This window comes from Nocardia sp. NPDC050435, from assembly GCF_040655395.1.
Classification (GTDB): Bacteria; Actinomycetota; Actinomycetes; order Mycobacteriales; family Mycobacteriaceae; genus Nocardia.
In genome coordinates, this window is sequence record NZ_JBFAJW010000003.1 from 1 (window position 1) to 227,965 (window position 227,965).

The window sequence follows — 227,965 nt, forward strand, 5'->3', positions numbered from 1 at the left end:
CGCTTGGCTACACACCTACAATCACCACCGCGGCCACACCGCACTGGGCGGTCACCCACCAGCCAGCCGCGTTCCTAACCTCTCGGGTCAGTACATCTAGGCCAGTGCGGCGAGCCGTTCCTTGACGGCGGCCAGCGACGGGTTGGTCGCCGTGGAGCCGTCGGCGAATTTCACCGTCGGCACCACGTGGTTGCCGTTGTTGACGCTGCCGACGAACTCGGCCGAGGCCGGATCCTGCTCGATATCGATCTCGGCATAGGTGATGCCCGACTCTTCCAGCTGCTTCTTGAGCCGGCGGCAGTAGCCGCACCAGGTGGTCGAGTACATCGTCAGGTCAACCTTCGCGTCAGTCACGGACGGTTCAACGCTTTCCCCGCCCATCCTGTTCCACGGTGGCCGACCTCAGGCCGCCGCCGCGCGCAGCCCCCGGTCGAGGCGGTACTCCCACACCAGGGGCGCCAGAATCAGCGCGGCCACCGCGCAGACCAGGCCCAGCGCGCCCAGGTGCGGCGCGAGTACGCCCAGGACCACCGCGCCCAGTGCGCACGGAACGGGCCAGGTCACGCTCCAGCGCCAGCCCGTCGGCGAACGCAGGCCGACTAGCGCGTTGATCAGGAAGTAGGCCGCGGCGCCGCCGCACAGGGTCCAGCCGATGCCGGTGGTCAGATGCCCCGAGGCGTGACCGATGGTCAGGCCGAGCCCGGCCGCGACGGTCGCGATCGCGCCGGTGAGGAAGCAGTGCATGACCATCACGTGCCGCCGTGCGAACACCGATTCCGGTACCGCGCCGCCCAGCAGGCGGGCCACCGTGCCGCCGTAGAGCAGGGTCAGCGCCCACAGCGCGGCCAGGATCACGAACGCGGCGAAACCCAGCGCCAGGATCTGGAAGGTCCAGGCGCTCTTGCCGACCGCGTCGATGACCACGATCACGCCCTCGCCCAGCACGATGATCACCAGCAGGCCCAGTCGCTCCCCGAGGTGGGCCGGATCGGCGTGTACCGCTTCGAGTTTCGGAACCAGCGCCTCGTCGAAGTCGCGAACCCGGCGCAGGCGTCGCAGGCGCCGATCGAACTGCTCCTGCAGCCCGGCCAGCAGCCGGTCACCGCTCATGAAGAACATGATCAGCAGATCGATGGCCAGGCCCGTGGCCCAGCACCAGTACTTCCACGGCTCGGGCACCCACAGCGACACCACCCAGGGCAGCACCCCCGCGCCGAGTTCGATGGTCGGCCAATCCACCACGACCTTGCCGCGCCCCCACAGCCGGCCGGAGGCGACGCGCAGGACCACGTACACCGCGGCGAACGCGGTCGCGTGCCGCTCCGGCAGCCCGGCCACGGCCGCCGCCAGCACGCCGAGCCCGAGCATGGCCGCCAGCATCAACGGCACCCGCGTGTGGTCGCGAGCGATGTTGCCGTAGAGCATGATCACCGCCCACACCATCCAGAACGCCAGGTAGAGCACCACGTAGAGGCCGAAGTCGGCCAGGGTGGGCCCGTGGTGCAGCAGGTGGGTGAGCTGTCCGACACCGGCGACGGCGACCAGGTCGAAGAACAGCTCCATCCAGGAGGCGTGCCGGTCGTGCGCGTGTGTGGGTTCCGCGGGTGCGTCTGTGGCCACGTCGAGCACCCTAATCGTCCTGGCCGGTCGGTTCGGCGCACGCGCGCCGTGCCGGTCGCCCTGTCGGACCCGGCTGCCATGATGGAGCGCGTGCCCCTCGACCTCGCTGCCCTGGATCCCGAGCAGGCTGCCGCCGTGAAGGCTCCGCGGGGCCCGGTGTGCGTGCTGGCGGGCGCCGGAACGGGCAAGACCAGAACCATCACCCACCGCATCGCCCACCTGGTCTCGGCCGGGCACGTCAAGGCCGATCAGGTGCTGGCGGTGACGTTCACCGCGCGCGCCGCGGGTGAGATGCGCAGCCGGTTGCGTGAATTGGGCCTCGGTGGCGAGGCCGCGCAGGTGCAGGCCAGAACGTTCCACGCCGCGGCGTTGCGCCAGCTCAAATACTTCTGGCCGCAGATCGTGGGCGATGTGCCGTGGCGGTTGATCGACGCCAAGTTCCCGATCGTGGCCCAGGCCGCGCAGCGGGCCGGGCTGTCCGCGGCCACGGAGAGCGTGCGCGACCTGCTCGGCGAGATCGAGTGGGCCAAGGGCACGCTGATCGCGCCGGAGGATTATCCGGCGGCGGTGGCCAAGCAGCGGCGCGAGACGCCCCACGATCCGGCCCGGATCGCCGAGGCGTACGCCGCCTACGAGAGCTTGAAGACCTCGCCGGAGGGCCTGCTGCTCGACTTCGACGATCTGCTGCTGCACACGGCCGCCGCCCTGGAGGATTATCCAGCGGTCGCCGACGAATTCCGCAGCCGCTACCGCAGTTTCGTGGTCGACGAGTACCAGGACGTCACCCCGTTGCAACAGCGGGTGCTCGACGCCTGGCTGGGCGAGCGCGACGATCTGACGGTCGTCGGCGACGCGAACCAGACCATCTACTCCTTCACCGGCGCGACGCCGAGCTTCCTGCTGGATTTCTCCCGGCGCTTCCCCGAGGCGACGGTGGTGCGGCTGGAGCGCGACTACCGCTCGACACCGCAGGTGGTCTCGCTGGCCAACCGGGTGATCGGCGCGGCCCGCGGGCGGATCGCCGGCACCCGGCTGCAATTGATCGGGCAGCGCGCGGACGGCCCGCAGCCGCTGTTCGCCGAACACGACGACGGGCCCGCCGAGGCCGCCGCTGTCGCCCGGCAGATCAAGAAACTGATCGAGACGGGCGTCCCGGCCGCCGAGATCGCCGTCCTGTACCGCATCAACGCCCAGTCCGAGGCCTACGAGCAGGCGCTCACCGAGCAGGGCATTCCGTATCAGGTGCGCGGCGGCGAGGGGTTCTTCCAGCGGGCCGAGGTCCGGCAGGCCGTGGTCGTGCTGCGCCAGGCCGCCGCCCGCGACGATCTGCCCGAGGAGTCCCGCAGCGGCGACGAGCTGGTCACCCTGGTGAAGGCGGTGCTGGCCCCGGTCGGACTCACCGCCACCGAGCCCGCCGGCGCGCAGGCCCGGGAGAAATGGGAGTCGCTGGTCGCGCTGGTGCGGCTCACCGAGGAGTTGCTGGCCGCCGACGACGAACTCGATCTCGACGCCCTGCTGCGTGAGCTGGCCGCCCGCGCCGAAGCCCGGCACCCACCCACGGTGCAGGGCGTCACCCTGGCGTCGCTGCACGCGGCCAAGGGCCTGGAGTGGGACGCGGTGTTCCTGGTCGGCCTGGCCGACGGCACCATGCCGATCCAGCACGTCCTCGCCGACGACGGCTCGGTCGCCGACATGGCCGCCCTCGAGGAGGAGCGGCGGCTGTTCTACGTGGGCGTCACCCGGGCCCGCGAGCACCTGCGCCTGTCGTGGGCGCTGGCGCGTAACCAGGGCAGCCGCCGCACTCGCCGCCGCTCCCGGTTCCTCAACGGCCTGGTGCCCGATGATTCCCCCGCCTCGCGCATCGCCGCGCCCGCGGTCGAGCGGAAGGGCGGCGGCATCCGCCCGTCCTGCCGGGTGTGCGCGAAACCGCTGATCGGCACCTACGCCACCATGCTGGGCCGGTGCCGGCGCTGCCCGGGTGAGGTGGACGCCGCACTGCTGGAGGCGCTGCGGGAATGGCGGGCGGAGAAGGCCGAGGCGCTGCGCGTACGGGAGTTCGTGATCTTCACCGACACCACGCTCACCGCGATCGCCGAACAATTGCCCGCCGACGATCGGGCCCTGGGCGCGATCGCCGGCATCGGCGCCAAGAAGATCACCAATTACGGCGCGGACGTGCTCGCGATCGTCGCCTCGCGGGTGCGCTCGCGCGCACAGTGATCCAGCCCACGAACCACCGAAAACGCCCGAGCGCGAAGATCGCTCGGAGAAAAGTACAAAACCGCAGGTAGAAAATAGGTTGTCGGTTTGTTCGCCATTGCATATGGTGGGAACACGCACCGGGAGGTAATCCCAGCGCGCACAACTGACGGATCGACGAGAGACAAGGAGGGAGGCAGACCAATGAACGGCACAGGCAGCACCAGAAGCTTCAGCGCTCTCAGCGTTGCGGGTGGCGTACCCATGTCCGCCTCCCGGGGGATCCTCGCTTTGCAGGGGATCGGTCTGTCCGGCGTCAGCGCATTCGGGGCCACCGTCGTCACGGCTAAAGCCGTGACGTCGTTCGCGCACCCGATTTGCGCTCAGCGTCCGGCAGGCAAGCCCAGCGGTGCCTGGCATCTCGCTGCCGCCTCGGCAGTCGCCGGTGGTTTCGCCATCGATATCGATCACGGCTATGAGCCGGCGGGTCTGAACCCCGCGGGAGCAGCCGGGATCGATATGACGAACCGCCTCCGCACCGCAGAAGACCCAGCGACCGTGATCAGAGATCGACACAGATGTCGAACTAGGTAGGGGACACCTCCCAGACCTTCTGGCCACGGATCGCGAATCGCGAAACCGTGGCCATTGTTTTTAAGCGGCTCTTCAGCCGTTTGGAACCGGTTTCGTGGAAAAAGTAACGAACCGCTGCAAACGAGCTGAAGGAGAAGACGTGTTCACCGTAGACAGCTGGCCACAAGCCGCTACTACCGACGTGACATGCCGCACCGTGCCGTCCCGTACCCGGGAGGTCACCAACGCCGTGCCGTGCCGAGCCGGAGATCCCGATCTCTGGTTCGCCGAGAGCCCGGCCCAGTTGGAAGAGGCCAAGGCCCTGTGCGCGTCCTGCCCGATCCGGAAGGGCTGCCTGAGTGCGGCCATCGATCGGGCCGAGCCCTGGGGTGTGTGGGGCGGTGAGATCTTCGACCAAGGCGTCGTGATCGCCCGCAAGCGCCCCCGTGGCCGGCCCCGCAAGGTCGCGGTCGCGGTCCCGGCATGAGCGGCGACAGCCTCCTCATGCCGCGACCGACGGCATACCTCCCTCCGGTCCTCGAGGCCCGGCGGGCCCTCGCGGCACGCTGGCGCGCCCAGGAACGAGAAAGCATACGAACCGCTCACCGCGTGATCTGGTGGGCGGTTCGTTTGCGTTGTGAGACAAGCCAAGAGCGCGCTACGTGTGCCGGCCGTCGGGGTGTCGGCCGGCACACGGAGTACCCGGGGACGGGCCGCCGCTCAGCTGGTGAGCTCGCCGCGCTCCTCGCGCAGACCGGGCAGCCACTGATTGGCCAGGCCCATGAACGGCAGCTCCGCGTCCAGCTGGGCGAGAATGCCGACCGAGCCGCCGAGCACCCGGAAGATCATCACGTGCTCGGCCGGAAGTTGCATCGCCCGTGAGGTTTTCATCTCGGCACTGGTGATGTCGGTGGCCTTGCCCGCCACCCGCTGCATCCAGCGGCGGGTGAAGTGGAACGAATCGGTGCGGATCGGATCGGTGAACGGGCGCAGGAAATCGGCGATCTCCTGATGGGTGATCGTGCGGCCGGGGATGATCCAGCCGTCGTCGTAGAGCACCTGGGTGAGCTCGTCGAAGCGCTCCTCGACGGCCAGGCCGAGAATCTGCCCGAGAATCTTGGGGAAACCGTCGGGCAGCGGGGCGCAGGCGCCGAAATCGATGACGGCGAGCCGGCCGTCGGGCAGCATCATGAAGTTGCCCGGGTGCGGATCGGCGTGCAGCAGCCCGGCCGTCTCCGGGGAGCTGAAGTGGAATTCACCCATCAGGGCGGCGACCTGGTTGCGCAGTTCGTGCGTGCCCTCCGGATCCGCCGCGCCCGCGGCGATGATCTTGGAAACCGGGGTGCCGTCCAGCCATTCGGTGACGATCACCTTCGGCGCGCCGGCCACCACCCGCGGGACCACGATGCGCGGGTGCCCGGCGAAGGCCTGGGCGAAGGTGCGCTGGTTCCGCGCCTCGTTGCGGTAATCGAGCTCTTCCTCGGTGCGCTCGGTGATCTCGGCCAGGATCGGTTTGACGTCGGCGCCCGGGATCACCGAGGCGATCAGGCCGGTCATCCGCGACAGTGTCTTGAGATCGGCGCGCAGCGCCTCGTCGGCGCCCGGGTACTGCACCTTGACCGCGACGACGCGGCCGTCCGACCACACCGCCTTGTGCACCTGGCCGATGCTGGCCGACGCGGCCGGGGTGTCGTCGAAGGACTGGAACCGCTCCCGCCACTGGGTGCCCAGCTGCACGTCGAGCACGCGGTGCACGGTGGCCGCGGGCATCGGCGGCGCGGCCGCCTGCAGCTTGGTCAGCGCCTCGCGATAGTGCTCGCCGAACTCCTCCGGGATCGCGGCCTCCATCACGCTCAGCGCCTGGCCGAATTTCATTGCGCCGCCCTTGAGTTCGCCGAGCACGGTGAACAGCTGCTCCGCGGCCTTCTGATTGAGCTGGGCGTTGATCTCGGACTTGTCGCCGCCGGCCAGTTTCTTGCCGAAGCCGACGGCGGCGCGGCCGGCGATCCCCAGCGGAATCTTGGCTAACTTGGCATTTCGGGATGAGCGACGGCGCACAATCTCAGACACGTACCCATCATGGCCGACAGACCCCCGGCTGTGCCATGGCAATCTCGAGACTCGTGCGTCACTCATCTTGCCCACCTGCGCAAATACCGTGGCAACCGCAGGCCGGATGGGGCGCCCACCCGCGTCGCTCGATCCGGTGCGAGGCCAGATCCAGCTCGAGGGTGGCGTCCAGGGTGCCCAGGGCGCGGGCGGGGGAGCAGGTCAAGATCGACTCGAGCTCGCTCAGCGCTAGCGCGGCGGTTGCCGCCACCGCGGCGGTGGACGCCTGCCCGACCCGGCCCAGCAATTGCGCCGCCAGGTGCGGCCACGCCGGATCGATCTCGGTGCGTGTCAGATCGGCGCAGCGCAGGCAGCTGGTGCGACCGGGGAGCACGAGCGGCCCGATCAGCCCCTTACCGTCGCGGATGCGCACCGGCAGATGGGGAACCCGGTGCAGCACAAGCTCGTTGGTGAGCCGGGGATCGGCGACCACCGCGTCGGTGAGCAGCACCAGCCCGCCACGCCAGGTGCCGACCGGGGTATCCGGGGTGTAGCCCCGCGAGCGCACGGGCCGGACCCCCAGGCGCCGCACACCGAGCGCGAGCGCGTCCGAGAGCGGGCCGACCCCGTGCACGCGGATCGTGCCCAGCCGCCCGCCGGGCGGATCCGGCGGGGCCAGCAGGCCCGCGGTCTCGATCTCGGTGAGCAGCGCCAGCGCCTGCGCCGGGGTGATCCCGGATTCCTCGGCGAGCCAGAGGATCTGGGGGCGGGTGCGCGTGCCGTCGAGCAGCCGCAGGAAGCTGAGCAGCGTCGCGGTGTCGAGATCGTCCGGGGCCAGGACGACGGCGGTATCGGGATCCCAGCCCAGTTGCACCGCGCCGGACGGGCGCACCAGGACCATGACCCGCGGCTGGAGCATCGGGCCGCTGCGGGCGGCGCCGGCGAGAGGTGTCGATGTCATGGCCCGAGTATGGGCCGCGGCTGACACCCCGAAAGCGACGAAAACCCCTGTTACACACAGGGGTTTCCGGTTTTCACATGGTGCCGGCTAGGTCGTGCCCTGGCCTTTGTCGTCCTCGCCGGACGGCTTGTCGCCCGGCTTGTCCTCCTGCTTGGCCGCATCGCCCGAGTCACGTTCCCGCGCCTCGGTTTCGGCCAGTTGCGCCAGCGGGTCGTCGAAGGCGCCGGTGCCACCGCCGATCACCGAATCGATGAAACCGGCCGGATGATCGAGATCGTCGGAATCCGGGAGCAGATCGGGGTGCGCCCACACGCCGTCGCGCTTCTCCATACCCGCGTCGTCGGTCAGCCGCTGCCACAGCGCCGCCGCTTCGCGCAGCTTGCGCGGGCGCAACTCCAGCCCGACCAGGGTGGCGAAGGTCTGTTCGGCGGGACCGCCGGTCGCGCGCCGGCGGCGCAGCGTCTCGGCCAGGGCGCCCGCGCCGGGCAGCCGCTCGCCCACCGCCTCGGCGACCACGACCTGCACCCAACCCTCGATCAGCGCGAGCAGCGTCTCCAGGCGTTCCAGCGCCTGCTTCTGCTCGGGGCTGGTCTGCGGCTCGAAAGCGCCCTGCGACAACAACTCCTGCAGCTTCTCCGGATCGCCGAGCGACATCGGATCGATGCCCTGCGCGGCCTCCTCGATGGAGGAGAAATCCATCTTGATGCCGCGCGCGTAGCTCTCCACCGCGCCCAGCACCTGCTGGCGCAGCCACGGCACATGGCCGAACAGGCGCTGATGGGCGGCCTCGCGCGCGGCGAGGAAGACCATGATCTCGCTCTCGGGCTGTTCCAGGCCGGCGCTGAACTCCGAGATGGCGGCGGGCAGCAGTGCCGCCGTGCCGTCCGGGCCCAGCGGGAGGCCGATGTCGGTGGAGGTGAGCACCTCCTTGGCGAGCTGGCCCAGCGCCTGCCCGAGCTGCGAGCCGAACGCGAGGCCGCCCATCTGGCTGAGCATGCCCATCATCGGCGCGGCCATCTCCCGGGCCTCTTCCGGCAGCTGCTGGGTCCACATGCCGTTGACCTGCTGCGCCACCGGGTCGCAGAGCCGCTTCCAGGTGGGGACCGTCTCCTCGATCCAGTCGTTGGCCGTCCAGGCGGTGGTCTTGGTCGCGCCCGCGGGCAGTGTGGTGGCGCCGTCGAGCCACAGCTCGGCCAGGTGCGCGGCGTCGGCGACGGCCTTGGCGGTGCTTTCCCCGACCGGCGTGACATCGGCGCCGAGCTGCTGGCGGGCCAGGCGCTTGGCGACGTCGTAGTTCACCGGCCCGGACTGCGCGCTGCCCGGCTGGCCCATACCGCTCAGCATCTGACCGAGCTGCGTCAGCATCTGGCCCAGCTGGGTGGGATCGAAACCGCCGCCCGCGCCGCCCATGGCGAAGTCGAACGGGTTGCCGGAACCGGAGCCTTGCGATTCGCCGCGTTTGCGGGCATCGTCATCGTCACGGTCCGAGAAGCCGAACGGCATGTCACTCATATCTCTCACGCTACTCGTTCGGCCCAGGTGGGTAGTGTTCGCGCGTCGTGGTGATCGCTTGCGGGTCACTCGAAAGGGTCAGCGAAACGAAGTCGACGCGCGGGCCTCCAAATGCTGCCTCTCCCGCCGCCGAGCGGGGTCTATCACTATGGTGGGCCTGGTGAATCGTCGGATCTGGACTCTGCTGGCCGCCCTTGTCCCGGTGCTCGTCCTCGGGGTGCTCGGCACTGTCGTCACTGTGCCCTATGTCGCACTCGGCCCCGGCCCCACCTTCAACACCCTCGGTGAGGTAGAAGGCAAGCAGGTCGTGGACGTGCAGGGCACCGAGGTCGATCCGACCACCGGGCACCTCAACATGACCACGGTGTCGGTGCGCGACGGGCTGAACCTGTTCGAGGCATTCGGGTTCTGGGCCAGTGGTCAGCACGGCTTGGTGCCGCGCGCCGAGGTCTACCCGCCCGGAGTGCCGCGCGAGGAGATCGACAAGTCCAACCAGCAGGACTTCAAGGATTCCGAGGGCAACGCCGAGGTGGCGGCGCTGCATCATCTGAAGCTGCCGACAGTGGTGCTGGTGCGCAAGGTCGGCGACGACGGCCCCGCCAAGGACGTGCTGCGGCCCGGTGACGAGATCGTCAGCATCAACGGCGCCCCGGTCGCCGCGCCCAAGGACGTGGTGACGGCGGTGTCCTCGCAGGCGCCCGGCAGCAAGCTCTCCATCGCGCTGCGCCGCGACAACACCGAGCAGACCGTCGAGATCACCCTGGCGGCCCGCCCCGACGATCCGGCCAAGGGCTACCTCGGCGTGACGCCGGCCGAGGGCGCGCGCCCGCCGATGCAGGTCACCTTCAACCTCGCCGATATCGGCGGCCCGTCGGCCGGCCTGATGTTCAGCCTGGCGCTCATCGACAAGCTGTCCCCGGGCGAGCTCGACGGCGGCAAGTTCGTCGCGGGCACCGGCACCATCGACGAGGACGGCAAGGTCGGCCCGATCGGCGGCATCCAGTACAAGATGATGGCCGCCCGGGACGCGGGCGCGGAGACCTTCCTGGTGCCCGCCGCCAACTGCAACGAGGCCCGCGCCCGCACGCCGGAGGGCCTGCGCCTGGTCAAGGTCGAGACGCTGGACGGCGCGGTGCGCTCGCTCGAGGACATCAACGCCGGCCGCGAACCGGTGAGCTGCGCGGCGAACTGACCGGGCCGGTCTACTCGTCGGGGTCCTGCTCGAAGGTGTGGTGCAGCGCCTCGAGCACGTTCGGGGCCAGGTTCGGGTAGGTGCGCAGATCCAGGTCCGGGAAGCTCTCGTCCTCCTCCGGCTTGATCTGCAGCAGCGCCAACGACATTCCGTCGCGCAGCACGCCCGCGAACAACCGGGCGGCGCGGCGTTCCGGGTGGGCCTGGGCCGCGGCGCGCCCGGCCGCGTCGGCGGCCTCGTGGTCGGCCAGCAGCGGCGCCAGCGCGTCGTCGAGGGTGCTTTCGGCGTCCGGCGGCAGCACCACGATCTCCTGCACCAGCACGCATCCGCGCACGGCGGGCGGCCAGGTGGTGGTGGCGAGGAATTCGTCCAGCGCCATGGACCCGCCGGTGATGTCGTCCGGGAAGGACTCCTGCGCGATCGGCGTCAGCTCGTTGCCCTGGTCCAGCTGATCGAGCAGGCCGGGTTCGGCGGCGACCAGATCGGCGGTCGGTACCAGCGCGAACATCTGCGGCGGCCGCCCCCAGCCCTCGGCGTCGGCGAATTCGGCGACTTCGCGAACGGCGCGGGACAGGACGAGTTCGGCGTGCAGGTCTGCGGTCACCGAAACATCCTCGCATCACATCTCGAGGCGCGGACACAGACACCGCATGAGACCAGTGGGCACCTTTGGATGTCCGTTTCCGTAGAGTGGGCGCGAGACGGTCGACACGTGTGGACCGCTGGAACATTCGGACTGCGGCGCCCACCGGAGACGGTGCGGGCGCCGCCGGATCTTGGAGCGTGGCATCGTGGGCATGCGGCCCCCCACCGGCTTGTCGTTGTCCCGCCGCAGCCGAGTGCTGCTGGTGGCGGCCATAGTTCTGGCGGCGTTGCTGCTGCTCGGACCGCGGCTGACCGATACCTACACCAATTGGCTGTGGTTCGGCGAGGTCGGTTTCCGGAACGTCTATCTGACCGTATTGCGCTCGCGCGTCATTCTTTTCGTGGCGGTCGGGTTGTTCGTCGGTCTCGTCGTCTGGCTGGCGTTGCTGCTGGCCTACCGGACCCGGCCGGTCTTCGTGCCGGTGGCCGGGCCCAACGACCCGATCGCGCGCTACCGCACCACGGTGATGAGCAAGCTGCGCCTGTTCGGCATCGGCATCCCGGTGCTGCTCGGCCTGCTCTCGGGTCTGGTGGCGCAGTCGAATTGGGTGACGCTGCAGCTGTTCCTCAACGGCGGCGATTTCGGCCAGCAGGATCCCCAGTTCCACCTGGACGTCGGCTTCTACGCCTTCGATCTGCCGTTCTACCGCATGGTGCTGAACTGGCTGTTCGTCGCGATCGTGATCGCCTTCTTCGCCAGCCTGGTCACCCACTACGTCTTCGGCGGCCTGCGCCTGAGCGGCCGCGAAGGCGTGCTGACCAAGCCCGCGCGCGTCCAGCTCGCGGTGATCGCCGGACTGTTCGTGCTGCTCAAGGCCGTCGCCTACTGGTTCGACCGCTATGAGCTGCTCTCCAGCAGCCGCAAGGCGCCGACCTTCGAGGGCGGTTCGTTCACCGACATCAACGCGGTGCTGCCCGGCAAGCTGATCCTGCTCGCGATCGCGGTGATCTGCGCGATCGCCTTCTTCGCCGGCATCGTGCTGCGTGATCTGCGGGTGCCCGCGATGGCCGCGGCGCTGCTGGTGCTCTCCTCGATCCTGGTCGGCGCGGTGTATCCGCTGATCGTCGAGCAGTTCTCGGTGCGCCCGAACGCCGCGGACAAGGAAGCCGAGTACATCGAGCGCAATATCGCGGCCACCCGCGAGGCGTACGGCATCACCAAGGACCGGATCGAATACAAGGACTACAAGGGCGTCAGCAAGAAGAGCCCGCTGGAGGTCCCGGTCGACGCGGCCACCATCGGCAACGCCCGCCTGCTCGATCCGAACATCCTCTCGCCCACCTTCACCCAGTTGCAGCAGCTGAAGAACTTCTACGGCTTCCCCGAGTCGCTGGACATCGACCGCTACAACATCAACGGCGAGGTGCAGGATTACATCGTCGCCGCGCGCGAGCTGCATCCGCAGGCACTGTCCGGCGGGCAGACCAACTGGATCAACGAGCACACCGTCTACACGCACGGCAACGGCTTCGTCGCCGCGCCGGCCAACCGGGTGAACAAGCCGCAGGCGGACGCGAACCAGACCTCGAGCGGGTCCAGCGACAGCGGCTACCCGATCTTCATGGTCTCGGACCTGTTCACCGCGCCGGACAAGCAGCGCTTCAAGGTGGACCAGCCGCGCATCTACTTCGGTGAGCTGATCTCCCAGACCAATACCGACTACGCCATCGTCGGCGGCACCGAGGGCCAGGCCCCACGGGAATACGACTCCGACACCGCCTCCTACACCTACACCGGTGCCGGCGGCGTGCCGATCGGGAACTGGTTCAACCGCTTGGCCTTCGCGGCCAAGTACGCCGAGCGCAACCTGCTGTTCTCCTCGGCCATCGGCGAGAACTCGAAGATCATCTTCAACCGCAGCCCGCGCGATCGGGTGCAGAAGGTGGCGCCGTGGCTGACCACCGACGGCAACGCGTACCCGGCGGTGGTGGACGGCCGCATCAAGTGGATCGTCGACGCCTACACCACGTTGGACAAGTACCCCTACGCCCAGACCACCTCGCTGGAGGGCGCGGTCGAGGACAGCATCGACCAGAAGACCGGTCGCCTGCTGCCGCGCAAGGAGGTCAGTTACATCCGCAACTCGGTGAAGGCGACCGTCGACGCCTACGACGGCACGGTCACCCTCTACGAGACGGATTCCACCGATCCGGTGCTCAAGGCCTGGCGCGGCGTGTTCCCGGGCGCGGTCAAGCCGGAGAGTGAGATCTCGCCCGAACTGCGCGCGCACTTCCGCTATCCCGAGGATCTGTTCAAGGTGCAGCGCGAGATGCTCACCAAGTACCACGTGGACAATCCGCGAGAGTTCTTCACCAACAACGCCTTCTGGTCGGTGCCGACCGATCCGACCATCGAGAGCCAGGGCGGCAGCTTCAACCAGCCGCCGTACTACGTGCTGCTCGGTGACGCGGGGTCGAAGCAGCCGGTGTTCAACCTGACCAGCGCGATGGTGGGCTTCAACCGGCAGTTCCTCTCGGCCTACATCTCGGTGAACTCGGATCCGGAGAACTACGGCAAGTTCACGATCCTGCGCCTGCCGACGGATTCGCAGACCCAGGGTCCACAGCAGACGCAGAACAGCATGACGACCGCGGACGAGGTGTCGCGGGAGAAGACGCTGCTCTCCAACTCCAACAAGATCAAGTACGGCAATCTGCTGACGCTGCCGATCGCCGACGGCGGCATCCTCTACGTGGAGCCGTTCTACAACGAGCGCAACACCGGCCCGAACACCTCCACGTTCCCGCAGTTGCTGCGCGTGCTGGTCAGCTACCGCGACGACGCGGGCAGTGTGAAGGTCGGCTATGCCCCGACGCTGGCCGAGGCGCTGAACGAGGTGTTGCCGGGCGCCGGCGCGCTGGCCACCGCACCCGGCGGTGATCCGGCGAACCGGCCCGACCCGGGCGTCCTGCCGCCCGCGCCGGACAGCACTCAGCCGCAGCCCGGGACGACACCCCCGGTGCCGGGTACGGTCACGCCGCCCACCGGCTCCTCGGCCGCCAAGGACGCCGCGGCCGCCGAGCTGAACCGCAAGATCGAGGCGGTGCGCAGTGCCATGAAGACCGGCAACTTCACCGATTTCGGCCGGGCACTGGAGGAATTGGAGGCCGCGGTCAAGGCCTACCAGGACGCCAAGTAGCAGCAGAACACAGAAACGGCCTCGCTGGTCCCAGTGCCAGCGAGGCCGTTCCTGTAGCTACCGGGCGGGACGGGTTCGGCGTCCCGCCCGGCAAGTCTTCTAGTTGCCGCCGATCGAATCGAGCAGCGGAGCGTGCTGGTCGAGCAGCTGCAGGTACAGGTCCTTGACGCCGTACTGCTCGGCGACGCCGGCACCGGCGTCCTTGGCCTGATCGACCGCGGCCTGGGCGGAGTTCGGGACAGCGGCCTGGATGGCGGGCGCGGGCTCCGGCTCGGGGGCGGGCTCGGGCTCCAGCCCGGAGGAGACGCCCTGGGTCAGCCGCTGGCCGCAGACGGGCCAGGCGCCGACGCCCTGGGTGGCGAGCACGTTCTCCGCGACGCGGATCTGCTCGGCCTTGCTCGCGTTGTGGGCGTAGCCGGTGCCGCCGTTGGCCAGCCAGGTGGAGTGGCTGAACTGCAGGCCGCCGTAGTAGCCGTTGCCGGTGTTGATGCCCCAGTTACCACCGCTCTCGCACTGGGCGACGCCGTCCCAGTTGTGGGTGGCGGCCGCGGAGTTGCCGGTGGCGAGTGTGAACGGGACGGCCACCAGGGCGCCGGTGACGGCCGCGAGGCCGAGGGCGCGAGCGTTGAACTTCCGGTTCTCAGACATATGTTTTCCCTCCCTGTGCCCACCTCCGCGACGTGGTGCGTGTCGTGGCCCTGCCCCCAGGAGTCGGGGATCCTCGAACCGCGGGGCAGGGTCGCCGGCGTGCGGCGGCTCGAGTTCTAGCCCATCCGCGGATCGCCTCCGGGCCGAGCACGACGGTAACGAACAAATCTCGGTAGATCACGTCTTGATAACATGCGAATTGCATGAAGCGAATAACCGGAATATCCTCGTTCGTGCAGGTCGGTTACGCCATAAGAATGGATTCCGGACGGTCGGTTATAGCATCGTAATGTGTCTGGCGTCACAGGTAATTTGTGATGCGGAGCACGTTTGAAACCTGCTATCTAGATCGAATACGCGGGCGCGCGCGATTGAATACGCGCAAATCGGGGAATTCGGAACGAAATTCCATGGCCGCTGTTTCCGTGCGACACGCCGAGGCTGGACTCGCCGAGCGTCCGGTTTGTCCGCTACACCTTCGGACGGGCTCGTGGGCAGTCCCTGACCTGCGTGAACCCGCCTCCGGGTAGGCGATTTGCCATCCGGGCGTAGACGTGTGTAATGTTGTGTTTACCGACGCGGGGTGGAGCAGCTCGGTAGCTCGCTGGGCTCATAACCCAGAGGTCGCAGGTTCAAATCCTGTCCCCGCTACTAGGGAAATGACCCGGAACCACTGGTTCCGGGTCATTTTTTATATCACCGCGAGACGGTCCGATCCATGACCAGTTCCACGGTGGCGACGATGTGCTTGCCCAGCGCCCCGGTTCCGGTCACCGCCACCGATACTCGCTGCCCGGAAACCGTTTGTACCGTGCCGGTCAAAGTCAGCGTGTCGTAGGCGTACCAGGGCACGCCCAGGCGCAACTTGATGGCGGTGATCTGGGCACGTTGCCCGGCCCAGTCGGTGACCAGCCGCTGCACCAGGCCGGTGTCGGTGATGATGTTGGCGAAGGTGTCGCGGGAACCGCGGGCGCGGGCATAGTCGCGGTCGTGATGGACCGGCTGGAAGTCCCGGGTCGCCAGCGCCGCCGCCACGATGAACGTGGGGGTCGCCTCGATCACCAACTCCGGCAGCTGGTCGCCGGGGCGCACCGCCGGCGGTTCGGCGGGCACGGTCCGCCTCGGGGCTCCGCCGTAGCGGGCATTGTGCGCCGTGCGGGGGGCGTCCGGGGCACTCGTGCCCGCGGTGTCGTCCGGGGCGGAATCCGGCCGTGGTTCGGGCCGGAACTTGAGCATGCGGAAGTCCATCTCGGCCACCACTTCCGCGCCGACGGTCCAGGTGCTGCGGACGGTGCAGAACCAGCCTTCGCCCAGGGCGGTGCGTTTGGGGCCGGCGACGTCGGCCAGCGTGGCCTGCAACGAAACCTGCTCGCCGACAAGGGTGTAGCGGTGGTAGACGGTGTCGCAGTCGGTGGCGAGCAGGCCGGTGTAGCCCGCCGCGTCCAGCAGTTCGAACAGTTTCACCGTCGGGTGATCGACGCTGCGCTCGGCGCCCAGCGCGGGCATGGTCCACGCCTGGGTCATCGCCGGTGGGGCGGCGACCGTGGCGAATCCGAGCTGCCGGGCGATGGATTCGTCGGCGTAGATCGGATTGGCGTCGCCCAGCGCCTCGATCCAGTTGTTGATCATCGGCTGGTTGATCGGGTCGCGCGCTGGTCGCGGCAGAGCCGGCGCCGCCGCGAGGAGACGCTCGGCCTCGGTGCGTAGCTGCTCGGCGGTGAACACGGGGTCGGTCATGTGTCCGATTGCAGCACGAACAGGACCGTGACAGGCCCGGAACCCTCGGGTTCCGGGCCGTCACCGGGCCGCCGCTAGGCGCTCAGGCGGGCCGGGGCCTCGTCCGACCGCGGCGTGGTGTCGTAGGCCGCCACGTCGAAATTCCGCAGCAAGCGCCGGAATTTGAAGCTGAAGTCCGGCCACAGGGTGGAGTTCTTGCCGTTCCTGTCCAGGAACCAGCTGTTGCAGCCGCCGGTGAGCCACACGCTGTTCGCGGTGGTCCGCTGCAACTGCTCGTGGTACTCGGCTTGGACGTCCTTGCGCACCTCGACGGTGCGCAGGCCCTGCTTCTTCATCGTCGCGATCGCGTCCAGGACGTAGTTGATCTGCGATTCGATGACGTAGATGAGCGAGGTGTAGTTCAGCCCGGAATTGGGGCCGAGCATGACGAACACATTCGGGAAATTGGCGACGACCGTGCCCTTGTACGCCGAAATGCCCTCGGACTCGTACATTTCCGCCAGCGACCGGCCGTCCCGGCCGTGGAAGGTGTCCCAGGTCGGCGAATCGGTCACCCGGAAACCGGTGCACAGCACGATGGCGTCCACCTCGCGCTCGGTGCCGTCTTCGGCGACGATCGAGTTCGCCCGGATCTCGCGGATCCCGTCGCTGACGACCTCGACGTCCTCGCGCATGAGCGCCGGATAGTAGGTGTTGGAGATCAGCATGCGCTTGCAGCCCAGCCGGAAGTCGGGGGTCAGCTTGCGCCGCAGCTCCGGATCGCGCACCTCCCAGCGCATCTTCGCGCGGGCGACCAGTTCCAGCAGCACCGCCGCCCGCGGGAACTTGGTCTGCAGCACCACGAATCCCTCGCGGTTGGCGTAGATGGCGCCGCGGATCAAACGTTGCAGTCCCGGAACGTATTTGAAGGCCAGCCGCTCCAGCGCCAGGTAGCGGCGCCCCAGATACGGCAGCACCCATTGCGCGCTGCGCTGATACACGTCCAGGTGCGCGACCTGCGGCGCGATCGCCGGGACGATCTGGGTGGCCGAGGCGCCGGTGCCGATGACGGCGACGCGCCGGCCGGTCAGATCCGAGTCGTGATCCCAGCGCGCGGAGTGGAAGATCTTGCCCTCGAAGGTGTTGATCCCCTTGATGTCGGGCAGGCTCGGTTCGCACAGCACACCGACCGCGGAGACGAAGATGTCGGCGGTGTACACGCCCTGGTTGGTCTGCACCACCCAGTGTGATTCCTCGGTGTTCCAGTGCGCCGCGGTCATCTCGCAGCCGAAGACGTGCTTGTCGCGCACCTGATAGCGGTCGGCGATCGAGCGGATGTACTGGTGGATCTCGGCCTGCGGCGAAAATGACCGCGACCATTCGGGATTCAGCGCGAACGAGTACGAGTACAGGTGCGAGGGCACGTCACAGGCCGCGCCCGGATAGGTGTTGTCCCGCCAGGTGCCGCCCACATCGTGGCCGCGCTCGAGGACCAGGAAATCGGTGTGGCCCTCCTGGCTCAGCCGGATGGCCGTGCCGAGCCCCGCCAACCCGCTGCCGACGATCAGAACATGGGTATGTGTCATGGTGCCCCTCACCGGGATTCGTAAATGCGCTTGTGCCCGGAGATCGCGGACAGCCGGAACGGCCGGCCGGTCTCCTCCAGGACGGCGTGGTACATGCCGTCGCTCGGTGACTCCGCTTCGTGCAGTTCGCGGTAGCGGTCGTAGTCCAGGGGCGCGCGGCTGCTGATGGCCTGCTGATTGGCCTCGGTCCGCAGGTGCGCGCGGTAGCCGGATCGCACGGTGCCGCTGAAGAATTCGGCGACGCTGCCGGAGCCGTAGCTGATGAAGGCGAGCGGCCGGTCGGTCAGGTCGCCGGCGTGGTCGAGCAGGGACGCCAGGCCGAGGTAGAGCGAGGCGGTGTAGCTGTTGCCGACCGTGCGGTTGTAGATGGTCGTCTGCGCGATGGCCGCGTCGATGGCGGCGGCATCGGCGGTGTGGCCCTGGCTTTCGAGCAGGTGGCGGTGTGCCTTGTAGGCCATCTTGGTGAAGGGCTGGTGGTAGCAGAACGCGGCGAACTCGGTGAGTTCCCGGCCGCCGAGGCGGCGGTAATCGGTCCAGGCTTCCTCGGCGGCCTTCTGGTAGGCGTTGACCGAGGCCTTGCCGTCGACCACGGCGGCGGTCCGGTAGTTGGGCCGCCAGAAATCCATGATGTCGGCGCTGTAGAGACCCGACCACGGATCCAGTTGCAGGATGTCCGGATTCGCGCTGACGAGCATGGCGACGGCCGCGGCGCCCTGGGTCGGCTCACCGGGCGCGTCGAGTTCGTACTTGGCGATATCGGTCGAGATGACCAGGACCTGCTGCGCCGGATCGCGGGCGATCAGCCCGGCCGCGAACTGCAGACCGGCCGTGCCGCCGTAGCAGGCCTGTTTGAGCTCGACGACGCGGGCGTTGGTGGGCAGGCCGATCAGCGAATGCAGATACAGCCCTGCGGCTTTGGACTGATCGACGCCGCTCTCGGTGGCCAGCAGCACGGTCCGGATCCGGTCGGCGCCGTGCCGCTCCAGGATCGGTGCGGCGGCGGCCGCGGCGATGGTGACGATGTCCTCGTCGGCCGCGGCGACGCTCATCTTCTCCTGGCCGATACCGATATAGAACTTGTCGCGGTCGACGCCGAGCCGCTCGGCGAGGACGGCGTGATCGAGGGCGTAGTGGGTGGTGGCGAAGGAGAGGTCGTGGATACCGACCGGCAATGTGGTCATCGTTTGATTCCGTTGCTCGAGGTGGGCCGCTCGAATTGGGTGTGCGCACGCATCAATTCACCGCGATTGGTCTGGGCCGCCATCAGGGAGAGTTCGCCGCACAGCACGGTGGCGGCGGCGATCACCGCGAGCCGGCGGGCGTTGGCGCCGGGCTCCCGGTCCTCGCGACAACCCAGGCGCGCCAGGTTCTCGTCGACGAAGCTCGCATGCTTGCCATTGCCGACGGTGCCGACAATGAGGTTGGGCAGGGTGCAGGAGAAGTAGAGGTCGCCGTCGCGGTCCTCGGCATGGGTGATGCCCTGCGACCCTTCGACGATGTTCGCGGCGTCCTGCCCGGTGGCCAGGTAGAACGCGAGCAGCATGTTGGCGTAATGCGCGTTGGCGGAACGGATTCCGCCGGCCAGCAGGGTGCCGATCAGATTCTTGCGGATGTTCAGTTCGACCACGGCGCGCGCGGTGGTGTGCAGTTTGGCCTCGACCACGGCGCGGGGGATGAGCAACTCGGTGACGACGTTCTTGCCGCGCCCGAGAATGCCGTTGACGGCGGTGGCCTTCTTGTCCGTGCAGTAGTTCCCGGAGATCGAGCCGTAGCGCAGACCCGGCAGGGATTCCAGGATGTGATCCATCAGATGGTCACCGGCCAGGGTCGCCATATTGTGGCCGGAGGCGTCACCGGTGCTGAATTCGAAGCGCAGGAACAGCAGGTTTCCGGCGATCTGGTGGTGCATGTCGATCAGCCGGGCGTACCGGCTGGTGTTCGCGACGACCTCCTGTAAGCGGGCGAACTCGCTCGTGAGCCGGGTGACGCTGGTGTGGGCGGTGTAGGCGTCGTCGGCCTCGAGCAGGATCGAGCGGGTCATGCGCTCGTCGACGAGCGTGGCGACCACGCCCTTCTCGGCCAGCGTGGAGATCCGCGCGCCGCGCCCGACCGAGGGCCACAGCGGGGTTTCGTAGGTCGCCAGCGGGACGTCCACGGTGTCGTCCACGGTGTTGCCGGTTATCCGCAATGGGCCCACCCATTGCAGCGGTACGGCCGCATATGGCATGTCATTCACGGGTGGCTCCTTCTCGAGGTATGCGATTCGCTCCACCAGGAACTCCGGTGGGCATAGGAACTCGCGTCGATCCCGCGCAGGCCGCAAAAGGTCGCCACCGCACCGGAGATCAACAGGTCGCACCCGGTCAGATCCGCGGTCGTGCGGGCGCCGAGCACGGTCAGCAGCTGCCGCAGCTGTGCGAGCCAGGTGTCGATCGTCTCGACCAGCGCCGCCGCGTCGCGGTCGACGATGATCTCGAGGAAAGCGCCCGCGACACCGGTGGCGCCGGCACCCAGGGCCAGGGCGCGGGCGATGTCGAGCGGGGACCGGATGCCGCCGGTGGCGGCGATGTCGATGCCGTCGATCCCGGCGCAGTCCAGCAGGCAGTTCGGCGTGGATTGGCCCCAGCTCTCCAGGAAGTCGAAATCCCCGGTGTCGCGCCGGTCGTTCTCGATGCGGGCGAAGTTGGTGCCGCCGCGACCGCCGACATCGGCGACCGCGACCCCGGCGTCGCGCAACCAGACGACGGTCTGGCGGCTCAGGCCGAACCCGACCTCCTTGACGACCACCGGCACCGGTGTGGCGGCGACGATGCGCTCGATCTGGCCGGGCCAGGAGCCGAAGGAGCGATCGCCCTCGGGCATCACCACCTCCTGCACCGCGTTGAGGTGGATCTGCAGGGCGTCGGCCTCGAGCAGGTCGATCGCCCGCCGAGCCTGCTCCGGTGTCGCGGTGGCGTTCACGTTGGCCATCACGAAGCCGTGCGGATTCTCCTGTCGCAGTACGCGAAAGGTGTCGCCCACCGAGGGATCGCGGAAGTAGGCGCTCATCGAGCCGGAGGCGATCGGGATCCCGGTCTCCCGGGCCGCGATCGCCAGCTGCCGGTTGATTTCCCCGGTGCGCGCGCTGCCTCCGGTCATAGCATTGACGAAAAGCGGTGTATCCCAGCTTTTTCCGGCGAACTCGACGGCCAGCGACACGTCCTCGCTGTCGATGCCCGCGAGCGCGTGGTGGACGAAGGTGACCGCGTCGAAGTCGCTCGGGCCGCCGGGATCGCGGCGGTGACTGACGGCGTGGCGGACGTGGTCGTCTTTGCGATCGGCGATCATCGGCAACTCCCCTCGTGGACGGGCGTGCGCAGCGGCAGCGGCCGGATGCCGGCGGCGAGCCACCGGTCGCCCAGCTCGGCGAGCGCGGCGGTGTCGGTGTGCTCGACGAAGGCGATGCCGCAGTCGCCGCCGCCCGCGCCCGAGGGCTTCGCCGCGGCGCCCACCGCGGCGGCGGCCGCGCACAGCGCGCGCAGCCGGGGTGTCATGATGCCCAGCCCTTCGGCTTCGTCGAGTTCGATGAGTAGCTCACGAGCGCAGTGGATTTCGTCGCTGATCGCCGCTGTGTCGCCGCTGTCGAAGGCCGTGGTCAGGCGTTCGACACACGCGTCGCTGCCGGTGTGGAAGCGGGCGCGGTCGGCGGGGGCGCGGTTCTTGCTCAGTCCCGCGACGAGGTGCGGTGTCGACGCGGGCGTCCCGGTCCAGCCGACCCGGAGCGCCAGCCCGGCCGGCTCGGGCAGGGCGCGCACCGACAGTCCCGGCCACGGCGTGCGCAGGGCGGCGTCGATCCCGTGCTCGGCGGCGGTGGCCGCCGCCCGGTCGCGATCGGGGGAACTGTAGGCGATCCAGCCGCCCCAGGTGGCGGCTGCCACGTCGCCGCCGGAGGCGCGGCGGTTGACCGCGATGGTGGCCAGCATCGCCAAGCGGTAGCGAGCCATCTCGTCCAGGTCCAGCGCGTGGAACTGGCCCACGGCCGCGACGGTCGCCGCCGTCACCGCCGCGCTGGCGCCGAGCCCGAACTTGCGGCCGTCGGCGTCGCCGAGGTCGGTGCCGAGCTCCAGCCGATAGGGGCGTGCTGCGAGACCGCGCTCGCCGAGCAGCCGATCGATGATCTCGACCGCGGCGAAGACGTAGGAGAAAGCGGCGGGCACGCCGAAGTCATTGGTAGCGGGAACGATTCGGTCACCGCGGCGATGACAGGTCAGTGTCACGCCGCCGTCCAGATCCGACCGCAGTGTCGTCTCCGAGCCGGTCGTCGCGCGCACCGTGGCCGTCGCGTACCGGTCCACCGCCGTGAGCACGGCTCGGCGGCCCGGCTCGACGACGGCGTATTCGCCCGCGATGAACAGCTTGCCCGGGGCGCGGCAGGTGATCATCGCTCGCCGCCGGGGACCAGGGAGGCGCCGGGGCCCAGATGCGCGGTCCGGGTGTCGACGAAGGTCCCGACGGCGCGCAATGCGGCGGCCACCCGCTCGGCTTCGGCGCGGGCGCACAGCACGGTGACATTCGGGCCCGCGTCGATGGTGGCGTAGGCGAGGACGCCGTCGGCGCGCAACGCCAGCACCGCGTCCAGGACGGCCACCGACTGCGGCGACAGATACCGGACCGACGGCCGGGCCAGCAGCATGCTGGCGTGCATGCCCAGGGCATTGCGCTCGGCGATCTCGCCGACGGCCGCGAGGTCGCGGCGGGCGATGGCGGCGCGCATCTCGTCGAGATCGACGCGCGAGGCCGCGGCCCACGGCTGGTAGAACGGCGAGGTCGCGCAGGTGCGGCGCATCGCCTCCCGGCTCGACACCGCCTTCTCCTGATGGTCGACCACGGCCACGACCAGCGCCGGGTCCAGCTCTTCGCCGCCGATCGGCTGGGCGTAAGAACTCAGGTCGCCCTCCTCGCCCAGACCCCGCCCCTCGTGCCACACCACGAAACCGCCGAAGATGGACCGGGACGCCGAGCCGGAGCCGCGGCGGGCCAGGCGCGAGAGCGCGCGGGCGTCGTCCTCGAGTGCGTACGCGGCGGCGGCCGCGGTGGCCAGTGCGGCGAAACCGCTGGCCGAGGAGGCCAGCCCCGCACCGGTCGGCCCGGTGTTGGCGGAGACGACCAGCGCCTTCTCCGTGCGGCCCGCTCGCGCGCGCACCAGGTCCAGGAAGCGCTCGACGCGAGCGCGCGCCTCGCCCACGGCGGCGGCGCCGTTGAGCACCACCACGTCGGCGGGTTCGTCGATCAGGCGCACGGTGGTCGTGGTCGGATAGATGTCCAGCGTCATCGACAGACTCCCCGTGACGGGGAGGAACATCGACTCGTCACGTTTGCCCCAGTACTTCACCAGGGCGATGTTCGGATGGGCGACCGCGACCGCCTCGCCGCCGATATCGGCGAAGCGGTCGACGTCCAGATCTGCTGCGTGTGTGAATGTCATTGACGTGTACCGCGTTCCGGTGTCGGGTGGGAATAGGGGATGGCTTCCGGCGGCACGCTGTGCACGGGCACGATCCAGGTCCGCACCGCGCCCGCCCGCTGCAGCGCCGCGCTCACAGTCGCAGCGTCGCCGCCCTTCTCGGTGAGCGCCAGGACGCAACCGCCCAGGCCGGCGCCGGTGAGCTTCGCGCCGAAGGCCCCCGCCGCGCGGGCCGCGGCGACGAGCGTGTCGATCTCCGGCGTGCTGACGCCGAGTTCGGTAAGCAGGTCCTGGAAGTCGAGCAGCGCGCGGCCCAGCGGTTCGATGCGGCCGGCGGCCAGGTCGGCCGCCGCGGTGCCGGTCAGCTCCCGCGCGCGGTCGAGAATGCGCCCGGCGGCGTGCGGATCACGGTCGAGCCGGCGGCGCACCGCGGCCACGGCATGCTGGGTGGCCCCGGGCATTCCGGTGTCGGCGAGCACCAGGGCGGCGTCCGCGCCGACGCTCAGCGGCCGGGCTCTGCCCTCGTGGAACCAGATCGGGCCGGTGGCCAGGACCGCGCTCGCGTCAACGCCGCTGGCCCGGCCGTGCGCGACCTGTTCCCCGCACTGCACCAGGTCGTAGAGCGTGCCGGGGTCCAGGCTCCGCCCGTAGAGATCGGCGACCGCGCGGACCGCGGCGCCCCCGCACGCGGCGCTGGAGCCCAGGCCGCTGGCGCGCGGAATATCGCACTCGAGAACGACTTCGACCACCTCGCCGCCGAGTCCCCACTGCCGCAACGCCGTTTCGACGGCGACCTGCGGACCCGACGGGGCCTCGGCGGTAGTGGTGTTTCCGGCACTGAAGCGGAACTCCGGGCCCGCGGCCGGCGGCGGCTCGGCGGGCGCTCCGGTCCGGGCGAGCGCGCGCACCGACAGCGCGGGCAAGGGGAACGCGATGGCAGGCGTGCCGTGCACGACGGTGTGCTCGCCCAGCAGGATCGCCTTGCTGTGCGCCCGTCCGGCGCCGCGAACCGCGCCCGTCTCGGCGACCGCGGATTCACCACGCTCGCGCACACGATGACTGTTCACCTCGATTCCTCTCCAAACTCGGGCAGCGGTGGCCGCCCGCGCGTTCCGGCACCGGAACGCGCGGGCGGTCGCCTTACTGGCTGCGGCGCAGCCCGCGGACGCGGGCTCGGGCGGCAGGACTGAGCACCGCCGGGAAGAACGGCGGAACCTCGGCGGCGTAGGCGCGGTAGGCCGCACCGAAGCGAGCGATGAGGTCACGCTCCTCCAGGTAGGTGCCGAGCAGGATGTAGCCGGTCAGGCCGAGCGCCCAGACCAGATGCCCGACCGTGAACGTGCTGGCGAACCAGAACGAGATCAGCAGGCCGGTCATCAGCGGATGGCGCACCAGCCGGTAGGCCCCCTGCACCTGCAACCGGTCGACGGTGGCGTCCGGCACCCGGATCACGTACTGGCGGTAGGCCTGACTGATACCGAGCAGGTGGAAATGGTTGAGCACCAGGGTGGCCACGTAGACCAGGACGAAGCCCAGCCAGAACCCGGCGTCGAGCGCGGTCCCGAGGACGCCCTCGGCGGACCAGATCTCCTGCGGCACCGGCTGCCACGCCAGCATGATCAGCCACATGACCGAGCAGACCATGGCGATGTAGACGGTGCGTTCGAGGGCCTCGGGCACCCAGCGGGTGAGGAACGCCTTGAACGCGGGCCGGGCCATGCCCGAATGCTGGAGACCGAACAGCCCCAGCAGCAGCACGTCGATGAGGATCGCGGGGACGGCCGGCAGGTGCGGTCCTCTGTCGATCGTCTTCGGCAGCCACCAGCCTCCGGCGAACAACAGCATGATCGGCACGGTCAGGCCGGCCCAGCCGTAGACGACGAAGGCGAACAGGAACGGGACGAGCCGCGAGCGGCTCGTCAGCACGTCCCGTGCCTGGTCCGGGGTGATCAGATCCATGCGAACCACGGCATGAACCGGTTGCGGACGGTGCCCGCCTCGATCCGCTGCTCCAGCCGGGCCTTCCACTTGTTCCCGTAGCGCTCGTTCAGGAAGCCGCCGGGAACCACCAGGCGCCAACCGGATTGGGCCACCATCCAGTAGGGCACGATGACGCCGGGATCGACCTTGCGCATGTACTCGAGCTTGTCCGGGATCTGGCTCCAGTGGATGCCGGGGTAGCGGTGGTGCACGCTGTGGTAGCCCTGGTTGAAGATCAGGAAGTTGAGGATGTTGCCCGCGTTGTTCAGCGAGGTGCTCGGGTCGTCCTCGAATTCCCGTGCGGGGGCGTGGCTCAGCCAGGCGAAGTAGCCGGCGTTGACCTGGGTGATCAGGAACGGGACCCAGTAGAAGAGCACGAAGCGGTCGAAATCGACCAGGTACCAGGTGGTTCCGATGATCGCGACGTAGGCGGCCAGGTCGAAGATGAACTGGTGCCGGGTCTTGCGCCGGCGCGGTGTGGGATCGGCGGCGAACACGGTCTTGATCGTGTGGTACTTGACGATCGTGCCGTAGCGCACCCAGTACCAGACCGCGGCGAGGCCCTTCTCGTAGCCGACGGTGGTGGTGACGTCACCGGGGCCGTCGTTGAAGCGGTGGTGGTTGAGGACGTGCACCTCGCGCATCTCGGCCGCGGTCAGGTTGCCCGGCAGGCAGCACAGGATGTCGGCCACGCGGTTCGGCCACTGCGACACGAACAGCGGGCGGTGGGTGTGCATGTGCATCACGCCGATGGTGAGCGAGAGGTTCAGCAGCGAGAGCACGATGATCAGCGGCACCGCCAGGTACCAGTTGGTGGCGGCGGGAACGAACAGGCCGATAGCCAGCATGCCGATCCACAGGGCGATGTGCATCAGCGGGCCGACATTGGCGGGGTGCTCGAGCTTGAGCGCCCGCTTGCTGAACGGGTCGGCGGGTAGGGATTTTCCGGTGCTGGAGGGAGTTGTGGTGCTCATGACAGAGCTCCTCGGGTAGTCGTGTCAGGGTCGAGTGTCGTGACGGCGCCGGCGGACGGATTTCCGTCGGCAGAGGTATCCAGGGCCGCGACCTGAAGTCGCGCGGCGAGCGCCCGCATGGCGTCGGGCTGGTGCGAGGGCAGACGCTCCAGCGCGCCGAAGGCCAGGTGATCGGCGATCATCATGGCGCGCACGTCGGGGTCGGGCAGGGTGCCGGTGAGCGGCTCCTCCGGCAGGGTGCGCACCAGGTCGAAGGTGGTGTCCACGATCAGCGGCACCAGCGACGCCGCCGCGCGGTCATTGGCGCCGAGCACGCCGGTGATGGCGACCGAGGCCGCGGCTCCCGGCTCCGGGTCGAGCACGCGGTGGATCGCCTCGTCCACCGAAAGCCGAAGCCGCTCCAGCATTTTCGACCAATAGGGGCCGGACCAGGAGGCCAGCGCCGCCGCGGCCACCGGCCGGCGATAGGGCGCGGGGGCCTTGACCGCGCGGCAGAGGAAGGCGGCCGTCGTGATGGTCATGTACGCCATGGCCGCCCGCGCGCCGCGGCTGGCGGTGTGCGGGCCCATCCGGGCCAGCAGGGCGACGCCGCCCAGCGCGGGAACCAGCAGGCGCAGCATCACCATCCGGGTCAGCTCGTCGTTGTCGGCGACGCCGTAGAGCGCCAGCTCGCCGTCGCGGAGATCGTTGGCGGACTGGGCGATGACGCCGACGCAGCCGGTCAGTTCGCGCAGGTCCGCCTCGCTGAAGGCGTCCGGGGCGACCAGCGTGCACGCGTAGTGCGTGACCCGGCCGAGCACGCCCTCGCTGTAGGCGACGCGGGTCAGCGGGCTGTCGATATTGCGGGCCATGACCGCGGCCATATCGGTCAGCATCTGGCCGACGCGCTCCCGGGCGGGGGCGGGCAGCGCTGCGAGCAGCGCGCGGACGTCGTCGATGCGTTCGGCCAGCACCAGATCGACCGCTTCGCTGTCGCGAACGGTGATGGCGGGCAGTGGCGGCGGCGCGGAGTCGGTGGCGCCGATCAGGTACTCGGCGGCGGTGCGCACGGCCGCGCTCGCGACCGCGCGATCGATCAGGTCCTCGTAGGCGTCGAGCACCCGGGAAGCCAGGAGCGCGGCGGTGGCCTCGGCCCGCAGGGCGGGGGAGAGGAAGCCCACCGCGATGCCCAGGTTCCGGCCCGCCGGGACCAGGGCCAGGCGGGCCAGCCGGTCCGGCGTCGGCGCGGCGCGCAGCGCCGCGATATCGGGTGCGCGGCGCAGGTTCCGCAGGCCGTAGGCCAGGGCGCCGAGTCTGGTTCCGCTCATCGGGAGATCACCTGCTGTAGTAGCGCGCGCAGGTCGTCGCGCGCGAGGGAGGCGGGGAACACGTCCAGTGCGGCGGCGGCCGTCTCGGTGGCGCGCACGGCGACCGCCCGCGCCGCCTTGGTGGCGCCGCTGGACACCAGGTCTTCTTGCAGGGACGCGCTGGAAGTCGCTGGAGAGAGCCACATTTCGTGCGCACCCGGTCGCATCGCCAGCCACTCGATCACCGGCCAGGTCGGCACCCGGCGCTCCAGGTCGCCGCCCGCGTCCTTGCCCAGTGCGGGACCGCCCTCGATGTCGCGCACGTCGTCCATGATCTGGAAGGCCATCGCGAGCTGATCGGCGTATTCCATCAGGGCGTGCAGCCGCTCGATGTCGACGCCGCCCGCGGTGCCGCCGTAGGAGCAGGACAACCGGAACAGCGTGCCCGTCTTGGCGCCGGCCACGAGCTCGTAGTGGCGGCGCAGCGCGGTCGCGTCGACCGAGGGCGGCAAGGTCTCGATGAGCTGGCCGTAGGACAGGTCCGAGAGCCGGTCGGCGTAGGTCACCCCGGGCGCGGAACCGAGGCTCGCGAAGACCTCCGGGTTGTCCGAGAGAACGCGGGCGATGGTCTGTAAAGCTATGCCCGCCATGTGGAATCCGGCGCGCGCCGCGGTGCGGACGCCGAAGGCGGCCGGCACCGACGGGGCGTCGCGGCGCAGCAGCGAGCCGTCGCAGATGTCGTCGTGCACCAGCGACGACTCGTGGAACATCTCCATGGCACAGGCCAGATCGATGGCGTCGCGCGGCGGGGCGGCCAGGGCGGCGGGCAACAGACCCGCGCAGGCCAGCACCAGGCGTGCCCGGACCCGTTTCCCGGGGGCTGCCAGGATGTGGCGGTAGATGTCGTCGAAATCCCCACCGGTGTAGAGGATTTCGCGCAATCGCTCGTTCACCACGGGAATCCGCTCGACCGGCGCGAGAGTTGCCTGAGAATTGCTATCGGTGACCGAAGCGGCGGTGCCGGAGCGTAGCTGCGCGCCGTTCGCCTCGTCGTAGGAGCTCTCCGGGCGCACGGCGAGACCGATATTCGGGTGGCGTGCGGACGGTAGCGCGGTGTTGTCCATAGCAGTGAACTCCTTTGGCGTGGTCACGGTGGACAGGTCGGACAGGCCGCGGGCAAGAAGCCTTGCGCGGCAATGAGAACGGCTGTGCGACAGGCCGACGTCGATGTCGGCGACACGAGGATGGTCCGGATCGGTCGAGGGGGCGACACTTCGACCGCGGCCGGGGTTCCGGTCGGTGGGCGCGCGGCTGCGCGGCGACGGCACGGACAGTGTGTGCGGTCGAAAAGCTCACTCCACCAACGAATATCGTCGCCATCAGCGAGTGTCAACTGTGACATCTCACTGGCCGATCGCCGGTGGATCAACGGAACGGTGGGTGCGATTCCAAAGCCCCTGCGAGGGCTCGCGGGAATCCTCGGCGCCTCGGAACGAGAGCGCCATCGGCGCGGATGAACCGACATCGGCACGACGGAGGACCGAGTGTTCATGCAGCGCCAGCTAGACCAAAGCCGTTGCCTCCCTGTGGGTAACCCCCATTTGCTACTGATGGGTAAGGCTACCTAGGAATCGAGCTTTTGCAACTCCTAATTGTTCGACGGCGAGTTGGACAAGTGACTCGAGAGTAGTTGTTAGCCAACATGATGCGGAGAGCGCGCAGCCGCTATCCTGTCAGTGTGCGGCGGCGGTTCGGGGTGTCGAGGCAGGGTGAAATCGCTGATGTACATGGGTTTTTCGCAGCTTCCGCCGGTGTGCCGAGTGGCTCGCCGGGGCGGTCGGAGGCCCGGGCGAAGCGAAGCCGCCGTAGTCGCCCGTATGTCCAATTTGTCCGTAAACCGCAGTCGCGCTTGATCATCGGCGTATGCAATGCTCGGAAGATAGAAGGTTCTGGATGCGAGCCAACCGAATCGACCAGCTCGGCTCGCTGGTGCGGAGATACCGCTACCTGGTGGCAGCCGTCTGGCTGCTGGTTACCGGCGCACTCAATCTCGCTGTGCCGCAACTGGAGTCGACGGTCTTCGACAACTCCACCACCATGGTCCCGCAGGACACGCCCGCCACCCGGGTGCTGCGCGAGATGGGCGTCCAGTTCGGCGAGTCCACCAGTTCGGGCACCGCCTATCTGGTGCTCACGCGTGCCGATCCGCTGGGCGCGGAGGACCGCGCCTACTCCGACCGCGTCGTCGCCGCCCTGAGCGCCGACCGCGAGCACGTCGAGGCGGTGATGGATCTGTGGGCCACCGAGGCCACCGCCGGCACGGTCGTCAGCGCCGACAAGAAGGCCGTGTACGTCCCGATCCGTTTGGTCGGCGACACCGGGACCACCCAGGCGTCGCGCTCGATCGACGCGGTGCGCGCCAAGGTGGCGGAGGTGCCCACCCCGCCCGGCCTGACGGCCGACATCACCGGCCCCAGTCCGACTTTCGCCGACGAACTCGAGGGCATCCACCAGGCGCTGGCCGTCATCACGCTGCTGACCGTCGCGCTGATCTCGGTGCTGCTCATGGTGACCTACCGGTCGCTGTCCACCGTCATGGTGGCCCTGCTCACGATCGGACTCTCACTGGGCGCCGCGCGGCCGGTGGTATCGATGTTCGGGGGCTTCGGCCTGCCGACCTCGATCTTCACGGTGGCGCTGCTGGCGGCGATGATCCTGGGTGCGAGCACTGACTACGCGATCTTCCTGATCAGCCGCTATCACGAGGGGCGCCGCGGCGGGCTGCCGCCGGAGCAGGCGTATCGGATCGCCTATCGCCGGATCATCCCGGTCATCCTCGCGTCCGGTCTCATCGTCGTCCTCACCTGCGCGGTCATGGTGTTCACCCGGATCGGCGTGTTCCGCACCATCGGAATCCCCTGTGCGATCGGCGTTCTGGTCACCGTGCTCGCGGCGATGACGCTGGCGCCCGCGTTGCTGATGATCGCCGCCGACCGGGGGCTGGCCGAGCCGGTCGGTCAACCGGCACTCGGCTATTGGAAGCGCTTGGCCGCCGCCATCGCCGGGCATCCGGTTCGCATGCTGGCTGCCGCACTGGCGGCGACCGCGGTCCTGGCCGCGGTGCTGCCCTCGCTGGTCATCAGTTACGACGAACGCGCCACCCAGCCCGCCGACACACCCAGCAATCGTGGATATGCCGCTGCCGCGGCACATTTCCCCGCCAACGAACTCCTGCCGATCTACCTGCTGATCCGCTCCGATCACGACATGCGCACCGCCCGCGACTACGCCGCGCTGGAGACGCTCGGCACCGAGATCGCGCGGCTGCCGGGCGTGGAGTCCGTCCGGTCCATCACCCGGCCGATGGGCACGCCGATCGCGGAGGCCTCGGTCAACCGCCAGATCGGCATGGTGAGCGATCAGCTCGGCGGTGCCGCCGCCCAGCTCTCCGCCGCGCGGCCGCAGGTGGCGCAGCTCGCCGGCGGCATGAATCAGCTGACCGACGGCGCGCAGGCGCTGTCGGCCGGAATGGGTGATCTCGCCGACGGTTCCGCGCAGGCCCGCCAGGGCTCCACCCAGCTCGTCGACGGTTCGCGCACCCTGGTCGGCGGTCTGGACCAGCTGCTCGCCGGCGCCACCCAGCTCGACGCGGGAGCCGAGCGGCTGCGCACGGGCAGCGCCGAACTCGCCGCCCGGGTCGACACCGAACTGGCTCCGGTCCAGGCGCCCGCGGCCGCCATCGACGGGCTGCGCGCGCTCGTGGCCGCCGACCCGAATTGCGCGGCGACGCCGCTGTGCGCCGCCGCTATGACCGCGCTGTCGGCCTTCGACAGCAGCTCGGCCGGCGCGGCGGTCGGTTCGCTGAGCCGCCTGCGCGAGGGCGTGCACGCGCTCGCCGACGGCAACGCGCAGCTCGCCTCGGGGATCGGTCAGCTGACGGCGGGCCTGCGGACGGCGCAGACGGGCTCGACCGCGTTGCTCGACGGGCAGACCCGGTTGCAGCAGGGCCTCACCGCGCTCGGCTCCGGCATCGGGCAGGCGCGCACCGGCGCGGACGCCTTGGCCGTCGGCGCCGGGCAGGCCCGCGACGGCGTCGGGCAGATGACCAAGGTCTACGACGATCTGCCCGCCGGCCTCGGTCAGGCCGTCTACTACCTGGACGGGCTGCGGCAGAACGAGACGATCGCGCCGGCCGCGGGCGGATTCAACCTCCCCGAGGTCGCGATGACGAACCAGGATCTGGTCACCGCGGCCCGGTACTACCTCTCGCCGGACGGGCGCACCGCCCGGCTCATGGTCTTCGGCACCGCGAACGCGTTCAGCAGCGAGGGCATGGCCCTGGTGGGTCAGGTGACCGACGCCGCCCGCGCGGCGGCCGGGCGAACGGCCCTGGCGGGGGCGCGGATCGACGCCAGCGGCCTGTCGGCCGCCTACGTCGATCTGCGGGCGCTGGCGTTCCGCGATCTGGCGACCATCGTCGCCGCGGCGTCGGTGCTGATCCTGCTGGTACTGGCGGTCACGCTGCGCAGCCTGGTCGCGCCGCTGTACGTCTTCGGCTCGGTGCTGCTGTCGTATCTGGCGGCGCTCGGACTCGGTGCGCTGCTGTGGCAGCACCTGCTGGACAAACCGCTGCACTGGGCCGTGCCGTCGATGTCGTTCATCGCCCTGACCGCCGTGGGCGCCGACTACAACCTGCTGCTGATGTCGCGGGTGCGGGACGAATTGCGCGCCGATCCCGGGGCGGGGCTGCGCGCGGCCGTCAGCCGGGCGGTGACCCGGACCGGCGGCGTGATCACCACGGCCGGAATCGTTTTCGCGATCACCATGTTCGCGCTGATGTTCTCCGACATCACCAATATCGCCCAGATCGGTTTCACCATCGCGGTCGGGCTGCTGCTGGACACCCTGGTCGTGCGCACCGTCATGATCCCGGCGCTGGCACTGCTGGTCGGGCGCTGGAACTGGTGGCCGAGCCGGTTGGGCAGGGATTCGGCGGGGTCCGCGCCAATCGGCGCGGGACATGGCACCATGGCAGTTGCCAAAGAGTAGCTACATGTTCCCCAGCGATTCGGCGACAGGTGGTGGCAATGGGTTCTGTGGAGCCTCGGCGATCGACCGCGGCCGAGATGTGGGGGAAGTTCACCGCACTGGGCGGGCCGCAGCACCTGGTCGACGGTGCCGCCCCCGCAGTCGGGTTCCTCATCGGCTACTCGGCGTGGAACGCCAAGATCGGCGTCCTGATCGCGCTGGCGGTCGCCGTCGGCATCGGCGCCTATCGTTTGCTGCATGGTGATTCGGTCAAGGTCGTCGCGGTCTCGGTCGCCCTGGTGGTGGTCTTCTCGCTCTTCGTCGGGATCACCGGCGAAGGTCGCGGGTTCTATCTGCCCGACCTGCTGATCTGCGCCGTGTGCGCGGCCGCGTTCGGGCTCACCCTGCTCACCGGGCGACCCCTGAGTCACTGGATCTGCCGGCGTATCGGCCTCGAACCCGCCGAATCGGCCGACCCCGCCGCGCGGCGGCGACTGCACCGCCGCGTGACGCTGGCCTGGTTCGTCTTCTGGGCGGTGCACCTGGTGCTGATGGTGCCGCTGTACGCCGCGGACGAGGTGGTGCTGCTCGGGTCGGTCGCGCTGGTCCTGGGCAAGCCGGCCCTGGTCGTCATGCTGGCCGTGACCTGGCTGTGGGTCCGGCGTTCCCTGCACACGCGAAGTCCGTCAACCGAACCGGAAGGTGCACGATGACCGCGAGCGAAGCCAGTAGCTACATTTTCGACCAGCAGCAGCGGGTCGCCGCCGAGTTGCCCTTCGCCGATACCGGCGATCAGGCCGATGCCGATCGCGGTTTCGTCGCGGCGCTGGAACCCGGCGTTGTACACGATGCCGATGGAAATGTCGTGTGGGACAACGATTCCTATGGATTTCTGCACGGAACCTGCCCGGCCACCGTCAATCCCAGCCTGTGGCGGCAGTGCGGGCTCAATATCCGCCAGGGGCTCTTCGAGGTCCGCCCCGGCGTCTACCAGATCCGCGGCCTGGATCTGTCCAACATGACGTTGATCGAGGGCGACTCCGGCGTGATCGTCATCGATCCGCTGATCTCGGCCGAAACCGCCCGCGCCGGACTGGAACTCTACCGAGCGCAGCGCGGCGACCGGCCGGTGACCGGCCTGATCTACACCCACTCCCATGTCGACCACTTCGGCGGAGCGATGGGCGTCACCAGCGTGGCGGAGGTCGAGGCGGGGCGCTGCCCGGTGCTGGCTCCGGCGGGTCTGCTCGAGCACGCCGTCGCCGAGAACGTCTACGCCGGAACCGCGATGGCCCGCCGCGCGGCCTATATGTACGGCGCGGTGCTGCCACGTGGACCGCAGGGACAGGTCGGGTCGGGGCTCGGGCAGACCGCGTCGATCGGCACCGTCACGCTCATCGCGCCGACGCTCGACATCACCCATACCGGGCAGGAGGAAACCGTCGACGGTGTGCGCATCGTCTTCCAGATCACGCCCGGCACCGAAGCTCCCGCGGAGATGAACTTCTACTTCCCCGACCTGCGTGCGCTGTGCATGGCCGAGAACGCGACGCATACGCTGCACAATCTGCTCACCTTGCGCGGTGCGCTGGTGCGAGATCCGCACGTGTGGGCGAAGTACCTCACCGAGTCGATCAACCTGTTCGCCTACGACGCCGAGGTCGTCTTCGCCTCGCACCACTGGCCGACCTGGGGGACCGAACGGCTGGTCGAATACCTGTCCATTCAGCGCGATCTGTACGCGTACCTGAACGATCAGACGCTGCGACGGCTCAACCAGGGCTACGTCGGCGCGGAGATCGCCGAGATGATCGAATTGCCGCCCGCGATCGACAAGGCATGGAGCGGCCGCGGCTACTACGGCTCGGTCTCGCACAATGTCAAGGCCATCTACCAGCGCTATATGGGCTGGTTCGATGGCAATCCCGCGCACCTGTGGGAACATCCGCCGGTCGAATCCGCCCGGCGGCACGTCGAATTCATGGGCGGTGCCGAGGAGGTGCTGCGCAAGGCCCGCGTCGCCTACGACAACGGCGATTACCGGTGGGTCGTGCAGGTCGTCAACTACGTGATCTTCGCCGACCCGGACAACGAGGCCGCGAAGACGTTGCAGGCCAGCACATTGGAGCAACTCGGCTACGGTGCGGAGAACGCGACCTGGCGCAATTTCTATCTGATGGGCGCCTACGAGTTGCGCAACGGCAACATCGGCACGCCCACCCAGACGAGCTCACCCTCGATGCTGGCGGCCCTCACCGTCGAGCAGGTCTTCGACGCGCTCGCCCTGCGGGTCGACGGCGCCAAGGCCTGGCACGAGAAAGCCATCAGTGACTGGCATTTCACCGATGAGAATCGTTTGCACCGCCTCGAACTCCGCAACGGGGTGCTGGTCCACTACGACCGTCGCGACGGTGATCGGCTGCCGCCCGCGGACGCGACCTTCACCCTTACCCGGCCCACTCTGATCGGTGTGCTGCTCGCGGGACAGGATCTGGAGGCCGCGGTGAAGTCCGGTGACATCAGCATCGACGGCGACGCCCAGAGCTTCGCCCGCCTGGCCGCGGTCTTCGACGAACCGGACCCGGGCTTCGCCATCGTCACCCCCTGACCGGATCCGGGCGGCGGCTGACCTGGAGGTCAGCCGCCGCGCAGCCCGAGCCCGCGCAACTCCAGCGCGGCCAGGGCGCGCACGGTCGCGTCGTCACCGCGCCGCCAGGCGTCCACGACCTCCGGGTCGACCCGGTTCAACGCGCGCAGCGGCTGGTTGGCCAAGGCCCGCAACGCGAGCAGGTCGCGGCCGGCGGGATCGGCGCGCAGCCGCGCGGCCGCGCGCGCCCGGCGCATCCAGCGCACCCGGCGGGGCAGCCAGACGAACAGCACCAGCCCCAGCGGGAAGATCAGGAAGCCGATGGCCATGGCCAGGGCCAGGTCGTCGACGAGGCCCTGTTGATCCTGCCCGGCCTCGGCGATCGACCGGGCGGCCGCGGCGGCTTTGTCGAACGGGGTGGTCAGATCGTCGCCGACTACGGGCACCCGGTCCACCTTGTCGCCCACGGTGCCGAGGTTGTCGGCCATGCCGTTGCCGGCGCTCTCCAGCTTCTGCCCGGGCACCGCCAGCTTCTGCACCAGATCGTGAATCCACATCGCCACCCGGACACTGGCATACACCCAGCCCACGACCAGCAGATCCGTGACGATCTGGCGCACGGCGACCCACGAGCGGTCGGCGTAGATCTTCATCACTTCAGCATCGCCCCTGCGCGCCGCCCGGGCAGCGGAATCGCGGTAGTCGCGGCCGCCGGGTCCGTCGTCAGTTGCCGTCGTCGAGGTAGATCGTCACCCCGGTGATCCGGCGCGTGTCCGCGGCGAACTCGACGAACGCGACGCCCTGGGCCGCGCCGAGGCGGACCGAGGCCGTGACGGTGCGGCCTGCGGCGATCAGTTTGTCCCAGTGCATGTTCCGGGCCCGGTTGGTGAATTCCTCGACCGAGACCGGGACGTCCGCGGGGAGCCGCAGGACGGTGTTGTCGGCGAGCAGGGCGCGGACGCGTTCGATGTCGGTCTCGGCGGCAGCCGAAAACAGCTGGTGCACTGCCTTTTTGCCGCCGCGGCCGACGCCCCGCAGTGCGCGCAGCAGGCCGAGCATCCCGCCGAAGCCCTGGTTCGCGATAAGTTGCGGGCCGAGTTTGATCGCGGCGGCGAGCCCGGCCAGGCCGGTGCGCAGCATCAGCTGGGTGACCATGGCGGCGAACTCCCAATGTGCCGCCAGCCGAACGATTTTCCAGGCTCCGTCGATCTCGGCGAGCTGGTAGCGCAGGTGCATCGGCACCCGGACCCGGGCCCCGGTGGACATGGTGGTCTCGATGTGCAGGTCGCGCACCACGGTGCGCTCGGCGACCAGGTCGCGGGCGACGTCGAAGGCGATCCCGTTGGGCCCGATGAACGTGTCGTAGAAGCGGTCGATGGCCGCAGGCCCGATATGCGGCCGCGAGCCGACCGGATCGTTGACTTCGGCGTCCGCCGCGAACAACCCCACCCAGGCGGACTTGTCGTGCGCGGCAACGGCTCGCGGTGAGGCGAGCACCGCCGTGAGCAGTGCCTCGGCGGTCGGGTTCAGCGGCATGGCGGTTCCTCCGCGGTCGTGGTCCAGGGCTGCGCACCATGGTAGAACATGTTCTAATTCAGCGGCCCAGGGTTTCACTTTTCAAGGATTTCGATGGACTGGTACACCGGCAACACCACCTATGACACCGTCTTGACGGTGGCCTTCGCCTTCGCGGCCTTCGTGCTGGTGGGAGGCATGTTCGCGCAGAGTCCGTACGGCCGGTTCGCCTCCACGAAGGTCGGGTTCAACCTGAACCCGAAGCTGGGCTGGTGGCTGATGGAGATTCCCGCGACGGTGGTGTTCGCGGTGTTCTACCTGAGCGGCCCGGACCGGTTCGAGCCGGTGCCGCTGGTGCTGGCGGCGATCTGGTTGCTGCACTACGGAAATCGCGGCTGGTTCTTCCCGCTCTCGATCCGGCAGGTACCCGGCAAGCGCAGCAGCTTCAACGTCTCCGTGATGGCGGCGGGCATGTTCGTCACCACCCTGCACGGCTACCTGAACGGCTCGTTCTTCAGCCACGACTACCTGAATCAGTACGGCACCGAGTGGCTGACCGATCCGCGCTTCCTCGGCGGTCTGGTGATCTACCTGGCCGGCTTCGCCCTGCTGGTGCGCTCGGAGTGGATCGTGCGCAACCTGCGGGACAAGGCCGACCCCGGCGCCACCGAGTACAAGATCCCCTTCGGCGGCGGCTTCCGCTTCGTGACCAGTCCCGCCTACCTGGGTGAGCTGCTCGCCTGGGCCGGTTTCGCCCTGCTCACCTGGAATCTGGCCGGCGTCGTGATCTTCTTGATCACCGCGGGCAACCTGGTACCGCGCGCCTTCGCGACGCACAGGTGGTACCGGGAGAAGTTCGCCGACTACCCGGCCGATCGCAAAGCGCTGATCCCCTACGTCATCTGACCCCAGACGGCGCGCGAGCCGGAATCGCCCACGCGGAAGGTCTGCACGGTGGCCGCGGCGCTCGCCGCGATGGTGAGCACCGCGATCACCCAGACCAGCGCGCGGGCCAGCGGCCGATCGCGCTGCTCGCGGCGGTGCAGCACGAGCAGCGCGGCGGCCACGAGCAGCAGCGGCACCGCGAAGTAGTTCATGGTCTCGCCCAGTTCGGTGTGGGTCCGCAGCGCCTCGCTCGGGCCGAACCGCCGCGCGAAGCTCTGCCCGGCCGAGATCGTCACCGGTGTGAGCGCGGTGGTGAGGGCGGCCAGCGCCACCGCCGGCCAGATCAGTCGCCGCCGGGCGGCCGGCCAGACCGCGCACAGCACCAGCGTGAGCGCGGTCAGCGGCACGAACACGACTACGACGTGCACCAGCAGCACGTGGGCGGGCAGACCGTTGATCGTCGACATGGGCACTCCCGGCTCGGTTCGGCCCCAGTATCGCCGATCCGGCCGCCACCGGGAGCGATTCCGCCCGTCGCCGTTTCAGTTCATCGCGGGATCGGGTAGCGCGCCTTCGGCGGCGCGCATGCGCTCGCTGACCTTGGTGAGCAGGTCGATGGATTCTTCGGAGAGCCCGACGGAGGCGCCGATGAGGCGGCGCAGTGTCGGATCGGAGAGTTGCCGAACGAGGACGAGGTCGTGATCGCGGTCGTGCCCGCGATGGTCGAGATCCACAGAGGTACTCACAATCTGATTACTCAGGTGAAGAAAGACGCTCAGGTAATAGGCGCGTAGGGGTAGCGAGCTACTCCGCTAGGGGAATCCGGTCGCGGGCATGGCATAGCCACAGCGACACATACTGTCTCTCGCGGCCACGGTGGCCGCGAGCTGGAGCCGGTCGAGACCGAATCACGGCTCCTTGGTTTCGGATTGATCCGGTTGACCGGCTTCTTCTGAGCTGGACGCGGGTTCGCTGACCCGATGCGCCCGTTTGGAGCCCCAGCCGACGGCGGATTCGGCACGGTTGCGCTCGATCATATGCGGGTAGTGCAATTCGAACGCGGGGCGCTCCGATCTGATGCGCGGCAGCTCGTAGAAGTTGTGCCGCGGCGGCGGGCAGGTGGTCGCCCATTCCAGCGAGTTCCCGTACCCCCACGGATCGTCCACGGTCGCGACCTCGCCGTAGCGGAAGCTCTTGAAGACGTTCCAGATGAACGGGAGCATCGACGCGCCCAGCAGGAACGCGCCGATGGTGGAGATCGTGTTCAGCGTGGTGAAGCCGTCGCCGGGGAGGTAGTCGGCGTAGCGGCGCGGCATGCCCTCGTTGCCGAGCCAGTGCTGCACCAGGAAGGTGGTGTGAAAGCCCAGGAAAGTGGCCCAGAAGTGCAGTTTGCCGAGCCGTTCGTCGAGCATCCGGCCGGTCATCTTCGGGAACCAGAAGTAGATCCCGGCGAAGGTGGCGAACACGATGGTGCCGAAGAGGACGTAGTGGAAGTGCGCGACCACGAAGTACGAGTCGGTGACGTGGAAGTCCAGCGGCGGCGAGGCCAGGATGACGCCCGACAGCCCGCCGAACAGGAACGTGACCAGGAACCCGAGCGCGAACAACATGGGTGATTCGAAGGTGAGCTGCCCGCGCCACATGGTGCAGATCCAGTTGAAGAATTTCACGCCGGTGGGCACCGCGATCAAGAAGGTCATCATCGAGAAGAACGGCAGCAGAACGGCTCCCGTCGCGTACATGTGATGCGCCCATACCGCCACCGAGAGCCCGCCGATGGCCAGTGTGGCGTAAACCAGTGTGCTGTAACCGAACAGCGGTTTGCGGCTGAACACCGGGAAGATCTCGGTGACGATGCCGAAGAACGGCAACGCCACGATATAGACCTCCGGGTGGCCGAAGAACCAGAACAGGTGCTGCCACAGCAGGATTCCACCGGTCGCCGGATCGTAGATGTGCGCGCCCAGGTGCCGGTCGGCGAACAACCCCATCAGCGCCGCGGTGAGGATCGGAAAAGCGAGCAGCACAAGCACACTCGTCACCAGGATGTTCCAGGTGAAGATCGGCATCCGGAACATGGTCATGCCGGGCGCGCGCAGGCAGATCACCGTGGTGATCATGTTGACGCCGCCGAGGATGGTGCCGACGCCGGAGACCACCAGGCCCATGATCCACAGGTCTCCGCCGACGCCGGGCGCGTGCTGGATGTCGCTGAGCGGGGTGTACCCGGTCCAGCCGAAGTCGGCCGGGCCGCCGGGGGTGAGGAAGCCGGCGGTGGCCATGGTCGCGCCGAAGAGATACAGCCAGTAGCTGAAGGCGTTCAGGCGCGGGAAGGCGACATCGGGCGCGCCGATCTGCAGCGGCAGCACCGCGTTCGCGAAGCCGAACAGGATCGGGGTCGCATAGAACAGCAGCATGATCGTGCCGTGCATGGTGAACAGCTGGTTGAACTGCTCGGTGGACAGGAATTGCATACCGGGACGGGCTAATTCGGCACGCATCAGCAGCGCCATCAAGCCGCCGAGGAAGAAGAAGCTCATCGCGGTGGTCAGGTACATGACCCCGAGCACCTTGGGATCGGTGGTGGTGATCATCTTCCACAGGTACGAGCCCTTCGGCCCGATCCGTCGCGGGTACGGCCGGACGGCTCGCAGTTGCGTCAGTGTCATGGCTACGCTTCGCTCGTTCACGGTGGTCGCCACCTTCCCTGCCGCCGACCAGCCTTGACGGGGATTATGCGCCTTATCGATCACCGACATGCCGTATTGCTCCGAACACAGGGGATTACCGGGCGACCAGCGCTGGCCGGGCGCGGCAGATCTCCGACCGTGGTGTGATGTGGCGAATCGGCCCGGCTCGTAGCGTGGGATTCGCGTCGAGCGAACGGCGCGCCGCGGCGACAGGTGGGGACCGAGAGTGAAGACATGGATCCGGTGGGTGGTGATCAACGGCGTGCCCGCCCTCGCGCTACGACGGCAGGCCCGGCGCGGAAATCCGCTGGCCCAGTTCCTGACCGACCCGGCCGCGCGGGAGAATCCGTACCCGTTCGGGGCGCGGATCCGGGCCCGCGGCCGGTTGCTCTCGGTGCCCAAGGCCTACGTCTCGGCCGATCACGAGATCTGCCGGACCATCCTGCGACACAAAGATTTCGGGGTCACCACCCCGGACGGCATCGACGTGCCCGCGCCGTTCCAGCGGCTGATCCGGGCGACCGATCTGAAGGTGGCCAGCCCGGTGGAACCGCCGGCCATGCTGATGGTCGACCCGCCCGAGCACACCCGCTACCGCAAGCTCGTCGCCCAGGCGTTCACCCCGCGCGCGGTCGCGCGCTTGCGCGAGCGCATCGGCGAGGTCACCGGAGAACTGCTCGACGAGCTGGCAACACGGGAAAAGCCGGATCTGATCAATGATTTCGCGCTGCTGCTGCCGATCGCGATCATCTCCGAGATTCTCGGCATCCCGGCCGAGAAACGCGACGACCTGCTCGCGGCCGGCCACGCCGGGTCGCCGCTGCTCGATATCGGCATCTCCTGGCCGGCATTCCGCGACGCGACCGCGGCGCTGCGGGAGGCGCAGGACTACCTGATCGAGCACATCGCGGCACTGCGCGCCGACCCGGGCGACAACATCCTCAGCGAGCTGGCCACCGGCGGACAGCTCACCGACACCGAATTGCTGTACAGCGCGGCGCTTATCGCGGGCGCGGGCTTCGAGACGACGGTGAATCTGATCGGCAACGGGGTGATGGCACTGGACCGGCACCCCGAGCAACTGGCGCTGCTGCGCGCCGAGCCCGCCCGCTGGCCCGCGGCGGTCGAGGAGATTCTGCGCTACGACAGCCCCGTGCAGATGACGGCGCGAACGGCCTTGCGCGACATCGAGATCAACGGCGTGCGGATCGCCAAGGGGGAGATGGTGGCGCTGCTGCTGGGCGCGGCCAACCGCGATCCCCGCGTGTTCGACCGTCCCGACGCCTTCGATGTCACCCGGGCGAACGCCCGCGAGCACCTGTCGTTCAGCAGCGGCGTGCACGCCTGTCTCGGGGCCAGCCTGGCCCGGATGGAAGGGGTGATCGCGCTGCAGGCGCTCTACGAGCGGTTCCCGGATCTGCGCGTCGACGGCACGCCGCGACACCGCGGTTTATTGAATCTTCGCGGATACCAGGCGATTCCGGTCACCACGGGCGCGGTGGCCCGGGCCGCGGCGAGCTAGGCCGAGGCGACCCGCGACCGTTCGATCAGCGCCGCGCCCAGCTTTCGGGCGCGGCGCGCGGCCTGCCGATCACCCTCGGCGGCCGAGACGATCGAGCCCTTCATGAGCAGATGCCAGGAGCGGGCGAAATCGTCCGGATCGGCGAAACCGGCTTCCTCGGCGCGGCCGCGCACCAGGTCACGGATGGTGGCCAGGTGGCCGATGCTGGCCCGGCCGGTGCTGTGCTCGGCGCCCATTTCCAGCAGCACGTTGATGAACGTGCAGGTCTCGAACCCGTCGGTGGTGAACCACTCGTCGAAGACGTCGAAGATGGCCAGCAACCGCTGTTCGGCGTTGCCGCCGCGCAGCTGGGACTGGCGCTGCAGGAAGCCGAAGGTCCACAACTTCTCGCGGCGCTCCAGCACGGCCAGCACCAAGTCGTCCTTGGTCCGGAAGTGCCGGTAGAGCGTGGCTTTGGCGATCCCGGCGCGAGCGATGACCTCGTCGACGCCGACATCACGAATGCCGCGCCGCGTGAACAGTTCGTAGGCCGAGGACAGGATCCGTTCGCGGGCACCGACGACGTGGTCTTCGCTCGCAGCCATGAGACCAGCCTAAACCGCGGCGAACCGCCGCGGTTCGGGCCGTCCGATCAATGCCGCCGCGCTTCGGCGCGCTCGCGGGCCGCTTCGGCCTTCTCCCGGGCGGCTTCGGCGAGGTGCGCACCGCGTTCGCGCGCGGTCGCGGCGAGCTCGGGGCCGCGTTCGCGCGCGGTGTCGGCGAGCTCCGCGCTGTGTTTCTGTGCGGCCTCGGCCAATTCGGCGCTGCGCTGCCGGGCCAGCTCGGCCAGCTCCGCCGCGCGCTCGCGGGCGATCTCGGCGAAGACGGCGCCGCGCTTCTTGGCGATCTCCGCCCATTCGCCGCCGTGCTCCTTGGCGTACTCGGCCCAGTCGGCGCCGTGCTCCTTGGCGGTCGCGGCCAGCTCGGGCGCGCGGTGCCGGGCCACGTCGGCGAGTTCGGCGCCGCGATGCTGCGCCGTCTCGGCGAGCTCGGACCCCTTCGCCGCGGCGACACCGCCGAGCTTCTGCGCCCGCACCGCGGCGTCGTGCGCCCGCTCCCGCAGCACCTCGCCGGTCTGCGAATCGGAGGAACCGCTGAACGGCAGCGCCGCCGCGGCCGCGGCCGCGGCCTTACGGCCACGCCAGCCCAGTGACGGCTTGCCCGCAGTGTCGGCGGCGGCGATCATCAGGCCGCCCAGCAGGCTGACGTCCTTGAGGAAGGCGGCGCGCTTGGCGGCCTTGCGGTCCGGATCTTCCTCGTCCCAGAAGTTCTGCTCGGTGACCGTGGCCGGGACCACGGTGGCGGCAAGCACCAGCGACGCCAGGCGCGGCGCCTTGCCCAGGGCCAGCAGGACACCCGCCGAGACCTGGGCGAACGCGTTGGCACGCACGAGCGTGCCCGGGTCGGCCGGAAGTTTCGCCGAGTATTTGTCCGGCAGCGAACGTTCACCGCGCTGTACGAGCGTGGCGGCCGTCTTCGCCCGGGGCTCCGGATGGATCAGCGTGTCTACTCCGTCGACGATGAACGTAGTCGCGAGTAGTGGTCGGGCAAGTCGGCGCAGCAACATAACGGGCAACCCTTTCCTCGGTGGCTTAGTGGTCGGGTTCCCGCGCATTCTCCCGCCAAACACCAAGATCAACTAGCGTCGACACGGCTTCTACCTGGGCCGACTCCGAAGCCGCCGGTAACCGGGCGAGAAAATCGTTGATTGTGGTGGTCACCGCGACCGGATCTTCCAGCATCGGCAGGTGCCCGCAGTCCTCGAGCACCACGCTGGTGTGCGGGTGCAGGGTGGCCGCGTCCAGGGCCGCTCCGGCGGCCGCGGACAGGATCCGGTTCTGCGCGCCCCAGATGGTGCAGATCGGCGCGAAGCCCGGGCCGGGGGTGAAGGCGTCGAGCGCGCGGAACGCCGGGAAATCCTGGACCAGCCGGTCCAGCGCGCCCAGCCGGCCGGTGTCGCCCCACGGGCCCTTCAGCACGGTCGAGTCCTGCAACTTCGCGGCACGGCCGCGCGCGCCGAGCTGATTGGCCACGATCAGCCCGGCGACCGCGTCGGGCAGCGCCAGCCGCTGTGCCAGCGGCGCCAGCGGCAACTTGGCCGACAGCCAGGCCAGCGGTGCCTGTTTGCCCCGGTAGACGGTGTTCCAGGTGAGCGGGTTGACCAGCACCAGGGCCCGCGGCATGCGGGTGGGATGGGTGATGGCGTAGCTCAGCGAGATCGCGCTGCCGAGGCAGTTGCCGACCAGCACCGCGTCGGTGAGGCGGTGCGCGGTGAGAAAGGCGTCCAGCATCCGCACGTAGTCGACCAGCCGATACCCGGTGGCGGGCCGCTGGGATTCACCGTATCCGGGCAGGTCGAGCGCGAAAACCTCGTGCGCGCGCCGCAGTTCGGCGAACTGGCCGTCCCAGATGCGGCGCGAGGCCCCGGCATTGTGCAGCAGCACGATCGGTGGACCGTCCCCGGCGTGGTCGTAGACCACGGTGCGTCCGTGGTGCGCGAAAGTGGCCACATCGCCTCCTTGCGATCGGGAGGCCAGTGCGCCCCGCCCTGTAGTCCACGGTAAACCGATCCGGGGTCCGGCGACCCGGGTATCGCGACGCCCGGTCAGGCGCCTGCCCGCAGGAAGCGCCCGGTGCGCTCCCGGCCGAGCACGTTCGCCGCGGCGCCGCCGCCGAAGACGTACCGGCCGTTGATCAGCACCGCGCTGACGAGGGCGTCGTTGCGGTTGACCATGCGGGACAGATTGTCGTACTCGGGGATGGGCGCTTCCGCGTATCCTTCCACCGCGTCCTCGAGCCGGGCGGGATCCAGCACCACCAGATCGGCGCGGTCACCGAGCCGCAGGTGCCCGGCGTCCAGGCCGTACCAGTCGGCGAGCTCGCCGGTGAGGCGGTGCACGGCGCGCTCCATGCTCAGGAACGGGGCCCCCGCCCGCTCGGCCCGGTGCACCCGGCCCAGCAGCCGCAGGCCGAAGTTGTAGAAGGCCATATTGCGCAGATGGGCCCCGGCGTCGGAGAAGCCCAGTTGCACACCGGGATCGGCCGCGAAGCGGTCCAGCACCGCCGGACGGTGATTCGAGATGGTGGTGTGCCAGCGCACTTTCGCGCCGTGCTCGACCACGAGATCCAGGAAGGCGTCCACCGGGTGCAGGCCGCCGCGGTCCAGCCCGACCTGGCCGAAGGTCTTGCCCAGCACCTCCGGGTCCGGGCACTCGACGATCTCGGCGTCGAAGAAGTCGCGATGCCAGACCCGCGGGCCGAACTTCTTGTCGTAGTCCTTGCGGAATCGGCGGCGATAAGCCTCGTCCCGCAGCAGTTCCCGGCGCGCGTCGAGCTGGTCGGCCAGGTGCAGCGCGGCCGCGCCGGAACCGAATTCCTCGAATACCGGCAGGTCGATGCCGTCGGAGTAGACCTCGAACGGCACCGGCAGGTGCTGCCAGCGGAAGTCGCCGCCCAGGCCGTTGATCACCTTCGCGATCAGCGGAAAGATCTGCGCCACCGCCGGAATGGCCTTGATGTCGGCGGCCGAGAGCAAGCTCACCTTGAGCGGGCGACGGAACCAGCCGAGGCTGCTCGCGGCCATCGCGACCAGACTCTGCGGCTTGGCCACGTCGGGCCCGCCCTGCAGGGCGCGGCCGCGCCGCCGCAGGATCGCGTTGAGCCGGCGCCGTTCCCGGGTGGTCGCGAACGTGGACGGCAGTGTGCGGGAGCGGCACAGCTCGCCGTCCACCTTGTCGAACATCAGCTGCTGGGAGGACATGCCGAGGAACCCGGCGTCCAGCGCCTCGGTGAGCTTGTCCGCCATGGCCGCCAATTCCGTTGCGGTGGGCCGGACATCGGCGCGGGTGGCGCGATCCAGACCCAGCTGCGCGGCCCGGATATCGGAGTGGCCGATGAACGCCGCCAGATTCGGCCCCAGCGGCAGCGCCTCCAGCGCGCGGACGTAATCGGCCGCGCTGGACCAGGTCTTGGCCGCGCCGACCGCCTCGATCACGTGCTTGCGCGGGATCGCCTCCACCCGCCCGAACAGGTCGCCGGCCGCGGTGGCGTCGACGTGCACCGTGGACAGCGAGCAGGAGCCGAGGAACACGGTGGTGATGCCGTGGCGCACCGACTCGGCCAGGGCCGGGCTGGTCAGCACCTCCACGTCGTAGTGGGTGTGGATGTCGATCATGCCGGGCAGCACCCACTTACCGGCGGCGTCGAGGACCTCGGGGCAGTCCCGCTCGTCGAGCGGCTCGGGCGAGACCGCGGCGATCCGGCCGTCCCGGATGCCCAGGTGGCGTACGGCGGCGGGCGCGCCGGTTCCGTCGAACCAGCGGCCGCCCTTGACGATGGTGTCGTACATGGCTTCTCACACTTCGAGACCGCTGCGCACGACCTTGCCGGTGGCGTTGCGGGGCAGCGGGGTGGTGGTGAACCGCCAGCGGGCGGGCACCTTGTAGTACGCGAGCCGTTCGCCGACGAACGCGCTCAGTTCCTGTTCGGTTGCGGCGTCGAGGTTTTCGACGACCACCAGCGCCGCGACCTGCTGTCCGAGGTCGTCGTCGGGCACACCGAGCACGGCGCTCTCGCGCACCGCGGGATGCTCGTCCAGGGCCTGTTCGACCTCGGTCGGGTAGACGTTCTCCCCGCCGCGCAGGATGAGATCCGAACGGCGGCCCGACAATCGGAGCCGGCCCTGTTCGAGCACGCCGATGTCGCCGGTGCGCAGCCAGCGGTCCGGGGTGATGGCGGCCGCGGTGGCCCGCTCGTCGTTCCAGTAGCCGAGCATCACGTACTGGCTGCGCACGCAGATCTCGCCCTCGACGCCCTCGGCGACGGGTTCGCCCGCGGCATCCCGGATCTCCAGGCTCACCCCGATGACGGGCCGGCCCACGGTGTCCGGGAAGGCGGCCAGTTCCTGCGGCGCGGCGATCGTCGCGGCGGTCGAGCATTCGGTCATGCCGTAGCTGGTGACCAGGGCGGTCCGGGCCACCGGCAGCTCCCGGCGCAGCTTGTGCTGTAACGCCGCCGAGGACGGCGCGGAGTTCAGCGAGAACGCGGCCAGGGTGGACAGGTCGTAGTTCGCGAGATCGACTTCCAGCAGGCGGGTGGCCATGGTCGGCATGGCGCCCCAGTTGGTGACGCGCTCGGCCTCGATCAGGCGCAGCACCCGGTCGGCGTCGAAGGCGCCCTCGTAGATCACGCAGGTGTCGCCGGTGACCAGGCGCGGCAGCACCAGGTTGTGCAGGCTCGCGATGTGGAACAGCGGCGAGGTGATCAGGAACCGGCGGCCCTTGGGGGAGCCGTCGTCCACGCCACCGGCGAAACCCGCCGCCATGGCGTCGTTGAAGCGGTGATAGTCGATGACCGACAACAGGTTTCGCTGCGAGTGCACCGCGCCCTTGGGGCGCCCGCTGGTGCCGCTGGTGTAGAGGATGACCGCCGGGTCGTCCTCGTCCACCGGCACCTGCGGCGCGGCCGCGTTCCCGGCGAACTCGGCGATCAGGCCGGGCAGGTCCGCGGACATGGTCAGCACCGGGACGCCGTGGTCCAGCCCGGCCAGCCGTTCGGCCCGCTTGGCGTCGACGATCAGCACCGCGGGCGTGGTGTGCTCGAGCCCGTAGGCGATCTCCCGGGGGGTCCACCAGGCGTTGTAGCCGACGGCGATGGCGCCGAGCAGCTGGGTCGCCCAGAAGGACACCACCCACTCGATGGTGTTCGCGGCCAGGATGCCGACCCGGTCGCCCTGGCCGACGCCGTAGCGTTCGCGCAGCGCCCAGGCCAGCGCGACGGCTTCGGCATGGTGCTCGGCATAACTCATCCGGCGCTGGGCGGTGACCAGGTACTCGCGATCACCCAGGGCCGCGGACGCGGCGAGCACCTCGGCCAGCGACTTCCCGCGGTGCTTGAGCACCGGGATCTTCGCGCCGAGCACGTCCTCGACGGTGATTTCGAACGGGCCCCCGGGGCCGGTCAGGCGTCCGGCGACCTGCGCCGCCAGCGCTTGCAGGTCAACAGATTCGGTCATGAAACTTTCCTCGTAACTAGGGGACCAGCACGGCGCGGCCGCGAATCCGGCCCTGGTCCAGCAGATCCAGTGCCGCGCGGCCGTCGGCCAGGTCGAAACGCTCGACTTCGACGCGGATCCGGCCGGACCGCGCCAGCGCGACGGAGTTGATCAGATCGGATTTGGTGCCGCCGTAGGACTTTCGGACCGAGGCGCCCCACGGCCAGCCGGGTCCGCCGGCCGGTCCGGCGGTGAGTTCCGGTGCGCCGCCGCCGAGCCCGATCATCCGGTAGGCGCCGTTGGGCGCCACCGCTTCGACGGCCAGCGTGGCGGTCCGGTCGATACCGACGAAATCGAATACGGCATCGGCGCCTCGACCGTCGGTACGGTCCAGAATCGCCTTCGCCGTGCCGGTTTCGCACAGCAGCCCCTCGGCAGCGCCGCAGCGCGCGGCCAGCTCCAGCTTCTCCGCGGTGACGTCGACGGCGATCACCCGGGTGGCCGTGGTCGCCGCGAGGATCTGCACGGCCACGTGCCCCAGGCCGCCCACGCCGATCACGACGGCCGTCGACCCTGGCCGCAGCCGGTCGCGTGCGCCCTCGATCGCGTGATAGCTGGACAGCGCGGCGTCGGCCAGCGGCGCGGCCTGCAGGAAATCCAGGTCGCCGATCGGCACGAACGAACTCGCCGGAATCCGGATGTATTCGGCCATCCCGCCGTCCGGGCCCAGCCCCGGGCACGGCGGCATCGCCACCCGGCCCGCGGCCAGGCAGACGTTCTCGTTGCCGCTCACGCATTCCCGGCAGCTGCCGCAGGACCAGCACAGGTAGACCAGCCCGCGCTCGCCGACCGTGCGCCCCTCGACCTCGGCCCCGACCGCCTCGATGCTGCCGGCGATCTCGTGGCCGAGGGTGAGCGGGTCCGCGCGCAACTGGAAGGGCAGATGCAGCACGTGCAGGTCGGAATGGCAGATACCGGCCGCGCCGACCTTCAGCAGCAGATCCGTGCGCCCGATCTCGGGGACCGGTACTTCGCGCAGCTCCAGCGTGCCCGGCCCGGTCAGTTGCAGGGCTCTCATCCGCGCACCGCCGCGTACGCCGCGCGCAGATACGCGTCCGCGCGCGCCGAGCCGATGATGCCCGGCTCCATCTTGTTCATGGTGTAGGCGAAGGTCATGCGCCGGTCCAGGTCGTTGACGACGATCGAGCCGCCGTAGCCCGACCACCAGCAGACCCGGCCCTCCGGCACCTCGGGCGCGGTCTGCCGCTGCGGCAGCCCGTAGCCGATGCCGAAGCGCAGCGGCACCAGCAGTGCCTGGTCGACGCCGTCGGACTGCTGCTCGAAGATCAGATCGATGGTCTTGCCGGACAGGAACTCCCGGCCCGCCAGGCTGCCGCCGGCGGAGATCAGCGATTGCAGCCGCGCGACCGAGCGCGCGTTGCCGTGCCCGTTCACCGCGCCGATCTCGGCCTCCTGCCAGCCCGGGGTAGCGGTCATCGCGACATCCAGCAGGGGGCTGGCCAGCGTTTTGAACAGGATGCTGTCCTGATCCAGCAGCGACATGTCGAAATCCGGTGCGGGCGGCGGGATCAGCGGCGCGATCCGGTCGCGGTGCGCCGGGCCGGTTCCGATGTGGAAGTCCGCGCCGAGCGGCCCGGCCAGTTCCTCGGCGAAGAAGGCGCCGAGCGTGCGACCGGTGATGCGCCGCACCACGGCGCCGATGAGGTGCCCGTAGTTCAGGCAGTGGTAGGCCGAGGCGGTGCCCGGTTCCCACCACGGCGGCTGCGCGGCCAAGCGCGCGGCCGCGGCCTCGGCGTCGTAGAGGTCGGGCACCTCGATCGGCGGCTGCCACCCCGAGACCCCCGAGGTGTGCCCGAGCAGGTGCCGAATCTCGATGTCGCCCTTGCCGTTCGCGCCGAACTCGGGCCAGTAGTGTGCCACCTTCTGGTAGACGTCCAGTTCGCCGCGTTCGACCAGCAGCAGCGCGGACAGCGCCGTCATCGTCTTGGTGATCGAGAAGACGTTGACGAGGGTGCCGGACTCCCAGGGCCGGGTGCGTTCCTGGTCGAGGTGCCCGCCCCACAGGTCGACGACGGGCTCGCCGTCGAGCACCACGGCGACGGACGCGCCCAGCTCCGCGCCGGAGGCCAGCTGATTCGCCAATTCCGCGCGCAGGCCGCCGAATTGCTCGGTGCAACTGCCCGCGACGGTGGCGGTGGTCGATGTCATGGGCTACTCCGTCGTTTCCAGGACGCGGGCGGGGACCGGCAGGGTGTTGCCCGCCGCGGCGGCGCGCTTGGCGCCTCGCTTCATCTCCTTGACCATGTCCCGCACGTAGGGCTCGAACTCGATCTGGATGGTGTGCCGCGGCGAGTTGTAGTAGCGCTCACGCTTCGTGCGCTCGTCGGCCGCGACGGCGGCGCGCATCTCCGCCGGGTCGGGCGGCAGGTACCGGCCGGTGAGATAGGCCGCGACCAGCTTGCTCTGCTGTTCGGCGAAGTTCACCAGCGTCGGAAGTGGTTGTGCCAGGCCGAGATAGAACAGGTTGTCCACGCCGGGCTTCATCATCTGCTTGAACAGCGGCAGGCGATTGTCGCCGTCGGGCACCAGCTCCGGGTCGGTGAAGAACGGGAAGCTGATGTGATAGCCGGTGGCACAGACGATCACGTCCACCTCCTCGGTGCTGCCGTCGGCGAAGCGCACACGCGGACCCTCCAGCGCGGTGATCGCCGGTTTGAACGAGATGTCGCCGCAGCCGGCGCGGTGCAGGAATTCCTCGCTGGCCGAGGGGTGCGCCTCGAACGGCTTGTGGTCGGGCTTGGGCAGACCGTAGAACTCCATGTCGCCGCGGAACTTTCGCACGAACCGCTGCTTTAGTTTCAGGCCGACCTTCCGGGGGATCCAGGCGGGCACGCTCGCCTTGTCGCCGACCGCGCCGTGCACGTACTTGGGCAGCACCCAGACCCCGCGCCGCGCCGAGACGGTGAGCTTCGCGGCGAGGAAGCGCTGCGAGAGCTCCGAGGCGATGTCGAGGCCGGAGTTGCCCATCCCGACCACGACGATCCTCTTGCCGCGCATGTCGACCGGGTCGAAGGGGTCGTTGTAGGCGTGGCTGTGCAGCAGCACGCCGTCGAATTCGCCGGGGTAGTCCGGGATCCGGGGGTCCCAGTGATGTCCGTTGCAGACGATCAGGGCGTCGTAGCCGCGGGTGCGCCCGTCGCTGGTGGTGATCAGCCACGCGCCGTCGTCCTGCCGCTCGGCGGCGGTCACCTTGGTGTCGAAGTGGATCTTCGGACGCAGGCCGAAGTGGTCGACGTAGTTCTTGAAGTACTCGAACAGTTGCGAGTGGTGCGGGAAATCCGGCCAGTCCGCGGGCACTGGATAGTCCTCGAAAGCCAAGCGCCACTTGGAGGTATCGATGTGCAGGCTCTGGTAGCAGGCCGACATCCCGTTCGGGTTCTTGAAATACCAGTTGCCGCCGACCTCGTCGGAGGCCTCGAAGCAGTCGAACGGAATGCCGTGCTCCTGCAGGCGTTTCGCCGCGGTGATCCCGGAGGGGCCGGCGCCGATGACGCACACCCGGGGGAGGTTCTGTGAAGTCAAAACGTGATCCTCATCTGAAAGCCGCCGTCACCGGTAGCCCTGGGCTCCGGAGTGACGTAGGCAACAACGTAACACTGGGTAGACGCACTGTCTAGTGAATGACATGATGTCCAGTGTGGTGAAGCCGAGCCTGCGCGACGAGCAGAAATCCCTGACCAGAGCCAAATTGATCGAGGGCGCGAAAGTCCTGTTCAGCACCCAGGGTTACGCGTCGGTCCGGGTCGACGACATCGCCGCCGCGGTCGGCTGCAGCCGCGCCACGTTCTATCTGCACTTCGCGAGCAAGCTGGAGGTCTTGCGCGCCGTCGCCGAGCAGAGCACCGCGCCCAGCGCGCTGCACTTCTACGAGGATCTGGACCGGGTGCTCGACACCGGCTCGCGCGCGGAGTTCACCGGCTGGATGACGCGCGCCATCGAGTGGTTCCAGGAGTACAAGGACCTGCTGCCCGCCTGGGACGAGGCGACCGCGCTGGAGCCGGAATTCCGGGAGATCGCCAAGCAGGGGATTCTGGCGCTGCCCAACGCCATGACCTCGTATCTGGCGCGCTGGCCCGCCGATCGCAAGGACGAGGCCCGGCTGCGGGTGGAACTGCTTGTGGCCCAATTGGAACGGTTCTTCACCCGCTGGGCCATGCAGGGCACCATCGATGTCACCGCGGCGCAGGCGGCGGAGGTGCTCAGTGATATCTGGTTCCCTGCGTTACAGGCACCGCGTTAGCGGGGAATTGGCAGGACCTCCGGAACACCGCCGTCCGGCGTCTTGGTGAGGGTGGTGAAGAGGCCGTCGATCGGGTTCGAGAGTTCGACGGCAACCGGAAACGACAGCCGTGGCGCCGTGCCGCAATCCGGGTGGCAACTGCTGCGCGATTCCATGCCGCGACCGAACGCGGTCGCTTCGGTCCAGCCGTCCCAGGTGATCCGGTCGATGATCATGTTGCGATCGGCGCAGGTGAGCACGATGTCGGCGGGCCGGATCTGCGGTCGGCTCAGGCAGTTCACCACCCGGACGGCCGGCGGTGGCACCGGCGTGGGCGCCTGTGAGGCCGGGTGGTGGCTCTCGCCGCCCTCGGGCCGCCCGGCCAGCTCGGCCGACCGGCCGACGTCGAGCCGGTCGCGCTGACAGGCGGTCAGCGCCGGGATCGCGAGGGCGGTGCAGAGTGTGACGACGACGAGTCTGCGCATGGGCTCCTCCTGCGGTCTGCGGGTCGAGCTGAATGTAACTCAGAGTTTGCTAAACCTGGGGACGTGCGCGTCGGCAAACCTTCGGGCACCGCTGCGATTGCTCGATTTGGCAACGCGGTGCAAATCTGTCGGTACGGTGCGGCATCATCTGTGCACGCAGCCTTTAATGACGAACCGCCCTCAGATACGAAACCGCTCGGAGTGCACCATGCCGTCCCCCAAGACCAAGCCCAAGCCATTGTCGGACACGGAGATTGAGCAGATCGCCACGGACATCGCGGGCGGTCGGCCACCGATGGTGTGGTTCACCGCTGCCGCGGTGGGCGTGCCGGAGGGCCGGTCCGGGAAAGTCGTGGCGCTAGGCGACCCGGCCGACGGAGATTTCCTGCAGGTCCGGCCGACCGGGTCGAAAGATGTACTGTCCTTCTCTCCCACCGAAGTGACGTTGACCAAGCCGCCGCGCAATCCCGAGAAGGCGGCGGCCAGCTCGAGAACTGCTCAGCCGAAGTCGACAACCAGGAAGGAATCCCCAGTGACCCAGCCGTCGACCATGACGAGCGTCGCGAACCAGCCCGCCCCCGTCCCCGCCCCCGCGGCGGAGCCGGTGAAACCGATTGCCGCGCAGCCCGAGCCGAGCGAGGCGGGCGGCGAGGCCAAGGGCGCGGCGAAGCCGGCGGCCAAGCCGGTGAAGTCGACCGCGGTGCGCAAGGCCAAGGCTCCCGAGGTCACCGTGACGCTGAACGGCACCTCCGACGGCGAATGGACCGTCGAGGTGATCAACGGCAAGAAGCGCACGGTGCGCGGCCTGCCGGTGCAGAGTTCCGCGGTGGCCCAGGCCGCCAAGATCCTGCACCCCGAGGTCGCCGAGGTGGTCGCGGGCATTCTGGACGCGGCCCGGCAGGTGCAGGAGCAGAAGGTGGCCGTGCTGCAGGCCGAACTCGAGCAGGCCCGGCGGCTGCTCGACGAACTCGCCGACTGAGCCGGTGGTCTAGACGGCGGTACTCGTTGTCCGGTCGGCCGGGCGCCAACTGCGGCGTCCGGCCTCGGCCGGCGGCGGTGTCGCGGGCGCGGCGGCACTGCGGCGGGTGTGCGGCTGCGTCTTCCAGGTGCTGGCCGGTGGGTTGCCGTGGCGCACATCGTCGTGGAAGGCGTACCCGAGCGAGTACTCCTTGGCGTGGTACATCGCCGAGTCGGCTTCCCGGATCAGGTCGTAGATGCTGGCGTCGGAGGTGCGTGGCCCGGTGCAGGCCAATCCGACGCTGGTGGTGATCGGCACCTCGCCCGCGCTCAGCTCGAAGGGGCGCACGAACGCGCCCAGCAGGCGCTCGGCCAGCATGGCGGCCTCCTGCCGGCCCAGCGGCGCGAGCACCACGAACTCGTCGCCGCCGTAGCGGGCGACCACGTCGTCGCGGCGCACCACGCGCCGGATCCGGGAGGCGGCGTTGGCGATCAACTCGTCGCCGACCGCGTGGCCGTAACTGTCGTTGACGCCCTTGAACCCGTCCAGGTCGATGAACAACAGGCACAGCGGTTGCCCGGCCCAGTGCTCGCTGTTGCGATTGAGGGCGCGCAGCAGGGCCGAGCGGTTCAGCAGTCCGGTGAGCAGGTCGTGATCGGCCTGGTACTGCGCGCGCCGTTCGCTGCGCTGGCTGCGCTGGATCGCGCGTTCGCTGCGCACCAGGACGCCGATCAGCAGCAGCGCGAACAGGGACGAGACGACGATCCGATCGAAGGCTCCCAGGCTGGAACCGACCACCGGCACCAGCGAGGCCACGATCAACGCGACCGCGATGAAACTGGCGCGCTGCCGGGAATGGTGGGGATGGATGCGGCGCTGCCCGCCGATGGCCGTCATGGTCGGATGCAGGGCGGCGAATCCGACGGTCGCGTACCCCACCAGCAACGGCGTGACCAGCACCTCGTGCCCGATGGCGGCGGTGCCGACGGTATCCAGGCTGTAGCCCAGATCGCCGAGCAGCACGGCGAACAACGCCAGGTGCAGTAACCGCAGGGACGTTTCCGAGCGGGTGGAGGTCGCCACCGAGTGCGCGACCAGGGTGAGCAGCAGCGCGTCCAGCACCGGATAGACCGCGGCGGCGACGGTATTCAGGGTGGTCGCGCCCACCTGGAGAATCGGCGAGATCAGGAACGTCCAGGAGGCCAGTAGAGCGCCGAGGCCGATCAGGGTGGAATCGAGCAGCAGATCGTAGTTGCCGCGGACCTGACGGGGACGCAGCCACAGCGTCGCGGCCACACCGATCCCGAAATAGCCCGCCAGGGTGAAGATGTCGTCGAAGGGGCTGGCGCCGTTCGCGGTGAACTCGCGCAGCGCGGTGCCCAGGGCCGACAGCAGGGCCGAGACCGAGATCAGATACCAGGGCAGCGGTTGCGCGGGCCGGTGCCGGCGCAGGCCGACGGCGATCATGAACTGCGCGCCGCCCACCACGACCAGCATGCTCACCAGTGCCAGCGCCGCGGACTCGACGAACAGCGGGACCGCGATCAGCGCGGCCGTGCCCAGTGCGCACAGCGCGCACCACGGCATGGCGAAGGGGAACGGTACGCTCGTCGGCTGCTCTTCGCTGACTGTCATCAGCCCCCCTTGGTCGCTCCATCCTCGGTGAACAGCGCGGTGTAGTAAGTTTGTGAATCCTCCACCGCGACTTCGACGTTCGCCTCCTGATCGAGCATCGCCCGCATGCGGTCGATGAGCGATCGCTGAGTGTTGTTGTACGAGCAGATGTCCCAACCGACCGCTGCGCGCTCGGTCACCAAAACCTGGACAGCTGATTTGATCATGGCATGAAAAGCGGCCCCTTGTCGCGCACTTGGGGTCACGAGAGTGAAACCCACATAGTAAATCGCGTTTCGGGCCGCGTGTTCAGGAAATCGTGCGGCGAAATAGTCCGGACTGATCCACGGCACTGTCACCAGATGGTTGGTCAGCGTCGTGATACCTATCGGTTCACCGGTATCGGTGCGCGCCACATGTTTCTGGATCCGGGGGTCGAGCATCTCGGCCCGGAATTCCTCGGGATGCAGTACATGGCGGGCAATGGCCCGGGTGCGCATCGGTCCGAAGGAGTCCTCGTAGAGTTTGTGGAACTGCTGGATCCGATCCTCGGTCATCGAGGTTTCTATGGTGACGTGCGGTAATTGCGCTCCACCCATCTCAGTTCCAGGGGGTGGTGTGGTATGCGGCCAGGACCAGTGCGCAGGCCGGATCGCCGGTGCTCTCGGTCTGGGTGATCGTCAACTGGACGGGCCCGAAACTCTCGGGACGATTGGCCGTCATATCGTGCAGACTGGTCCGGATCAAATGCTCGACCTCCTCGGCGGTCTCCGCCTCGTGTTCCACGAAAAGCCCTGCGCCGGAATCGTCATCGCGCAGTACCCAGCCGATGCCTGCGGCCGCGGACTCCCCGGCCTCGGACGCATGTTGCACCGCATACACACAATAGAGCCGATCACCCCAGGCGATCGGCTTTCGGACCCGGTCACCGCGCTCCAGTACGGCGCGTGGCGGAATCACCGAGGACAACCGGATCAAATTCGCATCACCGACTCCCAGTTCCCGCAGTGCCGCATCGAAGGCAGACATGGCCGTCGGCCCGACCCCGGTCGCGGCGCCGATCTCGATCGTCAGTGGGGCCCCGTGTTCGGTCGGCGCGCCGGCGTGCATCGCGCGAATCCGGCCGAGGGGCGGGCGTAGTCGTCGATCGATCCACTGCAGCCCGAGTAAGCCGCTGCGTGGGGTTGTGTGAATCATAGTGCCCTCCCGCGGAACCAGCCGACCTATTTTGCAGGTCGTTTTTGCGTCAAAATGACTCTGCGGTACGCGCCGCGATCGCGCACGGGGAGTCGGAGAATCCAATGGTTACCCGGCGTGTCGCTTGGATAGACCCCGATGTCGTTGCTGCCGTGGGGTTTTCGTGTGGGATAGATCACTCTCTGGATCAGGTGTTCGAACGGCCGGGCCGGATTAAGCAACTGACCAGGTTTATCTGCGAATGTGGTCTTGCGGCGCGGCGCGGGCGCGCACAGTAGAGGGCAGCCGACAATGTCCGGCGAACCGCCAGTCGCAGGACCTGCTCGACGCCGGGTTTCACCGCCAGGAGGGACGACGCTGTGCCGCTTGCCGATTCATCCGTGTCCGTGGCCGCCGCGAACGGGCAGCTGCTAGCCGCGGATCAGCTGCGCTTGGACGCGGCACCCATCGACTACGTCGTGGTCGCCCTGTACTTCGTCTTCGTCCTGGGGATCGGCCTGCTGGCCCGCTCCCGGGTCTCGTCGAGCATCGACTTCTTCCTGTCCGGGCGATCGCTGCCCGCCTGGGTGACCGGCCTGGCCTTCATCTCCGCCAACCTGGGCGCCGTGGAGATCATGGGCATGTCGGCCAACGGCGCCCAGTACGGGTTCCCGACGTTCCACTACTTCTGGATCGGCGCGGTACCGGCCATGCTGTTCCTCGGCGTGGTGATGATGCCGTTCTACTACGGCTCCAAGGTGCGCAGCGTGCCCGAGTTCATGCGGCGGCGCTTCGGTACCGGCGCGCACCTGGTGAACGCGCTGAGCTTCGCGATCGCGCAGGTGCTGATCGCGGGCGTGAACCTGTACCTGCTCGGCTCCATCGTCAACGTGCTGCTCGGCTGGCCGCTGTGGGTCTCGGTGATCGTGGCCGCGGTGATCGTGCTGTCCTACATCACCCTCGGCGGGCTCTCGGCCGCGATCTACAACGAGGTGTTGCAGTTCTTCGTGATCGTCGCGGCGCTGCTGCCGCTCACGCTGGTCGGCCTGCACCGGGTCGGCGGCTGGGACGGGCTGAAGGACAAGGTGACCGACTCGCCCGGCGGCGCCGCCCAGCTGAGCTCGTGGCCGGGCAACGAGCTCAGCGGATTCACCGACAACTTCCTGTCGGTGCTGGGCATCGTGTTCGGCCTCGGCTTCGTGCTGTCGTTCGGCTACTGGACCACCAACTTCGTCGAGGTGCAGCGCGCGCTGGCCACGCACTCGATCTCCGCGGCGCGCCGCACGCCCATCATCGGCGCCTACCCGAAGATGTTCATCCCGCTGATCGTGGTGATCCCCGGCATGATCAGCGCGGTGCTGGTGCCGCAGATGGCGGAGTTCAAGGCCGCCAAGGCTGCGGACCCGGACTACAGCGGGGACGTCAAATACAACGACGCGCTGCTGTATCTGATGAAAGAGGTGCTGCCCAACGGGCTCCTGGGCGTCGGCCTGGCGGGGTTGCTGGCCGCGTTCATGGCGGGCATGGCCGCCAATATCTCCGCGTTCAACACCGTGTTCAGCTTCGACCTGTGGCAGCAGTACGTGGTCAAGGAGAAGCCCGACGGCTACTACCTGACCGTCGGCCGCCTCGCCACCGTCGGCGCCACCGTCGCCGCGATCTTCACCGCGATGATCGCCGGCAACTTCAGCAACATCATGGACTACCTGCAGACGCTGTTCAGCTTCTTCAATGCCCCGCTGTTCGCGACGTTCATCCTCGGCATGTTCTGGAAGCGGATGACGCCCACCGCCGGCTGGATGGGCCTGGTTTTCGGAACCCTGTCCGCGGTCGCGGTGTTCCTGATGCACGAGAACGGGGTGTTCACGCTGTCCGGGCAGGGCGCCAGCTTCGTCGCCGCGGGCGTCGCCTTCGTCGTCGACATCGTGGTCAGCGTGGTCGTCACCATGGTGACCCAGCCGAAGCCCGCCAGTGAGCTGGTCGGGCTGGTCTACTCCGAGACGCCGGAGGAGATGCGCACCGATCCCGAGCAGGACACGCTGCCCTGGTACCAGCGCCCCGTCCTGCTCGCGGGCATCGCGCTGGTGCTGGTCATCCTCCTCAACGTGCTCGCCGGATAAAGGAGCCTCGCAATGCTTTTCGACATCCGCACCATCGTCGGCGCGCTGCTGGCCATCTACGGCGTCATCCTGGTCGTCACCGGTTTGGTCGCCGACACGGCCGCCGAGAAGGCCAAGACCGGTGACTGGAACATCAACCTCTGGGCGGGGATCGGCATGCTCGTCGTCGGGGTGCTGTTCATCGCCTGGGCCGTGCTGCGTCCGGTCGTTCCCGACCAGGTGCAGGCGGCAGCCGACGACGATCCTCTCGACAAGCAGTAGTCCGCAGACGAAAGCCCCGCTCGGAGCGGGGCTTTCGCGTATACGGATCAGGTAGTGCCGCGCACGCGCCGGGTCAGGCCGACCACCACGTCGACGACCAGGAACGCCACCAGGCTCCAGCCGAGCAGCGGCGCGAACCAGCCCACGGCGATCGCGCCGAGCAGCAGCGGAGCCGCGAGCCAGGGCGAGGTCTTGCGCAGCACGCCGCGGCGCGGCGGCCGCCCGACGGCGAACCGCCCGGCACCGCGGGTGGGCCGGCGCTGCCACCACATGCGGTAGCCGTAGCCGATCACGAAGATCAGGCCGAGCATCGCGGCGAGCAGCAGCAATTGGTTCGGCAGGCCGAAGAGCAGACCCATGTGGAAGGCGATGCCCCAGTTGGTCAGCTTGGCCATCAGCGGCCAGTCGGCGTAGGGCAGCCGGTCGGTGATCTGACCGGTGCCGCCGTCCACGGCGACCGCGTCGACCGTGTAGGTGCCGGGCAGACGCCGCTCCTTCACGGTGAACGCCTGGCCGGGCTTGGCCGGGATGCCGATCTCCGCGCCCTGGGTGATGCCCGCGGCGCGGGCCACGGCATACGCGCGATCGAGCTGAGCGATCCGCTCCTGCGGGTTCTCCGGCTTCGGGGCCTCGTGACCGGCGTGCTGGTGGTCACCGCCGGAAGCCGGTGCGGGCGCGGCGGATCCGGGCAACGCCGTGCTCACCGCCGGGGTCACCCAGCTCAGCTGCTCGCGCAGGGCGGTGACGTTCGCGCCGGCGTAGGTGGACCAGGTCATGCCGGTCGCCGACAGCAGCAGCAACAGCGGCAGCACCCACAGGCCGACCGCGCCGTGCCAGTTCATCGTGGCGGCGCGACCGGTCTTGGAACGATCCGGCGCCAGCAGCCAGCCCGCCGAGTTGCGCCCGCGTCGGGCGCGCACCCGCCGCCACCACAGCACCAGGCCCGCGAGCGCGATCACCCACAGCCAGGACGCCGCGAGTTCGGCGTAGAGCCGCCCGGGTTCACCCAGGTGCAGGCTGCGGTGCAACTGGTCGATCCAGGTGCGGAGCGGCAGCGCGCCCGAACTGCCGTAGACGACGGATTCCCCGACCGGCTGCGCGGTGTACGGATCGACGAACACCGCGCGCCGCTCGGACTCGCCCAGAGTCGGGTCGTTGAAGAGCACCCGGGTGGTGTCGCGGGCGCCGGGCGCGGGGGAGACCGCGACGAGGGACAGATCCGGCAGGGTCCGCACGGCTGCGCCGACCTGTTCGGACAGCGGCTTGACCGGGCCGCTCGGCTCGACCTGCAACAGGTCGCGGGCGGTGAGGTTCTCCAGGGTCGGGGAGATCGCGTAGAGCGCGCCGGTGACGGCGGCGATCAGGATGAAGGGCGCGACGAACACGCCCGCGTAGAAATGCAGTCGCATCGCCAAGGCTTGCAAGCCATTGCGGGACGTGGGTCTGGGCGGGGCGGTGGGGGCAGGCTCGGGCGGGTTCGCCGATGGGTCGGCGGGGAGGGTTTCCGTTGTGCTCATTGTCTTTTCGCTTCGTCAGGTGGGGACACCCGGGCGCCCCCGTGGCAGGGGGCGCCTGTGTACGGCCGCGCGTTGTCGGCGCGGGGGCTGCCCAGGCGGTGTGCGTCTCCGGTCGCGGTTGGTGGTGCGGTCCGCTGGTGTGGCGGTGCGCATCGGTCGCGGTTGGTGGTGCGGTCCGCCTGTGTCGCGGTGCGTCACCGGTTGCCGTCGGCCGCACCGCACCGCCTTTGTCGCGGTGCTCACCGGTTGCGGTCGACGGTCCGAGACCGCATGCGCACTTGGCGGTGCGTGTCGCCGGTCGCGGCCGGCGAGTACGGACCGCTGGAATGCTTTGCGGTGCGTGTCGCTGGTCGTGACTGGTGGTGTGGAACCGCTGGTGTGCCACCACTGGTCGCGGTTGGCGGGTGCGTTACCGCTGTGCTTTGCGGTGTGCGTCGCTGGCCGTGACTAGCGGTGTGGACCGCTGGTGCGCCACCACTGGTCGCGGTTGGCGGGTGCGTTACCGCTGTGCTCTGCGGTGTGCGCCGCTGGCCGTGACTAGCGGTGTGGACCGCTGGTGCGCCACCACTGGTCGCGGCTGGCGAGTGCGATACCGCTGTGCTTTGCGGTGTGCGTCGCCGGTCGCACCTGGTGGTGTGGAACCGCTGGCGTACTGCCACTGGTCGCGGCAGGCGGGCACGCCTCCGACGTTGTGCATCGCAGATTGCAGCTGGTGATGCGCTGGCGCCGGTGTGCATTGCCGCTTGCGGCCGGCGGGTGCGTTGTCACGGGTGTGTGGCGTGCATCGCTGGCTGCGACTGCGGTGCGGAACCGCTGGTGTGCCACCACTGGTCGTGACCGTTGGTGCACCCACCACGGAACGTGGCTGGCTGTGCCGGACCTCGATGTGCTTGGTGGTGCGCATCATTGGTCGTCACTGGCGGTGCGAATCACCGGCCGTGATCTCGTGATGCGTAGTCACCAGGCGGACGGTGGCGCGGACGGAGAGGAATCGCCGGGCAGGGCTCGGGTGTGGGGGAAGTCAGAGGCGGGCGGTGAGCGGCGGGCCCCGGGTTCGCAGGGTTTCGGCCGCGAGGACGCGCAGGATGACGCGGTCGCGATGGGTGGTGCGGAGCGGGGCGGGTTCCGGGATCGCGGGTGCGCGGACGAGCGCCGGCAGCACCCGGGACAGCACCGCGGTGCCGATCCGGTAGGTCGCTTCCGCACCGCGGATGACGAACGCGGCCAGGACGGCGGCGGCGACGTGCGCGGTGAGCATGGCCGGAGTCAGCTGGGCATCTCCGTGCTGCATGTGCCCCGAGCTGACGCCCATCGTGCAGTGCCCGAGCAGCTGACCCGCGACCAGCGCGGCGATCAATCCGCCGGAGGTGTCACGCAGGGGAGCGATGCCCGCTACGAGCGCGCCGATCACGGCCGACGCGGCGGCGAGCAGCATCAGCGTGCTGCCCTCCGGAGCCATACCGCCCGAAGCCCAGCCGTGCGCGGCGATCGAGACGGTCCCCGAAATCGATCCGGCCGCCGCGCCGCGCACCCGCGCGACGGCGTCGCGGGACCCCGCGACGGTACGGCCGAACTCGATTTTCACCCGCTGATGATAACGGACCACGCCTGGCCGAAATCCCGTCCGGACGAAACCGCGAAACCTGCATAACCCACGAGTTTCCGGCCGGAAATAGTTCGGCCGGCCTTGCCCCGCGCGCTGCCCGTCCGATCGGACTCGAAGCTGCGGAATCGAGCGCGAACCCCAGTTCTCCGCACCGTCACCGTCGGAATGTTTCAGGTCGCAGTGTGACTCGGCCTATCTGGCGCAGCGCTGCCGCAGCCGGTGCCTGCTGTCGTCCCACTCTGAGCGACAACCCTGAACCAACGTCGAGGGTTGTCGCTCAGAGTGGGACGCACTAAGTGCCGGGCCCCGCAGACGCGACAGCGCCCGCGCTCGAACGAGCACGGGCGCTGTGGCAGCGGAAGATCAGGCTTCGACTTCCATTTCGATCAGCGGCTTGCGCAGCAGCTTGCCGGTCGCGTTGCGCGGCAGCTCGTCGAGGAAGATCACCTCGCGCGGCACCTTGTACCGGGCCAGGTTGGCCTTGACGTAATCCTTGATCTCCTGCGGGTCCCGCTTGGACTCGGGGCTGGGCACCACGACCGCGCGCAGGCGCTTGCCGTATTCGCGGTCGTCCACGCCGACCACCGCGGCCTCGAAGATGTCCTCGCGGCCCGCGATCAGGTTCTCCACCTCGAGCGGGAAGACGTTCTCACCGCCGGAGACGATCATGTCGTCGTCGCGGCCGTCGATGTAGAGCAGGCCGTCGGCGTCGAAGTGGCCCACATCCCCACTCGACATCAGGGTGCCGACCATCTCCTTGTTGCGGCCGTCGGTGTAGCCGGAGAAGGCGAAACCGTTGTCCACGAAGATGGTGCCGGTGACGTTCGGCGCGGTGATCGGCTTGCGGTTCTCGTCCAGCAGCGCGATGCGGATGCCGACCGGCGGCTTGCCCGCCGTGGTCGGGGACTTGCGCAGCTCGGCCGGGTTGGCGACGGTCATGACCGCGCACTCGGTGGAGCCGTAGAGGTTGTAGAGGGAGTCGCCGAAGTAGTCCAGGCTGCGGGTGACCACGTCGGGCGCGATGGCGGACCCGGCCGCGAAGATCACCTTGATGCTGCTCGGGTCGTACTTGGCCAGCACGTCCTCGGGCAGATCGAGGATGCGCTGCAGCATCGTCGGCACCACGATCAGCGAATCCGCCCGGTGCTTCTGGATATTGGCCAGCGTGCCCTCGGGATCGAAGCGGCGCTGCTGGAAGACGACCCGGTTGCCCAGGGCCAGCCCGAGGGTGAACTGGGACAGGCCGGTGCCGTGGAAGATCGGCGCGGCCATCAGCATGGTGCCGCCGCGCGGCAGCGGTACCCGGTCCAGGAATTGCGCGGAGGCGATCGGGCTGACGCGGTCCCGCGGCGCGCCCTTGGGGGTGCCGGTGGTGCCGCTGGTCAGGATGATCATGCCGCCCGGCTTCTCCGGCGCGGGGTAGGTCGCCGTGGACTGGCCCGCAGACACCGACTCGAGGGTGGGAATCGAGGGGTCGGCGTTGTCCTTGGCGTCCACCCAGGTGAGCACCCGCGGGATCTCGGCGGGGATGGCGCTCATCAGGTCGAAGAACTCGCTGTCGTGCAGCACCGCCTTGACCTTTTCGCGGGTGGCGACGTCGGCGAACTGCGGCTTGGCGAAACCGGTGTTCATCAGGACCGCGCGCACCCCGAGTTTGCCGGCGGCGAGCAGGCTCAGCACCATGCCGCGGTGGTCGCGCGCCAGCAGGGCGATCACGTCACCGGGCTGCAGGCCCTGCGCGGCCAGGCCGCGGGCCAGCGCGCTGGACTGCTCGTCGAGCTGGCCGTAGGTGAGCTCACCGCGCTCGTCGACGATGGCGGCGGCCTGCGGCGTGCTCTGCGCGGCGTGCATCACGACACCGGCGAACGGGCCGAACTTCAGGACGTTGATCGCGGACTTGGCGGCGTGATCGAGGCGGAGGGGATTGAAGAGCCCCCGCTTGCGCATGACGTTGACGCCGGAGGCTAGGTCGCCCACCTTGCGGGCGGTGCCGGACAGTGACATCGAGAAACAACCTTCCGCGATCCCACTCAGCGAGCCGACTCGGGGCAGACCAGTGCGGAGTGGTGTAGACCGCAACATCGAGATCCAGTGCTGGTGCTAACAATAGCAAGCAACTGTGACGGGGTGTGTCACGTATCTCAGGCAGCACGAAGGCCCCGCACACCGTGCGGGGCCTTCGCCGGGTTTCTACCCCTTGACCTCGTATTCCACCAGGACGCGGCGCAGCAGCTTGCCGGTCGGGTTGCGCGGCAGGTCGTCCAGGAAGATCACATCGCGCGGCACCTTGTAACGCGCCAGATTGTCGCGGACGTGGTTCTTGATGTCGTCGGCCTCGGGGCTGTGCCCCGGTTCCGGAACGACGAAGGCGCGCAGGCGCTTGCCGAACTCCACGTCGTCCACGCCGATCACCGCGACGTCGAACACGTCCGGCCGCTCCAGCAGCAGGTTCTCCACCTCCTGCGGGAAGACGTTCTCGCCGCCGGAGACGATCATGTCGTCGTCGCGGCCGTCCACCATGAGCAGGCCGTGCTCGTTGAAGTGGCCGACGTCGCCGCTGGACATGTAGCCGTCGATGATCTGCTTGTGCCGGCCGTCGGTGTAGCCCTCGAAGGGCGCGCCGGAGCGGATGAAGATGCGCCCGGTGGTGCCGGCGCCGTGCACCCGCTGATCGTTGTCGTCGTAGAGCCGCACCTCGCAGGTGACCGGCGCGCGGCCGACCGTGCCGGGGGCCAGTGCCAGTTCCTCCGGGTTGGCGACCGTGGCGACGGCGCATTCGGTGGAGCCGTACAGGTTGTAGAGCACCGGACCGAACGTCTCGGTGGCCTTGACACACAGTTCGGGCGCGAGCGCGGAGCCGGCCAGCACGATGGCGTTCAGCGCGGACAGGTCGTACTTGGCGCGCACCTCCGCGGGCAGCTCGACCATGCGGTGCAGCATGGTCGGCACCGCGACCAGCATCTCGGCCTTGTGGTCGGACAGCATCTTCAGGGTGGCCTCGGCGTCGAAGCGGCGGCGCACCACCACCTTGTTGCCGATGGACCCGGCCAGCATCCAGGTGGCCAGGCCGGTGCTGTGGAAGATCGGCGAGACGATCACCATGGTGCCCCGGTTGGGGAACGGGATCCGGTCGGCCAGCTGGGCGGGCGCCACCGGGGTGATCTTGCTGCGCGGCGCGCCCTTGGGCAGGCCGGTGGTGCCGCTGGTGAGGATGATGAAGCCGCCGGGCGCCTTCGGCGCGGGCAGCGCTTCGCTGGAGTTGGCGGCCACCAGATCATCGAGAGTCTGTGCGCCGCTGGGCAATTCGGTGCCCTCGTCGACCCAGGTCAGGTAGCGCGGCAGATCGGCGGGCAGCGCGTCGAGCAGGCCCAGGAACTCGCTGTCGTGCAGCACGGCCGTGACCTTCTCGCGGGCACAGACCTCGGCGAACTGCGGCTTGGCGAAACCGGTGTTCATCAGCGCGATGCGCACGCCGAGCTTGCCCGCCGCGCCCATGGCCAGGATCAGGCCCCGGTGATCGCGCGCGAGCAGCGCCACCACCTGGCCCGCGGTGATCCCCGCGGCCTGCAAACCCCGCGCGATGGCGTTGGATTGGTCGTCGAGCTGCTTCCAGGTCAGCTCGCCGCGCTCGTCCACCAGGCCCGGGTTGTCCGGCACGACGCGGGCCGAATGCCGGATCGCGGTGGCCTGCGGGCCGAACACCTGGGAATCCTTGACGGTGCGCAGCGACTCCAGTGGCTTACGTGGATCGGTGACACCCCTTTTGCGAAGAACCCCCAGCGCTTTCACGACTTCCAGTGCGTGCGCCACTTTCATGCGTACACCCTCCACGGTGAAATCTCGCGAGGCTTGCGCCCCGGTCTCGACGCCCACACCGTAGCAGTGAGTTGCCCAGGTCACAGCAAACTGAGGTCGGTTGGCTTCACTCTGTTCCGTCCGGGGGGACCGGCGGCAGCCCCTCGCTGGCCCGCAGCTTCTCGGCCATGCTGGTGAGCAGGTGCTGGGACTCGGGCGACAGGTCGAAGGCCCGGCTGGACAGGCGGCGCAGCCCGTAGCCCTGCAACTGCGCCAGCAGCGCGAAATCGTGGTCGACCTTCGCGGCGTAGGTGTCGTTGAAGAAGTAATCCGGCTTGACCTTGAAGAAGCGCGCCAGCGCGGCCACCGTCTCGTCCGACGGGTTGCGACGGCGCCCCGAACGCAGCTGGGACAGATAGGGTTTGGAGATCGGATGACCGGCCGCGGTGAGCGCCGCCGCGACCTCGGCGTTGGTGTGTGCGTTGCGCCCGGGCGGGCGTACCGTTTCGAACAGCTTGTTCAACCGGGCGCTGAACGGCGGCAGCGCGCTGTTCGCCGCGGGCAGGTCGTCCAGGAAGGCGATCGCATTGCCGGCGGCGTGTACCTCCTCCAAGGCGGCCGCCATGCGGCGTACCCGCGACACCCGCGCGTTCGGAACGGCCGATTGCCTTGGATGCGTGGCGGATTCGCAGACCGAGGAGCGTTCGAGCAGGGCTCGCGCCCGCTCGGCGTTGTCGTCGAGAGTCATCACTGCTCCTTTCCGGCGAGGCGGTTGATCCAGGTGTGCTCGAGCCGCAGCCGCGCCCAGCGGCGTTCGACCGCCTTCGCCGAGGCCCAGTCGAACAGTGTCGCGATCTCGGCCGCGGTGTAGCCGGAGGCCTTGCCCCAGACCAGATTCCGATCGCGTTCGGACAGCTCGGCCAGGTGGTGGTAGACCACCCGGCGGTTCACCACGGTCTCGGCGACGTCGGGGCCGCTGCGCGAGTCGGGAAACTCCTCGAGCGAGTCGACGCAGGTCTCGGAGAGTTCGCCGGAGCGGCGGTATCTTCGGAAGGCGTCGACGAAGGCGTAGAGGCAGGACCGGATGAAATAGGCCGACAGACTCGCCCCGCCGTCCCGGCGCCAGCCGGTGCCCGCCAGGGCTTTGCGCCGGAAACTGACCAGCGCCGCCGCGACCGTGTCGTTCACCAGGTCCTCGCTCAGTCGCGCCGAGACCAGCTGGCGTTCCCGGACGGAGGGATGCAGATCGCGGCCCATCCCTTCGGTCTGGGCGAAGATGTGGCCCGACCGTAGCCAGGCGGTCAGCACCACCAGCCCGTAGCGGACCAGCCGGTCCGCCAGGACATCCCAGGCGGGACCCCGGAAACCCGTCGCGTCGACCAGGTCGAAGAGCTCCTGTTCGGCAGCCTCGATCATGGGATCGAACTGCACGGGCCCGCCATCGCTCGGTTGTTGCGCGTCGTTGGCCACCCCACCACCTCCCTGCACGGCTTTTTCCAAGTTATAGGCCGGGCGTGGTGCGGTAACCCCCTGTGTCGCAACGGATGAGCAAACCTGACCTGTCAGCTACTCCGGTCAGCGCCGTGAACTGGCCAAAGCCACGAGAAGTGGGACGACGCGGGAAGCGGGCACTTCGAAACGGCCGCGCCCCGCGGTGTGCAGCCAACCGACAGCAGCCAGTTGACGCAGGTGATGGTAGATCTGGCCGGAGGTGCCGACCTCGGGCAGGCCGGCCAGCTCGGCGGCGGTGCGCCGACCCGCGAGAATGGCGCGCAGCAGCCGCAGCCGCACCGGACTGCCGAGCGCGGCAAGGCATTCGGCGGCCTCGTCGGCGTCGTCGAGGAGCAGATCGTCGGTGCTGAATCCGCTCTGCCAGCCGTACTGCTCACCCGGAGGTAGTCGCACCGATCCGGTGAGCAGCACGCCGCCGTTCAGCTCGTCCGCCGCGGCGTACTCCTGCTTCAGCCGGTGCAGCGCCCACAGTTCCTCGTCCACCGGTATCGCGATCTGTACCGGCATCTCCTGTGCGGCTTCGAGTTTCGCAAGCCGCCGCTCCAACTCCGCGACGCGTTCTTCCAGGCCCACGGGTACGAGATTACGAAACTACGTATCTTCGGGCAATGGTTTGTTTCCGTCCCTATCCCCGCTGGTAGGTGAGGGTGTAGGTGGTGTTCCCGGCGCTGGATTCGTAGCCGCCACCGCCGGAGATCCCGGCCAGCTCGCCGGTGCCCGAGCCCGGCACGATCGACCATTCGGCGCGCGAATCGCCGGTCGGGGTGAAGGTCCCGGACATGCGCAGCACGAAGCTTCCGGTGCGCCCGTGCAAGGTGCCCCGGGTGCGCTGGAGGCTGTCGAAGGTGCCGCTGCCGTCCGGGGCGCTGTACATCAGGCCCCGCCAGTCGGCCTCGCCCGCCAGATCGCCGCGATAGAGGTCGAAGCCCTGCGCGGTGGCCAGGGCCGGGCCCGGTGTGTCCAGGCCCGCGTACTCGGCCTGCTCCCAGGACTTCGATTCGATGGTGCCGGTGGCGGTCAGTGTTTCGCTCATGCCCCGACCGTATTTCCGGCGACGGGAGTGGTCTTGAACAAACGCGAACGCGGGGACAATGGGGTGATGGACCCGATCGCCGAGGCCCCGCCGCGCGGCCTGCTCGATCCGCACGCCGGTGCGGGGCTGTATCGCGAGTCGTTTATCCCGGTGGCGGCCGACCTGGCCGCCGTCCTCGCGCACCACTGGACGGTGCGCTGGGACCTGGGCGACCGGGAGCCCTATATGGTCGAAGTGCTGCCGCATCCCGCGGTGATTCTCGTGGTCGACAGCGGGGTGTGCCGCGTGCACGGCGTATTGCGCGGCCGGTTCGAGCAGGCGCTCGCGGGCAGCGGCGATATCTTCGGCACCACATTCCGGCCCGGCGGATTCCACGCGGTCCTCGGACGGCCGGTGGCCGCGCTGACCGACCGGGTCGTGCCGGGAACGGAGATCTTCGGCGGCGCCGCCGACGTGTTCGCCGCCCGCGTCGCGGACGCCGTTACCCCGGACGAGCGCAGGGAATTTTCGGAACAATTTGTCCGCCAACATATTTCCGTGCCCGCTCCGGGGGTAGCGCTGGTCAACGAGATCGTCGACGCGGTACTGGCCGATCGGGAAATTCTGCGGGTCGACGACATCGCCGCCCGCTTCGGATTGGGAAAACGCACTCTGCAGAAGCTGTTTCGCGAATATGTCGGCGTCTCGCCGAAATGGGTGATACAGCGTTATCGCCTGCACGAGGCCGCGCAACGCCTCGATTCCGCCGAGGCGGACCTGGCCACCGTGGCCGCCGAACTCGGCTACGCCGACCAGGCCCATTTCGCTCGCGACTTCAAATCCGCGACTGGCCGCGCCCCCGCTGCCTATCGTTGCTAAACGAGAGATCGTCTGTAGGGTGTGGGCGTGGAATTGATCAAGTCGTTCACGACCGAACAATTCGAATCCGCGCTGGCCTCCTGGGAATGGATCGGCCTGGCGGATAAGACGCCGCTGTGTGCCTCGATTTTCGGCGATGTCTTCTTCGACTCGGCCGACGGTCTATGGTGGCTGGACACCCTGAACGGGGAATTGACCCGCCCGTGGGACAATGCCGACGACCTGGCGAAAGATCTGGACACCGCCGACGGCATGGAGCAGTACCTGCTGGCCAGCCTGGCCGCCGCGACCGCCGAGACCGGCCTGGTCCCGGCCGAGAACGAGGTCTACGATTTCGCGCACCCGCCGATCCTGGGCGGCGAGCTCGAGGTCGCGAACGTGCAGGTCACCGATTTCGTCGCGAGCGTCAACATCGCGGGCCAGATCCATCAGCAGATCGCCGACCTGCCGCCCGGCGCGACGGTCGATCTGGACATCCTCGCGCCCAAATAGGGTCCTTTCCCCCTTGTGCGGGCGCGCTGCGCTCGGTTCAATCCTGGGGTGGACGACGCCCAACGTCAGGCGGACGCGTCAGTGCGGGTCTCGGCGCTGACGGCGCTGTACGCCGCCGCCATGCAACGCGACAGCGCGGTCCAGGCCGGGGTGGTCGCGGTGTACACGATCGTCTTCGCGTTCAGCGGCGTGCTGATCACCTCGATCACCAACCATCCCGAGACCTTCCGCGGGTCGCTGGTGGCGCTGGTTCCGCTGCCGGTGTGGGTGCTCGTCACCTTGGCGGTGATCATGAGCAAGGCGGCCGCGGTGAACCAGCGCAGGCTGGAGTACTTCCAGTACCAGCTGGACGCGATCGCGCGGATCGACGGCCGGGCCCTCGGCGCCTTCGACACCCGCTGGCGCTGGGGCCTGGGCGGCGCGGTGGGCTTGGTGCTGCTGATCCCGGCGGTCCTGCTCCCGGCGATGACGATCTACTGCCTCATCCGTGCGAGCTCGGCCGGGTGGGGCTGGCTGGGCTGGGCGGTGCTGTACGCGATCTTCAGCGTCGTCCTGTTCGCCGCGGCGATGGCCGGGCGCGCCCTGCCGCCGGACAGTCCACAACAGTTCCCGGCTGCGCCCGGCGCCAAGCCGGCGCAGAAAAGACGCCGGTGAGTCACGATCCACCTCCGGGCTGAGTGCGGGTGAGCATGTGCGCGCGCCGCATACGCCCGTCCGGCGTGAACTCGCCGAAGAAGTACACCTCGATGGCCAGCTCCTGGTTCCGCTGCCGCACCTCGAGGGTGTAGCGCGCCGCGATGCGGCCGTTGTCGCCGAACGCTTCGTGCACCTCGACGCGGCCGCTCGGCCGGTTCTTGCGCACCGGGCGGGTGTGCGCGATCAGCTTGTCGCGGTCGATCCGATGCCCGTCCGCGATCTGCACGATGTCGGGCGTGTGGAAGCGGTCCACCACGGCCGCCGGGTCCGCGTCGTCGGCGAGCAGCTGTTCGTTGAAACTGGTGAAGAAGTCGGCGAGGAAGCGCGCGGGGGCGGTGGTAGGGGAGAGGGGCATGGGTCTCCTGACCGAGCAGTTAACTCTTACAATGTGTAAGATATAGATCCATGGAAACTCTGACAAGGTGTAAGAAATAAATGCCGCCGTCCCAGCGCAAGCCGCGCGCCGACGCCCAGCGCAGCCGCACCGCGATCCTCGACGCGGCCGCCCGCATCCTGAACGACCACCCCGACGCCGCCGTCGAAACGATCGCCGCCGCCGCGAACGTAACCCGCCAAACCGTCTACGCCCACTTCCCCTCGCGCGAACTCCTGCTGCGCGCGGTGGTAACCCGCCTCACCGACCTGACCGTCGCCGCCATGGACGACGCCGACCCCGACACCGGCCCGGCGGCCGACGCCCTGCTCCGTGTGCTCGCCGCGGCCGCCCGCCGCGCGGCCCCCTATCCCGTACTGCTGCAACAGTTCGCCGCCCTACCGGCCGCGCCTGGTCAGGATCACGACCAGCACGCCGAGGTCGCGGACCGCATCACCCGCGTCCTGCGCCGCGGCCAGCGCTCCGGCGAGTTCACCGACGACCTCCCCGCACCCTGGCTCGCCACTGTCGCCATCCAGCTCGCCCACGCGGCCGCCGACGAAAACACCGGCGGCCGCATGACTTCCGCTGCCGCCGACCACGCCTTCACCACCACCCTGCTGCGCGTCCTGGCACCGAAACAAAAGAACCCGGCACGCTGAGCGCACCGGGTTCCGTTGTCTAACAGATCACTTCAGTTCGGCACTGGTCTTCCCGAGCACCCGGCGCGCCACGATCAGCTGCTGGATCTGCTGGGTGCCCTCGAAGATGTCGAGGATCTTGGAGTCGCGGCCCCACTTCTCCAGCAGGGTGTGCTGCGAGTAGCCGATCGTGCCGGCCAGCTCGACGGCCTTGAGGGTGACGTCGGTGCCGGTGCGGCCCGCCTTGGCCTTGGACATCGAAGCCTCGAGCGAGTTCGGCTTCTTGTTGTCGGCCATCCACGCCGCGCGCAGCGACAGCAGGTAGGCCGACTCGTAATCGGCTTCCATGCGCAGGAATTCGGCCGCGGCGGCGTGCTGGTTGTTGGCCGGGATGTCGTAGGAGATCTCGACACCGGCGGCGGTCAGGATCGCCCGCAGCTCCTCGAGAGCGGCACGGGCGACACCGACGGCCATCGCGGCCACCAGTGGACGGGTGTTGTCGAAGGTCTGCATGACCCCGGCAAAACCCTTCTCCACGTTGACTTCCGGGCTGCCGAGAATGTTGTCGGCGGGGATCCGGCAGTCCTGCAGCAGCAGCACCGCGGTGTCGGAGGCCTTGATGCCGAGCTTGTGCTCGAGCCGCGCCACCGACAGACCCGGAGCGTCCCGCGGCACGACGAACGACTTGATCGCCGCGCGGCCCAGGCTCTTGTCCACCGTCGCCCACACCACGATGTGGGTGGAGCGCTGACCGGCGGTGACGAAGATCTTCTCGCCGTTGAGCACCCACTCGTCGCCGTCGCGCACCGCGGTGGTGGTGACCGCGGCCGAGTCCGAGCCGAAGGACGGCTCGGTGATGGCCATGGCCGCCCACACCTTGCCGAACCGCTCCAGCTGCTCGTCGGTCGCGACCGCGGCGATGGCGGCGTTGCCCAGGCCCTGGTAGGGGATCGACAGCATCAGGCCGACGTCGCCCCAGGAGGTCTCCAGGGCGTTCAGCAGCGCGGACATGTTGCCGCCGTTGCTGTTTCCGAGCAGCTCGGTGGCGTGCTCGTCGTCGTCGGAACGACCGCCGGCCGCGCCGCCGATCTTCTGCGTGCCCGAATCGGCGAGGCCCTCCACCATGGCCGCCATGGTGTCCAGCTCGACCGGGTAGTCGTGCTCACCGAGGTCGTACTTGCGCGAGATCGGGCGGAAGATCTCCTGCGCGACCTGATGCGCCTGATTGGCACTGGCCCGCAGCTTCTTGGGGAGTTCGAGGTTGATCATGAGGAAGTCTCCTGGAAGTAAGGAACGAGCCGGTTAGATGAGCACGACACCTTCGGCGACGCCGACGGCCCGCAGATCGCGGTACCAGCGCTCGACCGGGTGTTCCTTGGTGAAGCCGTGGCCGCCGAGCAGCTGCACGCCGTCCAGGCCGATCTGCATGCCCTTGTCGGTGGCGAGCTTGCGGGCCAGCGCGGCCTCGCGACCGAAGGACAGCCCCTGCTCCGCGCGTGACGCACCCCGCAGAGTCACGAGACGGAGGCCGTCGAGCTCGATGGCCATGTTGGCGACCATGAACGCGACCGCCTGCCGGTGCGAGATCGGCTCGCCGAAGGCTTCCCGCTCGTTCACGTAGGGGATCACGTAGTCGAGCACGGCCTGACCGGTGCCCGCGGCGAGCGAGGCCCAGCCCAGGCGCGCCAGGCGCACCGCGTCGGCGTAGTCCTCGGCGCGGGACTTCGCGTCACCGTCGCCCAGGATGGCCTCGGTGCCGACGGCGACGTCGTTCAGGATCAACCGGCCGATGCCGGCGGCGCGCAGACCCATGCTCGGGTCGGCCTCCACCACCAGGCCGGCGGCGTCCGACTCGACGATGAAGATCGCCGGGCGGCCGTCGAGTTCGGCGGCGACGAGGAATAGTTCGGCGTCGGCGGCGGCCGGCACCAGCGACTTCACGCCGTTGAGGCGGTAGCCGCTGGGCGAGCGGGTGGCCTTGGTCTGCAGCGCGAACGGGTCGAACAGGGCGCGCGGTTCGCTGATCACGACCGAGGCCTGCGGCACGCTCTCGCCGGTGAAGGCGGGCAGGTAGGTCTGCTGCTGGGCGTCGGTGCCCCACTGCGCCAGCGCGACCGCGACGCCCGAGGGCGCCAGGATCGGCAGCGCCAGGCCCATATCGCCGTGGGCGAGCGCCTCGGCGACCATCGAGTTGGTGACCGCGCCGCGCTCGGAGGCAGCGCCCTCCAGCTCCTCGGGCACGTTGATCAGGGTGATGCCGAGTTCGGCGGCGCGCTCGAGCAGGTCACGCGGGGCCTTGGCGGCGGCGTCGGCCTCGTAGGCGGCCGGGCGCAGGATCTCGCCGGCGAACTCGCGCACCGTCTCGACGATCATCTGCTGCTCGTCGGACGGGGTGATGTCGAACAGGTCCTTCTTCTTGGACTCGTTCTCCGGCAGGCGCTTGGGCGCGCCGCCGCCGGCGACCTTGTTGAACACGCGGGTCGCGGCGCCCAGCGTGCGGAAACCGGTCTTCGTGCCTTCGTAGGTGACTCGCTCGATCGGCTTGCGCAGGTTGTACTTCTCGGCGAGCTCCGACCCGGTAATGGTCGTCATCACCCGCATCGCCGCCCCCATCCAGTCCCGCTTGGGGTGGCCGAGGCCGACTGCGGACGTGTCTTGACGTCGCGTCGTTGCGCTGTCTCGAGTACTCATCATCACCTGTTTTCTCGGGTGGGTGGGGTGAGGTCTGGTCCCAGCTATCTTACTGCGGAGTAAGTCTATCTTACTCCTCGGTAAGAACTGCGTCGAGGCGCAGCATACGCGGTTGTTTCCGATCATGGGACCGCAGTGGGGAAACCTGTAGCTGCGGACAGGGCGCGAGCCGGGCCGGATGCGGGCGCGCGAGCGGCAAACGGGGGTGGACGCGAGCCGGGGACGCGGATCGGGCGGCGGCGCGCGGGCGGGTGTGGGACAGTGTCGGAATGTACTGGGTGGCAGGTATTTTCGCCGCCGTCCTGGCCGCGTTCGCGGACCGGTACGGATATCACCGGGACGAGATGTACTTCCTCGCGGCCGGGCGGCGGCTGGCCTGGGGGTACCCGGATCAGCCGCCGTTCACGCCCCTGGTGGCCCGGGCCATGTCGGAGCTCGACGCGGAATCGCTGGTGCTGCTGCGGGTACCGGCGATCCTCGCCGCCACCCTGGTGGTCCTGTGCACCGGGTGGCTGGCGCGGGAATTCGGCGGCGGGCGCGCGGCCCAGGCGCTGGCCGCGAGCGCGGTGGCGGGCGCGGCACTGGTGCTCGGCGTCGGGCACATGTTGAGCACCGCGGTGTTCGATCTCGCGGCGTGGTCGGTGCTCGCGCTGCTGGTGGTGAAGCTGGTCAACGGGGCGGACCGGCGCTGGTGGCTGGTGCTCGGCGTGGTGGCGGGCCTCGGTCTGCAGAACAAGGCGCTGCTGGTCTTCCCGCTGATCGTGCTGGCGGGCGCGCTGGCGAGCATCGGTCCGCGCGAGATCTTCGCCAGTAGATATTTCCCGATCGCCGTCGGGATCGCGGGTGTGATCTGGCTGCCGTATCTGGTGTGGCAGGCCGACAACGACTGGCCGCAGTGGGAGTTGAGCCGGGCGATCGCGGGCGGGTCGTCGGGGACGTCGGGATCGCCGCTCGAATTCGTGCTGCTGCAATTCGGGCTGATGGGTCCTCTGCTGGTGCCGTTGTGGCTGTTCGGCTGGTGGCGATTGTGGCGGGAGCGGCGGTATCGCGCGTTCGCGGTCGGCTACGTGGCGCTGTTCGTGCTCTATCTGGTGACCGGCGGGAAGGCCTACTACCTGGGCGGGATGTATCCGATCTTGCTGGCCGCCGCGGCGGTGCCGGTCGCCGCGTGGTTCGGCGACAGTCGAATGCGCCGGGCGGGCGCGATTTTCGTCGTCACGCTGAACGCGACGCTCTCGGCGGTGCTGTTCCTGCCGGTGCTCCCGGTCTCCGAACTCCGCGACGCGCCGGTCCTCGCGGTCAACTACGACGCGGGGGAGACGATCGGCTGGCCGCGGTTCGCCGCCCAGATCGGCCGGGTCCGAAGCGGTCTCGGCCCGTCGGTCGCCATTCTCACCTCGAACTACGGCGAGGCGGGTGCGGTCGAACGGTACGGAGCCGAATACGACCTGCCGACACCGCATTCGGGTCACAACGCCTACTGGTGGTGGGGGCCGCCGAGCGACGCGGCCGCCGAGGTGATCACGATCGGTATCGAAACCGATCGCCTGAGTGCCCTGTTCGCCGAGTGCCGCCCTGCGGGCCGGATCGACAACGGGCTCGATATCGACAATGACGAACAGGGCGAACCGATCTCGGTGTGCACGCGGCCACGTCGCCCCTGGTCGGAGCTGTGGCCGGAGCTTCGCCGCCTCGGTTGACCGGCGGCTGTTAGGTTGGCGCGTATGGCAAAAGGGCTGGGGAGTAGGCGGTTTCGTGCGATCGGGACGTCCTGCGCCGTGGCGCTCGGCGTACTCGCCGGTGCGCCGGGGGCGGGAGCGATGGGTCCCGGGACCTGTTCGGACGGTTGGGAAGTCGGCACCGTGGCCAGCGGCCTCGGGAATCTGGAGAATCTCGACTCCGACGGCGCGGGCGGGTTCTATGTCACCGGTATCGTCGACGGATATCTCGCGCACGTCGACGCGCAAGGGCAGTTCGAGAAACTGGTCACCGGGCTGGAGAATCCGGCGGGTGTGCGGGTGGCCGGAAACTACGTCTACTACCTCACCGGTGACGGGCTCACCGCGGCGCCGGGCACCTTGCAGCGCTTCGATCGCGAAACCCGCGCCGTCACCACGCTGCTCACCGGATTGAACGGCCCCAACGGCCTGCTGCTCCTCCCCGACGGGGACCTGCTCTTCACCACGATCGGCGTCAGCGGCGTGCCGACGGGCATCGCCCGGTATCGGCCCGGCACCGGCGAATACACCAGGACCTGGGCCGATCTCCCGCTCTCCAACGGCATCGCGCTCGCACCCGGCGGCACGTCGATCTTCGCCGACAACCTGAGCCTGCGGATCTTCCGGATCCCGCTCGACCGCCCCGCCGAGCAGACCGTCGTCACCGGCATCCCGCAGCTGACGGGCCTGCTCGACGACATGGAGGCCACCCGATCGGGAACCCTCTTCGTCGCCGACCACATACAGGGCGCGATCTACCAGGTCGACACCGTCACCGGCGCGGCCTGCTCCCTCGTCACCGGCCTGATCAAACCCGGTGCCGTGCGCGTTCCGCCGGACGGCGCCACCTCGGTGCGCATCGCCCGCGACGGCGCCGAGTGGGCGCTGTTCGCGACCAGCATGGACGGCGCCCTCTACCGTCTCCGTCCGCCCGCCGGCTTCGATCTCACACCGGCGACTCCGCAGCCCTGACGTCGCAACCGCTCGCGCGCGGTGGTTTCGCGGCGTGCGGCGTGATCGAAGTGCGCGGTACTGTCGATCGGACTGCGGTGAGAGGAGCGATGGTGGTCGAAGCGGCACTGATGACAGCGGCCGGCCCCGAGGACGCGGCGGACATCGCCGGGCTGCGGGATCGATTGGCGCAGTGGATGGTCGACAACGGCATCGCGCAGTGGCTGCCGGGCGAATACTCCGCCGATCTCGTCGCCGGTGAGGTGGAGCGCGGCGAGTGGTACGTCTGGCGCGAAGGCGGCGAGCTGATCGCGGCGGTCCGCCTGATCTGGCGCGACCCGGACTTCTGGGGCGCCGACGACGCCGAGGCCGGCTACATCCACGGCCTGATGGTCGCCCCTGAACAGCGGGGCCGCGAGCTCGGCGCCCGCATCATCCAATTCTGCGCCGAGCGCACCCTCGCCCAGGGCATCCATCGGCAGCGGCTGGACACCGCCGCCGACAACCAGGTGCTCCGGAAGTATTACGCCGCACAGGGTTTCACCGAGTTGCGGGAAGCCCCGCTGCCGCCCCGGTTCCAGGGGACCGCGACGGTGGTCCTGTACGAAAAGGCGCTCACGCCCTAGCCACGCAGCCGGCCCAGCACCTCGTCCTGGAGCAGGCCGTTGCTGGCCACGGCGTCACCGCCGTGCGGACCGGGCTTGCCGTCCAGCGCGGTGAACGTGCCACCGGCCTCGCGGACCAGGATGTCGAGCGCGGCCAGATCCCACAGCGACACTTCGGGTTCGGTGGCGATATCGACCGCGCCCTCGGCGAGCAGGCAGTACGACAGGAAATCGCCGTAGCCGCGCACCCGCCAGACCGCGTCGGTGAGATCGAGGAACTGCTCGCGCAACCCGCGGTCCCGCCAGCCGGACAGACTGGAGAACGCCAGGCTCGCCGACGCGAGATCGGCGACGGCCGACACCGTGATCGGCTTGGGCGCGCCGGGATGGAACTGCGTCCAGGCGCCGGCCCCGGTGCTCGCCCACCACCGGCGGGCCAGCGCGGGCGCACTGACGACGCCGAGCACCGGCACGCCGTCCTCCAGCAGTGCGATCAGAGTCGCCCAGATCGGGACGCCGCGAACGAAGTTCTTGGTCCCGTCGATCGGGTCGATCACCCACTGACGGCCGCTGAACTCGACGTCCCCGCCGAATTCCTCGCCCAGCACCGCGTCCTCGGGCCGGGCGTGTTCGAGCAGCCCGCGGATCGCCTTCTCCACCGCGAGATCGGCGTCCGAGACCGGCGTCAGATCCGGCTTCGAATCGACCTTCAGGTCCAGCGCGCCGAAGCGCGCCTCGGTGATCGAATCGGCCTCATCGGCCAATCGCAGGGCAAGTTCGAGGTCGGAGGAGTGCGCAGCCACGCAGGAACCCTATCCGCCCGGCGGCGCCGACCTCACCACCGCACCGGCGTGCCCGGCTCACCAGCCGCGCGCGAAACGCACCGCCTCCTCGACGGCCGCCATGTCGATGTCGTCCAGGCGCGGGTCGCGCTGCTTGGCCAGCGAGAACTCGGCCAGTGCGTCCTCGACGGTGGTGCGGCGGGCCGAGGCGGTGAGTTCCTGGCGGACGAAGGCGTCGACGGTGAGCTTGGAGGCGAACGCGCGGCGGCACCACACGGCGACCACCTCCGCCGGCAGGTTGTAGCTCTGCAGCAGGTGCAGCGCGCCCGTATCGATCGTGGGGTCGGCCGGCCAGCCCTCCTCATCGAGGAACTCCACGACCGTGTCGATCGAGTTCCGTCGCCGCGCCAGATCGACGAGTTCGTGCCGGAGGTACTCGGTCAGCCCGAGCCCGGCCCGAGCCGCGCGGCGGTTCAGTACTTCGATGGTGTTCGCGGCGAGATCGTGGGAGTAGGTGTCTGCCATGCAGCCACGCTAACCCGGAATCGGTTCCGCCGCTTCCGGTTCACCCGCCCCGCCCGCGCGCCGCCGTGTGTCGTCCGCACGTCCGCCGCGACGCGCCAGCAGGTCACACGGCCGCCGGCACATTCCGGGCGGCCAGCAGGGCGGCCGACCACCAGTGCAATTGGTCGAGCATCGCCGCCGCCGCGGCATTCGGCTCCGCCGGGTCGAGCAGCGCGCCCTGCTCGTCGAACAGCAGGTAGTAGCGCGGGAAGGAGACGTAGTTCCGCACCGTGTGCGCGTCGAGTTCGTTGAAGACCTGACGCAGGTGCTCGATGGCGAGCAACCCGCCGGTGAGGCCGCTGTAGCCGACGAACCCGATCGCCTTCTGCTGCCACTGGGTGAAGTGCCAGTCGATGGCGGTTTTGAGCGAGGCCGGGTAGCTGCGGTTCAGGTCCGGGGTGACGATGACGAACGCGTCGGCGGCGTCGAGCCGCTCGGTCAGGTTCAGCATGCCGGCGGGGCGCGGCGGGTTCGGCTCGAACATCGGTGAGGTGGCGGGCAATTCGAGCGGCAGATCCATCTCGGCCAGATCGATGACGTCGACCTCGAATCCGCCGTGCGCGGCCGCCTGTTCGGCGAACCAAGCGGCCACGGTGGGGCCGAAGCGCCCGGCCCGGACGCTGCCGATGATCACTGCGAGCTTCATGACGTGCTCCTTCGACGGTGGGGGGCCGGGAACCCGGCCGCTCCACCACTCTGCGAGCGCGTGCCCGCACCGGGAAGACCGCCGCGAGAGTGGTAGCGGCAGGGCCACCTTCGATTCGCCCGATCTTGCTAGGTTCGAAAGGTGCGGGAGCGGCCCGCGCGGAAGGTGCGGGAATGAGCGACAACGAACTGGGCCTGTTCCTGCGCAGCCGCCGCGAATCGGTGACACCCGCCCACGTCGGCCTGCCCGCCGGGCCCCGCCGCCGCACCCCTGGGCTGCGCCGCGCCGAACTGGCCACGCTCGCCGGCGTCAGCGTCGAGTACGTCATCCGGCTCGAACAGGGCCGGGACCGCCGCCCGTCGCCGTCGGTGCTCTCGGCGATCGCCAACGCGCTGCACCTGGCGCCGAGCGAGCGAATTCACCTGTACCGCTTGACCAAAACCGCGGACGCGGGCTTCAGCTGCATGGGGGCCGCGGGTCCGGCGCGCGCGGTCCGGCCCACGGTCCGCGCGATCCTCGACCATCTGGAACCAGCCGCGGCGGTGGTGGTGAACCGGCTCAGCGATGTGCTGGCCTGCACCGAGGGCTACCGCCGGCTGATGGCGCCGACCGGTCTGCTCGATGATCCGGCCACGGCCAATCTGGCGCTGCTCGTCTTCGGCGAAGCCCGGGCCCGTACCTTCTACCCGGATTGGGCGCATCTGGCCGACGAGCAGGTCGCCGCCCTCAAACAGGGCCCCTTCCGCAATGATCCGGCCACCGCCGCGTTCGCGGATCAGTTGGAGATCATCGCGGGGGAGGAGTTCACGCACCGCGTCGCCACGGTGCCCAACCTGCCCGCCGCCACCGGCACCACCCGCGTCGACCATCCCGAGGCGGGCCCGCTGCGCCTGGCCTACGAAACCCTCGACCTGCCCGCCGACGACGACCAGCAGCTGTTCATCTACCTCCCGGCCGACCAGGCCACCGCCACGGCCCTGGACAAACTCGCGGGCCGCCACCCCGGCGCCCTGCGCGCGGTCTCGGGCTGAGCCTCACCCCGGGGTGCAGGCCGCCGCGATGGCGACACTGTTCTCGTAGAGGTGGTGGCGGGTGATGCGACCGTTCTCGACGGTCAGGCGCAGGGCGAACGGGCCCTCGAACGACTTGCCGGTTGCCCGCACCGTTCCGGCGACATGGCCGAACAGGACGGCGTCGGCGCCGTCGACCAGGTAGGCGTCGACACCGGCTCGGGCGTCTTCGGGAACGGTGTAGGCCAGCAACTCCTCGAGCTGGGCCGCGCATTCGGCGGCCGTGCGGCGCGGCCGGATCCACGGCACCCCGGGGTTCTCGGCCAGCAGCCAGTCGACCTCGTCGGCGAACAGCGCGGTCAGCGCCGCGGTGTCGGATGCGGCGCGAGCCCGCAGGAAGGCGTCGACGGTGGCGCGGGTGGCCTCTGCCGTGGTGGTGCCGATCATGGGTGCCTCTGCTTCCGTGGTGCCGGTCGGTCCGACCGGACGACGGTCGCACGGCACGGAAGCCCGTGTCGATTACCCCGGAGGTAACCGCCGGGGCTACCGCCGCCAGAAGAAGTGGTGCACCACTCCGCTCGGGCTGGGGATCTGCTCCAGATGGAAGCGGTCGAGGAGTTCGTCGGGGCCGGCCCACAGGCGCTCACCGCGCTCCAGCTCGATCGGGGCGACGGCGACGTGCATCGTGTCGATCAGATCGGCCTCCAGGAACTGCCGCACGGTGGCGACGCCGCCGCCGATGCGCACGTCCTTGCCCTCTGCGGCCTCGAACGCCTGCGCCAGCGCGTCCTTGGGCGCCGCGTCGAGGAAGTGGAACGTGGTGTCCGACAGGGTGAACGAGGGCCGCGGGTGGTGGGTGAGCACGAAAACCGGGGTGTGGAACGGCGGTTCGTCACCCCACCAGCCCTGCCAGTCGTAGTCCGTCCAGGGCCCGCGCACCGGGCCGAACTTGTTGCGGCCCATGATCTCGGCGCCGATGTTGTTGGTGAAGTCTCGGGTGATGTAGTCGTCGAGGCCGTAGGTGCCGCCCGGGGCGGTCCGGTTGGGCCAGTGCGCTGTGGCCACGGCCCACGACATGAGCTGCATCGGATCGGCGTGACCGAACGGGTGCTCCCGGGTCTGCCCCTCGCCGGCGCCGTATCCGTCGCGGGACACACCGAAATTCTGCACGCGGACCATCTGTGTCATCGCAGGCCTTCCTGGTTGCACTCGGCGATCGATCACCAACCTACCGAGCGCGAGGCGTCCCGGCGCGGCATCCACTCATCCGGCCTGAAGAGCCGCGGGGCCACAGCGCCCGCTAGTCTTGAACATCGTGCATCCTGACGTTTCCGCTGATCTCGCCGAACTCGACGCCACCCTCAAGACGGTCGAGTCGGTCCTCGACATCGAGGAACTGCGCCGCCGCATCGACGAGCTCGAGCACCAGGCCGCCGACCCGGAGCTGTGGAACGACCAGGACCACGCCCAGCAGGTGACCAGCGAGCTGTCGCACGCCCAGGGTGAGCTGCGTCGCGTCGAGGATCTGCGCCAGCGGCTCGAAGATCTGCCGGTGCTCTACGAGCTGGCCGAGGGTGAAGAGGGCGATGCCCAGACCCAGGCGCTCGCCGACGCCGACGCCGAGCGTTCCGCGCTGCACGTCGACGTGGAGGCGATGGAGGTCCGCACGCTGCTGTCGGGCGAGTACGACAAGCGCGACGCGCTGGTCAACATCCGCTCCGGCGCCGGTGGCGTGGACGCCGCCGACTGGGCGCAGATGCTGATGCGCATGTACATCCGCTGGGCGGAGCGGCACAAGTACACCGTCGAGGTCTACGACACCTCCTACGCCGAAGAAGCCGGCATCAAGAGCGCCACCTTCGCGGTGAAGGCCCCTTACGCCTACGGCACCCTGTCGGTCGAGATGGGCACGCACCGCCTGGTGCGGATCAGCCCCTTCGACAACCAGGGACGCCGCCAGACCTCCTTCGCCGAGGTCGAGGTGCTGCCGGTGGTGGAGACGACCGACCACATCGAGATCCCGGAGAACGAGATCCGCGTGGACGTCTACCGCTCCTCGGGCCCGGGTGGTCAGAGCGTCAACACCACCGACTCCGCGGTGCGCCTGACCCACATCCCGACCGGCATCGTCGTCACCTGCCAGAACGAGAAGTCCCAGCTCCAGAACAAGATCTCGGCCATGCGCGTGCTGCAGGCCAAGCTGCTCGAGCGCAAGCGGCAGGAAGAGCGCGCCGAGATGGACGCGCTCAAGACCAACGAGGGCGCGTCCTGGGGCAACCAGATGCGCTCCTACGTGCTGCACCCGTACCAGATGGTCAAGGACCTGCGCACCAACTACGAGGTGAACAACCCGTCAGCGGTCCTGGACGGCGAAATCGACGCCTTCGTCGAGAGCGGCATCCGCTGGCGGATGCGCGAAACCAGCCAGTAACGGCTGCGCACAAGCTCACACTGCCGATGGTGTTCGCGGAGTACGGGCCAATTGGCTTGCGGCTCGCTGGAATTCGGCCCGGCGCGGGATTCGCCGGGAGGTGGCGGCGCTCGTGTCGCGGGCCGCTGTTCGGTAGCCTGTCTGGCGTGCGTGTTACGGATGGTTCGAATCTGCGGCTGGGAGGTGCCAGGTGATGGCTCTCGCCAACGCCTCGGACACCACGGTCTGGCTCCGTTCCAGCGGCCTGGAGATCGTGCTCCTGCTGCTCGGTGCGATCCTGTTCAGCCGGCTGGCGACCTTCATCAGAGACCGGGTCACCAGCAAGATCGACGCCGGTTTCCGCAGTAGTGACGCGCTGGTCCGCACCGAGGCCGCCAAGCACCGCCACGCCTTGGCGCAGGTGCTGACCTGGGTGGTGCTGACGATTGTCTACGTCTTGGTCGGCATGGAGGTGCTGCGGCGGCTCGGGTTCCAGGTCACCGGCCTGGTCGCCCCCGCCGCGGTGCTCGGCGCCGCCCTCGGTTTCGGTGCGCAGCGCATCGTCCAGGACATTCTCGCCGGGTTCTTCCTGATCACCGAGCGCCAGTACGGCTTCGGCGATGTGGTGCGGATCTCGGTCACGGGCTCCACGGAGATGGCCGAGGGGACCGTCGAGGACGTCACGCTGCGGATCACGACGCTGCGCAACGCCGACGGCGAAGTGATCACCGTGCCGAACGGTCAGATCGTGAAGGTGACCAATCTGTCCAAGGATTGGGCCCGCGCCGCGATCGACGTGCCGGTGGCGGCTACCGCCGACATCACGCGCATCAACGAGATCTTGCACCAGGTGGGCGCCGAGGCCTACCGCGACCGCAGGCTCGAGCCGTTGCTGCTCGACGAGCCCAGCGTCATGGGTGTCGACGATCTCACCATGGATCAGATGAATATCCGAATGGTTGCCCGGACATTGCCGGGTAAGCAATTCGAGGTCAGTCGCGAGCTGCGGGTGCGTGTTGCCGCCGCGCTGCGCCGAGAGGGCATCAGTGAAACTTCAACTTCGTAAGCCGACATCGATCAAGCCGCTGGACACCACCGAGATCAAGCCGCGCAAGTCCACGGCCATCCTGATGGCGGCCTGGGTCGGAACGTTCGTCCTATGGCTGTTCGTCAAGCCGGACGGAGCGCCGCAGCCGGGCGCGAGTTTGTTCGTCAACACCGCGCCCACCTCGCAGACCGCGGAGCCCGCTGGTCGATAGCTGTTGCGCTCAGGTGCTTGCGCGGGCGTTGCTGGTTACACTGGCTCCCCGTGATCACCATGCGGAACGTCACCAAGCTGTACAAGACGTCGACGCGGCCCGCGCTCCAGGACATTTCACTGCAGGTGGACAAGGGCGAGTTCGTCTTCGTGATCGGTCCGTCCGGTTCCGGCAAGTCGACATTCATGCGTCTGCTCCTGAAAGAGGAGGCGCCGACGGCCGGGCAGATCAAGGTCGCCGATTTCCAGGTCGACCGGCTGCCCGGGCGCAAGGTCCCGAAACTGCGCCAGCGGATGGGCTGTGTCTTCCAGGATTTCCGGCTGTTGCAGCAGAAGACCGTCTACGAGAACGTGGCGTTCGCGCTGGAGGTGATCGGCAAGCGACGCCAGTTCATCGAGCGCACGGTCCCGGAGACGCTGGACATGGTCGGGCTCGGCGGCAAGGCCGATCGCCTGCCAAGCGAGCTCTCCGGCGGTGAGCAGCAGCGCGTGGCGATCGCCCGCGCGTTCGTGAACCGGCCGCTGGTCCTGCTGGCCGACGAGCCCACCGGCAACCTCGATCCCGACACCAGCGCCGACATCATGATGCTGCTGGAGCGGATCAACCGGATCGGCACCACCGTGGTGATGGCCACGCACGACAACAACATCGTCGACGCGATGCGCAGGCGGGTCATCGAACTCGACCGCGGTCGCATGGTGCGCGACGATGCCTACGGCGTTTACGGAGTGGATCGGTAATGCGGCTGAGCTTCCTGTTCAACGAGGTCTTCACCGGGCTGCGCCGCAACGTCACCATGACGATCGCGATGGTGCTGACCACCGCGGTGTCGCTGGCGATGCTCGGCGGCGGCCTGCTGTCGGTGCGCATGGCGGACAAGACCGAGCAGTACTTCACCGGCCGGCTGGAGGTGCGCTTCTATCTCGACGAGGCCATCTCCGACAGCGATCCGGATTGTGCGGCCGAGCCGTGCAAATCGCTGCTGGCCGATATGAAGAAGACCGACGGCGTGGTCAGCGTCCAGTTCCTCAATCGCGCGGCGGCGCTGGAGGAGGCGAAGAAGCTCTTCGCCGACCAGCCGGAGATGGTGCAGTACATCTCGGAGACGCCGCTGCCCGCCTCGATGCGGGTGAAGATGACCGACGGCAGCCAGTACGAGCACATCTACGAGTCCTTCCACGGCAGGCAGGGCGTGCGCACGGTCGCCAACGACCGGGAATTCGTGGACCGGCTGCTGCGCCTGTTCGACGGGCTGCGCAACGCCGCCTTCGGTCTGGCGGTCGTGATGGCGCTGGCGGCCCTGCTGCTGATCGCGAACATGATGCAGATCGCGGCGTTCACCCGGCGGACCGAGGTCAGCATCATGCGCCTGGTCGGCGCGACGCGCTGGTACACCCAGCTGCCGTTCCTGATGGAGGCGGTGGTCGCGGCCCTGGCCGGGTCGCTGCTGGCGATCCTCGGATTGCTCGTCGCCCGGCCGCTGGTGATCGATCGGGCGCTCGGCCCGCTGTTCGACAGCAATGTGTTCCCGCGGATCACCGGTGACGACATCGCCGTCGTGGCGTTGACCATCGCGCCGGTGGGCGTGCTGGTCGCGGCCGTGACGGCGTACGCGACGCTGCGCTACTACGTGCGCGAATGACGAGGTCGCGCCGATGAATTGGTTTATCCCCATGTGGACAACTTCGGCTCCGACCCCGGTCGGGCTGCGCAACGGCGGCGCGGTCGTCGGGGACCGCTCGTAGGATGGGCCGGGTGACCCTCTCCGATGCATTCCAGGTGACCGATGGCGCCGCCCGTGCGGGCGCGGAATCCAGTGCGGCGCAAGAGGTTTTACGTCGCGTCTTCGGCTACGACAGCTTCCGTGGCGAGCAGGAGCAGATCGTCGAGCAGGTGATCGCCGGCGGCGATGCCCTGGTGCTCATGCCCACCGGCGGCGGAAAGTCGCTGTGCTATCAGGTTCCCGCGCTGGTGCGGCCGGGCGTGGGCGTGGTGGTCTCACCGCTGATCGCGCTGATGCAGGATCAGGTCGATGCGCTCAGCGCGCTCGGCGTGCGCGCCGGCTTCCTCAACTCCACGCAGTACCCGGACGAACGCCGCATGGTCGAGGCGCAGTTCGTCTCCGGCGAACTGGATCTGCTCTATCTGGCCCCGGAGCGGCTGCGCCTGGAGTCGACGGCGCAGCTGCTCGATCGCGGCAAGATCGCGTTGTTCGCCATCGACGAGGCGCACTGTGTGTCGCAGTGGGGCCACGATTTCCGGCCCGATTACCTGGCCCTGTCCATGCTGCACGAGCGCTGGCCCGACGTGCCGCGCATCGCGCTCACCGCGACGGCCACGGCGAAAACACGCGACGAGATCGTGCAGCGCCTCGATCTCGCCGGCGCGCGGCAGTTCGTGGCCAGCTTCGATCGGCCGAATATCCAGTACCGGATCGAGCCGAAGAACCGTCCGGATCGTCAGCTGCTGGAATTCCTGAAGTCCGAGCATCCGGGCGATGCGGGCATCGTCTACTGCCTGTCCCGCAATTCGGTGGAGAAGACGGCTGCCTTCCTCACCGAGAACGGCATCACCGCCGTCCCGTATCACGCGGGGCTGGACAATCGCACCCGCGCCGAGAACCAGTCCCGGTTCCTGCGGGAGGAGGGGCTGGTGGTGGTCGCCACCATCGCCTTCGGCATGGGCATCGACAAGCCGGACGTGCGGTTCGTCGCGCATCTGGATCTGCCGAAATCGGTGGAGGGGTACTACCAGGAGACCGGTCGTGCCGGTCGCGACGGGCAGGCGTCCACCGCGTGGATGGTCTACGGCCTCAACGATGTCGTGCAGCAGCGCAAAATGATCGATTCCTCGGAGGGCGATGCCGCGCATCGCCGCCAGCTGCAACTACACCTGGACGCGATGCTGGCGCTCTGCGAGACGGTCAGCTGCCGGCGCACCCAGCTGCTGGCCTACTTCGGTCAGCAGGGTGAGCCGTGCGGCAACTGCGACACCTGCCTCACCCCGCCGGAATCCTGGGACGGCACGGTGCCCGCCCAGAAGCTGCTCTCCGCGGTGCTGCGCCTGAAACGTGAACGCGGGCAGAGCTTCGGCGCCGGGCACGTCATCGACATCCTGCTCGGAAAATCGAATCCCAAGGTCCTGCAATACGATCACCACGAGCTCAAGGTCTTCGGCGTCGGCGCCGATCTGCGCGATATCGAGTGGCGCGGCGTCGTGCGGCAGCTGCTGGCGCAGGGCCTGCTCGCGGTGCACGGTGATTACGGCGTGCTCACGCTGACCGAGGCGGGCAACGAGGTCCTCTTCGAGGGGCGCCAGGTGCGCTTGCGCCGCGAACCCGAACGAGCCGCCAAACCCGCCCGCTCGGCGAAGTCCAAGGGCGGCAAGGCGCCCGCCGCCGACCTCGCCCCGGCCGACGTCCCGCTCTTCGAGCGCCTGCGCGCTTGGCGCGCGGCGACGGCCAAGGAGGCCGGCGTGCCCGCCTATGTCGTCTTCCACGACGCCACCCTGCGCGATATCGCCGCGCGCAAGCCCGCGAGTATGTCCGAGCTCGGGGGAGTGGGCGGCGTCGGCGAGGCCAAGCTCGCCAAGTACGGCGAGGGCGTCCTCGAGGTGCTCGCGGCGGAGTAGGGCCCCCTTTCCGCCGGGCATGCCCCGGTGCGATGAATTTCGGCACGTGCGGGCGTCCTATCGGTAGCGGGGCCCGGCACGTACGCCGCCCGCCGACTCGTCCACGAGGAGACGCGTACATGAGTGAGTACCTGACAACATCCCGCGGCGACCGCGTCGCCTACGACCTGCGGGGTTCGGGCCCCGCACTGCTCTTCATCGCCGGCGCGGGCCCGTACCGCGCCATCGATCCGGTGACCACCGAGACGGCGGAACTCGCTGCCCAGCAAGGCATTACGACCATCGTCTACGACCGTTTGGGCCGCGGTGAGAGCCGGGTCGAGGGTCGAATCGACCTGGATCGCGAGCTGGAAGCGGTCGCCGTGCTCCTCGAGCGGGCGGGCGGTAGCGCGCTGCTGTGCGGGCACTCCTCGGGCTGCTCGATCGCGCTCGCGGCCGCCGTGCGCGGCCTCGCCGTGGACGGTCTCGCGCTGTTCGAGGCCCCGCTCGGCGAGCAGGACAGCGGTGGCCGGGAGTGGGCCGCCGAGGTCGATCGGCGCATCGACGCCGGGGATCTGGAGGGCGCGATGCGCTACTACATGAAGGACATGCCGCCGGAGTTCTTCGAGGCCTGGCGGCAGTCCCCGGAGTTCCCGGACCTGGTCGCCCAGGCCGGCAGCCTGCGGGCCGATGGCGAATCCCTGGTCTGGGCCGAATCCGCGCCGCACACCGAGCTGTTCGGGAAGATCGAGGTACCGGTCCTGGCGATGGTTGGTGCGGAGACCTTCCCGGAGATGTACACCGCCGCCGATTCGATCGTCGCCGCCATCGCGGGCGCCAGGCAGCAGCGGGTGCCGGGCGCGCAGCACACCTGGGTGGCCGAGCCGATGGCCGAGTTGCTCGTCGAATTCGTGTTCGCCAGTCGCTGATTTCCCCCGCGCGCGCCGATCGTTGCGGCACGATGCCGTGTACACATCGTGAATGATCGGTGCGGCGCTGGACACCTCTTGGTCAATCGACCAGTATTTTCGGGGTGGGCAGAGCCCGGACGAGCGAGAGGCAATGGAATGAGTGGCGCGCAGGGCATCGGACGCCGGGAACTGCTGACCGGCGCGGCCGCCGTCGCGGCCTCCGCGTCGCTGGTCGGCTTGTCGCCGGCGCAGGCGGTGCCGGTCGCGCAGGGCGTCGAGAAGTTCGGCTTTCCCACCGGTCAGGGTGCTGTGCGCGTCCTGGTCACCGGTGACGCCGGCACCGGTACCCGCACCCAGTGGGCCGTCGCCGACGCGGCCCGCGAATTCCATCGCCGCGAGCCGTTCGCTTTCGCGCTCGGACTCGGCGACAACATCTACGAATCCGGCCCGACCGGCGTCGAGGACGTCCAGTTCGCGGACAAGTTCGAATACCCCAACACCGGGCTGGATTTCCCGTGGGCCATGGTGCTCGGCAATCACGACACCAGCTCGGTCCTGCCCGGTGACGGCGGCTGGCTGCTGCGCGGCAACACCGAGGTCGAGTATCACGCGCATTCGCCGCGCTGGTGGATGCCGAGCCGGTACTACTCGGTGCGTCCCAGCTCGGTGGTCGAGTTCTTCGTCCTCGATCTGAATCCGCTCGCCGCCTACGTCCCGCCGCTGCTGTCGGACTACTGGGCCGTCGACGGCGTCTTCATGAACGAACAGCGGGCCTGGCTCGACGGCGCGCTCGCCGCGTCCACCGCGCGGTGGAAGATCGTCTGCACCCACCATCCGTATCTGAGCAACGGCAGTCACGGCAACGCCGGTCAGTACGAGGGGCTGCCCATCGAACCGATCAACGGCGTGCACGTGAAGCGCTTCTTCGAGGAGCACGTCGCGGGCAAGGCGCACTTCATCCTCTCCGGCCACGATCACGACCTGCAGGTGCTGGAACCGACCCCGGAATCCAAGGGCACCCGCCAGCTCGTCTCCGGCGCGGCCGCCAAGACCTCGGGCGGCGCACCGCGGACCGGGCCCAACGCGGCGCTGTTCGAGAACCATCATCAACTCGGTTTCATGGTGCTGGATCTCACGCCGAACGCGGTCGACCTGCGCGTTGTCACCGTCGACCCGGCCACCGGCGCGGGCGCCGAAGCCTTCCGCCGTCGCCTGGCGTGACCGCAACGGCCCTGCGCCGCAAGATCACCGAATAGCAACACCGCTGCCGACAGCGAACCAAACCGGGCAGGATGGTGGGAACGCCCGCTACCGTGCTGGCATGGCATCCGGTGATGGCGCGTCCGACGACGGGGCCGAGGTGGCCGGCGGCTCCCCCGCCGAAGGTGGAGACGCCGACACCCTCGCCCGCAGGAGAGGAGACTCCATAGTGGAATCGGTCTGGCTCGGCAACCGGCACACCAAGCATCTCGGCCGCCCCCGCTACTCCACCCTGCTCATGATGGTGGCCTTCGTCGGCCTGTTCGTGCTCTATCTCAACGTGCACTGAGCCCGCGCTCGGCCGCGGCCTCGAGCCGCGGGAAAATCCGCTTGCCGCGTCACATAAAGTGGACCGAATGAAGGAGAAGGGGCGCAAGGTCATCGCGACCAACCGCCGGGCGCGGCACAACTACACGATCCTGGAGACCTTCGAGGCCGGGATCGCGCTGGTGGGCACCGAGGTGAAGAGCCTGCGTGAGGGCAAGGCCTCGCTGGTCGACGCCTTCGCGACGGTCGACAATCGCGAGGTGTGGCTGCGCGGCCTGCACATTCCCGAGTTCAGCCACGGCACCTGGACGAACCATTCGCCCCGCCGGGTTCGCAAGCTGCTGCTGCACAAGCGGGAGATCGAACGCCTCGTCGGCAAGTCCCGCGAGGGCAACCAGACGCTGGTACCCCTGTCGATGTACTTCTCCGACGGCAAGGTCAAGGTCGAGCTCGCCCTCGCCAAGGGCAAGCAGGATTACGACAAGCGCCAGGACATCGCCAAGCGCACCGCCGAACGCGAGGTCACCCGTGAGATCGGCCGCCGTGTGAAGGGCATGAGCCGGTAACCGCGACCGCTGCCCCTCAGACGCGGCGGAACCGGGCCAACCAGGCGGCGACGCTCACCCGGCCGTCGATCTGTTCCAGCTCGGCGGCCTGTTCGGCGACCGTGTCCGTGACGCGTCCGAGGTAGCGCGCGGGCTGGAGATCCTCCAACTCCCAACCGCTGTCGAACGATGCACGGAGGAGCGTGTCGCTGATCCGGGGACCGATGCCCGGCTCGCGGTCCGACAGGGCGAGGATGTGCAGCCGCCCACCGGGCTTGCAGACCGCGTGCAAGCTGCGAACATAGGCGGCGCGCGCCTCGGCGGCCTCGCCGAAGACATGGAAAAGGGCGCTGTCGACGATGGTGTCGAAGGCCGGGGCCGCGCCGTCCTCGCTCAGCGCCTCGGCCGCCGCGAGATCCAGGGCGTCGGCGACGTCGAACCGGGCCGCGACGCCCTGTGCGGCCGCGTTGCGGCGCGCGTAGTCCACCGCGCTGGGTGAGAGGTCGATGCCGCGCACGTCGTAGCCCAGTCGAGTCAGCAGAATCGTGTGCTCACCGGCGCCGCTGCCAGGGTCCAGGACGCGGCCGCGGATCCATCCGGCCTGTTCCAGCGCGACGATCGCCGGCTGCGGTTCGCCGATCACCCACGGCGCGGAGTCGTTGTCGTAGACGGCATTCCAGGTTTCCACAGGTGTGCTCATGACTCCACTGTGCGTCCTGAACCATGGTTGAGGTCAAGCGCGCTCGAGACTGCGCCCGCCGTCGACGAGGAGACGTTGCCCGGTGACGAACCCGGCCCCGGCGGAGGCGAAGTAGCTCACGGCATGCGCGATATCCTCCGGTAGCCCGATCCGCCCGATCGGGGTGCGGGCCGCGTAGGCCGCCCGCTCCGCCTCGGAGACCTCGGCATGCCGCTCCACCGGGATGAAGCACGGCGCGATGGTGTTGACCGTGATCCCGTCCGGCGCGAGCTCGCGCGCCCAAGTCCGCGCCAGACCGATCTGCGCGCTCTTGGCGGTGGCGTAGGCGGACCGCCCGGGCCCCGACCGGTCCGCGAGATCGGAATCGATGTGCACGATGCGCCCGAACCGCCGTGCCCGCATCTCCGGAATCACGGCCCGCCCCAGCAGAATCGGACTCTTGACGAAGAAATCCAGCTGCGCCAGATGATCACCCCACCCGACCTCCGCGATCGGCCCCTCGGGCTGCGGCCCGGTCGCGTTCAGCACCAGCACCTCGATCGCCCCGAGGCGCTCGGCCACCCCCGCCGCCAACCGCCCCGTCTGCTCCACATCGGTGACATCGGCCGTAAACGCCTCCGCCACCCCACCTTCGGCGCGAATCCCCTCGACCACCCGCCGCAGCTCCGGACTCTCCCGCCGCCCGTTCACCGCGACCGCCATCCCATCCCGGGCCAGCCGCCGCGCGATCACGGCCCCCAACCCCCTGGAACTACCCGTCACGAGCGCAACCCGTCGCGTCATATTCCGATCATGACACGGCGTCCGGAAGTCCCGTCGTCCGAACAGTCTGTGTGAAAAGGCTTTCCGTGACAGCCGTGGCAGACTGCGATCATGTCCGAAGCCACGGTCCCCACGATCACCTGCGGTGCCCGGGTGCGGCGCCAGCCCGAGGCGCACGCCCGCGCCGGCCGGCTCGCGGCGGCCCTGGTGGCCGTCGGAGTCGGCCGTGGCCGGCGCGTCGCGGTGGTGCTGCGCAACGACATCGAGTTCCTGGAGATCGGGCTCGGCGTCGCCGCGTGCGGAGCCAACCCGGTTCCGATCAATACCCGGTGGAAGGCCGGTGAGATGGCCCATGTCCTCGCCGACGCCGAGATCCGGGTCGTGTTCGCGCACACCGAGTTCCTGCCGACGGTCGAAGCCGCCTGCGCGCAGGCGAATCGGGCGCCGCGGATCATCGAGGTCGAGATGCCGGGGGAACTGCTGCGCGAGCTCGGCCGCCCGAAGACGCCGTTGTCCGGCCGCTACCCGACACTCGAGCAGTGGATCGCCGAGCACCCCGAGCCACTGGGCTACGTCGAGGGCGCGATCAGCGATTCGATGGGGCTGATCTACACCTCCGGCACCACGGGCAAGCCGAAAGGCGTGGCGCGCGAACGCATGACACCGGAGCAGCTGCTGGCCATCGCGGGCGGCACGGCGCAGCGAATGGGCCTGGCGCCCGGCGGTCGCATGCTGGTGGCCGGGCCGCTGTATCACACCAGCCCGAACGCGGTCGCCGTCCTGGCGCTGCGAATGGGCACCGATATCACGATTCTCCCGCGCTGGGATGCCGAAGCCTTCCTGAAGGCCGTGCACCAGCACCGCATCCAGCACGCCAAGATCGTGCCCACCATGCTCAGCCGCCTGCTGAGCCTGCCCGCCGAAGTCCGGGCGCGCTACGACGTTTCCAGTCTCACCCACCTGATCCACTCGGCGGCGCCGTGCCCGCCCGCCGTCAAGCGCGCCGCCATCGAGTGGTTCGGTGCGGCCCTCTGGGAGTTCTACGGGTGCAGCGAGGCGGGCGCGATCACCTGGATCAGCGCGGCCGAGTGGCTCGAAAAGTCCGGTAGCGTCGGGCGTCCGGTGGACGGCTCGGCCGTCCGCATCCTCGACGACGACGGCGCCGAACTCCCGCCCGGGGTGATCGGCCACGTCCACCTCCGCGGCGCCGACTACTGGCCTGCCTTCCGCTACCTCAATCACCCTGCGACACAGAGCAGCCCGATTCCCGGCATGATCACCGTCGGCGACACCGGATATCTGGACGCCGACGGCTGGCTCTACCTGACCGGCCGTTCCGCGGAGATCATCATCTCCGGCGGCGTCAACATCTACCCCGCCGAGATCGAGAACGCCCTGATGGCGCTCGACGGCATCGAGGACGCCGCCGTCTACGGTGTCCCGAGCTCCGGGGATCTCGGCGAGGCCGTGCACGCCCAGGTCGTTGCGCGCCCGGGAATCACGCTGCATCCCAGCCATATTCGAAATCGGCTGGCCGAACAGCTGGCGAACTACAAGCTCCCGGAGGTGCGCATCGTCGATCGACTTCCGCGCGACGATTCCGGCAAGCTCTACAAGCGTCAGCTACTCGAATAGCGCGGCGCCAGTTTCAGGAGTACCGCCGCCCCCGCGAGCAGCGCCACACAGCGCAGCGGCGTCACCTCGAACATGAGCAGGGGAGCGGTCCGGCCGGTCAGTGCCCCGCCGAAGCCCGCCGCGGAGATCCCGAGGACACCGAACAGGGCCAACGTCATTCCGAGGGCGGCGCGGCTCGTGCGCATCGGCGCGGGCACGAGCGTGCGCGGGCGGTCGGCGCGCCGGAAGAGCACGAGCAGCACCGCCGTCACCGCTGCGTAGAGGCTCAGTTCGAGTGGCCGGGTCAGCCACCAGCCGGCCGAGCCCACCGTCGGGCGAGGCCCGCCCAGCGCCAGTTGCACACCGCTGACCAGGAACAGCGCCGTCAGATGCCAGAGGAACACGGTCATCGCGATGCCGTTGGCGGTGACGACGGCCAACCACACCCGCGGCCGCTCGAGCAGTCGCCCGATCGGCTTGCGCAGCAGCAGTGCGGCGCCGATCAACCAGAGCGCGTGCGCCATCAGGGCCGCCGTCGGCGGGGACATGTTGGACACGCTCGCCCCGGGCATGCCCACCATGGACACCGGGTAGGGCCCGAACGTCACCAGCGTCAGCAGGGCGATCAGTCCACCTGCGGTCAGCGCGAGCGCGGCTCCGCGCCCCAGCCGCTGGTCGGCGGAGAGGAATCCCAGCTGGTGCACCGCCAGCCACACCAGCGCGACATTCACCAGTCCGAACCCGTTGTGGCCCAAGCCGAATCGGATCAGGTCCACGCCGAGCACTCCACTCACCAGCACCGCGGGCACGGCCGCGCCGAAACGCCGGTGCAGCGTCCACAGCACCGGCGCCAGCGCGACGACACCCAGGTACACACCGACGAACCACAGCGGCTGTCCGATCAGCCGCGTCGCGGTCCGCAGCAGCCCGGAATCGTAGCCGGTCACCTCGATGACCAATCCGATCGCCAGCCAGACCCCCACGAACACCGCGGTGGGGATCAGCAGTCGCGCGGCCCGGGCGCGGACGAACCCGGCGTACCCGGGATCGCGGCGCAGCGCCCCGGCATGGGCGAACCCGCCGACGAAGAAGAACAGCGGCATCACCTGAAAAATCCAGGTCACCGGCTGCAGCGCGGGCATGATGCCGAGCGCGTTGTCCACACCGACGCCGCCGTCCGCGCCCGGCACCAGCACCACCATCAACCAGTGCCCGAGCACCACGGTCGCCAGCGAGAACACTCGCAGGAGATCCAGATAGCGATCCCGGCTCGCGGGCGTCGCGGCCACGAGGTCCCGGGCCGAAAGAGTCTGAACTGCCATACCGGAAGCCTGCGGGACCGCGCGCCCGAACGGCTGAGCACAACTACTCGAGCAACCGGACCAAACCTACTCAGTGCAGGGCGAATGGATTGGTTGTCGGCGCCACCGCTCACTTCGGTCGTCAGGCGGTGGACGCGCTGCTCGCGGCGGGCGAATCGGTGCGGGCTCTGACTTGCCGCCCGGAGTCCGCGGGCGTGGACGTCGCCGCGGTGGTCGACGGCACCGACGAGCAGCCCGAATTCATCGCGCGGTACCACCGCGAGGTCGAAGCTTCCGGCCTCGAGTGGACGCCGCCGACTTCTGAAAGCGGTTGGGGGCGGGGCGTGTTGCTCGAGTTCAGCGAATGCGCACCCGGCCGCCGGTGAAATGACCGGCGGCCTGGTCTATGGCGGGCAGCGGCTGGTCCAGAATGTTCGCGGCGGTGCGCAGCCCGGTGGTTCCGCTGACTCGCTTGCGTAGAACACGCTGGGCCTCCGGGTTTTCCAGCCCGTGAACACCCGGGGTGTGCGGCCCCACGCCCGGGAGCAGGTCCAGGACCAGGAGATGGTGCCCGAGGATCCGGTGCACGCGCAGGCCGTGCACGGTGCCCCAGGGGAGGAAGATCGAGTCGGGCGCGCCGTCGATGCTCATGCGCAGCCCGGCGGCGGACAGGCGCATCGCGGTCGGGGGAATGCCCTCGGCGGCCCACTTCTCGCGGACCTTCCGGAATCGTCGCCGGGTCTGCACTCCGCTCAGCACGAAGAGTGCGGCGACGACGAACTGCAGGTAGCCGACCACGCCTACGAGCCGCACCAGCACCACCGCGAGACCGGCGATCACCGCGGCGGTGATGAAGCTGATCGCGGCGGAAATGCGGGCGGCACGCAGCGTTCGATCGCGGGCGCGCTGCACCGCCGCTCTGTTCACGCCGACGACGAATTCCCCCGCGATCTCCATGAAAAGCACGCTACCAGCGGCATTTCGGCTATCTGCGGTTCGTGACACCCGGCAGCCCCGGCGCTTAGCGCATCTCTCTATTTCACCGCAAAAGGTGGGCTGCCGTCAATAGTCTTGCTGCAACCAAATGTAGTAACTATGCTACGTAGTATCACGACCTCAACGGGGAGGCCTTATGGCGATATCGCTGGTTGTATTCATCGGCGCCGGACTGGCGCTGGGCTGGGGAAACGCAAGATTCACCGAACTGTCCGCGACCCGGGTCCCGGGCGTGCGCGCGTTGACGCTGCTGTCGGCCGCGCGGCTGCTCGTCCTGACCGGCGTCACGGTGGGGGCGGCCTTCTTCTTCCAGCCGGCCGGTGTCGGAATCCTGTTGGGGCTGGCGGCTTTCCAGGCCGTCACACTGCTGCGCGTCGCGCGGCCGATACTTCGAGGGCGGACATGACAACGGTCAAGGTCGGCGAGCATCAGACCGTGCACTGGCTCGGGCTGGAGTTCAACGTCGACACGATTCTGTCGACGGTGGTCGCCGCGGCCATCGTGCTCGGCTTGGCGTTCTACCTGCGCGCGACAGTGACTTCCGGTGTGCCGAACGGGGTTCAGCTCTTCTTCGAGACCGTGACGGTGCAGATGCGCGGTCAGGTGGAGGCCGCCATCGGCATGCGGGTCGCGCCGTTCGTGCTGCCGCTGGCTGTCACGCTGTTCACCTTCATTCTGCTGTCGAATTGGCTGGCGGTGCTGCCGATGCGCTACGGCGAGGGCGAATTGATCCATCCGCCGACCGCGGACATCAATTTCGTCTACGCGCTCGCGGTCTTCGTCTTTCTCGGCTACCAGGTGGCGGGCGCGGCGCGGCGTGGCCCGCTCACACACGTGAAAATGGTGCTCAAGGGACATACCGGGTGGGGGCCGATGGTGTTCATCAACATCATCGAGGAGATCGCGAAACCGCTGTCGCTGTCGCTGCGGCTGTTCGGGAACATGTTCGCCGGCGGTGTGATGCTCTCGGTCATCACGCTGCTGCCGGCCTGGATCAGCTGGGGCCCCAACGCGATCTGGAAGCTGCTCGACCTGTTCGTCGGCTTCATCCAAGCCTTCATCTTCACGCTGCTGACCATCCTCTACTTCGGGCAGTCGATGGCGCGCGAAGACGAAAGCCACTGAGCGGCAGCCCAAGACTTTCCAGTTTCACCCAAGAAGGGAAACGAAAATGACGGACATCACCAACACCGGCGCCATCCAGATGGCGGCGCTGATCGCCAGCGGATTCATCCTGCTCGGCGGTGCGGTCGGCGCCGGCGTCGGCAACGGCATGGTCGGTTCGGCGCTGATCAACGGTGTCGCGCGGCAGCCCGAATCGGAATCGCGGCTGCGCGGCAACTATCTGATGGCGGTCGGCCTGATCGACGCCGTGTACTTCATCAACCTGGCGTTCATGGCGCTGTTCGTGTTCGCGACACCGGGGAAGTAGCGGGCCATGTCGACGAAAAACACTGCCGGAGAGAACTTCCTGCTCCCCAACGGCACGTTCTTCGCCGAACTGCTGATCTTCCTGACGGTCCTCGGCGTCATCTGGCGCTTCGTCGTTCCGCCGATCCATCGCGTGCTGGCCGAACGGGAAGCCCGGACCGCGCAGACCGCGGTCGACCAGCGGGCGGCGGCGCAGGCGCGCGCCGACGCCGAGGCCGCCTACCAGGCGGCCTTGGCCGAAGCCCGGGTGGCCGCGACCGGCATCCGGAAACAGGCTCGCGAGCAAGGCCGTTCGCTGCTCGCGCAGCGGCAGCACGCCGCGCAGGCGGAATCCGACGCCCAGGTGGCACGGTCTACGGCCGAACTCCAGGCCGAGGCCGACCGGGTCGCTGCCGACCTGCGCGCGAGCGTCGACCCGCTGGCCCAGGCCCTGGCCGCCCGGGTCCTGGGCGGCGAAACCGACACGGCGCGAAGGGGATAGCCGCATGCACGACATCGTCTGGGATTGGCCGATCTTCGTCAGCCAGCTCTTCGGCTTCGCCCTGGTCGTCTACGCCCTGACCCGCTGGGGCGCCCCCCGCGTCCGCGCCGCGATGACCAAGGCGCAGCACACCATCCGCACCCAACTGGAAGACAGCGAACGCGCCGCCACCCAGGTCCTCGCCGCCGCCGAAGCCCACGAATCAGCCCTGGCCCAAGCCGAAATCGCCCGCGCCCAATTCGAAGCCGACGCCCACGCGGCGGCCCACCGAATCCTCGCCGACATGCGAGCCGAAGCCGAGGAACAAGCCGCCCGCACCCACCGCCGAGCCCACGCCCACCTCCTCCGAATCCGCCGCGAACTAACCGACCAACTCCGCGCAGACCTCCACACCGCCGTCCTCGACCGCACCGAACACACCGTCCGCCACCACCTCCACACCCCCACCGCCCGCTCCACCAGCATCGACCAGTTCCTCACCGACCTCGAGGAGGTAACCGACCTCTCCCGCCCCCTCCCCGCCTGACCGATCCGCGGCCCACGTTCCCCGAGAGCGTGGGCCGCGTTCCAGTGGAGCCGGATCCGCAGGATTGACCGGGGCGAATCGGGCAACTCGGCCACGCGGTCAGTCATGGCTGGAATCGCGTGCAAGGCAGCGTGACCACCCGAAGGTGGCGGTCGTCGGCGGCTTCTGGCCGCGCGTCGCTCATCGAACCAAACTCGCGACATGTGCGAACGCCGCGGCGATGTCCTCCCGGTTGCGACGGCGGGTGTCCTTATCGGGTTGGTTGATCGACCGCGGACCAGGGTGCGCGGTGAACAGAACTTCGGCACCGCGAAATCGCCGATGGTTCTTGCCGACAGAAGCGTGCCAGGCCGGCCAGGTCTGCGACTTGCCCATGACGATGACCGCGGCCAGGTCTCCCGGGAGCAGATCGATCACTTCGTCCAGGTAGCGCCGCGCGCGCCGGGCTTCGCCCGCCAAGGTGCGGCGACCTTTGGCCGGATTGGCTACCCACCAAGGGATTACGTTCCACGGAACGTAGTCCGTGTAGCGAAGCGAGGTCTCCTCGCAGAGTTGATACACGTTGTGGGCGGTCTGGTCATTGTTGTGCAGGCTGATGAAACCGGACTCGCCGTCCGCCGCGCCCGAAGGGTCCTGAAGCAGCATCAGTACTTTCGCGCCGGTAGACGCGGCGCGAGGATCGAAGTACGGGATGCTCTCACGGGTGGTCGCTCGTAGCTGATCCACCCAATGGTTGAGCTGGCCGATCGCTCCGTCGTATCGCTCGGACAGCCGATTCTCGACGTTGCCCGGCGTCAGCGTTTTGCTCAGCAGTTCACCGCGGTCGTATGCGATGTGGTTCTTCACACCGCGACGTGAGGGGTTGGCCATACCGATGGTGTCGATGACCGGCTGCGCGGCGTTAGCGTGCCCGGGCATGAAAAAGCCCCTCACCTGCGTGCCGGGTGAGGGGCCTAGAGTGGACATGGCGGGAAGTTACTCGAACCGGACCGATCTGCTGGAGCAGTTCGCTGATATGCGGCGACGGGTCGTAAGAAGCGGACTGCGCAGGTCACGATTCACACGACCGCGGACATCCGGTGGGTCGAGAAAGCAGCTGACTACTGAGGAGGCGGCAGTGATCGTGGCCGAGTACGAAGACGACGCATCGATGACTCACCTGAAAGTAGAGCACCATATGGCGAAGCGAACGATCGCAAAACTGCTTCGCGACAACGGTGCTGCTATCCGGCCTGCCGGAGGACAACTACGGACCGCCCGCTGAGACGCCGCACTTGACTCTCAGCCGCAAATTTAGAAGAGCCAGCGAAGGGCTGAACTCCGTTCTGGTGCCGAGTTCAGCCCCATACCGAGCCTAAGAACGGCGTGACGACGGGCCTACTCGTCGGCCTCGCCGTGCGCGACCGAGTTTCGCTGCTGATGCCGTGCCAAGTGCACCAACAGCCGCCGCTCCGATCGACGGGCCTATTACAACGACCAATCCCAGCAGGAGCGCCCCTATGAGGGCAATCAGCACCGCAGCCCGGCGGAACCTAAATGGGTCGACCAACACGTTGTCGAGTAACCCGAGCCATGACCTCGGCTCACAATTGCCGCGACGAACGTCGACCGAAGTCGCCTTGGTTTTGTCCGGATGGTGCCGGCCACTAGCACGAGAGCGGTTGTTCGACAGGCGCTTTTGACGGCTCATCGGCGACCGCCTTGCTTCGCCTCGTAATCGGCGGCCAAGTTGCACTCCAAGACCAATCTCGCGTGTCCGAGGCGCACCACTGACCGGTTCGGTCCATCGTGGACCGCCCGAGCACCCTCCAGACCGACATGGTCATGAGTGAGCGCTCGCGCTACATCCGCAGTCGGCACCGAACCCCAGCCACTCCAGCGAAGCAGCCACTCGGTTCCGGAGCCCCACAAGTACCGGAAGTGGAAATCTGGCTGAGTCTCAAAGGGTTCGAACGAGCGCCCTAGTGCGTCCCACGTCAACCCTGAAACCGCCCAGCCTTCACGCTTACTTGAGAGCCAAACTCTGGAGACCAAGCCTGCGAGCAGCCGTTCGCTGTCGGGGTGCATCTCAGGCACCGCTTCGAGCGCGGCCCGTTCTTCGTCCACCAGTGCCGTGTCCGCCGGGACGTCATTGAAGTGCAGTGGGTAGACCCTTAGATCTCGCCTGTGGGACGGATGAGATGTCTCCCAACGGCAGAAACGAACTCGCGCTCCCGTCGGTACATGGGACAGCAGCAGCGAGTCTTGTTTGTCACCAATGCAATGTCGCCGCAAACCCGGCATCCGAACCGACTGAATGATGTGATCGGGCATGTCCGACAAGATCATGAACTCGTCGTACTGCGGCGAGAAGGTCATCGTGTAGCAGAGCAGCCGGGAGATGCTCTTGTGCCTGATCAGCTTGTGGGCAGGGCTCTCATCCACATCCAGCGGAGGCTCATCGGTATTGAGCAGAAACAGTGACATGATCGCCCGAAAGCGCTGTTGAGCAGCGAGGCATCTATCGAAGCCAAGGTCATACGCCTTTGACGACCCCCCTCGATCAACCTTCCGAATCGCCCTCTCCGCGAACCATTTTGGCTCTTCGGTGTACTTGGCACGGAGTTGGGCAGGCTTGCGAAGCGCAGAGCTATTCGACATGGCGCGTCTCCCAGCTGTCCAGGCCCAGCCATACCGACGCGTCAGCCATGCTGACGGCAGGGTTCATCACAAGGTGCAAATTGCATGTCCCGCATGCTCATGCCCCACGAACTTGCCTGGAAGGTTCGCAGCGACCTCGGATATTGCTTGCCGAGGGCCGGAAGGCCAACAGTGATGATACCGAACCTCACCGACAAACACACGACTACGCGATACCAAAGACTGCGAGCCGATGCGAGTCCTCGGTTCTAGTCGGGCCCGCCATCTGGGCTCCCGGCGGACGTAGCGGGAACTTACTCGAACCGTACCGACTTGCTCGATGCCCTCGCTAAGCTGCGGGAACGGATCGGTAGAAACGGACAGCGCAAGTCATGGCCACCACGGCAGCGCGCGTTCTGGTGGGCCGAAGAAGCAGCTGACGCCTGAATCCGCTGAGATCGTGGCCAAGTACGAAGCCGGTGCGTCAATGGCCCAGCTGAAGGTGGAGCACCACATGGCCAGCGGACGGTGGCGAAGGTCCTTCGAGAGGTCGGCGTGGCTATTCGACCGAGGGGCGGGCGGTCAAGCGGCCAACGATAGCGACCAGTTTCGAACTCCACAGGGCCGGTACGCCACCTGTTGCCAAACTTGAGCCACTCCGCCTCTGGACCCTGTTAGCAGTGCAAGAACCCAGACGCCGAAGCCCTCCCGTACTCTCGCGGTCTGCGAAAATCCGTCAGCGCATAGATGCTGTCACGGCAGTGGGGTCAGTCCACGACGCTTCGACAGCAGCATCGCATCCTTCTTGCTAACGTTCCGCTGCAGACTATGGAGAACCGCGTGCTCGGTCTCTGGCGTCCAGAAGATCTGGAGCTGCTCTCGGGCTCTCGTAATAGCTGTGTAGAAGACATTGTGTGAGATGTCGTCCTCATTCGCGTCCGTTATCACCACCTTCACGGAGTCGTACTCAAGCCCCTGGGCCTTGTGGATCGAGACCGCATAGGCAACCTGGAAAGGCACGGAGCCGAAGGACGAGTCGTCGTCCTCGTCGCCGCTGCTGCGCTCGTTGACGTCGAACTGAACGGTTGAATCTTCGATATAGCGCAGGTTGGAGCCATCGGCGTCGAGTTCTGTCACAGGCCGGTCCAGCGACACGTCGAACTGCACCCGGCCGGGGAAGGTCTCGATGCCGACGATCTTTCCCTTAAGGTTGTTGTAGATGAGTGGCCGGAAGCGGTCGGTCTCGTTGAAAAGCACTGGGTCGCCAACCTTGTAGGTAGAGGGTCCCCAGTTTGTTGCGGCGCCCGGGTTGCTGCTCTGGAGAAAGCGGTTGACGTTGTTGATCCCATACAGGCCGTCGTAGTTCAGGCAGAGGATGATCTCGTCGTGCCGCTGAACTTGAAAGAGGCTCTCGTCCAGCACCTTTGAGTATCCGTTGCAAGCGAGCGTCTCCGCAATGTCGTCCTTCAAGTCTCGCACGGTCGACCATAGGTCCAGGAGACCAGCATTCTTGGTCCTGAACGGAGTCGTGAGCTCGAACACCGCAGTGTTCGGAATGAACGAGCGAGCCAGCCCGAACCAGTTGCCGAACTGAATCGATTCAATCTGGAAGACATCCCCGACTAGGACAAGAAGCTTGAAAGAGGTGCGCTTGAGCACCTTGAGGAGGTCGGAGTTGCTGACCGTACTGCACTCGTCGATGACGAGAACATCGTAGTCAGTCGCGTCGGAGCTGCCGATCTGCCTGCTGATCGTGCGGAACGTCGAGTTCTGCGCGTTGATACGCCGCTTTAGGTTGTCGACCGCCGGGTTGGTGTGGGCAAGGAACAGCTTTTCCTTATCGTTGAAGTAGTTGGCTATGAGGCTGACCATCGTTGACTTCCCGGTCCCAGCCGCTCCGTAAATCAAGACGACTTCCGAGTCAACGAACAACTCTTCGAGCGCCTGAACCTTGAGCGGGTCGTCCGGAGCTGGCGTCGTTTGGGCGAGCCACTGCGTCACCGCAGCACGGTAGCCAGCGACACCGCTTGCTGCATGCTGCTGGAGCTCATCGATGATCTCAACAGTGCCGTCCTCGTACTCCTTGATGAAGACATGGCCCTTGTCCTTCAACATCTTTCGGCCGGTGTGCTTGTAGTACAACTGCCCGTTGTATTGCGCCATCAGCGAATCGACGGCTCCAAGCGGCTCGACATCACCAAGCGGCGTATAGAGCATGCCGCGGCCCTCGACGTTCGCCTGCACTCGGCGGGCGAGGAGCTCATGGGCCCGCCCGCTCAGGTCGATGCTCTCGGCGAGGTCCACAAATCGCGGGTTGTGCCCGCATAGAGAGGTACAGAACGGCATTCGTTCGAACGGCATGCATCCGTACCTCAGGTGCAGGCCCGATAACCCATCACATGTTTCTGACTCGGACTGGAGCTTGATGATGTGGTTGTTCATTCGCAACATCAGATAGCGCAGAACGTTGTGACCTGGGCTTGCGGTCTGGATCTTCTGACGTGCCAGGTCGAGAACTGGGAAGATCCGCGGATGCTGCGACTTCTTCGTGGCCCACGCCTTCAGCGAGTCGTACTGCGCATTTTCCATGTCGACGATGTCCAGCAGGTTCGACGATGTTGTCGTCAGGTACTTCATCAGGTTCCGGTACTCGCTGCTGCCGGTCGAGGTCTTGAAGTGCTGATCGAAAATCCGGGCGAAGTTATCGAACTCGCACGGACGGATCGACACCTCCCACTCGCAAATGATCGTGATTGGCATCGTCTGGCCCAGCACGTCGATCGAGTCGCTCTTGAGGACCAGGTTCGCCGCGTACTTGTCAGTGATGTCGATGTCAGTGAAGCCGATTATGCGATCGAACTTGCTGACCCGATTGACGGCGTTGTAGAAGGTCACCTCGTAGTACACCCGTCCTCCCGCGTAGAACGGGCGAACCGCATGGATGTAATAGCGATCCTTCCGGGGCTCCACCGGCGGCACAGCCTGCGCAGTAACTATCCGCTCGGCGATCTTCTGGTGGTACTCCTCCAGGGACGGATCGAGATCGACTGGAAAGTCCTCGACGTTGTCCAGGATGTTCAAGTTGAGGTGGCTGGACGTTACATCCCGGATGCGATGTAGGTAGTCGTAGTACTTGAGCATCAACCGCTCGGAAGGGTCCCCGCCCATCGTGTAGTGCGAGGCACTGATCTGCAACAGTTTGTGGAACCGCTTAAGGAAATTGAGCTTCCCATTTCCTGCGATGTACGCCATTGCCGGACCCACCGCCGTGTACTCAAAATCGACGTCGCCCCGACCGGCGTGAAGGCCCACCGCGACACCCTCCACCAGGTTGCGGAGTTGACTCAGGATGTTCTGCGCGAGAAGGGCTCGATCGTGTTTCAGCGCGACAATATTGGACGAGATGGCACTCGCGGCACTCTGGATCTGCTGGTCAACGGTACTCATTCTGTACACATACTCTTTTCGTAGCGCACCCGAGTCAATGACTCATGCACATCTTTCAAGATGCTTGGGTCCGCGAGCTCCGCTTCGACGAGTCGGCCGGCGCCAACCCGCTTCCCTGGCAAATAAACCGTACGCCCGATCGACGCAGGCCTTGCGGCTTCAGGGTTGCAGATCGCCGCCGCACCGCAACTGTGACCAGTCAAATCGTGCGATGCGTGCTGACCAGACTGTTCGGTAGGCGACTCTTCGTGTCTGGATGACCCCAGTGATAACACCACTGGAACTGGTTCAAGTAAGGATTGCCAGATGACAAAGCCGCAGGTCACTGACCTGCGGCTTTGTTGTGGTGGAGCTGCCGGGAATCGAACCCGGGTCCTCCGCCGTGTCTTCAGGGCTTCTCCGTGTGCAGTTCGCTAGGCCTCTGCTCGGACCTCCGAGTCTCGCGAACAAGCTCGGATGACGATCCCAGTCACTGTTGGATGTCCCGCCCAGATCCGTGACCGACCTGGACGGTAATTCCCTCTAGCTGATGCCAGGACCCGGGTCGAGGGACGAACCCGAACTGACAGACACGCTTCGCTACTTAGGCAGCGAGAGCGTAGTCGCGCTGATTGGAATCGGCGCTTAATTGGTTGCAGCGACGCTTACGGTGGTCTCTTGCCTGCACCGACACGCTTCCCCTGAATCGACGTACGCAGTCGAAACCGTTCAGCCCCGTACGTGCCCGCACCTTGCGGGCTAGTCATGTTAACACTGCCCGCCCCAGGCTTCATTCCCATTATTCCGCCCGCTCCGGACCCACTTTGAGACGGCTCCGCCTCAGATCTAGCAAAACGGACATATCGCCGTTTCGTGGCAGGTACTGTGCCGCTCAACCGCATAGCAGAATGTGGCGCAGCGCACATCTAGGAGTGCCGGCGTGCTGGAAGTCCGGGACCTGCAGGTCGTCTACGAAGACGTGATTCTGGTGTGCCGGGGGATCAGCCTCGACGTCCCTGAGCAGGGGATCGTCGCCCTGCTCGGCGCGAACGGCGCGGGCAAGACCTCCACGGTGCGCGCGGTGACCGGGTTGCTGGGCGTGCACCGCGGCCGGATCACGGCGGGCACGGTCGCGGTCGACGGCGTAGAGGTGACGACGGCGAACCCCGCGCGCATCGTCGCGGCCGGGGTCGGCCAGGTGCTGGAGGGGCGGCGGGTGTTCGCCGGGTTCACCGTCGAGGAGAATCTGCGCGCCGGTGCGCACACCCGCGCCCGCGCGACCGTCGGCACCGCGCTCGAGCGGGTGTTCGAGATGTTCCCGCTCCTGGCCGAGCGCCGCACGCAGCGCGCCGGGCTGCTCTCGGGCGGCGAGCAGCAGATGCTCGCGATCGGACGCGCCCTGATGGCCGAGCCGAAGTATCTGCTGCTCGACGAGCCGAGCCTGGGACTGGCGCCGCGGGTGGTGGAACAGATCCGCGACCTCATCGTGCGCATCAACGCCGAGGGCACGGGGGTGCTGCTGATCGAGCAGAACGCGGCGATGGCGCTGTCCATCTCGAGCTACGGCTATGTGCTGGAGCAGGGCCGGGTGGTGCTGCGGGGACCCGCCGCCGAGCTGTCCGCCGACTCCGACATCCAGGAGTTCTATCTGGGACTCGGTGCGGAGGGCCACGTGTCGCTGCGCGACCTCAAGCACTACAAGCGACGCAAGGGGTGGGTGGCATGACGGCGCTGCTCGAGGTGCGCGACCTCAGCCTGAATTTCGGTGGTACCAAGGCATTGTCGGAGGTCTCCTTCGAGGTGCGGCCGGGCGAGCTGCTCGCGCTGATCGGCCCGAACGGGGCGGGCAAGACCTCGATCTTCAACTGCCTCAACGGGGTCTATCGCCCGCAGCGCGGCAGCATCGTGCTGGCGGGCCGGGAACTCATCGGGCGGACGCCGGACGCGATCGCCCGATCGGGCGTCGCGCGGATGTTCCAGAACATCGAGCTCTTCGACAACTTGACGGTGCTGGACAACGTCAAACTCGGCCGCCATCTGCAACTGGGCTACGGACCGGTGGCGGCGGCGCTGCGCCTGTCCAAGGCGCGGCGGGGCGAACGCGCGGCCAGGCTGCACGCCGAGGGCTTGATCGAGTTCCTGGAACTGCAGCAGGTGCGCAACCAACCGGTGGGCCTACTCCCGTACGGGGTGAAGAAGCGGGTCGAACTGGCCCGCGCGCTGGCCATGGAGCCGCGGCTGCTGTTGCTGGACGAACCGGTGGCGGGCATGAACGTCGAGGAGACCGCGGACATGGCGCGGTGCGTTCTCGACATCCGGGCCGAACTGAAACTGGCCATGATCATGGTGGAGCACGACATGCGCCTGGTCATGGATCTCGCGGATCGAATCATGGTGCTGGACTTCGGAGTTCGGATCGCGCTCGGTACACCCGCGGAGGTCCGGCACGATCCGGCCGTCCTCGCCGCCTATCTCGGCGGGGCCGGCGCGACACCCTCGGAGGGGGAGGCTGCCCGGTGACAGCGGTATCGACGACGACGGCTTCGGATTCGGGGTTGCCCGCCCTGGTGGCGGCGCGGGCCGCGCGCACGCCGGACACGGTGGCGTTGCGCGTGAAGCAGCTGGGCATCTGGCAGCAGACTTCCTGGGCCGGCGTGGATCTGGAGCGTCGCCTGATCGCGCACGGGCTGGCCGCGCTCGGCGTCGGCGCCGGGGACCGGGTCGCGCTGCTGGCGGGCAACCGGGCGGAATGGCTGTACGCGGAGCTGGGCGCGCTGTCGGTGGGCGCGATCTTCGTCGGGCTGCGACCGGACGTCGCGGGGCCCGCGCTGGAGCGGATGCTGAACGACGCCGCCGTGCGGGTGCTGATCGCCGAGGACCAGGAGCAGGTCGACAAGGCGCTGGCCACCGGCTGCCCGCGACTGCGCTGGATCGTCTGCCTGGACGAGCTGGGGGTACAGAATTACGCGGACCCCCGGCTACTGAGCTACGCCGGGCTGCGCGAACGCGGCGACGCGCATCGGGGCGAGCACCCGCTCCCGGACGTCACCCGATCACCGGATGACGTTGCCGCACTGATTTTTCCGCCGTCCGGGGAGCCGAGCCCCGCGCAGGTGCGGGGCAGCGATATCACCGCGATCCTGGCGGCGCTGTGCGCGGCGGTACCGGGGCTCGGCGGCAACGACGTCGTCCTGCCCGGCTTGTCGCTGGCCGAGCCCGCCGAACGCGCGGTCACGGTGTGGACGAGCGTTGGCACCGGCGCCGTCCTGCATTTCGCCGAGTCCTACGAGACCTTGGCCGCCGATCTGGCCGAGGCGCAACCCAGCCTGCGCTTGGCCCCGTCGGCGGGCTGGCAGCGGATCTACGACGGCGTCGAGAGCCGCATGGCCACTGCTTCCCGGTTCAAGCGCGCCTGCTACCGGCTGACCACCTATTCCGCCGAACGCAGTGCCGCACAGCGTGATAACGGCTTGTTCGGAAGAGCCGTCTCGATCCTCGCGTATCCGGCCGCGGGCCGTGCGTTGCGCGACAAGCTGGGTCTGCGCCGGACCCGCGCCGCTTTCTGGAGCATCTCCATCCCGGGAACCGCGCTGCCGCCGGACAGCCCACCCGCCCCGGAGACCGCCGCCTTCTTCCGCGCGCTGAGCATCCCGATCGGCCAGGTGCCGCCCGCGACCCGCGCCGAGGCCGCCCCCGCGAATCCGGAAACCCGCCCATGAACGAATTGCTGCAATCCCTGATCCGCGGCGCCGGATTGGGCGGCATGTACGCGACGATCGCGGTCGGCTTCGTGATCATCTTCCGGGCCACCGGCGTGCTGAACTTCGCGCAGCCGGTGTTCATGATCTTCGGCACGTTGTTCTCGTACTACCTGGTCGATTCGGCCGGGCTGCCGTTCCCGCTGGCCGCGGTCGCCGCGGTGGCGGGCGTGGCGGCGGTCGCCACGGCTACCGAGCGAATCGCGATGCGCCCCATGGTCGGCCGCCCCGCCTTCTCCGCGACCCTGGTCACCGTCGGGCTCTTCGCCGCGGGAACGGTGCTGGTGCACAAGCTGTTCGGGGCGAAGGTGATCACCTCCGGCGACCCGTGGGGGCTGTCCAACTTCTGCCTGGGCGGGCACCGGCCCGCCGACAGCGTGGTCGCGGCCTGCGTGGGCGGGGTGACGGTGAACCACACCGACATCTTCAAGGTGCTCACCGCCGTCGCGGTGATCACCGCCCTGGTGCTGTGGCTGGCGCGCTCGCGCTACGGCCTGGCCATGCGGGCCGCGGCGATGGATCAGGAGACGGCGATGGCCCAGGGCATCGACGTCGGCCGGGTGTTCTCGCTGTCCTGGGCGCTGGCGGGCGCGCTGGCGGCGGTCGGCGGCATCCTGCTCGGCACCGCGCCCGGCGGAGTGGAGGCGGCGGCCGTGCTGATCGCGCTGAAAGCGCTGCCCGCCATCATCATCGGCGGCCTGGACTCGATCACCGGCGCGCTGGCCGGGGCCATGCTGGTCGGCCTGGCCGAGGCGCTGACCAAGACCTATCAGCCCGATGTCGCGCCCTGGCTCGGTGCGAACTTCGACGTGGTGATGCCCTACGTGCTTCTGTTCGCGGTGCTGCTGATCCGGCCGCACGGGTTGTTCGGTGCGAAAGAGGTGCAACGCGTATGACCGCGACCCTGCCCGAGACGACCGGGAAGCGGCTCCGGACGCCCCGGGCGGTGCGCCGTGGCCGCCCCCGGCTCTACACCTCCTACGCGCGTGCCGAGAGCGCCTGGAACACCGCGGCCAAGGCGTGGTGGGCGGGTGGCCTGCTGGTATCGGCGGTCCTTGCACCGTTTTTCGTCGCCAAGGACATCACCAATCTGCTCACCCTCGCCGCCATCTACGCGATCGGCGGCATCGGATTGAACATGCTGACCGGGTACGCCGGACAGGTGTCGCTGGGGCACGCGTTCTTCGTCGGCGTAGGCGCCTATACCGCAGCCGTTTTCGGTGGCGCGGGCACCAAGACGGTGTACGGGCTCGGCTGGGACATGGCGCTGTGGCTCCCGCTGACCGCCCTGATTCCGGCGGTACTCGGCCTGCTGGTGGCGCCACTGGCCGCGCGGGTGCGCGGATTGTATTTGGCCACACTGACTCTCGGCCTGGTGATGATCGGCGAGCACCTGTTCAAGGAGTGGCAGTCGGTGACCGGCGGCGGCGGGCTCGGACGCGCCCCCGCGCCGCCGGTGTTGTTCGGCACGGATCTGCGCAAGCCGGTCCGGGTGGCGGGCGTGCTGATCAACGAGCAGCGCGCGCTGTACCTGATCGCCCTCGTGCTGCTCGTGGTGCTGGCGGTGCTGGCACGGAATCTCATGTGCTCCAACGTCGGCCGCGCCTTCGCGGCGGTGCGGGACCGGGATGTGGCCGCCGAGATCATGGGTGTGCGGTTGCAGCGCACCAAGACGCTCGCCTTCGTGGTGTCCTCGGCCTACGCGGGGGTGGCCGGTGGCCTGCTGTCGGTGGTGATCGGCCGGATCAGCCCCGAGCGCTGGAACCTGCTGCTGTCGGTGGATTTCCTGGCCATCGTGCTGATCGGTGGCGCCGCCACCATCACCGGGTCGATCATCGGCGCCTGCTTCGTGGTGCTGCTGCCGCGGGTGCTCGAGGAGTTCACCCACGCCGTGCCGGCGTTGACCTCCGAGGGTGGGCAGATCCTCGGCTTCACGCTCGACGAGTGGAAAACGATCCTGTTCGGCCTGCTGATCGCCGGGGTGATCGTACTCGAACCGAGGGGCATGTTCGGGCTGTGGCTGCGCGTTCGCAACTACTTCCGCACCTGGCCGTTCTCCCACTGATCAGCAGTAGTGAAAGTAGGAAAGATAATGGGAGTCAGCACAATTCGACGTATGGCCGCCGTGCCCGCGGTCGCCGCGCTGGTCCTGGCCGGAGCCTGCTCCAGCGCCGAGGACGAGGCCGGCGGGGCCACCGGGCCCGGCGTCACCAGCGAACCCTGCCCCAACGCGATCGACAAGGCCAAGGGCTGCATCTACCTGGGGGTGCTCTCCGACCTCGAGGGCGGGCCCTTCGCCGCGCTCGGCCGCGACATCAACGACGGTCAGCTGGCCTTCTGGAAGAAGGTGAACGAGGCGGGCGGGATCGGCGGCAAGTACGAGGTCGACATCGCCACCCACACCAAGAACACCTCCTACGACCCGCAGAAGCATGCCGAGGCCTATCAGCAGGTGGAGCCGAATGTGCTGGCGCTGTCGATGAGCCTGGGCACCATCCACACCCAGGCGGTGCTGGACCGGATGGACGCGGCGAACCTGGTGTCGGTCGCCGGAACCCTCTGGTCCGGTTGGCAGTTCAAGAGCGCGGACAAGGGGCTGCTGCTGGAGACCGGGTACTCCTACTGCTCGGAGGCCATCATGGGTCTGGACTGGCTGGCGCAGAACAAGGCCAAGCCGACCAAGCTGGTCTCGGTCACCTACAAGGGCGATTACGGCGGTGACTACGCGACCGGCGCGAAGAAGTGGGCCGAGGCCAATGGTGTGCAGGTGGCCAACCAGATCCAGACCGCGCCCAATGCCGCGGTCGGCAATCAGGATGGCGCGGTGAGCCAGCTCATCGCGGCCGCACCGGATGTCGTGATGCTGGCCACCGGGCCGGCCGAAGCGGGCGAGATCATCGGCAAGGCGGCCGCCGCCGGATACAAGGGCCGCTTCCTCGGTTCCGGGCCGACCTGGAACGGCGGTCTGCTGAAAAGCGCTGCCGCACCGGCGATCACCGCGCTCTACAACTCCACCTCGCCGGTGGACGGCTGGGACGGTACCAGCGAAGCGGCCAGGGCCGCGAAGGCGGCGGCCACCAAAGATCCCGCCACCTGGGGCTTCAGTGCGGGCTGGAACTTCTCCTATCCGCTGAAGGCGCTGCTGACCAAGGCGCAGGAGGCCGGAAAACTGAACCGGAAAGGCGTGCGTGACAGCGTCGACGGGCTCGAAGTCGACTTCCAGGGCGGCGCACCCAAGTACACCTACGGCGCGGACAAGCCGGACCTCACCAAACAGCGGGCGATCATCGGCGGCCCCGACGCCGCCGCGCCGTTGGGCACCAAGACGCTGCTGACCGACTATCACGGGCCCACCCAGGACAAGGTCACCTTGACCGAGCCCTGCGTGCAGCCCTGACCTACCTCGGCGCGCCCGGGTTCGCCTGTCCGGCAGGATCGACGCACCCGGGGTCGCCGCACGTATCCCGCCGCGAACGGGTGTCTCAGCGTTCGGTCGGGACGTCTGTGGTGGCTTCGTCGCGAGTGAGGGCCCGAACGCTGGGAACCAGCAGCGCCCCGGTGACCGCCAGCAGGGTCAGCGCGGCCAGACCGGTGAGGGTGGGCGCGGTGCCGAAGCGGGTGGCGAGCGGGCCGACGGCGATTTCGCCGAGCGGGATGGCGACGAAGGAGCCGACGGCGTCGTAGGAGTAGACGCGGGCCAGGCGGTCGGCGGGGACGTTCTGTTGCAGCGAGACGTCCCAGGCGATACCGAATTGCTCGACCGCCAGTCCGGCGAGAAAGTAGGCGGCCAGCAGCGGGATCAGCTGGGGCGCGTGCGCGAGGGTGAGCAGCGGGACGGCCTCGACCAGCAGGAGCGCGGTGCCGAACAGGAGCGCGCGGCGCGGTTGCCAGCGGCTGGCGAGGATGCCGCCGAGCAGGGCTCCGGCGGTCTGGACGCCGAGCACGATGCCCCAGGCGAAGCGTCCGATGCCGGTGTCCGCGATCGCGGGCCCGAGCACCTGGGTGCCGCCCACCAGCGCCGCGTTCACCAGCATGAGCGCGACCACGATCGACCACACCCAGGTGCGCGCGGTGAATTCGGTCCAGCCCGTGCGCAGTTCCGCCAGGGGCCGGGAACGGTCGGGCGCGGCGAGGCGCTCCACCCGGACCCGCGCGTAGCAGAGCGCCGCCAGGGCGAAGATGCCGGCGGTGATCGCGATGGCCCAGCCGGGACCGGCCAGCGCGGCGAGCATGCCGCCCAGCGACGCGCCACCGATCAGGGCGCCGTTGATGCCGACGCGCACGAGGGCATTGGCCTGCCGAAGCAAGTCGGGCGGCACCGTCTGCTGCGTCAACGCCGCCGCCGCGGGCAGCGAGGCCGCCGCGACCGCGCCGTTGACGACGCTCAGCGCGATCAACAGTGGTACAGAGGCGAATTCGAGCAGCACCGCCAGCGCCGTCGCGGCCTGTGAGCAGGCCGCCGCCACGCTCGCGCCCTGCAGGATCACACCCCGGGGCAGCCGGTCGGCCAGGACGCCGCCGAGCAGCAGCAGCGCGACGTTCGCGATCGAGCGCGCCCCGACCACGAGCCCGAGCGCCGACACCGAACCGGTGAGGTCGAGCACCGCGAACGCCAGCGCCACGGGCGCGATGGCGTTGCCGGCGAAGGTGGTGACGCGCCCGGCGGCCAGGCGCCGGAACAGCGGTTCCCGCAGCGGGGCAAGCATTCCGGCCGCTGCCATCCTCACCTGCCGCTCGCTACCCGTCACCTGTCGCTCCAGGCGACTCTACCGCCGGGCGGCGAGTTCGACTGCGGACTCGGCCGCTCGCTCGTGAATAGTGGAGCCCATTTTCCGGCACGCCGGAGCCGTCAATTTTTCCGGGGCAGAAATTGCAATGACGCTGCGGCTGAACGCAATTCGATACCCCGTCGTGTGGTGCGCCTCACATTCGCGGTCCGATTACTTCTGCACCGGGCGCTCGTCTATCCGAGTGCAAGCCCGCATTGTTCGCCGAGAAAGGCCATACCGATGGAAAAACTGACCACGTCTTCGGGCATCGAGATCGCTTTCGATCGCATCGTCGGCGGCGACGCCGGGACCGTGATCCTGGTCGGCGGCGCGTTCAGCTTCCGGCGATTCCCGAAAATGGTCGCGCTGGCTGAGAAAATGGCGGACGAATACGGCCTGACGGTCATCAATTACGACCGGCGCGGTCGCGGTGACAGCACCGATGCGCCGGGCGTGTACGACGTCGACAACGAGATCGACGACATCGCGGCCCTGGTGGACGCGGCCGGTGGCCGGGCGGCGCTGTTCGGCTGGTCCTCCGGGGCGGGGCTGGCGTTGCGCGCGGCGGCCTCGGGCCGGGTGCCGGGTCTGACCTCGGTGCTGGCCTTCGAGCCGCCGTTCGTCGTGGACCGCGACAATTTCGTGCCGCCCGCCGAGCTCACGGAGCGGCTGCACGCGTTGATCGCGGCCGGGCAGCGCGCCGAGGTGGTCCGGTATTACATGACGAAGGGCATGGGGATGCCCCGGATGCTGGTCCGGATCATGCCTTTCACGCCGATGTGGAAGAACCTGCTCGCCACGGCGCCGGCCACGGCGCACGACTGGGCGATCATGGGCGAGTTCATGCGCGGCGAGCCGCTGCGCCCGGCGGACTGGGCCGGTGTGACCATTCCGGTCCTGGTCGTCTCCGGTGGGAAAAGCGGTGCGCTGCTGCGCACCGCCGCCCGTGCGATTACCCGGGTGTTGCCCGACGCGCGGCATCAGGAATTGGCGAAGCTGAGCCACAATCCGAATATCGATCTGCTCGCGCCCGTCGCGGGCGAATTCTTCACCGGTGCGGAGCGCTCCCTGACCTGAGCGCGAATTGTTCGCTTTGCCGGTCAGCGGAAGAGCGCGACATTCTCCTCGGCCCACACCCGGAAGGGCCGGGCCGGAGTGCCGGTCACCTGCTGGACGGTGTCGCGAACCCGGCGCAACTCGTCGTTGACGTCGCCGCCGGTGACATCGAGGACCGCATCCACCGATTCCGCGCCGAAGAAGGGCAGCAGTTCCGCCCGAGCCTGCTCCCGATCGATCTCGGTGAACTCGATCGCGCGCCCCAGGGCGGCCGCGACGGCGGCGACCTGCTCGCGGGGCGTGATGCGTTCGGGCCCGGTCAGCGCGTGGGTCCGGCCGCGGTGGCCGGGTTCGGTCAGCGCGACCGCGGCGACGGCCGCGATGTCGGCGGGATGGATGGTGGGCAGTCCGGTGTCGGCGTAGGCCGCCCGGACCGGGGTGTCGTGGCGGATCGCGTCCGCCCAGAGCGCGGTGTTCGACGCGAACTGGGTCGGGCGCAGGATGGTCCACTCCAGGCCACTGGCTCGCAGTTCCTTTTCCAGGGCGGCTTTTTCGGCGGCGGGGCCGAGGTGCGGGTGGGTCTCGACGGTGATCGAGGAGATCAGGACGACGTGCTCGACGCCTGCCCGGCGCGCCGCCTCGATGATCTCCCGGTCCGGGCCGAGGCCGGACACCAGCAGCATCGCCCGGACACCGGCCAGCGCGCGTGAGCGCGCCGCCGGATCGGTCAGATCGGCTTCGAACGCCTCGACGCCGTCGGGGACGGCCGCGCGGGCGGCGTCACGGGTGAGGGCGCGCAGCGGTTCGGCGCCGTTCGCGTGCAGTCGATGTAGCAGCGGTGCGCCGATGTTGCCGGTGGCGCCGGTGACGAGTAGCAAGATGAGCTCCGATCCTCGATGTTCCAGTCCGGTTCACGGTAAAACCTCAACAAATATCAAGGTCAAGCCGTGCGGCCGAGCGTCGGGAAAATGGCTGTGGTACAGCGGGTTTCAGCCAGCCTGGTATCGTCCGGCGCGTGGACACGTTCAGTAGCGCGTTGTTGTCCTTTGCACGGGGGTATCTGGGCGGGGCGATCGAGCAGTATGCGGCTTTTCAGGAGCAGGTGCCCAACGGGCGCATGCGGATAGCACAGGAGACGGGCACGGCCTGGGTGGGCGAGCGGGAATTGTCTCGGTCCGGCGAGCTGGGCACCTTCGCCGAGGACCACACGTTCATGTGGTCGTGGGCCAAGCCCGATCTGGCGGGTCTGCCGGGCATCGAGCATGCCGAGCGACTACGGGAAATAGGCGTGCGGCAGGGTATTCCGGAGTTCACCGAGGGCCTGCTGGATTTCGGCGGGTTCCCGGATCCCAAGCTTGCCGCCGATCACCTCTCGCTGATCGCGCTGGGCGTGCTGGGCGCCCGGGGCACGATGAAGTTCAACCACGGCGGCCGGGCCTACGCGTATCTGGTCACCGATGACGACGAATTGGCCGCCGCGACACCGGATCCGGCGCGCGTCAGCGATCATCTGCGCATCGCGGCCATGCTGCTGCCCGGAGACGGCACCCGGGACGTGATCACCGGATACGCCCGGCAGCACGGGCTCGCCACCGAATCGACCGACGACGGCCTCCAGTTGGTGCTGCCCGGCGGCCATCGCCTGGTGGCACGGATCGACGAGCGCGACAACATCATCGACGCGGCGATGTTCGGCCCGGACGGCGCGCCTTACACGCCGGAGGCCACCGCGCCCCGGCAGCTGCCGCGCGTGCCCCCGTTCCTTCCCGACGAATTGCTCGCCGAGCTCGCGCCGGCCGTCGCGGTCACGATGGGGCTCAAGCGTGGTCTGCTCGATTTCGCGACCGGCCTGCGCGAACTGGACCGGCCGACCTCGACCTGGGACCCGGCGACCGGCCTGTTCGGTATCGCCGAGTTGCCCGAATTGGGTATCGCCGCAGTGGATCTGGGTCGATACGACCGCGACACCGAGAGCTGGGAGTGGGCCGAAACCGACTGGACCGGCAGCGCCGCCGTGCGCCGGCTGGCGCGCGCCCACGGCGCGGACCACCTCGCCGCCGACCGGGTGGAACTCGGCGCGATCACCCCGCACGGCGAGAACGCCATCGACGTGCTCTCGGCGGCCGCGGTACGCCTGGGCGAGGCGGCGGGCTGGGCCTTCGTTCCCGACGGCAACGGCTACCGCGTGCTGGCGCTGACCGACGAGCGGATCGGCGAGCCCGGCACGGATCCGGATCGAGCGTGCTCGGTCTTCGACGCGACGGCGAATCTGCTGCACCCGCTGACGGATCCGGAGAACCGATACCGCACCATGCGCGAGATGGTGGCCGGCTATTTCCGGCACTACGGCGTCCCCGCGATCTACGCCGGTGAACCGCAGCTGCTGGCAGGTCATTTCGGGTTGTACGAGGTCCGCGTCGAGTTCGGCGTGGACGGCGCGTTGAGCCGGACCGGCGTCGGCCTGATCGGGGAAGCGCTGGCGCGCAACGCCTAGCCCGGGCAGCGATCCGCGCTGTAGGGCAGATCGAGCGCGCGGTGCACCAGGTAGGCGACCGCCGGTGACTCCGGGAGCAGCCCGTGGTGGAAAGTGTCCCCGGGACAGACGTCCTGGACCCAGACGTTGTCGACCGTGGCGCCCGGCCCGGCGCGCAGGAACGTGGCTTCCGGCGGGGTGACGACGTGATCCACGCGGGTGGCGATGGCGGTGTACGCGATGCCGGGTTCGGTGTCGCCCCCGGCGTTGAGCCGGCGCAGGAATTCGCTGCCCGCCAGCTGCTGCGCGGCGGCGGTGCCGAGGATCCGCGCGATCACCGCGTCCGAGGGACCCGCGGCGCTGCCGCCGGGTAATAGGTGGTCCAGCCCGTCGGCGGTGGTGCCGTGGTGGGTGGCCGCGATCGTCACCAGCCGGCGCACCGCGGGCCCCGGCCGCATCCCGCCCTCGAAGCGCAGGAACTGGCGCACCAGGGGCCCGCCCTGGGAGTGCGCGACGACATCGACGCGCGCGGCCCCGGTGCTCGCCCGGACCCGGTCGACGAACGCGCCGAGTTCCTTGGCGGAGGCGCGGATGTCGGCGGTGCCGTACACGCCGGGCTCGGACCCTCGGACGCTGAACCGCTTGTGGCCGTAATTCAGCGAGTAGACGCAGACACCGGCCGCTTCGAGCTGCGGCGCCAGCACGTTCCAGGTGTTCTGGTTGCCCCAGGTCCCGTGCACCAGCAGCACCGGTTCGGGATGCCGCGCCGAGGGCCGGCACGTCCAATCGTTCGCCCCCGGCGGGGCGGCGGCCCCGTCGACGGTGGTCTCCGCGTGTGCGGGGGCGAAGGCGATGCCGGCGACGATCGCCAGGACGGTGACGGCCCGGCGCGATAGTTCGGCCAACGGGAACGGCTCCTCTCGACAGCGCACATTGCTCGGCTGCCAACCGTTCACCAGGGCCTCATGGAAGCATCAAGACCGGGGAGTAGCAAACATGCGGCCGGGATGGCGCGGAATCCGGCTCAGTTCGCGACCCAGCGATACCGGCGCTCCGGGCGACCGGTGCCGCCGTAGCGCAGCCGGACCTCGGCGCTGCCGGTCTCGGCGAAGTGCTCCAGATACCGGCGCGCGCTGACCCGCGACAGCGCGGTGGCCGCGGCGCACTCCTGGGCGGAGAGATCGAGCTCGGCGGCGCGCAGCACACTTTCGACCAGCAGGGCGGTCTGCGCCGTGAGGCCCTTGGGCAGCGTGCCGGCGCCGCGCGGCCGCCCCGCGAAGACCTGGTCGACATCGGCCTGCGCGGCGCGCGAGAGCTCGCCGAGTTTGGTGTGCAGCGCGGCGAAGTGCTGGAGCTGGTCGTAGAGCGCGCCGTAGGTGAACGGCTTGATCAGATAGTGCAGGACACCGCCGCGCATCGCGGTCCGGATGGTGTTGACGTCGTCGGCGGCGCTGATGACGATCACGTCGGTGGCCTCGGCGGTCTCCCGGATCCCGCGCAGCACGCTCAGCCCGTCCAGATCGGGCAGGTAGATGTCGAGCAGCACCAGGTCCGGGCGCAGCTCACCGATCAGGCGCAGCGCCTCGGCGCCGGTGCGGGCGACCCCGGCGACGGTGAAACCCGGTGTCTTGCCGACGTATCCGCTGTGCACCTTGGCGACCATGAAGTCGTCGTCCACCACCAGCACCCGGATCACGCGGGCACCGCCAGCGGCAGGGTCGCGGTGAACACCGCGCCGTCGGCGTTGTGCACCGACACGGTGCCGCCGCGCCGCACGCAGGCCTGGCGGGTGATGGCCAGGCCGAGACCGCGCCGCCCGCCCGCCGCGGCCTTGGTGGTGAAACCGTGCCGGAACACCTCGCGCGCGAGTTCGGGCGCCACGCCGGGACCGGAATCACGGACCACCACGTGCACCGCGGCGTCATGCACGCGGATCTCGACCTCGATCCAGCCCGGGCCCGACAGCGCGTCCAGGGCGTTGTCGAGCAGATTGCCGAGCACGGTCACGATGTCACCGGACAGGCTCGCGTCCACCTCCGGCAGCGCGCTGGCCGGCGAAAGACGCAGGCCCACACCTTGTTCGGCGGCCAGACTGGATTTGGCGATGAGCAGCGCGGCCGCCGCCGGATCGCCGACCCGCGCGGTCACCTCGGCCTGCCACTGGTCGCGATTGGCGCTGACCCGGGTGATGTAGCGGGCGACCTCGTCGTACTCGCCCAGTTCGATCAGCCCCGCGATGGTGTGCAGCCGGTTGCTGAACTCGTGCGCCTGGGCGCGCAGCGTGTCGGCGGCGTTGCGGTTCTCGGTGAGCTGATCTTGCAGGCGCACCAGTTCGGTGCGGTCCCGCAGCGTCACCACCGCGCCCAGGGTGCGCCCGTCCCACTGGATCTGGGTCCGGTTCATCACCAGCACCTTGCCGCGCCGCAGGCCGATCAGGTCGGTGCCCGCGGCCGCGCCGGTGAACACGTCGAGCAGGCGCTCGTTGAGGCCGAGGTCGTAGACGCTGCGCCCCACCACGTCGCCGAGCGTCAGCAGGGTCTTGGCCTGATCGTTGACCAGGGTGACCCGGTGCTGCGGATCCAGGCCGACGACGCCCTCGTGCACGCCGTGCAGCATCGCTTCGCGATGCTCGACCAGCGCGGCGATCTCGGCCGGCTCCAGCCCGAAGGTCTGGCGCTTGACCCACCAGGACAGCGACAGCGAGCCGGCGACGCCGACGGCGGTGGCGATGCCGAGCAGGCTGAGCAGCCCGGGAAAGGATTCGGTGAGCGTCTGCCAGATCGCGGGCCGCGCCTTCTCGGCGGCGACATAGCCGACGACCCGGTGGTCGCCCTGACCGATCACGGGCACGTGCGCGACCACCGCGTCCCCGATCTCGCCGACCCAGGCCCGGCCCTCGGTGACGGTGGAATCGGCCAGGCGCAGCGGCTTGTTGATCTCGGAGGGGTCCTGGGAGGTGAGCACCTTGCCGTCGGCCCGGGCGATCACGACCTCGTCGGCGCCGGAGGCGACCTGCGCGCCGGTCGCGAACGGGGCGAGCAGCAGATGCTGTTTCGGATCGGCTAGCAGCACCCGCAAGCTGGGGTTGGCGGCGACGTCCTCGGCGATGCCGAGCATGCGCCGCGACTCGGTGTTGCGGAAGGTCTCGCTCACCTGCGCCACCACCACCGCGGCCACCGCGGCCAGCAGCACCAGCACGATCAGCAACTGCAGGGCAAGCAATTGCCGTGCCAGTGAGCCCTTCTTGCCCACGCCTACCTCCTGACGAACCTGCCCGCACACAGTGTCCCCGCCACCTCGGCGGAAAAGGTCGTGTTCGGCGTGAACACTATGACCACAACAAACGTTGCCGACACAAAGCAGACAGGGCGCAGTGGGCCAGCTCACAATTCCTCCAGCTCGACGAGGAGAGATGAGGATCCCCAGTGAAAACTCGGAAGTTGCTGACCGTGCTCGCAGGTGTCTGCGCTGCCGTCGCCCTGACTGCCTGCAACGGTGGCGGCGATACCGCCGGCAAACTGACCGGCGCCCGGATCATGGTCCCGAACTCGCCCGGCGGCGGCTACGACATCACCGCCCGCACCTCGGCCAAGGTCATGGAGGACGCCGGAATCGCGCGCTCGGTCGAGGTTTTCAACCTGCCCGGCGCCGGCGGCACGGTCGGGCTGGGCCGGCTGGTGGGGGAGAAGGGCAACGGCAAGCTGGTCATGCAGATGGGCCTGGGCGTCGTGGGCAGCGTGTACACCAACAAATCGCCGTCCAAGCTGACCGACACCACGCCGATCGCCCGGCTCATCGACGAACCCGACATCATCGTGGTCTCCAAGAACTCCAAGTACACCACCATCGACCAGCTCGTCGCGGACTGGAAGGCGAACCCGGGCGCGGTCCCGGTGGGCGGCGGCTCCTCGCCCGGCGGGCCGGACCACCTGGCTCCGATGCTGGTCGCCAAGGCCGTCGGCATCGAACCGAAGGCCGTCAACTACGTGCCCTTCGACGGCGGCGGTGAACTGCTCGCCTCGGTGCTCGGCAACAAGATCGCCTTCGGCGTCTCGGGCGTCGGCGAGTACCTGGACCAGATCCAGGCCGGGGAACTGCGCGTGCTGGCGGTGACCGGGCCCAAGCGCGTCGACGGCGTGACCGCGCCGACCCTGAAAGAGGCCGGTATCAATGTCGAATTCACCAACTGGCGCGGCGTGGTGGCCCCGCCCGGCATCAGCGACGACGAGCGCAAGGCCCTGATCGACGCCTACACCGCGATGCACGACTCCGCGCAGTGGAAGGAAGCCGTCAGCACCAACGGCTGGGGCGACGCGTTCCTGACCGGCGCCGACTTCGGCGCGTTCATCCAGCAGCAGACCGACCAGTGCGGCGCCGTGCTGAAGGATCTGGGGTTGGCATGAGTTCGGCAGTCCCCGAACCCGGCGACGCGGAACCCAGCGTCGCCGGGCCGGAGCACCCGGCCCCGGGAACCGGTGCGGCCGGGTGGTTTCGAGACCGCTCCGAGCTGGTCGTCTCCGTGCTGCTCGCGGCGGCGGGCGCGGTGGTGATCTCCGACGCGCTGCGGATGTCCACCGCATTCACCCAGCGCGGTCCCGTCGGGCCGAAGGCCATGCCGCTGGTGGTCGGCGCGCTGCTGGTGGCCGTCGCGGTCGCGCTGGCGATCGACGTGCTGCGCGGCGGGCGCGGCGAAGCCGAGGGCGGCGAGGACGTGGACCTGTCCACGCCGCCGGAATGGCGGACCGTCGGCCTGCTGATCGCGGTCTTCGTCGCCAATATCGTGCTGATCGACATCGTCGGATTCCCGATCGCGGGCGCGCTGCTGTTCTGGGGCGCGGCCTTCGCCCTGGGCAGCAGGCACCTGGTCCGCGATCCGCTCATCGCGGTGGCGCTGGCCCTGCTCACCTACGTCGTGTTCGGCGAACTGCTCGGCGTGACGCTGCCCGGTGGACCGTTGGATGGAGTCCTCTCCTGGGGGACGGCAGCCGGCGGGGTGGGTGAGCTCTGATGGACGCGCTGGGCAACCTACTGGCGGGCTTCGGCACCGCCCTGACCCCGACGCACCTGCTGCTGGCCGCGGTCGGCGTGCTGCTCGGCACCGCCATCGGCGTGCTGCCCGGCATCGGGCCCGCGATGGCGGTGGCGCTGCTGCTGCCGATCACCTACAGCGTGGAGCCGACGGGCGCGTTCATCATGTTCGCCGGCATCTACTACGGCGGCATGTTCGGCGGGTCGACCACCTCGATCCTGCTGAACACTCCAGGCGAGACCGCCTCGGTGGTGACCGCGATCGAGGGGCACCCGATGGCCAAGCGCGGCCGGGGCGCGCAGGCGCTGGCGACCGCCGCCATCGGGCACTTCGTCGGCGGCATCGCGGGCACCGCGCTGCTGGTGCTGACCGCGCCGCTGGTGGCGAAGTTCGCGGTGGACATCGGCGCGCCCGACTATTTCGCGATCATGCTGCTGGCGTTCATCGCGGTGACCTCCGTGCTCGGCAGTTCCCGCGTGCGCGGCTTCGCCTCGCTCGGAATCGGGCTGTCGCTGGGCCTGATCGGGCTGGACCCGATCACCGGGCAGCAGCGGCTGACCTTCGGGTCGCTGCAACTGGCCGACGGCATCGACGTGATCATCGTGGCGGTGGGGCTGTTCGCGGTCGGCGAGGCGCTGTGGGTGGCGGCGCATCTGCGCCGGCGCCCGGGCCGGGCCATCCCGGTGGGCCGAGCCTGGTTGAGCCGCAAGGACTTCGATCGCTCCTGGAAGGCGTGGCTGCGCGGGCCGTTCATCGGATTCCCGTTCGGCGCGGTGCCGGCGGGCGGTGCGGAGATCCCGACCTTCCTGTCCTATGCGACCGAAAAGCGCCTGTCCAAGCACAAGGACGAGTGGGGTAAGGGCGCGATCGAGGGTGTGGCGGGGCCGGAGTCGACCGCGAGCGCGTCCGCGGCGGGCACGCTCACCACCATGCTGACGCTCGGTCTGCCGACCACGGCGACCGCCGCCGTGATGCTGGCGGCGTTCCAGCAGTACGGCATTCAGCCCGGACCGCTGCTGTTCGAGCGGGAGTCGGAACTGGTGTGGACGCTCATCGCGAGCCTGTTCATCGGCACCGTGCTGCTGCTGGTGCTGAATCTGCCGCTGGCGCCGGTGTGGGCCAAGCTGCTGCGGATCCCGCGGCCCTACCTGTACGCGGGCATCCTGTTCTTCGCCAGCGTCGGGGCCTACGCCGTCTCCGGTGACGTGGTGGATCTGGTGCTGCTGCTGGTGATCGGCGTGATCGGTTTCCTCATGCGCCGATTCGGGCTGCCGCTGCTGCCCGCGATCATCGGCGTGATCCTCGGGCCGAACGCGGAGATGCAGATGCGGCGCGCGTTGCAGATCAGCGACGGCGCGTTGAGCGGGCTGGTCGACACCTGGTTCGCCAGGATCGTCTACGCGATCATCGCGGTCATCCTGCTGTGGCCGGTGCTCGCGTGGGGGCTCCGGAAACTGCTCGGCGGCCGTCAGTCGAGCGCGTAGCGCCCGTCCGGATCATCCCAGCCGGACCACATTTCGATTTTTCCGGCGGGGACGCCCGCCCAGCGCGGCAGCGGTTCACAACTGCGCAGCCACTGCTCGGGGATCGCGTCCAGGCCGGAGCGCGCGGCGAGGATGCCGCCGACGATGGCGCAGGTGGTGTCGACGTCGTCGGAGGCGACGGCGGTGGCCCACAGCGCTTCGGCGAAATCGTAGGGGTGCTTGGCCACCACCCAGAGGCAGAGCGGGACGGTGTCCTGAGCCGAGACTTCGCGCCCGGTGCCCAGCGTCGCCGCCGCGCTGCGGGAATCGTGCAGGTGCAAAAGGCTTTTCGCGGTTTCGATACCGTCGCGCACCAGGCCGGGCGGGGTGTACTCGGCCACGGCGGCCAGCAGATCGGCTCCGCTCAGCTCCAGCGCGGCGGCGACGGCCACCGCGATCGCCCCGGCCACGCCCTCGGGGTGGGTGTGGGTGACCTCCGCCGAGGCGGCCGCCTCGGCGACGACCCGGTCGAGATCTCCGGCGAAGTACGCGCCCAGCGGCGCGACGCGCATGGCCCCGCCGTTGCCCCACGATCCGCGCCCGTCGAACGCGGCGGGGGCCAATTCGCGCCAGTCGCCGCCTTCCTGGCGGATCAGGCGCAGCATCCGGTTGACGCCCGCGCCGTAGCCGCGATCGAAATCGTGGTGCCGGGCGAACGACGCCGCCAGGGCGTTCTGATCGATACGCCCGAGCCGGTCCAGGACGGCGTACACCGAGCAGGCCATCTCGGTGTCGTCGGTCCAGAACCACGGTGCCCGGGGCAGTACGCGATTGTGCAGCCCCCGGAAATTATCGGGGACGAAGAAGGAGGAGCCGAATCCGTCGCCCACGGCCAAGCCGTGCAGCGACGCGACGGCACGGGAGCGGCGGTCAGCGGTCATGCTCCGATCTTGCCGCAGTTGTCCGGATCCGCCCTAATCGATTTCCGTGGCGACGATTTCAGCGGTTGCCGAACACGCCCTCGAGCCGGTTGCGGGACCCGGGATGGACCAGGCGCGCGGCGCTCACCAGCCCGGTCGAGGACCAGGTGCGGCGGCGGATGAGCAGGCAGGGCTCGCCGCGCTCGATGCCGAGCAGCGCGCACTCCTCCGGCGAGCCGAGCACCGCCTCGACGATGTGCTCGCCGCGTTCCAGCGGCGCGACCTTGCTCAGGTAGGTGTTCGGGGTCAGGGTGCTGAAATCCTGGTCCAGGTAGTCCGGCGCCTCGGCGGGGTTGACCAGCCGGTCCTCCACCTGGATCGGCACCTCGTCCTCGTAGTGCACCAGGATCGAGTGGAAGACCCTGCGCGGCAGCAGTTCCCGCATGACCGAGCGCCGGTCCAGCTCCTCCTCGCACACCGAGACGACCTGGGTGCGGTGGCGGTGGCCGCGCTGCTGGATCTCGTCGGCGATGTTCTTCACCGCGAACAGCGAGGACGGCGCCTTGGTGCCCGCGACGAACGAACCCACGCCGGTGTGCCGCACGATCAGGCCCTCGGCGGTGAGTTCCCGCAGCGCGCGGTTGATCGTCATGCGGGACAGGCCGAGCGCGGCCACGAGCTGGTGCTCGGAGGGCAGCTGGTCGCCCTCGGACCAGCGACCGGATCTGATCTGCGCGGTCACCAGATTCTTGACCCGCTCGTAGGCGGGCGCGGACTGGCCCGAATCCCGGAACAACGCAGCGAGTTCCGCGTCGTGATCCGCGATCGTCATTTCCGGCACCCATCCCTGAAGTCACAGCAGCGGCTGGAGTCTATCCGGGTTCGGAGGCGCTTGACAGCCAGTTGTATATACAGGACTATACACCTCAGCCGCCGCGAGCGTGACGCGGCACACAGTGAATGAGGACAAGCCAGTGACACACGACGATCACTCCGGAGCGGGGCTTACTCCGGAACGCCGGACCATCGATGTCGTACCCGACCACGAACGGCACGGTTCGCCGCGCAGCCAGTTCACCCTGTGGTTCGGCGCGAACATGCAGATCACCGCGATCGTCGACGGGGCGCTGGCCGTGGTCTTCGGCGCCGACGCGTGGTGGGCGATGCTCGGCCTGCTCATCGGCAACGTGGTCGGCGGCGCGGTGATGGCGCTGCACTCCGCGCAGGGCCCGCGCATGGGCCTGCCGCAGATGATCTCCAGCCGCGCCCAGTTCGGCGTGCAGGGCGCGGTGCTGCCGCTGGTGCTGGTCGTGCTCATGTACCTGGGCTTCGCCGCGACCGGCACGGTGCTCGCGGGCCAGGCCGTGAACAAGATCCTGCACATCGACAGCCCGGTGCTCGGCATTCTGATCTTCGGCGCGCTCACCGCGTTCGTGGCGGTGACCGGCTACCGGCTGATCCATGTGGTCGGCCGGATCGCCACGGTTGTCGGCGTGCTCGGCTTCACCTACCTGTGCGTGCGCCTGTTCGCCGAATACGACGTGTCGAACTTCGTGGGCACCAAGCCCTTCGACGCCGCGACCTTCCTGCTGTCGATCTCCCTCGGCGCGGGCTGGCAGCTGACCTTCGGCCCCTACGTCGCCGACTACTCCCGCTACCTGCCGCGTTCCACCAGTGAGCGCACCACCTTCTGGTCCACCTTCGCCGGCTCGGTGATCGGTTCGCAGTGGGCGATGATGCTGGGCGTCCTGATCGCGGTGTGCGCGGGCAAGAGCTTCCTGTCCGACCAGGTCGGCTTCGTCGGCGAGCTGGCCGGGCCCGCGCTGGTCGCCACGCTGATCTACCTGGTGATCGTCACCGGCAAGCTGACGGTCAACTGCCTCAACGCCTACGGCGGCTTCATGTCGATCCTGACCACGGTCACCGCGTTCAACGGACAGACCCGGATCTCCGCCGCGGCCCGCACCGCCTACATCGTCGGCTTCACCGGCGTCTCGATGCTCATCGCGATCGCGGCCAGCGCCGACTTCCTGAACAACTTCAAGAATTTCGTGCTGGTGCTGCTCATGGTGTTCACGCCGTGGAGCGCGATCAACCTGATCGACTACTACCTGATCTCCAAAGAGCGCGTGGACATTCCGGCGCTCTACGACGTGAACGGGCGCTACGGGCGCTGGAACGTCACCGCGCTGAGCTGCTACGTGATCGGCGTGGTCGCGCAGGTGCCGTTCTTGGCGCAGAAGCTCTACACCGGCCCGATCACGAAAATGCTGGACGGCGCGGACATCTCGTGGATCGTCGGCATCGTGCTCACCGCCGCCCTCTATTACCCGCTCGCCAAGCGCACCAGCAACCCGCCCGACCGGATGATCTACCCCGCGCACACCGAAATGGCCGACACCCGAGCCTGATTCGCCATACCCGAAGGAGCACCACCATGCCCGACCGTACCGAAGGAGCGCGCCCGGTCTCCGCGCCGCGCGGCCCTGAACTCACCACCCTCGGCTGGCAGCAGGAGGGAGCGCTGCGCATGCTGATGAACAACCTCGACCCCGAGGTCGCCGAGCATCCCGACAGCCTGGTCGTCTACGGCGGCACCGGCCGCGCCGCGCGCAGCTGGCCCGCCTTCGACGCCATGGTGCGCACGCTGCGGACGCTGAAGTCCGACGAGACCATGCTGGTGCAGTCCGGCAAGCCGGTGGGAGTGTTCCGCACCCACGAGTGGGCGCCGCGGGTGCTGATCGCCAATTCCAATCTCGTCGGCGACTGGGCGAACTGGGAGGAGTTCCGGCGACTCGAGGAACTCGGCCTGACCATGTACGGGCAGATGACCGCCGGGTCCTGGATCTACATCGGCACCCAGGGCATCCTGCAGGGCACCTACGAGACCTTCGGCGCGGTCGCCCGCAAGCTCGCGGCGGCGGGCCGGGGCGCGGGCAGCTTGGCGGGCACCATCACGCTCACGGCCGGACTCGGCGGCATGGGCGGCGCGCAGCCGCTGGCCGTCACCATGAACGAGGGCGTCGCGATCTGCGTGGATTGCGACGTGACCCGGATCGATCGCCGCATCGCGCACAGGTACCTCGACACCAAGGCCGACGACCTCGAGCACGCGCTGCGGCTGGCCGTCGAGGCCCGAGACGCCAAGCGCCCGTTGTCGATCGGCGTCGAGGGCAACGCCGCGGAGATCTTCCCGCGGCTGCTCGCCCTGGGCGCGCCCATCGACATCGTCACCGATCAGACCTCGGCGCACGATCCGCTGGCCTACCTGCCCGCGGGTATTCCGTTCGCGGACATGAAGTCCGCCGCCGAGCGGGATCCCGATCTGTTCACCAAGCAGGCCCGCGAATCCATGGCCCGCCACGTCGAGGCCATGGTCGGCTTCATGGACGCGGGCGCGGAGGTCTTCGACTACGGCAACTCCATTCGCGACGAAGCCCGCAAGGGCGGCTACGCCCGCGCCTTCGAGTTCCCGGGCTTCGTGCCCGCCTACATCCGCCCGCTGTTCGAGGAGGGGCTGGGCCCGTTCCGCTGGGCGGCGCTCTCGGGCGATCCGAAGGACATCGCCGCCACCGACAAGGCGATCCTGGAGCTGTTCCCGGAGAACGCGCATCTGCGCCGCTGGATCGAGATGGCCGGGGAGAAGGTCGCTTTCGAGGGCTTGCCGGCCCGGATCTGCTGGCTCGGCTACGGCGAACGGCACCTGGCCGGCCTGAAATTCAACGAGATGGTGGCCTCGGGTGAACTGTCCGCCCCGGTCGCCATCGGCCGCGATCACCTCGACTCCGGCTCGGTCGCCTCGCCCTACCGCGAAACCGAGGCCATGCTCGACGGCTCCGACGCCATCGCCGACTGGCCGCTGCTCAACGCCCTGGTCAACACCGCCTCGGGCGCGTCGTGGGTGTCGATCCACCACGGCGGCGGCGTCGGCATGGGACGCTCCATCCACGCCGGGCAGGTGTGCGTGGCCGACGGCACCGAACTGGCGGCCGAGAAGATCACCCGGGTGCTGACCAACGATCCGGGGATGGGCGTCATCCGGCACGTCGACGCGGGCTACGAACACGCCGCCGACGTGGCCCGGGAACGCGGCGTGCGTGTCCCCATGACGGAAGGCTGATCGCGTGACGGTGCTGCTGACCAATATCGGCACGCTGGTGACCAACGATCCGGCGCTCGGGGCGGGTGCGCTCGGCGTGATCCACGACGCCGCACTAGTTTTCGACGGCGGCGTGGTGGCGTGGGCCGGCGCGGCCGACCGGGCCCCGGACGCCGACACAGCGCACGACCTGGGCGGTGCTGCGGTGCTGCCGGGGTTCGTCGAGAGCCATTCGCACCTGGTGTTCGCGGGGGACCGGGCCGAGGAGTTCGGCGCCCGGATGGCGGGCAAGCCGTACGCGGCGGGCGGCATCCGCACCACGATCGCGGCCACGCGCGCCGCCACCGACGCGGAGCTGCGGGCCAACGTCCGCCGGTTGCTGGACGAATCGTTGCGCTCCGGCAGTACCACCGTCGAGATCAAGAGCGGCTACGGGCAATCGGTGCCCAGCGAGCTGCGCAGTGTGCGGATCGCGAGCGAGTTCACCGACGAGGTGACCTTGCTCGCGGCGCACGTGCCGCCGCCGGAATACGCGGGGCGGGTGGACGAATACGTCGAGATGGTGTGCACGGAGATGATCGAGGCGTGTGCGCCGCACGCGAAGTGGATCGATGTGTTCTGCGAGCAGGGCGCCTTCGACCGGGATCAGGCCGCCGCCGTGCTCACCGCGGGCGCCGCGGCGGGCCTGACGCCGCGCGTGCACGGCAACCAGCTGCATCAGGGGCCGGGTGTGCAACTCGCGGTCGAGCACAGGGCGGCCTCGGTGGACCACGTGGCGCACGTCAGCGCCGCCGACATCGAGGCGCTGGCGCACAGCTCGACCGTAGCGACGGTGCTGCCCGCCGCCGACTTCTGCACGCGCAACACCTATCCCGACGCGCGCGCACTGCTCGACGCGGGCGTCACGGTCGCGCTCGGCGCGGACTGCAACCCGGGCACCTCGTACACCACCAGCATCCCGTTCTGCATCGCCCTGGCGGTCCGCGACCTGCGGATGACGCCGGAGGAAGCGGTGTGGGCGGCTACCGCGGGTGGTGCGAAAGCGTTGCGCCGCACCGATATCGGCGCACTGACGCCCGGTCTGCGCGCGGACGCCGTAGTGCTGGACGCACCGTCCTACCTGCACCTGGCCTACCGGCCGGGTGTGCCCCTGGTGCGTCAGGTGTGGAAGAACGGTGCGGTCGCGACCTCTTGGGAGCATCGACATGGAGAGTGAGGCGGTAGCTGTGCGCACCTCGCGGGCGCGGTCGTGCGATCGACAGGCGCGGGCGTGGTTGTCCGCGGTGCTCGGCGAGGCGGACCGATGAGCCCCGCTGCGGTCCCGCCGGAATGGGCGGGCCGGGTGGACGGAGCAGGTGCCGAGCATCTGCGTTGGCACCAGGTGGTCGAAAACTACGACGCGACAGCCGATCCCGATGCTTGCGTCTTCCTCGGTTTCGCGAGCGACGAAGGGGTGCGGCGCAACAAGGGTCGGCCGGGAGCGGCGGCCGGGCCGAGCGCGTTGCGCACGGCGCTGGCCAGCATGGCACTGCCCGGTCCGCTGCGCGCCTACGACGCGGGCGATGTCGCAGTCGCCGACGGTGACCTCGAGGCCGGACAGGAGCGGCTGGCCGCGGCGGTCTCGGGCGTGCTGGACGCCGGGCACTTTCCGATCGTGCTCGGCGGCGGTCACGAGGTCGCGTTCGGAACCTATCGCGGCCTGGCCCGCTCGGCCCGGCGCACACCGACCACCCGGCTCGGAATCCTCAACCTGGACGCGCATTTCGATCTGCGCGCCGACCCGATCCCGAGTTCCGGCACGCCCTTCCGGCAGATCGCCGACCTCGAGCGGGCGCACGGAACGCCGTGGCAGTACGCGGTGCTCGGCATCAGCCAGCCGAGCAACACCCGGGCGCTGTTCGAGACCGCCGACCGGCTCGGCGTGCGCTATCTGCTCGATGACGACTGCGGCACCGGCGATCTCGCGGGTGTGCTGGCCTTCGTGGACGAGTTCCTCGGATCGGTCGACCTGGTCTACCTCACCATCGACCTCGACGTCCTGCCCGCGGCGATCGCGCCCGGGGTCAGCGCCCCGGCCGCGTACGGTGTGCCGCTGGAAACGATCCAGGCGGTCACCGATCGGGTAGCGGCCAGCGGCAAGCTGGTGGTTTGCGATGTGGCCGAACTCGATCCGGGCCGGGACATCGACAACCGGACCGCTCGCACGGCGGCCCGCCTGCTGCACCGCATCGCGCTCCGGCGAGTCTGAGCCGAGGCGTGCACGATCAGCGGGTGGCGCGCGCGTGCAAGGCCGCGGCCACCTCGCGGGCCGAGGTGAACGCGCCGTGCTGCCAGGCGACCGCGGACGAGAGGTAGTCACCGGCGAAGTAGATCCGGCCCACCGGCTGGTGCAGCGCGGCGTACCCGGCCCACTCCACCCACGCGCCCTCGGAGTAGCGGGTGCGCCGCCAGCCGGCCGAGAACGAGGAGAGGATGTCGGCCTCGTATTTCGGACCGTGAATCGAGGAGCCTTCGGCTACCGCTTTCGTCACGCGCTGGTCGGGTGTCATTGACTCGAACGCCAGGTGCCTGCGGCCGATGTTGTAATAGCCGACGAGCACCCCGCGTTCGCCACCGAAATCGCCGGAGGGATACATGATCTGGGTGATGTCACGGTCGGTGTAGGTGATGCCGCCGAAGATCCGATCGTCCAGCTCCCACCAGCGGCGGGCATACTCCAGTCCGAGCTTCCCCGCCGGCACCGGAATCGCCGAACGCAGCGCCGCGACGATGTCGACCGGCAGGTTGTGGGAGAGGCGGACAACCAGATTCGGCGGCAGCGCGCACACGCAATAGTTCGCGGCGATCGAGTGCGTTCCCCCGCCCTGAACGAATTCGACCTCGACCCCGTCCGCGGTATTGCGCAGCGCGGTGACCTCGGCTCCGAAACGAAGGTGCTCGGCGCCGATCTCACGCTGGAACGCGCCATAGATTGCGTCCATCCCGCCGATCGGGGTGAGCATCGTCATGGCCTGGTCGTAGCCGAATTCGAAGCTGAAGTCGCGGCCGAGGCCGCCGCGGATCACCTCCGAGAGCCCGAACGGCGTGGGCTCGGCGCCCCGCCGGGGCGAGCCGAGATAGCGTCCGTCACTGGACAGGTCGCCGAAATCGCGCAGGAACGACGCGAGCGCCTCCTTGTCCGCGACGGTCAGCACGTCGTCCAACGCGCCGCGCGCGGCCGCCTTGCTCAGTAGCTCCGAAAGGTAGCCGTACACATCGGCTTTGGCGGCGCGCTGGGAAATCGAGTGGCCCGACAGCGCGGTGCCGCCGCGATAGTTGACCAGCGCGTTGGCGTTCTGGTTGGCGAAGGCCCGCAGCGGCACGCGGAGTTCGCGGCAGTAGTCGATGGTGAGGTGGCCCTGCGGAATCCGGCTGGCGCCGAGATCGAGGTACTGCCCCGGACCGAACGCACAGGTCTGGGTATGCCCGTCGAGATCGGTTTCGGTGCTGCCCGCGCGCACCGACCACACTCGTCCGCCCGGCCGCTGCCGCGCCTCCAGCACGGTGACCCGGTGTCCCGCCTTGCCCAGTTCGTAGGCCGCGCACAGCCCGGCCGGGCCGGCGCCGAGCACCAGGATCGCGGCGTCGCCGCGCGGAGTGGCGCTGGGCGCGCGGAAGCGGGCCGAGCCGTCGGTGCAGCCCGGCGCGAGGCCGAGTGTCGCCATGGCCCCGTACGCCAGACCCGCCCCGCCGGTCAGACCGAGCCCCCGCACGAACGTGCGTCGCGTGACCTCCATCGGAGCACCCTCCCTCGCACCGGGCAACCGGTTGTCGAGTGAGCGTCCCACCGATCACGCCGGTGTACGGCCGGAAACGTGGAGCCGCCGCGTAATTCGATCGACGGTCGGCGTGCGGAGGCGCCGAGACCGGTATCCGTCGACGGCCACGCGAGAACGACGACGCCGTCAGGGTTCGGCTGACACTCGGCGCTCGTCGAGGACCTCGGCGGGCGGACCGGCCGCGACGAGCCGCCCCGCCCGCAGGGACAGGCAGTAGTCCGCGCGCAGCGCCTCGTCACGGTCGTGGGTGGCTTGCAGCACAGTGGTGCCGGCGGCGCTGATCTCGGCCAGGCACCGGGAGATCGATTCCTGCGCTTCGGCATCCAGCCCGGCGGCCGGTTCGTCGAGCAGCAGCAGCCGGGATTGCTGAGCCAGAGCCTGGGCGAGCAGCGCGCGCTGGCGCTGGCCGCCGGAGAGGCTGTCGAGGCGGCGGTCGGCGAGATCGGCGATGTCCACCCGGGCCATGCAGTCGGTGATCAGCGTGCGGTCCGCGCGGGTCAGCCACCGCCACGGGCCGCGCGCGCCCCAGCGTCCCATCGCCACGGTTTCGCGGACGGTCAGCGGGAGCGTGGGCGGCACCGCCGTGTGCTGCACCACCAGCGCCGGCCGGCCGGGCACGGTGCTGTGAACCGAGCCGCGCAGCGGGGTCAGGACACCGGCGACCAGGCCGAGCAGGGTGGATTTGCCGGAGCCGTTCGGGCCCACCACCGCCGTCACCCGGGCGTGCGGGATAGCGGCCGTGACCTCGTGCAGCACCGGTTCGCCGCCGTAACTCGCGCTGACTCCGGTCAGCCGGATGGCGGTCGGCTCGGAATTGTGTTCCATGTCACCTCACTTGAAACGATAATCATTTTCATCATAGTGTGTCGCGACATGGAGTGGCTGGTGGACCCGTTCGAGGTGGCGTTCGTACAGAGAGCGCTGTGGGGCGGTCTGCTGGTTTCGGGCATCTGCGCCCTGGCCGGAACCTGGGTTGTGGTGCGCGGCATGGCTTTTCTGGGCGACGCGATGGCGCACGGGATGCTGCCGGGCGTGGCCGTCGCGGCGCTGCTCGGCGGAAATCTGGTGCTCGGCGCGGCGATCAGCTGTGCCGCAATGGCTTTCGGGGTGTCGGCGCTCGGCCGCACCCGCCGGTTCGCCGCCGACACCGGAATCGGGTTGCTGTTCGTGGGCATGCTGGCCCTGGGCGTGATTCTCGTGTCCCGCTCGGATTCCTTCGCGGTGGATCTGACCGCCTTCCTCTTCGGCGACGTGCTGGGCGTGCGCGTCAGCGATCTCGGGTTCCTGCTCGCGGCGCTGGCCGCCGCGCTCGCGGTGACGATCCTCGGCCATCGCGCCTTCGTCGCGCTGGCCTTCGATCCGCGCAAGGCGCACACCCTCGGGTTGCGGCCCAAGCTCGCCCAGGTGGCGCTGCTCGGCCTGGTGACGCTGGCGATCGTCGCGTCCTTCCACGTGGTGGGGACGCTGCTGGTCTTCGGCCTGCTCATCGCGCCCCCGGCGGCCGCCCTGTGCTGGGCCGACCGGATTCCGGTGGTGATGGCGCTGGCCGCGTCCTTCGGCGCGCTGTCCACCGCCGCGGGCCTGCTGATCTCGTGGCACGCCCGGACCGCGGCCGGGGCCACCATCGCGCTGGTGGCGGTCGGTTCGTTCTTCGTCTCGGCCGCGCTCGCGGCGCTGCGGGATCGGGTGCGCCGCGGCGGGCGGACCGCGGCGGCGCTGGCCGCGGCGGTGGCTGTCCCGCTGTCCGGTTGCGCGGCAACCGATGTCGCGAGCGATCCGGTGACCACCGAGACTCCGCACGGGTACGTCGAAGGCGCGGAGGAGACCGCGGACGCGCAGCCCCGCCTGATCCTGGCCGATCGCGGCACCGGCGCGCTGCGCGTGCTCGACCTGACCACCGAGCAGGTCACCGAGGCCGGAACCGCCCCGGGCCTGCGCCGATTGGCGGGGGACGGCCGGTACGGCTACGCCACCGGCGGCGACGCGGTGCGGATCACCGACAGCGGCGCCTGGATGGTCGACCACGAGGACCACGTGCACTACTACCGCGCGCCGATCCGCGCGGCGGGCGAGGTCGCGGGCGGCGAGCTCACGGCGGTGCACAGCGACAAGGCGCTCGTCGCACTGGCTTTCGCCGACGGGACCACGGCGTTGCTCGACCGGCCCGAGCTGGACAAGGGCGTCGTCGTGGAATCGCGGCGGATCCCCGGGCTGGCGGTGCCCTATGCCGAAAACCTCGTCGTCGCCGAACCGGACGGTGTGCGGGTGCGTTCCCGCACGGGCGAATCCGTCGCGGCGATCCCCGAGCCGTGCCGGGACCCGCGCGGACGAGCCGTCACCCGTCGCGGCGTCGTCTTCGGTTGCGCCGATGGCGCTTTGGTCGTACGCAAACAGGAGGACGGGTTCATCGGGGAGAAGATCCCGTACCCCCGGCCGGTGTCCGAGGCGGAGCGCGCCGTCGAATTCACGCACCGTCCCGGCAGCCCCGCGCTGACGGCCGAGGCCGGTGGCCAGGGCCTGTGGTTCCTGGATGTCCGCAAGAAGACCTGGCGTTCGGTGCCGCTGGCCGACATCGTCGCGGTCGGCACCGCGGGCGAGGGAGCACCGCTGCTGGCGCTGACCCGCGACGGCGTGCTGCACGCCTTCGACCCCGAAACCGGCGCGCCCACAGCGCAATCCAAGGTGCTGACGCAACCGATCGGCGCCGAGCCGCCGACCCTCGTCGTGGACAGCGCCCGCGCCTACGTCAACGACGCGGCCGCCCGTGCGGTGCACGAGATCGACTACAACGACAACCTGCGCGTGGCGCGCACCTTCACGCTCGACATCGCGCCGTCACTGCTGGTGGAGACGGGCCAATGAAAACTCTGATCCGCGTCCTCGCCTGCCTGGCGGTCCTGCTGCCCGCCGCGACCGCGTGCACCGGCGGGACGGACGAGCGCTCCGGCATCGTCGTCACGACCAACATCCTCGGCGACCTCACCCGCGCCGTCGTCGGCGACGCCGCCCCAGTCACGGTGCTGATGCCCGCCGGTGCGGATCCGCACTCCTTCGGCATCTCCGCGCGCCAGGCCGCCGAAATCGAACAGGCGGGCCTGGTCGTGCACAACGGTCTCGGCCTGGAGGAGGGCGTGGCGCGCAACGTCACCGCCGCCGCGGCGGCCGGTGTCCCGACGCTGTCGGTCGCCGAACAGCTCGACCCCCTCGCCTACAGCTCCGACGAGTCGAAAGGCAAGCCGGACCCGCACTTCTGGACCGATCCGCGCCGGGTGCGCAAGGCCGTCGAACTGATCAGTGCGCGGGTGCTCGAGCTGGAGGGGGTCGACGCCGCCGGTGTTCACACCCGCACCGCGGCCTACCTGGCCGAACTGGACCGGCTCGACGCCTGGATGACCGAGCGGTTCGCGAGCATCCCCGCCGAGCGGCGCAAACTGGTCACCAATCACCACGTATTCGGTTACCTGGCACAGCGTTTCGGCTTCACGGTGGTCGGCGCGGTGATCCCCAGCGGCAGCACCCTGGCCTCGCCGAGCGCCGCGGATCTGAGCAACCTGGCCGACGCGATCCGCACCGCGGGCGTCGGCGCCATCTTCGTCGACTCCTCCCAGCCCGACCGGCTCGCCCGCGTGCTGGCCGAGCGCGCCGGCGTGCACGTGCGCGTCATCGGCCTGCACACCGAATCGCTGACCGCGCCCGGCGAGGGGGCCGGCAGCTACCTGGAGATGGCGCGCGCCAACACCGAAGACATCGTCCGCGGACTCGCGCCGCACTAGAAAAATGGAGTAGCACATGAACATTCGGTCACGAAAAGCCGTGGCCCTGTCCGGACTGGTCGCCACGGTGGTGGCGCTCGGCGGTTGCGGGACCGACGACGAGCACGGGCACGGCCACGAGCCGGGCGCGGAGCCGATCGCGCTCACCTACGACGGCGGCATCCTGGTGCTGGACGGCAAGACCCTGGCGCAGCGCGGCGAAGTGAAGCTGGAGGGCTTCAACCGCCTGAACCCGGCGGGCGACGCGCACCACCTGATGGTCACGCACAAGGACACCTTCCGGGTCTTCGACGCCTACGACGCGAAGTTCACCGACGTCGAGTTCACCGCGGCCAAGCCGGGGCACGTGGTGCTGCACGCCGGTCGCACCGTGCTCTTCGCCGACGGCTCCGGCGAGGTGACCAGCTTCGCCTCCGACCAGCTGGCCGACGGCAAGCCGCAGACCGCGCACTACAAGACCCCCGCACCGCACCACGGCGTCGCGATCGAGCTGAGCGACGGCCGCCTGGTCACCACCGTGGGCACCGAGGAGAAGCGCTCCGGCATCGTCGTGCTGGACAAGGACCGCAAGGAGATCGCCCGCAACGAGGACTGCCCGGGCGTGCACGGCGAGGCCGCCGCGCAGGGCGAGGCCGTGGTGCTGGGCTGCCAGACCGGCGTCGTGGTCTACCGCGACGGCAAGATCACCAAGGTAACCAGCCCGGACGCCTACGGCCGGATCGGCAACCAGGCCGGCAGCGACGTCTCCCCGGTCGTGCTCGGCGACTACAAGAAGGACAAGGACGCCGAACTCGAGCGCCCGACCCAGGTGTCGCTGATCGACACCACCACCGGCACCCTGAAGCTGGTCGAGCTCGGCACCAGCTACACCTTCCGGTCGCTGGGCCGCGGCCCGGCCGGTGAGGCCCTGGTGCTCGGCACCGACGGCAAGCTGCACGTGATCGATCCGGTCGCCGCCAAGGTCACCAAGTCGATCCCGGTGCTCGATTCCTGGACCGAGCCGCTGAAGTGGCAGCAGGCCCGTCCGGCGCTGTTCGTGCGCGGCGGCACCGCCTACGTCTCGGACCCGGGCAGCAAGCAGGTGCATCGCATCGATCTGGGCGCCGGGACGGTGGCCGCGAGCGCCACGCTGAGCGCGGCGCCGAACGAGATCAGCGGTGTGGTCGCCCACTGAGCATCCCTGGGCCCACCTCGTCGCCGCCGGTCCGCCGGTGGCGACGGGGTGGGCTGTGCCACCTTTCGGGCCGGTCCGGCGCTATCGGTATAGTTGCCGCGGATGAATAGATCCACCGTGCGCGAGGCAGCCAAGTCACCAGACCGCCGTTTCCGGCCCGTCCTGTGGCTGATTCCGGCACTCCTCGCCGTCGTGGCCTATCGGTTCCTCACCGGCGCGATCTGGCCGGTCGAGTTGCCCACCGGCGAGGTCGCGATCACCGGTGATTTCATCGATCTCCAGGTCTACCGGCTCGGCGTCGAAGCGTTGCGCGAGGGCGGCAACATGTACGGCGAGCTGCCCAAGACCGGCGTGGGCATCAGCCTGCCGTTCATCTATCCGCCGTTCGCGGCCCTGGTGCTGGGCCCGTTCGCGCTGCTGCCGTGGGACCCGGCGGCCTTCCTGTTCTTCTACACCTCGGTGGCCGCGCTGGCGGTGACCCTGTACCTGGTCGCGCGCCGCATCTGGCCCGCGCGGGGGCAGCTGCACACCGCGCTGTTCGCGACCGCGTGCGCCCTGCCGCTGGCCATGCTGCTGGAGCCGGTGTGGGCCACGCTGAACTTCGGTCAGGTGAACCTGCTGCTCATGGCGCTGGTCGCGGCCGACGTGCTGGCGCGCGAGCCGAAGTGGCGGCGCGGCATGCTGATCGGCCTGGCCGCCGCGATCAAGCTGACCCCGGCCGCGTTCGTCCTCTACTTCCTGGTGAAGAAGGACTACCGCTCGGCGATCACGGCCGCCGTCACCGGCGCGGTCGCGACGCTGATCAGCTTCGCGATCCTGCCCAAGGCCTCGGTCGAGTACTGGTTCCACGGCATGGGCAACGTCTCCGGGCTGAGCGGTTCCTCGTTCCACACCAACCAGTCGATCCAGGCGGTGCTGGCCCGCTTCGGCATCGAGAAGCCGCTGTTCACCCTGCTGTGGCTGGCGCTGAGCGCGCTGCTGCTGGTGCTGGTCGTGATCGCGATGCGCCGCGTCCTGGATTTCCCGCCGCTGGCCCTGGCCATCAACGCGGTGTTCACGCTGCTGGTCTCGCCGATCTCGTGGTCGCACCACTGGGTGATGATCGCGCCCGCGCTGTTCGCGATGTTCGGGTACGCGCTGCGTTTCCCGTGGCCGCGGCGGCTGCGCTGGTTCGCCGTCACGGCGCTGACCGCGTGGATCTTCGTCTACGGCCCGCAGAATTGGCTGCCGGGGGACGACGAGCGTGAATTGTCCTGGACGACGTGGCAGCGCATCGAGGGCAACACCTATGTCTGGCTGAGTGTGCTGCTGGTGCTGCTGCTCCTGGTGGCGACGCGGCGTTCGTCAGCCGCGCAGGGCGGCGCGGATTTCGTCGATGCCGGGGTTGACCAGGGCCTTGCCGTTGACCAGGACCGTCGGGGTGATTTCGTCGCCGCCGGTGATCGCGCGGACGGCCGCGGCGGCCTCGGGGTCGCGAATGGAGACCTTCCGGAACGGAATTCGGGCGGCGCGTAACCGGACGGCCAGCCGCAGGCAGTAGGGGCAGCCCCGGCGCCAGTAGACGGTGATCGGAGTGGCGGTCTCGGTCATGGTGTGTCCTGGGAAGTTCGGCTGTCGTTCTGCGGCCCGGCCAGAATGGCGCGGGAATCGACCGAGCCCGCGACCACCTTGGCCGACAAATCCACCAGGCGCAGGTCGTTCGTGCGCGCGTAGTCGCGCAACCGGTGGAACGCCTGATCCATGGTCAACTGCCCGCGTTCGGCGAGCACGCCCTTGGCCTGTTCGATGATGATCCGGCTGTTCAAGGCCGAACGCAACTGGCTGTTCAGGCTTTCCGAGCGATGCAGGATGCGGTGCTGCAGGATCGCCACGCAGGCCACGTCGGCCAGCGCCTGGGCCACCCGCAGATCCTCGGGGCGCAGCGCGTTGGTGGTGGCGCCGAAAAGGTTCAGCGCGCCGATGGTCTCGGCGCGCACCCGCAGCGGCAGCGCGTACACCGAGAGATAGCCGTTGTCCAGCCCGCGCCGGACGAAACCCGGCCAGCGGAAGGCCGCGGCGGCGAGATCGTCGACGGGGACCGGTGATCCGGTGTCGTAGGCCTGCAGGCACGGCCCGTTGTCCGACTCCAGCTGGAACAGCTCCAGCAGATGGGTCTCCTCACTGGTCGCGGCCAGGACCTGCAGTTTTCCGTGGTGATCGGCGAGCAGCAGGCCGGCCTCGGTGGCGTTGAGCAGCCGCACGCAGGTTTCCACCAGTTGCTGGCAGAGTTCGACGACGTCGTAGTCGGCGACCAGCGTGTCGGCCAGCCGTACGAAGGCTTCGACCAGCGGCCCTTCCCGGGATTCCATGGTGCTCTCCACCTTCCATCAGTCGTTCTCGGGACCGAAACGCAGCTGGCGGCGCACGACGCGCTCGGCCACCTCGGTCAGGGATAGTCCTTCGGCGTAGGCATACGCGCGCAGCAGGGCGTAGGCGTCGCGGGCGCTCGTCCCGGCCTGCGCGATCACCATGCCGGCGGCCTGGTGGATGTCGCGGCCCGCGGTGGTGGAGGCCTCCCACCACCATTCCTCGACGGAATCGGTCGTTTCCAGATCCTTCAGCCGCAGCGTGCCGTCCAGCGGACGCGGGCTGTCGGCCCGGCGGGCGTCGTACTGCGGGCCGCCCGAGAGCAGCAGCGTGGTGATCAGATCGGCGACGTGCAGCCCCGCCGCCAGCGTGGAGCGGTCCAGATCGCCGGGCTCGGAGCCGTAGACGTCGAGCACGCCCAGCCGGACCGAACCCAGATGCAGTGGCAGCGCGTACATCCCGCCGGTGATGCCCTTGTCGGCGACCGCGCTGAGAAACCCGGGCCAGCGCTGGCTCTTCAGGCTGAGATCCGGGACCAGCACGGGAGCGCTGTGCCGGATGGCCGAGACGCCGGGGCCCTCGCCCAGGGTGGCCTGCAGTTCCTCGACCGCGGCGGCGATCTCGTCGCTGGCGCACCAGGTTTGCAGGCCGGCCTCGTCCGCGTCGACCGAGATCGCCGCGCGCGGCACCGAGAGCACCTCGGTGGCCGCGTTGCACAGCCCTTCGATCTCGTTGCCGTCGTGGTGCAGGGCCGCGAGGAATCGGCTGGTCACCTGCTCGAAGGGGCCCATCAGACGCGATCCGGGAAGCCCACGCCACCGCGCCCGTTCCGTCCGCTGTTCCGCTGATCCCTGCGGGGCCCGCAGTGCGGCTCTCGCGTCGCGGACATACGCGCGGGAGTCGTCGTTATTTCCCAGCATAGTCCGCTTCCGGGGCGCGGTACGGCACGCGCCGCAGCGGTTCGGCTGCGTATGGTTAACGGGTGGTCCGAGGGCCGGGATATCGACTGCGGCGATGACGGATACACAGCAGGGAGACACCCGATGCGGCGGTTCATGATGCGGGCGGCCCTGATCGCCGTCGCGATAGCGGTGACGAGCGCGGTGGCGCCCGCGGGCGCGGCGCCGACGACCGAGCAGACGGTCGCGTTGCAGGCCGAGCTGGACGAACTGGTCGCGGCGACCGGCGCGCCGGGGGCGCAGCTGGTCCGCACGGTGGACGGCGCGGTCGATCAACTGAGCAGCGGCACCGGCGATCTCGGCACCGGCGCGCCGTTTCCGGAGGGCGCGCAGGCGCGGATCGCGAGCGTCACCAAATCGTTCGTGGCCACGGTCGTGCTGCAACTGGTCGCCGAGGGGCGGGTGGAACTCGACGCGCCGATCGCCCGGTACCTGCCCGGCGTGGTGACCGGGCCGGGCGGTGACGGCGAGCGGGTCACCGTGCGAAATCTGTTGCAGCACACCAGCGGTATCCCGAACTACCTGTCGCTGATCGATCAGGATTCGCTCGCCGGGCTGCGCGCCGCCCGCCCGGCCCGCGAGCTGATCCGGATCGGGCTGGACAGTCCGGCGGAGTTCGAGCCGGGCGCCGCGGTGAGCTATTCGAACACCAACTACCTGCTACTGGGTCAGCTGGTACGGCGGGTGACCGGACTGCCGGTGGGAGTGGAGGTGACGCGCCGGATCCTGGTGCCGCTGGACCTGCGCGAGACCTACTGGCCGCTGTATCCGGTCGAGCAGGTGATCCGCGGCGCGCATCCGCGCGGGTACCACGAGTTGGGCGGCGCCCTGGTGGATGTCACCGACCTCGATGCCGGGTGGGGTCTGGCCGACGGGGCGATGATCGCCACCGGCGGCGATCTGAACCGGTTCTTCCTGGCGCTGCTGAACGGCGAGCTGCTGCCGCCGGAGCTGCTCGCGCAGATGCGCACCGGCCGGCCCACGGGTCTGGTCGGCTTCGCCGAAGCGTCGGGGCTGGGACTGTTCCGGTTCTCCACCTCGTGCGGGGTGCAGGGGTGGGGGCACACGGGCGCGATTCCCGGGTTCAGCACCGTCAGCGTCGCCACCGAGCAGCGCGCGGTCACGGTGCTGCTGAACGAGTTGCCCGGGGTCGCGGGCAATATCGGGCTGACCGTCGGCACGGACGCGGTGCTGGAGGCGGTGCTGTGCACCTGATTTCGCTAAGCCGACCGGTCGGAACTCTCTGTGAGTTCCCCTGTCGCTCAATGCCTTCCGCGGGCACAGAGTAGGATTTACTGGGCGTCATCGAACCGGCCGAAGGGGAACCTCTGTGAGCATCATTCTCGCCGCGACACAGGATTTGGTCGGCTCGGCGGTGCTGGCCCAGGTCGGCAATCCGGAACCGCTGGCCCCGCCGATCGCGGACAAGTTCCAGCAGATGGTCAGCTATTTCACCTGGTTCGTGCTGCTGGCCGGCATCACCGCGATCATCTTCGCCGGCGGCAAGTTCGCCTGGGAGAAGTGGACCGGCGGCGGCCTGCAATCACCGAAGATGGTGGCGGGCGCCATGATCGGCGGTGTCGTCGCGACCAGCGCGGGCACCATCATGAACGCCCTCGTCGGCTGAGTGCTACCAGACACCCGGATCGGTGTTGGCGCCGCAGAGCACCACGCACACTCGCTCGCCCGGGGCGGGGCGGTAGCGCCCCGAGGTGATCGCCGCCAGCGCCGCCGCGGCGCCGTGCTCCACCACGATCCGGCGTTCCGACCACAGCTGCCGGCGCGCGGCGACGATCTCGTCGTCGGTCACCAGCACCGATTCCGCGCCGTAGTGCCGCGCGGCGGTGACGGCCAGGCCGGTGGCCCGGCGCGCGCCGAGCGAGTCGGCGGCGATCGAACGCACCTCGACGTCCACCGGCTCGCCCGCGGCCAGCGCCGCGTTGAGCGCGCAGCAGGCGGCCGGCTCGACCGCGACCGTGCGCACTCCGTAATGCCCTGCGGCCGTGGCGACTCCGGCGAACAGGCCGCCACCGCCGACCGCCACCACGAGGGTGTCCAGTTCGGGCAGCCGCCGGTGGATCTCCTCGGCCAGGGTGCCCGCGCCCGCCGCGATCAGCGGATGGTCGTAGGCCGCCGACAACAGCGCCCCGGTGCTCGCCGCGAACTCCTGGCCGGCGGCCAGCGCCTCGGCGTACTCGGTGCCGACGAGCCGCACCTGGGCGCCGTAGCCGCGGAGCCGCTCCACCTTCACCGCCGGCGCGGTGGTCGGCACGAAAACAGTCGCCGGGACACCCTGGCTGCGGGCCGCCCACGCGCACGCCAGACCCGCGTTGCCGCCGGAGGCGATCACCACACCGGCCGCCGGCGGCGGCCCCTCGTCCTTGTGCGCCTGGATGAAGTTCTGGGCTCCACGGGCTTTGAACGAGCCGGTGTGCTGGAGATACTCCAGCGCGAACCAGGCCTCGAAGGGATGTGAACCGCTGGGACCGAGGCCCTCGGCGGGTGCGACGGCGACCGGGCGGATCCGGCCCTCGATCCGAGCGGCGGCGTCTTTGACATCTCCGTAGGACAGTTCCATCGTGCTCCTCGGTACGCGGTCGATCCGCCGACCATTCTCGCCGATGCCGGAGCCGGGTGCCTCAGAGGTTGCGCCGCAGCAGCGCCACCAGGTCGTTCAGGTGCCGCCGGTACGCCTGCTCGTCGAACACGGGAGTGTCGCGCATCGTGAAGCCGTGCTTCGCCTCCGGATAGACGATCGAGGTGTAGGACACGCCCGCCGCCGTGAGCGCCCGCTCCAGCGTCGCGATCTGCTCCGGCGGCATGGACGGGTCATCGGCCGCGTGCGCCAGATACACCTCCGCGGCGATGCTCCCGGCGGCGTGGTGCGGGCTGTCCGCCACCGCGTCCTCGGCGAGACGGCCGCCGTGGAAGCTGGCCGCGGCGGCGATGCGCGCGGGATAGGCGGCCGCGGTGCGCAACGCCATCCGCCCGCCCATGCAGTAACCGGTGACCGCCAACGCGCCCGGCGCGCAGAACTCCGATGCCGCAAGATAATCCAGATATACCCCGGCGTCGCGCAGTGATTTCTCCGGCGTGAGCGCGGCGCGCACCGGCGCGAGTTTCTCGAAGAATTTCGCGTGCCCGGCCGGATCGCGTTCATCGGGCATCGGCAATACCGGCGCCCGGCCCGATCGATACAGCGCATTCGGCGCGAGCACCGTGAAACCCGCTGCCGCAATGGTTTCCATGATTTCTCGGATGACCTGCCGCAAGCCGTAGGCGTCCGGGTACAGCAGAACGCCTGGGTGCGCGGCGCCGTCGCCGGGATGGGCGAGATAACTGTCCGCGACGCCCTCGGGCATCGGGATATCGGGGGTGCTGAATGTGACGGCCACGCGCTCGAGCTTAGCGGCGTATCCGCCGCCGCCACCGGGGCGCGGAATCCCGTGGCGGGTCGGAATTAATTCCGAATTATTCCGGCCAGGTAGTCTGCATTCGCTGTTTGAAGATTCATGCTCGGTTCGATCCATTGATCCCGACCCTGTCGCCTGGTGCGCGGGCGTGACGAGAGGTTGATCTGTGAGGCTGATCTGGCTGACGATCCCGGCGCTGCTCGCGGTGTCGGTGGCGGGCTGCGCCGCGGACAAGGCGACCGAGGCCGCGCCCACCAGCACCACCCCCACCCCGACGCCGACGGCGGCCCCGACGACTCCGCCCCCCGTGGCGGAGGGCGTACGCATCGCCCTCGGCGCGACCGAGACCGTGGTCATGCCCGCGGACGCGGTGATGGACATCAAGGTGCCCGCGGCCTGGGGCCAATCCGCCGCGGCGCTACGTTGCACGGTCACCGACGGGACCGGCCGCAACGAGGACCTGCGCTCCGGGGACCAGCGCAAGCAGGAGAGCTTCGAGGGGCGCGACTGGACCACGCTGTGGACCTTCTCCTCGTCCCCGGCCACCGAGGTCACCGTGGGCTGCAAGGACCCGCAGTCCAAGGTCGACCTCGGCGACATCGACTACGTGCGCGTGACCCCGCGCGGCCTGATGCCGCAGTAGCTGTCGGCGGGCGCACGTAGCCTGGGACGGTGACCGACAACAGCTACCGGGAGCGACCCGCGCGACTGCGCGGGGCCGTGGTGTGGGAGCGCACCATTGCCGGTGCGGTGTCGGCGCCGGTGCTGCCCGACGGCTGCATGGATCTCCTCTGGCGTGAGGGCCGGCTCGCTGTCGCGGGCCCGGACACCGCCGCGTTCACCCCGGCGATGGGCGCCGGCGCCCGGGTGGCGGGCATCCGGTTCTTTCCGGGCACCGCGCCCGCGCTGCTCGGGGTGCCCGCCGGTGAACTGCGCGACCGCCGCGTCGACTTGGCCGACCTGTGGCCCGCCGCGACGGTCCGCAGGCTGACCGAGCGGGTCGCCGCCGCCGCCGATCGCCCGGCCGCCCTGGAGGCCATCGCGCTGGAGCGCGCGGCCGTCGTCGAGCCGCCGGATCCGGTACTGCGCCAGGTGGTACGCGAACTCGCCGCCGGCCGCTCGGTCGCGTCGACCGCCGCGTCGGCCGGGCTGCATGCCCGGGTGCTGCACCGGCGTTCGCTGGCGGCCTTCGGCTACGGCCCGAAGACGCTGGCCCGGATCCTGCGCCTGCAACGCGCGCTGGCCGCGGCCCGGTCGGGCACGCCCTTCGCGGAGGCGGCGGCCGCGACGGGGTACGCCGATCAGGCCCACTTCGCGCGCGAGGTACGCGAACTCGCGGGCATGCCGCTGGGTGCGCTGTTGGGCCGGGCCGCCTGACGGCTCACGGCAGCGGCGCGTACAGGTCGACGCCGTTGCCGTCCGGGTCCTGCACGACGGCGTAGCGCTGCCCCCAGCCCGCGTCGAAGGGTTCGAGTTCTCCCTTGTAGCCCGCGTCGGTCAGCGCGGCGAAGACGCTGTCGACCTCGGCGGCGTCGGCACACCGGAACGCCATGCCGATGCGGCCCCCGCCGGGCGTGGCCTGCCAGCCGGGATAGAACGAGCGCACCACGTCCTCGGTGTCGAGTGCGACGCGGATACCGCCGGGAAGCGTTGCCTCGACGTGTGATTCGCTCGCCGCGCCCGCCGGGAACGCCAGCCCGAGACGCTGGTAGAACGCGACGGCGGCGGCCATGTCCGAGACGACGATGCTGAGGAAATCCAATTGCGGGGTCATGCCGGCAACTCTAGGAGGCCGTCGCGCGCCGGGTCTTGAAGAAAATGGACTCAGTGGGGCGCCGGGACCAGTTCCGCGATGAGGTTCTCCACCAGGATCCGGATGTGGTCCCGGATCGTGCGCACCACCTCGATGGACTGGCCCGAGGGATCGGGCAGTACCCAGTCTCTATAGCTGATGCCCGGAAAGTACGGACAGGCGTCGCCGCAGCCCATCGTGATCACCACGTCGGAGACGCCCACGGCCTCGTCGGTCAGCTTGCTCGGCGTCGCGCCGGCGATGTCGATGCCGACCTCCGCCATGGCCGTTACCGCGATCGGGTTCACCTCGGTGCCGGGATCGCTGCCCGCGGAACGCACTTCGATGCGATCCCCGGCCAGCGCGGTGAGGAAGCCGGCTGCCATCTGGGAGCGTCCGGCATTGTGCACGCAGACGAACAGCACACTGGGTGTGTGGGCCATCGAGCGCCTTTCGGGATATGAGAGCGAACCAGGTCTGTGCCGTCTGCCCAACTCGGTGTTGGGCCCAAACGCTGTCGTAGCGTAAGGGATACGGGTTCTCGTCTCATGCAGATGGGCCGGTTCCGGCGCGTTCACCACGCCGCGTTCCGGCTTGCCGAAAGGTTGCCGTGCAGTTCGGGACGGGTTCTGGCAAACCGGGCCCGCGGCGCGGGCCCGGCGCGCCGAGTCAGAGCGGACGCAGGTCGATCATCTTGCGCAACCGCACGCGGTCGCGTTCCAGGCGCCGCGCCTCGTAGGCGATCGGGAAGTAGCGCAGCCGCTCGGGCAGCAGCGGCACCAGCCGCGCGATCATCCAGCCCAGCGCCCGCAGCTTGCGCTCGTCCGCCTCCGACCAGGTCAGTCCGAGCTTGCGGCGGGCCGGCTCGGGGGTGGTGCCGACGGTGACGAAGTACTGGAGCTTGCCGATCGGCGCGACCGCGGCCTTCCATACCGGCGCGAACGCGCGCGGCAGCTGCTTGGGCGGCGCGACCGACCGGATCACCCGTAGGTAGTCGCGGGCGGTGCCGGTGGCCTGCAGGTGGTTGTCGACGACCTCGGCGAAGAACTTCTCGAACGCGGCGAAGTCCTCCGGAATCTCCTTGGGCGCCACCGAGAAATTGCGCATCAGCTGCACCGTCTCCCGGTAGTACGCCTCTTTCTCGGCGTAGGTGAGCGGGCGGCGCGCGAAGTAGCGCGCGTTCTCGGTGAAGGCGAAGGTGCCGGTGTGCAGCACCCAGGCCCACGGCCCGGAGGCCAGCGCCTTGTGCTTGACCCCGGCGGCGTCGGTGGTGTTGAGCGAGGCGTGCATCGTCCGCAGCCGGTCGGCCTCGGCGAGCGCTTCGTCGCCGCCGTAGACCCACATCATCACCGAGGAGATGCTGCGCAGCGCGCGGCCCATCGGGTCGGTGCGGAAGGTGGAGTGCCGGTCGACGACCGCGGAGATCGTGGGTTCCATTGTCTGCAGCAGGAACGCCGAGCCCGCGGTCAGCGAGAAGGTGACGAGCCCGGTTTCGTCCCACATCCGGGTGCCCGGGCCGATCGGGGAGCGGGACGGCAGGTCCCGGGTGGTGGTTTCGAGGGCGGCGGTCATCGCGATCTCCTTTGATCGTCCTTTTCAAGACAATGAGAAGATTAGACCAACATCCTCTCATTCTCTAGGCTGCCCGGAACCCCGGTTCCTCAAACGTGCGGAAAACCCCTAGTCGATCGGCCCGAGCACCTGATCCAGATAGGGATTGGCGAACAGTCCCTTCGGATCGAAGCGCCGGCGCACCTCGGCGAACCGGTCCCAGTCGGGATACCGCTCGCGCAGCGTCGCCGCGGTCTGGAAGTGCCGCTTACCCCAGTGCGGGCGGCCGGCGTAGCGATCGAACACCGTCTCGCAGGCGCGGAAGAACGGCTCCCACGGCATGCCCTGGTACTGGTGCACGGCGATGTAGCAGGTGTCGCGGCCGCCGGCGGGCGAGAGGAACGCGTCGTCGGGGGCGACCCAGCGCACCTCGATCGGCATCGGCGTCTCGAACTCGGCGGCCAGGGCCTTGATCTCCCGGATGGCCGCGGCCGAATGCTCGCGCGGAATCGCGTATTCCATCTCGGTGAAGCGGAACAGCCTGGGGGAGGCGAAGACTCGATAGGAGCGGTCCACCTGGCGGCGGTAGCTGCCCGCGTAGGCCGCGCCGCGATGGATCCACGGGATCAGCCCCGGTTGCCATTTGCCGAGCCGGCACAGGCCGTCGAACAGGTGGTTCGACATCAGGATGTCGGCGAACCAGTCCACCGCCTTGGGGCGCGGCTGTTCGGGCAACTCGGTCTTGTTGTTGCGCTTGGTCATCGCCAGCGGGCTGTGCGCGAACATGTAGAACTCGAAGTGCTCGTTGCCGTCGACGTGGGCGTCCAGATCGTCCAGGATCTCCTCGACCGGCACCGGGCGTTCGACGCCCTCCAGCACGAACGAGGGCACCAGCTGCAAGGTGACCGCGCTGACCACGCCGAGCGCGCCGAGGCCGACCCGCGCCGCGCGCCAGCCCTCCGGGTCGGTGGCCTCGTTCAGTTCCACCACGCTGCCGTCGGCCAGCACCAGTTCCATCGAGTGCAGGGCGGCCGAGATGTTCTGCAGGGCCGCGCCGGTGCCGTGGGTGCCGGTGGCGGTCGCGCCGGCGATGGTCTGCACGTCGATGTCGCCGAGGTTCGGGAAGGCCAGGCCCGCGGCGTGCAGCGCGTTGCTGGCCGCGTTCAGGGTGATGCCGCCCTCGACCCGCACCAGGCCGGTGGCGCTGTCGACCTCGAGGATGCGGTTCATGTGCGACAGGTTCATCAGCGTGCCGTCGGTGAGCACGGTGTCGGTGAAGGAGTGCCCGGCGCCCGCGACGCGCACGGTGCGGCCCGCGGCGGCGGCGTCGGCCAGGGCCTGGGCGATGTCGTCGCGCGTGCGCGGCGCGGCCAGGTCGGCTGGAGCACACCGTTGGTCTCCAGCCCAGTTCACCCACGAATTGGTCATGTGACCAACTTTAGGGGAATGATGTGACCTGCGCTACCCTCAGGATGTTTTTCGGCCGCTAGCGGCGCCGGCCGGCGCAGCCCTTGGCCTGCTCGACCTCGGCGTCGGTCAGTGGCGGCACCGGCAGCGGGCGGCGCGGCATCGCGTCCGAGCGCATGCCGTTGAGCGCGATCGCCATGTAGCGCTGCCAGGTGTCGGGGTTGATCGGGCGGGCGAATTCGCCCACCGCGTCGACCATGTGGACGAGTGCGAAGAAGTCCGACGGCTCGATGCCCGGCGCCAGCGCGCCCGCCCGCTGCGCCCGCTCGATCAGCAACTCGATCGTCGGCTTGATCCGATCGCGGACCTGTGTGAACCGCTCCAGATCGTCCTCGAGCTCCAGCAGGACGTCGCTGAAGCCGCGGTTACGGGCCAGATGCGTGCAGGCGTACTCGAAGAACTGCACCACCCCCAGCCACGGATCGTCGTGGCGCGCGGCCTCCTCGGCGGCGACCGCGAACTCGTCGATCTTCTGGGCGAAGACCTCGGCGATCAGTTCCTTCTTGTTGGCGAAGCGGCGGTAGACCGTGCCGACGCCGACCCCCGCGCGTTCGGCCACGTCGTCGAGGGTGATCTCCAGTCCGTGCTCGGCGAACAGTTCGCTCGCGGCCGCGACGATGCGCTGCTGATTGCGGGCGGCGTCGGCGCGCAGGCGCCGCGGCGGTGCGGGAGTCGTGGCCTGGTTCACGTCTTCATGCTAACCCCGGGGCGGCTTAAGCGGAGGGTTGCTCTCCGCCTTCGCCCCGGGACACTCAGCAGTTGCTGGGCGCGGGCAGGCCCGCGAACCGGTCGGACATGTACATGAACGCGTGCGGCAGGCCCGGGATGACCGCGGTCGCGTGATCGGCGCCCGGCACCATCTCCAGCAGCAGCGGCGTGCCCGCCGCGCAATAGCGGCCGCCGAGCTCGCGCACCAGGTTCGGGTTGACCTGATCGGCGTCGCCGTGCCATTGGTAGACCGGTGCGCGCGGCACGCTGGGCACGGTCTCCAGGCTGTTCTCGTGCAGCACCCGGATCAGGGTCGGGTCCACCTGGCTCAGGCCCGCCTGGGTCGCTCCCGGCTTGAACACGTCGTAGAAGCTGCGGTTCGCGCCCGCCGCGATGATCTCGGCGGAACAGGCGTTCGCGATCTGGTTGCGCAGCGCGTTGCCCGCGTCGTTGAGCTGCGGACCCATCCCCACCTCGCCGGGGTACTCCCGCTCCAGGCCGATCGCGGCGGCGAAACCCAGACCGAACAGCGGATGCGGCGTCTGGCCCGCCTCGAGGGCGAGCTTGCCGATGTTCACCGGCACCCCGCCCTGGGCGACGCCGACGATCGGCAGCTCCGGCGCGTACTCGGGCGCGAGCGCCGCCGCGAAACCGGTGGCCATGCCGCCGCCGGAGTAGCCGGTCAGCCCGACCCGGCTGTTGCCGAGATGGGCCGGCTCGAAGCGCCGGGCCGCGCGAATGCTGTCGAGGGTGATCCGCCCGCCGAGCCGGGCCGCGCCGTAGGCGCTGGTGGGTCCGAGGTGATCCGGGATATTGACGGCCCAGCCGCGCGCCAGCGGAATGTTCAGCGCCACCGCCTCCTGCATCTCGCCGTTGAACAGGCTGTGCGACGGCGCGCACTGCGTCCCCAGCGAATTGACGAACGGCTGGTAGGACAGCAGCGGCGCGCCGCCGGCGCTGCCGGTGTCGCTGCTGCCCGCGCCGCCCATCGGGACGAGCACGGTGGTGACCGCGGCGATCGGGTTGTCGTGGGAATCGCTGGAGCGGAACAGCAACTGCCAGCCGGTCGCGCCCGGGAAGCCGTCGGCGCGGATCGGGCGGCTGCGCACGATGTCGCCCGGCTGGAAACCGGCCAGATCCGGCGGCGCCCAGTAGAAGGGATCGGGGTCCGGGACGGGGTAGATCGCGGCGGACGCGGGCGGCGCGCCCAGCAGCCCCGCCGAAAGCGTGCTCGCCGCAACGACTGTCAGCGCGCGCAGCGCCAGCCGGCGCAGCGAGTGCACGCTGAAGATTTGCGGTGACCTGCCCGCCGGGTCGTGACCGGTGCTCGAAACTGCCTGTCGTGCCGCCATCTTCGCTCCCGGTATGAGGGGGTTCGGGGTCGGTGGGACTTCGGCGAAACCTTCGGGGTCCTGCGGTGTGGAACGGGTGCGCCCGGCGACCGCTGCCGCGGTGGGACGTCCCCTGGGGACCGTACCGTGCGGTCCTACCGATACCATGCTGCGCGATGACATTCGGCGCGGCAGGAGGTCAGGACATGGGTTCTCGGACCCGAACCGCTGCCGTCGGGTGGCCGGCGGCCCCGGGGCGCGCGCGAGCGCTCGGGTCCGCGCCGGGGTCGCCCGGACACTGCCCACCGCGGGCGATCATGATCGGCCTCGTAGGCTGTTGCACGCCGGGAACCCTGCCGGGCAGGGGCGCCGAAGTGAAGGTTGCCGAGTGGCTGCCAGAGTCGCGTTGGGCCCCCGAATCCTTAGGTGGCTTCACTACGTTTTCGACCTACGGCGCAGAGATTCGTAGACTGCACGGATCTGGTGATGCGGCCGGGGCACTCGGCTATCTCGGGGGGAACGGTGGCGGCCACGGCCGCGGTGGCGCGCGGCCCGGCAGGCCCGCGGTGGTCGAGGGCGCGGGGGCGGAACGGCAGAGCGAACTGGGAACGACGAGACGGGAAGGGGGTCGGCCGATGAGCGCGGAACCGCTGGTGCTCGGCGCACCCGCCCGGGGTTGCCTCGATCGGGACGTATCGCCGCGTTTCGGTTCCTTGCTGCCCCGCGGCAGCGCGACCGTTAACATTGTCGGTTCGGCGGCGACCGCCCCGACCGCGGTGTCCGCCGCGCCGGTGCTCCCCGGGTCGCCGACATGATCCTGATGACGAGCCGGGCGCAGCCGACCCTGAAGGGAGACCCGAGCATGGCCCATGATCGAGCCGGGCGTCCCGCGCGCCCGACCGACCTCGAGGATATCGCGCACCTGGTCACGGCCTATTACAGCCGGATCCCGGATCCGAAGGAACCGGCGCAGCAGGTGGTGTTCGGCACCTCGGGCCATCGCGGCTCCAGCCTCGACACCGCGTTCAACGAGGCGCACATCCTGGCCATCACCCAGGCGGTCGTGGAATACCGGGCCACGCGCGGCATCACCGGGCCGGTATACCTGGCCCGCGATACGCACGCGCTGTCCGAACCGGCCTGGACCACCGTGCTCGAGGTGCTGGCGGGCAACGGCGTCACCGCCGTCGTCGACGCGCGCGACCGCTACACCCCCACGCCGGTGCTCAGTCACGCCGTGCTGCGCCACAACAAGCGCCGCACCAAGCATCAGGCCGACGGCATCGTGGTCACGCCCTCGCACAATCCGCCCCGCGACGGCGGCATCAAATACAACCCACCGCACGGCGGCCCGGCCGACACCGTCGCCACCGACGCCATCGCCGACCGCGCCAACGAACTCCTGCGCGCCGGGCTCACCGAGGTCAAGCGCACCACGCTGCGCAACGCCATGCGCACCCTGGTCGAGCGCTACGACTACCTCGACCACTACATCGCCGACCTGCCGAACGTGCTGAACCTGGACGCGATTCGCGGTGCCGGCATCCGGCTGGGCGCCGATCCGATGGGCGGCGCCAGCGTCGACTACTGGGAGGAGATCGGGCAGCGCTACGACCTCGAACTCGAGGTGGTCAACCCGTTCGTCGACCCGACCTGGCGGTTCATGACGCTGGATTCGGACGGCAAGATCCGGATGGACCCGTCCTCGCGCTACGCGATGGCGGCGCTGGTGGCAATCAAGGACGACTACGACATCTCCACCGGCAACGACGCCGACGCCGACCGGCACGGCATCGTCACCCCCGACGGCGGATTGATGAACCCCAACCACTTCCTGGCCGTCGCCATCGAATACCTGGTGGCGAACCGGATGGGCTGGGACGCGCTCACCAAGATCGGCAAGACCGTGGTGACCTCCTCGATGATCGACCGGGTCGTCGGCGTCCTCGGCCGCGACGTGTACGAGGTGCCGGTCGGGTTCAAATGGTTCGTCCCCGGGTTGTTCAGTGGCAGCCTGGCTTTCGGCGGCGAGGAGAGCGCGGGCGCGTCGTTCCTGCGCCACGACGGCACGGTCTGGACCACCGACAAGGACGGCATCCTGCTGGCCCTGCTGGCCGCGGAGATCGCCGCCGTCACCGGGCAGAGCCCGTCCGCGCGCTACGTCGAATTGGAGCGCCGCTACGGCAGCCCCGCCTACGCTCGGATCGACGCGCCCGCCAGCGCGGAACAGAAAGACCGCCTGGCGAAGTTGAACCCGGACATGATTGCCAGCACCGAGATCGCGGGCGAACCGATCACCGCCGTCCTCACCCGAGCCCGCGGTAACGGCGCGCCGCTGGGCGGATTGAAGGTGACCACCGAGAACGCGTGGTTCGCCGCCCGCCCCTCCGGCACCGAGGACAAGTACAAGATCTACGCCGAATCGTTCCACGGGCCCGACCACCTGACCCAGGTGCAGGGCGCCGCGGAGGAAATGGTCAAGCAGGCGCTGTCCGGTGCCAAGTAAGCGGGCAGCCGGGTCCGAGTCGAGCGAGGGATCGGGCTGTAGACCGGGCGTGCCCGGCTACCCGGTCGCCGGTGCGGCGGACCCGCGAAGCGAGCACGCGACGGTGAGCCGCGCGCAGGGGCCGGATCAGGCGGTGCCGCCGGTGGATTCGGTGACCGGCGACCCGGCGAGCAACGGGGCCGTGGCCGCGGTGGACGACCTGGTTCCCGCCGTGGACGTACGGCCGGGGCGTAAGCGGCCCGATCCGCTGCCGGTGGAGATCTGGGTGCTGGTCGGCGGATCGTTCGTCATCGCCCTCGGGTTCGGCCTGGTCGCGCCGGTGCTGCCGCAGTTCGCGCGCAGCTTCGGCGTCGGTGTGGCGGCCGCGTCCGCGATCGTGAGCGCTTTCGCGTTGATGCGGCTGCTGTTCGCGCCGTTCAGCGGGCGGCTGGTGCAGAAGCTGGGGGAGCGCTGGGTCTATCTCAGCGGGCTGCTCATCGTCGCGGTGTCGACCGGTGCGAGCGCGCTGGCCCAGACCTATTGGCAGCTGCTGGTGTTGCGCTCGGTCGGCGGTATCGGGTCGACCATGTTCACGGTGTCCGCGCTGGCCCTGGTGATCCGGATGTCGCCGCCGCAGGAGCGCGGCCGAGTCTCCGGGGTCTGGTCGACCAGCTTCCTGGTCGGATCGATCAGCGGCCCGCTGCTGGGCGGCGCGCTGGCCGGGCTCGGCGTGCGCGCCCCGTTCCTCATCTACGCGGCCGCGCTGCTGGTGGTGACGCTCGCGGTCTATCTGGCGCTGCGGAATTCGACACTGGCCGCGCCGGAGGTGCACGGCGTGCTGCAGGTGATGTCGTTCCGGCAGGCGCTGGTCCGTCCGGAGTACCGCGCGGTGCTGTGGTCGAACTTCGCCAACGGCGCCGCCATCTTCGGCGTGCGCATGGCGCTGGTGCCGCTGCTGGTCGTCGAGGTGCTGAAGTTGCCCAGTGGCATGGCGGGCGTCGCGCTGACGGCGTTCGCGGCGGGCAATGTGGCCGTGCTGTTCCTGGCCGGGCGCGGCTCGGATCGCTTCGGGCGCAAACCGTTCCTGATCGCCGGCGCGGCCGTGTGCGCGCTGGGCACCGCCGGACTCGGCTTCGCCCCGAACCTGGCCTGGCTGCTGATCACCTCAGTGATCGCCGGAATCGGTTCCGGCATGCTGACTCCCAGCCAGCAGGCCGCCCTCGCCGACATCATCGGCCCCAAGGCGCGCGGCGGGCCGGTGCTGGCCGGCTTCCAGATGTCGGCGGATCTGGGCACCGTGCTCGGCGCGGTATCGGTCGGCGCGCTGGCCGAATACACCTCCTACGCGGTGGCGTTGACCGCCACCGGTGCGCTGCTCGCCGCGGCCGCGGTGGTGTGGGCGCTGGTGCCGGAACCGATGCGGCGCTCCGGCAGCGCGCTCGACGAACCCGAACCACTCGAGGTCCCGGCGCGCTGACCCGCGTGTCCGATCGGCCCGGCGGCACGCGGGCCGGGCCGGTGCGGCAGAGTGTCAAGGGTGAGCGAATCGCGTCCGAAGTACACTCCGCGGCCCGTGTCGAACACCACCACCTACGTGCTCGGCGCGCTCGCGCTGGCCATGGTCGTGGTCGTCATCCTGCTGGTGCGGTCCAGCCGCGACGAGCCGCTCGCCACGCGCAACGACGGCTACGGCTCGGTGCGCGACGCCGCCGTCGTGTCGGTGCTGGGCGCGGACGGCGTCGTCCTGCTCGGTCGCCCCGACGCCCCGAAGACGATCGACGCCTACGAGGACCCGATGTGCCCCGCCTGCGGCCAGATCGAGAAGGCGTACGGGCAGGAGCTGGCCCAGAAGCTGGACGAGGGCAAACTCGCCGTCCGCTACCACTACGTCAACTTCCTGAACAAGCAGTCCAAGAGCGGCGACTACTCCACCCGCGCCATCGCCGCCTTCGAATGCGTCGCGGCCGCCGGTTCCGGACCGGCCTACGCCAAGTTCCAGCACGCGCTGTTCGTGACCGATCAGCCCGCGGAGGGCGGCGACAAGGATCTCGACAACCAGCAGCTGGCCGACCTCGCCGCGTCGGCCGGCGCGCCCGCCGACGCGGTGCAGTGCGTCCGCTCGGGCGCGAAGGTCGAGGCGGCCAAGGCGCACGCCGACACCGCCACCGCGGCGTTGCGTCAGGTGAACGACGGAACGGTTTCCACCCCTTCGATTTTCGACGGCACGAACAAGGTGGATTTGACCAACCAGAACTGGGTCGCCGAAATCGCGGGCTGAGCTCTAACTTTGCTCGGGAATGTCGTCCTCGGGGGCGATCCCGCGCAGCCGGCCGTGCAGCGGGAAATGCCCCGCTACGGGGTAGGCCAGTTCCTCGGGCGTCGGACGGTCCACGGGTGACCGCGGCGCCTCCGGTGGCGAACTCGGCGTGATCGGGGCCGGTGCGTCGGTATCGGTGTGCGGGAACAGATAGCGCGCGCCCTCGCGCACGGTGGTGTGCGCCGCACCCGTCGGCGCCGTCCAACGCAGGCTGTCGCCGTCCTCGTGCACGATCCGCCACGGTTGTTTCTTGATGTCCGCCAAGGATTTCAAGCGATGGTGCCGACTGCACAGCACGATCAGCCCCGCCCCCGACGCCGCTCGGCCCGGTCTGCCGTCCATCTCGCATTCCGCCGCAGACGCCGCTCGCCCCGGCTTGCCGTCCACCTCGCATTCCGCCGCGGGCAGCACGCAGCCCGGGAACCGGCACATCCCGTCCACCGCGCGAACCTCACGCGCGCTCGCCGCGATGCGCTCCGGGATCATCTCGAACCGGGCGTGCTCGGCGAGCAACCGCGCCAGCGCCGCGTCGATCGGCCCGTACCCCGCCAGAAACGCCGGCGCCTCCTGCATCCCCAGCAGCGAATCCGCCGGAATCCCGATCTGGATCAGCGGCCGGCGCGGCGGCGCGACCGGACTCCGGGCCGGGCACCGATCCGCCCGCCCGCACCCGCACCGCAGCTGGCCCGACCCGTCCGCCAGCGCCACCAGCGCGTCCGCGCGCCGCTGCGCCATCGTCCGCGGATCCTGCGCGCACACTTGCAGACTCATCTCCCGCAACCGCATCGCCACCGTCTGCGCGCCCGGCGCGGGCAGCAGCCCGTCGAACACCGCCATGCCGTCCTGCACGGCCCGGATCCGGACGTCGCGCTCCTCCTGCCGCTCCTCCCGCCGCCGCTGCGCCCCCTGCGGATCCAGCCGCAACGCCCACCGCCGCGCCGCCTGCCGCAACCGCGCCGGATTGGTCCGCCCCGCCGCCTCCAGCAGCCGCGGCTCCAGCACCTCGACCAACTCCGCACCCAACCCGCGCGTGCTGTCCACGATCACGCGCACCTTCGCCAGATCGATCCGCCCCGCCGCGAACGCCGCCCGCGTCCGCGGCAACGACTCCTCCAGCACCAGCGCCACATCGATCAGCGCCGCCGCAGTCCCCTCATCGGACTGCAGCGCCACCGCCGCCTCCCCGGCCGCGAACTCCCCGGCCCGCACCCCACCCGGCCCCGGCTGCGCACTCCCCGCCCGATGCCGCCGATACAACTCCCGCACCGCCCGCACCTCGGCCGCCTGCGCGGCCGCCGCCACCCCGTGCACCGCCCGCAGCGCCCCGATGAGTTCTTCGTCACCCATGCCCCCGAAGTCCAGGTCAGCCACCCGATTCGTATCGAACATGTGTTCGACTGTACCCCCGCAAAACCCCACCCGCCAGCCCATATCTAGGCGATTTGGTTTCCACACACCACGTCGTGTAACTTCATTCAAGCGCGAACGGGGAAGCTCGGGAGCGTCCACCAAGGGGCTATGGCGCAGCTGGTAGCGCACCACACTGGCAGTGTGGGGGTCAGGGGTTCGAGTCCCCTTAGCTCCACCCGTTTTCCGCAGGTCAGACCCGGTCTCACGACCGGGTCTTTCTTTTCGCCCGAGCCCAACTTGCCAAGAGCTTGCCTAAGCGCCGGAGCACCGACTTCCCCCACTCCGGTCGACCGCGCCGAACACCGCGGCCGCGGCGGCAGCGAGGCCCTCGTCGTAGACGCGGTTGTAGACACCGGTCGTCATCCGCACCTCGTGCCCGTGCCAGGCAGCGACAGTCGATGCCGGAACACCGAGATGCAGCATGATCGAGACCGACGTGTGCCGCAGGTTCCGCAACGTGATGCGGGGCAGCTGCGCCGCGAGGCGAATGCGGTGGAACCATCCGGTGTAGGTCCGGGGCAGCACCGCCTGGCCGCTCTGGTCCGAGCACAGGTGCCGGGTCGCGTCCCACTGTCGCCCGAGGGCAAGGCTTTCGGCCTTTTGCCGGAGCTTCAGGGCTTGCAGGGCAGCGGCGACGTCTGCCGGTAGCGGCAGTGTCCGGCGTGAACGCTCGGTCTTGGGCTCGTCGACCGCGTGCTCCTTGCCCTCGACTTCGACATGGCTCTGCTCGACACTGATCGTGGCTCGGGTCAGATCCACGTCGCTCCAGCGCAGGCCACACACTTCCGAGCGCCGGAGTCCGTAGCAGGACAAGAGGAACAGCGCGTGGAACCGATCCTCGCGCGCCCTCGCAGCGAAGATTTCCACCTGCTGCACCGTCCACACATCCGCGGCGGTGAGTTTGGTGGGCCGCTGGCGTGGAGCTTTCACGGATTCGGCCGGGTCACGGGAAAGAAGACCTTGCCGGACCGCGTACTGCGTCACCTGCTGCAGCATCACCAGTGCCAGCCGGACCGTGGCCGGCGCCAGCGGACTACCCTTCATCGACCCCGACTCCAGCATCATGGAGACCCATTCCTCCACGTGGCTCTCCCGCAGAGCTTGGAGCTTCAGGTCCCCGAGATCGCGCTTGACGTACTTCAGCGAATCCCTGTAGTTCCGAAAGGTGTTCTTCCTGATGTCGCGGCGGGACCGCAGCCAGTCGTCGCACGCCGCCGACACCGTGGCATCGACTCGGCCGACAAATGTTCCGGAAGCGACGGCGACGCTGATCCGCCGGTACTCACCACGCGCTTGTTTGAGGGTGTCGTAGGTGAACCGCTGGCGTTCACGCCGACCGTCCGAGCGCACACCGACATCGATCTGAAACCAGTACGACTTCTTGCCGTTCTTGGCGGTATGGGTGTTGATCGGTTCGGCTCGACGCGACTTTCTCGAAATCTCGGCGTTGTTCAAGCCTGAAACCTCCTGGTTCGACTGTGGAGCGTATTCGGATCAGGGGTGGAGTCCCCGGAGCGAGCGGATGTTGGGTTTGCGACATCTGGCGGAGAGTGAGTGCGACAGCTTCGGCTGCGCTGGGCATACGGTCTAGGCAGCGAAACAACACCGAGACGCCGAAATGCTGGAGGTGTACCTAGGAAGGCCGCGTTTCTGTAGATCGTCGGTAGAAACGACGTCGTGGCACGTGCTGCTAGCAAGCGTCGGGCCCGTGCGCCTACTGGGTTGGGTTGTCCTCGTAATCTGCTTGCAGTTGGAGGATTTCGCGGACCCATCGGGAGGGAATGCGCACGCGATTGCCGATCCGCACTGCGGGCACTTCCCCGGACTTCACCGCGGCATAGATGGTGGATCTGCCGATGCCCAGGAGTTGGGCGGTGTCGGTGACGGATACCGTGGGGCTGCTCTGCAGGAGCTGCAACAAGCTGCGGTATGTGGAAGCTTCTTCAGGGTTCACTGTCTGGCCTCGCCTCGTAGGCCGATCCGTAAGTCATCCCTTCATTCCCATAGAACCGGATCCCGGACGAATGCGCTAGCTGCTGCGGGGTAGTTGGTGCCGTTAAGCAGTTCTACGAGCATGGGCTGCGACTGATTCGCGCGAGGCCGGGCCTACGTCCGCAGGCACAAGAGAAGTTCCTCGGCTGGCCCGGTACGGTCGATGAAAAGTGAATCTAAAAGGGCTAACTCGCTTGAGAACCTGCTGGTTATTTAGTGTGCTCGTCGCGCAGCGGGGATGAGCCCTGGCCGCCCCGGAACGCTTTCAGCGCTCCGGCGGTGCTCGCCGCGCAGCGGGGATGAGCCCGTCGGCTGGGTGAGCGTGAAATGCGACGGGGCGTGCTCGCCGCGCAGCGGGGATGAGCCCGGCCGGCCCCCTGAAGGCGTGCGGACAGGACGAGTGCTCCCCGCGCAGCGGGGATGAGCCCCCCCGGCCACGCCCGGGCACAGGCTGTTCGTGCCGTGCTCCCCGCGCAGCGGGGATGAGCCCACTGTCCTGCTGCGCGATGCGAGTGCTGCCGAGTGCTCCCCGCGCAGCGGGGATGAGCCCTGTGTCTCGCCGAGCAGACCGCGTACCGCGGTGTGCTCCCCGCGCAGCGGGGATGAGCCCGCACACGCGTCGGGTTGGGCGTGACGTGCTCAGTGCTCCCCGCGCAGCGGGGATGAGCCCGAGGACGGCCAGTTGGTGACGAAAACGTCTGTGGTGCTCCCCGCGCAGCGGGGATGAGCCCACCTACAACACCGTTGTCCGCACGCTGCGGACGTGCTCACCGCGCAGCGGGGATGAGCCCGGCAAGCGCCGCAAGGTCCACAACCTGGTGCAGTGCTCCCCGCGTAGCGGGAATGGGCCCACCACGACCGCGCCCTCGGAAGGGAGCAGGACGTGCTCCCCCCAGCGGGGATGAGCCTCTGTGGCTGCCAGGTGACGGCTACCTGTGCGAGTCCTCCCCGCGCAGCGGGGATTCACCCGGGGCGGTCGGCAACGGGTGGTCGGTGCTCAGGTGCTCTCGCGCAGCGGAGATGAAGCTTGACGACCCGGTCGACATCTCGTCGGATAGGAGTGCTCCCGACTAGCGAAGATAAGCCCTGCACACCGACCTTGTTCGCCGCCGCCCAGTGCTTCCCGCGTAGCGGGGATGGGCCTGGGTCGGAGGTGTCTGGCTCGATTGGAATGGGGAAATAGACGGAACGCGGCCGGAACGAACGAATGCGAGGAGCTTTCACAGCGCAGCTTCCCCATCAAACTGTTCCGACAGGCGACAATCATTGCGCAGTAGCTAAACATGTGAAATATTTCGTTCATGAACCTACAGTCGCAGCTGCTGGTGGATGAACTTGTCAGCCAGCATGACGCTGCGCTGGCCCGCCTGCACGCCGACCTGCGTGACGCGGTCTCGGAGTCCGCGTCGAGGTGGGCCGACCGCTTCCCCAATCCTGCTGACATGGGTGGGCAGACTCGCTGCACTACCGTGCGCCAGACCCTGCTTCATATGGATGGGACTCGCCCCGCGATGGCGCGTTCGACGATGACGATGTCGGAGGGCCTCGGGATGTCGGTCGTTCTCAAAGACCAGGCCGGGCATCTGATTCGCGTGCGCAAGTATCCGAGTTACGTACTGGGTAAACGCACCCGTGAGGTCCAGCCTCCGCCGACGGGTTTGCGGGAAGCCGCTGCTCAGGCGCGGCAAATGGCGCTCGATGAAGGCTTGGAAGAACCGGTGTTCGTGCGCGACTCACGCATGCTTCCGTTCGACTTGTTCGTGTTGTGGCAGCTCGACGAGGCGGAAATGCAGCTGGGTTCGGCGGAACTGGTCGCCGTGGTCGCGATCGATGACTCGAAAAAAGTTCGTCTACTCGCATCGGCTCCGTTACCCGCCCCGGTACCGTTCACGGCGCCGGCGGATCCGAATGCCGGGGACCAGACCGTGATGGACGACTTCGACGAGTTCGATCATGGTGCCGAGGAAACCGGCAACGATCCGGCGTAGGTGCGGGTGTGCTGGGCGGGTCGCTGTCGGTGGGCGACCCCCGATCTTGTTGAATCGAAGCTGCGATGACTGTTGATGTGTACGGGAGCCGGGTGAGGCAGGCGCGGGTGTTGCGCCGTATGACCAGCAAGGCGGTGATGGCCGAGCTGGGTTGGAAGGGTGCTCGCCAAACGCGCTTGGAGAAGGCCGTGACCTCGTCACTGGGGGACGACGAGTTTTTGCGCATGACCGAGGTATTGCGGTTCCCGCCCCAGTTCTTTACCACCGCGCCCGGCTCCCGGGTCGACGCAGCAGACCTGTTGTTCCGGGCACCGCGGTCCACTACGTCGACCGAGAAGGAGTACCTCGCGCAGTTCGCTGCTGCCCTCGGAGACTTCCTCGACAGCCTGGATTCGCGCTGGCCGTTGCCGCCGGTGAAACTGCCGATCTTCGACAACGGGACTCCGGTCACCTACGCAGCCGGCACGGTGCGTGAACGGATGGGTATCTCACCTGATGCACCGATTTCCTATCTGACCTACGAGACCGAACGGTGCGGCGTCCCGGTCATCACCCGGTTGCGGCGCAGCCGCTCCACCGGCGCGCTGAGCTGGGATCCCGTCGATGACGACACCGGCCTATCGGAAAAGCACCTGGGGTACTCCACACGGGTCGGCGAATACGGTGATCGGCCGCTGGTAGTGGTGCGAGCCAGCGGCTCCTGGGAACGGACTCGCTGGACTGTGGCCCACGAGATCGGGCATCTCGTGCTGCACGCTGGTGGCGGTGAGGTTACCGAGGATCAGGAGCTGGAAGCATCACGTTTCGCCTCCGAGTTGCTTGCTCCCGCTGCCTGCATCGCCGGCGAAGTGCCCAAGGTGCCGTCTTTGATGAATCTTGTTCCGTTGAAGTTGAAGTGGGGTATTTCTATCGGTGCGTTGATCCGTCATTTGTCGGCTTCGGAGCTGATCGATGTGCAGCGTTATGAGATGCTGCGCCGACAGCTCTACACGCGCGTTAATCCTGACACCGGCCACACTTGGGGCAAGACGGAGCCGGGGTGGGACGCCCGTGAAGCTGAGCGTCCACGTCTGCTGGCACGTTGGGTCGAGCGCTGCTATGGGGCGAACTCCGCGGCGATGCTGGCCTCTCATCAGCTGATTTGGCCTCAAGACGTTCTCGAGGACTTTCTGGCTGGGCAGCGGGCGGCGCCGGTGCGCTCGGCTTCCCCGTCTATGGCAACTTCCGAGGGATCTAAAGGCGGGACGGTGATCGCGTTCGAACAATTCCGGCAACGGCGAAGGGCCTGATTGTCGAACTCGCTCAACGTATCGAAGTGAATCAAAATGGTCGATGTCGGCTGTGAACCTGCAGGTCATTTAGTGTGCTCCCCGCGCAGCGGGGATGAGCCCGCCATCGAGGCCGGCGACCTGCTCGAGCACATGTGCTCCCCGCGCAGCGGGGATGAGCCCGAGATCCACGACGAGATCCCCAGTAGCACCGGGTGCTCCCCGCGCAGCGGGGATGAGCCCGCCCCACGAAATAGGCGAGATAGTCGCCGAATGTGCTCCCCGCGCAGCGGGGATGAGCCCGAGGACATGAGTTACTCCTTGGTGAATTCGGAGTGCTCCCCGCGCAGCGGGGATGAGCCCTGGACATGACGGTGTTCTCCTTCGATCAGGTGGTGCTCCCCGCGCAGCGGGGATGAGCCCTCTCCCTGGACGACACGCGGTTCACACGGTCGGTGCTCCCCGCGCAGCGGGGATGAGCCCTCCGCCCAGAACTGGCCACCCTCGGCGACCAGGTGCTCCCCGCGCAGCGGGGATGAGCCCCCGGCGAACCCGCCGAGCGAGTCACGCCGCAAGTGCTCCCCGCGCAGCGGGGATGAGCCCTCGCTCGTCACGACCCGGCCGCCGCCGAGAGGGTGCTCCCCGCGCAGCGGGGATGAGCCCCGTTCGGCAGTGTCGCCAGTCTGACGTGCCTCGTGCTCCCCGCGCAGCGGGGATGAGCCCCGTTCGGCAGTGTCGCCAGTCTGACGTGCCTCGTGCTCCCCGCGCAGCGGGGATGAGCCCTGCTGGAGTCCACGGAGAAGAACGGCAGCTGAGTGCTCCCCGCGCAGCGGGGATGAGCCCATCGCCCACCGCCTGGGCAGCTGGCTGGACGCGTGCTCCCCGCGCAGCGGGGATGAGCCCTGTGACGCATCTGTGGGAGCACGAGCACCCGTGTGCTCCCCGCGCAGCGGGGATGAGCCCCGGGAAATGTAGGCGGTACCAGCGAAAACATTGTGCTCCCCGCGCAGCGGGGATGAGCCCGGATATAACGCCGGCGGGCAGGTGCTCACCGGGTGCTCCCCGCGCAGCGGGGATGAGCCGACACCGTCTCCATGGAACCCGCGTCCAGATCCTGTGCTCCCCGCGCAGCGGGGATGAGCCGAGCACCATCTGCAATCGCTCGGGATCAGCTTCGTGCTCCCCGCGCAGCGGGGATGAGCCCTCCGGTGAATAGGTACTGCCGGTCCCGGCGTAGTGCTCCCCGCGCAGCGGGGATGAGCCCCCGACCGGCCCGGCGACGTACTTCGGGATCTGGTGCCCCCCGCAGCGGGGATGAGCCCGGCAACGCGATCGACCGGGTATGGGACGGCATGTGCTCCCCGCGCAGCGGGGATGAGCCCTGCGGCGGCGTGCGAGACCGGCTGTTGTAGAGGTGCTCCCCGCGCAGCGGGGATGAGCCCTCTCCGAAACAGCTTCGGGAATTCGCTGGCTCGTGCTCCCCGCGCAGCGGGGATGAGCCCGAATTCGGCGGCTGGACCGCCTACGACGACAGGTGCTCCCCGCGCAGCGGGGATGAGCTCTCCCACAACCTCGCGCCGTCGGTGGTGATGAGGTGCTCCCCGCGCAGCGGGGATGAGCCACACCCGGGGCGCAGGCGTCTCGTCCTTCGATGTGCTCCCCGCGCAGCGGGGATGAGCCCAGGTCCGCAACGTCTACTACCTCCAGGGCGACGTGCTCCCCGCGCAGCGGGGATGAGCCCGACCGCCTCCACCCGAGCGCGCTGTCGGATCCGTGCTCCCCGCGCAGCGGGGATGAGCCCTACGGCTACTTCTGGGACCTTTGGGGTAGGTGGTGCTCCCCGCGCAGCGGGGATGAGCCCGTGGGACAGATCCGCCAAACGGCGGACAGAGCGTGCTCCCCGCGCAGCGGGGATGAGCCCCTAGCCGCTCCAGAACCGCGCACGGTCACACCGTGCTCCCCGCGCAGCGGGGATGAGCCCCGGTCGTGGTCACCGGCGCGATGCGCAACCCCGTGCTCCCCGCGCAGCGGGGATGAGCCCGGCTCCGGTTGCTGTTCATCGATCAAGAGCAGGTGCTCCCCGCGCAGCGGGGGATGAGCCCATGGGCGCGTTCATGCTGGTTCCGCGCTCAGCGTGCTCCCCGCGCAGCGGGGATGAGCAGCGGGATCCTCCGATACCTCCTCCGGGGCCTACCAGGGGTGTTCTGTAGGAAGGTTGAACCGTCTTGTCCGAATGAGCTCTCTCACGCACGGCAGGTAGCGAACTTGTCGGTGGGGCTTCGTATGTTCCCTGTAGTGCAGTTGCTGTTGGCTAACTATGAAGGATGTTTTGGATGCTGTCGGATGCAACTCTGTCGGCTTGGGCTAAAAGTGATAAAGATGGTGGAAGTCTGTCTCTGGTTCGGCACCTTGCTGATTCAGCAGCGGTCGCGAGCCTGGTGTGGGATCGTTGGTTGCCGCGACACACCAAAGACGCGATCGCCGCAGGGTTACCGGGTGAGCATGCAGATGGCCGGATCCTGTTGTGCTGGCTCGCCGGCATTCACGACATCGGAAAGTTGACTCCGGCTTTCGCCTGTCAGGTGCGTGCCCTGGCCGAAGTGATGCACGACAAGGGATTGACGTGGCGGCACGAACCGGCGAACCGGCGCTCGCTCCCGCACGGGCTGGCCGGTCAAATCGAACTCGACCGCTTTCTGCAGCTGCGGGGTTGGCGTCGAAAGGTCGCGGCCACCTACTCGATCGTGGTCGGTAGCCATCACGGTGTCCCGCCTACACCGGAGGAAATTACGCGCGCCCCGCATCTGTCATCCCTGCTCGGGACAGGTCAATGGGCCCGAAGCCGGGAGGAATTGCTGGCTGAGATGACCACGGTGACAGGAGCCGAGCCGCGCTTGGGACAGTGGCAGCAGGTGTCACTGTCGCTGACTCAGCAAGCTCTTTTGACTGCGGCGGTGATCGTCTCGGATTGGCTTGCCAGCAACCAAGATCTGTTCGCCCTCGACAGCGCCCGTGACTCGGAACCGGCCGCCGCCGCGGTATGGGAGCAGTTGGGTCTGCCGGCGCCGTGGGCTCCTCGGCCTCAACCCGAGGCGGAGTTGTTTCAGTCGCGCTTCGAACTGCCCGCCGGCGCTCGAATACGGCCGCTGCAAGTCGCGTGCATGGACTTGGCCGCGCGGATGCCCGAGGCCGGGCTGATGATCGTCGAGGCACCCATGGGGGAGGGAAAGACCGAGGCGGCGCTGGCCGCGGCCGAGATCTTGGTGCGCCGTTTCGAATTGGGTGGGGTGTTCATGGCTCTGCCGACGATGGCGACCTCGGATGCGATGTTCGCCCGCGTGAATCGCTGGGTACAGAGGCTGCCCGATACGCCCGGAAGCATGTTCCTCGCTCACGGTAAGGCTGCGTTGAATCCGGACTTCGCGGAGTTGAAGCGCCGCGGTTTCGCCGGTATCGGTCTCGATTGTGGCGACAGTGCGATCGCCGCGCATTCGTGGTTGGTCGGGAAGAAGGGCCCGCTGGCCAATATCGTGGTGGGAACGATCGATCAGATCTTGCGCGCCGCGCTGAAGTCGCGGCACGTGATGCTGCGGCACTTGGCCTTGGCGAACAAGGTCGTCGTGATCGATGAGGTGCATGCCGCGGACATGTACATGTCGACGTATCTGTGCCGGTGTCTGGAATGGCTGGGTGCCTACAGGATTCCGGTGCTGCTGCTTTCGGCGACTCTGCCTCCTGCGCAGCGTGATTCGTTGCTTTCGGCGTATCAGCGTGGTCGCCTCGGCGGCGGACTCGCCGACCCTCTGGAGGCCGGTGGCGGGTATCCGTGCGTCACGGTATGGCCGCCCGTCGAGGCGAACCCTGTGATCGAGGCGTCGGGCCGCTCCCTCGCGGTCCAGATCATCCAGATCAGCGACGATCTTGCGACGTTGGTCGAGACGGTGCGTACAGAGCTCGCCGATGGCGGGGTCGCTGGCATCGTCTGCAACACCGTCGGGCGAGCCCAGGAAACGTTCTCAGCGCTCCTCGCTGCTCAGGTTGTCGAACCTGACGATATATTGCTGGTGCATTCCCGTTTCCTGGCCGCTCATCGCTCGGAGTTGGAGCAGCGTCTGCGTGCCCTGCTGGGCCCGCCGGCTGATGCCCGGGATCCGCGACCTGTGTGCAGATTCGTGCTGGTCGGCACGCAGGTCATCGAGCAGACTCTCGATATCGACCTCGATCTGCTGATCAGCGATCTGGCACCGGTCGACCTGCTGTTGCAGCGCATCGGCCGCTTGCATCGCCACGCGCGGGCGGTGAGGCCGGACAGGCTGTCACGGCCGCGCTGTCTGGTTCGCGGCATGGATTGGCGGGCAGCTCCGCCAGTCCCGGTGTCAGGATCTGTTGCGGTGTATGGGGAATCGAGGCTGCTTCGGGCGGCGGCGGTGCTGTTCTCGACTTCGGAAACAGTGGTGAATGTGCCCGCTGACATCCCGGGCCTGGTCGAAGGTGCCTATGCCGAGGTCGTGGACGTACCGGCGGCGTGGTCGGATGCTTTCGGCGCTGCCGAACAGCGGTGGCGGCAATTTTTGCACGACCAGCGGGATCGGGCGCAGGCATACCTGCTGGCGTCACCGATCAGTGAGATCGGCACCTTGCGCGGTTGGTTGGCCGCCAGCCCACCGGACGACATCGACACCGTCGGCGGACAAGCACAGGTCCGCGATGCCGAGGACACGATCGAGGCGATCGTGGTACAGCGCATCGGAGAGCAGATCCACGTGTTGCCCGAGATTCCCGACTTCGGCGGACGACCGATTCCGACCGCTACCGAACCGTCCGCGAGACTTGCGAAAGTGCTGGCAGGCTGCACGATTCGGCTGCCGGCGTCTCTGACCCGATACGGTCGCATGAAGAAGGTGATCGACGCCCTCGAAGACAACTTCTATTCGGGCTGGCAGAAGTCATACTGGCTGGCAGGCGAACTCGTCCTCGAGCTCGACGAGCAGTATTCCGCCGAAGTCGCCGACCAGGTTCTGCAGTACGACACAGTGCTGGGGTTGACTGTCGAATCAAGGAAGGGAGCCCAACGCGCGCGCAGACCCGCGTGACTCTGTGCTCGGTGGATCCGCCGCGAGCCAATCGGGTGTCTTCGAGTGCAGGGCGACGAAGCCCGGGTCATCGTCGCTGGGCTGCGTGGTTATTCGATCAAGCGGTTCAGCCACAGCGCCGTCCGTGTTCCCACGTAGATCCCGGTCAGGCTTCCCGAAGCTAATCCCAGTATCGCTCCTCGCGGTTCGGAACCGAACATCGAGCATGCTTGCCCGATCGCCGTGCCGACTGCGCATGTCACTGCTACGACAACTGTCGCTGAGATGGTGAAGATGAGAATCAATCTCACTGCAATTGTGCTAGATGCGTTCGAATTTTCGTAACACGCTCTACAACCGTGCATTACGGCCTTCCCGTGTGTCGTAATTTCTGTGTAAGCGAGGTGCCAGGCCGACAGTTTCAATGCGTCAGATGCTCAGGTGTATTCCAGCCGTGCAGCCCCGCGGCGCGGGGAAATATCAAGGCATCACGGAGTGTTCAGCCGCGAGCTGGCTCAGTCCCGTTATCGAGAATGTCGATCGTGTTCAGATCAACTGACCCGTGCGGGGAAACTTTATGTGCACGGTGGCAGCCGTGTCAACGCTCGGGGCTGAACAAATTTCGGGTCGGATCACGCCTGGTCCACAGGTTGTTGAGGTCATCAAAGTGCCGACCAGTCGCCATCTTTGATCCGAATGTGGAAGCGAACATTTGGTAGGTGAATGACGGCCGTCGAGATCTGAGTCCACGTCGACAGCAGTCAAATGCTGCTGCCTCGGCGAATTCGTACCCCTTGGATCGGAACTTCCGGTTTTTGTCGGTAGGGCGACGTAGTCTCGCAATGCGCTCGGGGTACGAAGGTTTCGGCATGTTCACGAAGCGCGGCTGGTCGATGATGAAGGGATAGAGGAGAAGTGGAAAGATCTGTGGTCGAACGGCCACCCGATGGTTTCGATTTGCTGGAGGACCCTTGGATCCAGCTCACCGATGTTCAAGGGTGTCCTCAAGAACTGTCGATTCGTGAGGTGTTCGGCCGGGCAGCCGAACTCAGGGCCCTGGCCGGAGAACTGCCGACGCAGTCCTTCGCGATTCTGCGATTGCTCCTAGCCATCTTGACTCGCTCGGTGGCGCGGCGAACCGGCACCGCGACCGGCGTATGGGCTCAGCTATGGCGGGCAGAGAATTGGCCGTTGGCCGAGATCGAGCAATATCTGAGCGACCACCGAGCCCGGTTCCAGCTCTTCGACCCGGTGCAGCCGTTCTTCCAGGTCCCCGGTCTGCGGTCGGCGAACAACGAGACCAAGCCGCTGGACAAGATCATCGCCGATATACCCAACGGCGAGAAATACTTCACCACCCGCGCGGGATCTTCGCTGGATCGAATCGATGCCGCCGAGGCTGCCCGATGGCTGGTACACGTCCAAGCCTTCGACCCGTCAGGCATCAAAACCGGTGCGGTAGACGACGATCGGGTCAAGAACAACAAGGGATATCCGATCGGAGTGTCCTGGGCCGGTGGGCTCGGTGGGATCTATGTGGAGGGGCAGACTCTGCGCGAGACATTGTTGCTGAACCTGGTTCTGCTCGATATCAACGGCCAGCGCTACTCGCCGCAGGATCTACCTGCCTGGGAACGTGCGGTAGATGGTCCCGGCGTTCGTGCAGACCCAGTACCCACCGGCCCGGTCGACCTCTACACCTGGCAGAGCCGCCGGGTGCGGCTGGTCGGTGACAGAGCAGGCGTCGTCGCTGTCGTGCTGTGCAACGGGGATCCGCTCGAACCGTTCAACCGGCATCTGATCGAACCGATGACCGCGTGGCGCTATAGCAAGAACCAATCCAAACCCGGACAGCCGCGCCACTATCCCCTGACCCACGACCCGAACCGGGCCTTGTGGCGAGGACTGGCCTCGATGCTCGGCCGAGTCGCCGACCGCACCGATGTCACAGGCCGCGCGATAAGCCCCGGGGTGATCGAGTGGCTCCACCACCTCATCGAGGAGGACGAGCTGGATCCGGGATACCCGATCCGATTGCACGCCACAGGCATGGATTACGTCAACAATCAGTCCGTGGTCGGACAGTGCATCGACGACACCCTCGGCTTCCATGCCGCGCTGCTGGCATCTGATCCCGCATTGCGGGTTTGCGCGCTCGAAGCGGTGACGATCGCGGAGAACGCGGTCGCCGCCCTGACCGGACTCGCCGCGAACCTGGCCACCGCCGCCGGCGGCGAAACCACCGGCGCAAGGTCCAGAACCGGCGGGCGCGGCTATTTCGCCCTGGAGGCCCCATATCGGCGTTGGCTCGCCGCCCTGGAACCCGGATGCGACCTCGAGATCAGCCTCGAACAGTGGCAGGTGATTGTCCGCGCTTTCATCGAACCGATCGGCTACGAACTGATCACCATGGCCGGAAATCCCGCACGGCGAGGGCGCAAAGTCGATGACAGACAACTGGATTCGGGTGCGGCCATCAATCTCTTCACGCGCCGCTTGCGCCTTGCCCTGCCTGCCGCCTATCCCAGCGAAAAGGAGGTCACCGTATCGTGACCGCACCGATCACCCCTGAGCGCGTCAAAGACGCCGAACTCGAACAATTTGTGGCACAACAGGTTCGGATCCTGCAACAGGGCTACCTCGACAACAAGGCCGCCCCGGTCGCCGCACTCGCGAAACTACGCCGCGCGGTCACCGCAACGGGCACCAGAGCCGAGACATGGGCCTATGTTCTGGCCGACCTACCCGACAGCTTGGCAGATCCCGCCGACCGGTTCGGCGAGCACCGCGAGGGCCTGCCCACAGCATGGGAACGTGCCGCCCACGACGCGATCGTCCTGTTCGCCTGGCACCAGCAAGCCAAGAAAACCGAACGCATGCACCGATCCGGAGCAGGATTCGGGGCGGCCATACGCCAACTCGGGGAGAAGGCGTCCTCGGCCGAAGCTATCCTGACGCGCTTTCACGCCCTGAACGCCGCGACCCAGCACCAGGCGCGGCTGGTGCATCTGCGCTCGCTGATCGGCCAACTCCGCACCCACTCCATCCCTTTGGACTACGGACGCCTGGCTCGTGATCTGCGCCGACTGCAGGGACCTCACCCGGACTGGGTGCAACTGAGCTGGGCCCGCGACTACCACCACAAACCGGCTACCAACCAACCCGCCACCGACCAAGCCATCACCGACGAAGCCGCGGGCAGCGACACGCTGCTCGATACGACAGGAGAAGATCAGTGACCCGGATGTTCATCGACGTGCATGTCCTGCAGACCGTTCCGCCCAGCAACCTCAACCGCGACGACAACGGCAGCCCGAAAAGCGCTGTCTACGGAGGAGTCCCGCGCGCCCGGGTCTCGAGCCAGGCATGGAAGCGCGCCACCCGGGAGGCATTCAAGGAAACTCTGGATCCAGCTACTCTGGGGGTCCGTACCAAACGCGTCGTCGAGTTGATCGTCGAGCGCATTGGCGACGAGGTCTCCGACGCCGAGGCCCGGGGGCAAGCCGCAGAACAGGTGCTGAGCGCGGCCGGGATCAAGCTCGACAAGCCGAAGGCCCGAAAGAAGGACGACACCGACACCGAGGAAGCCGGCGACCAAGCCGCACGGTCGAAATACCTGTTGTTCTTGAGCGCTTCACAGATCCAACGGTTGGCGGATCTGGCCGTGGAAGCGATCCGGACCGGGAAACCGGTCGACAAGAACGCCGCTCGCGCGGCGGGCCACGGCGCAAACAGCATCGACGTGGCGTTGTTCGGTCGGATGGTCGCCGATGCCTCCGATCTCAACGTCGACGCCGCCGCCCAGGTCGCCCACGCCATCAGCGTGCACGCCGTCACCAGTGAATTCGACTATTTCACCGCAGTCGATGACCGCAAACCACACGACACCGCCGGCGCGGACATGATCGGTTTGGTGGAGTTCAACTCCTCCACCCTCTACCGCTACGCGACGCTCAACGTGGCGATGCTGCGCGAGAACCTCGGCGACGACAAAGCCACCATCGCAGCGACGTCGACGTTCGTCTCCGCGTTCGTCACGAGCATGCCGACCGGCAAACAGAACACCTTCGCCAACCGGACCCTCCCCGATGTGGTCCTGATCAGCGTGCGCACCGACCAGCCGGTGAGTTTGGTCAACGCCTTCGAGGACCCGATCAACGCGGTCGGAGCCGCCCGCGCTGCCAACGCGGCCAAAGCCCTGGTCACCCGCTATCAGGCCCTGGAGAAATCCTTCGGCAACGGCAAGACAGTGAACTTCGTCGTCACGACCGGCGACGGGGAAGGACATCTCGAAGAACTGGGCGAGCCCGAATCGTTGAGCAGCGCGGTCGAAAAGATCACCGCCGTCGTCGAGACCGCGCTGAAGGCGCTGCGGTGAGCGTGTTGTTGCTGAGGCTGGCGGCTCCGTTGCAGTCCTGGGGTGTAGCCAGCCGCTACGCCCGCCGAGACACCCAGCAGTACCCCTCCAAAAGCGGAGTTCTGGGGCTGATCGCCGCCGCTCGAGGCCAACGACGGACCGCCCAGATCGAGGAAGCCTTGACCGGTCTGGCGTTCGGCGTCCGCATCGACCAGCAGGGCACCCTGGTCCGGGACTTCCAAGTCGCGCTCAGCCTCGACAAGAAGAAGTCGTTTCCGCTCTCCGAGCGCTACTACCTGGCCGACGCCGTGTTCGTCGCGGCCGTGGCCGGGGAGCGGAACATGTTGGAAGGCATCGCGACAGCGTTGAGCCGACCGGAGTTCCCGCTGTATCTGGGGCGCCGTTCGTGCCCGGTCACCGAATCGCTGGTTCTGGGACAGATCGTGGAAACCGACTTGGCGACTGCCCTGGCAGATACCGCGTGGCAGGCATCGAGCTGGTATCGACGCCGCCAACCTGGCCGGGTGTACTTGCCGATCTACCGCGATCAAATCCCCGGCGACCAGCCCGAACCTTTCGCGGAACAGGTGCAGGACGTCCCGATCGATTTCAACCCGGTTCGTCGCGAGTACGGCTGGCGCACCGTGATCGCCGACCGCACCACAGTCGAGAACCCCGACGGACGCCTCGATACCCATGACCCCTTTGCCGCCTTGGGAGGCGCCTGATGTTCCTGTCCAGGATCCCGCTGAATCCGGCTCGCCGCGGAACGCAGAAATTCCTGAGCTCCCGCCACGCCATCCATGCCGCGGTGATGTCGTCATTCCCGCCAGAAGCGTTGGAGCGCAACAGCGCCGCTGCGCGGGTCCTGTGGCGACTCGACCACTCCGGCCATGAACTCAATCTGTATGTGGTCAGCCCGGTCGAACCCGACTTCACTCACATCGTCGAACAATGCGGGTGGCCGACCACCACGGCATGGTCCACTCGCAAATACGGCGAGCTCCTCGACAGCCTCACCGCCGGGCAACGCTGGCATTTCCGGCTCACCGCCAACCCCGTCTATACAACCAACATCAAAGATGCAGAGGGAAACATGGTGCGCGGCAAACGGATAGGGCTGAACGCCGATGGGCAACTGGACTGGCTGCGCAACAAGGCCGACCGCCTGGGTTTCGAGTTCGATAGCTGTGGACCCGCGGGCGATCGACAAGGCGACGTGGCGGTCGTCGCCCGCGAAACGGTGCAGTTCGGCAAGAAGGTCGGCACGGAGGCCGGAGGAAAGCCCCGCCAGCGTAGGACCGTCACGCTTTCGGTCGCCTCCTACGAGGGGACACTGGTCGTCGCAGATCCCGCGCTTCTACGAACAGCGATGGTCCAGGGCATCGGGCGCGCCAAAGGGTACGGGTGTGGTTTGCTGACCTTGGCTCCATCGCGATGACCGAAATTCCCGGCGTGCGGCCGGTCCGCATCGGCGAGTTGGTGCGCGCGCAGGACCGGTTGTCGTTTCTCTACCTCGAACGAGCGGTGATCCATCGCGATTCGAACGCGATCACCGCAACCGACGAACGCGGAGTGGTACACATTCCAGCCGCCACGTTGGGTGCGTTGATATTGGGGCGGGAACTCGTGTGACCCATCAGGCGATGATGCTGCAGGCCGAAAGCGGTTCGACCGCAGTGTGGGTGGGGGAGCGCGGCGTCCGCTATTACGCACACGGTCGCTCGCTGGCGCGGACTTCGCGCCTGCTCGAGGCTCAGGCACTGGCGGTGTCGAACCAGGCCGAACGTCTCCGGATTGCCCATGCGATGTATCAGATGCGTTTCCCCGACGAGGACATCGGTCCGCTGACGATGCAGCAGCTGCGCGGCAGGGAAGGAGCGCGCGTTCGTCGTCTCTACCGCGAGCATGCCGCTCGCGTAGGTATCGAGTGGAAGCGCCGTGCCTACGACCCGCTCGATTTCACGGGCGGGGATCCGATCAATCAAGCGCTCTCCGCGGCGACCACCTGTCTCTATGGGGTCGCGCACGCGGTGATCGTCGCTCTGGGCTGCTCGCCGGGTCTGGGGATCGTGCACACCGGCCGCGAGCGGTCGTTCGTGTTCGACGTGGCTGATCTGTACAAAGCTGAATTCGCGATTCCGATCGCATTCACCGTTGCCGCCGAAGGAGGTGATGACATACCGGCCGCTACCCGTCGTGCGGTGCGGGATGCGATCCACGAGGGCGAGCTTCTCTCTCGATGTTGCCGTGACATCCATTCGCTGCTGTTGCCTGGTGAGCCTGAGCAAGCTCAGCAGTGGGACGGTGACGTCGTTGAACTCTGGGACCGCAAAGGTGTTGTGGCTGCGGGAACTTCCTATTGTGAGGACGAGGAGGAGGTGCCGTGGTAGTCCTCGTCCTGACCGTGTGCCCGGTGGGGTTGCGGGGGCACCTGACGCGCTGGTTTCTCGAAGTGAGTCCCGGTGTTTTTGTGGGAGTTGTCAGTGCGCGGGTACGGGATCTGGCGTGGGCGCGGGTTGTGGAATTGAGTAAGGACGGTCGCGCGATCATGATCTATAAAACGCGAAGCGAGCAGCGGCTTGCCTTCAAGGTTCATCGCCACGAGTGGGAGCCGGTCGATGTGGACGGTGTCTATTTGATGCGTCGACGACACACCGGCGACCAGAAGCCGGGCCGGCCGCGGTCGGGGTGGAGCAAGGCAAGCCGTTACCGCAAGGCGTCACGTACTCGCGAAAGCAGGGGCCCGACCGAAAGTGAATGAAAAACGCTTCCCAGGGTTGTAAACCTGCTGGTCACGAAGTGTGCTCCCCGCGCAGCGGGGATGAGCCCACGCCCGTCCGCGACGGTCGATCTCGTAGCGGGTGCTCCCCGCGCAGCGGGGATGAGCCCGCCTGCACGGCCCGGAGCAGCACGCGGTCGAGGTGCTCCCCGCGCAGCGGGGATGAGCCCTTGGTGCGGCCGGGCACCTGCTCCCACGCCATGTGCTCCCCGCGCAGCGGGGATGAGCCCCGGCTGCGCAGCGCCAGAATCGGCGATCCCAGGTGCTCCCCGCGCAGCGGGGATGAGCCCTTCAGCATCGCCGACCCGACCGACGCCGGGATGTGCTCCCCGCGCAGCGGGGATGAGCCCTGCCCGGCATGAGCATGCCCGCCGAAATGGGGTGCTCCCCGCGCAGCGGGGATGAGCCAAGGTGAACCGCGCGATCGACGCGCGCGCCGCGGTGCTCCCCGCGCAGCGGGGATGAGCCCGCCCCCGACCTCGTGAGGTCGGGGGCGTTGATGTGCTCCCCGCGCAGCGGGGATGAGCCGTTCCAGGACGGCTGGAACAAGTCCGAGACCGAGTGCTCCCCGCGCAGCGGGGATGAGCCCAACGCCAACTGGCTGCGCATCACCGGCGGCAAGTGCTCCCCGCGCAGCGGGGATGAGCCCTGGCGGGTGCCGTAGTCGGTGTCGACACCCGGGTGCTCCCCGCGCAGCGGGGATGAGCCCCACTCGACGAAATTCCAGATCAAGCTGTACGCGTGCTCCCCGCGCAGCGGGGATGAGCCCTTCCCGGTGGCTGTCCAACCGGGCGATCAGGCGTGCTCCCCGCGCAGCGGGGATGAGCCCGCGCCCCGAACGCCCTCCAGGGCGGCACCATGGTGCTCCCCGCGCAGCGGGGATGAGCCCAGGGCCTCGCCCGCGGCCGCGCTGGAGAGGTCGTGCTCCCCGCGCAGCGGGGATGAGCCCCGGTCGTACTCCTTGTTCCGAACCTCCTCGATGTGCTCCCCGCGCAGCGGGGATGAGCCGCAATCGCGGCCTATGTCGCTGCCGTCGGTGACGTGCTCCCCGCGCAGCGGGGATGAGCCCAAACGACGACAGGAGAGGCACCGGACATGGATGTGCTCCCCGCGCAGCGGGGATGAGCCCTGGATCTGGTTCTGATACGAGGGCTGGCAGATGTGCTCCCCGCGCAGCGGGGATGAGCCGACTGCCGACGGTGCGCGAGCTAATGGATCAATGTGCTCCCCGCGCAGCGGGGATGAGCCCCAGCGGGGGCCGGGCCCAGAATCAGAGGCTCAGTGCTCCCCGCGCAGCGGGGATGAGCCCAGCGTCCACGGGTGCGCGTAGTCGGCGGGCAGGTGCTCCCCGCGCAGCGGGGATGAGCCCTGCTCACCCACGACGACCCGCACGAGAAGATCGTGCTCCCCGCGCAGCGGGGATGAGCCCTCGGCGACGACGACGCGACCATGTGGGAAGTGGTGCTCCCCGCGCAGCGGGGATGAGCCCCGCAGATTGGAAGGAATCGAGAATCTATGAACGTGCTCCCCGCGCAGCGGGGATGAGCCCGCACCGGCCGGCGTCTGGGCTGGTCGATGGACGTGCTCCCCGCGCAGCGGGGATGAGCCGTCCTCACCGGCGGCGAGCGTGCACGCCAGTTCTGTGCTCCCCGCGCAGCGGGGATGAGCCCGCAAGCCGAGGACAACGTGGCGCTGATGTATGGTGCTCCCCGCGCAGCGGGGATGAGCCCGGCGGCACCAGCGGAACCGGCAGCGCCAGCAAGTGCTCCCCGCGCAGCGGGGATGAGCCCTCCGGTAGCGCCGCGACGAACCCGCTGATCGGGTGCTCCCCGCGCAGCGGGGATGAGCCCAACTCCAGCGGAGGACACAGCGGAAACCGTTCGTGCTCCCCGCGCAGCGGGGATGAGCCCGCGAGCTACCCGAATTCGCCGATGGTGATCACGTGCTCCCCGCGCAGCGGGGATGAGCCGCTCGGCCTTGCGGCGCTCGCCGGGCGTCACGTGTGCTCCCCGCGCAGCGGGGATGAGCCCTCCGGGAGCGCCCGCCAGGGACCACGGGTGGTGTGCTCCTCGCGCAGCGGGGATGAGCCCCCAGGCCTACTACCGCTTCCAGCACATCGGATGTGCTCCCCGCGCGTCGGGGATGAGCCGAACCTTGCTGCCGCTGTCGTCGCGGGCGCGAAGTGCTCCCCGCGCAGCGGGGATGAGCCCGGCGCTGGGAGGCGTGGAGTTCGAAATCCGGTGTGCTCCCCGCGCAGCGGGGATGAGACCGTCGCGGTGCCATCGGTCACAGTGAGCGAAATGCGCTCACCGCGCAGCGGGGATGAGCCCCGCTTGCGGCGACACCCGGGCGACACCCGGCGAGCGCTCCCCGCGAAGCGGCGGCCGTCGCTGGTGTCGAAATTCGCGCTCGTCCCGGCTGCAACACGCGCCGAAGTCGTGTCAGATTTCGCGCTCAGAGCCGCTGGCTGCCTTGAACCGCTTGTGGGTTGCGAAATCTCCTGTTTACCAGAGCTTCCCGCCCCACGAGCGGGGTACCGAGGTCGTGATCGACGAGTGGGAGGTCGATCGGGAATGAGCACCGTCGACCGGCCGCCCAGGTGACGACATGCCGCGGGGACGCAAAACTGTTCGCTGCAGTGTGCCAGCTGTTCATTCCGTTCGGAGGGGCGCTGGTTGCGGACCCCGTTGCGGCAGTGCTGCGTGTGAAAGCGGGTGTGGCTCACCTGTCAGTACCGATAACGCTTCGGCGACCTCGTACAGCGAGGCGCGGACGTAGGTGTAGGTTGCGCCGATGTTTCCGCCGGTGTCGGTGTGGCCCGCGAACTCTCTGGCGACCGCGTATCCGAAGTGGCGTTCGACCCAGGTCAGGGTGGTGTATCGCAGCCAGTGTGCGGTGACTTGCTGGGTGGCGACCCACGGTAGGTGTCGGCCGATGCGTGTCCAGATGTAGTCGTATCGGCGTCCGGTGATGGCCCGGCCGTTGCGGTACCGCAATAGTTGATCGTCCGGTCCGGCGCCGCGCTCGCGGTGGGTGAGCAAATTCTGCATGAGCGTGGGCGAAACGGGCTGCCAGCGGATGGTCTCGCCCTTCTCGCGTAGGCGAACCAGGCACTGCTCGGCGTCGAGATCATCTGGTCGAAGTGCCAAAGCACCCCCTCGCCGGCACGCGGTTTCCAGGTGGAGTCGGTTGATCAAAGTATCGAGCTCGGTGTCGTTGCCGGTCGTCGTGGTGACGTGGTTGATCGCCTTGAGTTGAAGGTCTGTCAGGGCCCTCCGTGAGTTCGGAAGCCGTCGGGGCTTTTCGACTCCGTCGGCGGGATTGTTTGTGGTCGGGAGATAGCCGTCTGCGCCGGCACAGCGATACAGGTAGCGCAGCGCACCGAGCATATGTTCGGCGGCGGAGCGGCCTCCCCGAGAGTTGCGTCGTGTGATCGCCTGCCTACGTGTGTCTTCGACGAGTTGTCTGATCTCGAGCGCGGAGGGGTCGGTGATCTTTCGTTCGGCCCAGGCATTTTCGATCCTGCGCCAGTACGAGCTGTACGTGCGCAAGGTGCCGTCCTTGACCGTCCGCCGGACCTTGGGGATGTACTCACCGAAGGTGGGAGGTCTCGATTCACCCGTGCGCGGACCCAGGAGGTCCTCGGCGCTGATTCCGAGGCGAGCGAGCAGGACTCGGGCGACCTCGATATCCTGCCCGGTCACCGCGGGCTCTCCGGGGCCGATTCGAGAAGCTGGAGCGCGCGGGCGAGCGTGTCGGCTGTGTAGATGGCCAGGCAGTCCTGATCGTGATCCGCGATGACCAACAGGCGATCCCCGGTGCTGATTCCGACAATCCTCCGGAGGTGGGTCGGTAGCCGCAGGAACCCCGTTTTGCCGATGCGGAACCGACCCGATTGGGCGGGCGATACTCGGATGAGGTGAGCGGCGATCGAGAATGAATAATTCTGCCCAGTAGCCCATTTCAACGACGCGAGGCAGGACCTGTTGGTGAGCCGACCGCCATCGTCAATCGCCGCGACCGCGAGGTGAATATGCGTACGACTACGGGCCGCGGATAGGTTTCGTGGCAGGGGCAGGCCCCCACCCGAGAGCGGGTCACACCTTCCGATCACGATCGGCACCCGATGCCTCGGCGGGACGACGAACAGGACTGGGCCCGATGCCTAGCGACGGATTGTTCTCCGACCCTCCCCGCAGGCCTGTCACTCCCCGCGCATGTGGCCCCTAGAGAAGCGAGTACGGCGCCGAATGAGTTGGTTAACAGAGAAACTGATCGTTCGGTAGGAAGGGTTGCGATGCTGCTACGCAACGAGGAGCGTCCGAGATGCATACGAGGCTGCCTTACCGCCGATCCGCAGTCGATCCCCGAGGACGATGCTCCCATCATAGTAGATAACGCGTCGACGGCCTCCGCTACCGACGCCCATTGTGAGACCTGCTAATAGATTGATGCCCGATAATGACAGTTATCGTGACCCCTCGGCATGTTTTCCCCGGTGGCACACGGTTTTTCGGTTACGCTCACGCGGAGAACCCTGGTCGGGCCGCCGCGGCGGCCGGAGCCGGGAGGATTCGCCGCAGCACAGGACAACAGCACCTCCGGGATCGGCCGTCACGTGACGGCACGGCGGTGGGGGGCACCGAGGGGATGCACCGATGACCGACCGAGCCGACGACCCGTTCGCGGAGTACACGATGTTCCAGAACGAATTCCCGGATCCGGAGCGCCTGGCCAAACCCTGGCCGCGCAGCGTCCCGGCGCCAGGGCGGGGGAGTAGCCGATGACCGACCGGACCGCCACCGGCAGGCCGGACCCGGATCGGCGCCCGGTCAACGGCTTCGGACGCCGCCCTGATCGGCCTCCGGCCGCGGGGCGCGACCGCGACACGGTGATCGACGGCCTGCTCGCGAGTTCCCTGTCGATCTCCGCGACCGTGACCGCCCTACGTGTCTGGGCCGCCGCCGACGGCGAGGGCGCACCCACGCCCGCCGAGCGCGCCGCGAGCGCCCGGCGCGGGCTGGGCGAACTCGACGCAGAGATCGCCCGGCTGAGCCGGGTACGCGAGGCCCTGGCCGCTGACGTGGCCGAGGCGGGGCAGCAGCAGCGATGACGGCCTCGGAGCTGTCCACGAAACACCTCGGGAGCCCGTAGCGCCATCGCCGGTGCCCTGTTTCCTCGCGGCCGGTGCCATCGCCGGCCGCGTAACCCGTCCACCACCAGGAGAACTCCGCAGATGACCGACATCGCGTCCATGCCCACCGACGAACTGCGCCGCCGGCTCGACCTCGCCGACAACCGCTACCACCGCGCCGCGATCGGTCTGCTCGACTTCGCCGGCCTGCTCGACCGCCGCGACATCCGCGCTCACCTCGACCTCGACACCACCGGCGATCAGGCGGCGTTGTGGGTGAACTGGCGCGCCCTCGGCGCCGACACCGGACTGAGCGCGATGGGCGGCACGCAGCTGCGGTTGCTGCGACTGGCGGTGAGCATCGCCTGCGGAATCCCGGTCGACCTGCGCGAGAGTCTGTCCGGACTCGGTCACCAGCACGCCCGCGCGGTCCTGACCGCCGTCGCCGAGGCGATGGACATCGGCGAGGACGTCCAGATCACCGACAGCCCTGCCTATTCCGCGCGCAAACGTGCCGACGACGAGGCCATCGCGGCCCTGCTGGCCGGACGGGGAGCCGAGTAACCGTGCGCCGCCCCGCCGATCCGTCGCCCATCCCGGCCGACGCCGACCGCGCCGCGCGACTGGCCACCGGGCCGCGCCGGTGACCAGCCCCGCGTCCCCGCCGGCGAGCCCGGCCCCCGAGCCGCACCTGCACCTGGCCACCGAATCGACCGCCACCGCCGCCGCCCAAGACGCCCTGGTCGCCAAGTACCGCGCGGCCGCTCGTGCGGACAACACCCTGCGCGCCTACAACACGGCGTGGCATCGGTTCGAAAACTGGTGCGCCGCAAATAGTTACAACGCCTCGCCCGCCGAGCCGGTGACCGTGCTGCGCTACCTCGCCGAGGCGGCCGACGCGGGGACCGTGGCGAACACCCTCGGAGTGTGGCGAGCCGCGATCGCGCACCGCCACCTCACCCTCGGGTGGCCGGACCCGACCGCCGACGCCTCGGTCAGGGAAGTGATGGCCGGTGTCCGGGATTCCGAATCCGAGGCCGGAATCGAGGAGAAGCGGGCCACCGAGGCGACCGCCGAGATGATCCGGAGCATGGCACTCACCGCGCACGAATCCGCCGAGACCTGGAAACAGCAGGTCGCCGCACGCCGCGACATCGCGGTGATGGTGGCGCTCTACGCCGGTGGCGGCCGACGGCGCAGCGAGATCGCCAAGCTGACCGTCGAGGACCTGACCGTGGTCGACGACGACCCCGACCACTCACCGCTGCTGTCGATCCGGTTGCGCGGCGGCAAAACCCATCGCGGCAGCATCGAGTACGTCTACCGCCCGCGCGGCACCGGCGATCCGCTGGTGTGCCTGTGGTGCGCGCTGGCGCGCTGGCTGGCCGTGGTCGAGGCCAGCGACCGTGCCGTGGCTCGCGCCCGCACCCATGGCGCCGGTTCGCGGGCGGTCACCAGCGCGGCCTCGTCCGCGGTGCAGAAGCTGCTCGCGACCGAGACCGACCCGCACGTCCACTGCTGTGAGGGGGACTGGATCCGCGGCAACCCGAAGGCCCCCGTGCTGCGTCCGCTGGACCACACCGGGCTACCCGACCCCGATCGCGGCCTGGCCGGACAGTCCGTCGGCTCCGTCATGGAAAAGCGTGCCGCCGCCGCAGGATTCGACGACATCACCGGGCACAGCGCCCGCGCCGGCCTCGTCGGAGACCTGCGCGCGAAGAAGGTCCCGTTCGAGGACATCATGGCCTTGACCGGCCACAAGACCCTGTCCTCGCTCCTGCGCTACGACCGGCGCGCACAACGGCGCAGCGGGGAGATCGACACCGGCCTGTGACCCCGCGGCCGGGACTTCGAGTCCCGGGCCCGAAGCTCAGCGGGTGTTCTCGCCCTTCGGTCTCGGCTTCTTCTTCGTGGCGTTCTTCCTGGCCGGGGCGCGGTCGGGTGCCGCTGCCGGGGCAGCGGCCTTCTTCTTCGGCTTCGCCGGCGTGGCGTCGCCAGGGCTCGGCATTTGGACAGGATGCGGCGCGATCTCGAGGCGCTCGTAGGAGTCCGGGGGAACGCTGAACCCGGCAAAGGACTGCCGGATGGCTTCGGTCGTAGCGATATCGGAGAGGCCGGTGAGCAGCGACGGGCCTGTATCGACACCGGAGAACGCCTTGCCCAAGAACGCGCCCGTATCGATTCCCTTGACTGCCTGCGTGAAGAACGAGGTTGTGTCCATCCCGCCGAATATCGTTCGGTTGTCGATTCCGGCGAGCGCAGACAGGCCCCACGCGACGTCGACGCCGGTAGGGAGCGCCGCGACGGCGCGCTCGACCGTCGCGTCCGGCGGCGACGGCGCTGCGGCCTTGCCGACACGGCCCGCTTCGTCGACGGCGGCATCGCTGACCTCGGCCGCCAGGTGCGCTTTCGCCAAGGCGAGGAAGGTCGGGGGATCGATCAGGTGGAAGGCGCATCCGGCGAGCGTCTTCATCTCCCGGACCAGTTCCACGCGGGGCATGACGTAGCCGTCGTCGATGAAGACCCAGTCCTCTTTGGTTTCGTTGGTGATCAGCAGCACCGGCAGATTCCGGTCCCGGGCTTCGTTGATCGTCTGCTTCCACAGCAGGTAATCCCCGGCGGCGCGGTCGCCGGGCTTTTTGTCGCGGTAGCCCGGCGGGATATGGCCTGCCCATCGAATGCTGTGCTCTTGGTGGGCCTTCGCGGCGTCCTTGTCGGTGAAGGGCGCGCCGGTCTTGGCGTCGAACAGTGCGCAGATCCGAGCCAGAATCGGGTCGTCATCCGGGTGGGTGCCCGGCGCGATCGCCGCGGCGCCCACCGTTCCCTCGATCTCGCACACGATCGGGTCCAGCGCCTCGAGAACGCCGTCGTGTACGGCAGTGGCCGCGGTGCGGCCGTCGACGCCGTGGCTGCGCGCGGTATCGGCGACGACCTTCATTAGCGCTTCGATCGGCGCCGCAGCGCGGGCGGTGATCGTGGCGCGGACGCTTTGCCGTTCCGCGATCACGCGAGCGCGGTTGTCGTAGAACTCCTCGCCCACCCGGTTCGGGATCCAGAGCCGCTCACCCAGCAGGTTCAGGGCGGCGAAGTACGCCTCGCGGGTGGCGTCGGTGAACCGGTACAGATCCAGCACCGCGTTGGTGTCGAGCACGACCAGGCCCTCGGTGACGAAGTGGCGCAGTTCGTCCTCGGTGGGCGGGAAGTAGGCGGCGAATCCGGTTCGGAACGTGGAGGTTTCGGCGGCGTTCGCCGCCTTCTTGGCACGAGGTGTCCTCGACATTCGCTCAAGCCTACGACCGCGCCCACCGTCACTGACAGCAAGGGCTGCCATAGCCGGGCTTCGGCTATCGCATTGGTGGTGGTGCGACCTCAGACGGTGTGGGCGCCTCGTACGTCGGGCTGGTGCGTAGGGCGAAAAACTGACTGCCGATTTCATGGATCCCGCAACCTCGGCGTCAGGCACGCACCAGAATCGGCTGATGCACGTCAGTCTCGTTGTCGCTCTCGTGTCACTGGCAGGTGTCGCCCTCGGCACCGGGTTCTCGTTCATGCTCCACCGGCAGACCCTACGCTCGACGCTGGAGCTCGAGGACAGACGGCAGCATCAACAGCGTCTGGAAGCACGGCGTCTCGAGAGCATCGCTGCGATCGAAAAGTTCCTAATCAGCGCTCAGGATGCTGAGCGTGTGGCTGTCAACTGCCACGACAACGGCGAGAGTGGACTCAAGTGGCGTAAAGCCGCTGACCGGGCGACTGACGGCCTCTGGATCGGTCAGAAGAGAATCGAGGTGCTGTGTAGTCGCGAGTTGCACAGGGCGGCAGAAGCTTTTGCAAGTGCTTCAGCGGATGCAATCTGGAAGAAGCCGCCGAACGTGAAGGTGTGGGACTTCCTGCAGCCGGCTCGCGTGCGATTTCTGCAGGCCGCTCACTCCGAACTTCGAGAAGACGGAGCACCACCACACCCCTGAGTACGGCACCAGTTCAATCGTCTGTCATTGCCGTAGGTCCAGGGCCGGTCTGAAGAAATCGTGTAATCGGCGTTACAGCGCGCCAGCGTCTATCTGAGGCAGGCGCATGGAACGACAGAACGCGCTGTCGGCCGACCAAGGCAAGATCACCTTCCGTGAGTTACGACCTGAGAATTTGGGAAGGCGACCAGCCACGCACCGACGAAGTTCGCGGCGTGATGGACCGGTTCGCTGATGAATCCGAGCGCCGACTTCTCGCGGGAGAGCCGCCCGAGCCGCCCAGTCCGAAGATCGCGGAGTTCGTGCAGGCCCTGCTCCGCCGCTGGCCCGACTGCGGTGAGGAGGGCAGTCCCTGGTCGCGGGGCGGAACAGGCGACGCGGAAGGCTCTCGCCTGTATGTCTATATCCAATGGGGCAGGGAGGCCGAGGTTTCGGAGTTCGTCGCCGGGCTGGCCAAGGTCTACGGACTCAACTGCTACGACTGCCAAACGGGCCGGTTGCGGCCGTAATCGGGTGTCGGAGCCGATGTCTCGGCTGTAGCGATGATCGTGCTGTTGACCGTGAGCGCCGCCGCCGTATGCGCGGCGGGGTGCGCGCTGGCGTGGTCCTACCGGTATCCGCGCCGCTATCGCGCGGCGTTGCAGCAGGATTGGGATCTGATCCGCCGCCTGCCGCCAACACGGCGCGCCGAGCGTCACGATGTCGCCGCGTCGATCAACGCTCGCATGGGCCGCCTCGCCGAGGCCGATCGGGTCGCGGCCGCTGTGCGGCGGGCGGCGGCCGCCGGCTGGCTGGCCACGGCGGGGGTCCTGTTCCTCACCCTCGTGCTGCGATGACCTGTACAGGACCGCTGCGACGAGCCAGCGCGTGGCGAGACCGCAGCCGCCGCCGTGCCGCCCGAATCGCTGCGCAATGCGTGCATCGCGTGCAGATCGGCCGACCGTGCACACCCGCCACGGGCCCGAATACGGTGTCGCGGCGTGTGCGCAGCTCGGCATCGCGCGCTGGTGTGCACCGCCTCGACGGCGGGGGAGCGTGGCAATGATGCACGACGAGCACCTCGACCTCGAGGACGAGCTGGCCTTCCTCGACCGGATCGAACGCGCCGTCGCGGGCCTGAAACCCGAACATCAGCGCGAGGTCTGGCAGTTCGCGGCGTGGGCGGCCGCGGCCGGGCGGCCCGTGCTGCCGACCGATGCCGCGACCACCCTGGCCTACCTCGACGCCTACCCCGGCACGCTCGAGACCCAGCGCGGGCGGGTCACCGCGCTCAACGCCGTGCACGCCGCCCGCAAGCTCCCCGAGCCCGGGACCGCGGAATCGGTGCGGCGCGTACTGAATCCGGGCCACCCCGCCCGCGCGGCCACCGCCACACGCCCGGCCCTGCCCGCCCGCGAGCCCCGCGCGGTGCGCCTGGCGCGCATGTACGCCCACGCCGACGACGTGATCTCCCGTTTCCCGGTCACCGGCTGGCTGACCGCGCTGGGCGGGCGCCGGGACGCGGTGATCCTTCTGCTGGCCGCGGGCGGCATGTCGTGGGCCGAGATCGCCGGGCTGCGCCAAGGCGAGGTCACCGTCACCGCCGAAGCCGTCACGATCGGGGCGTTGCCGATGCTGGAGTTGCCCGCGACCGGGCAGCCCGCCAGCTGCCCGGTCGCGGTGTTCTCCCGCTGGAGCGCGGTGCTCGTGCACGCACCCGCGGCCGCTGGCCACATTGTGCTGCAACAACTCCTCACCGCCCCCGAGGCCGAGCTGCCCGGCGCGCCGCTGTCCCCGCCAGGCAGCTATGCAGACCAGCCGCTGCTGTGCGACTTCGACATCAACGGCCTGGCGCTCGGGTTCATCGGCGAGCTGGATCCGCTGCCGCGCACCGAGATCGCCGCGATCGTGGCCGGACACATGCTCGCCCAGCCCGAGCCCGGTGACGGCCCGGATCTGCCCGCCGACAGCTACGAACGCGGGATCGCCGCGCGCTGGCGCACGAAAGAGATCGGTGACGACATCGAAGCGCTCTGGGAGCGATTCGACGCCCTGGCAGCGCAATACGGGGTGTAACCGATGCTGGTCGACCGGCGGGGTCGACCAGCATCATGTCGTTCATCGCGCCGAGTTGGCCTCGGGATCGGCGTCGAGCAGCTGGGTCGCCAGCCAGCGGCCGAAGATCCGGCGACGGCGTCCGGCGAGGGCGAAGAAGCTCAGTGCGGCGCCCGTCCCGGCGCCGATGAGCACGCCGGCGGCCCAGAGGCCGGTGGGCACGTCAGCATGGCCGGTCACCACGAGCACGCCCGCGAACAGCACGGCGCTGACCGTCAATCCCAGGGTCAACACCACCACCGACCATGCCGATATGAGTGCCGGCGGTGGTACGGCCGATGCTGCGCGTGCCGCTTTCGCCGTCGGGCAGTGCTCGCAGAGCGCACTGCTCGGTGTTGCCGGATTCTTGCGGTGTGCCACCAAATCCGAGGTGGGCTGGGGGAACATAGGGGTAGGGCTCCCTTCGTCGGGGTCCTCAAGGTCCAGGTGGGGCCAGCGCCGTGCCGGTCAAAGTTCGGATGCTGGCCCCCCTGGGCGATCGCAGTCGGATCGCAAGGCAGATTCTGCGGTGGGGATAATTCCAGCGCAACCTGTGATAACTCATTTGAGCAGCGGATATAGTTATCCCGCACCGTGATCGGTTATCACACCCCAGGGCGGTCAAAGGGTCGATATCGATCGCACGTCCAAGTGATGACGATCCGATGGGAACGCCGTTGGAAAAGCCATTGGGAAAGCCCGTGGGGCGACCCAGGATTACGCCCGTCCAAGGCAAGATGTCAGACGAGAAGTACGCGCTGGTCTGCGCTTTGACCGGGCTACTCAACGCGACCGAACTGACCAACGTTCAGGTCATCGACGCCACAGGATTGGACATGTCGGCGCAAGCCTTCTCGCGGCACGTCCACGGGAAGAACGGGCCGAGTGATCGAGTCGTGCACGCGATCCTGGAGGCGGCCAGGAGTCGGCCCGGTTTCGACGACACCGTCATCGGGCGGGACTTCCCTGCCTTGCGCAGGTTCCTCGATGACACCACCGTCGTGCTGCACCGGGAAACCCCGGAGCAGAAGGCGCGAAAGGTGCTGATCCACCGCACCATGCCCGCCTTGGCCCAAGCCGAAGAGTACTGGGCGGTCGCCATGTTGGGGGAGGCGTTCGGCAACCGCGACAACGAGATCGCGGACATCATGACCCAGATCGCCGCCTGGGATGCCGAGGCATGTGCGGCTCTGCTGGTGGCATTCACGCGGGTTCACGGCGACGACAGGGCGGCCACGGTTCGCGAGCTGATCACCGAACAGGATTCGCCGCTGGACAGCGATCTTCGCGCCAGAGAGGACGAGCTGACCGAGATCGCTCTCGCGGGCGAGGCAGCCATGGCGCGCCGCGGTGAAACAGCGATGAAAGCGCGTACCAGAAATGCTCTTCCTGGGGCACACGACCATCAAGCTGTCGCACGGGTCGCGGCGTTGGTCCGCCACGGCCGGATGTCCGAAGCGCTGCGGGCATGGTGGCGATGGGACAGCGCCGAACCCGCTCTTTCTCCCTCAGCGAATTTGGCGCGCGTGCTGCGGGCCATCATGCTCATCGAGTGGGATGGCTCTTTGATGGCCGCGGGTCTGGTCGATGCGGCGATCGGCAAGGATCTGGAGACGACCGCCGAGGCCGTGCTGGCGGACTGGTTGCCCAACAACATTATTCCCGAATCGGAGGAGTACCGGCGGTTCCTGCGCGGGGTACGCCCTGAGACATTCCTGTGTCTGGCCACAAGCCTGCTGAAATGGCAGAAGCTGGATCGAACACATCCCGACCGGCCGATCCGCGACACCGTCGACCCGGCAGCGTTCTTCCGAGCCGCCGACCATCAACAGGTGGTGTGGCTGATCCGCCAGTACCACTCGGTCAAGACACTCGATGCCGAGCTGGCCCGCTACATCGATGTCGAACGGGCTGTGCGCACCCTGGCCACGGGAAGCCTGGAGGACGCTGCCGCATTCGTCGCTCGTGTCCTGCACGGGTTGTGTTTGCGGCAAGCTTTGCCCGCACAGACCTCTTCGTCGCACGCGCCGCCTCAGGACCAGCACTTCATCTGCGGTGTGGCGAGGGCGCTGTGCGCCGATTACCTCCTGATCGCCGCAGTTCTCGGTCGCGCGACCGGGAAATGCCACAACGTCTCCGCCGAGCTCCTGTGGCACCGGCTGCTGGGGGCGACTTCCGCCGAAGATCCTTCACTCGGCCTGATCGGCATGATTTTGGACCTCAACGGCTCTCGGCCGATCGCGGGATTGTCGGTGGGAAAACCTACCTGGGATGGAGCGTTGGCTCCGTCGCTGCCCGATTGTTTCGCGGCGCTGTTGTGGCGCTTGGAAGACCGTGGCCCGCTCGTGTCCCGGGCTGTACACGTGTGCCCGATGTTCACCGCCTACGCGCTGGTAGCGCTTCTGCGCTACAACATCCCGGTCCAAGCCTCCGCCCAGCTCGTGATCCGTCACACCAGCGATGCCATGCGGCTCGATGCCGTGACCGTGCTCGAGCACATGAGTGCGATCTGTAGCCGATTCTCTTTGCAGGCGGTCCAGCACCAGGCACGCGTGCTGGCCCGCGCCGCCGAATGCCTCCGGGACGGCCACCGCGCCAATGCAATGATGATGCTGGAGGTACCGGTCTTGGAGCTCAGCTCAGGGCCTGGGCAATTCTGAGCGGTTTCTCCCGTCTCATCCGCAGCCGGCGTGCGGCAGGATTGATTGCTCTACGCGGTCGCGATGCGCTCCGCGAGTCGTTCGGCCGCCTCCGCCCACTCGATGCGCCGCGCGATGAGATGAGAGTCAGGCTGCTCGTCCCTGGCTTCGTTCTCGGCCTCCCACCGCGAGTGGTGGGCATAGTCGCGCAGGGCGTCGGTGAGCACGAAATCCAGGTGAGGTTCGGTCGGGTCGTCGAGGTCGATGGTGATGTGCCGGTGTTTCTGGCTCTCGATCGCGGCGAGAACGGTGGTCAGCCGGTCGCGCACTCCGGCGAGTTCGGTGCGGATGTCGATCGCCTTGAGCGACTCGACGCCGATGACGAACGCGCCGGCGCCCTGGCGGGTTTCGATCAGTCCCTCCTCCGCGAGAAGCTGGTGGGCTGTGCGCACGGTCCCGGGGCTGTGCACGTCGTATTGCTGCTGAAGTTCGCTGATGCTGGGCAGTTTCGCGCCGATCGGGAACTCCCCGGATTGGATCCGTGCCCGGAGGCGATCGGCGAGGTCGTGGTACTGAGCCATACCCCCAGCATAACCCTACTTGGCAGAACAAGTAATGACAAGTGCTGCAAAGTTGTTCACCACGACCGCAGGCTATTCATCGGAGGACGTCGTACGCGGCTTGCGCGTGTTGATCCAGCTCCATGGCCGTCGCGCCGGCGTCCCCGCAGCGGTTCCGCCCTCCTCGATCCCACGAGCAACCCTGTTCAGCAAGGCCGCTGGTCGTTTGCGGAAGATGGTGGATGCGGTGGCGAAATCCGACCGGCGAACCGCGTCCATGCCGGCCTGGAACGCGATGCCCGCCTGCCCCTCGTGAGAGTATTTGTCGGTGCTGCCCAGCCAAACGAACTCCAGCATCCGCTCGTGGACAGCCAGTGAGGGCAGCAGCGTCTCGGCGACGGGAGCCGACTCCGCGATGACCTCGATCCATGTCTGGAGGGTTTGCTGGTGCTTGGGATCGGCCGCCTCGGTCGCAGAAAAGACCACCTCGGCGACCCTCGCCCGGAGATCCGGATTCACGGCGGTGACGAGTATCGCCAGGGGTTCGGCCGCCCTGGCCGGCGCCGATAGCGACCAGCTGCTGACCATGCCCCGCGCCAATGCCTCGATTGCCGACAAGTGCCACGTCTCGGCTGCGGCTTCGAAGACTTGCCGGGGCGCAGACCGCATGAACACGATCAGTCTGAAGAGAAGGTCGTCGCGCTGGTCGTCATACCAGTGCTTTTCGGTTTGGAGGAAGGCGCGCAGGATGAAGGCCGCGACCGCGGCGGGCTCGTCGGTGGCAATCTGACGCAGGCGGCTGCCGTCGGTGGCGAGCAGGACGTCGGCGATGTGGTCGAAGGCGCAGAAGCTGTGCTCGTCGAGGCCTGCGGGATCGAGCAGGGGAATCGCCACGCTGAGCTGTTCGCGCGCGGCGGCAGTAAGGAAGTCGACGAGGTCGGCACGGCCGGCGGGCCGGCTCACCCTGTCTCGGGTGCTGAATCGACACAGCAGAGTGTCGAAGACCGGCGGTTCCAGGCCCGTGATCAGCTTTTTGTGCAGCCCGACCGTTCCGGTGGCGCGCGCGTCGACCAGCAGCGCGGAGTAGATGACATGCAGGAGCGGTCCGTTGCCGCTGTAATCCACGCGTTCGTCATCGGGCAGAACCGGTGACCCCGGCGCCGCGCTCACCGCCGAGTTCAGGATCGCCAATGCCCGGTCGTACCTTAAGAATCCCTGCGCCGACCGGATGATCCCGTAGAGAACAGCCAAGGCGACAGAGCCATCATCAGGCGTTTGTCCGGCGATACGGAAAAACTCGTGACGCGCTTGATCGACGTCACCTCGTGCGATCAACGCCGACAGGCGCCGGCCCACCAGTTCGGGCCCCCGGTCGAAGTCTTCCATGTCCCTGCGATGCTCGGCGTTCCATAACGGCTCCTCCAAGCGTCGATAATGGGTGGTGTCGGACTCGCGCATTCCTCGGTCGGGAAATCCGTCGGGTTCCCCGATGAGGGCCGTCGCGGCTTCGGGGCCGTGAAGTTCCTCGGTCGCACGCATCAGCGCCGCGGCCCCTCCGATGTCGCGGAAGCACAGATATCTGAAGGCGGCCTCGCGTGCCTCGGGGGTGAGGAACGTGCCGTGCAGCGCGATCGCGGCCGCGTGCTCGCGGCCCTCGATGATCTGCGCCCACAACCAGCCGACCTTCTCCATGAACTGCTCTTCGCGTTCGTCATCGAAGGAGGCTTCCATCGCAGGAGCCGCGACCGCTGGCGCGTACCGGGCCAGCACCGGGTACTCGGCGTAGAGGACGCTCGGATCCACTGCCAGCTCGCCGGCGACGACCTCGAGCAGCGCCGTGACGAGTTCCGGGGATGGGCTTTCCCTGCCTTGGCCGAGCAGGCGCCGGGACAACGTGGTCTTGGAGATGGGCAGCCCCGAGCGGGCCAGCACTTCCAGATTCGTGAGCTTGCTGCGCTCGAGCACATCGATCACCGCGTCGCAGATGTCGGCGATCCGGGCCGGGACCTGCGTGCGGTCGGGGCGTTTACGCGATGCGGGCACATCGTCCTTCGGGCGGTATTCGGCTGGTCGCATCGATACCGTAATCCCTCAACACAACCCGGGGGCGGGATTATCGGATCCGTTGCGGGATAACCTGTTCCCGCAGGTCAAGCGATAATCCCGGGCTTGCGGGACAAAAATCCCAGTCCACAGTCGATCTCACGGCCCCAGCGTGGGGACGTACCGGGCAGACCGCGCCGCAACTTTCCACGGCGACGACGCGAGTCCGCCCGGGTCTCGGCCGACTGAAAGGGCCTCCAACCATGGTCGCGCATCATCCGACCCCACCGAAAGACCCGGCACCCGGGCCCTCACCGCGTATACCGTGGCTCGACGACAGCGGGCCCACGCCGGCGCCGGATCTCGGCACAGGCCTTGGCCCCTCGGCGCTCACCGCGTTCCGGCGCGCGGTCGAGCGGCGGCTGCACTGGGCCGCCGAGGCCGCCGTGCTCAACGCGATCGCCTCCCGGTTCGCGCCGTGGGAGGTGATCGCCGAGCCCGCGTCCTCCGGCGTCATGCCGCTCGTCGCGGCCGCCGGGGTCTGCACGGGCTGGAAGATCCTGGTCTCGATCCCGCACGGTTACCGGTGGCTGCGCGCGCACCGCCCGTTCCAGGTGGAGGTGCGGCTGAGTTTCGGTCGCCGACAGCAAGATTGAGCACCGGACCGGCCGGAACTGTCAGCATTCACCTGACACCATCCGGTTGTCAGGCATGTCCTGACACCATGACGACGGCGGATATCTGGACGGTCTCCCTGCCCGGCGCGCCCTACTCGCGCCGGGCCCTGGCCGGGCAGGTTTTGCGCTACGGAAGGATGACTGCTTTCCGGGGGCGACGATGTCGAGTGCGGGCACGAAACGATTGACGCCACAACAGGAACGGTCCGCCGGTACGCTCCCGGAATGGCCGCCGCCGCACAGGACCCGCCTCTGTTGAATCATCCCATCATCGTCGAAATGTACGCCGCCTACAGAATCGCGACCGTCAGACTGATGATCGGCGCGCTGACCGCGGCCGCGGGCGCGGTCTTCAGCGCCGTTGTCTTATGGCATGTCGAACGGACCCGCGACCTCAGCGATGTCAGCCTTCTCGTCCTGCTGACCTTCCTCGCGCTCTGCTTGGGCATCGTCATCTTCGGCACCTACCAGCTGCTCGCCGTGCGGATACGCTTCAAAGCCGAACGCGCCAAAGTTCTCTACAACCTCGATCGCTGGGGCGAGGACTGGCAGCCGGATGAGAACGAGCAGAGCCTCCGGCAGAAAGAATGGCGGGAGCGCAGGGCGCGTGAAGGCAAATTCGGGCCGACCCGACAGCGCCCACTGTCGAGTTTCGGGCTGGAGGAGGCGGTCGAGCCGCGCACGTCCGAGCCAGGCAGGGGTGAATGATGGCCGTAGAGCCCTCACCAGACCCCACCGACGAGCACACGGACGCTCTTCGCCGCCAAGTCGAGGAGATGGTCACTGAAGCCCTGCGGGCCAACCAAGACCCCGATGTCAGGAACCTGCCCGCCGCTCGCCCACAACAGGAACCCGCCCCGGAGCCTCAGCCCGCACCGAGGACTGACCGCAATGCCAAGGCCACGCTCGTTTCCGGCGTGCTCACCAGTCTCTGCACGCTGATCGCAGGCAGTTTCATCTTCTTCAAGTCCGACCCCGCGCCGCCCGCTCCCGCACCGGTCACGAATTGCCAGCAGCAACAGATCGACGCGCTGAAGAATCAGCGTGAGAACCCGGGCATCCTCTTCCGATACAACGGGCCCAGCGAAGAACAGTGCAACCTGAACCGCATCACCGAGCAGGAGAGAGAGCGGCTGAAAGACACCCCGCCGCAGGGCCGCCCGCCGAACTGACCGGCCGTCGCTGGATCCATGGCGTGATGTCGCCGGGTCGTGGGCGCACCGGGATTCTTGCCGGGTTCCTCTGGCGCGGTGCCCGCGCCGCTGGCTGTGGCACCGGCGGCCCGTCGCGGGCCTGAGCCTGGCGAATCTGCCTCCACCGCTGCGAATACCACCCGCCCTGTGGCAACGTCCGCCGGGCGGCCATTGGCGTACAAGTCAGGAGAACATCGCGATGCTGGACCTGGACGCTCTCCTGCGTGAGGGCGCGACACTGACCGTGGCCTACGGCCCCGGTGAACGGGGTGCGTGTAACGAAGACGGCTTCGTCGTCGCTGAGCCCTACGACGGCATTTACTACGCTGTCGTGCTCGACCAGGACGGACTTCGGATCGCGGGCGGAAGCGGGCGTTCGGGCGGCGAGGCGGTTGCGGCGTTGCGGCCCGAGCGCGTCGCGGCTGCCGGCGCGCTGCCCGACGATCCACCGTTCTGAGCCCGGCACCCCGTACGGCTCAGAACGTGGAGCACCTGGACTCGGCCGCGCGGGCGATGACGCGTCGATCGAAGGAGAGGCCGATGTCCGAGCCCGCACGGTGGTTGACCGAGACCGAGGCGGCCGCCTGGGCCGGGCATCGCCGTGTGACGGCGCGATGTGTCGGTCCACTGGGCGCTTGGATGACGACGAAGCCGCGCGAGCGTGACAAGCAGCGCCGCAGCCATCCCTCGCAGTAGTTCGCGGAGATGAAAGTGCGGTCGCCGTCGTCCGGGGCGCTGCTGCTCGAGGCGCGCAAGTCGTTGGTGCTCGATTCGCGTAAGCCGCTGGATCGTCTCCCAGGTCGCTTCCCAAAGCCGCCGCGTTTCGTCGAGCGACCGCGCGACCTGCAACAGCTGCCGCAGCTGGTCAGGAGTGAGGTCTTCCGGTCGCACGTCGCCATGTCTACACGACAGCCTCGGTGGGGTGGTATTCAGTTCGCCCGCTGCCCTCAACTCTGCGGATCAAGCACTCTACTTCCGCACGAGCACCTTCCAGGCCTCCACCGCCAGTCACCAGGCGAGCGCTTCGACCATGTCGGCATCGTCTTTGCTCAGCGCGTCGAGCGCCGCGCCGAGCGCGTGCACCCGAGAGGAAATCTCCTCGTCTTGATCTCCATCGAGCCGGGCGGCGGCGATCATCGCCCGCACCTGGTTCTCGGTGGTCCCGAACAGTCCGGCGGTACTCGCGAACGACTCTGGGCCGGTCGGGCCCTGCGTGCGTCGCCGGCGCGTCCTACACCCCGTGGTGGACCGGAAGTTTCATTACGCTCGTGCTCGTGCCCATCTCGCAGAGGTGTGCCGCGTCCTGATCGTCCGTCGCCTTCGCTGCTCGTAGCCGCGTCCTTGAGGGGGGTTACTCATCTTTGAACAAATGTCATCGAGAGCTTTTTCATCTCAGTTCGAGTGAGTTGGACGCCGTGCCCGCGTCGTATCAGCCGGGGATTCCGGCAGGCGGGGTATGCGGACACTGGGTGTCGGCCAGGGGATGGGGCTCGCGGGTCATCACAGCCAGCGCGGCGGCGACCTCCTGGATATCGGCCTTCACATACGTGCCGGTGGTGCCGGCCGCTCTGCCGTGCTGATGGCCGGCGAATCTGCGGGCTACCGCGTAGCCGAACGTCCGCTCCACCCAGGTCAGCGTCGTGTGCCGGAGCCAGTGCATGGAGACGCGTTGGGCGGCAGCCCAAGCAATCTCGCCGCGCACCCGCGACCAGATGTAGTCGTAGCGCCGCCCGGTGATCGGCGTCCCGTCGCGGTAGCGCAGCAGTTGATCGAACCGTGGGCTGTGACGCTGCTCGGCGTGCTGGACGAGGTGGCGCATCACGGTGGGCGACACCGGTTGCCAGCGGTCTGTGCCGCCCTTTTCCCGCAGATGAACGAGGCATTGTTCGGTGTCGAGATCGGCCGGGCGGAGTGCGAGTGCTCCGCCTCGGCGACAGGCGGTTTCGATATGGAGCCGGAGGAGGAGGCTGTCCAGCTCCGGGTCGTTGCCGGTGGTCGCGACAACGGTGCAGATTTCGGCCAGTCGCGGAGCGGAAATCGCGTACCTCTGTGAGCTCTGGCGGGCCGGTACCGGGGTCCGGCGCGCCGGGTTGTCGCCCGGCCGGATCCAGCCGTTGATCTCGGCGTACCGGTAGAGGCAGCGCACCGCCGAGACGAAATGCTCGACCGCGTAAGAGGTTCCGTGGCGGGTGGCGCGGTTCGTGCGCGCGGTGTCGTGGACCTGTCGCGCCAGCGCGGCGAGCTCGGGCTGGGTGACCTCGTCGAGCCGGCGGTCGGGCAATACCCTGAGCAGACGGGCGAAGGCGGCGTTGTAGGTGCGGGCGGTTCCCGGACTCAGGGTCTTACGGACTTGCGGGATGACCTCGGCGAAGGTCGGTGCCGTGCTGTGCGCGACCAGGTCGGCCGGCGATATCCCCATCCGGGAGAGCAGAACCCGCGCGGCGGCGAGCGTCTCGGCGGCGGTGTGCGGTGTCGTCATGGCCGGCGCTCCAGCGAACGCAGGCTGGGGGTGAACAACTCGTCCAGGGCGGCGGGAGGGTGGATGGCCAGCCGCTGACCCGAGCGGCGCCCCACCAGCAAGACGCGATCACCGATGGACAGACCGACTCGGCGCCGCTGCCGGAACGGCACGCGCAGCGAGCGCCGCGGGCCGAGCACCGTGGGGCCATCGGCAGAGGGCCGCACGAGGAGCAGGCCGTCGTCGGGCTCGACGAGCAGTGGCAGGCCAGGACTCCACCCCAGCTGCGAGAGCAGAACCCTGGCCAGGATCCGGCCGCCGTCGCCGACGGTGCACATGCCGTAGACGATGTCGGGGTCGGCGTGACGGGTGATGCGCGGTGTCGAGGTGGGGCCGTGCTGCAGCAACTCCTGCCAGGGAGCCTGCGGAGGAATGAGCGGCTCGATCATCGCGACCACCGCCGCCGAGCCCGCGCCCCCGAAGTGAGCGTATGCGCCGAGATTTCAAGCAGTGCACGAGGGTGAATCACTGGTGACCTCCTGTGTGCGAGAGCACTCGAACACAGTCCCGTCGAAAGTGGCATATATGCCAGGTTTTTGTGCGCGAGAGGGGACTTGAACCCCTACGTCCTAAGACACCAGAACCTAAATCTGGCGCGTCTGCCAATTTCGCCACTCGCGCTTGGTGGTACGACCGTCCAAACTCTACCGGCCTTGACCGGGATCGCGAAGCTCTGGATGGGCGTGGCGTACTCGCGAGTAACCCGACCTGGGGTTATAACGATTAGGTAACGGACAATATGAGGGGCACTCATGTTTCATCCGGGTAAGCAACCGGTAGACCTGCGCGTTCAAACGTGAGTTGGCCTCATGTTTCTTGGCATTCTGGTACGGACGTACGTAAATACCGGCGGGTAGGTGGCGAGTGGGGAGGCAAACGTGAGGCTTTCCTCATGATTTTGTGCAATCCTCGCCGTAATCAGGCCTAGAGGTTGAACAGCACCCTGCGTACCGGAGGGAGCGGCGTGTCCGTGCGGGCATGTCGCCAGGAGTAAGGAAGTCGAAGCGTCTTGACGATCAACGAGAGCACTGAGACCGGGACCGGACCGAACGCGAAGGTGGGTGCCCAGCGGGATCTGCGGGCGCCGTTGGTGGATCGTCTGCTGAGCGGTACTCCGTACGCGCTCGCATTCGGTGGGCAGGGCGCGCAATGGCTGGGCGAACTGGAGGAGATCGGGCGCGACAGCGCGCTGGAGCCGGAGCTGACCGCATTGGTCAACGAGGCGGCCGCGCTGCTGGAACCCGTTGCGGCGCAACTGCTGGTGGTGCGGCCGGTCGGCTTCGACCCGGTCGGCTGGATGCTCGAGGACGAGCTCGCCGACGACGAGGTCTCCGCGGCCCCGTCCGCGCCCGTGCTGCGTTCGGCCGCGGTGTCGATGCCCGGCGTGCTGTTGACGCAGATCGCGGCGCTCAAGGCCTTGAAGCTGCAGGGCCTGGACCCGGCCGAGCATGCCCCGGTGGCCGTGATCGGTCACTCGCAGGGCCGCCTGGCCGCGACGGCGGTGGAGTCCGCGGGCGCGCGCGACGCCGAACTGCTGGCGATCGCCCAATTGATCGGCGCCTCGGCGGGTCTGGTGGCCCGGCGGCGCGGCCTGATGCCGGTGGGTGAGAGCTCGCCGATGGTCGCGGTGTCCAATGTCGATCCGGCGCGGCTGCGCCAGGTGGTGGCCGAGGTCGCCCAGGGCGTGGATCCGCTGGCCGCCGCGGTGGTCTCGATCATCAACGGCCGCCGCCGCGCGGTGCTGTCCGGCACCCCGGCGCAGCTGGAGCGCGTGCGGCAGCGCTGCGCGCAGATTCACGACGAGCAGGCCAAGGCCCGCGACGCGAAGGCGCGCGGCGGCTCGGTGTTCGCGCCGGTCTTCGAGGATCTGACCGTCGACGTCGCCTTCCACCATCCCGCGCTGGCAGACACCGTGGAGCTGGTGAGCGGCTGGGCCGAGCAGTGCGGCCTGGACGCGGAGCTCGCGGGCGCGCTGACCCGGGAGATCCTGGTCGACCCGATCGACTGGGTCGAGATCGTGGACGGCACCGTGGCCGCGGGCAGCCAGTGGATCCTGGATCTGGGCCCGGGCGATCTGCTCAGCCGCCTCACCGCCGGCTCGCTCAAGGGCACCGGCGTCGGCATCGTGGCCGCGGCCACCCGGGCCGGACAGCGCAGCCTGCTCACCCCGGGCGCCGCGCCCGAGGTGGCCCAGCCGTGGACGGCGTTCGCGCCCAAGCCGGTGCGGCTGCCCAACGGCCGGATCGTCGTGGAGACGGCCTTCACCAAGCTGACCGGTCGTTCGCCGGTGCTGCTCGCGGGCATGACGCCCACCACCGTCGACGCGAAAATCGTTGCGGCGGCGGCCAACGCGGGCCACTGGGCGGAGCTGGCCGGTGGCGGCCAGGTGACCGAGCAGATCTTCGCCGACCGCGTCGCCGAGCTCAAGACGCTGCTGCAGCCGGGTCGCTCGGTGCAGTTCAACTCGCTGTTCCTGGACCCGTACCTGTGGAAGCTGCAGCTGGGCGGCAAGCGCCTGGTGCAGAAGGCCCGGGCCGCGGGCGCGCCGTTCGACGGCGTCATCGTCACCGCCGGCATTCCCGAGCTGGAAGAAGCCGTCGCGCTGATCGAGGAGCTGGCCGAGGTCGGCATCACGCACGTCGCGTTCAAGCCGGGCACCGTCGCCCAGATCCGCGCCGTGCTGCGCATCGCGGACGCGGCCCCGCAGTACCCGGTGATCATGCACATCGAGGGCGGCAAGGCCGGCGGGCACCACTCCTGGGAAGACCTGGACGACCTGCTGCTCGAGACCTACGCCGAACTGCGCAACCGCGACAACGTGGTGGTCTGCGTCGGCGGCGGCATCGGCACCCCCGAGCGCGCCACCGAATACCTGATCGGCGAGTGGGCCACCCCGTACGGCTACCCGGTGATGCCGCTGGACGGCGTGCTGATCGGCACCGCCGCCATGGCGACCCTCGAGGCCACCACCGCGCCCGAGGTCAAGCAGCTGCTGGTGGACACCCCCGGCACCCCCGACTGGGTCGGCGCGGGCACCGCTACCGGTGGAATGGCCTCGGGCCGTAGCCAATTGGGCGCGGACATCCACGAGATCGACAACGCCGCCTCGCGCACCGGCCGCCTGCTCGACGAGGTCGCCGGCGACGCCGCGGCCGTCGCGCGCCGCAAGGACGAGATCATCGCGGCGCTGAACGCCACCGCCAAGCCGTATTTCGGCGACGTCGCCACGATGACCTACCAGGACTGGCTGGAACGCTACGTCGAACTCGCGGTCGGCCTGGACCGCCGCAAGGACTTCGACTGCGGCAGCGACCTGGGCGAGGCCATCCTCGACGCCACCCGCTCGGTGTGGCTGGACATCACCTGGCGCGATCGCTTCGCGGAGATGGTGCGGCGCACCGAATCCCGCCTGCACCCGGTCGATCGGGGCGAGATCCCCACGCTGTTCGCCTCCGACGACGCCTTCGAGCGCCCGGTGGACGCGCTGTGCGCGCTGAAGGAGCAGTACCCGGCCGCCGCGCAGACCGTGCTGCACCCCGCCGACGTGCCGTTCTTCGTCAGCCTGTGCAAGACCCCCGGCAAGCCGGTGAACTTCGTGCCCGTCGTCGACGGCGATGTGCGCCGCTGGTGGCGCTCGGATTCGCTCTGGCAGGCCCATGATCCGCGCTACTCGGCCGACCAGGTGTGCGTCATCCCGGGCACCGTCGCGGTCGCGGGCATCACCCGCGTCGACGAGCCGGTCGGCGAGCTGCTGGACCGCTTCGAGCAGGACACGGCGTACTCGCTGGTCCGCGCCGGTGTGGCGCCGGTCGCGGTGGACGCGCGCCGGGTCGCCGGTGTGACCGCCGGCCCGATCGACGCGGTGCTGGCCGCGCCGGACGTCGAGTGGGCGGGTCGCACCACCATCAACCCCGTGCACCGCCTGGACGATCTGGACGAGTGGACCGTCGACGAGAACGGCGCGGTGCACCCGCGCACCGGCGCCACCCTGGTCGAGGCCGAGGGTCCGGAGGCCGATCACTCCTACGTCGAGCTGACGGTGCCGCTGCTGGGCCGGGACGCGGTGACCATCCGCATCACCGTTCCGGTCTCCACCTTCAACGGCGGCGCCCCGGTCGTCACCGAGGCCGACGCCGACGCCGCGATGTCCGCGCTGCTCGCGGTGGCGGCGGGCCAGTCGCTGCCGGAGGTCAAGAGCGGCGTCGCGCACCTCAACATCGCCTGGACCCCCGATCTCATCGCCGACCACGCCGGCGTCACCGGCTCGGGCATGCCGACCACGCTGAGCACCCTCGGCCGCACCGTCCCCGACGTGCTGGTGGGCGCGTGCTGGCCCGCCGTCTTCGCGGTACTCGGGGCGACCCGCACCGCCGAGGGCGCGAGCGTCATCGAGGGCATGCTGGATCTGGTCCACCTCGATCACCAGATCGAGCTGGCCGGCGAATTGCCCTCCGACACCAGTGTTCTGGTGGTCCGGGCGCAGGCGGGCGAGACCGTGGACACCGATATGGGCCGCGTCGTCGAGGTCCGGGTGAAGATCACCGGGATGCTGGACCGGCCCGAGACCGGGCTGTCCATGCCGACCGTGGCGACCCTCACCGAGCGCTTCGCCATCCGCGGCCGCAACGGCGCGGGCGAGCTGTCGGATCCGCCGCGCGCGGCGGGCAGCCTGTCCGACGCCGCCGTCGACACCCCGCGCCGGCGCCGCCGCGACGTGACCATCGTCGCGCCGCGCACCATGCACGCCTTCGCGCACGTCTCCGGCGACCACAACCCGATCCACACCAGCGAGTCCGCGGCCAAGCTGGCCGGGCTCGGCGCGCCGATCGTGCACGGCATGTGGCTCTCGGCCGCGGCGCAGCACGCGGTCTCCGCGGTGGATCCCGAAAGCAACGTTCCCGCACGCACTCTGACCGCGTGGACCACCCGCTTCCTGGGCATGGTCCGGCCCGGCGCCGAGATCGACGTCCGGGTCGAGCGGGTCGCGGTGGACGCGGGCAGCGAGATCATCGAGGTCTCCTGCCGCACCGGCGGCAACCTGGTGCTGACCGCGACCGGCCGCACCGCCGCCCCGAAGACCGTCTACGCCTTCCCGGGCCAGGGCATCCAGCGCAAGGGCATGGGCCTGGACGCGCGCTCGCGCTCCAAGGCCGCCAAGGAGATCTGGGACCGCGCCGACAAGCACACCCGCGACGCCCTCGGCTTCTCCATCCTCGCGGTGGTGCGCGACAACCCGACCTACCTCAAGGCGCGCGGCGTCGAGCACCGGCACCCCGACGGCGTGCTGCACCTGACTCAGTTCACCCAGGTCGCCATGGCGGTTCTCGGTGTCGCGCAGGTCGCCGAGTTGCGCGAGGCCGGCGCCTACGTCGAGGGCGCCATGCTGGCCGGGCACTCGGTGGGCGAATACAACGCGCTCGCCGCCGTCGCCGGAGTGCTGCCGCTGGAGGCGGTGCTCGAGGTGGTGTTCCAGCGCGGTTCGGCCATGCACGAGCTGGTGCCGCGCGACGCGCAGGGCCGTAGCGACTACCGGATGGCCGCGATCCGTCCCTCGCAGATCGGGCTGCCCGACAGCGAGGTCGTCGGGTTCGTCCAGGGCGTGGGCGAGCAGGTCGGCGAGTTCCTCGAGGTCGTCAACCTGAATCTGCGCGGGTCGCAGTACGCCATCGCGGGCACGGTCGCGGGCCTGGAAGCCCTGGAGACCGAAATCGACCGGCGCCGCGAGGAATTCGGCGGCAAGCGCGCCTTCATCCTGGTGCCCGGCATCGATGTCCCGTTCCACTCGACGGTGCTGCGCAAGGGTGTTCCGGAGTTCCGGCACAAGCTCGAGCAGCTGCTGCCCGAGGTGCTGGATCCGGCCGTCCTGCTCGGTCGCTACATCCCGAACCTGGTGCCGCGGCCGTTCAACCTGGAGCGTGAATTCCTCCAGGAGATCGCCGATCTGGTGCCGTCCGAGCCGCTGAACGCGGTGCTCGCCGACTTCGACGACTGGGCCCAGCGCCCGGCCGAGCTGTCGCGCGTGGTGCTGATCGAGCTGCTGGCCTGGCAGTTCGCCAGCCCGGTGCGCTGGATCGAAACCCAGGACCTGCTCTTCACCGACACCGCGCACGGCGGCCTCGGTGTCGAGCGGTTCGTCGAAATCGGTTTGGGCGCAACGCCTACCGTGGCGAACCTGGCCAGCCAGACGCTGAAACTGCCGGACTTCGGCGGCGTCACCGTCGAGGTGCTCAACATCGAGCGCGAGGCGGCGGTCGTGTACTCGACCGACACCGACCCCGCGCCGGTGGACGAGCCCGCCGACGAACCGGCCGAAACCGCCACGGCGGCAGCGCCGGTCGCCACCGCCGCGCCGGTCGCCGCCCCGGCTCCGTCCTCGGGCGGCCCCCGCCCGGACGACATCGCCTTCTCCGCCGCCGACGCCACCCGCGTGCTCATCGCGCTGTGGACCAAGTTGCGGCTGGACCAGATCGGCCCGGTCGACACCATCGAGGGCCTGTGCGACGGCGTCTCCTCGCGGCGCAACCAGTTGCTCGTCGACCTCGGCGCGGAGCTCTCGCTCGGCGCCATCGACGGCGCGGCCGACGCCGACATGGGCGCGCTCTCGGCCACCGTGGAACGTCTGGCCCGCACCTACAAGCCGTTCGGCTCGGTGCTCTCCGACGCCATCGGCGACCACCTGCGCAAGGTCTTCGGCCCGTCCGGCAAGCGGCCCGCCGCCATCGCCGAACGCGTCAAGAAGGTCTGGGAACTCGGTGACGGCTGGGCCAGCCACGTCACCGCCGAGGTCTCGCTCGGCACCCGCGAGGGCGCCAGCGTGCGCGGCGGCGATCTGGGCGGACTGGTCTCCGGCGCGCTCGGCGACGGCGCCTCGGTCGACGCGGCCATCGACGCCGCCGTGCAGGCGGTCGCCGCCCGGCGCGGTGTCGCGGTGTCGCTGCCCTCGGCCGGCGGCGGCGGGGGAGCGACCGTGGACGCGGCCGCCCTCGGCGAGTTCACCGAGCAGATCACCGGACGCGACGGCGTGCTCGCCACCGCGGCCCGGGTGGTGCTCGAGCAGCTCGGCCTGAGCGAGCGGATCTCCGCACCCGAGGCCACCCCGGACGCGCTGGTCGACCTGGTCTCGGCCGAATTGGGTTCGGACTGGCCGCGTCTGGTCGCGCCTGCGTTCGACGCCAAGAAGGCCGTGCTGATCGACGACCGCTGGGCCACCGCCCGCGAGGACCTGGTCACGCTGTGGCTGGGCGAGGATTCCGCCGAGATCGCTGTCGACGGGTACCTCGGTGCGGGTGAAGCAGTTGCCGCGCAGGCGAATTGGTGGCGCGAGCGGGCCAAGCACGAGGCCCGCTCGGTGCTGGCCGGTGTCTACGGCCGCATCGCCGAGGCCGCGCTGAGCACCGAGGACGCCGGGCTGTGGTCCGACGACATCGCCGTGATCACCGGTGCGAGCAAGGGTTCCATCGCGGCCGCGGTCACCGGGCGGCTGCTCGGCGGCGGTGCCACCGTGGTGGTCACCACCTCCGGCCTCAACGACGATCGCCTGGCCTTCTACCGGAAGCTGTACCGCGACAACGCCCGCCACGGCGCGGCGCTGTGGGTGGTGCCCGCCAACATGGCCTCCTACTCCGACATCGACGCGCTGATCGACTGGGTCGGCACCGAGCAGGTCGACAACGCGGGCGGCGCCAAGGTCAAGACCAAGGACGCGATGACCCCGACCCTGCTGCTGCCGTTCGCGGCGCCGCGGGTCGCGGGCGACCTGGCCGACGCCGGCGCCCGCGCCGAAATGGAGATGCGGGTCCTGCTCTGGTCGGTCGAGCGGCTGCTCGGCGGGCTGTCCAAGCTCGGCGCCGACCACGACGTGGACGCGAAACTCCATGTGGTGCTGCCGGGTTCGCCCAACCGCGGCATGTTCGGCGGCGACGGCGCCTACGGCGAGGCCAAGGCCGCGCTGGACGCGATCGTGGCCAAGTGGCGGGCCGAGAAGTCCTGGTCCTCGCGGGTCACCCTGGTGCACGCGCTGATCGGCTGGGTGCGCGGCACCGGCCTGATGGGCGGCAACGACCCGATGGTCGCAGCCGTCGAGAAGGCCGGCGTGCAGACCTGGTCCACCACCGAGATGGCCGACGAGCTGCTCAAGTGGTGCACCTCGCGGGCCCGGCAGGTCACCCTCACCGGACCGCAGCAGATCGACCTCACCGGCGGGCTCGCGCGCGCCAAGCTGGATCTGCCCGCGCTGGCCAAGCAGGCGGCCGAGCAGGTCGAAGAGCAGACCGCGGAAGCCGAAGCGGCGGTGACGATTCCGGCGCTGCCCGCGCCGCCCACCCTGAGCTCGGCGCTGCCGGTGCCGGAGTGGGGCGAGGTCACCGCCGACCTCGCGGACATGGTCGTCATCGTCGGCGCCGGCGAGCTCGGCCCCTACGGTTCGGCCCGCACCCGCTTCGAGGTCGAGGTCGACGCCGAGCTCTCCGCCGCGGGCGTGCTGGAGCTGGCCTGGACCACCGGCCTGGTCACCTGGGAGAACGATCCCAAGCCGGGCTGGTACGACACCGAATCCGGCGACTTCGTGCCGGAATCGGAGCTGGCCGAGCGCTACCACGACACCGTCGTCGAACGCTGCGGTGTGCGCCGCTACGCCGACGAGGGCGCCATGGTCGACAACACCTCGCCGCTGATGACGTCGGTGTTCCTCGACCAGGACCTGTCCTTCACCGTCGGCAGCGAGGCCGAGGCCCGTGCCTTCCACGCGGCCAACCCGGAGCAGACGATCATCACCCCGGTCGCCGACTCCGGCGACTGGACCGTGACGCGCAAGGCGGGCACCGAGATCCGGGTGCCGCGCCGGGCCAAGCTGTCGCGCACCGTCGGCGGCCAGATCCCGACCGGCTGGGACCCGACCATCTGGGGTATCTCCGCCGATATGGCCGCCTCGGTGGACCGGGTGGCGCTGTGGAACATCGTCTGCACCGTGGACGCGTTCCTGTCCTCCGGGTTCAGCCCGGCCGAGCTGATGAGCTGGGTGCACCCCTCGCTGGTGGCCAACACCCAGGGCACCGGCATGGGCGGCATGTCCTCGATGCGCTCGCTCTACATCGACAACCTGCTCGGTGAGCCGCGACCGAACGACATTCTGCAAGAAGCGCTTCCGAACGTGGCGCTGGCGCATGTCGTGCAGTCCTACGTCGGCAGCTACGGCGCGATGGTGCATCCGGTCGCGGCCTGCGCGACGGCGGCGGTGTCGGTCGAGGAAGGCGTCGACAAGATCAAGCTCGGCAAGGCCGAACTGGTCGTCGCCGGCGGCTACGACGATCTCGGCATCGAAGGCATCGTCGGCTTCGGTGACATGTCGGCCACCGCGGACTCGGCGGCCATGAGCGCCAAGGGCATCAGCGACCGCTACTTCTCCCGCGCCAATGATCGCCGCCGCGGCGGGTTCGTCGAATCGCAGGGCGGCGGCACGGTGCTGCTGGCCCGCGGTGACGTGGCGCTGGAAATGGGTCTGCCGGTGCTCGGCGTGGTCGCCTACGCGCAGTCCTTCGCCGATGGCGTGCACACCTCCATCCCCGCGCCCGGGCTCGGTGCGCTGGGTGCGGGTCGCGGTGGCGCGGATTCGCGGTTCGCGGTCGAGCTGCGCAAGCTCGGCGTCGGCGCGGACGACATCGCGGTGATCTCCAAGCACGACACCTCCACCGCCGCCAACGATCCCAACGAGTCCGAGCTGCACGAGCGCCTCGCCACGGCGATCGGGCGCTCCGAGGGCGCGCCGCTGTTCGTGGTGTCGCAGAAGAGCCTGACCGGGCACGCCAAGGGCGGCGCGGCCGCGTTCCAGCTGATCGGCCTGTGCCAGGTGCTGGAAAACGGTGTGGTGCCGCCGAATCGGAGCCTGGACTGCGTCGACGAGAAGATGCAGGCCTACCCGCACCTGGTGTGGGCGCGGGAGCCGCTGCGCTTCGGCGAGCGCTTCCCGCTCAAGGCCGGTCTGGTCACCTCGCTCGGCTTCGGGCACGTGTCCGGTCTGCTCGCGATCGTGCACCCGGAGGCGTTCATCCAGGCGATCGCGCCGGGCCGTCGCGAGGAGTACCAGGCCAAGGCCCAGGAGCGGCAGCTGTCGGGCCGGCAGCGTTTCGCCGAGGCCATGTGCGGCGGCGCTCCGCTCTACGAGCGTCCGGCGGATCGGCGCCTGGGCGCGGACGGGACGCCCGCCAAGCAGATCCGGCAGCTGGAGGCCGATGTCCTGCTCTCGCCGGAGGCGCGGCTGGGCGAGGCCGGCACCTACCGGGCGGACGGATTCGGTTGCGGCACCGGCGCTGTGATCGTGGGCCAATCCGATCAGGGTGCTACCTCGTAGTGACCTCTGCCACTACGCTGCACTGAGAAACCGAGGGGCAGCCGCTGTCGAGCGGCTGCCCTTTCGCTCGACACCGCGGCCTGAGCTCAGCGCCCGGAGGCGGCGGCGCAGCGTGATCATGAAGGGCGTCGTGCAGGCCGCCGATTAGACATTGAGGAGCCACAACGCAGTGACCATCCTGGGTATCGGTCTGGATCTGGTGACCATCTCCGAGTTCGCCGAACAACTCGAACGCTCCGGAACCACCATGGTCCGGGAAAGTTTCACCGCCGGCGAGCGACGCTACTGCCAGAGCAAGCCGACCGATTCGGCGCGCCACTACGCCGCGCGCTGGGCCGCGAAGGAAGCCGTCATCAAGGCCTGGGCTTCCACCCGCTTCGCCCGCTCCCCCCAGATCGGTGACAACCCCTACCCGCTGATCGAGGTCGTCAACGACGCCTGGGGCCGCCCCAGCATCAAATTGCACGGCCTCGCAGCGGAATTCCTGCCCCGAGTGCGAGTCCACCTTTCGCTCACCCACGACGGCGACACCGCGGCCGCGATGGTCGTGCTCGAAGATCCGGGTGAGCTCGCCGACATCATCGAGGGGCGCAGCGCGACGAAATAGTCAGAACGCGAGCTCTTCCCAGGAGATTCGGATCGGGAACGGGAGATCGATGTGGATCCCGGCCGGATCTGTGCGCGGAGTCCATTCGAACAGTTTGATGTAGGACGGCCCGTTCATGGCGGCCACGTCATCGAAAACACCCGCAAAATGGTCGAAAAGGCAGTACACGGTCACGCTTGCGATGCCGCGTGGCTGACGGGAGAGCTCGACCTCCCAGTACATCGGGATTCGGCCGGCTGCGTACTTCCGCTTCTCGGCCTCGATATCGTCCGCCGAATTGGAGGGCGACAACACCTCGCCGACGATGACCGCCTGATCGGCGTACACCGATTCGAATCCGGTCGGCAGGCAGCGATAGACCATGAAATCCGGTGTGACGAAGTCGTTCTTGCTGCCGCGCTGGAAGAAGACGTTCAACTCGGTGGACGCCGACCAGCATTGTTCGGGGTAGTCGGAGCGGTGTTGCATGGCGCAGCGTTTGAGCGCGTTACGAAGTTCGACCGCCGCGTCGGTGTGCGCGGCGGAGCCTGTCCGCGTCCAGACGACGCGCCCTTCCCACAGCTCGATCTGCCGGGCCACCTGATCGGGAAGTTCGCTCAGCTCTTCCCAGGTCATGTACTCCGGAAGGTCCGGCCGCGCATCATGCGGAATCGACATGATTCGATCCTAGCTTCGGTCCGCAGCTCCGGGATTTTCTTTTCCTGCCCTCGCCGACAGTCAGAACGCGAGCTCTTCCCAGGAGATTTGGATGGGGAACGGCAGGTCGAACCGGATGCCGTCGGGGGTCTGCTCGGGTGTCCACTCGGCGACCGGTAGATAGTTTTCCGATTGCCGCGGTGCCAACCCGGGCCACACCTCGTCGACTCGCACCATAGCGGAGACCGTTACGCGATCGATATGACGCAAGTCGCGCGCCAGTTCGACCTCCCAGTGCCATGTGATCGCTGCGGCCGCGGCGCGTCTGCGCCGGTCCGCGATCTCGCAGGAGTCGCTGGCGATGGAAATGACCTGGCCCACAAGGTCGACGGAGTCGATGTCGATCTGCGCGTAGTCGTTCGGTGGGCATCGGTAGACGCTGAAATCCAGGCTCAGGAAGCTGTCTTCGGCGAAGATGCTGGTTCCCGCCGTGGCGCGCCAGCATCGCTCGGGATGTGCCTGCCGGTCGGCGCGGGCGTTCCGCAGCAGGGCGTTCCTGAACTCGATCGCATAGTGCTGATGCTCCAGCGGGCCATTCCGGAAGTGCGATACCTGGCCGTGCCAACGTTCGCTCTCGCGCGGCACCGCTGTCTCCATGTCCAGGTCCGGCCAGCTCGGCGAGCCGGTACGACACGGCCGCCGTCTGTCATGCGAAATCGGCATGACCAGAGGGTAGCTCTCAGCTGCCGCTGGCGGAACGGGATTCCTTCTCTGCCACAAGCAGATACGCGACCATGAGCCGCTTCAGCTCCGAGACGGCGTCCTTGTGCGATTGCTCGTCCTGGACCGAGAAGTTCAGCATCGAGTAGACGACGTGCACCAAGACCTCGGCCATCATGGTGCGGCGGACGCGGGGGGTGCGCGGGGTGAGCGGGCGCAGCATCTGCGCGACGACTTCGGCGAATTCCTTCTCGTGGATCGCGCCGGTCGCCCGGGTGGAGGGCGTGGACTGCATGGCCAGCCAGACTTCGCGGCGGGACGGGTCGGTCATCCACAGTCCGGCCATGTGGTCGACGAACTGATTCATGTGCCGCAACCAGTCCAGCGAGGGAACCTCGCCGTGGAAGTCGGCCAGCTCCTGGGAGACCGCCACCAGGTCTTGACGATTCAGTTCGCAGACGATCACGTACTTGTTGGCGAAGAACTGGTAGAGGGTGCCGATCGGCACCTCCGCGCGGGCGGCGACCTCTTCACAGGTGAAGGATTCGAACCCGACCTCGGTGAGCAATTCACGGGAAGCCTGCAGCAGCGCGTCGAACTTCCGCTTGCTGCGCTCCTGGGTGGGCCGGCGGCGCGGCATGAGTTCCTGCGGGTCGTCCTGCAACTCCAACGCGGGGTCCAGGTGCCGCTTTGCCCTGGCCTCCGTGTGCACATCCACCTATTCAGGCTAGCGGTACCGACACGCGCGCGACACGCGCATGCGTTCTGCGTGTCCAAGGTCTGTCACATTTCACCACCCATCCGCGCCCGTCGCAGGGCCGAACACATACCGAGCGCGCGTGCATTCGCGTGTCTTACCGAGTTGAGGGTTCACACCGGGAAGGCGTATCTGTGGTAGCTCGATCTGTGGTCACCCTAGGCGTATCCACCGAGCGCGGCGCCGTGCACGCGGTAGCGCTGGCCGAATCCGGCGAGCGGCTACCGGAACGCGTGCTGCTGCATCGAGTGGCGAAAACACCGGGCGACAGCAAGGCCGAAGTCGCGGCCACCGTGCACAACCTGCTGACGAGGATCGCCGCCGAAGTCGAGGACGAGCTGGAGATCGCGGGCGCCGCGATCGCCTACCGCGACGCCGCCGAGCGTCGCGCCGTCGTCACCGAACTGGCCTCCGGGCCTTGGCATACGGCGTCGCTCGTCTCGACGAAGGCCGCGCACCTGAGCGTGGCGGGCGCCATGACCTGGCTGGACGAGTTCGACGATCTGGTCGTCTGCGAGGTGGTGCCGGGGTATCAGGCGTTCACCCTGGTAGACCGCTACCGCGGCCGCGTGCTGGCCGCGACCAGCCAGACCGGCGGCGCCACCGAGGAGTCGCTGGGCACGGCGGTCACCGCCGCGTGGGATCAGTTCGAGGCCGCCGCCGTGCGCCCCGACGCGGTCGTGCTGATCGGTTCCGCGGCGGACGCACCCGCCGTGCGCGCCGCGGTGGACGGTTTCGGCGCCCCCGTGCTGCCGTGCCGGCTCGCCCGCACCGCCCCCGCGGTGGGCGCGGCGCTGTTCGCCATGGCGGATGTGAGTGGTCTCACCGAGGCCGCGGAGGCGGGGCATCCGGTGCGGGGCACCGCGGCGGTGTTCGCGGCGGCCAGTGTGCTGGCGGGCGGTCTCGTCGTCGGCGGCCTGTACGTCACCAACTCGCGGACCACGCCCGCGGTGGTGGCCGACACCCGCCTGGGCGCGGACAACCGGGTGATCGTGGACACTGGTTCCGGCTCCCCGGAGTCGGGTTCGGCGAGCGGTTCCTCGGCGGGCATCTCGGTCGACCCGGCCGGCCCGATCTCCGGTACCGGCGCGGCGCCCGAGCCGACGATCGTGGTGCTGGACGCCCCGTCGAGCACCGGCACACAGTCGCTGGTCGGTTCGCGGTGGGGTCAGCACAGGCCGGAGTCCGCCGTGCCGCTCGAGCAGCTCGGCGAGACGCATCAGTCGCAGCCGGGCCTGACCTCGCTGATGCCGGGGACCGGCATTCCGGGCAGCACCACGAAGGTGGGCGCACCGAACGGTTCGCTGCTGTTCCCGGGTGAGGCGCCGCCGCCGCCGGCCTTCACGCCGGAGTCCTACCAGTGGTGGGACAACCACGTCCGGATGATGATGACGTGGGCGTCCCAGCAGGTCATGCCCGCCTGACGCAGGCGAACGCGAAAGGCCCGGCGCCACCTTGCGCCGGGCCTTTCGCGTGCGGTCAGTCCCGGGTGCGCAGCCGCAGCAGATGCGCGGCCGCCGCGTACCCGGCCAGTCCGATCACCGAGCACCACAGCACCGCCAGCCAGGCGCTGTCGCCGATCGGCGTCTCCATCAGCAGGCCGCGCACCGTCTCGATCACCGGGGTGACCGGCTGGTTCTCGGCGAACCAGTGCAGAGCGCTCGGCATCGACTCCGGCGGCACGAACGCACTGCTCACGTACGGCAGGAACATGAAGACGAAGGTGAAGCCGTTGGCTGCCTCCGGATTCTTGGCCAGCACGCCGACCGCCGCGGCCACCCAGGACAGCGCGAAGACGAACAGCGCGATGACCCCGAGCGCGCCGAGCCAGCGCAGCGGGTCGGTGGTCGGCCGGAAGCCGAGCGCCACGGCCACTCCCATGACGATTCCGGTGGTGATCATGTTGCGGATCAGGCTCTCGATCACATGCCCGGTGAGCACCGCGGTCCGCGAGATGGCCATGGTGCGGAAGCGGTCGATGATGCCGTTGGTGAGGTCGGTGGTCAGGGCGGGTGCGGTGACGCCGGCTCCGAATCCCGCGCACAGCAGGATGATTCCGGGCACCACGTAGTCGATGTAGGCGCCGGGGCCGACGTCCATCGCGCCCCCGAAGACGTAGACGAACATCAGCAGGATGACGACCGGCAGGGCGATGGTCACGATCATCGAGTCGGGGCTGCGCAGGGTGTGCCGGATATTGCGATCGAGCATGGTGCCCGCGTCGACGGCGGCGCGCGTGAGTGTGGTCATGGTCGTGGTCCCTTCGGTCACGCCGCGGTCTTGGCCGGATGGCCGGTCAGGGCGAAGAAGACGTCGTCCAGATCGGGCACGTGCACGGTGACCTGGTCGACGGTGATGGCGAGCTCGTCGAGGCGGTTGAGCAGCTTGCGCACCTCGTCGGCGTGGCCGCTCGCGGGCACCTGCAGGCTCAGCTGTTCGGCGTCGGCCTGACCTTCGACGGTGCGCGCGGCGGCGGCGAGGGCGGCGCGATCGGGGAAGGTCAGCCGGATGTGGCCGCCCGGGGCGAGCCGCTTGAGTTCGGCGGGTGTGCCTTCGGCGACGATCTTTCCGTTGTCCAGCACCGCGATTCGATCGGCGAGCTGGTCGGCTTCCTCCAGGTACTGCGTGGTGAGGAAGACGGTGGCGCCCTCGGCGGCGAGCCGCCGGATGACCGCCCAGAGGTCGCGGCGGCTGCGCGGATCCAGGCCGGTGGTGGGTTCGTCGAGGAAGATGATGCGGGGGCGGCCCATCAGGCTCATGGCCAGGTCGAGGCGGCGGCGCATGCCCCCGGAGTAGGCGCCGGCCCGGCGGTCGGCGGCCTCGGTGAGGTCGAAGCGGTCGAGCAGTTCGACGGTGCGCGACTGTGTCTCGGCGCGATCCAGGTGCAGGAGTTTGCCGGTGAGCCGGAGGTTCTCGGTGCCGGTGAGCACCTCGTCGACCGCGGAGTACTGGCCGGTGACGCCGATCAGCGCGCGCACCGCGTCGGCCTCGTGCCGCACGTCGTGGCCGAAGACCCGGGCCTCGCCCGCGGTGGGCGCGCTGAGGGTGGCGAGGATGCGGACCAGGGTGGTTTTGCCCGCGCCGTTGGGCCCGAGCAGGGAGAAGATCGTGCCGGCGGGAACGGTCAGGTCGATGCCGTCGAGCACCACGGTGTCGCCGAAGGACTTGGCGAGCCGGTGCACCGCGAGGGCGGGTGGCGGGTGAGGGGACATGAGGAAGGCTCCGATCCAAAACTGTGTATGCACTAAACTCAGTTTATAGGGTAAACAGTTATTGTGCGCAAGACCCCACCCGAATCGGGGACCGAGTGCGCGACCGGGTTCCGTGGCGCGCAGGATTGAGCCGAGCCCGGTGGAGAGGAGTGCGGAGTCGATGACGTCACCAGAGGATGCGGCCATACCGAAGGCGCTGGCGCTGTTGTGGGGGCTGGACACCGGCGGTGAGCGCGGTCCCCGGCGCGGGCTCAGCCTCGATCAGATCCTCGACACCGCCATCGAGATCGGCGACGCGGAGGGTCTGGCGGCGATCTCGATGGGCCGGATCGCCAAGCGGCTCGGATTCACGGCGATGTCGCTCTACCGCTACGTCGACAGCAAGAACACCCTGTTCGAGATGCTGCTGGATCGAGCGATCGGACTACCGCCGGAGAGTGAGCCCGGGGTCCCGTGGCGCGACCGGCTCCGCGCCTGGGCGCTGGCCGAATACGTCGCGCTGGAGCGGCATCCGTGGTGGCTGGACATCCCGATGAACGACCCGCCGATGGGTCCGAACAACATGGCCTGGCTGGAGGCCGGCCTCGCCGCGCTCGGCGAAACCCGGGTGCCGCCCCCGATCCGGATGCAGCTGGTGATGAACCTGACCTTCTTCGTCATGGGCCGGGCCCGGGTCGGGCGCGCCATCAACCCGGACGAGACGACGGAGGGGGAATTCGACGCGGTGTTCGCCGGTCTGATCGACCCCGCCCGCTTCCCGCACGCCGCGGCGGCGTTCCAGGCATGGCCCTATGACGACGACGAAATCGACTGGAAGACAAGCGATTTCGAATTCGGTCTGGAGCGGATGCTGGACGGCTACGAAAGCTTCATCCGCTCCTTCGAGACCTAGACCGACAGGTCGCGGCGCAGCTTGGCCACGTGCCCGGTGGCGCGCACGTTGTACTGCGCGACCTCGATCTTGCCCTGCTCGTCCACCAGGAACGTGGACCGGATGACGCCGACGACCGTCTTGCCGTACATCGTCTTCTCGCCGAACGCGCCGTAGGCCGACAGCACCGTCTTGTCCGGATCCGACAGCAGCGGGAAGGTCAGCTTCTCGGCGTCGCGGAACTTGGCCAGCTTGGCCGGCTTGTCCGGGGAGATGCCGACGACTTCGAGGCCGGCGCCCTCCAACTCGGCGAGGTTGTCGCGGAAGTCGCAGGCCTGCTTGGTGCAGCCCGGCGTGCTGGCGGCCGGGTAGAAGTAGACGATGACCTTGCGGCCGCGGTAGTCGGCGAGCGAGACCTCGTTGCCGTCGGCATCGGGCAGCGTGAACGCGGGGGCGGTATCGCCGGGGGAGAGTCGTTTGTCGGTCACGCCCTGCACGGTAACCGAAGCCTCGCGACAGCGGCGGATACACTCGTGCGCGAGCCCTGGTGACGCGCGGATGCCAAGGTCGTTCGACAAGGGTCCGCGCCCGGTGGCACGCACATTCCGACAGGAGGACACAAGAGTGGGCAAGGATACCGAGCGGATCGAGCGGGAGATCGAGTTGGCCCGCACCCGGCTGGCGAGCACGCTCGACGAGATCGCCGTGCGGGCGGATCCGCAGCGGATCGCCGACGACACCAAGCACATGGTGCTGGCGAAGTTGAACGAACCCAAGGTGAAGTACAGCCTGATCGGTGCGGGCGCGGTGGTGGTCGGCCTGGTGCTGATCAAGGTCTTCCGCCGCTGAAACGCCGAGCGCGGCAACAAAAAACACCCGGTGCCAGGCACCGGGTGTTTTTATTTTGAGCGGTATCAGACCGTCGGGCAGGCGAATCCGTCGCCGTCGGGATCCAGATGCGGGCCGTAGCCCTGTTCCCCGCGGAAGAGGGGAGCGCGACCGGCCGCCTTGGCCTCGTCGCAATTCTTGAAAGCGCCTCCCGCGGAGCCGGTCTGGGAGAGGCCCGCCGAACCGGTCGCGGCGGAGCCGGTGTCGATGGCGGACGAGCCGGTCCCCGAGGAGCCGGTGGGAGCGGCCAGGGCGGCGGGCGCCGCGAGGAGCGTCAGGCCCGCGACGGCGGCGTTGACGGTGAGCCGGCGAACGTTCATGTATTCCTCTATGTCTACTGCGGTTGGAGTGGCGCTCGGACATGCGACGCCGCATCACACTGTGGTTACGGTCCGGCCACTTGTCAACCGCGACAGACCCCGGTTACCGAGCGTTCAGTCCGTTGTCCACGGCCTGACAGGCGGTTTCACCCACAGGATTTTCTCTTCCGCGCAAGGCCTTTCGGCCGCCGGATGTCCGGGATTCCGGGCCGCCCACGCGGATTTCTCGTCCAGCAGCCGGGCGACCGCGGTCCAGGTTTCCTCGGTGCTGGGCGGGTTCGTCTCGGCGGCGCGGGCCAGTTTGCGGCGGGTCGCCGCGGGCAGCGCCAACAGTTCGGCGCCGCCGATATCGCGGTCCCAGAGGTAGATGGCCAAGCGGCGCGCCTTCTCGGCGCGGCGGCTGACCGACACGTCGGAGTGCGCGTAATCATCGGCCACGGGGCCGAGTCTATGTCGGAAGCCCCGGACCAGACAGTGGTCACGGGGCTTCCAGAGAGCGAGCGTGGATCAGTACGCCGAGTTGACGTTGTCCATCGAGCCGTAGCGGTGCGCGGCGTAGTTGCAGGCCGCGACGATGTTGGCGACCGGATCCCAGACGTCGGCCGGGGTGCCGGGCACGTGGTAGGCGGCGAAGGTGGGGTCGATCACCTGCAGCAGGCCCTTGGACGGGATGCCCATGGCGGCGTTGGAGTCCCACAGGTTGATCGCGTCCGGCTTGCCGGCCGACTCGCGGATGATGTTGCGGTGGATGCCCTCGTAGGTGCCCGGGATGCCCTTTTCCTTCATGATGTCGAGGGCCTCGCGGATCCAGCCGTCGAGGTTGTCCGGGTACTCGGGCGCGGGAGCGGGCATCGGCGCCGGAACGGCGGCCGCGGCCGGCTCGACCTTGGGGGCCTCGGCCTTGGGGGCCGGAGCCGCGGCGGCGAGGTGGGTGGCCGGCTTGGCCTCGGAGATCATGGCGACACGCGAGGGAACGCTATCGTCGGCCACCGACACGGCGGAGGAAGCGGCGACAGCCGCGATGCCCGCTGCGGCCACAGCGAAGGTGATGCCTTCACGGAGGTTCGGTCGTCGGAGGGTGGAGAGCTTCATTACGTCGTCGATTCCTTGTTCGGGGACAGGGTCGATCCAGCTGCGCAGCAGCGCGGATCCTTGGCGGGCTACCATGGGGGTCGCTCGCCGCAGAGCTGTGCTGTTGTGAGTTTTGGTTGTGGGGGAACGCTGTCCCCGGTCACGACGCAGGTCGGGGTGCGGACTTCGGGCCGGCGCTCCTAGGCGCTTCCCTGGTCCGCGCGTCGCGCGGATCTCCTCGTCACACCGACGTGGAGGGTGAATCGGAATGGGGATCGCGAGCTGGATGCTCGTTCCGCCAACCGCCGCAGGATCATGATCTGGTCCTGGCCCAAGCGGTTCATTTCCGAATGGGGTTTGTATTACTCCTTGGTCTTACCAACTTCAGGTCTGTTTGCGACCTCGTTACAGAGTGATCACGGATGTTGAACAGAAGGTAAACGGGAAATGAACAAACGGTCCGATCGATCTTGATTTGCACTGGCCAGGAGCTTGGAAACCCCGGCTATGCGGGTGGTTTGCCGTTTGCTTGCCAGTGGCGCGCGTCACAAAAAAACTCGTAACAAATCCTTGCCGGGAGGGTCGAAACCCCGGCTTCGTGTCCGTTTTGGGACGCCTGAGGCGGTCAGGTAACGACCTGGGCAACCGTCCAAGAGCCCGGTTTGCCCAGTTCACCCGCCCGATTCACCCGAATGGGTCGTTTCCGTACCCAAAACGAGACCTGTCTAATCCTCGACCGTCGCTCAGCCGAGCGGAATGCTCGCGTGCTCGTGCCAGCGGTAGGCGCGTCCGGCCCGCCACACCTCGACCAGCTGGATCCGCTGCACCCGCACGGTCGCGGGCAGCAGCCCGCGCAGCGCGCCGACATCGCTGACCAGTTGCCGGGCGTCCTGCTCCTGATTCAGGTAGCCGATCCCGAGATGCGGTCGCACAGTGGAGGTTTCGGCCAGGCGGCCGGGCGCGCAATGGTCGGCGGTGGCCGTCCGCAGCCGGCCGTGCAGATCGAGCAGCTGCTCCCACGGCGTGACCGAAAGGCGCAGCGCGCTCCGCGATCCGGTCGCCGGGCCGACGCTCAGCCGGAACGGGCGGATCGCCTTCGCCGCCCGCCGTCCCGCGTCCGCGATCCGGTTCAGTTGTTCGCCCCCGACCTCGTCGGTGCGACCCAGGCTCAGCAGGGTCAGATGCAGCCCGTCCAGCGGCACCGGATCGAAACCGTGCTGGGCCAGCTTCTCCTGGCAGCGCGCCGCCAGGTCGATCACCGCGGGCTCGGCGAAGGTCAGATACCAGTAGTAGCCCGCCTGCCCCGGCTCCCACGCCTTCACCGACCAGTGGTCGTGCACCGTGTCCAGCTGCTGGAACGCGGCCCAGTCGTGCTCCCGGATCACCGCCGCGTCGCTCGTCGACGCCGGGGGTAGCAAGGGAAATGGCTGCTTCGATATGGCGGTCATGCGGTGCCGTGCTCCCTACTACCTCGAACGATCTTGCTCGCAGTGTACGAGCGCGCGGCGGTTCGGCCGCGAGTGGACGTGCCGCCAGATCCGGGCGAGCTCGACGAGCTGGTCCAGCTCGGCGGTCAGGTCTCGCCGCCGTGCGGTGGGGACGGGCCGGTGCAGCGGCACCGGTTGCCCTCCGCCCTGCTTCGCGGCGATCGCGGCGGCGACCCGATCCGCGTAGGCGGCCGGATCGTCGGCCCGGGCTTCGGTATGAGCCTGCGGCGCATAGTGATTCAGGCGGACGAGGCAATCCCGGATCTCCATCGTCATCCGATGCAGCTGGCTGACCGAGTCGGCCGTGGGCCGGTCGAGGACCACCTCGGGGTAGACGTCGGTGAGATCGCGCCACAGCGGCCGGAGACGCCGGCAGTACCGGCCCGGGCGGTCCCATCCCGTGCGCGCGAGTATCGCCCCGAACAGGGGAACGGTGAGAATCGCCGCACCGACAGCGAGTGCGATGAACGCACTGAGGGCCTTGGACTGCATCGTCGGGTCTGCCGCGGGGGAGCCGCTGAGCACAGCGACCAGTGTTCGGGCCGGCATGTAGATCGACTCCAGGGCGAGGACGCCGAAATAGGTCAGCACGACGAGGTAGACGGCCGTCTCGCGGCCGGTGTTGTCGCCGCCGCGGAGCTCCCCGACCATGATGGTGATGATCGAGAGCGAGCTCACCGCGAGCACCGAGTAGTACGCGAACCACACGATGACGGCGGGCCAGCCGTGGTACTCGTCGATCAGCATGTCGTGGGCGCGGGCGGGGGTCCCCGCCACCAGCATGACGGCGGTGGCGATCAGCGCCACGGCGTCGTAGCGGCGCCACTGCCGTGGTGAATCATCACTGTGTGCCACGGCGATGCGCGCCATCCCATAGAGGCACATGATCGACAGCAGCAGCGGGCCGAACGACGCCTGCCGGGCGAAGTTGATGACGGAGGCGTGGTCGAACATCCACAGTGTGGCGGCGATGAACTCTTGGACGCGGTCGTTGCGCAGCAGGTCGCAGAGCAGACCGAACAGCAGCGCCCGGGTCGCGAGCCGGTCCAAAGTGGACTGGGCGACCAGGAGGTAGCGCCCCGCCAGCACGAGCGCGACGAAACCGAATGTGGGCCACTGGATTACGTTCGGAATCGCCGAGGTCATCGGTGCCGCGTCCGGAACAGGGTGCGCCGGGCGGCGGAGGGCCGGCGGCGCGGCAGGGTGGCTTCGACCATCAGCAGGTCCGCGAAAGTCTCCGCGGCCGTCTCGCGTTCGGTGTCGTAGTCGTTGCGCCCGAGGACGTCCTGGATGGCGTCGGGCGAGAGCGCGGGCATCAGGGCATACAGCGGTAGGCGCCCGGCGGGAACGCCGCCGGACGCGCCGATCTCGTCGTGGCGCAACAGCATGTGCCCGATCTCGTGGGCGATCACATGATCCGCGTGCCATTCCGTGTCGGCCGAATACACGATGAGGTCGCTGTCGGTCGTCTTGATCCACAGGCCGCTGGTGTTCGAGCCGCAGCCGAAGCCGGACAGCAGCGTGGGATCGTCGACCGGCTGAAGCCGAATCGGGCGGCCGCGCGATCGCGCGACGGCGGCGACGAATTCGTCGCGGTCCCACGGGTACGGAATCTCGATGCCACGCATCGAAGCCGTGAATCTGCCGGCTATTTCGGACACACGAACGCCCCCTCGGCACAAGCCCTATCGCCTCGCCGCCACGCTTCCAGATCCTCGGGCGTGAGGCAATAGCGATCACGTAAGTGTCGGGGCTACCTCGGCAGGGTCGAATTCCTTGAGCGAAAACGCATTTCGAGGCCCGTCGGCTTCAACGTGACGAGTTCGTCGATCCGCAGCTGGTAGCCCGCCTCCGGTTCCAGATCGAACGCGTACAGCACGTTGGCCAGGGTCAGCACGATCTCGTGAATGGCGAACTGGCGGCCGATGCAGGATCGCACGCCGATGCCGAACGGCTTGTACGCGCCCGGCGTGCGCTGCGACGTCGCGTCGGGAGCGAATCTGTCCGGATCGAAGCGGTCGGCGTCGGGACCCCAGGCGCGTTCGTCGCGATGGATGGCCAGCAGATCGACATAGACCCAGTCGCCGCGCTCGATCCGGTATCCGCCCAGGTGGGTATCCTGTTTGGGACGGCGGAAGTAGCCACCCGCCACCGGCCACAGGCGCAGAGCCTCATCGACCACTCGCCGCAGATATCGCAGTTTCGCCACCTGCTCGTAGGTCAGCGACGCCGGGTCGCCGTCCGCGACCGTGTCGATCTCCGCACGCACCCGCGCGACCACCTCGGGGCGGTCGGCCAGCAGATGCAGGGCGAACGCCAAGGTGCCCGCGCTGGTTTCGTGACCGGCGATCAGGAAGGTGATGATCTGGTCACGCACCACCGTCGGGGACAGCGGCTGCCCGGTCGCCGGATCCGGCGTTTCCATCATGTGCCGCAGCAGATTCGGCGCCTCGCCGGTCCGGTAGCCGGCGATCATCTCCTCGGCGATCCGGTGGAGTTCCGCGACGTCTTCCCGGTGGCGCTGCTGGGCGGCGCGCCCGATGGTCGCATCCAGGAGACCGATCGACACCGGTCGGCTGCAGTACCGCAGCACGTCCAGCATCCGACGCACCACCGGCAGGTTCTGCGCGGCGGCCGGATCGTCGAGGCTGGTGAACCGGTGCCCGAAGCCGGCCCGGGCGATGACTTCCAGTGTCAGGGAATTCATCTCGGCCGCCACGTCCACGGGCCCGTCGCCGCGTTCCCACTTCCGGATCAGCTCACCGACCACCTCCAGCATCACCGGGTGGTACAGCCCCATCGCCTCCCGGGTGAAGCCCGGCATGAGCACACGATGGGCAGCCGCCCACTGCGGATCCTTCGTCGACGCGACGATGAGCCCACTGCGCGCCACCCCACGCAACCGCCGGATCGGCGGCCCGAACTCCTTCTCCCACTCCGCCTCCGACTGCACCACGGCGGCCAGCTCCGCACTGTTGACGACCACCATGCGCGTCGGACCGAACCGCAACTCGTAGATCGGCCCGAGACTCTCCGCCAGCTTCGCCATCGACTGGACCGGTTTCCGCGGGTCCATCGCCAGCACGTCGCCGAGCACCGGGAGCCGGCCGGAGGGGAACGGAAGCTTGCTGCCCGCGGTGGGGCGAGATCTCCACACGCTCCAGATCCTAGGCGGGTGCCGTCCTGAGTAGGAGAGTCGATTTCCTTGCGGGCCAGCAGGGCGGTGGCGTCGTGGCCGGTTGGCTACAGCTGTGAATCTGCCTCTAGTGCAGAAGCTTTCGATCGATGCGGTGCCGACGGCGGTACCGTGGACTCGTGACGCAACTGAATCAGCCGCCTTCGGTAGCGGTCGTCAATCGCGCCGCGGATCGCCTGGCGATCTGGCATGTCGATGTCGGCCCCGGGCGCGGGCTGTCCAGACTGGCCGGGGCCTGGGTGCTCGACCAGGGCGCCGCGGAGATCCGCACCCTGCTCGACGGCCGCCGAATCATCGATTGCGTCGGCGAGGTGCCGCTGCCGGAGGGCGTGAGCATCCTCGATCGGCTCGATATCGAGGCCATGGTCGCGGCGGTGCGGTCCGAGATCGACGCCGCCGACGCGCTGTTCTCCGAATATCTCGCGAAGTCGCCCAAGTCCAAACACCTGGTCCGCCCGAACTGGCCCATGGTGGTCTATCCGGCGAAGGCCCCGGCCCTGAGTGAACAGGCCCCGCCGGTGGCCGCCCCGGCGCTCGGCACAGCGCATGGTCTGCGCGACCTGGCTGTCGCCTGGTTCGCGTTCGAGACGTTGCGAGTGGCCAGGGACTACCTCGGCGAAGCCAGTGGCACAGCGATCCGCCCACTGCCACTGATCGCCCGAGAGATCACGACGTGAACCGTCACCGGGACTGACCACGGCTGAATAGGGCGAAGCAGGGCGAGAAAAGTTTGCCCAGATGTAGCGACTGGTCGTGCTATGCCGATTTCACAGATATCAGTGTTGTGGATTTATCTGGGAGATCAATGATGAACGGCTTCGGCGTTCGGATAGCGGTTATGTCGCTGGTTGCGCCGGCGACGCTGGTCGGGGGCATCGTGGGGGCTGCGCCGCAGGCTCGGGCTGCGGAATGTCACGCCTCGTACGATCCCTGTGTGCAGATCGACAGCGATGTCGACTGTGTCGGCGGCGGTGGGAATGGGCCCGGGTACACGGGGCGAGTTCGGGTGATCGGGCCGGATGTGTACGAACTGGACGACAACGGCGACGGGGTCGGCTGCGAGAACAGCTGAGCCTGCGAAAAAGAAAAGACCTCCTGGTCAGGAGGTCTTTCTGTGGTGCGCCATCAGGGACTCGAACCCCGAACCCGCTGATTAAGAGTCAGCTGCTCTGCCAATTGAGCTAATGGCGCTTGGCTACTCCGTAACTCGGTGTTCTCCGTGTTCCGGTGCGGGACAAACATTAACAGGCCGGAGTGGCAGATGTGAAATCGCCTGGTGAGGGGCGTTTTCGGCCGGCGTCGGAGAGTGCGGGGGAGTTGCTGCTCAGAGGTGTTAACAACGGGGGGCGTTCGGTGTATCTATCCGGTGTAACTCCGTCGCGCCGGGGTGGTGTTGACGTTGGATCGGGCCGGTCGGGCTGGCAGAATGACGGGTAGGTGGTCTCGACCGACCCCGCCGGCGCGGTGGGTTGAGCTGTGCTGTCGGTATGGATCCGGAGCCATCGGCGCGTTGGCGAACGGGCGTCGGGACTTGAAACGGGGTTGAAATATGCGCTTTGGTCGTGGTCGATCGGTACGGATGCTCAGTGCTCCCTTGATTCTGCTCGCGGTGGCGACGCTGGGGCTGTCCGCGTGCTCGTCGTCCTCGGGGAGCGGCGGCTCGCCCGTCGCGATCGACCGGAACCCGATGACCGAGCTGATCAAGCCGAAGCTGGTCGCTCCGGTGAAGAACGGTGACGTGGGCGTCTCGCCGGCGATGCCGATGACATTCAAGGTCGAGGACGGCAAGTTCACCAACGTGCGGCTGGTGAACGCCCAGGATCGCCCGGTCAGCGGCAAGCTCGGCGCCGACGGCCAGACCTGGGAGACCACCGAGGTGCTGGGCTACGGCAAGACCTACCGGTTGCAGGCCGACGCGATCGGCCTGGGCGGCGCGAACTCCACGGCGCTCAGCTTCACCACCACCTCGGCGGGCAATCAGACCAAGCCGTACCTGATTCCGGGTGAGGGCGAGGTCGTGGGCATCGGGCAGCCGGTGGCGATCCAGTTCGACGAGAACATCCCGAACCGCAAGGCCGCGCAGGATGCGATCAAGATCACCACCGAGCCCGCGGTGGAGGGCGCCTTCTACTGGGTGAACAACCGTGAGGTGCGCTGGCGGCCCGAGAACTTCTGGGCCCCGGGGACGAAGGTCACCATCGATGTGAACGTCTACGGCAAGGATCTCGGCAACGGGCTCTTCGGTCAGGACAATCTGACCTCGCACTTCCTCGTCGGCGACGCGATGGTCTTCACCGCCGACGACAACACCAAGATGGTGGTCGTGGAGAAGAACGGCCAGGTGATCAAGGAGATGCCGACCTCGATGGGCAAGAACAGCACGCCCACCGACAACGGCATCTACATCGTCGCCGACCGGCACGAGAAGATCATCATGGATTCCTCGACCTACGGTGTCGCGGTCGGTTCCCCGGATGGCTACCGCACCCCCGTCGATTACGCGACGCGCATCTCCTACAGCGGCATCTTCTTCCATTCGGCGCCGTGGTCGCTGGGCGCGCAAGGCAATTCGAACACCAGCCACGGCTGCTTGAACCTGAGCCCCGCGAACGCGCGGTGGGTTTTCGAGAACGCCAAGCGCGGTGACATCACCATCATCAAGAACACGGTCGGCGGCACGCTGTCCGGCGTGGACGGCCTGGGAGACTGGAACGTCCCGTGGTCGGAGTGGAAGGCCGGTAACGCCGACATCGGCTGACCATTCCCGCACAGTCCGAAGCGAAAGGCCCCCAGCGCGCACGCTGGGGGCCTTTCGCTGCTCGGCGGTCAGGGGATGTTGGGGCCCGGCGTGCCCGGGCAGCTCAGGTTCGCGTTGAACGCGCTGCCGACAGCCGCGCAGATCAGCGGCCCGCCGAAGAGCAGGCGTTCCAGCCCGCCCGCGGATCCGGATTCCCCGGAACCTGTGGTGGTGGCCCCGCCGGAGGACCCGGCCGAGGAGCCGGTGCTCGCGCTGCCGGTGCCCGCCTGGGTGTCGGCGCGCGCGGCCGCGGTTCCGGTGAGCAGGGTGGCGCCGACGACAGTGGCGATTACCGCGGAACGCATCACGAACTTGGTGTCTCTCTGGTCGATCCGGGGGTGCCCCGTCTCGACACCCGCCCCTGAAGATCGCAGTGTACGGAGCCGCGACACGATCCGTGCGGCATTCAGGAGAATGTGTGTTTCACAATATTGGGGCGGGCGATCGCCTGTGCCGCGCAACGAAAGAACCCCGGGTCCGATTTCTCGGAACCCGGGGTTCTGGCGGGGTGGCTGACGGGACTCGAACCCGCGACAGCCAGGATCACAACCTGGTGCTCTACCAACTGAACTACAGCCACCATTGCCGGTGCAGCACCGGCGCACTAGATATTAGCGGGTTACCCGGCCAGATCCCTAATCGGCGTCCGATGCGCCGTTGACCTGCGCCGATTCGACTGTGGTCCCGCTCACCTCGGCGGCGATGGCCGCGATTTCGGCGCTGGCGGGCCCGGGCGGGGCGACGAAGGCGGTGCGCCGGTAGTACTCCAGCTCGCGGATGGATTCCTTGATGTCGGCCAGGGCGCGGTGGGTCAGGCCCTTCTCCGGCTGGCCGAAGTAGATGCGGGGATACCAGCGCCGGCACAGCTCCTTGATGGAGCTCACATCGATCATCCGGTAGTGCAGGTGCTTGTCCAGCGCGGGCATGTCGCGCGCCAGGAAACCGCGGTCGGTGGCGATCGAATTGCCTGCCAGCGGAGCGGTTCCCGGCAGCGGGATGTACTCGCGGATGTAGTCGAGCACCTGCTGCTCGGCTTCCTCGAGGGTGACGGTGGAGCGCCGCACCTCCTCGGTCAGGCCGGAGCGGGCATGCATGTCGACGACCACCGGGGGCATCGCCGCGAGCGCCGCGTCGTCGGCGTGGATGACGATGTCGACACCGTCACCGAGAATGTTGAGATCGCTGTCGGTCACGAGCGCGGCCACCTCGATCAGCTTGTCGCCGTCGAGACGCAGGCCGGTCATCTCGCAATCCATCCACACCACTAGTTTGTCGGACACTCCGGCAACACTAGTGGCAACGGCCGCGCCGGTTGTTGCCGACGCCACCGCGCTTTACCCGGTCCGAAGATGATCGGCGCGGCTAGAGTGACAGCAATTTCGGCAAGCAGTCCAGCTCCACGTTTCGGTGCAAGCGTTTTCGGTACGAAGCCAATCGGTTGAGAACGTAACGGAGGACGTGCGATGACCAGCCCCCAAGAGAAGGCCGCGGCGGCGCGGGCGGCCGCGGCGGAAGCCGCGCGGGTCGCGGCGGAGGCGCAGGCGGCCGCGGAAGCGGCGGAGCGGGAGGCCGCCGCCGGGCAGCCCGACACCCCGGAGGTAAGTTCCGGGTCGCCCCAGGCGCAGGAGATCGCCGCCGGGTACGCCTTCGAGGGCCAGGCGCTCGAGCTGGGCACCGTCGTCATCGACGGGGCGGTGGATCCGACTGCGCTGGTCCGGATTCCGCTGCGCACGCTGAACCGGCACGGGCTGGTCGCGGGCGCCACGGGCACCGGCAAGACGAAGACCCTGCAGGGCATCGCCGAACAGCTCTCGGCGGCGGGCGTCCCGGTCGTGATGGCCGATATCAAGGGCGACCTGTCCGGGCTGGCGGCCCCGGGGCAGGCCAACGACAAACTGGCCGCGCGCGCCGAGGAGACGGGCGCGCGGGAGTGGGCGCCGGCCGGTTTCCCGACGGAGTTCGTCTCGCTGGGCACCGGCGGCATCGGGGTGCCCATTCGCGCCACCATCACCGCCTTCGGCCCGGTCCTGCTCAGTAAAGTGCTGGGGCTCAACGACACCCAGGAGTCCACGCTCGGGCTGATCTTCCGCTGGGCCGACCAGCAGGGCCTGGCGCTGCTGGACCTGAAGGATCTGCGCGCGGTGATCACCCACCTCACCAGCCCCGAGGGCAAGGCGGATCTGAAGGGCATCGGCGGGGTGTCGGCGCAGACGGCGGGCGTGATCCTGCGCAACCTGGTGAACCTGGAGGGCGAGGGCGGCGACACGTTCTTCGGCGAGCCGGAACTGGATCCGGCGGATCTGGTGCGCACCGCCGGCGGTCAGGGCGTGATCACGCTGTTCGAGCTGGGCGCGCAGGCCGCGCGCCCGGTCATGTTCTCCACCTTCCTGATGTGGGTGCTGGCCGACCTGTTCCAGACGCTGCCCGAGGTCGGCGATGTCGACAAGCCGAAGCTGGTCTTCATCTTCGACGAGGCGCACCTGCTGTTCGCCGACGCCTCCAAGGCCTTCCTGGACCAGGTGGAGCAGACGGTGAAGCTGATCCGTTCCAAGGGCGTCGGCGTGTTCTTCTGCACCCAGCTGCCCACCGACATCCCGAACTCGGTGCTCTCCCAGCTGGGCGCGCGGGTGCAGCACGCGCTGCGCGCCTTCACCCCGGACGATCAGAAGGCGCTGTCCAAGACCGTCCGCACCTACCCCAAGACCGGCGCCTACGACCTGGAGCAGGCGCTGACCTCGCTGGGCACCGGCGAGGCGATCGTGACGGTGCTCTCGGAGAAGGGCGCGCCGACCCCGGTGGCGTGGACCAGGATTCAGCCGCCGCGGTCGCTGATGGACACCCTCGGCGAGGACGGCATCCACTCGCGGGCGCTGTCGAGCGCGCTGCAGGCCAAGTACGGCCAGACCATCGACCGCGAATCCGCCTCGGAGATCCTGGCCGCCAAGCTGGAGGCGGCGGCGCAGCAGGTCCCGCAGGCCCCGCCGCCGCCGGGGCGCTCGCGCCAGGCCGAGGAGGACAGCGCCGCCGACCGGATCATGAAGAACCCGGCGGTGAAGAGCTTCCTGCGCTCGGCGGCGACGGCGGCGGGCCGCGAGATCAGCCGCAGCATCTTCGGCACCCGCCGCCGCTAGCCCACGTCGCGCACCAGCAGGTCGGCCACGGTTTCGCGGCGGACGAGTTCGCGGCAGTCGCCGTCGCGGACGGCGACGATGGGCGGGCGCCCGACGCAGTTGTAGGACGAGGCCAGGCTGTGGTGATAGGCGCCCGTGCACGGCACCGCCAGGACGTCGCCCGGGCGCAGATCGGCGGGCAGGCGGACATCGGTGGCGAGAATGTCGCCGGCCTCGCAGTACCGGCCGGCGATGGTCGCCGTGAGCATCGGGCCGGTGGGGTGCCGTCCCGCGACCACGGCGTCGTAGCGGGCGCCGTACAGCGCGACCCGGGCGTTGTCACCCATGCCGCCGTCGACGGTGACGTAGGTGTGGCCGCCCTCGATGTGCTTGATCGATAGCACCCGGTAGAGCGTGACGCCCGCGCGCGCCACGACGGCCCGGCCCGGTTCCAGGGCCAGCCGCGGGCGCGGGTAGCCGTGCCGCAGGCAGGCGGCGTCGAGCGAGTCGTCGATGATGTCGGCGAGTTCGGGCAGATGCAGCTCGGCGTCGCCGCCGCGGTAGGCGACGCCGTGGCCGCCGCCGAGGTCGAGGGTGCCGAGGGTGCAGCCGAACCGGTCCCGGATCCGCGCCATCTCGGCGATCAGCCGCCGGACCGCCTCGCCGTAGGGGAACGGGTCGGTGATCTGCGAGCCGATATGACAGTGCAGGCCGATCAGCCGCAGATTCGGCCGCCGCAGCACCCGCTCGACGGCCTGGTCGACGGCCGCGCCGAGGGGGAAGCCGAACTTCTGGTCGGCGACGCCGGTGCGCACGGCCGGATGGCCGTGCACGTCGATGTCGGGCGTCACCCGCAGCAGCACCTGCTGCGGCGCGGACGCCAGCGCGGACAGCAGGGTGATCTCGGTGAGCGAGTCGACCACCACGCGCCCGACGCCCGCGGCGAGCGCGGTCTCCAGCTCGGCGGCGGGTTTTCCGTTGCCGTGCAGGATGATTCGTGCCGGGTCGACCCCGGCGCGCAGCGCGATCGCGAGCTCGCCGGCCGAGCACACGTCCAGCGACAGCCCTTCCTCGTGCACCCAGGCGGCGACGGCCCGGGTGAGCAGCGCCTTGCCCGCGTAGATGATCTCCGCGTCGGGGAACAGCGCGCGGTAGGTCCGGCAGCCGGTCCGGACCTGCTGTTCGTCCAGCACGTAGGCCGGGGTGCCGTACCGGTCGGCGATATCGGCCAGGGCCACGCCGCCGAGGGTGATCCGGCCCTCGGCGTCGTAGTGGGTGTCGGCCGGCCAGACCGCCGGATCCAAGCGCGGCGGCATGCCTCCCGCCCGCAGCGACGGGAAGATCTCGAGCAGCGTCACGATGTCTCCTGAATCGCCCCCGCCGTTCGGTATGCGGGGCCGATGTCAGGACTACGCCGTCACCGGGGGAGCGGACCGGGTGGTTACACGGTCTTGACGGATCCGGCGCGCGCCTTTGACGCTTTCTTAGCCGCCGATCCGCTTGTAGGCGGCGCCCGCCACGACCGAGGTGAGGGCGCGCGGGCCGTACTGACCGGCCAGGCTCATGCCCTTGCTGATCAGGCCGGGAACCACGCGCATCTTGTTGCGGGCCAGCGCGTCGACGGTGATCTTGGCGGTGTGCTCGGCGGTGACCCAGATGAACTCCGGGATCTTGCTGCTGACCTCTTCCTGGTCCGGATTGTCGGTGCGCACGGGGCCGGGCGCCAGCAGCGTGACGTGCACGCCGTACTCCTTCATCTCCCCGCGCAGCGATTCGGCGAAGGTGTTGGTGAAGGCCTTGGACGCGGCGTAGGTGGCGTTGTTCGGGATCGGCATGTTGCCCGCCGCCGACCCGGTGACCAGGATGCCCCCGGCCCGCCGCTCGATCATGCGCGGCAGCACCGCCAGCGTCAGATCCTGCACCGCGACCGCGTTCAATTCCATGATGGCGCGCTCGTAGTCGAGGTCCAGCTTGGCCAGCGGGCCGAAGGTGGCGACGCCGGCGTTGTTGCACAGGACGGCGATGTCGCGCTCGGCCAGTTCCGCCGCCAGCGGGGCGCGCTGGTCGCGGTCCGACAGGTCCACCGCGCGCACCTCGGCGGTGATGCCGTGCGCCAGCGTCAGCCGCTCGGCCAGCTCGTTCAGCAGGTCGGCGCGCCGCGCGACCAGGATCAGCGAATAGCCGCGCCCGGCGAGTTCGGCGGCCAGCGCCATGCCGATGCCGGAGGAGGCGCCGGTGACGACGGCGCGGTTCTCGGAGGTGGGAGAAGGCAAGCTCACGAGAACCGAGCCTAGTGCGGCGCGCTCCGGGGGATCAGAGCCGGGCGGCCAGGCGGGTGCCCTGATCGATGGCGCGCTTGGCGTCGAGTTCGGCGGCCAGTTCGGCGCCGCCGATGAGGTGCACGGCGACGCCCGCGGCGCGCAGCGGCTCCTCCAGCTCGCGGACGGATTCCTGGCCGGCGCAGATGATGACGTTGTCGACCGGGATCAGCTGGGGGCGTTCGCGTTTCTCGCCGAAGCTGATGTGCAGGCCGCTGTCGTCGATGCGCTCGTAGTTGACGCCGCCGACGTGCTCGACGCCCTTGGCCTTGAGCGCCGCGCGGTGCACCCAGCCGGAGGTCTTGCCGAGATCCTTGCCGAACGCGGAGGATTTGCGTTGCAGCAGAACGACTTCCCGCGCGGCCGGCGCGGGCTTGGGCTTGGTCAGCTGGCCGGGAACCTGCTCGTTCTCGGAGTCGACGCCCCACTCCTCCTTCCACTCGTCCAGCTTGAGCGTGGGATGGCCGTCGACGGTGAGGAATTCGCTGACGTCGTAGCCGATGCCGCCCGCGCCGATGACGGCGACGCGCTTGCCGACGGGCTTGCCGTCGCGCACGAGTTCGGCGTAGGAGAGCACCATCGGATGGTCGATGCCCGGGATCTGCGGGATGCGCGGCCGCACGCCGGTGGCCAGCACCACCTCGTCGTAGCGGGCGGCGACGAGTTCCTCGGCGGTGACCCGCTTGTTCAGGTGCACGGTGACCCCGCGTACCTCGAGCATCCGGGTGTAGTACCGGATGGACTCGTTGAACTCTTCCTTGCCGGGGATGCGGCGGGCGATGTCGAATTGGCCGCCGATCTTGTCGTCGGCCTCGAAAAGGTCGACGCGGTGGCCCCGTTCGGCCAGGCTGACCGCGGCCGACAGCCCGGCCGGTCCGGCGCCGACGACGGCGACGCGCTTGGCCCGGCGCGTCGGCAGCAGTTTCAGCTCGGTCTCGTGACCGGCGCGCGG

General features: G+C 68.7%; 206 protein-coding genes, 5 tRNA genes, 1 other RNA gene, 1 pseudogene and 3 CRISPR repeat arrays (1 of these 216 cut by a window edge). Of the genes and pseudogenes, 101 read left to right on the plus strand and 112 right to left on the minus strand.

Annotation, left to right across the window (positions count from 1 at the left end; translation table 11 throughout):
- Positions 1–96: 96 nt before the first annotated feature.
- On the minus strand, positions 97–327 hold the full coding sequence (locus AB0I43_RS08430) for a mycoredoxin (protein ID WP_357431958.1): 231 nt from the start codon (positions 325–327) through the stop codon (positions 97–99).
- A gap of 75 nt (positions 328–402) precedes the next feature.
- A complete protein-coding gene (locus tag AB0I43_RS08435; protein ID WP_356977014.1) occupies positions 403–1,620 on the minus strand; it encodes a low temperature requirement protein A in 1,218 nt (405 codons plus the stop codon).
- An 81-nt stretch (positions 1,621–1,701) separates the two neighbouring features.
- Between AB0I43_RS08435 and AB0I43_RS08440 the strand changes: the two genes are divergently transcribed.
- Positions 1,702–3,840, plus strand: a complete 2,139-nt coding sequence (locus AB0I43_RS08440; RefSeq protein ID WP_357431960.1) for an ATP-dependent DNA helicase UvrD2 — start codon at positions 1,702–1,704, stop codon at positions 3,838–3,840.
- A 754-nt stretch (positions 3,841–4,594) separates the two neighbouring features.
- The gene (locus tag AB0I43_RS08445) at positions 4,595–4,879 is read left to right on the plus strand and encodes a WhiB family transcriptional regulator (protein ID WP_356977037.1); all 285 of its coding nucleotides are present in this window, start codon (positions 4,595–4,597) and stop codon (positions 4,877–4,879) included.
- A 233-nt stretch (positions 4,880–5,112) separates the two neighbouring features.
- Here AB0I43_RS08445 and AB0I43_RS08450 read toward each other — a convergent pair whose 3' ends face one another.
- The 3 genes from AB0I43_RS08450 to AB0I43_RS08460 all read right to left on the minus strand — a co-directional run bounded on the left by AB0I43_RS08450 (position 5,113) and on the right by AB0I43_RS08460 (position 8,914).
- The gene (locus AB0I43_RS08450; protein WP_356977012.1) at positions 5,113–6,462 is read right to left on the minus strand and encodes an AarF/UbiB family protein; all 1,350 of its coding nucleotides are present in this window, start codon (positions 6,460–6,462) and stop codon (positions 5,113–5,115) included.
- A 58-nt stretch (positions 6,463–6,520) separates the two neighbouring features.
- Entirely contained in the window at positions 6,521–7,402 is an 882-nt protein-coding gene (locus AB0I43_RS08455; protein WP_356977011.1) for a TOMM precursor leader peptide-binding protein, read from the minus strand.
- Positions 7,403–7,489: 87 nt separating this feature from the next.
- Positions 7,490–8,914: a zinc-dependent metalloprotease gene (locus AB0I43_RS08460; RefSeq protein ID WP_356977010.1), complete on the minus strand. Its 1,425-nt coding sequence runs from the start codon at positions 8,912–8,914 to the stop codon at positions 7,490–7,492.
- Positions 8,915–9,074: 160 nt separating this feature from the next.
- Between AB0I43_RS08460 and AB0I43_RS08465 the strand changes: the two genes are divergently transcribed.
- Complete coding sequence (locus tag AB0I43_RS08465) at positions 9,075–10,106, plus strand: PDZ domain-containing protein (RefSeq protein WP_356977008.1); 1,032 nt, start codon at positions 9,075–9,077, stop codon at positions 10,104–10,106.
- Between the two features lie 10 nt (positions 10,107–10,116).
- Here the strand turns inward: AB0I43_RS08465 and AB0I43_RS08470 are convergent, their stop codons facing one another.
- A complete protein-coding gene (locus AB0I43_RS08470) occupies positions 10,117–10,710 on the minus strand; it encodes a PPA1309 family protein (RefSeq protein WP_356977006.1) in 594 nt (197 codons plus the stop codon).
- Positions 10,711–10,897: 187 nt separating this feature from the next.
- Here AB0I43_RS08470 and AB0I43_RS08475 point away from each other — a divergent pair, with 187 nt between their 5' ends.
- Entirely contained in the window at positions 10,898–13,891 is a 2,994-nt protein-coding gene (locus tag AB0I43_RS08475; protein WP_356977004.1) for a UPF0182 family protein, read from the plus strand.
- 99 nt (positions 13,892–13,990) lie between these two features.
- Here AB0I43_RS08475 and AB0I43_RS08480 read toward each other — a convergent pair whose 3' ends face one another.
- Positions 13,991–14,539, minus strand: a complete 549-nt coding sequence (locus AB0I43_RS08480) for a transglycosylase family protein (RefSeq protein ID WP_356977002.1) — start codon at positions 14,537–14,539, stop codon at positions 13,991–13,993.
- A 577-nt stretch (positions 14,540–15,116) separates the two neighbouring features.
- Between AB0I43_RS08480 and AB0I43_RS08485 the strand changes: the two genes are divergently transcribed.
- Positions 15,117–15,190 (plus strand) — tRNA-Met (locus AB0I43_RS08485).
- 45 nt (positions 15,191–15,235) lie between these two features.
- On the opposite strand, the gene AB0I43_RS08490 is transcribed toward AB0I43_RS08485, so the two are convergent.
- The 12 genes from AB0I43_RS08490 to AB0I43_RS08545 all read right to left on the minus strand — a co-directional run bounded on the left by AB0I43_RS08490 (position 15,236) and on the right by AB0I43_RS08545 (position 28,648).
- The gene (locus AB0I43_RS08490; protein WP_356977000.1) at positions 15,236–16,276 is read right to left on the minus strand and encodes a MaoC family dehydratase N-terminal domain-containing protein; all 1,041 of its coding nucleotides are present in this window, start codon (positions 16,274–16,276) and stop codon (positions 15,236–15,238) included.
- A gap of 74 nt (positions 16,277–16,350) precedes the next feature.
- A complete protein-coding gene (locus tag AB0I43_RS08495) occupies positions 16,351–17,841 on the minus strand; it encodes an NAD(P)/FAD-dependent oxidoreductase (protein ID WP_356976998.1) in 1,491 nt (496 codons plus the stop codon).
- 8 nt (positions 17,842–17,849) lie between these two features.
- Positions 17,850–19,022: a hydroxymethylglutaryl-CoA synthase gene (locus AB0I43_RS08500; RefSeq protein WP_356976996.1), complete on the minus strand. Its 1,173-nt coding sequence runs from the start codon at positions 19,020–19,022 to the stop codon at positions 17,850–17,852.
- Positions 19,019–20,068 (minus strand): hydroxymethylglutaryl-CoA reductase, encoded by a 1,050-nt coding sequence (locus AB0I43_RS08505; protein ID WP_356977035.1) that lies wholly within the window; start codon positions 20,066–20,068, stop codon positions 19,019–19,021. Before AB0I43_RS08505 ends, AB0I43_RS08500 begins: the two co-directional genes overlap by 4 nt.
- A 5-nt stretch (positions 20,069–20,073) precedes the next feature.
- Positions 20,074–21,168, minus strand: a complete 1,095-nt coding sequence (fni, locus tag AB0I43_RS08510; protein ID WP_356976994.1) for a type 2 isopentenyl-diphosphate Delta-isomerase — start codon at positions 21,166–21,168, stop codon at positions 20,074–20,076.
- Complete coding sequence (locus tag AB0I43_RS08515; protein WP_356976992.1) at positions 21,165–22,262, minus strand: phosphomevalonate kinase; 1,098 nt, start codon at positions 22,260–22,262, stop codon at positions 21,165–21,167. Before AB0I43_RS08515 ends, fni begins: the two co-directional genes overlap by 4 nt.
- On the minus strand, positions 22,259–23,305 hold the full coding sequence (gene mvaD, locus AB0I43_RS08520) for a diphosphomevalonate decarboxylase (protein WP_356976990.1): 1,047 nt from the start codon (positions 23,303–23,305) through the stop codon (positions 22,259–22,261). Before mvaD ends, AB0I43_RS08515 begins: the two co-directional genes overlap by 4 nt.
- Positions 23,302–24,351, minus strand: a complete 1,050-nt coding sequence (gene mvk / locus AB0I43_RS08525; protein WP_356976988.1) for a mevalonate kinase — start codon at positions 24,349–24,351, stop codon at positions 23,302–23,304. Before mvk ends, mvaD begins: the two co-directional genes overlap by 4 nt.
- Positions 24,352–24,424: 73 nt before the next feature.
- Positions 24,425–25,243 carry an isoprenylcysteine carboxylmethyltransferase family protein gene (locus AB0I43_RS08530; RefSeq protein ID WP_356976986.1) on the minus strand — a complete coding sequence of 273 codons (819 nt, stop codon included), beginning with the start codon at positions 25,241–25,243 and terminating at the stop codon, positions 24,425–24,427.
- A complete protein-coding gene (locus tag AB0I43_RS08535) occupies positions 25,234–26,238 on the minus strand; it encodes a fatty acid desaturase (protein WP_356976984.1) in 1,005 nt (334 codons plus the stop codon). Before AB0I43_RS08535 ends, AB0I43_RS08530 begins: the two co-directional genes overlap by 10 nt.
- Complete coding sequence (locus AB0I43_RS08540; protein WP_356976982.1) at positions 26,235–27,545, minus strand: hypothetical protein; 1,311 nt, start codon at positions 27,543–27,545, stop codon at positions 26,235–26,237. Before AB0I43_RS08540 ends, AB0I43_RS08535 begins: the two co-directional genes overlap by 4 nt.
- A complete protein-coding gene (locus tag AB0I43_RS08545; RefSeq protein WP_356976980.1) occupies positions 27,542–28,648 on the minus strand; it encodes a polyprenyl synthetase family protein in 1,107 nt (368 codons plus the stop codon). Before AB0I43_RS08545 ends, AB0I43_RS08540 begins: the two co-directional genes overlap by 4 nt.
- A gap of 829 nt (positions 28,649–29,477) precedes the next feature.
- Between AB0I43_RS08545 and AB0I43_RS08550 the strand changes: the two genes are divergently transcribed.
- The 3 genes from AB0I43_RS08550 to AB0I43_RS08560 are packed head-to-tail and all read left to right on the plus strand — an operon-like array spanning position 29,478 to position 35,160.
- Complete coding sequence (locus AB0I43_RS08550) at positions 29,478–32,573, plus strand: RND family transporter (RefSeq protein ID WP_356976978.1); 3,096 nt, start codon at positions 29,478–29,480, stop codon at positions 32,571–32,573.
- Positions 32,574–32,611: 38 nt separating this feature from the next.
- Entirely contained in the window at positions 32,612–33,265 is a 654-nt protein-coding gene (locus AB0I43_RS08555; RefSeq protein WP_356976976.1) for a DUF3159 domain-containing protein, read from the plus strand.
- Positions 33,262–35,160, plus strand: a complete 1,899-nt coding sequence (locus tag AB0I43_RS08560) for an alkyl sulfatase dimerization domain-containing protein (protein ID WP_356976974.1) — start codon at positions 33,262–33,264, stop codon at positions 35,158–35,160. The genes AB0I43_RS08555 and AB0I43_RS08560 overlap by 4 nt, the downstream gene beginning before the upstream one ends.
- Positions 35,161–35,189: 29 nt before the next feature.
- On the opposite strand, the gene AB0I43_RS08565 is transcribed toward AB0I43_RS08560, so the two are convergent.
- Both AB0I43_RS08565 and AB0I43_RS08570 read right to left on the minus strand, forming a co-directional pair.
- On the minus strand, positions 35,190–35,792 hold the full coding sequence (locus tag AB0I43_RS08565; protein WP_356976972.1) for a hypothetical protein: 603 nt from the start codon (positions 35,790–35,792) through the stop codon (positions 35,190–35,192).
- 70 nt (positions 35,793–35,862) lie between these two features.
- Entirely contained in the window at positions 35,863–36,675 is an 813-nt protein-coding gene (locus AB0I43_RS08570) for a nuclear transport factor 2 family protein (RefSeq protein ID WP_356976971.1), read from the minus strand.
- 93 nt (positions 36,676–36,768) lie between these two features.
- Between AB0I43_RS08570 and AB0I43_RS08575 the strand changes: the two genes are divergently transcribed.
- Positions 36,769–37,560 (plus strand): 3-oxo-5-alpha-steroid 4-dehydrogenase, encoded by a 792-nt coding sequence (locus tag AB0I43_RS08575; RefSeq protein ID WP_356976969.1) that lies wholly within the window; start codon positions 36,769–36,771, stop codon positions 37,558–37,560.
- Here the strand turns inward: AB0I43_RS08575 and AB0I43_RS08580 are convergent.
- The 3 genes from AB0I43_RS08580 to ctaD all read right to left on the minus strand — a co-directional run bounded on the left by AB0I43_RS08580 (position 37,548) and on the right by ctaD (position 40,208).
- Entirely contained in the window at positions 37,548–38,006 is a 459-nt protein-coding gene (locus tag AB0I43_RS08580) for a DUF2231 domain-containing protein (RefSeq protein ID WP_356976968.1), read from the minus strand. The two genes, AB0I43_RS08575 and AB0I43_RS08580, sit on opposite strands and share 13 nt — an antisense overlap.
- A 75-nt stretch (positions 38,007–38,081) precedes the next feature.
- Positions 38,082–38,285 carry a hypothetical protein gene (locus AB0I43_RS08585; RefSeq protein ID WP_356976966.1) on the minus strand — a complete coding sequence of 68 codons (204 nt, stop codon included), beginning with the start codon at positions 38,283–38,285 and terminating at the stop codon, positions 38,082–38,084.
- Positions 38,286–38,447: 162 nt separating this feature from the next.
- Positions 38,448–40,208, minus strand: a complete 1,761-nt coding sequence (ctaD, locus tag AB0I43_RS08590) for a cytochrome c oxidase subunit I (RefSeq protein ID WP_356976964.1) — start codon at positions 40,206–40,208, stop codon at positions 38,448–38,450.
- Positions 40,209–40,455: 247 nt separating this feature from the next.
- On the opposite strand from ctaD, the gene AB0I43_RS08595 reads away from it, so the two are divergent.
- Complete coding sequence (locus tag AB0I43_RS08595; protein WP_356976962.1) at positions 40,456–41,751, plus strand: cytochrome P450; 1,296 nt, start codon at positions 40,456–40,458, stop codon at positions 41,749–41,751.
- Here the strand turns inward: AB0I43_RS08595 and AB0I43_RS08600 are convergent.
- From AB0I43_RS08600 to AB0I43_RS08635, 8 genes are all read right to left on the minus strand, one after another.
- Positions 41,748–42,335: a helix-turn-helix domain-containing protein gene (locus tag AB0I43_RS08600; RefSeq protein ID WP_356976960.1), complete on the minus strand. Its 588-nt coding sequence runs from the start codon at positions 42,333–42,335 to the stop codon at positions 41,748–41,750. The genes AB0I43_RS08595 and AB0I43_RS08600 overlap by 4 nt on opposite strands.
- Before the next feature lie 47 nt (positions 42,336–42,382).
- Positions 42,383–43,357 carry a DoxX family membrane protein gene (locus AB0I43_RS08605; RefSeq protein ID WP_356976958.1) on the minus strand — a complete coding sequence of 325 codons (975 nt, stop codon included), beginning with the start codon at positions 43,355–43,357 and terminating at the stop codon, positions 42,383–42,385.
- A gap of 25 nt (positions 43,358–43,382) precedes the next feature.
- Positions 43,383–44,300 (minus strand): alpha/beta hydrolase, encoded by a 918-nt coding sequence (locus AB0I43_RS08610; RefSeq protein ID WP_356976956.1) that lies wholly within the window; start codon positions 44,298–44,300, stop codon positions 43,383–43,385.
- A 95-nt stretch (positions 44,301–44,395) separates the two neighbouring features.
- Positions 44,396–46,138, minus strand: coding sequence for an amidohydrolase family protein (locus AB0I43_RS08615; RefSeq protein ID WP_356976954.1), 1,743 nt, complete (start codon positions 46,136–46,138; stop codon positions 44,396–44,398).
- Positions 46,139–46,144: 6 nt separating this feature from the next.
- On the minus strand, positions 46,145–47,803 hold the full coding sequence (locus tag AB0I43_RS08620; protein ID WP_356976953.1) for a class I adenylate-forming enzyme family protein: 1,659 nt from the start codon (positions 47,801–47,803) through the stop codon (positions 46,145–46,147).
- Positions 47,804–47,819: 16 nt separating this feature from the next.
- Entirely contained in the window at positions 47,820–48,860 is a 1,041-nt protein-coding gene (locus AB0I43_RS08625; protein ID WP_356976952.1) for an NAD(P)-dependent alcohol dehydrogenase, read from the minus strand.
- Complete coding sequence (locus AB0I43_RS08630; protein ID WP_356976951.1) at positions 48,857–50,011, minus strand: serine hydrolase domain-containing protein; 1,155 nt, start codon at positions 50,009–50,011, stop codon at positions 48,857–48,859. The genes AB0I43_RS08625 and AB0I43_RS08630 overlap by 4 nt, the downstream gene beginning before the upstream one ends.
- A gap of 3 nt (positions 50,012–50,014) precedes the next feature.
- Complete coding sequence (locus tag AB0I43_RS08635) at positions 50,015–51,385, minus strand: NAD(P)-binding domain-containing protein (protein ID WP_356976949.1); 1,371 nt, start codon at positions 51,383–51,385, stop codon at positions 50,015–50,017.
- Between the two features lie 106 nt (positions 51,386–51,491).
- On the opposite strand from AB0I43_RS08635, the gene AB0I43_RS08640 reads away from it, so the two are divergent.
- A complete protein-coding gene (locus tag AB0I43_RS08640) occupies positions 51,492–52,103 on the plus strand; it encodes a TetR/AcrR family transcriptional regulator (protein WP_356977034.1) in 612 nt (203 codons plus the stop codon).
- On the opposite strand, the gene AB0I43_RS08645 is transcribed toward AB0I43_RS08640, so the two are convergent.
- Entirely contained in the window at positions 52,100–52,567 is a 468-nt protein-coding gene (locus tag AB0I43_RS08645; RefSeq protein WP_356976948.1) for a hypothetical protein, read from the minus strand. The genes AB0I43_RS08640 and AB0I43_RS08645 overlap by 4 nt on opposite strands.
- Before the next feature lie 532 nt (positions 52,568–53,099).
- On the opposite strand from AB0I43_RS08645, the gene AB0I43_RS08650 reads away from it, so the two are divergent.
- Complete coding sequence (locus tag AB0I43_RS08650; RefSeq protein ID WP_356976946.1) at positions 53,100–53,546, plus strand: DUF6319 family protein; 447 nt, start codon at positions 53,100–53,102, stop codon at positions 53,544–53,546.
- Positions 53,547–53,555: 9 nt separating this feature from the next.
- Here the strand turns inward: AB0I43_RS08650 and AB0I43_RS08655 are convergent, their stop codons facing one another.
- The 3 genes from AB0I43_RS08655 to AB0I43_RS08665 are packed head-to-tail and all read right to left on the minus strand — an operon-like array spanning position 53,556 to position 56,336.
- Complete coding sequence (locus AB0I43_RS08655) at positions 53,556–55,160, minus strand: GGDEF domain-containing protein (protein ID WP_356976945.1); 1,605 nt, start codon at positions 55,158–55,160, stop codon at positions 53,556–53,558.
- A complete protein-coding gene (locus AB0I43_RS08660) occupies positions 55,160–55,696 on the minus strand; it encodes a hypothetical protein (protein ID WP_356976944.1) in 537 nt (178 codons plus the stop codon). The genes AB0I43_RS08655 and AB0I43_RS08660 overlap by 1 nt, the downstream gene beginning before the upstream one ends.
- A 43-nt stretch (positions 55,697–55,739) precedes the next feature.
- Entirely contained in the window at positions 55,740–56,336 is a 597-nt protein-coding gene (locus AB0I43_RS08665) for a pyruvoyl-dependent arginine decarboxylase (RefSeq protein WP_356976943.1), read from the minus strand.
- Positions 56,337–56,722: 386 nt separating this feature from the next.
- On the opposite strand from AB0I43_RS08665, the gene AB0I43_RS08670 reads away from it, so the two are divergent.
- Complete coding sequence (locus AB0I43_RS08670) at positions 56,723–58,435, plus strand: sodium:solute symporter family protein (protein WP_356977032.1); 1,713 nt, start codon at positions 56,723–56,725, stop codon at positions 58,433–58,435.
- 12 nt (positions 58,436–58,447) lie between these two features.
- Complete coding sequence (locus tag AB0I43_RS08675; protein ID WP_356976942.1) at positions 58,448–58,696, plus strand: hypothetical protein; 249 nt, start codon at positions 58,448–58,450, stop codon at positions 58,694–58,696.
- Between the two features lie 47 nt (positions 58,697–58,743).
- Here the strand turns inward: AB0I43_RS08675 and AB0I43_RS08680 are convergent, their stop codons facing one another.
- From AB0I43_RS08680 to AB0I43_RS08715, 8 genes are all read right to left on the minus strand, one after another.
- Positions 58,744–60,105 carry a PepSY domain-containing protein gene (locus AB0I43_RS08680; protein WP_356976940.1) on the minus strand — a complete coding sequence of 454 codons (1,362 nt, stop codon included), beginning with the start codon at positions 60,103–60,105 and terminating at the stop codon, positions 58,744–58,746.
- Between the two features lie 1,129 nt (positions 60,106–61,234).
- Entirely contained in the window at positions 61,235–61,798 is a 564-nt protein-coding gene (locus tag AB0I43_RS08685; RefSeq protein ID WP_356976938.1) for a hypothetical protein, read from the minus strand.
- Positions 61,799–62,182: 384 nt separating this feature from the next.
- The gene (locus AB0I43_RS08690; protein WP_356976936.1) at positions 62,183–63,823 is read right to left on the minus strand and encodes an acyl-CoA synthetase; all 1,641 of its coding nucleotides are present in this window, start codon (positions 63,821–63,823) and stop codon (positions 62,183–62,185) included.
- Positions 63,824–64,009: 186 nt separating this feature from the next.
- Positions 64,010–65,635, minus strand: coding sequence for an acyl-CoA synthetase (locus AB0I43_RS08695; protein ID WP_356976934.1), 1,626 nt, complete (start codon positions 65,633–65,635; stop codon positions 64,010–64,012).
- Positions 65,636–65,741: 106 nt separating this feature from the next.
- Positions 65,742–66,158, minus strand: coding sequence for a helix-turn-helix transcriptional regulator (locus tag AB0I43_RS08700; RefSeq protein WP_356977030.1), 417 nt, complete (start codon positions 66,156–66,158; stop codon positions 65,742–65,744).
- A 203-nt stretch (positions 66,159–66,361) separates the two neighbouring features.
- Positions 66,362–67,045, minus strand: coding sequence for a hypothetical protein (locus AB0I43_RS08705; protein WP_356976932.1), 684 nt, complete (start codon positions 67,043–67,045; stop codon positions 66,362–66,364).
- A gap of 144 nt (positions 67,046–67,189) precedes the next feature.
- Positions 67,190–67,699, minus strand: a complete 510-nt coding sequence (locus AB0I43_RS08710) for a winged helix-turn-helix domain-containing protein (protein WP_356976930.1) — start codon at positions 67,697–67,699, stop codon at positions 67,190–67,192.
- Positions 67,700–67,751: 52 nt separating this feature from the next.
- Positions 67,752–68,159: a DUF3224 domain-containing protein gene (locus tag AB0I43_RS08715; protein WP_356976928.1), complete on the minus strand. Its 408-nt coding sequence runs from the start codon at positions 68,157–68,159 to the stop codon at positions 67,752–67,754.
- Positions 68,160–68,225: 66 nt separating this feature from the next.
- On the opposite strand from AB0I43_RS08715, the gene AB0I43_RS08720 reads away from it, so the two are divergent.
- Genes AB0I43_RS08720 through AB0I43_RS08730 form a run of 3 tightly spaced genes read left to right on the plus strand, consistent with a single transcriptional unit; the run spans position 68,226 to position 70,163 of the window.
- On the plus strand, positions 68,226–69,017 hold the full coding sequence (locus AB0I43_RS08720) for an AraC family transcriptional regulator (RefSeq protein WP_356976926.1): 792 nt from the start codon (positions 68,226–68,228) through the stop codon (positions 69,015–69,017).
- A 27-nt stretch (positions 69,018–69,044) separates the two neighbouring features.
- Positions 69,045–69,509, plus strand: a complete 465-nt coding sequence (locus tag AB0I43_RS08725) for a T6SS immunity protein Tdi1 domain-containing protein (protein ID WP_356976925.1) — start codon at positions 69,045–69,047, stop codon at positions 69,507–69,509.
- Positions 69,510–69,557: 48 nt separating this feature from the next.
- On the plus strand, positions 69,558–70,163 hold the full coding sequence (locus AB0I43_RS08730; protein WP_356976924.1) for a hypothetical protein: 606 nt from the start codon (positions 69,558–69,560) through the stop codon (positions 70,161–70,163).
- Position 70,164: 1 nt separating this feature from the next.
- On the opposite strand, the gene AB0I43_RS08735 is transcribed toward AB0I43_RS08730, so the two are convergent.
- Positions 70,165–70,560 (minus strand): nuclear transport factor 2 family protein, encoded by a 396-nt coding sequence (locus AB0I43_RS08735; protein WP_356976922.1) that lies wholly within the window; start codon positions 70,558–70,560, stop codon positions 70,165–70,167.
- A gap of 80 nt (positions 70,561–70,640) precedes the next feature.
- On the opposite strand from AB0I43_RS08735, the gene AB0I43_RS08740 reads away from it, so the two are divergent.
- The gene (locus tag AB0I43_RS08740; RefSeq protein ID WP_356976920.1) at positions 70,641–71,240 is read left to right on the plus strand and encodes a TetR/AcrR family transcriptional regulator; all 600 of its coding nucleotides are present in this window, start codon (positions 70,641–70,643) and stop codon (positions 71,238–71,240) included.
- Positions 71,241–71,267: 27 nt separating this feature from the next.
- On the opposite strand, the gene AB0I43_RS08745 is transcribed toward AB0I43_RS08740, so the two are convergent.
- Together AB0I43_RS08745 and AB0I43_RS08750 are read right to left on the minus strand one after the other, a co-directional pair.
- Positions 71,268–72,488: an acyl-CoA dehydrogenase family protein gene (locus AB0I43_RS08745; protein WP_356976918.1), complete on the minus strand. Its 1,221-nt coding sequence runs from the start codon at positions 72,486–72,488 to the stop codon at positions 71,268–71,270.
- 33 nt (positions 72,489–72,521) lie between these two features.
- The gene (locus AB0I43_RS08750; RefSeq protein WP_356976916.1) at positions 72,522–73,913 is read right to left on the minus strand and encodes an acyl-CoA dehydrogenase family protein; all 1,392 of its coding nucleotides are present in this window, start codon (positions 73,911–73,913) and stop codon (positions 72,522–72,524) included.
- 266 nt (positions 73,914–74,179) lie between these two features.
- On the opposite strand from AB0I43_RS08750, the gene AB0I43_RS08755 reads away from it, so the two are divergent.
- The 3 genes from AB0I43_RS08755 to AB0I43_RS08765 all read left to right on the plus strand — a co-directional run bounded on the left by AB0I43_RS08755 (position 74,180) and on the right by AB0I43_RS08765 (position 77,205).
- Complete coding sequence (locus AB0I43_RS08755) at positions 74,180–75,610, plus strand: glycosyltransferase family 39 protein (protein WP_356976915.1); 1,431 nt, start codon at positions 74,180–74,182, stop codon at positions 75,608–75,610.
- Between the two features lie 162 nt (positions 75,611–75,772).
- Positions 75,773–76,600: a hypothetical protein gene (locus AB0I43_RS08760; RefSeq protein ID WP_356976914.1), complete on the plus strand. Its 828-nt coding sequence runs from the start codon at positions 75,773–75,775 to the stop codon at positions 76,598–76,600.
- An 89-nt stretch (positions 76,601–76,689) separates the two neighbouring features.
- Positions 76,690–77,205: a GNAT family N-acetyltransferase gene (locus tag AB0I43_RS08765; protein ID WP_356976913.1), complete on the plus strand. Its 516-nt coding sequence runs from the start codon at positions 76,690–76,692 to the stop codon at positions 77,203–77,205.
- Here the strand turns inward: AB0I43_RS08765 and hisN are convergent.
- The 3 genes from hisN to AB0I43_RS08780 all read right to left on the minus strand — a co-directional run bounded on the left by hisN (position 77,202) and on the right by AB0I43_RS08780 (position 79,176).
- Entirely contained in the window at positions 77,202–77,987 is a 786-nt protein-coding gene (gene hisN, locus AB0I43_RS08770) for a histidinol-phosphatase (RefSeq protein ID WP_356976912.1), read from the minus strand. The genes AB0I43_RS08765 and hisN overlap by 4 nt on opposite strands.
- Positions 77,988–78,044: 57 nt before the next feature.
- The gene (locus AB0I43_RS08775; protein WP_356976911.1) at positions 78,045–78,491 is read right to left on the minus strand and encodes a hypothetical protein; all 447 of its coding nucleotides are present in this window, start codon (positions 78,489–78,491) and stop codon (positions 78,045–78,047) included.
- Between the two features lie 103 nt (positions 78,492–78,594).
- Positions 78,595–79,176 (minus strand): NAD(P)H-dependent oxidoreductase, encoded by a 582-nt coding sequence (locus AB0I43_RS08780; protein WP_356976910.1) that lies wholly within the window; start codon positions 79,174–79,176, stop codon positions 78,595–78,597.
- A gap of 173 nt (positions 79,177–79,349) precedes the next feature.
- Here AB0I43_RS08780 and AB0I43_RS08785 point away from each other — a divergent pair, with 173 nt between their 5' ends.
- Positions 79,350–80,207 carry a helix-turn-helix domain-containing protein gene (locus tag AB0I43_RS08785; protein WP_356976909.1) on the plus strand — a complete coding sequence of 286 codons (858 nt, stop codon included), beginning with the start codon at positions 79,350–79,352 and terminating at the stop codon, positions 80,205–80,207.
- Positions 80,208–80,210: 3 nt separating this feature from the next.
- Here AB0I43_RS08785 and AB0I43_RS08790 read toward each other — a convergent pair whose 3' ends face one another.
- Together AB0I43_RS08790 and AB0I43_RS08795 are read right to left on the minus strand one after the other, a co-directional pair.
- Positions 80,211–80,633, minus strand: a complete 423-nt coding sequence (locus AB0I43_RS08790; protein WP_356976907.1) for a nuclear transport factor 2 family protein — start codon at positions 80,631–80,633, stop codon at positions 80,211–80,213.
- A gap of 96 nt (positions 80,634–80,729) precedes the next feature.
- Complete coding sequence (locus tag AB0I43_RS08795; protein ID WP_356976905.1) at positions 80,730–81,374, minus strand: dihydrofolate reductase family protein; 645 nt, start codon at positions 81,372–81,374, stop codon at positions 80,730–80,732.
- Positions 81,375–81,501: 127 nt separating this feature from the next.
- Here AB0I43_RS08795 and prfB point away from each other — a divergent pair, with 127 nt between their 5' ends.
- The 10 genes from prfB to smpB all read left to right on the plus strand — a co-directional run bounded on the left by prfB (position 81,502) and on the right by smpB (position 90,468).
- A complete protein-coding gene (prfB, locus tag AB0I43_RS08800; protein ID WP_356976904.1) occupies positions 81,502–82,617 on the plus strand; it encodes a peptide chain release factor 2 in 1,116 nt (371 codons plus the stop codon).
- Between the two features lie 193 nt (positions 82,618–82,810).
- Positions 82,811–83,662 (plus strand): mechanosensitive ion channel family protein, encoded by an 852-nt coding sequence (locus tag AB0I43_RS08805; RefSeq protein ID WP_356976903.1) that lies wholly within the window; start codon positions 82,811–82,813, stop codon positions 83,660–83,662.
- Entirely contained in the window at positions 83,643–83,855 is a 213-nt protein-coding gene (locus tag AB0I43_RS08810) for a hypothetical protein (protein ID WP_356976901.1), read from the plus strand. The genes AB0I43_RS08805 and AB0I43_RS08810 overlap by 20 nt, the downstream gene beginning before the upstream one ends.
- A gap of 50 nt (positions 83,856–83,905) precedes the next feature.
- Positions 83,906–84,595 (plus strand): cell division ATP-binding protein FtsE, encoded by a 690-nt coding sequence (gene ftsE / locus AB0I43_RS08815; RefSeq protein ID WP_356976900.1) that lies wholly within the window; start codon positions 83,906–83,908, stop codon positions 84,593–84,595.
- Complete coding sequence (gene ftsX, locus AB0I43_RS08820) at positions 84,595–85,497, plus strand: permease-like cell division protein FtsX (protein WP_356976898.1); 903 nt, start codon at positions 84,595–84,597, stop codon at positions 85,495–85,497. Before ftsE ends, ftsX begins: the two co-directional genes overlap by 1 nt.
- Before the next feature lie 137 nt (positions 85,498–85,634).
- A complete protein-coding gene (gene recQ / locus AB0I43_RS08825) occupies positions 85,635–87,485 on the plus strand; it encodes a DNA helicase RecQ (protein WP_356977028.1) in 1,851 nt (616 codons plus the stop codon).
- Positions 87,486–87,604: 119 nt separating this feature from the next.
- Positions 87,605–88,393, plus strand: a complete 789-nt coding sequence (locus AB0I43_RS08830) for an alpha/beta hydrolase (protein WP_356976896.1) — start codon at positions 87,605–87,607, stop codon at positions 88,391–88,393.
- A gap of 138 nt (positions 88,394–88,531) precedes the next feature.
- Complete coding sequence (locus AB0I43_RS08835; RefSeq protein ID WP_356976894.1) at positions 88,532–89,596, plus strand: metallophosphoesterase; 1,065 nt, start codon at positions 88,532–88,534, stop codon at positions 89,594–89,596.
- 100 nt (positions 89,597–89,696) lie between these two features.
- A complete protein-coding gene (locus AB0I43_RS08840; RefSeq protein WP_356976893.1) occupies positions 89,697–89,924 on the plus strand; it encodes a hypothetical protein in 228 nt (75 codons plus the stop codon).
- 67 nt (positions 89,925–89,991) lie between these two features.
- On the plus strand, positions 89,992–90,468 hold the full coding sequence (gene smpB, locus AB0I43_RS08845; RefSeq protein ID WP_356976891.1) for an SsrA-binding protein SmpB: 477 nt from the start codon (positions 89,992–89,994) through the stop codon (positions 90,466–90,468).
- 16 nt (positions 90,469–90,484) lie between these two features.
- On the opposite strand, the gene AB0I43_RS08850 is transcribed toward smpB, so the two are convergent.
- Together AB0I43_RS08850 and AB0I43_RS08855 are read right to left on the minus strand one after the other, a co-directional pair.
- Positions 90,485–91,147 carry a class I SAM-dependent methyltransferase gene (locus tag AB0I43_RS08850; protein WP_356976889.1) on the minus strand — a complete coding sequence of 221 codons (663 nt, stop codon included), beginning with the start codon at positions 91,145–91,147 and terminating at the stop codon, positions 90,485–90,487.
- A 33-nt stretch (positions 91,148–91,180) separates the two neighbouring features.
- Positions 91,181–91,930 (minus strand): SDR family oxidoreductase, encoded by a 750-nt coding sequence (locus tag AB0I43_RS08855; protein ID WP_356976887.1) that lies wholly within the window; start codon positions 91,928–91,930, stop codon positions 91,181–91,183.
- Positions 91,931–92,020: 90 nt separating this feature from the next.
- Between AB0I43_RS08855 and AB0I43_RS08860 the strand changes: the two genes are divergently transcribed.
- The gene (locus AB0I43_RS08860) at positions 92,021–93,544 is read left to right on the plus strand and encodes an AMP-binding protein (protein WP_356976885.1); all 1,524 of its coding nucleotides are present in this window, start codon (positions 92,021–92,023) and stop codon (positions 93,542–93,544) included.
- Here the strand turns inward: AB0I43_RS08860 and AB0I43_RS08865 are convergent.
- A complete protein-coding gene (locus AB0I43_RS08865) occupies positions 93,529–94,845 on the minus strand; it encodes an acyltransferase (RefSeq protein ID WP_356976884.1) in 1,317 nt (438 codons plus the stop codon). The two genes, AB0I43_RS08860 and AB0I43_RS08865, sit on opposite strands and share 16 nt — an antisense overlap.
- Positions 94,846–94,934: 89 nt before the next feature.
- Here AB0I43_RS08865 and AB0I43_RS08870 point away from each other — a divergent pair, with 89 nt between their 5' ends.
- Positions 94,935–95,210, plus strand: coding sequence for a hypothetical protein (locus AB0I43_RS08870; RefSeq protein ID WP_357431608.1), 276 nt, complete (start codon positions 94,935–94,937; stop codon positions 95,208–95,210).
- Here the strand turns inward: AB0I43_RS08870 and AB0I43_RS08875 are convergent.
- A complete protein-coding gene (locus AB0I43_RS08875) occupies positions 95,182–95,781 on the minus strand; it encodes a hypothetical protein (RefSeq protein WP_356976880.1) in 600 nt (199 codons plus the stop codon). The two genes, AB0I43_RS08870 and AB0I43_RS08875, sit on opposite strands and share 29 nt — an antisense overlap.
- 175 nt (positions 95,782–95,956) lie before the next feature.
- Between AB0I43_RS08875 and AB0I43_RS08880 the strand changes: the two genes are divergently transcribed.
- From AB0I43_RS08880 to AB0I43_RS08900, 5 genes are all read left to right on the plus strand, one after another.
- Positions 95,957–96,226 (plus strand): hypothetical protein, encoded by a 270-nt coding sequence (locus AB0I43_RS08880; RefSeq protein ID WP_356976879.1) that lies wholly within the window; start codon positions 95,957–95,959, stop codon positions 96,224–96,226.
- A complete protein-coding gene (atpB, locus tag AB0I43_RS08885; RefSeq protein WP_356976878.1) occupies positions 96,223–96,945 on the plus strand; it encodes a F0F1 ATP synthase subunit A in 723 nt (240 codons plus the stop codon). Before AB0I43_RS08880 ends, atpB begins: the two co-directional genes overlap by 4 nt.
- A gap of 79 nt (positions 96,946–97,024) precedes the next feature.
- Positions 97,025–97,252 carry an ATP synthase F0 subunit C gene (gene atpE, locus AB0I43_RS08890; RefSeq protein ID WP_356977026.1) on the plus strand — a complete coding sequence of 76 codons (228 nt, stop codon included), beginning with the start codon at positions 97,025–97,027 and terminating at the stop codon, positions 97,250–97,252.
- A 6-nt stretch (positions 97,253–97,258) separates the two neighbouring features.
- Entirely contained in the window at positions 97,259–97,732 is a 474-nt protein-coding gene (locus AB0I43_RS08895) for a F0F1 ATP synthase subunit B (RefSeq protein ID WP_356976876.1), read from the plus strand.
- Between the two features lie 4 nt (positions 97,733–97,736).
- The gene (locus AB0I43_RS08900; protein ID WP_356976875.1) at positions 97,737–98,258 is read left to right on the plus strand and encodes a hypothetical protein; all 522 of its coding nucleotides are present in this window, start codon (positions 97,737–97,739) and stop codon (positions 98,256–98,258) included.
- Positions 98,259–98,438: 180 nt separating this feature from the next.
- On the opposite strand, the gene AB0I43_RS08905 is transcribed toward AB0I43_RS08900, so the two are convergent.
- Positions 98,439–99,224, minus strand: coding sequence for a hypothetical protein (locus AB0I43_RS08905; protein WP_356976874.1), 786 nt, complete (start codon positions 99,222–99,224; stop codon positions 98,439–98,441).
- Positions 99,225–99,375: 151 nt separating this feature from the next.
- Here AB0I43_RS08905 and AB0I43_RS08910 point away from each other — a divergent pair, with 151 nt between their 5' ends.
- Entirely contained in the window at positions 99,376–99,522 is a 147-nt protein-coding gene (locus tag AB0I43_RS08910) for a hypothetical protein (protein WP_356976873.1), read from the plus strand.
- A gap of 422 nt (positions 99,523–99,944) precedes the next feature.
- On the opposite strand, the gene AB0I43_RS08915 is transcribed toward AB0I43_RS08910, so the two are convergent.
- The 3 genes from AB0I43_RS08915 to ssrA all read right to left on the minus strand — a co-directional run bounded on the left by AB0I43_RS08915 (position 99,945) and on the right by ssrA (position 105,040).
- Positions 99,945–100,898, minus strand: a complete 954-nt coding sequence (locus tag AB0I43_RS08915; RefSeq protein ID WP_356976871.1) for a hypothetical protein — start codon at positions 100,896–100,898, stop codon at positions 99,945–99,947.
- A 732-nt stretch (positions 100,899–101,630) separates the two neighbouring features.
- Entirely contained in the window at positions 101,631–104,324 is a 2,694-nt protein-coding gene (locus AB0I43_RS08920; RefSeq protein WP_357431610.1) for an ATP-dependent RecD-like DNA helicase, read from the minus strand.
- Positions 104,325–104,668: 344 nt separating this feature from the next.
- Positions 104,669–105,040, minus strand: a transfer-messenger RNA (tmRNA) gene (ssrA, locus tag AB0I43_RS08925).
- Positions 105,041–105,243: 203 nt separating this feature from the next.
- Here ssrA and AB0I43_RS08930 point away from each other — a divergent pair.
- From AB0I43_RS08930 to AB0I43_RS08955, 6 genes are read left to right on the plus strand one after another with little or no spacing between them, the layout of a single operon-like run.
- The gene (locus AB0I43_RS08930; protein WP_356976867.1) at positions 105,244–106,029 is read left to right on the plus strand and encodes an ABC transporter ATP-binding protein; all 786 of its coding nucleotides are present in this window, start codon (positions 105,244–105,246) and stop codon (positions 106,027–106,029) included.
- A complete protein-coding gene (locus AB0I43_RS08935) occupies positions 106,026–106,823 on the plus strand; it encodes an ABC transporter ATP-binding protein (RefSeq protein ID WP_356976865.1) in 798 nt (265 codons plus the stop codon). Before AB0I43_RS08930 ends, AB0I43_RS08935 begins: the two co-directional genes overlap by 4 nt.
- Entirely contained in the window at positions 106,820–108,022 is a 1,203-nt protein-coding gene (locus AB0I43_RS08940; RefSeq protein ID WP_356976863.1) for an AMP-binding protein, read from the plus strand. Before AB0I43_RS08935 ends, AB0I43_RS08940 begins: the two co-directional genes overlap by 4 nt.
- A complete protein-coding gene (locus tag AB0I43_RS08945; RefSeq protein WP_356976860.1) occupies positions 108,019–108,957 on the plus strand; it encodes a branched-chain amino acid ABC transporter permease in 939 nt (312 codons plus the stop codon). The genes AB0I43_RS08940 and AB0I43_RS08945 overlap by 4 nt, the downstream gene beginning before the upstream one ends.
- Positions 108,954–110,126: a branched-chain amino acid ABC transporter permease gene (locus AB0I43_RS08950; protein WP_356976859.1), complete on the plus strand. Its 1,173-nt coding sequence runs from the start codon at positions 108,954–108,956 to the stop codon at positions 110,124–110,126. Before AB0I43_RS08945 ends, AB0I43_RS08950 begins: the two co-directional genes overlap by 4 nt.
- A gap of 51 nt (positions 110,127–110,177) precedes the next feature.
- On the plus strand, positions 110,178–111,458 hold the full coding sequence (locus AB0I43_RS08955; protein WP_356976858.1) for an ABC transporter substrate-binding protein: 1,281 nt from the start codon (positions 110,178–110,180) through the stop codon (positions 111,456–111,458).
- Positions 111,459–111,543: 85 nt separating this feature from the next.
- On the opposite strand, the gene AB0I43_RS08960 is transcribed toward AB0I43_RS08955, so the two are convergent.
- The gene (locus tag AB0I43_RS08960) at positions 111,544–112,782 is read right to left on the minus strand and encodes an MFS transporter (RefSeq protein ID WP_356977025.1); all 1,239 of its coding nucleotides are present in this window, start codon (positions 112,780–112,782) and stop codon (positions 111,544–111,546) included.
- A 288-nt stretch (positions 112,783–113,070) separates the two neighbouring features.
- Here AB0I43_RS08960 and AB0I43_RS08965 point away from each other — a divergent pair, with 288 nt between their 5' ends.
- On the plus strand, positions 113,071–113,907 hold the full coding sequence (locus AB0I43_RS08965; RefSeq protein ID WP_356976857.1) for an alpha/beta hydrolase: 837 nt from the start codon (positions 113,071–113,073) through the stop codon (positions 113,905–113,907).
- A gap of 23 nt (positions 113,908–113,930) precedes the next feature.
- On the opposite strand, the gene AB0I43_RS08970 is transcribed toward AB0I43_RS08965, so the two are convergent.
- Positions 113,931–114,764 (minus strand): NAD(P)H-binding protein, encoded by an 834-nt coding sequence (locus AB0I43_RS08970; RefSeq protein WP_356976855.1) that lies wholly within the window; start codon positions 114,762–114,764, stop codon positions 113,931–113,933.
- Between the two features lie 137 nt (positions 114,765–114,901).
- Here AB0I43_RS08970 and AB0I43_RS08975 point away from each other — a divergent pair, with 137 nt between their 5' ends.
- Positions 114,902–116,380 (plus strand): DUF6882 domain-containing protein, encoded by a 1,479-nt coding sequence (locus tag AB0I43_RS08975; RefSeq protein ID WP_356976853.1) that lies wholly within the window; start codon positions 114,902–114,904, stop codon positions 116,378–116,380.
- Here the strand turns inward: AB0I43_RS08975 and AB0I43_RS08980 are convergent.
- From AB0I43_RS08980 to AB0I43_RS08990, 3 genes are all read right to left on the minus strand, one after another.
- Complete coding sequence (locus AB0I43_RS08980; protein WP_356976851.1) at positions 116,377–117,264, minus strand: alpha/beta fold hydrolase; 888 nt, start codon at positions 117,262–117,264, stop codon at positions 116,377–116,379. The two genes, AB0I43_RS08975 and AB0I43_RS08980, sit on opposite strands and share 4 nt — an antisense overlap.
- Positions 117,265–117,383: 119 nt before the next feature.
- Positions 117,384–118,055, minus strand: a complete 672-nt coding sequence (locus AB0I43_RS08985; protein ID WP_356976849.1) for a response regulator — start codon at positions 118,053–118,055, stop codon at positions 117,384–117,386.
- A complete protein-coding gene (locus tag AB0I43_RS08990; protein WP_356976848.1) occupies positions 118,052–119,611 on the minus strand; it encodes a sensor histidine kinase in 1,560 nt (519 codons plus the stop codon). The genes AB0I43_RS08985 and AB0I43_RS08990 overlap by 4 nt, the downstream gene beginning before the upstream one ends.
- A gap of 173 nt (positions 119,612–119,784) precedes the next feature.
- On the opposite strand from AB0I43_RS08990, the gene AB0I43_RS08995 reads away from it, so the two are divergent.
- Genes AB0I43_RS08995 through AB0I43_RS09005 form a run of 3 tightly spaced genes read left to right on the plus strand, consistent with a single transcriptional unit; the run spans position 119,785 to position 122,872 of the window.
- Complete coding sequence (locus AB0I43_RS08995; RefSeq protein ID WP_356976846.1) at positions 119,785–120,762, plus strand: tripartite tricarboxylate transporter substrate binding protein; 978 nt, start codon at positions 119,785–119,787, stop codon at positions 120,760–120,762.
- Positions 120,759–121,367, plus strand: a complete 609-nt coding sequence (locus tag AB0I43_RS09000; protein WP_356976844.1) for a tripartite tricarboxylate transporter TctB family protein — start codon at positions 120,759–120,761, stop codon at positions 121,365–121,367. The genes AB0I43_RS08995 and AB0I43_RS09000 overlap by 4 nt, the downstream gene beginning before the upstream one ends.
- Positions 121,367–122,872, plus strand: coding sequence for a tripartite tricarboxylate transporter permease (locus AB0I43_RS09005; protein ID WP_356976842.1), 1,506 nt, complete (start codon positions 121,367–121,369; stop codon positions 122,870–122,872). Before AB0I43_RS09000 ends, AB0I43_RS09005 begins: the two co-directional genes overlap by 1 nt.
- On the opposite strand, the gene AB0I43_RS09010 is transcribed toward AB0I43_RS09005, so the two are convergent.
- On the minus strand, positions 122,857–123,792 hold the full coding sequence (locus AB0I43_RS09010) for an ADP-ribosylglycohydrolase family protein (protein ID WP_356976840.1): 936 nt from the start codon (positions 123,790–123,792) through the stop codon (positions 122,857–122,859). The genes AB0I43_RS09005 and AB0I43_RS09010 overlap by 16 nt on opposite strands.
- Before the next feature lie 58 nt (positions 123,793–123,850).
- Complete coding sequence (gene hutC / locus AB0I43_RS09015) at positions 123,851–124,603, minus strand: histidine utilization repressor (RefSeq protein WP_356976838.1); 753 nt, start codon at positions 124,601–124,603, stop codon at positions 123,851–123,853.
- Positions 124,604–124,745: 142 nt separating this feature from the next.
- On the opposite strand from hutC, the gene AB0I43_RS09020 reads away from it, so the two are divergent.
- The 4 genes from AB0I43_RS09020 to hutG all read left to right on the plus strand — a co-directional run bounded on the left by AB0I43_RS09020 (position 124,746) and on the right by hutG (position 130,118).
- Entirely contained in the window at positions 124,746–126,182 is a 1,437-nt protein-coding gene (locus AB0I43_RS09020; RefSeq protein ID WP_356976836.1) for a cytosine permease, read from the plus strand.
- Between the two features lie 26 nt (positions 126,183–126,208).
- Positions 126,209–127,891: a urocanate hydratase gene (hutU, locus tag AB0I43_RS09025; RefSeq protein WP_356976834.1), complete on the plus strand. Its 1,683-nt coding sequence runs from the start codon at positions 126,209–126,211 to the stop codon at positions 127,889–127,891.
- A 4-nt stretch (positions 127,892–127,895) separates the two neighbouring features.
- Positions 127,896–129,086: an imidazolonepropionase gene (gene hutI / locus AB0I43_RS09030; protein ID WP_356976832.1), complete on the plus strand. Its 1,191-nt coding sequence runs from the start codon at positions 127,896–127,898 to the stop codon at positions 129,084–129,086.
- A gap of 87 nt (positions 129,087–129,173) precedes the next feature.
- A complete protein-coding gene (gene hutG, locus AB0I43_RS09035; protein ID WP_356976830.1) occupies positions 129,174–130,118 on the plus strand; it encodes a formimidoylglutamase in 945 nt (314 codons plus the stop codon).
- Between the two features lie 16 nt (positions 130,119–130,134).
- On the opposite strand, the gene AB0I43_RS09040 is transcribed toward hutG, so the two are convergent.
- Together AB0I43_RS09040 and aztA are read right to left on the minus strand one after the other, a co-directional pair.
- On the minus strand, positions 130,135–131,646 hold the full coding sequence (locus tag AB0I43_RS09040) for an FAD-dependent oxidoreductase (protein ID WP_356976828.1): 1,512 nt from the start codon (positions 131,644–131,646) through the stop codon (positions 130,135–130,137).
- 168 nt (positions 131,647–131,814) lie between these two features.
- On the minus strand, positions 131,815–132,513 hold the full coding sequence (gene aztA, locus AB0I43_RS09045; RefSeq protein WP_356976826.1) for a zinc ABC transporter ATP-binding protein AztA: 699 nt from the start codon (positions 132,511–132,513) through the stop codon (positions 131,815–131,817).
- A gap of 48 nt (positions 132,514–132,561) precedes the next feature.
- Here aztA and aztB point away from each other — a divergent pair, with 48 nt between their 5' ends.
- From aztB to AB0I43_RS09065, 4 genes are all read left to right on the plus strand, one after another.
- Positions 132,562–134,550, plus strand: coding sequence for a zinc ABC transporter permease AztB (aztB, locus tag AB0I43_RS09050; RefSeq protein ID WP_356976824.1), 1,989 nt, complete (start codon positions 132,562–132,564; stop codon positions 134,548–134,550).
- Positions 134,547–135,461 (plus strand): zinc ABC transporter substrate-binding protein AztC, encoded by a 915-nt coding sequence (gene aztC / locus AB0I43_RS09055; RefSeq protein ID WP_356976822.1) that lies wholly within the window; start codon positions 134,547–134,549, stop codon positions 135,459–135,461. Before aztB ends, aztC begins: the two co-directional genes overlap by 4 nt.
- Positions 135,462–135,477: 16 nt before the next feature.
- On the plus strand, positions 135,478–136,635 hold the full coding sequence (gene aztD / locus AB0I43_RS09060) for a zinc metallochaperone AztD (RefSeq protein WP_356976820.1): 1,158 nt from the start codon (positions 135,478–135,480) through the stop codon (positions 136,633–136,635).
- A 102-nt stretch (positions 136,636–136,737) separates the two neighbouring features.
- A complete protein-coding gene (locus AB0I43_RS09065) occupies positions 136,738–138,150 on the plus strand; it encodes a glycosyltransferase 87 family protein (protein WP_356976818.1) in 1,413 nt (470 codons plus the stop codon).
- Here AB0I43_RS09065 and AB0I43_RS09070 read toward each other — a convergent pair.
- The 3 genes and pseudogenes from AB0I43_RS09070 to AB0I43_RS09080 all read right to left on the minus strand — a co-directional run.
- Positions 138,091–138,225: pseudogene (locus AB0I43_RS09070) on the minus strand (NrdH-redoxin); the annotation flags it as partial. The gene AB0I43_RS09065 and the pseudogene AB0I43_RS09070 sit on opposite strands and share 60 nt — an antisense overlap.
- Entirely contained in the window at positions 138,222–138,983 is a 762-nt protein-coding gene (locus AB0I43_RS09075) for a GAF and ANTAR domain-containing protein (RefSeq protein WP_356976816.1), read from the minus strand. The pseudogene AB0I43_RS09070 and the gene AB0I43_RS09075, both read right to left, overlap by 4 nt.
- An 18-nt stretch (positions 138,984–139,001) precedes the next feature.
- Positions 139,002–139,772 carry a GAF and ANTAR domain-containing protein gene (locus tag AB0I43_RS09080; RefSeq protein ID WP_356976814.1) on the minus strand — a complete coding sequence of 257 codons (771 nt, stop codon included), beginning with the start codon at positions 139,770–139,772 and terminating at the stop codon, positions 139,002–139,004.
- Positions 139,773–140,024: 252 nt separating this feature from the next.
- On the opposite strand from AB0I43_RS09080, the gene AB0I43_RS09085 reads away from it, so the two are divergent.
- Positions 140,025–141,155: a serine hydrolase domain-containing protein gene (locus AB0I43_RS09085; protein ID WP_356976812.1), complete on the plus strand. Its 1,131-nt coding sequence runs from the start codon at positions 140,025–140,027 to the stop codon at positions 141,153–141,155.
- A gap of 115 nt (positions 141,156–141,270) precedes the next feature.
- Positions 141,271–141,567 (plus strand): hypothetical protein, encoded by a 297-nt coding sequence (locus tag AB0I43_RS09090; RefSeq protein WP_356976811.1) that lies wholly within the window; start codon positions 141,271–141,273, stop codon positions 141,565–141,567.
- A 3-nt stretch (positions 141,568–141,570) separates the two neighbouring features.
- Here the strand turns inward: AB0I43_RS09090 and AB0I43_RS09095 are convergent, their stop codons facing one another.
- Positions 141,571–142,518, minus strand: coding sequence for a threonine/serine dehydratase (locus tag AB0I43_RS09095; protein ID WP_356976809.1), 948 nt, complete (start codon positions 142,516–142,518; stop codon positions 141,571–141,573).
- Positions 142,519–142,579: 61 nt separating this feature from the next.
- Complete coding sequence (locus AB0I43_RS09100) at positions 142,580–143,470, minus strand: dienelactone hydrolase family protein (protein ID WP_356976807.1); 891 nt, start codon at positions 143,468–143,470, stop codon at positions 142,580–142,582.
- A 49-nt stretch (positions 143,471–143,519) separates the two neighbouring features.
- Between AB0I43_RS09100 and AB0I43_RS09105 the strand changes: the two genes are divergently transcribed.
- On the plus strand, positions 143,520–143,996 hold the full coding sequence (locus AB0I43_RS09105) for a hypothetical protein (protein WP_356976805.1): 477 nt from the start codon (positions 143,520–143,522) through the stop codon (positions 143,994–143,996).
- A gap of 29 nt (positions 143,997–144,025) precedes the next feature.
- On the plus strand, positions 144,026–144,730 hold the full coding sequence (locus AB0I43_RS09110; RefSeq protein WP_356976803.1) for a helix-turn-helix domain-containing protein: 705 nt from the start codon (positions 144,026–144,028) through the stop codon (positions 144,728–144,730).
- Between the two features lie 4 nt (positions 144,731–144,734).
- On the opposite strand, the gene AB0I43_RS09115 is transcribed toward AB0I43_RS09110, so the two are convergent.
- The 6 genes from AB0I43_RS09115 to AB0I43_RS09140 form a co-directional block, all read right to left on the minus strand.
- A complete protein-coding gene (locus tag AB0I43_RS09115; RefSeq protein WP_356976801.1) occupies positions 144,735–145,127 on the minus strand; it encodes a VOC family protein in 393 nt (130 codons plus the stop codon).
- Positions 145,128–145,177: 50 nt separating this feature from the next.
- Positions 145,178–145,588, minus strand: a complete 411-nt coding sequence (locus AB0I43_RS09120) for an arsenate reductase ArsC (RefSeq protein ID WP_356976800.1) — start codon at positions 145,586–145,588, stop codon at positions 145,178–145,180.
- Between the two features lie 226 nt (positions 145,589–145,814).
- The gene (locus AB0I43_RS09125; RefSeq protein WP_356976798.1) at positions 145,815–146,717 is read right to left on the minus strand and encodes an oxygenase MpaB family protein; all 903 of its coding nucleotides are present in this window, start codon (positions 146,715–146,717) and stop codon (positions 145,815–145,817) included.
- A 108-nt stretch (positions 146,718–146,825) separates the two neighbouring features.
- Positions 146,826–148,124, minus strand: a complete 1,299-nt coding sequence (locus AB0I43_RS09130) for a D-arabinono-1,4-lactone oxidase (RefSeq protein ID WP_356976797.1) — start codon at positions 148,122–148,124, stop codon at positions 146,826–146,828.
- 58 nt (positions 148,125–148,182) lie between these two features.
- On the minus strand, positions 148,183–148,851 hold the full coding sequence (locus AB0I43_RS09135; protein ID WP_356976795.1) for a helix-turn-helix domain-containing protein: 669 nt from the start codon (positions 148,849–148,851) through the stop codon (positions 148,183–148,185).
- Between the two features lie 64 nt (positions 148,852–148,915).
- Complete coding sequence (locus AB0I43_RS09140) at positions 148,916–150,223, minus strand: lipase family protein (protein WP_357431613.1); 1,308 nt, start codon at positions 150,221–150,223, stop codon at positions 148,916–148,918.
- A gap of 841 nt (positions 150,224–151,064) precedes the next feature.
- On the opposite strand from AB0I43_RS09140, the gene pgm reads away from it, so the two are divergent.
- The 3 genes from pgm to AB0I43_RS09155 all read left to right on the plus strand — a co-directional run bounded on the left by pgm (position 151,065) and on the right by AB0I43_RS09155 (position 154,965).
- Entirely contained in the window at positions 151,065–152,708 is a 1,644-nt protein-coding gene (gene pgm, locus AB0I43_RS09145) for a phosphoglucomutase (alpha-D-glucose-1,6-bisphosphate-dependent) (RefSeq protein WP_356976792.1), read from the plus strand.
- Between the two features lie 211 nt (positions 152,709–152,919).
- Positions 152,920–154,164, plus strand: a complete 1,245-nt coding sequence (locus AB0I43_RS09150; protein WP_356977023.1) for an MFS transporter — start codon at positions 152,920–152,922, stop codon at positions 154,162–154,164.
- Positions 154,165–154,260: 96 nt separating this feature from the next.
- Complete coding sequence (locus AB0I43_RS09155) at positions 154,261–154,965, plus strand: thioredoxin domain-containing protein (RefSeq protein ID WP_356976791.1); 705 nt, start codon at positions 154,261–154,263, stop codon at positions 154,963–154,965.
- A 3-nt stretch (positions 154,966–154,968) separates the two neighbouring features.
- Here the strand turns inward: AB0I43_RS09155 and AB0I43_RS09160 are convergent, their stop codons facing one another.
- Entirely contained in the window at positions 154,969–156,393 is a 1,425-nt protein-coding gene (locus tag AB0I43_RS09160; protein WP_356976789.1) for a DUF222 domain-containing protein, read from the minus strand.
- 123 nt (positions 156,394–156,516) lie between these two features.
- On the opposite strand from AB0I43_RS09160, the gene AB0I43_RS09165 reads away from it, so the two are divergent.
- Positions 156,517–156,589: transfer RNA gene (locus AB0I43_RS09165), tRNA-Ala, on the plus strand.
- Between the two features lie 77 nt (positions 156,590–156,666).
- Here AB0I43_RS09165 and AB0I43_RS09170 read toward each other — a convergent pair.
- Positions 156,667–157,869 carry a tyrosine-type recombinase/integrase gene (locus AB0I43_RS09170; RefSeq protein WP_357431615.1) on the minus strand — a complete coding sequence of 401 codons (1,203 nt, stop codon included), beginning with the start codon at positions 157,867–157,869 and terminating at the stop codon, positions 156,667–156,669.
- A 259-nt stretch (positions 157,870–158,128) separates the two neighbouring features.
- Positions 158,129–158,368: a helix-turn-helix domain-containing protein gene (locus AB0I43_RS09175; protein WP_357431617.1), complete on the minus strand. Its 240-nt coding sequence runs from the start codon at positions 158,366–158,368 to the stop codon at positions 158,129–158,131.
- A gap of 256 nt (positions 158,369–158,624) precedes the next feature.
- Positions 158,625–159,434: direct repeats of the CRISPR family, unit length 21 nt; unit sequence CCGCGCAGCGGGGATGAGCCC.
- 273 nt (positions 159,435–159,707) lie between these two features.
- On the opposite strand from AB0I43_RS09175, the gene AB0I43_RS09180 reads away from it, so the two are divergent.
- The 11 genes from AB0I43_RS09180 to cas2e all read left to right on the plus strand — a co-directional run bounded on the left by AB0I43_RS09180 (position 159,708) and on the right by cas2e (position 173,855).
- The gene (locus AB0I43_RS09180) at positions 159,708–160,394 is read left to right on the plus strand and encodes a hypothetical protein (protein WP_357431619.1); all 687 of its coding nucleotides are present in this window, start codon (positions 159,708–159,710) and stop codon (positions 160,392–160,394) included.
- A 119-nt stretch (positions 160,395–160,513) separates the two neighbouring features.
- A complete protein-coding gene (locus tag AB0I43_RS09185) occupies positions 160,514–161,683 on the plus strand; it encodes an ImmA/IrrE family metallo-endopeptidase (protein ID WP_357431621.1) in 1,170 nt (389 codons plus the stop codon).
- 74 nt (positions 161,684–161,757) lie between these two features.
- A CRISPR array of direct repeats spans positions 161,758–163,824; the repeat unit is 28 nt; unit sequence GTGCTCCCCGCGCAGCGGGGATGAGCCC.
- 171 nt (positions 163,825–163,995) lie between these two features.
- The gene (gene cas3 / locus AB0I43_RS09190; RefSeq protein ID WP_357431623.1) at positions 163,996–166,755 is read left to right on the plus strand and encodes a CRISPR-associated helicase Cas3'; all 2,760 of its coding nucleotides are present in this window, start codon (positions 163,996–163,998) and stop codon (positions 166,753–166,755) included.
- Between the two features lie 894 nt (positions 166,756–167,649).
- Complete coding sequence (gene casA, locus AB0I43_RS09195) at positions 167,650–169,287, plus strand: type I-E CRISPR-associated protein Cse1/CasA (RefSeq protein WP_357431625.1); 1,638 nt, start codon at positions 167,650–167,652, stop codon at positions 169,285–169,287.
- Positions 169,284–169,973 (plus strand): type I-E CRISPR-associated protein Cse2/CasB, encoded by a 690-nt coding sequence (gene casB / locus AB0I43_RS09200; RefSeq protein ID WP_357431627.1) that lies wholly within the window; start codon positions 169,284–169,286, stop codon positions 169,971–169,973. The genes casA and casB overlap by 4 nt, the downstream gene beginning before the upstream one ends.
- A gap of 5 nt (positions 169,974–169,978) precedes the next feature.
- Entirely contained in the window at positions 169,979–171,112 is a 1,134-nt protein-coding gene (gene cas7e, locus AB0I43_RS09205) for a type I-E CRISPR-associated protein Cas7/Cse4/CasC (protein ID WP_357431962.1), read from the plus strand.
- A complete protein-coding gene (gene cas5e / locus AB0I43_RS09210) occupies positions 171,109–171,819 on the plus strand; it encodes a type I-E CRISPR-associated protein Cas5/CasD (RefSeq protein ID WP_357431629.1) in 711 nt (236 codons plus the stop codon). Before cas7e ends, cas5e begins: the two co-directional genes overlap by 4 nt.
- Positions 171,819–172,532 (plus strand): type I-E CRISPR-associated protein Cas6/Cse3/CasE, encoded by a 714-nt coding sequence (cas6e, locus tag AB0I43_RS09215; protein WP_357431631.1) that lies wholly within the window; start codon positions 171,819–171,821, stop codon positions 172,530–172,532. Before cas5e ends, cas6e begins: the two co-directional genes overlap by 1 nt.
- The gene (locus AB0I43_RS09220; RefSeq protein ID WP_357431633.1) at positions 172,529–172,726 is read left to right on the plus strand and encodes a hypothetical protein; all 198 of its coding nucleotides are present in this window, start codon (positions 172,529–172,531) and stop codon (positions 172,724–172,726) included. Before cas6e ends, AB0I43_RS09220 begins: the two co-directional genes overlap by 4 nt.
- Entirely contained in the window at positions 172,723–173,484 is a 762-nt protein-coding gene (gene cas1e / locus AB0I43_RS09225) for a type I-E CRISPR-associated endonuclease Cas1e (protein ID WP_357431635.1), read from the plus strand. The genes AB0I43_RS09220 and cas1e overlap by 4 nt, the downstream gene beginning before the upstream one ends.
- On the plus strand, positions 173,478–173,855 hold the full coding sequence (gene cas2e, locus AB0I43_RS09230; RefSeq protein WP_357431637.1) for a type I-E CRISPR-associated endoribonuclease Cas2e: 378 nt from the start codon (positions 173,478–173,480) through the stop codon (positions 173,853–173,855). Before cas1e ends, cas2e begins: the two co-directional genes overlap by 7 nt.
- 40 nt (positions 173,856–173,895) lie before the next feature.
- Positions 173,896–176,264: a CRISPR direct-repeat array (repeat unit 27 nt; unit sequence GTGCTCCCCGCGCAGCGGGGATGAGCC).
- Positions 176,265–176,524: 260 nt separating this feature from the next.
- Here cas2e and AB0I43_RS09235 read toward each other — a convergent pair.
- Positions 176,525–177,577, minus strand: a complete 1,053-nt coding sequence (locus tag AB0I43_RS09235) for a site-specific integrase (protein WP_357431639.1) — start codon at positions 177,575–177,577, stop codon at positions 176,525–176,527.
- A gap of 954 nt (positions 177,578–178,531) precedes the next feature.
- Between AB0I43_RS09235 and AB0I43_RS09240 the strand changes: the two genes are divergently transcribed.
- The 4 genes from AB0I43_RS09240 (at position 178,532) to AB0I43_RS09255 (ending at position 180,841) form a co-directional block, all read left to right on the plus strand.
- Positions 178,532–178,660 carry a hypothetical protein gene (locus AB0I43_RS09240; protein WP_357431641.1) on the plus strand — a complete coding sequence of 43 codons (129 nt, stop codon included), beginning with the start codon at positions 178,532–178,534 and terminating at the stop codon, positions 178,658–178,660.
- Positions 178,657–178,986, plus strand: a complete 330-nt coding sequence (locus AB0I43_RS09245) for a hypothetical protein (RefSeq protein WP_357431643.1) — start codon at positions 178,657–178,659, stop codon at positions 178,984–178,986. Before AB0I43_RS09240 ends, AB0I43_RS09245 begins: the two co-directional genes overlap by 4 nt.
- A gap of 123 nt (positions 178,987–179,109) precedes the next feature.
- Positions 179,110–179,571, plus strand: a complete 462-nt coding sequence (locus tag AB0I43_RS09250; RefSeq protein ID WP_357431645.1) for a hypothetical protein — start codon at positions 179,110–179,112, stop codon at positions 179,569–179,571.
- 79 nt (positions 179,572–179,650) lie between these two features.
- Entirely contained in the window at positions 179,651–180,841 is a 1,191-nt protein-coding gene (locus tag AB0I43_RS09255; RefSeq protein ID WP_357431647.1) for a hypothetical protein, read from the plus strand.
- 36 nt (positions 180,842–180,877) lie between these two features.
- Here AB0I43_RS09255 and AB0I43_RS09260 read toward each other — a convergent pair whose 3' ends face one another.
- Complete coding sequence (locus tag AB0I43_RS09260; protein ID WP_357431649.1) at positions 180,878–182,158, minus strand: PIN-like domain-containing protein; 1,281 nt, start codon at positions 182,156–182,158, stop codon at positions 180,878–180,880.
- Between the two features lie 328 nt (positions 182,159–182,486).
- Here AB0I43_RS09260 and AB0I43_RS09265 point away from each other — a divergent pair, with 328 nt between their 5' ends.
- From AB0I43_RS09265 to AB0I43_RS09280, 4 genes are all read left to right on the plus strand, one after another.
- The gene (locus AB0I43_RS09265) at positions 182,487–182,975 is read left to right on the plus strand and encodes a hypothetical protein (protein WP_357431651.1); all 489 of its coding nucleotides are present in this window, start codon (positions 182,487–182,489) and stop codon (positions 182,973–182,975) included.
- 155 nt (positions 182,976–183,130) lie between these two features.
- Positions 183,131–183,484 carry a hypothetical protein gene (locus AB0I43_RS09270; RefSeq protein ID WP_357431653.1) on the plus strand — a complete coding sequence of 118 codons (354 nt, stop codon included), beginning with the start codon at positions 183,131–183,133 and terminating at the stop codon, positions 183,482–183,484.
- Between the two features lie 33 nt (positions 183,485–183,517).
- Entirely contained in the window at positions 183,518–183,811 is a 294-nt protein-coding gene (locus AB0I43_RS09275) for a hypothetical protein (RefSeq protein ID WP_357431655.1), read from the plus strand.
- 205 nt (positions 183,812–184,016) lie between these two features.
- Entirely contained in the window at positions 184,017–185,030 is a 1,014-nt protein-coding gene (locus tag AB0I43_RS09280; RefSeq protein ID WP_357431657.1) for a hypothetical protein, read from the plus strand.
- A 42-nt stretch (positions 185,031–185,072) separates the two neighbouring features.
- On the opposite strand, the gene AB0I43_RS09285 is transcribed toward AB0I43_RS09280, so the two are convergent.
- On the minus strand, positions 185,073–185,309 hold the full coding sequence (locus AB0I43_RS09285) for a hypothetical protein (RefSeq protein ID WP_357431659.1): 237 nt from the start codon (positions 185,307–185,309) through the stop codon (positions 185,073–185,075).
- A 476-nt stretch (positions 185,310–185,785) separates the two neighbouring features.
- Here AB0I43_RS09285 and AB0I43_RS09290 point away from each other — a divergent pair, with 476 nt between their 5' ends.
- The gene (locus tag AB0I43_RS09290; RefSeq protein WP_357431661.1) at positions 185,786–187,708 is read left to right on the plus strand and encodes a hypothetical protein; all 1,923 of its coding nucleotides are present in this window, start codon (positions 185,786–185,788) and stop codon (positions 187,706–187,708) included.
- 50 nt (positions 187,709–187,758) lie between these two features.
- Here the strand turns inward: AB0I43_RS09290 and AB0I43_RS09295 are convergent, their stop codons facing one another.
- Both AB0I43_RS09295 and AB0I43_RS09300 read right to left on the minus strand, forming a co-directional pair.
- Positions 187,759–188,268 carry a winged helix-turn-helix domain-containing protein gene (locus AB0I43_RS09295; RefSeq protein WP_357431663.1) on the minus strand — a complete coding sequence of 170 codons (510 nt, stop codon included), beginning with the start codon at positions 188,266–188,268 and terminating at the stop codon, positions 187,759–187,761.
- 72 nt (positions 188,269–188,340) lie between these two features.
- Positions 188,341–190,323, minus strand: a complete 1,983-nt coding sequence (locus tag AB0I43_RS09300; RefSeq protein ID WP_357431665.1) for a hypothetical protein — start codon at positions 190,321–190,323, stop codon at positions 188,341–188,343.
- 230 nt (positions 190,324–190,553) lie between these two features.
- Between AB0I43_RS09300 and AB0I43_RS09305 the strand changes: the two genes are divergently transcribed.
- The 5 genes from AB0I43_RS09305 to AB0I43_RS09325 all read left to right on the plus strand — a co-directional run bounded on the left by AB0I43_RS09305 (position 190,554) and on the right by AB0I43_RS09325 (position 192,856).
- On the plus strand, positions 190,554–190,946 hold the full coding sequence (locus tag AB0I43_RS09305) for a hypothetical protein (RefSeq protein WP_357431667.1): 393 nt from the start codon (positions 190,554–190,556) through the stop codon (positions 190,944–190,946).
- A gap of 246 nt (positions 190,947–191,192) precedes the next feature.
- Positions 191,193–191,675, plus strand: coding sequence for a hypothetical protein (locus AB0I43_RS09310; protein WP_357431669.1), 483 nt, complete (start codon positions 191,193–191,195; stop codon positions 191,673–191,675).
- A complete protein-coding gene (locus AB0I43_RS09315; RefSeq protein ID WP_357431671.1) occupies positions 191,672–192,139 on the plus strand; it encodes a hypothetical protein in 468 nt (155 codons plus the stop codon). The genes AB0I43_RS09310 and AB0I43_RS09315 overlap by 4 nt, the downstream gene beginning before the upstream one ends.
- A 220-nt stretch (positions 192,140–192,359) precedes the next feature.
- Positions 192,360–192,617: a hypothetical protein gene (locus AB0I43_RS09320; RefSeq protein WP_357431673.1), complete on the plus strand. Its 258-nt coding sequence runs from the start codon at positions 192,360–192,362 to the stop codon at positions 192,615–192,617.
- A gap of 83 nt (positions 192,618–192,700) precedes the next feature.
- The gene (locus tag AB0I43_RS09325) at positions 192,701–192,856 is read left to right on the plus strand and encodes a hypothetical protein (protein ID WP_357431675.1); all 156 of its coding nucleotides are present in this window, start codon (positions 192,701–192,703) and stop codon (positions 192,854–192,856) included.
- 312 nt (positions 192,857–193,168) lie between these two features.
- Here AB0I43_RS09325 and AB0I43_RS09330 read toward each other — a convergent pair whose 3' ends face one another.
- From AB0I43_RS09330 to AB0I43_RS09345, 4 genes are all read right to left on the minus strand, one after another.
- A complete protein-coding gene (locus AB0I43_RS09330) occupies positions 193,169–193,297 on the minus strand; it encodes a hypothetical protein (RefSeq protein WP_357431677.1) in 129 nt (42 codons plus the stop codon).
- Positions 193,298–193,589: 292 nt separating this feature from the next.
- Positions 193,590–194,639: a site-specific integrase gene (locus tag AB0I43_RS09335; RefSeq protein WP_357431679.1), complete on the minus strand. Its 1,050-nt coding sequence runs from the start codon at positions 194,637–194,639 to the stop codon at positions 193,590–193,592.
- Positions 194,636–195,067 carry a hypothetical protein gene (locus tag AB0I43_RS09340; protein ID WP_357431681.1) on the minus strand — a complete coding sequence of 144 codons (432 nt, stop codon included), beginning with the start codon at positions 195,065–195,067 and terminating at the stop codon, positions 194,636–194,638. Before AB0I43_RS09340 ends, AB0I43_RS09335 begins: the two co-directional genes overlap by 4 nt.
- Positions 195,068–195,217: 150 nt before the next feature.
- Positions 195,218–195,299, minus strand: a tRNA-Leu gene (locus tag AB0I43_RS09345).
- 388 nt (positions 195,300–195,687) lie between these two features.
- On the opposite strand from AB0I43_RS09345, the gene AB0I43_RS09350 reads away from it, so the two are divergent.
- Positions 195,688–205,023 carry a fatty acid synthase subunit beta domain-containing protein gene (locus tag AB0I43_RS09350; protein WP_356971267.1) on the plus strand — a complete coding sequence of 3,112 codons (9,336 nt, stop codon included), beginning with the start codon at positions 195,688–195,690 and terminating at the stop codon, positions 205,021–205,023.
- Between the two features lie 169 nt (positions 205,024–205,192).
- Positions 205,193–205,630, plus strand: a complete 438-nt coding sequence (locus AB0I43_RS09355) for a holo-ACP synthase (RefSeq protein WP_356971265.1) — start codon at positions 205,193–205,195, stop codon at positions 205,628–205,630.
- Here AB0I43_RS09355 and AB0I43_RS09360 read toward each other — a convergent pair whose 3' ends face one another.
- The 3 genes from AB0I43_RS09360 to AB0I43_RS09370 are packed head-to-tail and all read right to left on the minus strand — an operon-like array spanning position 205,631 to position 207,626.
- The gene (locus AB0I43_RS09360) at positions 205,631–206,287 is read right to left on the minus strand and encodes a Uma2 family endonuclease (protein WP_356971263.1); all 657 of its coding nucleotides are present in this window, start codon (positions 206,285–206,287) and stop codon (positions 205,631–205,633) included.
- 60 nt (positions 206,288–206,347) lie between these two features.
- Positions 206,348–206,989, minus strand: coding sequence for a hypothetical protein (locus tag AB0I43_RS09365; protein WP_356971262.1), 642 nt, complete (start codon positions 206,987–206,989; stop codon positions 206,348–206,350).
- Positions 206,990–207,005: 16 nt separating this feature from the next.
- Positions 207,006–207,626 (minus strand): TetR/AcrR family transcriptional regulator, encoded by a 621-nt coding sequence (locus tag AB0I43_RS09370; RefSeq protein WP_356971445.1) that lies wholly within the window; start codon positions 207,624–207,626, stop codon positions 207,006–207,008.
- Positions 207,627–207,877: 251 nt separating this feature from the next.
- On the opposite strand from AB0I43_RS09370, the gene AB0I43_RS09375 reads away from it, so the two are divergent.
- Entirely contained in the window at positions 207,878–209,167 is a 1,290-nt protein-coding gene (locus tag AB0I43_RS09375; protein ID WP_356971261.1) for a hypothetical protein, read from the plus strand.
- 55 nt (positions 209,168–209,222) lie between these two features.
- Here AB0I43_RS09375 and AB0I43_RS09380 read toward each other — a convergent pair whose 3' ends face one another.
- Together AB0I43_RS09380 and AB0I43_RS09385 are read right to left on the minus strand one after the other, a co-directional pair.
- Positions 209,223–209,993, minus strand: a complete 771-nt coding sequence (locus AB0I43_RS09380; protein WP_356971259.1) for an ABC transporter permease — start codon at positions 209,991–209,993, stop codon at positions 209,223–209,225.
- A 17-nt stretch (positions 209,994–210,010) separates the two neighbouring features.
- Positions 210,011–210,955 carry an ATP-binding cassette domain-containing protein gene (locus AB0I43_RS09385; protein WP_356971258.1) on the minus strand — a complete coding sequence of 315 codons (945 nt, stop codon included), beginning with the start codon at positions 210,953–210,955 and terminating at the stop codon, positions 210,011–210,013.
- 160 nt (positions 210,956–211,115) lie between these two features.
- Here AB0I43_RS09385 and AB0I43_RS09390 point away from each other — a divergent pair, with 160 nt between their 5' ends.
- Entirely contained in the window at positions 211,116–211,847 is a 732-nt protein-coding gene (locus AB0I43_RS09390) for a TetR/AcrR family transcriptional regulator (protein WP_356971257.1), read from the plus strand.
- Here AB0I43_RS09390 and bcp read toward each other — a convergent pair.
- Positions 211,844–212,314 carry a thioredoxin-dependent thiol peroxidase gene (gene bcp / locus AB0I43_RS09395; RefSeq protein ID WP_356971255.1) on the minus strand — a complete coding sequence of 157 codons (471 nt, stop codon included), beginning with the start codon at positions 212,312–212,314 and terminating at the stop codon, positions 211,844–211,846. The two genes, AB0I43_RS09390 and bcp, sit on opposite strands and share 4 nt — an antisense overlap.
- Positions 212,315–212,450: 136 nt before the next feature.
- Between bcp and AB0I43_RS09400 the strand changes: the two genes are divergently transcribed.
- On the plus strand, positions 212,451–212,675 hold the full coding sequence (locus AB0I43_RS09400) for a DUF3618 domain-containing protein (protein ID WP_356971254.1): 225 nt from the start codon (positions 212,451–212,453) through the stop codon (positions 212,673–212,675).
- A 65-nt stretch (positions 212,676–212,740) separates the two neighbouring features.
- On the opposite strand, the gene AB0I43_RS09405 is transcribed toward AB0I43_RS09400, so the two are convergent.
- From AB0I43_RS09405 to AB0I43_RS09435, 7 genes are all read right to left on the minus strand, one after another.
- Positions 212,741–213,034, minus strand: a complete 294-nt coding sequence (locus tag AB0I43_RS09405) for an excalibur calcium-binding domain-containing protein (RefSeq protein WP_356971252.1) — start codon at positions 213,032–213,034, stop codon at positions 212,741–212,743.
- 114 nt (positions 213,035–213,148) lie between these two features.
- Positions 213,149–213,472, minus strand: coding sequence for a hypothetical protein (locus AB0I43_RS09410; RefSeq protein WP_356971251.1), 324 nt, complete (start codon positions 213,470–213,472; stop codon positions 213,149–213,151).
- Between the two features lie 69 nt (positions 213,473–213,541).
- A complete protein-coding gene (locus AB0I43_RS09415; RefSeq protein ID WP_356971249.1) occupies positions 213,542–214,126 on the minus strand; it encodes a transglycosylase SLT domain-containing protein in 585 nt (194 codons plus the stop codon).
- A gap of 722 nt (positions 214,127–214,848) precedes the next feature.
- Positions 214,849–215,553 (minus strand): 2'-5' RNA ligase family protein, encoded by a 705-nt coding sequence (locus tag AB0I43_RS09420; protein WP_356971248.1) that lies wholly within the window; start codon positions 215,551–215,553, stop codon positions 214,849–214,851.
- A gap of 18 nt (positions 215,554–215,571) precedes the next feature.
- Positions 215,572–216,738 (minus strand): MAB_1171c family putative transporter, encoded by a 1,167-nt coding sequence (locus AB0I43_RS09425; RefSeq protein WP_356971247.1) that lies wholly within the window; start codon positions 216,736–216,738, stop codon positions 215,572–215,574.
- Entirely contained in the window at positions 216,735–217,220 is a 486-nt protein-coding gene (locus AB0I43_RS09430; protein ID WP_356971246.1) for a hypothetical protein, read from the minus strand. The genes AB0I43_RS09425 and AB0I43_RS09430 overlap by 4 nt, the downstream gene beginning before the upstream one ends.
- Positions 217,221–217,345: 125 nt before the next feature.
- Positions 217,346–218,749, minus strand: a complete 1,404-nt coding sequence (locus AB0I43_RS09435; protein ID WP_356971244.1) for a cytochrome P450 — start codon at positions 218,747–218,749, stop codon at positions 217,346–217,348.
- Positions 218,750–218,907: 158 nt separating this feature from the next.
- Between AB0I43_RS09435 and AB0I43_RS09440 the strand changes: the two genes are divergently transcribed.
- Together AB0I43_RS09440 and AB0I43_RS09445 are read left to right on the plus strand one after the other, a co-directional pair.
- Positions 218,908–219,465 carry a hypothetical protein gene (locus tag AB0I43_RS09440; RefSeq protein WP_356971242.1) on the plus strand — a complete coding sequence of 186 codons (558 nt, stop codon included), beginning with the start codon at positions 218,908–218,910 and terminating at the stop codon, positions 219,463–219,465.
- 128 nt (positions 219,466–219,593) lie between these two features.
- The gene (locus AB0I43_RS09445) at positions 219,594–219,860 is read left to right on the plus strand and encodes a hypothetical protein (protein ID WP_356971241.1); all 267 of its coding nucleotides are present in this window, start codon (positions 219,594–219,596) and stop codon (positions 219,858–219,860) included.
- Between the two features lie 43 nt (positions 219,861–219,903).
- On the opposite strand, the gene AB0I43_RS09450 is transcribed toward AB0I43_RS09445, so the two are convergent.
- Positions 219,904–219,979, minus strand: a tRNA-Lys gene (locus AB0I43_RS09450).
- A 358-nt stretch (positions 219,980–220,337) separates the two neighbouring features.
- On the opposite strand from AB0I43_RS09450, the gene AB0I43_RS09455 reads away from it, so the two are divergent.
- The gene (locus AB0I43_RS09455; RefSeq protein WP_356971240.1) at positions 220,338–221,546 is read left to right on the plus strand and encodes an Ig-like domain-containing protein; all 1,209 of its coding nucleotides are present in this window, start codon (positions 220,338–220,340) and stop codon (positions 221,544–221,546) included.
- A 68-nt stretch (positions 221,547–221,614) separates the two neighbouring features.
- Here the strand turns inward: AB0I43_RS09455 and AB0I43_RS09460 are convergent, their stop codons facing one another.
- From AB0I43_RS09460 to orn, 3 genes are all read right to left on the minus strand, one after another.
- Complete coding sequence (locus AB0I43_RS09460) at positions 221,615–221,890, minus strand: hypothetical protein (RefSeq protein ID WP_356971238.1); 276 nt, start codon at positions 221,888–221,890, stop codon at positions 221,615–221,617.
- Positions 221,891–222,092: 202 nt separating this feature from the next.
- Positions 222,093–222,165, minus strand: a tRNA-His gene (locus AB0I43_RS09465).
- Positions 222,166–222,220: 55 nt separating this feature from the next.
- A complete protein-coding gene (gene orn / locus AB0I43_RS09470; RefSeq protein ID WP_356971236.1) occupies positions 222,221–222,865 on the minus strand; it encodes an oligoribonuclease in 645 nt (214 codons plus the stop codon).
- Positions 222,866–223,048: 183 nt separating this feature from the next.
- On the opposite strand from orn, the gene AB0I43_RS09475 reads away from it, so the two are divergent.
- Positions 223,049–224,716: a helicase HerA-like domain-containing protein gene (locus AB0I43_RS09475; RefSeq protein ID WP_356971234.1), complete on the plus strand. Its 1,668-nt coding sequence runs from the start codon at positions 223,049–223,051 to the stop codon at positions 224,714–224,716.
- Here the strand turns inward: AB0I43_RS09475 and lysA are convergent.
- The 3 genes from lysA to AB0I43_RS09490 form a co-directional block, all read right to left on the minus strand.
- On the minus strand, positions 224,713–226,053 hold the full coding sequence (lysA, locus tag AB0I43_RS09480) for a diaminopimelate decarboxylase (protein ID WP_356971232.1): 1,341 nt from the start codon (positions 226,051–226,053) through the stop codon (positions 224,713–224,715). The genes AB0I43_RS09475 and lysA overlap by 4 nt on opposite strands.
- A 126-nt stretch (positions 226,054–226,179) precedes the next feature.
- Positions 226,180–226,974, minus strand: coding sequence for a mycolate reductase (gene cmrA, locus AB0I43_RS09485; protein ID WP_356971230.1), 795 nt, complete (start codon positions 226,972–226,974; stop codon positions 226,180–226,182).
- Positions 226,975–227,008: 34 nt separating this feature from the next.
- Positions 227,009–227,965, minus strand: the final stretch of a protein-coding gene (locus AB0I43_RS09490) for an NADPH-dependent 2,4-dienoyl-CoA reductase (RefSeq protein ID WP_356971228.1). It continues 1,074 nt past the right edge of the window; 957 of the gene's 2,031 nt are visible here — the last part of the coding sequence; its start codon lies beyond the right edge, outside the window; its stop codon occupies positions 227,009–227,011.

Bases quoted from the DNA above. Each gene is read 5' to 3' on its own strand.
- AB0I43_RS08430 (WP_357431958.1), bottom strand. From the start codon at position 327: ATGTACTCGACCACCTGGTGCGGCTACTGCCGCCGGCTCAAGAAGCAG.
- AB0I43_RS08440 (WP_357431960.1), top strand. From the start codon at position 1,702: ATGGAGCGCGTGCCCCTCGACCTCGCTGCCCTGGATCCCGAGCAGGCT.
- AB0I43_RS08455 (WP_356977011.1), bottom strand. From the start codon at position 7,402: ATGACATCGACACCTCTCGCCGGCGCCGCCCGCAGCGGCCCGATGCTC.
- AB0I43_RS08460 (WP_356977010.1), bottom strand. From the start codon at position 8,914: ATGAGTGACATGCCGTTCGGCTTCTCGGACCGTGACGATGACGATGCC.
- AB0I43_RS08480 (WP_356977002.1), bottom strand. From the start codon at position 14,539: ATGTCTGAGAACCGGAAGTTCAACGCTCGCGCCCTCGGCCTCGCGGCC.
- AB0I43_RS08490 (WP_356977000.1), bottom strand. From the start codon at position 16,276: ATGACCGACCCCGTGTTCACCGCCGAGCAGCTACGCACCGAGGCCGAG.
- AB0I43_RS08495 (WP_356976998.1), bottom strand. From the start codon at position 17,841: ATGACACATACCCATGTTCTGATCGTCGGCAGCGGGTTGGCGGGGCTC.
- AB0I43_RS08500 (WP_356976996.1), bottom strand. From the start codon at position 19,022: ATGACCACATTGCCGGTCGGTATCCACGACCTCTCCTTCGCCACCACC.
- AB0I43_RS08505 (WP_356977035.1), bottom strand. From the start codon at position 20,068: ATGCCATATGCGGCCGTACCGCTGCAATGGGTGGGCCCATTGCGGATA.
- fni (WP_356976994.1), bottom strand. From the start codon at position 21,168: ATGATCGCCGATCGCAAAGACGACCACGTCCGCCACGCCGTCAGTCAC.
- AB0I43_RS08515 (WP_356976992.1), bottom strand. From the start codon at position 22,262: ATGATCACCTGCCGCGCCCCGGGCAAGCTGTTCATCGCGGGCGAATAC.
- mvaD (WP_356976990.1), bottom strand. From the start codon at position 23,305: ATGACATTCACACACGCAGCAGATCTGGACGTCGACCGCTTCGCCGAT.
- AB0I43_RS08530 (WP_356976986.1), bottom strand. From the start codon at position 25,243: ATGGATCTGATCACCCCGGACCAGGCACGGGACGTGCTGACGAGCCGC.
- AB0I43_RS08535 (WP_356976984.1), bottom strand. From the start codon at position 26,238: ATGAGCACCACAACTCCCTCCAGCACCGGAAAATCCCTACCCGCCGAC.
- AB0I43_RS08540 (WP_356976982.1), bottom strand. From the start codon at position 27,545: ATGAGCGGAACCAGACTCGGCGCCCTGGCCTACGGCCTGCGGAACCTG.
- AB0I43_RS08545 (WP_356976980.1), bottom strand. From the start codon at position 28,648: ATGGACAACACCGCGCTACCGTCCGCACGCCACCCGAATATCGGTCTC.
- AB0I43_RS08550 (WP_356976978.1), top strand. From the start codon at position 29,478: ATGCGAGCCAACCGAATCGACCAGCTCGGCTCGCTGGTGCGGAGATAC.
- AB0I43_RS08555 (WP_356976976.1), top strand. From the start codon at position 32,612: ATGGGTTCTGTGGAGCCTCGGCGATCGACCGCGGCCGAGATGTGGGGG.
- AB0I43_RS08560 (WP_356976974.1), top strand. From the start codon at position 33,262: ATGACCGCGAGCGAAGCCAGTAGCTACATTTTCGACCAGCAGCAGCGG.
- AB0I43_RS08565 (WP_356976972.1), bottom strand. From the start codon at position 35,792: ATGAAGATCTACGCCGACCGCTCGTGGGTCGCCGTGCGCCAGATCGTC.
- AB0I43_RS08570 (WP_356976971.1), bottom strand. From the start codon at position 36,675: ATGCCGCTGAACCCGACCGCCGAGGCACTGCTCACGGCGGTGCTCGCC.
- AB0I43_RS08575 (WP_356976969.1), top strand. From the start codon at position 36,769: ATGGACTGGTACACCGGCAACACCACCTATGACACCGTCTTGACGGTG.
- AB0I43_RS08580 (WP_356976968.1), bottom strand. From the start codon at position 38,006: ATGTCGACGATCAACGGTCTGCCCGCCCACGTGCTGCTGGTGCACGTC.
- ctaD (WP_356976964.1), bottom strand. From the start codon at position 40,208: ATGACACTGACGCAACTGCGAGCCGTCCGGCCGTACCCGCGACGGATC.
- AB0I43_RS08600 (WP_356976960.1), bottom strand. From the start codon at position 42,335: ATGGCTGCGAGCGAAGACCACGTCGTCGGTGCCCGCGAACGGATCCTG.
- AB0I43_RS08605 (WP_356976958.1), bottom strand. From the start codon at position 43,357: ATGTTGCTGCGCCGACTTGCCCGACCACTACTCGCGACTACGTTCATC.
- AB0I43_RS08615 (WP_356976954.1), bottom strand. From the start codon at position 46,138: ATGTACGACACCATCGTCAAGGGCGGCCGCTGGTTCGACGGAACCGGC.
- AB0I43_RS08620 (WP_356976953.1), bottom strand. From the start codon at position 47,803: ATGACCGAATCTGTTGACCTGCAAGCGCTGGCGGCGCAGGTCGCCGGA.
- AB0I43_RS08625 (WP_356976952.1), bottom strand. From the start codon at position 48,860: ATGAGAGCCCTGCAACTGACCGGGCCGGGCACGCTGGAGCTGCGCGAA.
- AB0I43_RS08630 (WP_356976951.1), bottom strand. From the start codon at position 50,011: ATGACATCGACCACCGCCACCGTCGCGGGCAGTTGCACCGAGCAATTC.
- AB0I43_RS08640 (WP_356977034.1), top strand. From the start codon at position 51,492: ATGTCCAGTGTGGTGAAGCCGAGCCTGCGCGACGAGCAGAAATCCCTG.
- AB0I43_RS08645 (WP_356976948.1), bottom strand. From the start codon at position 52,567: ATGCGCAGACTCGTCGTCGTCACACTCTGCACCGCCCTCGCGATCCCG.
- AB0I43_RS08655 (WP_356976945.1), bottom strand. From the start codon at position 55,160: ATGACAGTCAGCGAAGAGCAGCCGACGAGCGTACCGTTCCCCTTCGCC.
- AB0I43_RS08660 (WP_356976944.1), bottom strand. From the start codon at position 55,696: ATGACCGAGGATCGGATCCAGCAGTTCCACAAACTCTACGAGGACTCC.
- AB0I43_RS08665 (WP_356976943.1), bottom strand. From the start codon at position 56,336: ATGATTCACACAACCCCACGCAGCGGCTTACTCGGGCTGCAGTGGATC.
- AB0I43_RS08675 (WP_356976942.1), top strand. From the start codon at position 58,448: ATGCTTTTCGACATCCGCACCATCGTCGGCGCGCTGCTGGCCATCTAC.
- AB0I43_RS08680 (WP_356976940.1), bottom strand. From the start codon at position 60,105: ATGCGACTGCATTTCTACGCGGGCGTGTTCGTCGCGCCCTTCATCCTG.
- AB0I43_RS08690 (WP_356976936.1), bottom strand. From the start codon at position 63,823: ATGTCACTGTCCGGCACCGCCCGCAAGGTGGGCGACCTAGCCTCCGGC.
- AB0I43_RS08695 (WP_356976934.1), bottom strand. From the start codon at position 65,635: ATGAAAGTGGCGCACGCACTGGAAGTCGTGAAAGCGCTGGGGGTTCTT.
- AB0I43_RS08715 (WP_356976928.1), bottom strand. From the start codon at position 68,159: ATGAGCGAAACACTGACCGCCACCGGCACCATCGAATCGAAGTCCTGG.
- AB0I43_RS08720 (WP_356976926.1), top strand. From the start codon at position 68,226: ATGGACCCGATCGCCGAGGCCCCGCCGCGCGGCCTGCTCGATCCGCAC.
- AB0I43_RS08735 (WP_356976922.1), bottom strand. From the start codon at position 70,560: ATGCCCCTCTCCCCTACCACCGCCCCCGCGCGCTTCCTCGCCGACTTC.
- AB0I43_RS08740 (WP_356976920.1), top strand. From the start codon at position 70,641: ATGCCGCCGTCCCAGCGCAAGCCGCGCGCCGACGCCCAGCGCAGCCGC.
- AB0I43_RS08745 (WP_356976918.1), bottom strand. From the start codon at position 72,488: ATGATCAACCTCGAACTCCCCAAGAAGCTGCGGGCCAGTGCCAATCAG.
- AB0I43_RS08750 (WP_356976916.1), bottom strand. From the start codon at position 73,913: ATGATGAGTACTCGAGACAGCGCAACGACGCGACGTCAAGACACGTCC.
- AB0I43_RS08755 (WP_356976915.1), top strand. From the start codon at position 74,180: ATGTACTGGGTGGCAGGTATTTTCGCCGCCGTCCTGGCCGCGTTCGCG.
- AB0I43_RS08765 (WP_356976913.1), top strand. From the start codon at position 76,690: ATGGTGGTCGAAGCGGCACTGATGACAGCGGCCGGCCCCGAGGACGCG.
- AB0I43_RS08775 (WP_356976911.1), bottom strand. From the start codon at position 78,491: ATGGCAGACACCTACTCCCACGATCTCGCCGCGAACACCATCGAAGTA.
- AB0I43_RS08780 (WP_356976910.1), bottom strand. From the start codon at position 79,176: ATGAAGCTCGCAGTGATCATCGGCAGCGTCCGGGCCGGGCGCTTCGGC.
- AB0I43_RS08785 (WP_356976909.1), top strand. From the start codon at position 79,350: ATGAGCGACAACGAACTGGGCCTGTTCCTGCGCAGCCGCCGCGAATCG.
- AB0I43_RS08790 (WP_356976907.1), bottom strand. From the start codon at position 80,633: ATGATCGGCACCACCACGGCAGAGGCCACCCGCGCCACCGTCGACGCC.
- AB0I43_RS08795 (WP_356976905.1), bottom strand. From the start codon at position 81,374: ATGACACAGATGGTCCGCGTGCAGAATTTCGGTGTGTCCCGCGACGGA.
- AB0I43_RS08805 (WP_356976903.1), top strand. From the start codon at position 82,811: ATGGCTCTCGCCAACGCCTCGGACACCACGGTCTGGCTCCGTTCCAGC.
- ftsX (WP_356976898.1), top strand. From the start codon at position 84,595: ATGCGGCTGAGCTTCCTGTTCAACGAGGTCTTCACCGGGCTGCGCCGC.
- AB0I43_RS08830 (WP_356976896.1), top strand. From the start codon at position 87,605: ATGAGTGAGTACCTGACAACATCCCGCGGCGACCGCGTCGCCTACGAC.
- AB0I43_RS08835 (WP_356976894.1), top strand. From the start codon at position 88,532: ATGAGTGGCGCGCAGGGCATCGGACGCCGGGAACTGCTGACCGGCGCG.
- AB0I43_RS08840 (WP_356976893.1), top strand. From the start codon at position 89,697: ATGGCATCCGGTGATGGCGCGTCCGACGACGGGGCCGAGGTGGCCGGC.
- smpB (WP_356976891.1), top strand. From the start codon at position 89,992: ATGAAGGAGAAGGGGCGCAAGGTCATCGCGACCAACCGCCGGGCGCGG.
- AB0I43_RS08850 (WP_356976889.1), bottom strand. From the start codon at position 91,147: ATGAGCACACCTGTGGAAACCTGGAATGCCGTCTACGACAACGACTCC.
- AB0I43_RS08855 (WP_356976887.1), bottom strand. From the start codon at position 91,930: ATGACGCGACGGGTTGCGCTCGTGACGGGTAGTTCCAGGGGGTTGGGG.
- AB0I43_RS08860 (WP_356976885.1), top strand. From the start codon at position 92,021: ATGTCCGAAGCCACGGTCCCCACGATCACCTGCGGTGCCCGGGTGCGG.
- AB0I43_RS08865 (WP_356976884.1), bottom strand. From the start codon at position 94,845: ATGGCAGTTCAGACTCTTTCGGCCCGGGACCTCGTGGCCGCGACGCCC.
- AB0I43_RS08875 (WP_356976880.1), bottom strand. From the start codon at position 95,781: ATGGAGATCGCGGGGGAATTCGTCGTCGGCGTGAACAGAGCGGCGGTG.
- AB0I43_RS08880 (WP_356976879.1), top strand. From the start codon at position 95,957: ATGGCGATATCGCTGGTTGTATTCATCGGCGCCGGACTGGCGCTGGGC.
- atpB (WP_356976878.1), top strand. From the start codon at position 96,223: ATGACAACGGTCAAGGTCGGCGAGCATCAGACCGTGCACTGGCTCGGG.
- atpE (WP_356977026.1), top strand. From the start codon at position 97,025: ATGGCGGCGCTGATCGCCAGCGGATTCATCCTGCTCGGCGGTGCGGTC.
- AB0I43_RS08895 (WP_356976876.1), top strand. From the start codon at position 97,259: ATGTCGACGAAAAACACTGCCGGAGAGAACTTCCTGCTCCCCAACGGC.
- AB0I43_RS08900 (WP_356976875.1), top strand. From the start codon at position 97,737: ATGCACGACATCGTCTGGGATTGGCCGATCTTCGTCAGCCAGCTCTTC.
- AB0I43_RS08905 (WP_356976874.1), bottom strand. From the start codon at position 99,224: ATGTCCACTCTAGGCCCCTCACCCGGCACGCAGGTGAGGGGCTTTTTC.
- AB0I43_RS08915 (WP_356976871.1), bottom strand. From the start codon at position 100,898: ATGTCGAATAGCTCTGCGCTTCGCAAGCCTGCCCAACTCCGTGCCAAG.
- AB0I43_RS08920 (WP_357431610.1), bottom strand. From the start codon at position 104,324: ATGAGTACCGTTGACCAGCAGATCCAGAGTGCCGCGAGTGCCATCTCG.
- AB0I43_RS08935 (WP_356976865.1), top strand. From the start codon at position 106,026: ATGACGGCGCTGCTCGAGGTGCGCGACCTCAGCCTGAATTTCGGTGGT.
- AB0I43_RS08945 (WP_356976860.1), top strand. From the start codon at position 108,019: ATGAACGAATTGCTGCAATCCCTGATCCGCGGCGCCGGATTGGGCGGC.
- AB0I43_RS08950 (WP_356976859.1), top strand. From the start codon at position 108,954: ATGACCGCGACCCTGCCCGAGACGACCGGGAAGCGGCTCCGGACGCCC.
- AB0I43_RS08955 (WP_356976858.1), top strand. From the start codon at position 110,178: ATGGCCGCCGTGCCCGCGGTCGCCGCGCTGGTCCTGGCCGGAGCCTGC.
- AB0I43_RS08960 (WP_356977025.1), bottom strand. From the start codon at position 112,782: ATGGCAGCGGCCGGAATGCTTGCCCCGCTGCGGGAACCGCTGTTCCGG.
- AB0I43_RS08965 (WP_356976857.1), top strand. From the start codon at position 113,071: ATGGAAAAACTGACCACGTCTTCGGGCATCGAGATCGCTTTCGATCGC.
- AB0I43_RS09000 (WP_356976844.1), top strand. From the start codon at position 120,759: ATGAGTTCGGCAGTCCCCGAACCCGGCGACGCGGAACCCAGCGTCGCC.
- AB0I43_RS09005 (WP_356976842.1), top strand. From the start codon at position 121,367: ATGGACGCGCTGGGCAACCTACTGGCGGGCTTCGGCACCGCCCTGACC.
- AB0I43_RS09010 (WP_356976840.1), bottom strand. From the start codon at position 123,792: ATGACCGCTGACCGCCGCTCCCGTGCCGTCGCGTCGCTGCACGGCTTG.
- hutC (WP_356976838.1), bottom strand. From the start codon at position 124,603: ATGACGATCGCGGATCACGACGCGGAACTCGCTGCGTTGTTCCGGGAT.
- hutU (WP_356976834.1), top strand. From the start codon at position 126,209: ATGCCCGACCGTACCGAAGGAGCGCGCCCGGTCTCCGCGCCGCGCGGC.
- hutG (WP_356976830.1), top strand. From the start codon at position 129,174: ATGAGCCCCGCTGCGGTCCCGCCGGAATGGGCGGGCCGGGTGGACGGA.
- AB0I43_RS09040 (WP_356976828.1), bottom strand. From the start codon at position 131,646: ATGGAGGTCACGCGACGCACGTTCGTGCGGGGGCTCGGTCTGACCGGC.
- aztA (WP_356976826.1), bottom strand. From the start codon at position 132,513: ATGGAACACAATTCCGAGCCGACCGCCATCCGGCTGACCGGAGTCAGC.
- aztB (WP_356976824.1), top strand. From the start codon at position 132,562: ATGGAGTGGCTGGTGGACCCGTTCGAGGTGGCGTTCGTACAGAGAGCG.
- aztC (WP_356976822.1), top strand. From the start codon at position 134,547: ATGAAAACTCTGATCCGCGTCCTCGCCTGCCTGGCGGTCCTGCTGCCC.
- aztD (WP_356976820.1), top strand. From the start codon at position 135,478: ATGAACATTCGGTCACGAAAAGCCGTGGCCCTGTCCGGACTGGTCGCC.
- AB0I43_RS09065 (WP_356976818.1), top strand. From the start codon at position 136,738: ATGAATAGATCCACCGTGCGCGAGGCAGCCAAGTCACCAGACCGCCGT.
- AB0I43_RS09075 (WP_356976816.1), bottom strand. From the start codon at position 138,983: ATGGAATCCCGGGAAGGGCCGCTGGTCGAAGCCTTCGTACGGCTGGCC.
- AB0I43_RS09080 (WP_356976814.1), bottom strand. From the start codon at position 139,772: ATGGGCCCCTTCGAGCAGGTGACCAGCCGATTCCTCGCGGCCCTGCAC.
- AB0I43_RS09085 (WP_356976812.1), top strand. From the start codon at position 140,025: ATGCGGCGGTTCATGATGCGGGCGGCCCTGATCGCCGTCGCGATAGCG.
- AB0I43_RS09095 (WP_356976809.1), bottom strand. From the start codon at position 142,518: ATGGAACTGTCCTACGGAGATGTCAAAGACGCCGCCGCTCGGATCGAG.
- AB0I43_RS09100 (WP_356976807.1), bottom strand. From the start codon at position 143,470: ATGGATCGAACCGAGCATGAATCTTCAAACAGCGAATGCAGACTACCT.
- AB0I43_RS09115 (WP_356976801.1), bottom strand. From the start codon at position 145,127: ATGACCCCGCAATTGGATTTCCTCAGCATCGTCGTCTCGGACATGGCC.
- AB0I43_RS09120 (WP_356976800.1), bottom strand. From the start codon at position 145,588: ATGGCCCACACACCCAGTGTGCTGTTCGTCTGCGTGCACAATGCCGGA.
- AB0I43_RS09125 (WP_356976798.1), bottom strand. From the start codon at position 146,717: ATGACCGCCGCCCTCGAAACCACCACCCGGGACCTGCCGTCCCGCTCC.
- AB0I43_RS09130 (WP_356976797.1), bottom strand. From the start codon at position 148,124: ATGACCAATTCGTGGGTGAACTGGGCTGGAGACCAACGGTGTGCTCCA.
- AB0I43_RS09140 (WP_357431613.1), bottom strand. From the start codon at position 150,223: ATGGCGGCACGACAGGCAGTTTCGAGCACCGGTCACGACCCGGCGGGC.
- pgm (WP_356976792.1), top strand. From the start codon at position 151,065: ATGGCCCATGATCGAGCCGGGCGTCCCGCGCGCCCGACCGACCTCGAG.
- AB0I43_RS09160 (WP_356976789.1), bottom strand. From the start codon at position 156,393: ATGTTCGATACGAATCGGGTGGCTGACCTGGACTTCGGGGGCATGGGT.
- AB0I43_RS09180 (WP_357431619.1), top strand. From the start codon at position 159,708: ATGAACCTACAGTCGCAGCTGCTGGTGGATGAACTTGTCAGCCAGCAT.
- AB0I43_RS09185 (WP_357431621.1), top strand. From the start codon at position 160,514: ATGACCAGCAAGGCGGTGATGGCCGAGCTGGGTTGGAAGGGTGCTCGC.
- cas3 (WP_357431623.1), top strand. From the start codon at position 163,996: ATGCTGTCGGATGCAACTCTGTCGGCTTGGGCTAAAAGTGATAAAGAT.
- cas7e (WP_357431962.1), top strand. From the start codon at position 169,979: ATGTTCATCGACGTGCATGTCCTGCAGACCGTTCCGCCCAGCAACCTC.
- cas6e (WP_357431631.1), top strand. From the start codon at position 171,819: ATGTTCCTGTCCAGGATCCCGCTGAATCCGGCTCGCCGCGGAACGCAG.
- AB0I43_RS09220 (WP_357431633.1), top strand. From the start codon at position 172,529: ATGACCGAAATTCCCGGCGTGCGGCCGGTCCGCATCGGCGAGTTGGTG.
- AB0I43_RS09240 (WP_357431641.1), top strand. From the start codon at position 178,532: ATGACCGACCGAGCCGACGACCCGTTCGCGGAGTACACGATGTTCCAG.
- AB0I43_RS09245 (WP_357431643.1), top strand. From the start codon at position 178,657: ATGACCGACCGGACCGCCACCGGCAGGCCGGACCCGGATCGGCGCCCG.
- AB0I43_RS09250 (WP_357431645.1), top strand. From the start codon at position 179,110: ATGACCGACATCGCGTCCATGCCCACCGACGAACTGCGCCGCCGGCTC.
- AB0I43_RS09265 (WP_357431651.1), top strand. From the start codon at position 182,487: ATGCACGTCAGTCTCGTTGTCGCTCTCGTGTCACTGGCAGGTGTCGCC.
- AB0I43_RS09275 (WP_357431655.1), top strand. From the start codon at position 183,518: ATGATCGTGCTGTTGACCGTGAGCGCCGCCGCCGTATGCGCGGCGGGG.
- AB0I43_RS09280 (WP_357431657.1), top strand. From the start codon at position 184,017: ATGATGCACGACGAGCACCTCGACCTCGAGGACGAGCTGGCCTTCCTC.
- AB0I43_RS09290 (WP_357431661.1), top strand. From the start codon at position 185,786: ATGTCAGACGAGAAGTACGCGCTGGTCTGCGCTTTGACCGGGCTACTC.
- AB0I43_RS09295 (WP_357431663.1), bottom strand. From the start codon at position 188,268: ATGGCTCAGTACCACGACCTCGCCGATCGCCTCCGGGCACGGATCCAA.
- AB0I43_RS09300 (WP_357431665.1), bottom strand. From the start codon at position 190,323: ATGCGACCAGCCGAATACCGCCCGAAGGACGATGTGCCCGCATCGCGT.
- AB0I43_RS09305 (WP_357431667.1), top strand. From the start codon at position 190,554: ATGGTCGCGCATCATCCGACCCCACCGAAAGACCCGGCACCCGGGCCC.
- AB0I43_RS09310 (WP_357431669.1), top strand. From the start codon at position 191,193: ATGGCCGCCGCCGCACAGGACCCGCCTCTGTTGAATCATCCCATCATC.
- AB0I43_RS09315 (WP_357431671.1), top strand. From the start codon at position 191,672: ATGATGGCCGTAGAGCCCTCACCAGACCCCACCGACGAGCACACGGAC.
- AB0I43_RS09320 (WP_357431673.1), top strand. From the start codon at position 192,360: ATGCTGGACCTGGACGCTCTCCTGCGTGAGGGCGCGACACTGACCGTG.
- AB0I43_RS09325 (WP_357431675.1), top strand. From the start codon at position 192,701: ATGTCCGAGCCCGCACGGTGGTTGACCGAGACCGAGGCGGCCGCCTGG.
- AB0I43_RS09330 (WP_357431677.1), bottom strand. From the start codon at position 193,297: ATGATCGCCGCCGCCCGGCTCGATGGAGATCAAGACGAGGAGATTTCC.
- AB0I43_RS09335 (WP_357431679.1), bottom strand. From the start codon at position 194,639: ATGACGACACCGCACACCGCCGCCGAGACGCTCGCCGCCGCGCGGGTT.
- AB0I43_RS09340 (WP_357431681.1), bottom strand. From the start codon at position 195,067: ATGATCGAGCCGCTCATTCCTCCGCAGGCTCCCTGGCAGGAGTTGCTG.
- AB0I43_RS09360 (WP_356971263.1), bottom strand. From the start codon at position 206,287: ATGTCGATTCCGCATGATGCGCGGCCGGACCTTCCGGAGTACATGACC.
- AB0I43_RS09365 (WP_356971262.1), bottom strand. From the start codon at position 206,989: ATGCCGATTTCGCATGACAGACGGCGGCCGTGTCGTACCGGCTCGCCG.
- AB0I43_RS09370 (WP_356971445.1), bottom strand. From the start codon at position 207,626: ATGCCGCGCCGCCGGCCCACCCAGGAGCGCAGCAAGCGGAAGTTCGAC.
- AB0I43_RS09380 (WP_356971259.1), bottom strand. From the start codon at position 209,993: ATGACCACACTCACGCGCGCCGCCGTCGACGCGGGCACCATGCTCGAT.
- AB0I43_RS09385 (WP_356971258.1), bottom strand. From the start codon at position 210,955: ATGTCCCCTCACCCGCCACCCGCCCTCGCGGTGCACCGGCTCGCCAAG.
- AB0I43_RS09390 (WP_356971257.1), top strand. From the start codon at position 211,116: ATGACGTCACCAGAGGATGCGGCCATACCGAAGGCGCTGGCGCTGTTG.
- AB0I43_RS09405 (WP_356971252.1), bottom strand. From the start codon at position 213,034: ATGAACGTTCGCCGGCTCACCGTCAACGCCGCCGTCGCGGGCCTGACG.
- AB0I43_RS09415 (WP_356971249.1), bottom strand. From the start codon at position 214,126: ATGAAGCTCTCCACCCTCCGACGACCGAACCTCCGTGAAGGCATCACC.
- AB0I43_RS09420 (WP_356971248.1), bottom strand. From the start codon at position 215,553: ATGACCGCCATATCGAAGCAGCCATTTCCCTTGCTACCCCCGGCGTCG.
- AB0I43_RS09425 (WP_356971247.1), bottom strand. From the start codon at position 216,738: ATGACCTCGGCGATTCCGAACGTAATCCAGTGGCCCACATTCGGTTTC.
- AB0I43_RS09430 (WP_356971246.1), bottom strand. From the start codon at position 217,220: ATGCGTGGCATCGAGATTCCGTACCCGTGGGACCGCGACGAATTCGTC.
- AB0I43_RS09445 (WP_356971241.1), top strand. From the start codon at position 219,594: ATGATGAACGGCTTCGGCGTTCGGATAGCGGTTATGTCGCTGGTTGCG.
- AB0I43_RS09455 (WP_356971240.1), top strand. From the start codon at position 220,338: ATGCGCTTTGGTCGTGGTCGATCGGTACGGATGCTCAGTGCTCCCTTG.
- AB0I43_RS09460 (WP_356971238.1), bottom strand. From the start codon at position 221,890: ATGCGTTCCGCGGTAATCGCCACTGTCGTCGGCGCCACCCTGCTCACC.
- AB0I43_RS09475 (WP_356971234.1), top strand. From the start codon at position 223,049: ATGACCAGCCCCCAAGAGAAGGCCGCGGCGGCGCGGGCGGCCGCGGCG.